Source organism: Eikenella glucosivorans (genome assembly GCF_016025525.2).
In the GTDB taxonomy this organism is placed as follows: Bacteria; Pseudomonadota; Gammaproteobacteria; order Burkholderiales; family Neisseriaceae; genus Eikenella; species Eikenella glucosivorans.
The window spans coordinates 1-224,365 of record NZ_JACSGR010000005.1 but is presented as its reverse complement, the minus strand read 5'-3'; the positions used below and the strand labels follow the sequence as shown (position 1 = coordinate 224,365).

224 protein-coding genes, 5 tRNA genes and 3 pseudogenes (1 of these 232 cut by a window edge) are annotated in these 224,365 nt (G+C 59.1%); 113 read left to right on the top strand and 119 right to left on the bottom strand.

All coding sequences use genetic code 11. The annotated features are described in order from the left end of the window. Both ribBA and H9Q10_RS07950 read right to left on the bottom strand, forming a co-directional pair. Positions 1-3, bottom strand: partial view of a bifunctional 3,4-dihydroxy-2-butanone-4-phosphate synthase/GTP cyclohydrolase II gene (ribBA, locus tag H9Q10_RS07955; protein ID WP_197903420.1) — the beginning only. It extends 1,362 nt beyond the left edge of the window; 3 of the gene's 1,365 nt are visible here — the first part of the coding sequence; it begins with the start codon at positions 1-3; its stop codon lies off the left edge, out of view. A gap of 260 nt (positions 4-263) precedes the next feature. Then, the gene (locus H9Q10_RS07950) at positions 264-755 is read right to left on the bottom strand and encodes a TlpA family protein disulfide reductase (RefSeq protein ID WP_197903419.1); all 492 of its coding nucleotides are present in this window, start codon (positions 753-755) and stop codon (positions 264-266) included. A gap of 74 nt (positions 756-829) precedes the next feature. Between H9Q10_RS07950 and arsC the strand changes: the two genes are divergently transcribed. Genes arsC through H9Q10_RS07935 form a run of 3 tightly spaced genes read left to right on the top strand, consistent with a single transcriptional unit; the run spans position 830 to position 2,354 of the window. Then, entirely contained in the window at positions 830-1,192 is a 363-nt protein-coding gene (gene arsC / locus H9Q10_RS07945; protein WP_197903418.1) for an arsenate reductase (glutaredoxin), read from the top strand. 11 nt (positions 1,193-1,203) lie between these two features. Continuing rightward, positions 1,204-1,875 carry a YdcF family protein gene (locus tag H9Q10_RS07940; RefSeq protein WP_197903417.1) on the top strand — a complete coding sequence of 224 codons (672 nt, stop codon included), beginning with the start codon at positions 1,204-1,206 and terminating at the stop codon, positions 1,873-1,875. A gap of 59 nt (positions 1,876-1,934) precedes the next feature. Continuing rightward, positions 1,935-2,354 carry a CopD family protein gene (locus tag H9Q10_RS07935; protein WP_197903416.1) on the top strand — a complete coding sequence of 140 codons (420 nt, stop codon included), beginning with the start codon at positions 1,935-1,937 and terminating at the stop codon, positions 2,352-2,354. Positions 2,355-2,448: 94 nt separating this feature from the next. On the opposite strand, the gene hchA is transcribed toward H9Q10_RS07935, so the two are convergent. Continuing rightward, the gene (hchA, locus tag H9Q10_RS07930) at positions 2,449-3,321 is read right to left on the bottom strand and encodes a glyoxalase III HchA (RefSeq protein WP_197903415.1); all 873 of its coding nucleotides are present in this window, start codon (positions 3,319-3,321) and stop codon (positions 2,449-2,451) included. Between the two features lie 291 nt (positions 3,322-3,612). Between hchA and H9Q10_RS07925 the strand changes: the two genes are divergently transcribed. Further along, on the top strand, positions 3,613-4,194 hold the full coding sequence (locus H9Q10_RS07925) for a flavin reductase family protein (RefSeq protein ID WP_197903414.1): 582 nt from the start codon (positions 3,613-3,615) through the stop codon (positions 4,192-4,194). A gap of 89 nt (positions 4,195-4,283) precedes the next feature. Here the strand turns inward: H9Q10_RS07925 and H9Q10_RS07920 are convergent, their stop codons facing one another. After that, entirely contained in the window at positions 4,284-5,150 is an 867-nt protein-coding gene (locus tag H9Q10_RS07920; protein ID WP_197903413.1) for an AraC family transcriptional regulator, read from the bottom strand. 124 nt (positions 5,151-5,274) lie between these two features. On the opposite strand from H9Q10_RS07920, the gene H9Q10_RS07915 reads away from it, so the two are divergent. Continuing rightward, on the top strand, positions 5,275-6,123 hold the full coding sequence (locus H9Q10_RS07915) for an SDR family NAD(P)-dependent oxidoreductase (RefSeq protein ID WP_197903412.1): 849 nt from the start codon (positions 5,275-5,277) through the stop codon (positions 6,121-6,123). A gap of 93 nt (positions 6,124-6,216) precedes the next feature. On the opposite strand, the gene H9Q10_RS07910 is transcribed toward H9Q10_RS07915, so the two are convergent. Further along, positions 6,217-6,903 (bottom strand): alpha/beta hydrolase, encoded by a 687-nt coding sequence (locus H9Q10_RS07910; protein ID WP_197903411.1) that lies wholly within the window; start codon positions 6,901-6,903, stop codon positions 6,217-6,219. A gap of 199 nt (positions 6,904-7,102) precedes the next feature. Between H9Q10_RS07910 and H9Q10_RS07905 the strand changes: the two genes are divergently transcribed. After that, positions 7,103-8,524 (top strand): aldehyde dehydrogenase family protein, encoded by a 1,422-nt coding sequence (locus H9Q10_RS07905; RefSeq protein WP_197903410.1) that lies wholly within the window; start codon positions 7,103-7,105, stop codon positions 8,522-8,524. A gap of 119 nt (positions 8,525-8,643) precedes the next feature. Here H9Q10_RS07905 and H9Q10_RS07900 read toward each other — a convergent pair whose 3' ends face one another. Together H9Q10_RS07900 and H9Q10_RS07895 are read right to left on the bottom strand one after the other, a co-directional pair. Then, positions 8,644-9,063 (bottom strand): tautomerase family protein, encoded by a 420-nt coding sequence (locus H9Q10_RS07900; protein WP_238480172.1) that lies wholly within the window; start codon positions 9,061-9,063, stop codon positions 8,644-8,646. Positions 9,064-9,083: 20 nt separating this feature from the next. After that, a complete protein-coding gene (locus H9Q10_RS07895) occupies positions 9,084-9,872 on the bottom strand; it encodes an SDR family NAD(P)-dependent oxidoreductase (protein WP_238480171.1) in 789 nt (262 codons plus the stop codon). A gap of 151 nt (positions 9,873-10,023) precedes the next feature. Here H9Q10_RS07895 and H9Q10_RS07890 point away from each other — a divergent pair, with 151 nt between their 5' ends. The 4 genes from H9Q10_RS07890 (at position 10,024) to H9Q10_RS07875 (ending at position 12,779) form a co-directional block, all read left to right on the top strand. Further along, positions 10,024-10,491, top strand: a complete 468-nt coding sequence (locus H9Q10_RS07890; protein WP_197903409.1) for a winged helix-turn-helix transcriptional regulator — start codon at positions 10,024-10,026, stop codon at positions 10,489-10,491. A gap of 289 nt (positions 10,492-10,780) precedes the next feature. Next, the gene (locus H9Q10_RS07885; RefSeq protein WP_197903408.1) at positions 10,781-11,101 is read left to right on the top strand and encodes a nuclear transport factor 2 family protein; all 321 of its coding nucleotides are present in this window, start codon (positions 10,781-10,783) and stop codon (positions 11,099-11,101) included. A gap of 83 nt (positions 11,102-11,184) precedes the next feature. Further along, positions 11,185-11,955, top strand: coding sequence for an SDR family NAD(P)-dependent oxidoreductase (locus tag H9Q10_RS07880; protein WP_197903407.1), 771 nt, complete (start codon positions 11,185-11,187; stop codon positions 11,953-11,955). Between the two features lie 152 nt (positions 11,956-12,107). After that, positions 12,108-12,779, top strand: a complete 672-nt coding sequence (locus H9Q10_RS07875) for an NAD(P)H-binding protein (RefSeq protein ID WP_197903406.1) — start codon at positions 12,108-12,110, stop codon at positions 12,777-12,779. A gap of 172 nt (positions 12,780-12,951) precedes the next feature. Here H9Q10_RS07875 and H9Q10_RS07870 read toward each other — a convergent pair whose 3' ends face one another. The 5 genes from H9Q10_RS07870 to tal form a co-directional block, all read right to left on the bottom strand. After that, complete coding sequence (locus H9Q10_RS07870; RefSeq protein WP_197903405.1) at positions 12,952-13,407, bottom strand: GNAT family N-acetyltransferase; 456 nt, start codon at positions 13,405-13,407, stop codon at positions 12,952-12,954. Between the two features lie 240 nt (positions 13,408-13,647). Next, complete coding sequence (locus tag H9Q10_RS07865) at positions 13,648-14,205, bottom strand: DUF4189 domain-containing protein (RefSeq protein ID WP_197903404.1); 558 nt, start codon at positions 14,203-14,205, stop codon at positions 13,648-13,650. A 308-nt stretch (positions 14,206-14,513) separates the two neighbouring features. Then, positions 14,514-15,644, bottom strand: a complete 1,131-nt coding sequence (locus H9Q10_RS07860) for a conjugal transfer protein (RefSeq protein WP_197903403.1) — start codon at positions 15,642-15,644, stop codon at positions 14,514-14,516. Further along, positions 15,641-16,642 carry a virulence RhuM family protein/type II toxin-antitoxin system death-on-curing family toxin gene (locus H9Q10_RS07855; RefSeq protein ID WP_197903402.1) on the bottom strand — a complete coding sequence of 334 codons (1,002 nt, stop codon included), beginning with the start codon at positions 16,640-16,642 and terminating at the stop codon, positions 15,641-15,643. Before H9Q10_RS07855 ends, H9Q10_RS07860 begins: the two co-directional genes overlap by 4 nt. Before the next feature lie 71 nt (positions 16,643-16,713). Continuing rightward, complete coding sequence (gene tal / locus H9Q10_RS07850; RefSeq protein ID WP_197903401.1) at positions 16,714-17,739, bottom strand: transaldolase; 1,026 nt, start codon at positions 17,737-17,739, stop codon at positions 16,714-16,716. 142 nt (positions 17,740-17,881) lie between these two features. Here tal and H9Q10_RS07845 point away from each other — a divergent pair, with 142 nt between their 5' ends. The 3 genes from H9Q10_RS07845 to H9Q10_RS07835 all read left to right on the top strand — a co-directional run bounded on the left by H9Q10_RS07845 (position 17,882) and on the right by H9Q10_RS07835 (position 21,284). Continuing rightward, positions 17,882-18,856 (top strand): KpsF/GutQ family sugar-phosphate isomerase, encoded by a 975-nt coding sequence (locus H9Q10_RS07845; RefSeq protein ID WP_197903400.1) that lies wholly within the window; start codon positions 17,882-17,884, stop codon positions 18,854-18,856. A gap of 791 nt (positions 18,857-19,647) precedes the next feature. Beyond that, positions 19,648-21,174, top strand: coding sequence for a sodium-dependent transporter (locus H9Q10_RS07840; protein WP_197903399.1), 1,527 nt, complete (start codon positions 19,648-19,650; stop codon positions 21,172-21,174). Beyond that, the gene (locus H9Q10_RS07835) at positions 21,174-21,284 is read left to right on the top strand and encodes a methionine/alanine import family NSS transporter small subunit (RefSeq protein WP_197903398.1); all 111 of its coding nucleotides are present in this window, start codon (positions 21,174-21,176) and stop codon (positions 21,282-21,284) included. Before H9Q10_RS07840 ends, H9Q10_RS07835 begins: the two co-directional genes overlap by 1 nt. A gap of 500 nt (positions 21,285-21,784) precedes the next feature. Here the strand turns inward: H9Q10_RS07835 and htpX are convergent, their stop codons facing one another. From htpX to dsbD, 5 genes are all read right to left on the bottom strand, one after another. Further along, positions 21,785-22,639: a protease HtpX gene (gene htpX, locus H9Q10_RS07830; RefSeq protein WP_197903397.1), complete on the bottom strand. Its 855-nt coding sequence runs from the start codon at positions 22,637-22,639 to the stop codon at positions 21,785-21,787. Between the two features lie 224 nt (positions 22,640-22,863). Continuing rightward, on the bottom strand, positions 22,864-24,174 hold the full coding sequence (locus H9Q10_RS07825) for a peptidoglycan DD-metalloendopeptidase family protein (RefSeq protein WP_197903396.1): 1,311 nt from the start codon (positions 24,172-24,174) through the stop codon (positions 22,864-22,866). Between the two features lie 284 nt (positions 24,175-24,458). Further along, complete coding sequence (locus tag H9Q10_RS07820; protein WP_197903395.1) at positions 24,459-24,830, bottom strand: hypothetical protein; 372 nt, start codon at positions 24,828-24,830, stop codon at positions 24,459-24,461. Between the two features lie 211 nt (positions 24,831-25,041). Then, complete coding sequence (locus H9Q10_RS07815; protein ID WP_197903394.1) at positions 25,042-26,451, bottom strand: leucyl aminopeptidase; 1,410 nt, start codon at positions 26,449-26,451, stop codon at positions 25,042-25,044. Positions 26,452-26,619: 168 nt separating this feature from the next. Beyond that, the gene (dsbD, locus tag H9Q10_RS07810; RefSeq protein ID WP_197903393.1) at positions 26,620-28,401 is read right to left on the bottom strand and encodes a protein-disulfide reductase DsbD; all 1,782 of its coding nucleotides are present in this window, start codon (positions 28,399-28,401) and stop codon (positions 26,620-26,622) included. A gap of 364 nt (positions 28,402-28,765) precedes the next feature. Here dsbD and grpE point away from each other — a divergent pair, with 364 nt between their 5' ends. Then, positions 28,766-29,335, top strand: a complete 570-nt coding sequence (grpE, locus tag H9Q10_RS07805; RefSeq protein WP_197903392.1) for a nucleotide exchange factor GrpE — start codon at positions 28,766-28,768, stop codon at positions 29,333-29,335. 82 nt (positions 29,336-29,417) lie between these two features. Here the strand turns inward: grpE and H9Q10_RS07800 are convergent, their stop codons facing one another. The 5 genes from H9Q10_RS07800 to H9Q10_RS07780 all read right to left on the bottom strand — a co-directional run bounded on the left by H9Q10_RS07800 (position 29,418) and on the right by H9Q10_RS07780 (position 34,431). Then, complete coding sequence (locus tag H9Q10_RS07800; RefSeq protein WP_197903391.1) at positions 29,418-29,699, bottom strand: HigA family addiction module antitoxin; 282 nt, start codon at positions 29,697-29,699, stop codon at positions 29,418-29,420. Between the two features lie 12 nt (positions 29,700-29,711). Next, a complete protein-coding gene (locus H9Q10_RS07795) occupies positions 29,712-29,990 on the bottom strand; it encodes a type II toxin-antitoxin system RelE/ParE family toxin (protein ID WP_197903390.1) in 279 nt (92 codons plus the stop codon). A 148-nt stretch (positions 29,991-30,138) separates the two neighbouring features. Beyond that, a complete protein-coding gene (locus H9Q10_RS07790) occupies positions 30,139-30,723 on the bottom strand; it encodes a biliverdin-producing heme oxygenase (RefSeq protein WP_197903389.1) in 585 nt (194 codons plus the stop codon). 215 nt (positions 30,724-30,938) lie between these two features. Next, the gene (locus tag H9Q10_RS07785; protein ID WP_197903388.1) at positions 30,939-33,350 is read right to left on the bottom strand and encodes a TonB-dependent hemoglobin/transferrin/lactoferrin family receptor; all 2,412 of its coding nucleotides are present in this window, start codon (positions 33,348-33,350) and stop codon (positions 30,939-30,941) included. Positions 33,351-33,396: 46 nt separating this feature from the next. Beyond that, the gene (locus H9Q10_RS07780; protein WP_197903387.1) at positions 33,397-34,431 is read right to left on the bottom strand and encodes a transferrin-binding protein-like solute binding protein; all 1,035 of its coding nucleotides are present in this window, start codon (positions 34,429-34,431) and stop codon (positions 33,397-33,399) included. Positions 34,432-34,518: 87 nt separating this feature from the next. On the opposite strand from H9Q10_RS07780, the gene H9Q10_RS07775 reads away from it, so the two are divergent. Then, complete coding sequence (locus H9Q10_RS07775) at positions 34,519-36,123, top strand: surface lipoprotein assembly modifier (RefSeq protein WP_238480170.1); 1,605 nt, start codon at positions 34,519-34,521, stop codon at positions 36,121-36,123. 340 nt (positions 36,124-36,463) lie between these two features. On the opposite strand, the gene H9Q10_RS07770 is transcribed toward H9Q10_RS07775, so the two are convergent. Next, positions 36,464-37,429: an SPFH domain-containing protein gene (locus tag H9Q10_RS07770; protein WP_197903386.1), complete on the bottom strand. Its 966-nt coding sequence runs from the start codon at positions 37,427-37,429 to the stop codon at positions 36,464-36,466. After that, positions 37,429-37,845 (bottom strand): NfeD family protein, encoded by a 417-nt coding sequence (locus tag H9Q10_RS07765; RefSeq protein WP_197903385.1) that lies wholly within the window; start codon positions 37,843-37,845, stop codon positions 37,429-37,431. Before H9Q10_RS07765 ends, H9Q10_RS07770 begins: the two co-directional genes overlap by 1 nt. A gap of 101 nt (positions 37,846-37,946) precedes the next feature. On the opposite strand from H9Q10_RS07765, the pseudogene H9Q10_RS12345 reads away from it, so the two are divergent. Further along, a pseudogene (locus H9Q10_RS12345) lies at positions 37,947-38,072 on the top strand (IS5/IS1182 family transposase); the annotation flags it as partial. A 62-nt stretch (positions 38,073-38,134) separates the two neighbouring features. Here H9Q10_RS12345 and H9Q10_RS07760 read toward each other — a convergent pair. The 6 genes from H9Q10_RS07760 to H9Q10_RS07735 all read right to left on the bottom strand — a co-directional run bounded on the left by H9Q10_RS07760 (position 38,135) and on the right by H9Q10_RS07735 (position 44,529). Then, on the bottom strand, positions 38,135-38,572 hold the full coding sequence (locus H9Q10_RS07760) for a protein tyrosine phosphatase family protein (RefSeq protein ID WP_197903384.1): 438 nt from the start codon (positions 38,570-38,572) through the stop codon (positions 38,135-38,137). A gap of 74 nt (positions 38,573-38,646) precedes the next feature. Next, complete coding sequence (locus H9Q10_RS07755) at positions 38,647-39,141, bottom strand: pyridoxamine 5'-phosphate oxidase family protein (protein WP_197903383.1); 495 nt, start codon at positions 39,139-39,141, stop codon at positions 38,647-38,649. A 164-nt stretch (positions 39,142-39,305) separates the two neighbouring features. Beyond that, entirely contained in the window at positions 39,306-39,548 is a 243-nt protein-coding gene (locus H9Q10_RS07750; protein ID WP_197903382.1) for a DUF7660 family protein, read from the bottom strand. A 141-nt stretch (positions 39,549-39,689) separates the two neighbouring features. Continuing rightward, complete coding sequence (gene pepN / locus H9Q10_RS07745) at positions 39,690-42,359, bottom strand: aminopeptidase N (protein ID WP_197903381.1); 2,670 nt, start codon at positions 42,357-42,359, stop codon at positions 39,690-39,692. 109 nt (positions 42,360-42,468) lie between these two features. Then, the gene (locus H9Q10_RS07740) at positions 42,469-42,876 is read right to left on the bottom strand and encodes an SMI1/KNR4 family protein (protein WP_197903380.1); all 408 of its coding nucleotides are present in this window, start codon (positions 42,874-42,876) and stop codon (positions 42,469-42,471) included. 192 nt (positions 42,877-43,068) lie between these two features. Beyond that, positions 43,069-44,529: a TrkH family potassium uptake protein gene (locus H9Q10_RS07735; RefSeq protein WP_197903379.1), complete on the bottom strand. Its 1,461-nt coding sequence runs from the start codon at positions 44,527-44,529 to the stop codon at positions 43,069-43,071. 282 nt (positions 44,530-44,811) lie between these two features. On the opposite strand from H9Q10_RS07735, the gene H9Q10_RS07730 reads away from it, so the two are divergent. From H9Q10_RS07730 to H9Q10_RS07720, 3 genes are all read left to right on the top strand, one after another. Then, the gene (locus tag H9Q10_RS07730; protein ID WP_238480169.1) at positions 44,812-46,584 is read left to right on the top strand and encodes a vWA domain-containing protein; all 1,773 of its coding nucleotides are present in this window, start codon (positions 44,812-44,814) and stop codon (positions 46,582-46,584) included. A 63-nt stretch (positions 46,585-46,647) separates the two neighbouring features. Then, complete coding sequence (locus H9Q10_RS07725) at positions 46,648-47,034, top strand: hypothetical protein (protein ID WP_197903378.1); 387 nt, start codon at positions 46,648-46,650, stop codon at positions 47,032-47,034. A gap of 89 nt (positions 47,035-47,123) precedes the next feature. Next, complete coding sequence (locus tag H9Q10_RS07720) at positions 47,124-48,503, top strand: phosphomannomutase/phosphoglucomutase (protein WP_197903377.1); 1,380 nt, start codon at positions 47,124-47,126, stop codon at positions 48,501-48,503. Between the two features lie 182 nt (positions 48,504-48,685). On the opposite strand, the gene ylqF is transcribed toward H9Q10_RS07720, so the two are convergent. From ylqF to H9Q10_RS07690, 6 genes are all read right to left on the bottom strand, one after another. After that, positions 48,686-49,618, bottom strand: a complete 933-nt coding sequence (gene ylqF / locus H9Q10_RS07715) for a ribosome biogenesis GTPase YlqF (RefSeq protein WP_197903461.1) — start codon at positions 49,616-49,618, stop codon at positions 48,686-48,688. Between the two features lie 293 nt (positions 49,619-49,911). Then, the gene (gene rapZ, locus H9Q10_RS07710; protein ID WP_197903376.1) at positions 49,912-50,766 is read right to left on the bottom strand and encodes an RNase adapter RapZ; all 855 of its coding nucleotides are present in this window, start codon (positions 50,764-50,766) and stop codon (positions 49,912-49,914) included. Then, positions 50,747-51,709, bottom strand: a complete 963-nt coding sequence (gene hprK, locus H9Q10_RS07705) for an HPr(Ser) kinase/phosphatase (protein ID WP_197903375.1) — start codon at positions 51,707-51,709, stop codon at positions 50,747-50,749. Before hprK ends, rapZ begins: the two co-directional genes overlap by 20 nt. A gap of 32 nt (positions 51,710-51,741) precedes the next feature. Next, complete coding sequence (gene ptsN / locus H9Q10_RS07700; RefSeq protein WP_197903374.1) at positions 51,742-52,188, bottom strand: PTS IIA-like nitrogen regulatory protein PtsN; 447 nt, start codon at positions 52,186-52,188, stop codon at positions 51,742-51,744. 99 nt (positions 52,189-52,287) lie between these two features. Beyond that, entirely contained in the window at positions 52,288-53,175 is an 888-nt protein-coding gene (gene ubiA / locus H9Q10_RS07695) for a 4-hydroxybenzoate octaprenyltransferase (protein WP_197903373.1), read from the bottom strand. Positions 53,176-53,376: 201 nt separating this feature from the next. After that, complete coding sequence (locus tag H9Q10_RS07690) at positions 53,377-53,895, bottom strand: chorismate--pyruvate lyase family protein (protein WP_197903372.1); 519 nt, start codon at positions 53,893-53,895, stop codon at positions 53,377-53,379. 108 nt (positions 53,896-54,003) lie between these two features. Between H9Q10_RS07690 and H9Q10_RS07685 the strand changes: the two genes are divergently transcribed. Beyond that, positions 54,004-54,492: a SixA phosphatase family protein gene (locus H9Q10_RS07685; RefSeq protein ID WP_238480168.1), complete on the top strand. Its 489-nt coding sequence runs from the start codon at positions 54,004-54,006 to the stop codon at positions 54,490-54,492. A gap of 52 nt (positions 54,493-54,544) precedes the next feature. After that, positions 54,545-54,919 carry a YkvA family protein gene (locus tag H9Q10_RS07680; RefSeq protein WP_197903370.1) on the top strand — a complete coding sequence of 125 codons (375 nt, stop codon included), beginning with the start codon at positions 54,545-54,547 and terminating at the stop codon, positions 54,917-54,919. A 364-nt stretch (positions 54,920-55,283) separates the two neighbouring features. Here the strand turns inward: H9Q10_RS07680 and H9Q10_RS07670 are convergent, their stop codons facing one another. After that, positions 55,284-55,964, bottom strand: coding sequence for an MOSC domain-containing protein (locus tag H9Q10_RS07670; RefSeq protein ID WP_197903369.1), 681 nt, complete (start codon positions 55,962-55,964; stop codon positions 55,284-55,286). Between the two features lie 141 nt (positions 55,965-56,105). On the opposite strand from H9Q10_RS07670, the gene H9Q10_RS07665 reads away from it, so the two are divergent. Continuing rightward, positions 56,106-56,552 carry an RpiB/LacA/LacB family sugar-phosphate isomerase gene (locus H9Q10_RS07665; RefSeq protein ID WP_197903368.1) on the top strand — a complete coding sequence of 149 codons (447 nt, stop codon included), beginning with the start codon at positions 56,106-56,108 and terminating at the stop codon, positions 56,550-56,552. A gap of 180 nt (positions 56,553-56,732) precedes the next feature. On the opposite strand, the gene H9Q10_RS07660 is transcribed toward H9Q10_RS07665, so the two are convergent. Together H9Q10_RS07660 and H9Q10_RS07655 are read right to left on the bottom strand one after the other, a co-directional pair. After that, entirely contained in the window at positions 56,733-57,587 is an 855-nt protein-coding gene (locus tag H9Q10_RS07660; protein WP_238480167.1) for a hypothetical protein, read from the bottom strand. Between the two features lie 73 nt (positions 57,588-57,660). Continuing rightward, on the bottom strand, positions 57,661-58,566 hold the full coding sequence (locus H9Q10_RS07655; protein ID WP_197903367.1) for a LysR family transcriptional regulator: 906 nt from the start codon (positions 58,564-58,566) through the stop codon (positions 57,661-57,663). 170 nt (positions 58,567-58,736) lie between these two features. Here H9Q10_RS07655 and H9Q10_RS07650 point away from each other — a divergent pair, with 170 nt between their 5' ends. Further along, positions 58,737-59,771, top strand: a complete 1,035-nt coding sequence (locus tag H9Q10_RS07650; protein WP_197903366.1) for a TIGR03571 family LLM class oxidoreductase — start codon at positions 58,737-58,739, stop codon at positions 59,769-59,771. Between the two features lie 271 nt (positions 59,772-60,042). Then, positions 60,043-61,434, top strand: coding sequence for a nucleobase:cation symporter-2 family protein (locus H9Q10_RS07645; protein WP_197903365.1), 1,392 nt, complete (start codon positions 60,043-60,045; stop codon positions 61,432-61,434). 170 nt (positions 61,435-61,604) lie between these two features. Here H9Q10_RS07645 and H9Q10_RS07640 read toward each other — a convergent pair whose 3' ends face one another. The 8 genes from H9Q10_RS07640 to H9Q10_RS07605 all read right to left on the bottom strand — a co-directional run bounded on the left by H9Q10_RS07640 (position 61,605) and on the right by H9Q10_RS07605 (position 71,113). Then, positions 61,605-61,985 (bottom strand): hypothetical protein, encoded by a 381-nt coding sequence (locus H9Q10_RS07640; protein ID WP_197903364.1) that lies wholly within the window; start codon positions 61,983-61,985, stop codon positions 61,605-61,607. A gap of 50 nt (positions 61,986-62,035) precedes the next feature. Then, a complete protein-coding gene (locus H9Q10_RS07635; RefSeq protein WP_338082310.1) occupies positions 62,036-62,890 on the bottom strand; it encodes a metal ABC transporter permease in 855 nt (284 codons plus the stop codon). After that, positions 62,883-63,758, bottom strand: a complete 876-nt coding sequence (locus H9Q10_RS07630) for a metal ABC transporter permease (RefSeq protein WP_197903363.1) — start codon at positions 63,756-63,758, stop codon at positions 62,883-62,885. Before H9Q10_RS07630 ends, H9Q10_RS07635 begins: the two co-directional genes overlap by 8 nt. Further along, positions 63,752-64,672 (bottom strand): metal ABC transporter ATP-binding protein, encoded by a 921-nt coding sequence (locus tag H9Q10_RS07625; RefSeq protein WP_197903362.1) that lies wholly within the window; start codon positions 64,670-64,672, stop codon positions 63,752-63,754. Before H9Q10_RS07625 ends, H9Q10_RS07630 begins: the two co-directional genes overlap by 7 nt. Beyond that, a complete protein-coding gene (locus H9Q10_RS07620) occupies positions 64,672-65,553 on the bottom strand; it encodes a metal ABC transporter substrate-binding protein (protein WP_197903361.1) in 882 nt (293 codons plus the stop codon). The genes H9Q10_RS07625 and H9Q10_RS07620 overlap by 1 nt, the downstream gene beginning before the upstream one ends. A 393-nt stretch (positions 65,554-65,946) precedes the next feature. Beyond that, positions 65,947-67,416, bottom strand: a complete 1,470-nt coding sequence (locus tag H9Q10_RS07615) for a phospholipase D-like domain-containing protein (protein ID WP_197903360.1) — start codon at positions 67,414-67,416, stop codon at positions 65,947-65,949. Between the two features lie 8 nt (positions 67,417-67,424). Then, positions 67,425-68,978: an FAD-dependent 5-carboxymethylaminomethyl-2-thiouridine(34) oxidoreductase MnmC1 gene (mnmC1, locus tag H9Q10_RS07610; RefSeq protein WP_197903359.1), complete on the bottom strand. Its 1,554-nt coding sequence runs from the start codon at positions 68,976-68,978 to the stop codon at positions 67,425-67,427. Beyond that, positions 68,975-71,113, bottom strand: coding sequence for an AsmA family protein (locus H9Q10_RS07605; protein ID WP_197903358.1), 2,139 nt, complete (start codon positions 71,111-71,113; stop codon positions 68,975-68,977). Before H9Q10_RS07605 ends, mnmC1 begins: the two co-directional genes overlap by 4 nt. A gap of 230 nt (positions 71,114-71,343) precedes the next feature. Here H9Q10_RS07605 and queA point away from each other — a divergent pair, with 230 nt between their 5' ends. Next, a complete protein-coding gene (gene queA / locus H9Q10_RS07600) occupies positions 71,344-72,375 on the top strand; it encodes a tRNA preQ1(34) S-adenosylmethionine ribosyltransferase-isomerase QueA (protein ID WP_197903458.1) in 1,032 nt (343 codons plus the stop codon). A 145-nt stretch (positions 72,376-72,520) separates the two neighbouring features. After that, the gene (gene trpB, locus H9Q10_RS07595) at positions 72,521-73,729 is read left to right on the top strand and encodes a tryptophan synthase subunit beta (RefSeq protein ID WP_197903357.1); all 1,209 of its coding nucleotides are present in this window, start codon (positions 72,521-72,523) and stop codon (positions 73,727-73,729) included. 147 nt (positions 73,730-73,876) lie between these two features. Here trpB and H9Q10_RS07590 read toward each other — a convergent pair whose 3' ends face one another. From H9Q10_RS07590 to H9Q10_RS07515, 16 genes are all read right to left on the bottom strand, one after another. Further along, positions 73,877-74,206, bottom strand: a complete 330-nt coding sequence (locus tag H9Q10_RS07590) for a hypothetical protein (protein ID WP_197903356.1) — start codon at positions 74,204-74,206, stop codon at positions 73,877-73,879. A 212-nt stretch (positions 74,207-74,418) separates the two neighbouring features. Further along, a complete protein-coding gene (locus H9Q10_RS07585) occupies positions 74,419-75,138 on the bottom strand; it encodes an SDR family oxidoreductase (RefSeq protein ID WP_197903355.1) in 720 nt (239 codons plus the stop codon). 337 nt (positions 75,139-75,475) lie between these two features. Then, positions 75,476-76,144, bottom strand: coding sequence for a ribose-5-phosphate isomerase RpiA (rpiA, locus tag H9Q10_RS07580; RefSeq protein WP_197903354.1), 669 nt, complete (start codon positions 76,142-76,144; stop codon positions 75,476-75,478). Positions 76,145-76,258: 114 nt separating this feature from the next. Further along, positions 76,259-76,891: a hypothetical protein gene (locus H9Q10_RS07575; RefSeq protein WP_197903353.1), complete on the bottom strand. Its 633-nt coding sequence runs from the start codon at positions 76,889-76,891 to the stop codon at positions 76,259-76,261. Between the two features lie 76 nt (positions 76,892-76,967). Then, positions 76,968-77,453: a 2-C-methyl-D-erythritol 2,4-cyclodiphosphate synthase gene (gene ispF, locus H9Q10_RS07570; protein WP_197903352.1), complete on the bottom strand. Its 486-nt coding sequence runs from the start codon at positions 77,451-77,453 to the stop codon at positions 76,968-76,970. A 212-nt stretch (positions 77,454-77,665) separates the two neighbouring features. Next, the gene (gene ribA, locus H9Q10_RS07565) at positions 77,666-78,256 is read right to left on the bottom strand and encodes a GTP cyclohydrolase II (protein ID WP_218042264.1); all 591 of its coding nucleotides are present in this window, start codon (positions 78,254-78,256) and stop codon (positions 77,666-77,668) included. Between the two features lie 51 nt (positions 78,257-78,307). Continuing rightward, on the bottom strand, positions 78,308-78,967 hold the full coding sequence (locus tag H9Q10_RS07560; RefSeq protein WP_197903351.1) for a GAF domain-containing protein: 660 nt from the start codon (positions 78,965-78,967) through the stop codon (positions 78,308-78,310). A 332-nt stretch (positions 78,968-79,299) separates the two neighbouring features. Beyond that, positions 79,300-79,854, bottom strand: a complete 555-nt coding sequence (locus H9Q10_RS07555) for an RDD family protein (protein ID WP_197903350.1) — start codon at positions 79,852-79,854, stop codon at positions 79,300-79,302. A gap of 104 nt (positions 79,855-79,958) precedes the next feature. Next, positions 79,959-80,507 (bottom strand): RDD family protein, encoded by a 549-nt coding sequence (locus H9Q10_RS07550; protein WP_197903349.1) that lies wholly within the window; start codon positions 80,505-80,507, stop codon positions 79,959-79,961. A 195-nt stretch (positions 80,508-80,702) separates the two neighbouring features. Beyond that, complete coding sequence (aroG, locus tag H9Q10_RS07545) at positions 80,703-81,755, bottom strand: 3-deoxy-7-phosphoheptulonate synthase AroG (protein WP_197903348.1); 1,053 nt, start codon at positions 81,753-81,755, stop codon at positions 80,703-80,705. 459 nt (positions 81,756-82,214) lie between these two features. Next, positions 82,215-83,558: a DUF58 domain-containing protein gene (locus H9Q10_RS07540; protein WP_197903347.1), complete on the bottom strand. Its 1,344-nt coding sequence runs from the start codon at positions 83,556-83,558 to the stop codon at positions 82,215-82,217. 9 nt (positions 83,559-83,567) lie between these two features. Next, positions 83,568-84,572, bottom strand: coding sequence for an AAA family ATPase (locus tag H9Q10_RS07535; RefSeq protein WP_197903346.1), 1,005 nt, complete (start codon positions 84,570-84,572; stop codon positions 83,568-83,570). A 127-nt stretch (positions 84,573-84,699) separates the two neighbouring features. After that, positions 84,700-86,079, bottom strand: a complete 1,380-nt coding sequence (locus H9Q10_RS07530) for a DUF4350 domain-containing protein (RefSeq protein ID WP_197903345.1) — start codon at positions 86,077-86,079, stop codon at positions 84,700-84,702. Further along, positions 86,076-87,632, bottom strand: coding sequence for a DUF4129 domain-containing protein (locus H9Q10_RS07525; protein ID WP_197903344.1), 1,557 nt, complete (start codon positions 87,630-87,632; stop codon positions 86,076-86,078). The genes H9Q10_RS07530 and H9Q10_RS07525 overlap by 4 nt, the downstream gene beginning before the upstream one ends. Further along, entirely contained in the window at positions 87,629-88,609 is a 981-nt protein-coding gene (locus H9Q10_RS07520; RefSeq protein WP_197903343.1) for a stage II sporulation protein M, read from the bottom strand. The genes H9Q10_RS07525 and H9Q10_RS07520 overlap by 4 nt, the downstream gene beginning before the upstream one ends. Next, complete coding sequence (locus H9Q10_RS07515) at positions 88,606-89,370, bottom strand: RDD family protein (RefSeq protein ID WP_197903342.1); 765 nt, start codon at positions 89,368-89,370, stop codon at positions 88,606-88,608. Before H9Q10_RS07515 ends, H9Q10_RS07520 begins: the two co-directional genes overlap by 4 nt. A 162-nt stretch (positions 89,371-89,532) precedes the next feature. On the opposite strand from H9Q10_RS07515, the pseudogene H9Q10_RS07510 reads away from it, so the two are divergent. Then, positions 89,533-89,664, top strand: a pseudogene (locus tag H9Q10_RS07510) (IS5/IS1182 family transposase); the annotation flags it as partial. A gap of 185 nt (positions 89,665-89,849) precedes the next feature. Here H9Q10_RS07510 and H9Q10_RS07505 read toward each other — a convergent pair. The 11 genes and pseudogenes from H9Q10_RS07505 to recD form a co-directional block, all read right to left on the bottom strand. Continuing rightward, the gene (locus tag H9Q10_RS07505; RefSeq protein WP_197903341.1) at positions 89,850-90,293 is read right to left on the bottom strand and encodes a DUF5376 family protein; all 444 of its coding nucleotides are present in this window, start codon (positions 90,291-90,293) and stop codon (positions 89,850-89,852) included. Positions 90,294-90,312: 19 nt separating this feature from the next. Then, positions 90,313-90,660: pseudogene (locus H9Q10_RS07500) on the bottom strand (EndoU domain-containing protein); the annotation flags it as partial. A gap of 61 nt (positions 90,661-90,721) precedes the next feature. Continuing rightward, positions 90,722-91,771 (bottom strand): NAD(P)-dependent alcohol dehydrogenase, encoded by a 1,050-nt coding sequence (locus H9Q10_RS07495; protein ID WP_197903340.1) that lies wholly within the window; start codon positions 91,769-91,771, stop codon positions 90,722-90,724. Positions 91,772-91,998: 227 nt separating this feature from the next. Continuing rightward, positions 91,999-92,568: a sugar O-acetyltransferase gene (locus H9Q10_RS12240; protein ID WP_197903339.1), complete on the bottom strand. Its 570-nt coding sequence runs from the start codon at positions 92,566-92,568 to the stop codon at positions 91,999-92,001. A 134-nt stretch (positions 92,569-92,702) separates the two neighbouring features. Next, complete coding sequence (locus H9Q10_RS07485) at positions 92,703-93,722, bottom strand: alpha/beta hydrolase (RefSeq protein ID WP_197903338.1); 1,020 nt, start codon at positions 93,720-93,722, stop codon at positions 92,703-92,705. A 137-nt stretch (positions 93,723-93,859) separates the two neighbouring features. Continuing rightward, positions 93,860-94,804, bottom strand: a complete 945-nt coding sequence (locus H9Q10_RS07480; RefSeq protein WP_197903337.1) for an aldo/keto reductase — start codon at positions 94,802-94,804, stop codon at positions 93,860-93,862. A 321-nt stretch (positions 94,805-95,125) separates the two neighbouring features. After that, entirely contained in the window at positions 95,126-96,193 is a 1,068-nt protein-coding gene (locus H9Q10_RS07475) for a carboxymuconolactone decarboxylase family protein (RefSeq protein WP_197903336.1), read from the bottom strand. 582 nt (positions 96,194-96,775) lie between these two features. Further along, entirely contained in the window at positions 96,776-97,450 is a 675-nt protein-coding gene (locus H9Q10_RS07470) for an NAD(P)H-dependent oxidoreductase (RefSeq protein ID WP_197903335.1), read from the bottom strand. Between the two features lie 175 nt (positions 97,451-97,625). After that, a complete protein-coding gene (locus H9Q10_RS07465; RefSeq protein ID WP_197903334.1) occupies positions 97,626-98,150 on the bottom strand; it encodes a flavodoxin family protein in 525 nt (174 codons plus the stop codon). Between the two features lie 230 nt (positions 98,151-98,380). Further along, positions 98,381-99,085, bottom strand: a complete 705-nt coding sequence (locus tag H9Q10_RS07460; protein ID WP_197903333.1) for a putative quinol monooxygenase — start codon at positions 99,083-99,085, stop codon at positions 98,381-98,383. 296 nt (positions 99,086-99,381) lie between these two features. Then, complete coding sequence (gene recD, locus H9Q10_RS07455; RefSeq protein WP_197903332.1) at positions 99,382-101,088, bottom strand: exodeoxyribonuclease V subunit alpha; 1,707 nt, start codon at positions 101,086-101,088, stop codon at positions 99,382-99,384. Positions 101,089-101,287: 199 nt separating this feature from the next. Between recD and leuC the strand changes: the two genes are divergently transcribed. From leuC to H9Q10_RS07395, 12 genes are all read left to right on the top strand, one after another. After that, on the top strand, positions 101,288-102,697 hold the full coding sequence (gene leuC, locus H9Q10_RS07450) for a 3-isopropylmalate dehydratase large subunit (RefSeq protein ID WP_197903456.1): 1,410 nt from the start codon (positions 101,288-101,290) through the stop codon (positions 102,695-102,697). Between the two features lie 91 nt (positions 102,698-102,788). After that, positions 102,789-103,199, top strand: coding sequence for a hypothetical protein (locus H9Q10_RS07445; protein ID WP_197903331.1), 411 nt, complete (start codon positions 102,789-102,791; stop codon positions 103,197-103,199). 191 nt (positions 103,200-103,390) lie between these two features. Then, a complete protein-coding gene (locus tag H9Q10_RS07440; RefSeq protein WP_197903330.1) occupies positions 103,391-103,579 on the top strand; it encodes a hypothetical protein in 189 nt (62 codons plus the stop codon). A 136-nt stretch (positions 103,580-103,715) separates the two neighbouring features. Then, on the top strand, positions 103,716-104,357 hold the full coding sequence (gene leuD / locus H9Q10_RS07435) for a 3-isopropylmalate dehydratase small subunit (protein WP_197903329.1): 642 nt from the start codon (positions 103,716-103,718) through the stop codon (positions 104,355-104,357). 79 nt (positions 104,358-104,436) lie between these two features. Continuing rightward, positions 104,437-104,766, top strand: coding sequence for a hypothetical protein (locus H9Q10_RS07430; protein WP_197903328.1), 330 nt, complete (start codon positions 104,437-104,439; stop codon positions 104,764-104,766). A 188-nt stretch (positions 104,767-104,954) separates the two neighbouring features. Further along, complete coding sequence (locus H9Q10_RS07425) at positions 104,955-105,965, top strand: Acg family FMN-binding oxidoreductase (protein WP_197903327.1); 1,011 nt, start codon at positions 104,955-104,957, stop codon at positions 105,963-105,965. Continuing rightward, positions 105,962-106,627, top strand: coding sequence for a DUF2625 domain-containing protein (locus tag H9Q10_RS07420; protein WP_197903326.1), 666 nt, complete (start codon positions 105,962-105,964; stop codon positions 106,625-106,627). Before H9Q10_RS07425 ends, H9Q10_RS07420 begins: the two co-directional genes overlap by 4 nt. 63 nt (positions 106,628-106,690) lie before the next feature. Next, a complete protein-coding gene (locus H9Q10_RS07415) occupies positions 106,691-107,161 on the top strand; it encodes a NanQ anomerase/TabA/YiaL family protein (RefSeq protein WP_197903325.1) in 471 nt (156 codons plus the stop codon). Between the two features lie 89 nt (positions 107,162-107,250). Continuing rightward, positions 107,251-108,321 carry a 3-isopropylmalate dehydrogenase gene (leuB, locus tag H9Q10_RS07410; RefSeq protein ID WP_197903324.1) on the top strand — a complete coding sequence of 357 codons (1,071 nt, stop codon included), beginning with the start codon at positions 107,251-107,253 and terminating at the stop codon, positions 108,319-108,321. A 75-nt stretch (positions 108,322-108,396) separates the two neighbouring features. Next, on the top strand, positions 108,397-108,738 hold the full coding sequence (locus H9Q10_RS07405) for a zinc ribbon domain-containing protein YjdM (RefSeq protein ID WP_197903323.1): 342 nt from the start codon (positions 108,397-108,399) through the stop codon (positions 108,736-108,738). 241 nt (positions 108,739-108,979) lie between these two features. After that, on the top strand, positions 108,980-109,279 hold the full coding sequence (locus H9Q10_RS07400; protein WP_197903322.1) for a PepSY domain-containing protein: 300 nt from the start codon (positions 108,980-108,982) through the stop codon (positions 109,277-109,279). A 66-nt stretch (positions 109,280-109,345) separates the two neighbouring features. Beyond that, positions 109,346-109,756, top strand: a complete 411-nt coding sequence (locus tag H9Q10_RS07395; protein ID WP_218042263.1) for a PepSY domain-containing protein — start codon at positions 109,346-109,348, stop codon at positions 109,754-109,756. An 85-nt stretch (positions 109,757-109,841) separates the two neighbouring features. Here the strand turns inward: H9Q10_RS07395 and H9Q10_RS07390 are convergent, their stop codons facing one another. From H9Q10_RS07390 to H9Q10_RS07380, 3 genes are all read right to left on the bottom strand, one after another. Then, positions 109,842-110,996: a trans-sulfuration enzyme family protein gene (locus H9Q10_RS07390; RefSeq protein WP_197903320.1), complete on the bottom strand. Its 1,155-nt coding sequence runs from the start codon at positions 110,994-110,996 to the stop codon at positions 109,842-109,844. A gap of 214 nt (positions 110,997-111,210) precedes the next feature. Further along, a tRNA-Ser gene (locus H9Q10_RS07385) sits at positions 111,211-111,301 on the bottom strand. A 62-nt stretch (positions 111,302-111,363) separates the two neighbouring features. Next, positions 111,364-112,068, bottom strand: coding sequence for a methyltransferase domain-containing protein (locus tag H9Q10_RS07380; RefSeq protein WP_197903319.1), 705 nt, complete (start codon positions 112,066-112,068; stop codon positions 111,364-111,366). Between the two features lie 144 nt (positions 112,069-112,212). Here H9Q10_RS07380 and H9Q10_RS07375 point away from each other — a divergent pair, with 144 nt between their 5' ends. Next, positions 112,213-114,486, top strand: coding sequence for a LysM peptidoglycan-binding domain-containing protein (locus tag H9Q10_RS07375; RefSeq protein WP_197903318.1), 2,274 nt, complete (start codon positions 112,213-112,215; stop codon positions 114,484-114,486). A 103-nt stretch (positions 114,487-114,589) separates the two neighbouring features. Beyond that, positions 114,590-115,222, top strand: a complete 633-nt coding sequence (gene nth / locus H9Q10_RS07370) for an endonuclease III (RefSeq protein ID WP_197903317.1) — start codon at positions 114,590-114,592, stop codon at positions 115,220-115,222. A 229-nt stretch (positions 115,223-115,451) separates the two neighbouring features. Here the strand turns inward: nth and H9Q10_RS07365 are convergent, their stop codons facing one another. Then, a complete protein-coding gene (locus H9Q10_RS07365; protein ID WP_197903316.1) occupies positions 115,452-116,333 on the bottom strand; it encodes a VirK/YbjX family protein in 882 nt (293 codons plus the stop codon). Positions 116,334-116,338: 5 nt separating this feature from the next. Next, on the bottom strand, positions 116,339-116,593 hold the full coding sequence (locus H9Q10_RS07360; RefSeq protein ID WP_197903315.1) for a hypothetical protein: 255 nt from the start codon (positions 116,591-116,593) through the stop codon (positions 116,339-116,341). A gap of 117 nt (positions 116,594-116,710) precedes the next feature. Between H9Q10_RS07360 and tadA the strand changes: the two genes are divergently transcribed. The 4 genes from tadA (at position 116,711) to H9Q10_RS07340 (ending at position 119,181) form a co-directional block, all read left to right on the top strand. Beyond that, positions 116,711-117,451: a tRNA adenosine(34) deaminase TadA gene (gene tadA / locus H9Q10_RS07355; protein ID WP_197903314.1), complete on the top strand. Its 741-nt coding sequence runs from the start codon at positions 116,711-116,713 to the stop codon at positions 117,449-117,451. A 229-nt stretch (positions 117,452-117,680) separates the two neighbouring features. Beyond that, on the top strand, positions 117,681-117,878 hold the full coding sequence (arfA, locus tag H9Q10_RS07350; RefSeq protein WP_197903313.1) for an alternative ribosome-rescue factor A: 198 nt from the start codon (positions 117,681-117,683) through the stop codon (positions 117,876-117,878). A 470-nt stretch (positions 117,879-118,348) separates the two neighbouring features. Then, on the top strand, positions 118,349-118,873 hold the full coding sequence (locus H9Q10_RS07345) for a hypothetical protein (RefSeq protein ID WP_197903312.1): 525 nt from the start codon (positions 118,349-118,351) through the stop codon (positions 118,871-118,873). A 32-nt stretch (positions 118,874-118,905) separates the two neighbouring features. Next, on the top strand, positions 118,906-119,181 hold the full coding sequence (locus H9Q10_RS07340; RefSeq protein ID WP_197903311.1) for a hypothetical protein: 276 nt from the start codon (positions 118,906-118,908) through the stop codon (positions 119,179-119,181). A gap of 95 nt (positions 119,182-119,276) precedes the next feature. Here the strand turns inward: H9Q10_RS07340 and H9Q10_RS07335 are convergent, their stop codons facing one another. From H9Q10_RS07335 to H9Q10_RS07325, 3 genes are all read right to left on the bottom strand, one after another. Beyond that, on the bottom strand, positions 119,277-119,771 hold the full coding sequence (locus tag H9Q10_RS07335) for a hypothetical protein (protein WP_197903310.1): 495 nt from the start codon (positions 119,769-119,771) through the stop codon (positions 119,277-119,279). 86 nt (positions 119,772-119,857) lie between these two features. Further along, on the bottom strand, positions 119,858-120,118 hold the full coding sequence (locus H9Q10_RS07330; RefSeq protein WP_197903309.1) for a hypothetical protein: 261 nt from the start codon (positions 120,116-120,118) through the stop codon (positions 119,858-119,860). An 11-nt stretch (positions 120,119-120,129) separates the two neighbouring features. Further along, positions 120,130-121,755, bottom strand: a complete 1,626-nt coding sequence (locus H9Q10_RS07325; protein WP_197903308.1) for an ABC-F family ATPase — start codon at positions 121,753-121,755, stop codon at positions 120,130-120,132. A gap of 270 nt (positions 121,756-122,025) precedes the next feature. Between H9Q10_RS07325 and H9Q10_RS07320 the strand changes: the two genes are divergently transcribed. The 5 genes from H9Q10_RS07320 (at position 122,026) to H9Q10_RS07300 (ending at position 125,129) form a co-directional block, all read left to right on the top strand. After that, positions 122,026-122,598 (top strand): peptidylprolyl isomerase, encoded by a 573-nt coding sequence (locus H9Q10_RS07320; RefSeq protein ID WP_197903307.1) that lies wholly within the window; start codon positions 122,026-122,028, stop codon positions 122,596-122,598. 30 nt (positions 122,599-122,628) lie between these two features. Continuing rightward, positions 122,629-123,189 carry a YceI family protein gene (locus H9Q10_RS07315; protein ID WP_197903306.1) on the top strand — a complete coding sequence of 187 codons (561 nt, stop codon included), beginning with the start codon at positions 122,629-122,631 and terminating at the stop codon, positions 123,187-123,189. A 77-nt stretch (positions 123,190-123,266) separates the two neighbouring features. Beyond that, positions 123,267-123,758, top strand: coding sequence for a peptidylprolyl isomerase (locus H9Q10_RS07310; RefSeq protein ID WP_197903305.1), 492 nt, complete (start codon positions 123,267-123,269; stop codon positions 123,756-123,758). Between the two features lie 75 nt (positions 123,759-123,833). Further along, on the top strand, positions 123,834-124,076 hold the full coding sequence (locus H9Q10_RS07305) for a zinc-ribbon domain-containing protein (RefSeq protein WP_197903304.1): 243 nt from the start codon (positions 123,834-123,836) through the stop codon (positions 124,074-124,076). Positions 124,077-124,262: 186 nt separating this feature from the next. Continuing rightward, the gene (locus tag H9Q10_RS07300; RefSeq protein ID WP_197903303.1) at positions 124,263-125,129 is read left to right on the top strand and encodes an ATP-binding protein; all 867 of its coding nucleotides are present in this window, start codon (positions 124,263-124,265) and stop codon (positions 125,127-125,129) included. 94 nt (positions 125,130-125,223) lie between these two features. On the opposite strand, the gene nagZ is transcribed toward H9Q10_RS07300, so the two are convergent. Beyond that, complete coding sequence (nagZ, locus tag H9Q10_RS07295; protein WP_197903302.1) at positions 125,224-126,309, bottom strand: beta-N-acetylhexosaminidase; 1,086 nt, start codon at positions 126,307-126,309, stop codon at positions 125,224-125,226. 162 nt (positions 126,310-126,471) lie between these two features. Between nagZ and H9Q10_RS07290 the strand changes: the two genes are divergently transcribed. Further along, a complete protein-coding gene (locus H9Q10_RS07290) occupies positions 126,472-127,239 on the top strand; it encodes a BamJ family beta-barrel-assembly machinery protein (protein ID WP_238480166.1) in 768 nt (255 codons plus the stop codon). Positions 127,240-127,405: 166 nt separating this feature from the next. Continuing rightward, positions 127,406-128,359, top strand: coding sequence for an asparaginase (locus H9Q10_RS07285; protein ID WP_197903301.1), 954 nt, complete (start codon positions 127,406-127,408; stop codon positions 128,357-128,359). A gap of 103 nt (positions 128,360-128,462) precedes the next feature. Here the strand turns inward: H9Q10_RS07285 and glnA are convergent, their stop codons facing one another. Further along, positions 128,463-129,881, bottom strand: coding sequence for a type I glutamate--ammonia ligase (gene glnA / locus H9Q10_RS07280; protein ID WP_197903300.1), 1,419 nt, complete (start codon positions 129,879-129,881; stop codon positions 128,463-128,465). A gap of 328 nt (positions 129,882-130,209) precedes the next feature. Here glnA and lon point away from each other — a divergent pair, with 328 nt between their 5' ends. From lon to H9Q10_RS07265, 3 genes are all read left to right on the top strand, one after another. Further along, a complete protein-coding gene (gene lon / locus H9Q10_RS07275) occupies positions 130,210-132,648 on the top strand; it encodes an endopeptidase La (RefSeq protein WP_197903299.1) in 2,439 nt (812 codons plus the stop codon). Between the two features lie 196 nt (positions 132,649-132,844). Further along, positions 132,845-133,114, top strand: coding sequence for an HU family DNA-binding protein (locus H9Q10_RS07270; protein ID WP_197903298.1), 270 nt, complete (start codon positions 132,845-132,847; stop codon positions 133,112-133,114). A gap of 384 nt (positions 133,115-133,498) precedes the next feature. After that, complete coding sequence (locus H9Q10_RS07265; RefSeq protein ID WP_197903297.1) at positions 133,499-135,040, top strand: peptidylprolyl isomerase; 1,542 nt, start codon at positions 133,499-133,501, stop codon at positions 135,038-135,040. A gap of 415 nt (positions 135,041-135,455) precedes the next feature. On the opposite strand, the gene H9Q10_RS07260 is transcribed toward H9Q10_RS07265, so the two are convergent. From H9Q10_RS07260 to H9Q10_RS07250, 3 genes are all read right to left on the bottom strand, one after another. Beyond that, entirely contained in the window at positions 135,456-136,325 is an 870-nt protein-coding gene (locus H9Q10_RS07260) for an NAD(P)H-hydrate dehydratase (protein WP_197903296.1), read from the bottom strand. 81 nt (positions 136,326-136,406) lie between these two features. Beyond that, positions 136,407-136,967 (bottom strand): pseudouridine synthase, encoded by a 561-nt coding sequence (locus H9Q10_RS07255; protein ID WP_197903295.1) that lies wholly within the window; start codon positions 136,965-136,967, stop codon positions 136,407-136,409. Between the two features lie 127 nt (positions 136,968-137,094). Next, positions 137,095-137,385, bottom strand: a complete 291-nt coding sequence (locus H9Q10_RS07250) for a hypothetical protein (RefSeq protein ID WP_197903294.1) — start codon at positions 137,383-137,385, stop codon at positions 137,095-137,097. Positions 137,386-137,591: 206 nt separating this feature from the next. Here H9Q10_RS07250 and rph point away from each other — a divergent pair, with 206 nt between their 5' ends. Both rph and H9Q10_RS07240 read left to right on the top strand, forming a co-directional pair. Next, positions 137,592-138,332 carry a ribonuclease PH gene (rph, locus tag H9Q10_RS07245; protein ID WP_197903454.1) on the top strand — a complete coding sequence of 247 codons (741 nt, stop codon included), beginning with the start codon at positions 137,592-137,594 and terminating at the stop codon, positions 138,330-138,332. 83 nt (positions 138,333-138,415) lie between these two features. Beyond that, positions 138,416-139,024, top strand: coding sequence for a glutathione S-transferase N-terminal domain-containing protein (locus H9Q10_RS07240; protein WP_197903293.1), 609 nt, complete (start codon positions 138,416-138,418; stop codon positions 139,022-139,024). A 209-nt stretch (positions 139,025-139,233) separates the two neighbouring features. On the opposite strand, the gene bfr (H9Q10_RS07235) is transcribed toward H9Q10_RS07240, so the two are convergent. From bfr (H9Q10_RS07235) to H9Q10_RS07220, 4 genes are all read right to left on the bottom strand, one after another. Then, positions 139,234-139,707 (bottom strand): bacterioferritin, encoded by a 474-nt coding sequence (gene bfr, locus H9Q10_RS07235; RefSeq protein WP_197903292.1) that lies wholly within the window; start codon positions 139,705-139,707, stop codon positions 139,234-139,236. A gap of 17 nt (positions 139,708-139,724) precedes the next feature. Further along, a complete protein-coding gene (gene bfr, locus H9Q10_RS07230; protein WP_197903291.1) occupies positions 139,725-140,189 on the bottom strand; it encodes a bacterioferritin in 465 nt (154 codons plus the stop codon). Between the two features lie 414 nt (positions 140,190-140,603). Continuing rightward, positions 140,604-141,095, bottom strand: a complete 492-nt coding sequence (gene greB / locus H9Q10_RS07225; RefSeq protein ID WP_197903290.1) for a transcription elongation factor GreB — start codon at positions 141,093-141,095, stop codon at positions 140,604-140,606. A 51-nt stretch (positions 141,096-141,146) separates the two neighbouring features. Further along, positions 141,147-142,124 carry a 3-oxoacyl-ACP synthase III family protein gene (locus H9Q10_RS07220; protein WP_197903289.1) on the bottom strand — a complete coding sequence of 326 codons (978 nt, stop codon included), beginning with the start codon at positions 142,122-142,124 and terminating at the stop codon, positions 141,147-141,149. Positions 142,125-142,381: 257 nt separating this feature from the next. On the opposite strand from H9Q10_RS07220, the gene H9Q10_RS07215 reads away from it, so the two are divergent. Then, positions 142,382-143,164: a hypothetical protein gene (locus H9Q10_RS07215; protein WP_197903288.1), complete on the top strand. Its 783-nt coding sequence runs from the start codon at positions 142,382-142,384 to the stop codon at positions 143,162-143,164. Between the two features lie 518 nt (positions 143,165-143,682). Here H9Q10_RS07215 and H9Q10_RS07210 read toward each other — a convergent pair. Further along, a complete protein-coding gene (locus tag H9Q10_RS07210; RefSeq protein ID WP_197903287.1) occupies positions 143,683-145,074 on the bottom strand; it encodes an MFS transporter in 1,392 nt (463 codons plus the stop codon). Between the two features lie 564 nt (positions 145,075-145,638). Here H9Q10_RS07210 and H9Q10_RS07205 point away from each other — a divergent pair. The 6 genes from H9Q10_RS07205 to H9Q10_RS07180 all read left to right on the top strand — a co-directional run bounded on the left by H9Q10_RS07205 (position 145,639) and on the right by H9Q10_RS07180 (position 152,415). After that, positions 145,639-146,679, top strand: coding sequence for a type IV pilus twitching motility protein PilT (locus H9Q10_RS07205; RefSeq protein ID WP_197903286.1), 1,041 nt, complete (start codon positions 145,639-145,641; stop codon positions 146,677-146,679). 516 nt (positions 146,680-147,195) lie between these two features. After that, positions 147,196-148,386: a PilT/PilU family type 4a pilus ATPase gene (locus tag H9Q10_RS07200; protein ID WP_225748563.1), complete on the top strand. Its 1,191-nt coding sequence runs from the start codon at positions 147,196-147,198 to the stop codon at positions 148,384-148,386. 104 nt (positions 148,387-148,490) lie between these two features. Continuing rightward, a complete protein-coding gene (gene rarD / locus H9Q10_RS07195) occupies positions 148,491-149,387 on the top strand; it encodes an EamA family transporter RarD (protein WP_197903285.1) in 897 nt (298 codons plus the stop codon). A gap of 263 nt (positions 149,388-149,650) precedes the next feature. Then, positions 149,651-150,346 carry an N-acetylmuramate alpha-1-phosphate uridylyltransferase MurU gene (murU, locus tag H9Q10_RS07190; protein WP_197903284.1) on the top strand — a complete coding sequence of 232 codons (696 nt, stop codon included), beginning with the start codon at positions 149,651-149,653 and terminating at the stop codon, positions 150,344-150,346. A gap of 137 nt (positions 150,347-150,483) precedes the next feature. Then, positions 150,484-151,557: a FlxJ family methyltransferase gene (locus H9Q10_RS07185; RefSeq protein WP_197903283.1), complete on the top strand. Its 1,074-nt coding sequence runs from the start codon at positions 150,484-150,486 to the stop codon at positions 151,555-151,557. Positions 151,558-151,638: 81 nt separating this feature from the next. Further along, positions 151,639-152,415 carry a hypothetical protein gene (locus tag H9Q10_RS07180; protein WP_197903282.1) on the top strand — a complete coding sequence of 259 codons (777 nt, stop codon included), beginning with the start codon at positions 151,639-151,641 and terminating at the stop codon, positions 152,413-152,415. A gap of 255 nt (positions 152,416-152,670) precedes the next feature. Here H9Q10_RS07180 and dinB read toward each other — a convergent pair whose 3' ends face one another. The 7 genes from dinB to H9Q10_RS07145 all read right to left on the bottom strand — a co-directional run bounded on the left by dinB (position 152,671) and on the right by H9Q10_RS07145 (position 160,225). Further along, positions 152,671-153,750 carry a DNA polymerase IV gene (gene dinB / locus H9Q10_RS07175; RefSeq protein WP_197903281.1) on the bottom strand — a complete coding sequence of 360 codons (1,080 nt, stop codon included), beginning with the start codon at positions 153,748-153,750 and terminating at the stop codon, positions 152,671-152,673. A gap of 204 nt (positions 153,751-153,954) precedes the next feature. Further along, positions 153,955-154,314 (bottom strand): hypothetical protein, encoded by a 360-nt coding sequence (locus H9Q10_RS07170; protein ID WP_197903280.1) that lies wholly within the window; start codon positions 154,312-154,314, stop codon positions 153,955-153,957. Positions 154,315-154,392: 78 nt separating this feature from the next. Beyond that, complete coding sequence (scpB, locus tag H9Q10_RS07165; protein ID WP_197903279.1) at positions 154,393-154,980, bottom strand: SMC-Scp complex subunit ScpB; 588 nt, start codon at positions 154,978-154,980, stop codon at positions 154,393-154,395. Positions 154,981-155,074: 94 nt separating this feature from the next. After that, complete coding sequence (locus H9Q10_RS07160; RefSeq protein ID WP_197903278.1) at positions 155,075-155,458, bottom strand: hypothetical protein; 384 nt, start codon at positions 155,456-155,458, stop codon at positions 155,075-155,077. A 142-nt stretch (positions 155,459-155,600) separates the two neighbouring features. Further along, a complete protein-coding gene (gene alr, locus H9Q10_RS07155; protein ID WP_197903277.1) occupies positions 155,601-156,656 on the bottom strand; it encodes an alanine racemase in 1,056 nt (351 codons plus the stop codon). Positions 156,657-156,923: 267 nt separating this feature from the next. Continuing rightward, complete coding sequence (locus H9Q10_RS07150; RefSeq protein WP_197903276.1) at positions 156,924-157,877, bottom strand: peptidylprolyl isomerase; 954 nt, start codon at positions 157,875-157,877, stop codon at positions 156,924-156,926. After that, positions 157,874-160,225, bottom strand: a complete 2,352-nt coding sequence (locus tag H9Q10_RS07145) for an LPS-assembly protein LptD (RefSeq protein ID WP_238480165.1) — start codon at positions 160,223-160,225, stop codon at positions 157,874-157,876. The genes H9Q10_RS07150 and H9Q10_RS07145 overlap by 4 nt, the downstream gene beginning before the upstream one ends. A 20-nt stretch (positions 160,226-160,245) precedes the next feature. Between H9Q10_RS07145 and amgK the strand changes: the two genes are divergently transcribed. Further along, positions 160,246-161,250, top strand: a complete 1,005-nt coding sequence (amgK, locus tag H9Q10_RS07140; RefSeq protein ID WP_197903275.1) for an N-acetylmuramate/N-acetylglucosamine kinase AmgK — start codon at positions 160,246-160,248, stop codon at positions 161,248-161,250. Between the two features lie 294 nt (positions 161,251-161,544). Next, positions 161,545-162,489, top strand: coding sequence for a serine hydrolase (locus tag H9Q10_RS07135; protein WP_197903274.1), 945 nt, complete (start codon positions 161,545-161,547; stop codon positions 162,487-162,489). A gap of 120 nt (positions 162,490-162,609) precedes the next feature. Here the strand turns inward: H9Q10_RS07135 and H9Q10_RS07130 are convergent, their stop codons facing one another. Together H9Q10_RS07130 and bioH are read right to left on the bottom strand one after the other, a co-directional pair. Continuing rightward, positions 162,610-163,407, bottom strand: coding sequence for a methyltransferase (locus H9Q10_RS07130; RefSeq protein WP_197903273.1), 798 nt, complete (start codon positions 163,405-163,407; stop codon positions 162,610-162,612). 101 nt (positions 163,408-163,508) lie between these two features. Next, positions 163,509-164,264, bottom strand: a complete 756-nt coding sequence (gene bioH, locus H9Q10_RS07125) for a pimeloyl-ACP methyl ester esterase BioH (RefSeq protein ID WP_197903272.1) — start codon at positions 164,262-164,264, stop codon at positions 163,509-163,511. Between bioH and H9Q10_RS07120 the strand changes: the two genes are divergently transcribed. The 8 genes from H9Q10_RS07120 (at position 164,265) to H9Q10_RS07085 (ending at position 170,838) form a co-directional block, all read left to right on the top strand. Next, the gene (locus tag H9Q10_RS07120) at positions 164,265-165,002 is read left to right on the top strand and encodes a ComF family protein (RefSeq protein ID WP_197903271.1); all 738 of its coding nucleotides are present in this window, start codon (positions 164,265-164,267) and stop codon (positions 165,000-165,002) included. It abuts the gene before it with no gap. A 108-nt stretch (positions 165,003-165,110) separates the two neighbouring features. Further along, positions 165,111-165,575, top strand: a complete 465-nt coding sequence (locus H9Q10_RS07115) for a tRNA (cytidine(34)-2'-O)-methyltransferase (RefSeq protein WP_197903270.1) — start codon at positions 165,111-165,113, stop codon at positions 165,573-165,575. Positions 165,576-165,637: 62 nt separating this feature from the next. Further along, complete coding sequence (locus H9Q10_RS07110) at positions 165,638-166,438, top strand: septal ring lytic transglycosylase RlpA family protein (protein ID WP_197903269.1); 801 nt, start codon at positions 165,638-165,640, stop codon at positions 166,436-166,438. Positions 166,439-166,601: 163 nt separating this feature from the next. Further along, positions 166,602-166,874, top strand: coding sequence for a type B 50S ribosomal protein L31 (locus H9Q10_RS07105; protein WP_197903268.1), 273 nt, complete (start codon positions 166,602-166,604; stop codon positions 166,872-166,874). A 1-nt stretch (position 166,875) separates the two neighbouring features. Next, a complete protein-coding gene (ykgO, locus tag H9Q10_RS07100; RefSeq protein ID WP_067593680.1) occupies positions 166,876-167,001 on the top strand; it encodes a type B 50S ribosomal protein L36 in 126 nt (41 codons plus the stop codon). A 270-nt stretch (positions 167,002-167,271) separates the two neighbouring features. Next, entirely contained in the window at positions 167,272-167,967 is a 696-nt protein-coding gene (locus tag H9Q10_RS07095) for a DUF502 domain-containing protein (protein ID WP_197903452.1), read from the top strand. A gap of 106 nt (positions 167,968-168,073) precedes the next feature. Continuing rightward, positions 168,074-169,882, top strand: coding sequence for an aspartate--tRNA ligase (aspS, locus tag H9Q10_RS07090; RefSeq protein WP_197903267.1), 1,809 nt, complete (start codon positions 168,074-168,076; stop codon positions 169,880-169,882). A gap of 146 nt (positions 169,883-170,028) precedes the next feature. After that, positions 170,029-170,838, top strand: coding sequence for a DUF4274 domain-containing protein (locus tag H9Q10_RS07085; RefSeq protein WP_197903266.1), 810 nt, complete (start codon positions 170,029-170,031; stop codon positions 170,836-170,838). Positions 170,839-170,942: 104 nt separating this feature from the next. Here the strand turns inward: H9Q10_RS07085 and H9Q10_RS07080 are convergent, their stop codons facing one another. Beyond that, a complete protein-coding gene (locus H9Q10_RS07080; RefSeq protein ID WP_197903265.1) occupies positions 170,943-172,193 on the bottom strand; it encodes a D-alanyl-D-alanine carboxypeptidase family protein in 1,251 nt (416 codons plus the stop codon). Positions 172,194-172,559: 366 nt separating this feature from the next. Between H9Q10_RS07080 and ilvA the strand changes: the two genes are divergently transcribed. From ilvA to H9Q10_RS07060, 4 genes are all read left to right on the top strand, one after another. After that, complete coding sequence (gene ilvA / locus H9Q10_RS07075) at positions 172,560-174,086, top strand: threonine ammonia-lyase, biosynthetic (RefSeq protein ID WP_197903451.1); 1,527 nt, start codon at positions 172,560-172,562, stop codon at positions 174,084-174,086. A gap of 111 nt (positions 174,087-174,197) precedes the next feature. Next, positions 174,198-174,833 (top strand): alpha/beta hydrolase, encoded by a 636-nt coding sequence (locus H9Q10_RS07070; RefSeq protein ID WP_197903264.1) that lies wholly within the window; start codon positions 174,198-174,200, stop codon positions 174,831-174,833. Positions 174,834-174,983: 150 nt separating this feature from the next. Further along, positions 174,984-175,307 (top strand): divalent-cation tolerance protein CutA, encoded by a 324-nt coding sequence (gene cutA / locus H9Q10_RS07065; RefSeq protein ID WP_197903263.1) that lies wholly within the window; start codon positions 174,984-174,986, stop codon positions 175,305-175,307. Beyond that, the gene (locus H9Q10_RS07060; protein ID WP_197903262.1) at positions 175,280-175,657 is read left to right on the top strand and encodes a hypothetical protein; all 378 of its coding nucleotides are present in this window, start codon (positions 175,280-175,282) and stop codon (positions 175,655-175,657) included. Before cutA ends, H9Q10_RS07060 begins: the two co-directional genes overlap by 28 nt. A gap of 151 nt (positions 175,658-175,808) precedes the next feature. Here the strand turns inward: H9Q10_RS07060 and H9Q10_RS07055 are convergent, their stop codons facing one another. The 4 genes from H9Q10_RS07055 to H9Q10_RS07040 all read right to left on the bottom strand — a co-directional run bounded on the left by H9Q10_RS07055 (position 175,809) and on the right by H9Q10_RS07040 (position 179,673). Then, the gene (locus H9Q10_RS07055; protein WP_197903261.1) at positions 175,809-176,471 is read right to left on the bottom strand and encodes an HAD family hydrolase; all 663 of its coding nucleotides are present in this window, start codon (positions 176,469-176,471) and stop codon (positions 175,809-175,811) included. After that, entirely contained in the window at positions 176,468-177,130 is a 663-nt protein-coding gene (hda, locus tag H9Q10_RS07050; protein WP_197903260.1) for a DnaA regulatory inactivator Hda, read from the bottom strand. The genes H9Q10_RS07055 and hda overlap by 4 nt, the downstream gene beginning before the upstream one ends. Positions 177,131-177,284: 154 nt before the next feature. Then, positions 177,285-178,691, bottom strand: a complete 1,407-nt coding sequence (gltX, locus tag H9Q10_RS07045) for a glutamate--tRNA ligase (RefSeq protein ID WP_197903259.1) — start codon at positions 178,689-178,691, stop codon at positions 177,285-177,287. Between the two features lie 274 nt (positions 178,692-178,965). Continuing rightward, on the bottom strand, positions 178,966-179,673 hold the full coding sequence (locus H9Q10_RS07040) for a B3/B4 domain-containing protein (protein ID WP_197903258.1): 708 nt from the start codon (positions 179,671-179,673) through the stop codon (positions 178,966-178,968). Positions 179,674-179,865: 192 nt separating this feature from the next. Here H9Q10_RS07040 and H9Q10_RS07035 point away from each other — a divergent pair, with 192 nt between their 5' ends. From H9Q10_RS07035 to H9Q10_RS07025, 3 genes are all read left to right on the top strand, one after another. Further along, positions 179,866-180,723, top strand: a complete 858-nt coding sequence (locus tag H9Q10_RS07035) for a segregation and condensation protein A (RefSeq protein ID WP_197903257.1) — start codon at positions 179,866-179,868, stop codon at positions 180,721-180,723. 328 nt (positions 180,724-181,051) lie between these two features. After that, entirely contained in the window at positions 181,052-181,522 is a 471-nt protein-coding gene (locus tag H9Q10_RS07030) for a PaaI family thioesterase (protein WP_197903256.1), read from the top strand. Next, on the top strand, positions 181,519-181,962 hold the full coding sequence (locus tag H9Q10_RS07025; protein ID WP_197903255.1) for a PaaI family thioesterase: 444 nt from the start codon (positions 181,519-181,521) through the stop codon (positions 181,960-181,962). The genes H9Q10_RS07030 and H9Q10_RS07025 overlap by 4 nt, the downstream gene beginning before the upstream one ends. 288 nt (positions 181,963-182,250) lie before the next feature. Here H9Q10_RS07025 and H9Q10_RS07020 read toward each other — a convergent pair. Then, a tRNA-Leu gene (locus H9Q10_RS07020) sits at positions 182,251-182,337 on the bottom strand. Positions 182,338-182,429: 92 nt separating this feature from the next. Here H9Q10_RS07020 and rnr point away from each other — a divergent pair. Beyond that, positions 182,430-184,814, top strand: coding sequence for a ribonuclease R (gene rnr, locus H9Q10_RS07015; RefSeq protein WP_197903254.1), 2,385 nt, complete (start codon positions 182,430-182,432; stop codon positions 184,812-184,814). A 178-nt stretch (positions 184,815-184,992) separates the two neighbouring features. On the opposite strand, the gene H9Q10_RS07010 is transcribed toward rnr, so the two are convergent. The 4 genes from H9Q10_RS07010 to H9Q10_RS06995 all read right to left on the bottom strand — a co-directional run bounded on the left by H9Q10_RS07010 (position 184,993) and on the right by H9Q10_RS06995 (position 190,952). Next, positions 184,993-185,068, bottom strand: a tRNA-Thr gene (locus H9Q10_RS07010). A 254-nt stretch (positions 185,069-185,322) separates the two neighbouring features. Further along, positions 185,323-188,400, bottom strand: coding sequence for a DNA translocase FtsK (locus tag H9Q10_RS07005; protein ID WP_197903253.1), 3,078 nt, complete (start codon positions 188,398-188,400; stop codon positions 185,323-185,325). Positions 188,401-188,635: 235 nt separating this feature from the next. Beyond that, positions 188,636-189,469, bottom strand: coding sequence for a pantoate--beta-alanine ligase (gene panC / locus H9Q10_RS07000; protein WP_197903252.1), 834 nt, complete (start codon positions 189,467-189,469; stop codon positions 188,636-188,638). 238 nt (positions 189,470-189,707) lie between these two features. Further along, positions 189,708-190,952 (bottom strand): LysM peptidoglycan-binding domain-containing protein, encoded by a 1,245-nt coding sequence (locus tag H9Q10_RS06995; RefSeq protein ID WP_197903251.1) that lies wholly within the window; start codon positions 190,950-190,952, stop codon positions 189,708-189,710. A gap of 175 nt (positions 190,953-191,127) precedes the next feature. Here H9Q10_RS06995 and def point away from each other — a divergent pair, with 175 nt between their 5' ends. The 15 genes from def to H9Q10_RS06920 all read left to right on the top strand — a co-directional run bounded on the left by def (position 191,128) and on the right by H9Q10_RS06920 (position 206,882). Further along, on the top strand, positions 191,128-191,631 hold the full coding sequence (def, locus tag H9Q10_RS06990) for a peptide deformylase (RefSeq protein ID WP_197903250.1): 504 nt from the start codon (positions 191,128-191,130) through the stop codon (positions 191,629-191,631). Between the two features lie 26 nt (positions 191,632-191,657). After that, on the top strand, positions 191,658-192,593 hold the full coding sequence (gene fmt / locus H9Q10_RS06985; protein ID WP_197903249.1) for a methionyl-tRNA formyltransferase: 936 nt from the start codon (positions 191,658-191,660) through the stop codon (positions 192,591-192,593). Beyond that, positions 192,590-193,849 (top strand): 16S rRNA (cytosine(967)-C(5))-methyltransferase RsmB, encoded by a 1,260-nt coding sequence (gene rsmB / locus H9Q10_RS06980; protein ID WP_197903248.1) that lies wholly within the window; start codon positions 192,590-192,592, stop codon positions 193,847-193,849. The genes fmt and rsmB overlap by 4 nt, the downstream gene beginning before the upstream one ends. Further along, a complete protein-coding gene (locus H9Q10_RS06975) occupies positions 193,812-194,408 on the top strand; it encodes a DUF4390 domain-containing protein (protein ID WP_197903247.1) in 597 nt (198 codons plus the stop codon). The genes rsmB and H9Q10_RS06975 overlap by 38 nt, the downstream gene beginning before the upstream one ends. Before the next feature lie 10 nt (positions 194,409-194,418). After that, positions 194,419-196,533 (top strand): sensor histidine kinase, encoded by a 2,115-nt coding sequence (locus H9Q10_RS06970; RefSeq protein ID WP_197903246.1) that lies wholly within the window; start codon positions 194,419-194,421, stop codon positions 196,531-196,533. After that, positions 196,520-197,794, top strand: a complete 1,275-nt coding sequence (locus H9Q10_RS06965) for a sigma-54-dependent transcriptional regulator (protein WP_197903245.1) — start codon at positions 196,520-196,522, stop codon at positions 197,792-197,794. The genes H9Q10_RS06970 and H9Q10_RS06965 overlap by 14 nt, the downstream gene beginning before the upstream one ends. A 28-nt stretch (positions 197,795-197,822) precedes the next feature. Beyond that, positions 197,823-197,945, top strand: coding sequence for a hypothetical protein (locus tag H9Q10_RS12235; RefSeq protein WP_274381497.1), 123 nt, complete (start codon positions 197,823-197,825; stop codon positions 197,943-197,945). A gap of 231 nt (positions 197,946-198,176) precedes the next feature. Then, the gene (locus H9Q10_RS06960) at positions 198,177-199,136 is read left to right on the top strand and encodes an acetyl-CoA carboxylase carboxyltransferase subunit alpha (RefSeq protein ID WP_197903244.1); all 960 of its coding nucleotides are present in this window, start codon (positions 198,177-198,179) and stop codon (positions 199,134-199,136) included. A 4-nt stretch (positions 199,137-199,140) separates the two neighbouring features. Next, entirely contained in the window at positions 199,141-200,442 is a 1,302-nt protein-coding gene (gene tilS / locus H9Q10_RS06955) for a tRNA lysidine(34) synthetase TilS (RefSeq protein WP_238480164.1), read from the top strand. Positions 200,443-200,871: 429 nt separating this feature from the next. Beyond that, on the top strand, positions 200,872-201,492 hold the full coding sequence (gene thiE / locus H9Q10_RS06950; RefSeq protein ID WP_197903449.1) for a thiamine phosphate synthase: 621 nt from the start codon (positions 200,872-200,874) through the stop codon (positions 201,490-201,492). Between the two features lie 266 nt (positions 201,493-201,758). Continuing rightward, positions 201,759-202,505 (top strand): 23S rRNA (guanosine(2251)-2'-O)-methyltransferase RlmB, encoded by a 747-nt coding sequence (rlmB, locus tag H9Q10_RS06945; RefSeq protein WP_197903243.1) that lies wholly within the window; start codon positions 201,759-201,761, stop codon positions 202,503-202,505. A gap of 363 nt (positions 202,506-202,868) precedes the next feature. Continuing rightward, positions 202,869-204,356 carry a UbiD family decarboxylase gene (locus tag H9Q10_RS06935; RefSeq protein ID WP_197903242.1) on the top strand — a complete coding sequence of 496 codons (1,488 nt, stop codon included), beginning with the start codon at positions 202,869-202,871 and terminating at the stop codon, positions 204,354-204,356. A 121-nt stretch (positions 204,357-204,477) separates the two neighbouring features. Then, a complete protein-coding gene (locus H9Q10_RS06930) occupies positions 204,478-205,059 on the top strand; it encodes a UbiX family flavin prenyltransferase (protein WP_197903241.1) in 582 nt (193 codons plus the stop codon). A 339-nt stretch (positions 205,060-205,398) separates the two neighbouring features. Next, on the top strand, positions 205,399-206,127 hold the full coding sequence (locus H9Q10_RS06925) for a DUF554 domain-containing protein (RefSeq protein WP_238480163.1): 729 nt from the start codon (positions 205,399-205,401) through the stop codon (positions 206,125-206,127). 311 nt (positions 206,128-206,438) lie between these two features. Continuing rightward, positions 206,439-206,882, top strand: a complete 444-nt coding sequence (locus H9Q10_RS06920; protein WP_197903240.1) for a PNPOx family protein — start codon at positions 206,439-206,441, stop codon at positions 206,880-206,882. Between the two features lie 491 nt (positions 206,883-207,373). On the opposite strand, the gene H9Q10_RS06915 is transcribed toward H9Q10_RS06920, so the two are convergent. Further along, positions 207,374-207,467 (bottom strand) — tRNA-Ser (locus H9Q10_RS06915). A gap of 140 nt (positions 207,468-207,607) precedes the next feature. Here H9Q10_RS06915 and H9Q10_RS06910 point away from each other — a divergent pair. Further along, complete coding sequence (locus tag H9Q10_RS06910) at positions 207,608-207,751, top strand: hypothetical protein (RefSeq protein WP_197903239.1); 144 nt, start codon at positions 207,608-207,610, stop codon at positions 207,749-207,751. Between the two features lie 17 nt (positions 207,752-207,768). Then, positions 207,769-209,184, top strand: coding sequence for a chloride channel protein (locus H9Q10_RS06905; RefSeq protein ID WP_238480162.1), 1,416 nt, complete (start codon positions 207,769-207,771; stop codon positions 209,182-209,184). A gap of 96 nt (positions 209,185-209,280) precedes the next feature. Here the strand turns inward: H9Q10_RS06905 and cysE are convergent, their stop codons facing one another. The 6 genes from cysE to H9Q10_RS06875 form a co-directional block, all read right to left on the bottom strand. Continuing rightward, positions 209,281-210,075: a serine O-acetyltransferase gene (cysE, locus tag H9Q10_RS06900; RefSeq protein ID WP_197903237.1), complete on the bottom strand. Its 795-nt coding sequence runs from the start codon at positions 210,073-210,075 to the stop codon at positions 209,281-209,283. 148 nt (positions 210,076-210,223) lie between these two features. Further along, positions 210,224-211,483, bottom strand: a complete 1,260-nt coding sequence (gene rho, locus H9Q10_RS06895) for a transcription termination factor Rho (RefSeq protein ID WP_197903236.1) — start codon at positions 211,481-211,483, stop codon at positions 210,224-210,226. 264 nt (positions 211,484-211,747) lie between these two features. Continuing rightward, positions 211,748-212,074, bottom strand: a complete 327-nt coding sequence (trxA, locus tag H9Q10_RS06890; protein ID WP_197903235.1) for a thioredoxin TrxA — start codon at positions 212,072-212,074, stop codon at positions 211,748-211,750. Between the two features lie 240 nt (positions 212,075-212,314). Further along, positions 212,315-212,515, bottom strand: coding sequence for a DUF2788 domain-containing protein (locus tag H9Q10_RS06885; protein WP_197903234.1), 201 nt, complete (start codon positions 212,513-212,515; stop codon positions 212,315-212,317). 200 nt (positions 212,516-212,715) lie between these two features. Further along, on the bottom strand, positions 212,716-214,281 hold the full coding sequence (locus tag H9Q10_RS06880) for a slipin family protein (protein ID WP_197903233.1): 1,566 nt from the start codon (positions 214,279-214,281) through the stop codon (positions 212,716-212,718). 446 nt (positions 214,282-214,727) lie between these two features. Beyond that, positions 214,728-214,803, bottom strand: a tRNA-Tyr gene (locus tag H9Q10_RS06875). Positions 214,804-215,085: 282 nt separating this feature from the next. On the opposite strand from H9Q10_RS06875, the gene upp reads away from it, so the two are divergent. The 3 genes from upp to H9Q10_RS06860 all read left to right on the top strand — a co-directional run bounded on the left by upp (position 215,086) and on the right by H9Q10_RS06860 (position 217,167). Then, the gene (gene upp / locus H9Q10_RS06870) at positions 215,086-215,721 is read left to right on the top strand and encodes a uracil phosphoribosyltransferase (RefSeq protein WP_197903232.1); all 636 of its coding nucleotides are present in this window, start codon (positions 215,086-215,088) and stop codon (positions 215,719-215,721) included. A gap of 199 nt (positions 215,722-215,920) precedes the next feature. Beyond that, on the top strand, positions 215,921-216,607 hold the full coding sequence (locus H9Q10_RS06865) for a sulfite exporter TauE/SafE family protein (RefSeq protein WP_197903231.1): 687 nt from the start codon (positions 215,921-215,923) through the stop codon (positions 216,605-216,607). Between the two features lie 146 nt (positions 216,608-216,753). Further along, a complete protein-coding gene (locus H9Q10_RS06860; protein WP_197903230.1) occupies positions 216,754-217,167 on the top strand; it encodes a hypothetical protein in 414 nt (137 codons plus the stop codon). Between the two features lie 143 nt (positions 217,168-217,310). Here H9Q10_RS06860 and H9Q10_RS06855 read toward each other — a convergent pair whose 3' ends face one another. Beyond that, on the bottom strand, positions 217,311-217,925 hold the full coding sequence (locus tag H9Q10_RS06855; RefSeq protein ID WP_197903229.1) for a fused DSP-PTPase phosphatase/NAD kinase-like protein: 615 nt from the start codon (positions 217,923-217,925) through the stop codon (positions 217,311-217,313). 312 nt (positions 217,926-218,237) lie between these two features. Here H9Q10_RS06855 and dusB point away from each other — a divergent pair, with 312 nt between their 5' ends. The 11 genes from dusB to H9Q10_RS06800 all read left to right on the top strand — a co-directional run. After that, complete coding sequence (gene dusB, locus H9Q10_RS06850; protein ID WP_197903447.1) at positions 218,238-219,251, top strand: tRNA dihydrouridine synthase DusB; 1,014 nt, start codon at positions 218,238-218,240, stop codon at positions 219,249-219,251. Between the two features lie 45 nt (positions 219,252-219,296). Then, on the top strand, positions 219,297-219,536 hold the full coding sequence (locus H9Q10_RS06845) for a helix-turn-helix domain-containing protein (RefSeq protein WP_197903228.1): 240 nt from the start codon (positions 219,297-219,299) through the stop codon (positions 219,534-219,536). A gap of 104 nt (positions 219,537-219,640) precedes the next feature. Next, positions 219,641-220,129 (top strand): 5-(carboxyamino)imidazole ribonucleotide mutase, encoded by a 489-nt coding sequence (gene purE / locus H9Q10_RS06840; RefSeq protein ID WP_197903227.1) that lies wholly within the window; start codon positions 219,641-219,643, stop codon positions 220,127-220,129. 135 nt (positions 220,130-220,264) lie between these two features. Continuing rightward, positions 220,265-220,774 carry a ProQ/FINO family protein gene (locus tag H9Q10_RS06835; protein WP_197903226.1) on the top strand — a complete coding sequence of 170 codons (510 nt, stop codon included), beginning with the start codon at positions 220,265-220,267 and terminating at the stop codon, positions 220,772-220,774. Between the two features lie 254 nt (positions 220,775-221,028). After that, a complete protein-coding gene (locus tag H9Q10_RS06830; RefSeq protein WP_197903225.1) occupies positions 221,029-221,268 on the top strand; it encodes a hypothetical protein in 240 nt (79 codons plus the stop codon). Positions 221,269-221,270: 2 nt separating this feature from the next. Continuing rightward, positions 221,271-222,743 (top strand): replication initiation factor domain-containing protein, encoded by a 1,473-nt coding sequence (locus H9Q10_RS06825; protein WP_197903224.1) that lies wholly within the window; start codon positions 221,271-221,273, stop codon positions 222,741-222,743. Between the two features lies 1 nt (position 222,744). Further along, on the top strand, positions 222,745-223,035 hold the full coding sequence (locus H9Q10_RS06820) for a hypothetical protein (RefSeq protein WP_197903223.1): 291 nt from the start codon (positions 222,745-222,747) through the stop codon (positions 223,033-223,035). Between the two features lie 134 nt (positions 223,036-223,169). Beyond that, positions 223,170-223,379 carry a major capsid protein gene (locus tag H9Q10_RS06815; protein ID WP_197903222.1) on the top strand — a complete coding sequence of 70 codons (210 nt, stop codon included), beginning with the start codon at positions 223,170-223,172 and terminating at the stop codon, positions 223,377-223,379. Between the two features lie 10 nt (positions 223,380-223,389). Further along, positions 223,390-223,668: a ubiquitin family protein gene (locus tag H9Q10_RS06810; protein ID WP_197903221.1), complete on the top strand. Its 279-nt coding sequence runs from the start codon at positions 223,390-223,392 to the stop codon at positions 223,666-223,668. A 127-nt stretch (positions 223,669-223,795) separates the two neighbouring features. Continuing rightward, positions 223,796-224,089 (top strand): hypothetical protein, encoded by a 294-nt coding sequence (locus tag H9Q10_RS06805; protein ID WP_197903220.1) that lies wholly within the window; start codon positions 223,796-223,798, stop codon positions 224,087-224,089. Further along, a partial coding sequence (locus tag H9Q10_RS06800; protein WP_197903219.1) for a hypothetical protein occupies positions 224,037-224,365 on the top strand: 329 nt, incomplete at its 3' end. The genes H9Q10_RS06805 and H9Q10_RS06800, both read left to right, overlap by 53 nt.

Sequence of the window (224,365 nt, the reverse complement as noted above, 5' to 3'; positions counted from 1 at the left end):
CATGGGGCAGATGGCGGCGGGTTGGGTTGGCGGAATGCTACGGGGCTTTGCGGGAAAAGTAAAGTTTATTTTCGCTTAATGGAATATTACTTTTTGGTGATGTTGGTACGCTTGGATTTTTCAGGTAGCCTTTGGCGCGGGTGAGGCTACCTGAAAATTAGGGCGGCATTGAGAATGGCATGCAAACAAAAGGGCTACCTGAAAACCGTTGCCGATCTCTAGCCGGTTTTCAGGTAGCCTCTGATTGGGTGGGCAGGGAACCGTTAAGCCTTACACCTTGCCGCCGCGGCTTCCACCGCCTGGGTGAGCTGTTGCGGGGAAACTTCACCCAGCAGCGTTTTGCGGAAGTTGCCGCAGTTCGGCGCGCGAACCACGGTAAAGGGCAGGGCGCCGGTGGGGTTGCCGAGGCCGCGCATCCAGGCCGTGCTGTCGGCGCCGGTGTAGCGCCACACGGGGTAGCGCACCGGCGTGCCCTGCAAGAAGCGGCTCACATCGGCGGGCTTGTCGAGCGCCACACCGGCCATGTCCACGCGCACACCGCGACGGCGGTTTTTTTCGGCGGCATACCATTGCGACAGCGCCGGCATCTCGCGCCGGCATGGCGCGCACCAAGTGGCCCACACGTTCACCACCTGAATCCGTTTCTGCGCTCCAGCATCGAGCGAAGCGGGGCGGTTGTCCGCATGGTTCACCAAATCTGCCGCATAGAGCGGGGCGGCCAAAAGCAGGGCGGCCAATCCAACATATTTTTTCAAAACAGATTTCCAAATTGTGAAAACGAGGGCGTTTATTGTACGATAGCAACCTGCAATCTCCAAACGAGCCTGCCATGAGCGAAACCGTTTTGCTGTACCACAACCCGCACTGTTCCAAATCCCGCGCCGCGCTCGCCTGGCTGCAACAGCAGCCCGGAATCGCCGTGCAAACCGTGGATTACCGCGCCAACCCGCCTTCCGAGGCCGATTTGCGCAAGCTGCTGCACCAGCTCGGCACGGATGACGTGCGCCGCATCATGCGCACTGCCGACGCTGCCTACGCCGAGCTGGGGCTGGATAAAACCGGCCTGAGCCAAGGCGAGCTGATTGCCGCGCTGCACCGGCATCCCGCATTGTTGCAGCGCCCCATCGCGGTGTACCGACAGCGCGCCGCCATCGGCCGTCCTTTGGAAAACATCATCGCACTGTTTGACTAAGCGAGCCTGCCATGCTGCCCTTTTTCCGCGCTTCCCTGTTGCGCCAGATCTGGCGGGGCATCAAGCTCTGCCTGTTTCTGCTGCTGGCGCAGGCTGCGTGGTGCACTTGGCTGGTGTACCGCTACAGCACGCGCACGGCCGGGCAGCAGGCGGATGCGGCGGTGGTGTTGGGCGCGGCGGCATGGGGCAAGAACCCTTCGCCCGTGTTCCGCGAGCGCATCAACCACGGCATCACGCTCTACCGCAACGGATTGGTGCGCAAGCTGATTTTCACCGGCGGCACACCCAAGCCGGGCTATATGACCGAAGCCGAAGTGGGGCGGCGCTACGCGCGCGCGCGCGGCGTGCCGGGCAAGGATATTTTGCTGGAAACCACTTCGCGTGATACGCAGCAGAATTTGGAAAATACCAAAATTTTGCTATACAACAACGGTTTGGAAAACATCATCATCATCAGCGACCCCTACCATCTCGCCCGCGCCGCCGCCGTGGCCGATTACGTGGGGCTGGACTATCAAACCGAGCCCACGCCCAGCAGCCGCTACAGCGGGCGCAACGGCGCGAAGTTTATGGCCACGGAAGTGTTGTCGCTGATGGCTTTTCAGTGGTGGCGCGTGGGCGAAACCGCGCTGGCATACGGTCGGGATAATTTGTCGTTTATGCGCGAGGGGGCGGTGCGGTAGGCTGATTGCCCCGCCCGGTTGATTATTGTTACTCCGCTGGAGTTTTTCAGGTAGCCTCTATGTATCTGTTATTCAAACTGCTGCATATTTTCTTTATTATTTCGTGGTTTGCCGGTCTTTTTTATCTGCCGCGCATTTATGTGAACCTGGCTGCCGTGCCGCCGAACAGCACGGAATACCGCCAGCTTTTGGGCATGGCGCAGCGCCTGTTCAAATTCATGACGCCGCTGGGCATCGGTGCGGTCTTGTTCGGGCTGCTGATTCCGTTTTTCACCGGCTGGTGGGGGCAGGGCTGGGTGCACACCAAAATCACGCTGGCAGTGATCCTGCTGGGCTATCATTTCTATTGCTACCGCCTGCTGCTTGATTTCAAAGAGCGGCGCAACCGCTATTCGCACCGCTGGTATCGTGTGTTTAACGAGATTCCGGTGCTGGTAATGGCGGCGGCGCTGTATTTGGTGGTGTATAAGCCGTTTTGATGGGTTTTCAGGTAGCCTCAATGGATGGGAGGCTACCTGAAAAACGATGGCGCATTTTTCAGGTAGCCTTTGATGTTTCAAACGGGCTGGCCGATTACGCCGCGCCCACAGCTTTCAGCAGCTCCTGCGCCGCCAAAATCCCCAGCTTGTTGCCGGCCAGTGGGCTGTCGCCGGTGAGCAGTTTGCGGTCTTGGTGGACTTGGCCGCTGATGCCTTGGTTCATCACTTTCATGCCCAGTTGCTCCAAGCGGGCGGCGAGAAGCCAGGGCAGTTTGCCGGGCATATAGCCGATGTCGATGTTGGCGCCTTCGTCCAGCGCGTCGGGGAAGACGCAGAGTTCGTAGCCTTTGAAGGGGAAGTCGGCATCGGCGCGGTCAAGCGCGGCGGCGGCAAGGGCGGCGGGGCCGTGGCACAGGGTGATGACGAAACGGTCGTTGGCCAATGCCCAATCTAAGAGGCGTTTGATTTCGCGGCTTTCGGGGATTTTGTTGAACGCGCCGTGTCCGCCGGGAATCAGTACGGCGATGTAGGGGGAGTCGGGCGCGGTTGCGGCGTCGATGATGTCGGCGAGTTTGGCGGGTTTGTCGAGTTTGGGCAGGTATTCTTGGTAGATTTCGGCAACGGCTTGGTCTTCCTGCGGCATGGCCCACATTTCGAATTTGGCGTGGTTGCCGGACAAAGTGGCGACGTCGATTTCAAAACCGGCTTTGTGGATGTGCAGCATGGGCAGCAGGGTTTCGACAGGGTGGTTGCCGGTGGAGAACCATTTGCCGTTCTGCATTTGCAGGTAGCGTTCGTCGGTGGCGACCATCAGGACTTTGTGTTTGCCGCCGGTGTAGGCTTTTGCGAATTTTACGCCGTCGAAGTCGGTTTTCGGGGCGGTGTATTGCGACAGGGAGTATTCGGAGGGGAAGAACGCGTTGTGTTCGGCGCGGTCGGGGACGGGGGTTTTGGAGAGTTCGGTCATCGTTATTCCTTGATAGATGTAGTTAAAAAAATCCTGCGGGTGCAGGCTGCCTGAAAATGGGCAGACACAGAATGGGGGCGGCAGGCGGGCTTTTCAAGAAAAACGGATGCAGGGCTGAGAATAGGCTACCTGAAAATTCTTGGCGGCACGGAAGCGGTTTTTTTCAGGCAGCCTGAAACCGCTTGGCAGGCACGCCTGCGGCCGGCGTTCCGTTTGGCTTGCTGTCGCATTGGGGAAACGGATATTCAGCTATAATCCCGTTCCCGTTCCAACCAGCATTGAGGAAAAAAAATGGCTCTGCAACCCGTACCCCTGGAAAAGTTCTACCGCCTGCTCAACCACGGCCCCACCGTGATGGTGTCCGCCAAACACGGCGGCGTGGAAAACGTCATGTCCGCCGCGTGGTCGTGCGTGCTGGATTTTTATCCCAACCCCAAAGTAACCGTCGTGTTGGACAAAGCCGCCTACACGCGCGGATTGGTGGAAGGCAGCGGCTATTTCGCCCTGCAAGTGCCGTTTGCCAATCAGGCGGCAACCGTTATCGCCATGGGGCAGAGCCGCAAGGACAACCCGAACAAGCTCGCCGACAACGGCGTGGAACTATTCTATTTTGACGACGCGGATATTCCGCTGGTCAAAGGCTGCTCCGCCTATATTTTGTGCAAACTCATCCCCGAGCCGCACAACCAGCAGACGCACGATTTGTTTATCGGCCAAGTCATCGCCGCCTACGCCGACGACCGCGTGTTCCGCAACGGACATTGGGAATTTGACGAAGTGGGCGACGAATTGAAAAACCTGCACTATGTGGCGGGCGGGCAGTTTTACATCACGGGCAAGGGCGTGAACGTGAAAAGCGATTTGCCGTTCTAACGGCCCGAAGCATACGAAAACGGCTTGAAACCAGATGGGGCGGTTTCAGGCCGTTTTTTGTGGTGGCGGGGTTTCAGGCTGCCTTTTGATTATTCTTCCGACGGCGGCCGTCCGAAATATCGTTTATATTCCCGTGAAAACTGTGATGCGCTTTCATAGCCGACTTGGTGGGCGATGGCGGCGAGGGTGAGGTTCAGGCTTTTGGTTTTGATGAGGCGTTGGGCTTCGGTCAGGCGCAGTTGTTTTTGGTATTGCAGGGGGCTGATGCCGGTGAGGTGGCGAAAGTGGTGGTAGAAGCCGGAGAGGCTCATGCCGCAGAGGTCGGCGAGCTGCTGCACGCTGAGGGTATCGGCGAAGTGGGTTTTCAGGTAGCCGATGGCGCGGCTGATTTGCATGAGGTGGCCGCCGAGGCGGATGATTTGCCTGATTCTCTCGCCTTGTTCGCCGATTAAAAGCCGGTAGTAGATTTCTTTTTGAATCAGCGGGGCGAGGATGGGAATATCGTTTGGATTTTCCAGCAAATCGAGCAGGCGGATATAGGCGCCGATAAGGGCGTCGGACGGGGTGCCGACGGTTAATGCGCCGCTGTCGCGGGTGTCTTCGCGCACGACGCCCATTTCCTGCATGACGTTGAGCAAAAGCTCGCAGTTGAGGTTGAGTTTGATGCCGAGGTTCGGGCAGTCTGCGCTGCCGCTCAACACGTCGGCAATCAGCGGCAAATCCACCGAATAGCAGGCGAGTTGCCCGTTGCCGTAGCGGTATTGGTGTTCGCCGAGGCGCACGCTTTTTTCGCCTTGCAAAATCAGGCAGATGCTGGGTTCTTGCAGGTAGCTGATGTCGGCGGCTGGGCTGTCCGTGCGGTAGAGGGTCAAATCGGCGATGGGGGTTTGCCAATCGATCTCTTGGGGCAGAAGGTCTAACGTCTTTTGGGTGAGCTGTTTTAGGTTTGCGTTCATCGTTTTACATTCAATATTGTCGGTATTTGTATAATCAGGCAAGCATTTTGGAGAATCGTGTTACCGCTTTTGGTTTGCCTGATTCTATAATTATCCTGTTTTTCAACCATGAAGCAAGAGGATAATGATGGCACAGAAATTTTTTATCACCGGCGCGTCCGGCGGTTTGGGTTTGGAACTGGTGAAAACCGTGCTGAACGCGGGGCATACGGTGGTCGCGGCGGTGCGCAAGCCCGAGGCGTTGGCGGCTTTGCAAGACGAGTTCGGCAGCCGCCTGATTGCGGAAAAACTGGATGTAACCGATTTGGGCAGCCTGCACGCCGTCGCTGCGAAGCATCAGGACATTGACGTGTTAATCAACAACGCCGGCGGCGCGATTTTGGGCGCGATGGAAGAGCTGACCGACGCGCAGGTGCAGCAGCAACTGGATTTGAACCTGATCGCGCCGATTCATTTGACCCGCGCCTTTTTGCCCGCTCTTCGCGCCAAAAAATCCGGCGTGATTGTGTTCATCACCAGCATCGGCGGGCGCGTCGGCTTTGCGTCGGGCGTGATGTACCACGCGGCGAAGTTCGGACTGGAAGGCTTTGCCGAAGCGCTTGCGCAGGAAATCAAGGATTTCGGCATTAAAACCGTGATCGTCGAGCCGGGTTCGATGAAAACCAATTTTGTCAGCAATTTGAACTGGACGGCGGAAAGCGACGCCTATCAAGGCACGACTGTCGCCCAAATGCGCGCCTACATCGCCGAACACGGCGAAGCCAATATTTCCGGCGACCCCGAAAAAATCGCGGCGGCGATTTACGAGTTGACCCAACAGGAAAGCCCGCGCCTGCGCACCGCTTTGGGCAGCGACACTTACGCCACGTTGGAACAGGCGTATGCCAAGCAGTTGGAAGATTTACGCGCGCAAGAAGGTTTGGCGGTGTCCGTGGCATTTGAAGGCAAAGCCGGGTTTATGCCCAACAGTTGATAAAAACGTTTGAAAAAACGACCGCACTTTTTGTGTCAATAAAAAGGTCGTCTGAAAACTCTTTTCAGACGACCTCGAACGGAAAATAACGGCTTAAACCGCAGCCGCCGCTTCGGCAATCAAATCGGCAACGGCTTGCGCTTGGGAAGCCAAAGAGGCATGGCTGGCTTCAAGTTCGATGACTTTTTTCGCATTCAAACGCGCCGCCATCATTTTTTGGTTTGCCGGATGAATCATACGGTCTTGCAGGGAAATCTGATACCAGCTCGGTTTCACTTTCCACGCGGGAGCCGTCACGGTGTCGCCGAAGGTGCTGCCGACCGGGGCTTTTTGCGTTACCGCCAAGACATAAGCGGTTTCTTCGTCCAAATCCTGACAGAAACTTTCGCGGTATTTGTCTTGGGCGACCCAAAGGTAGCCGTCGCTGTCGGGTTGGATGTTGCCGAAGGCTTCGGGCGGATTGGCTTGGCTGATGGCGCCTGCGCTTTCGCCTGCGTCAGGAGCGAAGGCGGCGATATAGACCAGGCCTTTTACGTTCGGCAAATCGCCCATTTCGGTGATCACTTTGCCGCCGTAGGAATGACCGACCAGCAACACGTCGCCGTCGATCTGTTTCACCATTTTGCGGGTACGCTCCGCGTCGTCGGCAAGGGATGTGAGCGGGTTTTCAACGGCGTGGATGTCGTGAAAGCCTTTGGCACGCAAAAGCGGAATCACTTTCGCCCAATGCGCCGCGCCGCCCCAAAAGCCGTGTACCAATACGATGGCAGGTTTATTCATGTTTGCTCCTAACTGATTGAATGTGTGCAAAATTGCATAGATAAAACGAAGCGGCATTATCACAGAAAAGCAGGACGAAGCGTAGCGGTTTTTTGTAACTTTATTTTTTGGCGCAAATCGGAATCTCGGTGAAACCGAGGTCGTCTGAACGCGGTCTCCCTGTTTCAGACGACATTTATTCACAACACAAGGAAACTTTATGCAACATCTCGACAAAATCTACATCAACGGCGAATTCGTCACCCCGCACGGCACGGAAGTGTTAGACCTCATCAATCCCGTCACCGGCGAAAAAGCTGCCGACGTGCGCCTTGCCGACGAAGTGGACACACAAAACGCCATCGCCGCCGCGCAGGCCGCTTTTCAAACCTTCCGCTACACCGGCAAAGAAGAGCGCATCGGCTACCTGAACAAGATGCACGAAATCCTGAAACGCCGCCGCGACGAGCTGGTGGAGGTGATGATGGACGAATACGGTTGCCCGCTGTATTTCTCCAGCCTCTTGATTGACGGCGCGGTGCAGGATTTCAAAAACATGGCGGAACTGATGAAAACCTACGATTTGGAACCCATCGTCGGCCGCTCCAAAGTGCGCCTCGAACCCGTCGGCGTGGTCGGCGTCATCATCCCGTGGAATTCCAGCAACGGCTTTATCGCCACCAAAGTCTCCGCCGCCATCGCCGCCGGCTGCACCGTCGTCATTAAACCGAGCGAACTGTCCGCACGCCAAACCCAAGTCATGATGGAATGCTTCCACGAAGCGGGCCTGCCCAAAGGCGTGGTGAACTTCGTGCCGGGCAAAGGCACCGTGGTCGGCGCGGAAATCACCCGCAACCCGGGCATCAACAAAATCACCTTCACCGGCTCGACCGGCGTCGGCAAAACCATCGCCAAAGGCGCGGTTGACACCATGAAACGCGTTACCCTCGAACTGGGCGGCAAAGCGCCGAACATCGTACTGGATGACGCCGATTTTGAAACCGTCATCCCGCAAGCCCTGTTCGCCTGCTACATCAACAGCGGCCAGGCCTGCGTCGCCGCCACCCGCCTGCTCGTACCAGCCCACCGCCTGAACGAAGTGAACGACATCGCCCGCAAAGCCCTCGCCGAAAGCGTCAAAGTCGGCCTGCCGCAAGACCCGACCACCACCATCGGCCCGATGGTCAGCGAAGGCCACTACCACAACGTGCAAAACTACATCCGCATCGGTATCGAAGAAGACAAGGCCGAACTTTTGGCGGGCGGCCTCGGCAAACCCGAAGGACGGGAAGCGGGCAACTTCGTCAAAGCCACCGTCTTCACCAACGTGGACAACCGCATGCGCATCGCCCAGGAAGAAATCTTCGGCCCCGTCTTGTGCATCATCCCCTACAAAGACGTGGACGACGCCATCCGCATCGCCAACGACAGCCCGTTCGGCCTGGCGGCGTATGTGAACGGCAAAGACCGCGCCACCATCGACTACATCGCCAGCCGAATCGACGCAGGCAGAATCTGCATCAACGGCGACTTCCACGACGACATGACCCCCTTCGGCGGCTTCAAACAATCCGGCTACGGCCGCGAATTCGGCGCGTATGGACTGGATGCGTATTTAGAACCGAAGGCGGTGATCGGCTAAAAAGCGCGTGAAAAGTGCGGTCGGTTTTTTGAGGTGTTTTTAAGGGTAGATAAACGCTTGAGATGTTGACCGCACTTCCCCAAAATAAAAATGCCGTCTGATTTCAGACGGCATGATTTTTAATACGCACTGGCCCGATTTTCTTCGCGCCATTTCTTTTCGCCTTCCGTGTTCGGCATCGGCGGTTTGAAGCCGTTGACCGTCCAGAGTTCGATTGGGGTTTCGCCGATATGCAGTTCCCAACGGTAGTTTCGGTCTTCGATGTAGGGTTTCAAAATCCGTGAGCAAGCCGCCAAGAATTTTTGTTGGGTTTCTGCGTCTTTGATCGAGCGGGCGATGTGGTTAATCGTCACGCGCACGAAGTCGGTGGTCGGTTCGCCGCCGATGTAAAGTTGCTTGTCGTTCAACGGGTGGAACAGCACGTTTACATAAAAACGCGGCAGGAAACCGGCGTATAAATCGGTGATTTTGGTCGCCATTTCGGCTTTGTCTTGGTCGCTGAATGCGTTTTCAGGGTGATAAATTTTCCACATTGGCATGATGTTTTCCTTCTTTTTGCTTAATTGGATTGATAACGTGCTGCCGGTGCGCCGGTTTGGGTTAGGGCTTGCATCAGTTGTCCGCGTGCGCCTTCAAATTGCTGCCATTTTTCGATTTCGTGCAAGTTCGGGTAGCATACGGTTTCGCCTTGGTCGAGTGCGGCAAGGGCGGTGTCCACCAGTGTTTCCGCGCTCATAAATAATTGTTCGGGGAATGGGGACGGTTTGTCGCCGAAAAATTCGGATTTCACCGGTCCGGGCATCACCACTTGGGCGAACGCGCCTTGCGGTTCAAGTTCGGCGTGTAAGGCTCGGGTAAAATTCAACACATAGGCTTTGGATGCGCTGTACGCGCCTGCACCGGCGGACGGGTACATCGCCACAATCGAGCCGATGTTCACGATTTTGCCCTGTTTTTCTGCGCTGAAACGTTTTGCCGCCGCCAATGAAAGGCGGGACAACGCCTGCACGTTCACTTTAATCATATTGTCCATTTCCGCCCAGCTCACGTTGCCCACAAAGCCCAACGCGCCCAAGCCTGCACAGTTCACCAACACATTCAGTTGCGGCAGGGTTTCCACTAATTGCGCGGTGCTGCTTTGACCGTCTTCCGCAGCCAAGTCAGCGGCGTGGATTTGCACATTTATGCCGTAAGCGGCTTGCAATTTATCCGCCAACGCTTGTAAACGGTCAAGACGGCGTGCCACCAATACCAAGTTGTAGCCGCGTTGTGCCAAACGGTCTGCGTACACTGCGCCGATACCTGAAGAGGCGCCGGTGATAAGTGCGGTTTGTTGATTGTTCATCATTTGTTTCCTTCTATTGTTTAAAACGGGTTATCGGTTGAAAGTGACGCCATTGTAACTTCAATAATTAGAGTTGTAAACTCTTATGATTAGAGTTTTGAGAATTTTTTTGTTAAAATAGCACCCAAGCAATCCAAACAAAGGAAAAAATCGAATGAAATCAAATGATTTTGATAATATCGTCTGCCCGATTGCCGATGTACTCGGCGTGATGGGCGACAAATGGGCAGGGCTGATTTTGCGCGATTTAATGTTAGGTGTGAGCCGATACAGCGATTTCAGCGAAAGCAGCAACATCACCCACGCCACTTTAAGCAGCCGTTTAAAACAGTTGGAACAGCACGGCTTAATCGAGAAACAGCAATACCAAACCAGCCCCGCGCGCTATGAATACCATCTCACCGAACAGGGTAAGGATTTGGCGTTGGTGATGGTGGCATTGGCGCAAGTGGGCAGTAAATGGAATTTATCCGGCTGGGAAAAAGTGCCGCTGCGCTTCGTCCGCAAAAGCAACGGCAACCCCCTGCGCCTAGCTTTATTGGACAGCACTTCCGGCGAATGGGTGGGGTTTGATGATGTGGCAGTAGAAAAGGATAAGGTGGAAAAGGATGTGGCGAAGTAGAGGGCGGTTTGCAAATTGTCTTTAAAATTTGACTGGTTGGGGGTGTGCTTGCCAGCCCACCGTTTACATTTTATGGCGGGTTAGCAAACCCACCCTATGGTTGGAATAAAAAAGGTCGTCTGAAAACTAAAATCCGTTTTCAGACGACCTTCAAGCCATTAAAACTGCTATCTCTGTTACTCCCAAAATCTTAAAATCTGTTTTATAGTAAATTAAATTTAAACCGTTAGCGTTGCCTCTCCTTGCCATACTTTTTAAATGTAATCCGCTATATTTTAGGAGAATTCCAATGAGATTAATCTTACCCACCCCCGTTGCTGCTTATTTTGCCGCTGCCGATTTGCAAGCCATCGCCGACTGCTTCACCGCAAACGCCGTGGTTTACGATGAAAACCGCGAACATCGTGGCCACGCCGCCATCCGGGACTGGCACGCCGCATCTGCCGCCGCCGTGCAGGTGGTCAATACCCCCATTGCCGCCACAACCCACGGTAACCAGACCGTCGTCACCGCCGAAGTCAGCGGCAACTTCCCGGGCAGCCCGATCAAGTTGCAATTTGTCTTTACCATTTCAGGTAGCCTGATCGAACGGCTGGAAATCAGCGGATAAAACCCGCCCGGCAACCTTGCCAAATCACGGCGAATGGACGGCATCACGTCCATTCACCGGTTTTTTAATAAAAGGACAAACAAATGAATCCCTACACCGTAATTACCGGCGCCAGTGGCGGCATTGGCGAAGCCGCCGCACGCCTCTTCGCCGCGAAAGGCAAAAACCTGATACTCGTTGCCCGTCGCGAACAGCAACTCAACGAAATAAAAAACAGCATTGCGGCAGCATTCCCCCATATCGACATCATCATCAAGCCCTTTGATTTAAGCGACATTGAGCGACTGCCCGAACTCTACCAAAGCATCGCGCAATACCCGCTGGAAACCTGGATTAACAACGCCGGCTTCGGCATTCTCGAAACCGTCAAAGAACACGATATCAACCGCGTATTAAGCATGATCCGCCTGAACGTGGAAGCCCTGACCGTGCTGTCCATCCTCTTTGTCAAAGACCATGCGGATAAAGCGGGCGCGCAGCTCATCAACATCTCCTCGGGCGCGGGCTACAACCTCGCCCCGCTTGCCACCAGCTATTGCGCCAGCAAATACTACGTCAGCGCTTTTAGCGAAGGCCTTGCGCACGAAATGAAAATGACCGGCGCCAAACTGCGCGTCAAAGTCCTCGCCCCCGCCTCCACCAAAACCGATTTCGCCAAAACCGCCATGCAGGATGACAACATTACCTACGGCGAAGACAGCCTCTATTTCAACAAATACAACACCGCCGAAGAAATGGCCGGATTCCTGTATCAACTGTATGACAGCGACAAAACCGTGGGACTGGTCAATCACGAAACCTTCACCCTGAACCTGCTTGAGCCGCAATTTAATCATCTCTATCCGCAAGACTGAGGAAAAGCCACGAACCTGCCCGCTGCCGTGCGAACAGTCAATACTTCGATTGCGTTCCAGTTCGATTTCATGTGATAAAATCAACTGATTAGGCAACCCTGTATTCAAGGCTGAATAAGGCTGTCTGAAAAGAAAAACAAGGAGGAAAACAGATGAAAATCGTTATTTTCGGCGCGACCGGCATGGTCGGACAGGCGGCATTGAAGCAGGCGCTGCTTTCAGACGACGTTGAGGAAGTATTGGTGGTCGGACGAAACGCCCTGACCGAACAGCCCAAACTCAAGCAAATGGTTTTAACAAACCTTGCCGCCCCCGACGCCCTCGCCCAAATCCAAGGCTACGATGCCTGTTTTTTCTGCATCGGCGCCACTTCAAGCGGCATGAGCGAAGACGAATACCACCGCTTTACCTACGATTTCACGCTTGCCATTGCCCAAAATTTGTGCAAACACAATCCTGCCATGCACTTTATCTACATTTCCGGCGCAGGCGCGGACAGCAGCGAAAGCGGCAAAACCATGTGGGCGCGGGTGCGCGGTAAAACCGAAAACGCCTTGGCCAAGCTGCCGTTTAAAGCCGTCAACAATTTCCGCCCTATGTTCATCCAACCCGTTGGCGTCGAATCCAAAACCGCCTCCTACCGCTGGATGTACCGCCTGATGACCCCGTTTTTCCCGCTTATCCGCGCTCTGAGCAAAGGTGCGCTTACCAGCATTGAACTCGGCAACGCCATGCTCAATGCGGTACGCACGGGTGAGACGCGCAAAGTCGTCGAGGCGGAGGAAATCCGCAAGCTTGCCAATGCCAGCCTACAGAACTTCTAACAAATTGGGCATCCAATATTGCCAGTTCCTATTTTTATTTATAACACAATGTAGTTATTTTAAATAATTGAAGATTTCAGTGATTTTTATTATTTTATTTGGGCTTTAAGTTTGAAAAAGCAAACCGGCCATGTAAGGCCGGTTTGCTATATCCAAACGATCTCCTGCCTAATCACAGGCTCCACACATAATTGAGCCATTCGTTGTCCTGCTCGGCACCGAGGCGGGCGTAGAAGCGCTGGCCGCCTTCGTTCCACGGGGCAACCGTCCATTTGATTTGCACGCAGTTGTGTTTTTGCGCTTCTTCTTTGAGCGCGAGCATCAGCTGCTCACCGATTTTTTGGCCGCGGTAGGCCTCGTCCACATACAGCTCTTTGATGTATACGGCGGGGCGGTTGTGCAGGGTGTAGGGCAGGAAGTAGTACACAATCATACCGGCCAGCTTGTCGCCGTCGGCGGCCACGAAGCTGTAGAAATCGGGCGGGTTTTTGCGGAAGCCGCTGTTTACCACCACTTCCGGCGTGATGGCGAAGGCGTCGATGTATTTTTCAAACACGGCCAGCCCCCTCATCAGCTCCCACAGCTGCTGGGCGTCGCTTTCCACGGCTTTGCGGATCACAATACTCATGTTTTGCTCCTATGCGGTTAAACGGAAAATCCGAGCGTAAATATACGCCGCTGTATGGCAAAAGGCTACCTGAAAACGTTTGGTAGGATGTGTGGCGCAGCCACGCACGCGGATGCGGAGTTTCAAACAACGCGTGCGTGCGTTCCGCACACTCCCTGCGCATGCTTGGAAGGCTACCTAAAAAATATGGGTAAGCGGGGATGGGGCTTCAATGCCTGGGTTGCAGGCGGCGGAGTGTGCTTAGCGGCGCGGTGCGGCGCAAACGGAGTGGTTTAGGCCATCGAACGCTTTGCATTCCGTGTAGCCGCCTGATCGGCATTGGTTTAGGGCGTCATGTTTTGCATCTATCAGATGCTGTCCTTCGCCGAAGAAATAGTAGGTGTCGCCGTGCGCATCTTTACCGCCGGCCGTGAGCAGGCATCGGTTTTGCGTAACGATTGCGCGACAATTGCGCCCGCCTTGCTGCCGGCAGCGCTCTAGGGCTTTTTGCCTTGCCTCGCTTGCGGTGTAGCCCGTTTGGGTGGCGAAAACGCGGTTGGGTGCAGCGGCCAAGGCGGCAAAGTTGAGTGGCGGGAGGTTTGAAAAGTCCAAGCCCGGTATTTTGCCGCTGTCACTGTCGTAGCCGCCGCCACGGGAGTTATTAATGCACGAAGGGTTGCCGTACACTTGCGTGCAATATCCTGCGTGTTGCATTTGCCGCTGGTGTTCTCGGAGGTTTGCGGCGGTGTCCGCCGCTGCAAACTGGCTGGCGGTTAAGCAACCGAAGGCCAGCAGCGCGGGCAAAATGATTTTTTTCATGGGTTCCCTTTTTGAATCATGGTAAAAACGGCAGGTCGGAGAGGCGGCCGAAGGAAGCGGAGTTTCTGCGAAGCTAACTAAAAGTTTCGGTGGTGCGGTAGGATGTGTGGCGCAGCCACGCCCGCGGGGATAGGGGGTTTCAAGCAACGCGTGCGTGCGTTCCGCACACACACTACTCATGCCGCGGCTAACCCAATCTACGCAGGCTGACATTTTTTCAGGTAGCCTTTAGACGGGTTGAGGCTACCTGAAAAACCAAATCGGCCGGTTTGCAGGGCGCTCCATCAAAACGCTTGCGCTGTTCCGTGCTATTGCGGCAGCGGGCTGAACAGCGGGTTGAAGCTTGACATCGCCAGCGCCTGCGCGTAATCGGGCACGGGTGCGCTTTCCGGCAAGACATCGTGCAGCAGGCGGATGTGTTCCACCCGGCATTCGGCCATCAGGTCGAGGAAGTTCTGCACCACGCCGTCCACCGTATCGGCGGGCGAGAGCTGCCAGCGGAAGATTTGCGGCACCAGGCCGTAGCTGCTGTCGGCGGCGCTGAAGCTGAAGGCGATCTGCCCGCCCTCAAGCGCGGCCACCGCCACGCCCACACGCGGGCTTTGCAGGCGCACGGCGCGGATGGCGTTGGCGGCGAACACGTCCAGCGCCATGCGCTGCCGCATTTGGCTGCCGCTGACGATGGCGGAGAGCGGCGCGGCAGGGTCGAGCGGGTTGGCAAACAGGGTGAGGCCGGGCGCGGCCAGCCGCTCCTGCCAATACTGCATCAGCGGCAGCGCGGCCAGCCGCTCCTGCCAATACTGCATCAGCGGCAGCGCGGCCTGGCCGAGCTTGCCGGAGGCCTCGGGCGCGCCGTAGCCCAAGGCATACACCACGTGCACGCTCTGGCCGGCTGGGATAGCGATTTCAGCTGCACCGGCGTGTGCGGCGGCAAAGGCTTTGGCGGCGGTGCGGCTCTGTTTGGCGGCAAACCACTGCTCCAGCTTGACTTGGCTGATTTGTTCGGCGGTAAACAGTGCGGGCAGCCACATGGTGTGCATCAGATGGCGGGTGGTTTCAAACCCGGCCAGCTTGGCATTGAGCGCGGCGGTATCGAGGGAGGCGGGCAGGGAAACGGCTTGGTTGCAGCCGGCCACCAGCACCACGGGCAGGGCAATCCAGCCACATTCTTCGGCAGTTTTCGGCTGCAACACCTGCTCCATCGCCTGCCACAGGGCGCGGTAGGTGGCATCGCTCGGCGCCATGCTCAGTGCCACAGAGAGAGAGGTGAGGTGGCGCGTTTGTAGCATTTGAAAAATCAGGCTGTACAGGGTGTCGCGCGAGAGGGTGGATTGGGCGCGGGAACGGCCGGCGGCCAGGGCTTCGGCGTGCAGCAGCAGCTCGTTTTTCACCGGTTCGGCGGGGTAGGGACGGGGATCGGGGAGGAGGCGGAAGTTCATAATGATGGTGATGGGCTAAGGTTGGGATGGGAGCGGTGCTGCAACATGTGCATGATGAGACGGATGAGGGTGTCTTTTTGCACGGGTGCGGATTCGGCCACCAACAGGGTGAGCGCGGCCAAGCCGGTATCGTTGATGACGGCGCGGCCACTTGCATCGAACAGGCGGCGGTTTTGGTGTAGGAAATCAACAAACAGGAAGGCGCCGCTGCGTTTGTTGCCATCGGCAAAGGGATGGTTTTTCACGATAAAGTAGAGCAGGTGGGCGGCTTTGCTTTCGATGCTGGGGTAGGCAGGTGAGCCGAATACGCTTTGCGCGAGATTGCCGAGAATGGCAGCTAGTCCGTCTTCGCGTTCGCGGGCAAACAGATCGCTGGCTTCGCCACGGGCGATGAGTTCGGCTTTGAGCTGGTTCAGGGAGCGGCGCGCGGCTTCGGGCGTGGGCAGGCTGCCGCCGTTTTCGCCTGCCGGCTCTTGCAGCAGGCCTTCGTCGTATTGTTGCAGCCAGAGGAAGGTGTGGGTGTAGCGGCTGACGATGTTGACTAGGCCGCGACCGGCTTCCAGTGTGAGGGCGGGCGAGGCGGCAGTGGTTTGAATCAGCTGCAGGGCGTGTGCAAGCTCATCGGCATTTTGCTGAAGGCGTTGTTGGTTGAGCGCGTAGCCTTTGAGCAGGTAGTCTTTCAGGCGGGCGGTGGCCCAGCGGCGGAAGGCGATGCCTTGTGCTGATTTAATGCGGTAGCCTACGGAAATGATGGTTTCCAGGTCGTAGAAGGTAACGGGGCGGTCGGCGGAAGCAATATGCATTTTTTGCATATTGCTTTTTTCGCTAATTTCTCCTTCGGCTATGGCATTGTTTATATGGCGGGAAATAACGGATTGGTTACGCCCGAACAGGGCAACCATCTGCGCTTGCGACAGCCATACGGTGTCGGTATCGAAGCGGACTTCCACTTGGGTTTGCCCGTCTGCGCTTTGGTAGATTTCGATGGGGTTGTTCATGTGTTTGATGTGGTGGTTGGATGAGGCTACCTGAAAAATTTGGCTTCACTATTTTTCAGGTAGCCTTCTGCCTAATCGGCCAGTGGGGCGAGCATCTGGGCAAATGCCTGCCCGAATTGCGCGAGGCCGTCTTGCTGGATCCGGGCAGCTAACGTTTCGAGGTCGATGCCTAAGGCGGCGATTTCGTCCAAAACCGGCTGGGCGGGCTCGGCTGGGTGGGAGAGCGCATCGGTAGGGCGGCCATGGTCGGCAAAGGCTTCCAGCACGGCGCCGGGCAGGGTGTTCACCGTATGAGGGGCGATCAGATTATCCACATAGAGGGTGTCGGGGTAGGCAGGGTTTTTCACGCCGGTGCTGGCCCAGAGCAGGCGGGCGGTGGGCACGGTATCGCCCGGCTGGCTGAATTCGTTCTGCCAGTCCCGATAGGCGGCCTGGGCGAGGGCGAGGGCGGTTTTACCTTGCAGGTGGGGCGGCAGCTGTGGGTCGAGCGCGCTGTCGATGCGGGAAATGAAGAAGCTGGCCACCAATTGCGGCGCGGGCTGGCCGGCGCGTTGCGCGAGGCCTTGGCGGTAAGCGGCATAGGCACGCAGGGTTTGGGCGCGGGAGAAGAGCAGGGTGAGGTTGATGTGGATGCCGTCGGCCACCAGCTCGGGCAGGGCGGCAAGGCCGGCATCGGTGGCGGGGATTTTGATCATGGCGTTGGGGCGGCCGATCAGTTTCCACAGGCGGCGGGCTTCGGCGATGGTGCCTTCGGTGTCGTGCGAGAGTGCGGGGTCGCATTCGAGACTCACCAGGCCGCTGTTGCCTTCTGCGGCAAACTGCGCGGCAAATACATCGCAGGCGGCCTGCACATCGGCGATGGCGAGGGTTTCGTAGCGTGCCTTGGCAGAAAGCGGCTGCTGCTTCAATTCAGCGATTTCGGATGTGTATAATGTGTCGTTGGCCAGGGCTTGGCGGAAGATGGCCGGATTGGACGTTACACCGCTCACGCCGCGTTGTTGCAGTTTGGCGAGCGAGCCGGAGCGCACAAGGGAACGGGAAAGGTTGTCGAGCCAGATCTGCTGGCCGAGGCGTTTGGTTTCCTGCAAAATATTCATATGGTTTAAGCCTGATTGCAAATGATAGAAAATAAGAGCGCCGGCGTTTGTTCCGCCAAACACCGGCAGACCCCGCAAATTACCCGATTCCGGCAGCCGCCGCAAGCCGGAAAGTAAAACACAAAAGAGCAGAGAAAACAGTATGACCACCGAACAGCAATATCTCATCCATGCCCGCGAAGTGTTGGCAATCGAGGCCGACGCCCTGCGCGCCTTGTCTGATTCCCTAGATGCCAGCTTTGCCCGCGCCTGCGAAGCCCTGCTCGCCTGTGAAGGGCGCGTGGTGGTGAGCGGCATCGGCAAGAGCGGGCACATCGGGCGCAAAATTGCCGCTACGCTGGCCTCCACCGGCACGCCCGCCTTTTTCGTGCATCCCGCCGAAGCCGCGCACGGCGATTTGGGCATGATTGTGGACGGTGACGCAGTGCTCGCTATTTCCCATTCCGGCGAGAGCGACGAAATCGCCGTGATCCTGCCCGCGCTCAAACGCAAAAACATCACCCTCATCGCCATGACCGGCCGCCCTGAATCCACGCTGGCGCGCCATGCCGACATCCACCTCACCGTGGCCGTGCCGCAGGAAGCCTGCCCGCTCGGCCTCGCCCCCACCAGCAGCACCACCGCGGCGCTGGCGCTGGGCGATGCGCTGGCCGTGGCACTGCTGCGCGCCCGCGCCTTCACGCCGGATGATTTCGCTTTGAGCCACCCCGCCGGCAGCCTGGGCAAACGCCTGCTGCTGCAAGTGGCCGACGTGATGCACGCGGGCGACGAGCTGCCCATGGTGCGCCTGGACACGCCTTTTGCCGACGTAATCGTGCGCATGAGCGAGAAAGGCCTGGGCATGGTTACCGTGGCCGACGAAGCCGGCTACCTGAAAGGCATCTTCACCGACGGCGACCTGCGCCGCCTGTTCCAGCAGCAGCGCGATTTGTCCGGTCTCACTGCCCAAGCCGTGATGGGCGCCAACCCGAAAACCATCACCCCCGAGCGGCTGGCCACCGAGGCGCTGAAAACCATGCAGCAAAACCGCGTGAACGGCCTGCCGGTGTGCGATGCGGAAGGCAGGCTCCTGGGTGCGCTGAATATGCACGACCTGCTCAAAGCGCGGATTGTGTAGCGCGGCTGCGCTAATCGAAGGCTACCTGAAAACTTAAAGCAGGATTTCAGGTAGCCTTTTGCTAAATTGCAGTTATCCGGCATACAACTCGCCAACACGCTTTCAAGGCTCGTACGCAAGGCACGGTGATGCCTTGGCAGACTGAATAGGCCGCCAAATGCTGCCTGGAAACGATGCCTTGGCGCAGCAAAGTTGAATTGCTGCGAAGTCAAAGCGGGTGGTTTCAGCAAAGCTGGAAATTGCTGGCAAATTTTCAGGTAGCCTCTGCCGGGGCTACCTGAAAAATATTTGGCTGTTGATATGGCTTTGTCTCGTTTGATGCAGTGCCCGTTTGTCTTTTGCACGGTAATTTAATTTTATTGGCGTTTTGTTTTAACTTAGTTGGAATTTTGCTTTCAGACGACCACAAGAAAGAATAATGCAAAGCGGTTTATTGCGTATGAAGTGTATTTGCTTCGATAAAATTGCCTGCCTGCCGATGATGCCCGCTTGACCTGACGGGCGCTTATTCTTTACGATTGCTTGCAAAACCTGCCGCAGCCGACAAAACGGTGTTTTTTGCCGCAAAACAGAGGCCTGGCGTGCCGGATAGTGAACAAGTTGTCTAAAATCGGCTTGGTTCGGCGGGGCGGGAAGATGGGCGGCGAAGGCTGCCACCCGCGGCGGTGAGCGAATTGTTGCAGAAAGGCTGCAACGGGTAATTTGCCAATCTGAAATATAGTTGAAGCGATTGTTAGTTAGGGGCGGTCGGGATCAGCCGGCCGCCGCCTGTTTTCAAGAGGTATCCGAACGTGTCTAATCAGCAAAATTCCAAGCGCGAAACCTTCTCCAACCGGCGGGCGTTTATGTTTGCCGCCATCGGCTCCGCAGTGGGTTTGGGCAACATCTGGCGCTTTCCTTATGTGGCTTATAAAAACGGCGGCGGGGCGTTTATCCTGCCGTATTTGGTGGCGCTGCTCACGGCCGGCATCCCGCTGCTGTTTCTGGATTATGCGGTGGGCCACCGCTACCGCGGCTCGCCGCCGCTGGCTTTCCGCCGCCTGAACCGCAAGTTTGAAACCATCGGCTGGTGGAACGTGCTGGTGAACGTGCTCATCGGGCTCTACTACGCGGTGATTTTGGGTTGGGCGGCGAGCTACACTTATTACTCGCTCAACGCGGCTTGGGGCACGGATCCTTCTTCCTTCTTCTTTAAGGATTACCTACAGATGGCATCGGATGTGTCGGCGCAGATGCAGTTTGTGGCGCAGGTAACCGTGCCGCTGGTGCTGGTGTGGTTGGCCACGCTGCTGATTCTGGCCTTCGGTGTGCAGAAGGGTGTGGCTCGGGCTTCGGCGTTTTTCATGCCGCTCTTGGTGGTGATGTTTGTACTCTTGGTGGCGATTGCGTTGAGCCTGCCGGGCGCGGCTAAGGGCCTGGATGTGCTGTTTACCCCTGATTGGGGCAAGCTGGCCAGTTCGGATGTGTGGATTGCGGCCTATGGGCAGATTTTCTTCTCGCTCTCGGTGTGCTTCGGCATCATGATCACTTATTCTTCCTACATGAAGCGCAGCTCGGATTTAACCGGCACCGGTATGGTGGTGGCCTTTGCCAACAGCAGCTTTGAATTGCTGGCCGGCATCGGCGTGTTTGCCGCGCTGGGCTTTATCGCCACGGCCAGCGGGCAGCAGGTGGGCGACGTGGCTGCCGGCGGCATCGGCCTGGCCTTTATCGCCTTCCCCACCATCATCAACCAGGCGCCGTTCGGTGCGCTGATCGGCGTGCTGTTTTTCGGCTCGTTGGTGTTTGCCGGGCTCACTTCGCTGATTTCGGTGCTGGAAGTGGTGATTGCGGCGGTGCAGGACAAGCTGAAAATCGGCCGCGTGGCCGCCACGCTGGCGGTGGGCGTGCCGATGATGACGGCTTCGGTGCTGCTGTTCGGCACCACCACCGGCCTGCCGGTGCTGGATGTGCTGGATAAATTTGTGAACACCTACGGCATCGTGGCTGCGGGCTTCCTATATGTGCTGTGCGTGGTGCTGGGGCGCAACTTGGCTGTGCTCACCCGCCACCTGAACAAAACTTCTTCGCTGAAAGTGGGCAAAACCTGGCTGCTGTTTGTGGGCGCGGTCACGCCCTTGGTGCTGGGCACGATGCTGTTCACCGACACGCGCTCGCTGCTCACGGAAGGCTACGGCGGCTACCCGGGCTGGTTTGTGGGCATTTACGGCTGGGGCACGGCCATCGGCGTGGTGGTACTGGCTTTCGGTCTGTCATTTTTGCCGTGGCGGGCGGATGCTGATTTGGATGTAAGCGAAGACGATGAAGGAGAAGAATAATGAGCACGATTGCGATGGTGATGATGGCGGTGGCGCTGGTGGTGATTTGGGGCGGCCTGGTGGTGTCCCTGCTGCGCTTGCCGGAGGATGAGAGCAAACATCAGGATTGATGCGGCTTTAATCGGAAAAATAGAGGCTACCTGAAATTTTCAGGTAGCCTGTTTATATGCGGCAAAAGCAGGTGTCGGTAGTTTCTGGAAAGTATCCTGACGTTTCAGCTAAGCTGAATATGCCGCACCCAAAGCTGCCGCATGATGGGGGTGATGTTGAACATGTCGTCGCAGTCGTCGTCGCGCAGCGGCCAATAGCGCGCTAACGGGTGGAAAACCTGTCATTGCTGCGCCAGCAGGATGCAGACGGTGTGCTCGATTTGCTCTTGGGAAGGGAAACGGCCGGTTTGCTAGGCGGCGATGGATTGGGGCAGGCGATTGGGGTTGGCGTTGTGTAATTTCCCAGTCTTGTATGCCGAGTGGTAGTTGAGGCCGAGGGTGCGGCTGAGGTTTGCGTAGAAGGGCATGATTTGGACAGGCTTTGCTTGGATAGGCTGTGATAAAGGCTACCTGAAAACCTCCAAATGGTTTTCAGGTAGCCTTTTATTGTTGGGGTGTAGCTAATAGGGCAGCTGTTGCAGGCGGGCGATGCGGTCGTCGAGCGTGGGGTGGGTGCTGAACAGGGAGCGCAGGGCGTTGTCGTTGATGCCCATGGCGCTCATGTCTTGCGGCAGGCCGCCGGTGCTGCCTTTGAGCCGTTGCAGCGCGGCAATCATTTTCGGCGCGCCCACCAGCTTGGCGGCGCCCGCATCGGCGCGGTATTCGCGCTGACGGCTGAACCACATCACAATGATGCCGGCAATCCAGCCGAAAATAACCTGGAACACCATGCTCACCAGCAAATACACGCCCTGGCTGCCGCTGCTGTTTTGGTTTTGCCGCAGCGAGGAAGCCACCGCACCGGCAATCAGGCGCGAGAAAAACAGTACGAAGGTGTTCACCACGCCCTGAATCAGCGTGAGCGTAACCATATCGCCGTTGCCCACGTGCGCCATTTCGTGTGCCAACACGGCTTCCACTTCATCGCGGGTCATGCTGCGCAGCAGGCCGGTGCTCACGGCCACCAGCGAATTGTTGCGGCTGGCGCCGGTGGCGAAGGCGTTGGGCTCGGGCGCGTCGTAAATCGCCACTTCGGGCGTTTGCAGGTTCCACTGCCGCGCCTGGGCCTGCACCACGTTGAGCAGCCAGTGTTCGGTTTCGCTGCGCGGCTCGCGGATCACGTGCGCGCCCACGGCATGTTTGGCGGTGCTTTTCGACATGAGCAGCGAAATCAGCGAGCCGGCGAAACCGGCCACGGCGGAGAGGATGAGCAGGCCGCTGAGGTCTTGCGGGTTGGCGCCGAACAGCCCGAGCAGGAGGCGGACGGCCAGCAAGACGGCCATGTTGGTAGCGAGGAAGAGGAATATGCGCTTCACGATGGTTTTGCTTGGGTGGTGGGTGGTTTGGAGGCTACCTGAAAAATGCTGCGGCTGTTTTTGGTTTGGCAGGGATTAATCTTCTGCCATGCCAGAACATGGCTTTCATTTCGTTTGAGCTTCGCTGAAGCTTAAGTTTTCAGGTAGCCTTTAGGTGCTGCTATTCTAATCTAAAATCCAGTTAAATCCACTATCTTTGCCAGCTTTTAATCCGGCTGCAGCCGTTAATCCAGCTGGGCGACGGTTTTGCCGATGCCGCGCAGTTGGGCGAGTTTTTGTTCCACCGCCTGCTGCTGGCGGCGGAATTCGGCCAGCTCGGCGGTGGTGAGGCGTTTGGCGGGCAGGGCGACGCCGGCGGGATTGACTGGCACGCCGTTGAGGCGCACTTCATAGTGCAGGTGCGGGCCGGTGCTGCGGCCGGTGCTGCCCACGAAGCCGATCACGTCGCCGGCGCGCACGCGTTGCCCGGGGGCGGCGTTGGCGGAGAAGGCGCTCATGTGGCCGTAGAGCGTTTGCATGCTGTCGCTGTGGCGCAGGATGACGGCGTTGCCGTAGCCGCCTTTGGGGCCGCGGAATTCGACCACGCCGTCGGATGGGGCGTGGATGGGCGTGCCGGTGGGGGCGGCGTAGTCGATGCCGGTGTGCATGCGCAGGTAGCCCAGCACGGGGTGGACGCGGATGCCGAAGGGGGAGCTGATGCGGCTGCCGGGCACGGGCTGGGTTTCGAAGCCTTTTTTCAGCGGCTGGCCGTGTTCGTCGTAGTAGCGGCCGTTGCCGTCTTCGCCGAAGTAGTAGGCGCGGTAGAGCTTGCCTTGGTGGGTGATTTCCACGGCGAGGATGTCGCCCATGGAAATCTGCTGGCCGTGGAAGTAGTTGACGTTGTAGAAAATGCGCACGGTGTCGCCGGCGTCGAGCTTGTAGAGGTCGAGCCGGTTGCTGAAGAGTTCGCGCAGGGAATCGCGCACTTCGGCGGGGATTTCGGCGCGCGACATGGCGCCGGCGGTGGTGCCGCTGGAGCGGATGATGACGGATTTGAGCGTGGGGATGACGCTGGTTTTCACGTCGTCGGTTTTGGCCTGCCATTGCTGGTTGGCATACACCAAATCCACCAGCTGGGTTTCGCCGTTGTCGTCGTCGTTGAAAAACTGCACCTGAACGGGCTCCCGTTTGGCATTGAAACGGATGCTGACGATTTGGTCGGGTTGGAGGTGGGGCTGTTTGCCGCCGGATGAGGCGGTTTGGGCGAGATCCTGCACTTGGGCGGCGCTGAGGGCGAAGCGCTGGAGTACGTCGCGCAGGGAGTCGCCGGGCTGAACGACTTCGTCGCTCCAGTAGGCGGTGGCGGCGGTGCTGCCTTTGGCCTGCACGGGAGGCAGTTTTTCGGTGATTTGGGCGCTTTGTATGCGTTCGTCGGTTTTCGCACTGCCGGCCAATATGGCAATCAGCACAAACAGGCCGAGGAGCGCGGCGGCCAGATAGGCGGCCAGGCGGGCGCGGCGAGGCAGGCGGGAAAATCGGGCAAATAGGGCGGGCATGTGTTGCGGAAAGCTGGGCGGCGCGGGCGCCGGCATCGGGAAATCAAGGATGCGGTATTTTAATGGATAGGCCGCGGGGGCTGCCTGCCGTTTTGCGGTTTTTTACTTGCGCCCGGGGCGGGGTGCTGCCGGAATGAAACAGGGAGGGATGAGAATGAAGTGGATAGCGGTGTAGGGGAGCAGGCTACCTGAAAAACGGGGTTTATTCGGGATTTGGTTGCAGCAGGACAGGCTACCTGAAAACCTGTTGCGGATTTTCAGGTAGCCTGTTGGAATGCTTGGGTTTAGTCGTAGCGGCGGCAGCTGATGTTGGTGTCGGCGCAGAAGATGGCGTTTTGCTCGGCGGTGCAGGCGCGGCGCACTTGGGCGCGGGCGAGGCCTTCGTTGTGGCTGGTGGCTTCGTAGGTTTTGCGGAAGGGGGAGATGCTGCACACATACACGGGATCGCGGCCGGTGCGGTGCTCGATGATGACTTCGTTGGTTCGGCTGCCCTGAGATTGGTTGCGCTCGAGGATGGCGATGCGGTTTTCCAGGTCTGCAATGCGCTGCTCGAGGGCAGTGATGCGGGTGCTGTCGTTGGAAACGGCGGGGGCGGCGGAGAGGGTGGCGGGCAGGAGGGTGAGGATGGCCAGAGCGGGTAGGAGGTGTTTCTTCATGGGGGGTTCCTTGCTTGGGGAAGTTTGATTGTGCTGAGGCTGTTTTTCAGGTAGCCGGATTAGGGGGATAGGCTACCTGAAAATCGGGGAATAAAACAGGGTAGGTGTGAATGAATGGGGTGCCGGCGCTGTTTGATTTGGTTGGTATGTTTTCAGGTAGCCTGCTTTGGGCAAGAGGCTACCTGAAAAACTTGGTGGCCGTTACGCTGCCTTACACGCCGGTCAGGTTGCAGAGGTATTGCCACAGGAGGGGCACGGGGCGGCCGGTGGCACCTTTTTCTTTGCCGGATTTCCAGGCGGTGCCGGCGATGTCGAGGTGGGCCCAGGTTTGCTCTTTGGCGAAGTGGGCGAGGAAGGCGGCGGCGGTGAGGGTGCCGGCGGGGCGGCCGCCGATGTTTTGCAGGTCGGCGAAGTTGGATTGGAGCTGCTCGCCGTATTCTTCAAACAGGGGGAGCTGCCAGGTTTTGTCGCCGCTTTGGCGGGCGGCGGCGAGCAGGCTGTCGGCGAGGGCTTGGTTGTTGGCGACGAGGCCGCTGGCGATATGGCCTAGGGCGATGACGCAGGCGCCGGTGAGGGTGGCTACGTCGATGAGGGCGGCGGGCTTGAATTGGGCGGCGTAGGTGAGGGCGTCGCACAGGATGAGGCGGCCTTCGGCGTCGGTGTTGAGGATTTCGATGGTGGTGCCGTCCATGGCGGTAACGATGTCGCCAGGTTTGTTGGCGGCGGCGTCGGGCATGTTTTCGCAAGCGGGCACGATGGCAACAAGGTTAACGGGCAGCTTGGCGCGTGCGGCGGCAATGAAGGTGCCGATTACGCTGGCGGCACCGCACATGTCGAACTTCATTTCGTCCATTTCGGCGCCGGGCTTGAGGGAGATGCCGCCGCTGTCGAAGGTGACACCTTTACCGACGAGGACGACGGGCGCGGCGTTTTTGTCGGGCGCGCCGAAGTAGGAAAGTTCGATGAGGCGGGGCTCTTGGGCGCTGCCTTTGGCCACGGACCAGAAGGAGCCCATGTGCTCGCGGATGTAGTCGGTACCGAGGATTTTTGCGGAGGCGCCGGCGGCTTGGGCTTCGGCGCGGGCGGTGTCGGCTAGGTAGGCGGGGGTGCAGATGTTGCCGGCGGTGTTGCCGAGGTCTTTGCACAGGTTGATGCCGTGCAGCAGGGCTTGGGCTTGCTCGAGGGCGGTGCGGGCGGCTTCGTCGGCGGCGGGGGCGTAGAAGTCGGCTTGTTGGAGGGCGGCGGGTTTGGCGGTTTTCTTGAAACGGTCGAAACGGTACACAGCCTCGCCCAAGGCGGTAGTGAGCGCGGTGAGGGCGGCAGGCAGCTCGGCGGCAGCGAAAGCGCTCAAATCGATGGCGAGGGCGGGCTGTTTCTGCACCCAGGCGGCGGCGTGGCGGAAGGCTTTGGCGAGGGTGTCGCGCTCGGTGTTGCTAAGGCGGAGCACGGCGATGTCGCTGAAGCTGCCGTTGGCGGGAATGCGGGCGGCAGCGAAGGGTTCGCTGTCGCTCAGGCCGGCGTACAGCAGGGCGGCGGTGGGGTCGGCGGGGGTGGTGGTGCTGAGGTAGAGGCGGGCGGGGATGCCGGCGGGCAGGGCGGTGGGGTGGAGCTGGAATTGCATGACGGTTTCCTTTAATTGTCGCTGTGTGAATAAACAGGCTGGATTTTAGCGGCTGGGGTGGGCAAAGGCTACCTGAAAAATACCGCGCTGATTTTTTAGCTTCGCAGAAACTCAGCCTTGCTTCGCAAGACATCGTTTTCAGGTAGCCTTTATGTGCATGGGAACGGGTTACGATACCTGCTGCCGATACCATTCGATAAAGTCTTGCGGGGCGGTGAAGCCGATGAGCGGGCTGCTGCGGCGGCCGTCGGGGTGGATCACGAAGATGCCGGGCGGGCCGGGCAGGCCGTATTCTTTCAGCAGGGCGCGCTGCTCGGGGGTGTTGGCGGTGAGGTCGATTTGGAAGATGCGGTCGCCGGGGATGGCGGCCTGCACTTCGGGCTGGTTGAAGGTTTTGTGTTCCATTTCCTTGCAGCTGGCGCACCAGTCGGCATAGAAATCGAGCAGCACGGGTTTGCCGTCGGCCAGGGCTTGGCGCATGGCCTGGTCGAGCTGTTGCGGGGCGGTGAACACTTGATGCGCCTTCTCCTGCGGCGGCAGCAGGTTGAGCGCCTGGTGCAGGGCGGTGGGCTGCATGCGCACACTCTGCACGGCGAAAAACACGCCCCCGGCCAGCAGCACGCTGCCCAAACCCATGGCCAGCGGCTTGAGCTGGCGGGAACGCAGGTGTTTACCCAACAACAGCCCGCCGGGAATTACCAGCAGCAGGGCATATAGCGCCACGGTCACGCCATAAGGCAAGAAGGGTGCAGCCAAATACACGGCCACGGCCAAGAGGATGATGCCGAAAGCGTGCTTGATGTTGTTCATCCATGCGCCGGCCTTGGGCAGGATGTGGCCGCCGAATGTGCCCACCAGCATCAGTGGCAGGCCGGTGCCCAGCGCCATGCTGTATAAGGCCAGCCCGCCCAGCGCGGCATCGCCGGTTTGGCCGATGTAACCCAGAGCCACGGCCAAGGGCGGCGCCACACAGGGCCCGACAATCAGCGCCGACAGCATGCCCATCACAAACACGGAGGCCATTTTGCCGCCGGAAAGCCTGCTGCTCTGCTGCTGGAAATAGCTCTGGATAAAGGAGGGCAGCTGGATGGCGAACACGTCGAACATACCCAGCGCCAACACCACAATCAGCCCGGCGGCGGCCAGCACTACCCAAGGCTGTTGCAGCCACACGGTGAGCAGCGAGCCGGTGAGCCCGGCCAGCACGCCCACCGCGGCATAAGTTACCGCCAAGCCCTGCACATAAATGGCCGATAAAGCCAATCCGCGCCGTTTGCCGGCATTGGCCCGGTCGCCCACAATGATGCCCGACACGATGGGCAGCAGCGGATACATGCAGGCGGTAAAACTCAAGCCAATGCCGAAGCTAAAAAAAGCCAGCAGGTTTGCCCCCAAAGTGTCGCGCGAAAGGGAAAACGGGCTTTTGCGCGGCTGCGGAATCGGGCTTGCGGCGGGCGCGCCATCCTGCGGCACGGTAAAACGGTTACCGCCGGCCGGCGTGCCGGCATTGTTGCCGTAGATGCCCGAACCTTTGATTTCAATCGTTTGCGTTACCGGCGGATAGCATACGCCCGCATCGGCGCAGCCTTGGTAACTCAGCGTGAGGCGGTAGGCGGCGGGCGGCGGGTTTTGATAGGGCAGATTCACCGCCGCTTGGCGGTAGAACACGGTTTGCTTACCGAAAAACTCGTCTTCCTTTTCCTTCCCTGGGGAAAACTCGGCAGCGCCGAGCAGGCCGGCGGGCTCGGTGGCGGCGCTGATTTTCTCTTGATAGAGGTAATAGCCGTCGGCAATGGCGAATTGCACGGAAACGCCTTGCTCTTCCGCAATCACGGTGGGGCGGAAAGCCTGCTCCGCCGGCAGCAGGCTGTCGGCATCGATGGCCTGCGCCGCCAGGCTCGTGCCGAGCAGGGCGGGCAAAATAAGGAAACGGATAAATCGCTTAAACATGAAAGGCTACCTGAAAACAATGCTGCATCCAGTTAGATACTTTATCCCCCTACCGCATTGGTGCGCCTTGTATGGGAAATAAATTATTCAACTGCAAATATGCGCGGATTATAAGGAAATATTCCCCCCGCCGCCATGGCCTTAATTTAACAGGGCGATTAAACAGATTTACCCGGCCGGCCGGACGACAGCGGGATGCGGCGCCGGATTTTCCCCGGCCCATCCAATAGACGCAGCGGCCGCCCCATTTCTGACAGCACCCCGCCGAATGCCGTAAAATAATGTCGAGCGCCGAGTGCGCTTGAAAAACCCCGCTCCCGCCCCATTTGCCAGGGCAACCGTTTTATTTTTGCCGAGGAAAACCATGTCCCACCATAATCACCACCACCAACACGCCGAAACCGAACAGTCGCAACACGAAGCCGCCGCAGAAACCCCCGAACAGGCTGCGGACGAAATCCAGCCCGAAGCAAGCCCGGAGCAGCTCAAGCAGCGCATCGCCGAGCTCGAAGCCGAGCTGGCCGACATCAACAAATACCACCAGGCCGAGCTGCAAAACCTCAACCGCCGCCATCAGGAAGAAATCCAGTCTGCCCACAAATTTGCCGCCAAGAAATTTGCCGAAGAGCTGCTCAAAGTGAAAGACTACCTCGAAATGGCGCTGCAAGACCAAAGCGGCAACTTCGATGCCCTCAAAATGGGCGTGGAAATGACCCTCACCGAGCTCAAACGTGCCTTTGAGCAGGCGCAAATCAAAGAAATCCTGCCCCAGCCCGGCGAAAAGCTCGATCCGCACCGCCACCAAGCCTTCCAAACCGTGGAAAGCGATCAGGAGCCCAACACCATCGTCAGCGTGATGCAGAAAGGCTATACCCTGCACGACCGCGTGCTGCGTCCCGCCACCGTGTCTGTGGCCAAAGCGCCGGAGGCCTAAGGCTTAGAAGCGTAGGAATGGAATAAATTTCAGGTAGCCTCTGCCGCGTGCGGAGGCTACCTGAAAAATTTTGTACGGATAATCAAGCCAGGGCGCTGTGCAGCGGCACCACGTCGTTGTGCGGCTGCTGTTCGGCCTGCCATAAGTCATAAGCGGCCTGCATATTCAGCCACATGCTGCCGCTGGTGCCGAGCAGAATCGACAGGCGCACGGCCATATCGGCGGAAATGGCGGCTTTGCCGTTGAGGATGCGCGATAGGGTGGCGCGGGTAATGTTTAGGTGTTTAGCGGCATCAGTAATGCTGGTGCCGCCCAGATATTCGCGCAATACCAAGCCGGGATGAGGGGGATTGTGCATAGGCATAATTTTGATTCCTTAGTGATAATCTTGATAATCCACAATTTCGGCATTAGTGCCGTTGAATTTGAAGGTAACGCGCCAATTACCGTTTACCTTTACACTCCAATGGTTTTGCAGGTTGCCGCTTAGCTGGTGCAGCTTCCAGCCGGGGGCGTTCATATCTTGCGGGGATTTGGCGTGATCAAGGGCAAACAGGATGAGTTTGAGCTTGGGTGCATGTGCGGTTTGGATACCGGATTTGCTGCCGGTTTTAAAGAAAACTTCCAAGCCCTTATGTTTGAAACTGATGATCATGGCTGTCCTTTTGTATAGCGAAACTATACGGAGGCCGAGGTAGGATGTCAAATGGGATAAAAGGCTACCTGAAAAATACAGCGCAGTTTTGCGCAGCGATATTTTTCAGGTAGCCTTTTATCGTGCCGGGCTTGGCGGGAGGGCAAACTTATGCGGCGGCGGGCAGCTCGAAGATTTCGCGCAGCAGTTGCTTGTAGAAGGCGAAGGCGGTGAGGGAGCCTTGCAGGGCTTGCTCTTGTTCGGCGGGGCTGAGGCCGAGTTGGTTGAGCTGGGCGGCGAAGTTGCGCCAGTGTTTGCCGCGGCCTTCGGCGTGGGGGCCGAGGTGGCGGGCGCCGTGTTCGGCGTTGTAGCCGAGCTTGTTTTGCGCGTCTTTAAACAGGAAGGCGGCGCCAACGTTGGAGCCTTCGGCGCAGTAGAGCCAGCCGATGGCTTCGGCGCCCTGCGGTTGCGGGATGGGCAGGGATACGGCTTTTTCGGCGGCGCCGAGGTCTTGCAGGTCGAGCAGCACGTCGTCGTAGCGGGCGAGCTGGGCGAGGCCGGGAATTTTCTCGTTGAGCTGCGGGTTTTTATAGATGTCGTCCACGATTTTGTGGAACACGGCTTGCAGCTGGAGGAAGCGGATGTAGTTTTCGGGGGTGTCGAAGGGTTTGACCGACATCACGAGCTCGTCCACGCTGTCGTGGGTGGCGCGGCTGTTTTCTTTGAGGTATTGGTTGAACGGGATGGGGGACATGGTTGGGTTCCTTTTTGTGTGAACGTGTTGTGTTGCTGCGTTTGGCAGCCTGATGCGGGCAGGCTACCTGAAAAATGGGTGGCTTCGGTTTGGCGGAAGTTTTAGCTTCACAGAAACTCGGCTTCCTTCGGAAACTTCGTTGAAGTTTATGTTTTCAGGTAGCCTGTTGGGAGGGAGAGGCTACCTGAAAAACCATCTGTGCAATCAGACCAAGGCTAGAATTTGGCTTCGATAACGAGGCTGAAGTTGCGGCCGGGGGCGCTGAAGCGTTCGATACCGGCATGGGTTTGATTATCCACGCGGTTTACGGTACCGAATTCGCGGATGCTGCGCAAAGTTTCCCAAGTGTAGTAGCGGCGGTTGAATAGGTTGTAGATCCCGCCACGGATAGTCAGGTGTTTCCTGAATTGGTAATTCGCGGTTAGGTCGGCCAGCCAGATGTTGCTGCTGTGCCGAACGAAGGGGAAGGTACGTCCGGTATCGTCATAGGAGGCGATGGTATCTTCTGGTTTTTTACGGGCGAAGTAGCTGATGTTCAAATCTACGCCCCAGCGGTTGTCGGGCTGCTGGTAGCCAAAGCCGATTACGCCATTGAAGGGTTGGATGGCATTAATCGGAATATGGCCATCGGCTTCACCTTTGGTGTAGTTGGCGGCGAGAGTGGTGTAGCTGCCTTCAGGTAGCCCGATGCTGTCGAGATTCCAACGGGCTTTTAATTCCACGCCTTTGATGTCGGCACGAGAGCGGTTCTCGTTCTGGTAAACATCGGCATATTCGCGGTTGCTGAGGGTTTTGGTAGTGTAGTTCCAAGTCCGCACTTCCCTGAAACCTCGGTGTACGAAGTCGATGAAATCGCTGTAGCGGGTTTTATAGCCCGACAGGCGGACATGCCCCCAATTACCATGCACGTCTACACCCAATTCAAAGTTTTTGGAGCGTTCGGCTTTCAAGGCCGGGTTGGGCTCGACATAAAACAGGGTGTTGGGGAAGTAGAACCACATTTCATCGGTGGTAGGGGCGCGGAAGCCTGTGCTGTATTTGCCTTGCAGGGTAACGGATGGGGAAATATTCCAATCCAAGGCGGCCACATAGCTGGGGGCGCTGAAACGTGCCTGTTGGTTCCAAATCCCTTTGGCTTCGAGCTGTCCTTTCACGTCGGGGTTAAAGCTGTCTGTGTCAAGTGTATGCATTCTGGTACGGTCGTAACGCACGCCCAAATTCAGCTTAAAACGTTCGCTGAAACGGAAGGTGTTGTTCCAATACACATTGTAGTTGGTGGACTGGGTGCTGACCAGGAACTCTTTGTGGTCGCTGTTGGAAGCCAAGCGATCCGGATAGAAAACAAATGAAAAATAGCTGGTGTTGTTATTGGTGTTGCGTTTGCGTGAACCGCCTATGCCGTAGGCCATATCCCAAGTGGTGTTTTGGCTTAAATCGAAATGTTTGTCGGCCGCGATTTTGAATTGGTTGGTTTCATAGTTCAGGCTGCGACGGATAAAGTAGTTTTCGGCATTTCGACCGACACGGTTGATATAGGCCTGAGTGGGAATATCCCAAGTCATGGTGGTCATGCGGATTTTTTGGCGGTCAAAGTTTACCGTTAATTTATTCCACGGCCCCCATTCCAATAGGTTTTCATACTCCAAGCCAACGCGTCTGCGGTAGGCAACGTCACGCCGGTAGCGATAACTGGTATCACCATATGACTGGAATAAGTTGGATAATTCGTCTGTTTCTCGGTCTTGGCGCGTGGTTTCGTAAATGCCGCTCAGATAGTTGCGGTCATTAAAATGATAACCCAGCCGGAACAAATCGGAATGATCTTCCGTATTCTGCGGATCGGGAATACCGCGAGCTACGCCACTATATGTTGTCCAACCAAATTGGTAATTATTGTTGAAATTAAGGTTTACATTCTTGCCTTCGTCGTGGTTTTTGGTTTCATGCCCATTGCGTACCGTACCCACTACCAAGGCGTCAAATCCACCCAAGCGACCGGCTGCGGTAATACTGGCCAGCCATTGCTCAGAGCGGCTGAAATAACCGGTTTTCATGGCAACATAATAGGGTTTTTCCTCGTCAACATAATCGCGCGGCGATTTGGTGCGGTAAATTACCGCTCCGCCCAAAGCGCCGCTACCGGCAGTAATTGAATCGGCGCCTTTGCTGATGGTTACTTCGCTCATGTGCTCCATTTCGGCAGCGTTGCGGTTGGCATTGAAGTTGCCGTATGCACCAAAGAGCTCTTGGAAGGCGGAGGAAGAACGGCTTTCACCCTGATCCAGCCCATCCACCACAATGGCCACGCGGTCTTTATCCACACCGCGGATGCTGAAACCATTGGAACCAGCACGACCGCCTTCGGCCACGCTGATGCCGGGATCATAGCGCACCATATCGCGGATGTCCTGCACCATTTCTCGATCCAATTGCTCGCGACGGAGGCGTTCACGGCCAAGCTGACGCGGAGCATGCCGTCTCCCGCGGATTTGGATGGTTTCCAGCTGGCCGGACATGGCATCGTTGCCGGAACTGCTTGTTTCACCTACCGCCCAAGTCGGGGTGGAGAAAATACTGCATAGTGCCAAGAACAAAATGCTCGGTTTATGATGAATATGTGTTTTCATAGCTGTTATTGAGCCATCATTGGATAAAGGCTACCTGAAAAATAGATTAAGGGTTAATCGGGGTCAGATCGGTAGAAGTGGTATTTCTATCGCGGTTGTTGTCGGGAGCCGCTCCGCCAAATACGCTATCCAATTCAGGCTTGTTACCAAAAGTAACTTTACCGCCGATTTCTGTGCCTGCTGGGCCGGAGTATCCTGACTTACCAAAAAAACCACCGTTTACTTGCCCACTTTCACCGCCAGAAGAAACTGTGCCGCTAAAAGTATTGTTCTGCACGTTAACTTCGCCGAAAGTGATGTCTGGGCCGAAGTCGGCATTGCCTTTAATGGTTCCACCGACTTTGCCGGTGTTGAAATTAACGGTTAGCAAAGAACGGACTCGCCGAGAAGGATCGGTATCGGTATTGTAGGAAGAGGCAACAACTGAGCCGTTCTTGACGCGGAAAGCCCATACCTCGTAAGAAGCTTTGCCTGTGGGTACTGTCGCCCCATCTCGTTTCTGCATATCGGCAACATTGGCCAAAATACCGCCAGCGAACAAATCGGTTTGCCCATCTGCTCCAATCCAAGCACCATAGCGTACGGATTGCAGGTAGCCTGCCGGGAAATAGGCGTTTGCCGTTTCACAGCACACCAGCAATTTGTGACCATCGGGCGTAGCCTGCGGTTCGAACTTGGTTGGTTGGTTTTTATCTGGAACAAAACGACCAGAGAATTTAGGTGGGTCTGTAAAGCCGTCAAAGGCATATTCTGTACCATTGGGCGCCCGATAAATAAACTTGTCTACTGGAAAAGATGAGCCAAAAAGAATCCGATCCCACGACACATAACGCAACTGGCCATTTCCTGTTTGGAACACAGTTGGCGTTTCACCTGTACTGGCCGGACCAAGGATTTTGCTTTGGTCTGCAGGCATCAGCGGCGGAACCGGAGCGGTACCGCTGGGAATAGTTACTCCGCCATTGCCGGCACACCCGGCCAGCGCAACAGCCACAGACAAAGATAAAATCAAGCGTTTCATGGTTAAATTAAACCTGTCTTTGTTAAGAATAATGGTAATATATATCATTTTCTGTAACAATGAAACTCTTTGTTGGCAGAAAATATGGCTGCCTGATTAGGCCGGCATGGCAATAAATAATCTTTTTTCAAATAAATAGTTGTAGATATGCAGAGAAAAATCATCATGGCGGCTGCCTTGGCAGCGGTGTGTGCGGCGCAACACAGTTTGGCCGACACGCCTGAACAGGAATTGAAACAACGTTTACAGTCCGGGCAGGCAGCCGGGCAAGACCAAGGGCGTTTTTTACAATCTGGGCAGCAGCAATGGCTGCGGCAGCTGGAGCAAGGCAGAGAAAACCCGCCTGCTACAGAAACATCGCAGCGGCAGCCGAGAGTGGTTACGCAGCAGGACCTGCTGCAACAGCCGCAGCTGCTGGCGAATATGCTGGTGCAGGTGTTGAACAGCCGTCCGCAGCCGGAACTGCTAGCGGATCTGACTGCGCTGTATGCGCAAACGCCCAATCCGGATACGGTGTTGCTGCGGCGTGCGCAGGGCATGTCGGCGAAATATCAGGGAAACTACGCGCAGGCGGTGCAAACCTATCGCGGGTTGGCGGCAGAACAGCCGCAGGATGCGCGTATCCGCCTGGATTTGGCGGCGATGCTGGCGGAAGACAAACAATGGCGCGAATCGGCGCAGCTGTTTGAGGAGGTGCAGCGCGAGCCAGAGGTGCCGCAGGAAGTGCAGAATAATGTGCAGCAATATCTGGGCTATATCGCCAAACAGCGGCAATGGCAGTGGGGAGGAGGGCTGTCGCCGGCGTTCGACGACAATGTGAACAATGCGCCGCCGCAACATTGCAGCCCTTTCGGTTGCAGCCGCGAGCGACCAGAAAACGCAGCGGGCGTGGCCTACAGCCTGAGCGTGGCGAAAAACCAGCCCTTGGCCGGGCACCACAACCTGCGCGTGCAGCTGGATGTGAGCGGCACGAATTATTATTGGAGCAATAAATCGGCTTATGACGGCGCTTATGGGCGTTTGGGTGCGGGCTGGCTGTGGCAGGACGCGCGGCAGCGGCTGATGGTGCTGCCGTTTTACCAGTTTCAGCTCAGCGGCACAGACAATTGGGAAGGCCGCAAGCCGCAAAACAACCACACGCTGAAAATGCATATGTGGGCGCATGCGGGCGGCTTGCGCGCGGAATACGGCCGCCTGCTCACGCCGCGCTGGCAGCTTTATACCGCGCTGGATGCCTACCGCCAGCGTTACCGCATGGATGAGAAAGCGGAGGTTTACAACGGCTGGTATCTGGGCGAAAGCGTGTCGCTGGCTTGGCGCGCCACGCGGCGCAACACGCTGTATGCCGGCCTGAGTTTCAACCAAATGTTGCCCGATAGGAGCAACCTGCCCGAGCGCTACGGCCGGCCGGGCACGCGCCCGAACGATGCCGCCTACCGCCGCCACGGCATCAATGCGGGCTGGATTCACGATTGGGACGCGCTGGGCGGTTTGTCTACTCGGCTGAACGTGGCGCTGGGCGAGCGGCGTTTCCGCGGGAGCACCATCAATATTGATCCGGTGCGCGGTTTCGTCCCCGAGCGGCGGCGCGACCGCGAAACGCAATATTCCGCCGCCGTGTGGCACCGAAACTGGCGCATCTTGGGCCTGACGCCGAAGCTGAATTTTTCCTGGCAGCGTATCCGCAGCAGCCATGTGTGGGCAGAGCGGGAGAGCAAGCAGGTGTTTTTGGAATTGGAGAAAGAGTTTTAGCGGCGGGGAGAAGGCTACCTGAAAAAGGTTTTGGCTTGGCGGAAATGCTGACTGGGGTTTGCCAAAATTTTCAGGTAGCCTTTTGAGGCGGGTAGATGCTTAGAAACAATGGGTTTTGCTTGTTGCCTTTACCTGAAGGAGGATTAAGCAGTGGGGCAGATATTCATATCCGGTAATATACGGGATTTCCGGCTGCCGCCATGCCGGAAATCCCAGGTTCGGAAACCCGATCTGCTGCATGGCTTGCAGATATGATTCTTGCAAAGCCTTGTGCCGAAAAGAAGGCTACCTGAAAATAATTTCAGGTAGCCTTTATTTTGCGGCGAAACAGGCGAGACACTTAAGAGGCTGAGCCTTGGCCCTGCTGGCTTTTGATGATGCTCATGCCGGCGGAAACCAGGCCGCCGATATCGGCCACGTTGGCGGGCATAATCAGGGTGTTGCCTTCTTTGGCCAGTTTGGCGAAGGCTTCCACATATTGTTCGGCCACTTTCAGGTTCACGGCCTCGCTGCCGCCGGGCTGCTGGATGGCTTCGGCCACCATGCGGATGGCGTCGGCGCTGGCCTGCGCCACCAGTTTCAGCGCTTCGGCTTCACCTTGGGCGCGGTTGATGCGGGCCACTTTTTCGCCCTGAGAGGCGTTTACAGCAGCTTGGGCTTCGCCTTCGGATTTTTTGATTTCGGCTTCGCGCTCGCCCGATGCCAGGTTGATCTGTTCGATTTTCAAGCCTTCAGATTGGGCGATGCGGGCGCGTTTTTCACGCTCGGCGGTGATTTGCGCCTGCATGGCGCGCAGGATTTCCTGCGGCGGCACGAGGTCTTTGATTTCGTAGCGCAACACTTTCACGCCCCAGGATACGGCGGCTTCGTCCAGCGAGGCGACCACGGTGCGGTTGATGTCGTCGCGCTCTTCGAAGGTTTTATCCAGCTCCATGCGGCCGATCACGGAGCGCAGGGTGGTTTGTGCCAGCTGGGTGATGGCGGTGATGTAGTTGCTGGAGCCGTAGGAGGCGAGCTTGGCGTCGGTTACCTGAAAATAGATGATGCCGTCTACGGTGAGCTGGGTGTTGTCGCGCGTGATGCACACCTGGCTGGGCACGTCCAGCGGGATTTCTTTGAGCAGGTGTTTATAGGCCACGCGGTCGAGGAAGGGGATGAGGAAGTTGAGGCCGGGATTAAGCACGGCGTGGAAGCGGCCGAGGCGTTCGACCACATAGGCTTCCTGCTGCGGCACGATGGTGATGGCTTTAAAGCCGAACACAACGACCACGGCAAACAGGATAAGGGGCAGGGTGAGAAAGTCCATCAGTTTTCCTCCAAGGGTTGCAAAATCAGGATGTTGCCGGATTTTCCGGCAATGCGGGCGGTTTGGCCGGCCTGGGCGGCGAAATCGGCTTCGGCCTGCCAATAGGTGCCGCGGTATTGCACGAGCCAGAGCTTGCCGGATTGCGGCTGGTGCAGCAGCACGGTGTTGCCGATGTCTAAGTCTACATCTTCTGTGGCAGCCGTGCGGTGGTTGCGCCGCCAGCGGTACACGGCAGCGATGCCGGCGGCCGATAACACCACGGCCACCAGCAGCGCGGCACCACCGCCCGCACCCAGCCAGGCGGCCACGCCGGCGCCGGCCAGCGCAATGCTGACAACCAGCAGGTAAAACGTGCCGCTGAACATTTCCAGAATCAGCAGGGCGGCTGCGGCGATAAACCAATACCAGTGGTGCATGGGCGGCTCCTTTCTTTGGTGTGGGCGGGGTTAGCTTTGCAGAAACTTGCTTCGTTTGTTTTAGCTTCGCAGAAACTCGTCTTCCTTCGGAAATATCAATCTATAGTGGATTAAATTTAAATCAGGACAAGGCGACGAAGCCGCAGACAGTACAGATAGTACGGCAAGGCGAGGCAACGCCGTACTGGTTTAAATTTAATCCACTATATTTCGTTGAAGCTTCGTTTTCAGGTAGCCTTTGGGCGGCGGATGAGGCTACCTGAAAAATGGGTGTTGCGCCAAATAGTGTTTAGGATTGGGCTTCGATCAGGCGCGGCAGGGCGGCGGTGAGGTCGATGCCGGCGGCTGCGGCAGTTTGCACGAGCCGGCGCGGGTCGGCGCCGGCGGCGGCTTGGCCCATTGCCCAGAGCAGGCTGCTGCGGGTGCCGCTGCGGCAGTAGGCGAGCGCGGGGGCGGGATGGCTGGCTATGTGCTCGGCGAAGGTTTGCGCGGCGGCGGTGTCGATTTGCGGCATGAGCACGGGCTGGTGGAGCACATGGGGGATGCTGGCTTCGGCCGCCCAATGGCGGATTTGCTCGAAGCTGGGCTGGCCGGGCTCTTCGCCGTCGGGGCGGTTGCAGATGATGGTTTGGATGCCGGCGGTTGCGGCGGCTAGGATGTCTTGGCGGCTGATTTGCGGGGAGACGAACAGGCCGTCGGCAAGCTGGGGGAAGGGGGATTGGGGCATGGTTTTCCTTGATTGGTGGTGGTTTCGGTGTTGGTTGGCCGGGCGGGTAGCCGACCGGCCCGGCGGGCTGCTGCTTATTGCTGCGCCTGCTTGGCATTGACCAGCTCGATGGATTCTTTGGCGGTGAGGTGGTCGATTTCGAGGATCATCACTTTCACGTAGTCGAAATGTTTGCTGATGTAGCTGAGCAGGCCGGGCTGGCCGGGGGAATATTTGTGGCCGACGGCCTCGAGGGCTTCCTGTTTTTCGGCGGGGTCGGTAACGGTGCGGACGGTGCCGAACACGATGGCGCTGCGGAAATAGGTGGTGAATTCGGGGGCGATGATGTCGTTGAGGTCGACCACGCAGAAGGAAACGTGGTTGTCGCGGGCGAGCAGCTCGTGTTTGTGGCCTTCGGGTGCGCCGTGCAGGATGATTTTGCCGTTATGGTATACGTAGCTGATGGGCACGGCGTAGGGGTAGCCGTTGTCGCCGTGCAGGGCGAGCACGCCGGATTTGCCACGTTGCAGAATGGCAATGGCTTCTTCTTGCGATAACTGCTGGTTTTTGTGTTTCATTTCTCTAAACATGATTCTCTCCAAATGTATCCATTTCTCTCAAAACCGGTGGCTTGGGCTACCTGAAAAAAGTTTGGGAAAATCGGAAATCCGGTTTTCAGGTAGCCTCTGGCCGACGGGTGGAATCATACCAAATTTTGCGGGCGGCGGCTTGGGCTGCGCGGCGTTTGGCGGGCTTATTCATACACGGCGGCGGCTTGCAGGATGTCGGCGAGGGCTTGCCAGCTGAGCTTGGTTTCGCTGAAGGGCTGTGGCTGGCCGGTGCTGTGGTAGTAGGCTTCCATGTCAGCTATCCAGCCATGCATGGCTTGCAGGAAGTCGGGCAGGGCGGCGTTGGGGAAGGTTTGGGGGTTGGGGGCTTGGGCGAAATCGCTGAGGAAGGCGAGGAAGTCTTGCCGGGTGCGGATTTTTTGGGGCATGGCGCGGTTCCTTTTGGATGGTTTGGCGGAAATCCTACCTTTTGTTTTCAGGTAGCCCTCGGCGGGGAGTGCGGCTACCTGAAAAATCCGCCGCATGATAAAACCGGCGGCGGAAAGTATGTTTCCGGCCGCCGGTTGGCTTTAGGCAGAGGCTTGCAGGATTTTGCCGATGATTTCGCCGCTGTCTTTGGAGAGCTCGGGGCTGGCGGCGAGTTTGTCTAGCTCGGCGCGCATCAGGCTGCAGCGTTGCGGTTCGAGCTGGGCGCAGATGTTGAAGGCTTGGGCCAGGCGGGCGGCGATTTGCGGGTTGAAGCGGTCGATGCGCGCGATTTGCCCGGCGAGGAAGGCGTAGCCGCTGCCGTCTGCAGCGTGGAAGTGCGGCACGTTGCGGCCGAAGCTGCCGAGCAGGGCGCGGGCTTTGTTGGGGTTTTCCAGGCTGAAGGCGGGGTGCGCCAGGGCGGCTTGGATTTGCGCGGGGGTGTCGGCACGGTGGCTGGCGGCGATCAGGGTGAAGTATTTGCACATCACCAAGTCGTCGTGGCGGAACTTGGCGGCAAACTGCTCGAGCAGGCGGTTGCGCTCGGGGCGCTCGTTGTGGTTCACGGCGCTGAGGATGCCCCATTCGTGGGTCATGTTGTGCGCCATTTGCGGATAGCGTTCGGCCACTTCGGCGATGTGCGCGGGGCGGGCGCGCAGGATGAAGGCGCGGCACACGTTGCGCAGGGCGCGCCAGCCGGCCTGCTGCGGATGGTATTCGTAGGGCTCGGCTAGGCCGGACTGCTCTTCTTCCATGCGGCGGGCTTCGGCGTTGAGGGTGGCGAACTGTTCGGCGAAGTGTGAGGCAATCAAATCGAGCAGGGCTTCGCGGGCGCGGTGGATGATAAGCGGGTCGATATTTTGGCGGCCGGCCCACAGTTCGGCTTCGCCGGGCACGCCGAGCAGCACGGCTTGGAAGGCGGCGCCGATGTCGGCACGCAATACGTAATCGATGGCTTGCAACAGGGCGCGGTGTTCGGGCAGGGGGCTGCCTGAAACCAGGGCGGCTTCGTTGGCGGCGATGGCGCGGCGGTAGAGGGTTTGCGCGGCTTCCCAGCGGGCGAAGGGGTCGCTGTCGCAGGCGAGCAGCACGGAGAGCTCGTGGTCGCTGTAGGCGTAGTGCAGGTTCACGGGGGCGGAGAAGCCGCGCAGCAGGGAGGGCACGACTTGCCGGTATGCGCCTTCGAATTGCAGCTCGATGCTTTCTTCGGCCTGGCGCAGGGTGAGCACGGCTTCGGTTTGCTCGTGGGCATTTTCAGGTAGCCTGAAGGGGATTTGCTCGCCGAAGCTGTCTTCGTCGGCGCTGAACAGGGCGAGTTTGAGCGGGATCATCATCGGCTGTTTGGCGGCCATGTCGGGCGTGGGCGGGATGCTTTGGCGAATGTTGAGCACAAAGCGGTTGCCAGCCTGAAGGCTACCTGAAACTTCCAGCACGGGCGTGCCGGCCTGGCTGTACCACAGGGCAAACTGCTCGAAATCGAAGCCGTTGGCGTCGGCCATGGCGGCGCGGAAGTCGTCGCAGGTAACGGCTTGGCCGTCGTGGCGCTGGAAATAGAGCTTCATGCCGCGTTGGAAACCTGCTTCGCCGAGGAAGGTGTGATACATGCGCACCACCTCGGCGCCTTTTTCATACACGGTGAGGGTGTAGAAATTGTTCATTTCCACATAGCTGGCGGGGCACACGGGATGGGCGGTGGGGCCGGCGTCTTCGGGGAACTGGTGGGCGCGCAGGAAGGATACGTTTTCGATGCGGCGCACTTCGCGGCTGGCGCGGTCGGCGGAGAACTCTTGGTCGCGGAACACGGTGAGGCCTTCTTTGAGCGAAAGCTGGAACCAGTCGCGGCAGGTCACGCGGTTGCCTGTCCAGTTGTGGAAGTATTCGTGGGCGATCACGCCTTCCACACGCTCGAAGTCGGCATCGGTGGCGCTGCGGCTATCGGCCAGCACGCAGGCGGTGTTGAAGATGTTTAATCCTTTGTTTTCCATGGCGCCCATGTTGAAGTCGCCCACGGCCACCACCATGAAGATATCCAAATCGTATTCGAGGCCGAAGCGGGTTTCGTCCCAGCGCATGGCGTGCTTGAGCGATTCGATGCCGAAGCGCACTTTGCCGGCGTCTTCGGCGCGGGTGAAGAATTCGAGCGCCACTTGGCGGCCGCTCTTGGTGGTGAAGCTGTCGCGGGTGCACACCAAATCGCCGGCCACGAGGGCGAAAAGGTAGCTGGGTTTGGCAAAGGGGTCGTGCCATTCGGCCCAGTGGCGGTTGTCTGGCAGGCTGCCGCTGCCGGTGCGGTTGCCGTTGGAGAGCAGCACGGGGTAGCGGGCGCGGTCGGCGCTGATGCGGGTGGTGTAAACGCCCATCACGTCGGGGCGGTCGGGGTGGTAGGTGATTTTGCGGAAGCCCTCCGGCTCGCATTGGGTGTAGAGGTTGCCGCCGCTCTCGTAGAGGCCCATCAGGGATTTGTTGAGTTGCGGTTGGAGGCGGGTGGCCACGCTGAGGGTGAAGGGTTGGGCGGGCACGTTGGGGATGCTTAGGGTGTTGTTTTCTAAGCTATAGCCGTTTTCAGGTAGCCTTTGACCGTTGACGGCGAGGGAGACAAGCTCGGCGGAGCCTTGCAGCACGAGGGTGCCGCCGGCACCGGTTTGCGGTTCGATGGAAAGCTCGGCGGCCACGGCGGTGTGGTCTTCGCGGATGTCAAAATCGAGGTGGATGGCGGGTACGAGGTATTCGGGGGCGCGGTAGTCTTTGAGGTATTTGGCGGTTTGCTGGGGCATGGTGTGCGGCCTTGGCTGGGATGGAAAGCGGGTATTCTAGCGCAAAACGGGCTGAAGGGAATTTCAGGTAGCCTCAAGTGCGGGAGGGCTACCTGAAAAATATTGTCGGCTAACCGGCCAATTCGTCGATGCTGCCGGCCACTTCTTCCAATTCGCCGCCGTCGCTCGACCAAACAAACAGGGTTTCGCCGAGCTGCTGCGGGGATTGGGGCAGGAGCACCAGTAGTTCGCCGCCTTGGTTATCGCCGATGACAACGGCTTGGGCGGGGAAGCCCGGCCAGTTTGCGCGGGCGGCGGCGGTTTCTTTGGCGATGTGGTTGCAGGTGCGGCGCAGGCGTTTTTTGTCGGATTGGTCGAACACGGGCAGGAGCAGGAAGCTGCTGTCTTCGTTGCCGGGCTCAAGCAGGATTTCGCCGCCGTTTTCGGCTACGAGCCGGGCTTTGAAGCGGGGTGGAAATCGGATGCCGAGGGCTTGTTCGGCGGCTTGGATGTATTGGGGATCGACGGGGAAGGGCATGGGTTTGCTCCTGATGGTTGGGGGAGGTTGCGGCATGCAGGGATGCCTGGATTATTGATTAGCTTTGCAGAAACTCAGCTTCCTTCGGAAACATTGTTTTAGCTTCGCAGAAACTCAGCCTTGCTTCGCAAGACATCGTTTTCAGGTAGCCTCAAATGCGGCAGAGGCTACCTGAAAATATTTCTGCTATTTTTATTTGCGCCAATAGGCGGGGGTAAACAGCATAAACACGGTGAAGATTTCGAGGCGGCCGAGCAGCATCACGATGGTGCACAGCCATTTTTGGATGTCGGCAAGGTTGGCATAGCTGCCGGCGGGGCCAACGCTGCCGAGGCCGGGGCCGGCGTTGGTGATGCAGGCGGTGGCGGCGGTGAGGGCGGTGACAAAGTCGAGGCCGGTGGCCATCAGGGCGAAGGTGGCGAGGATGACGGTGAGGAAATAAACGGCGGTGAACACGAGCACGGTCATGGCGGTGCGCTCGGCAATGTGCACGCCGTTGATTTTCACAGTGTGCACGGCGTTGGGGTGCAGCAGCAGCATCATTTCGCGCAGGCTGAATTTGAACAGCACCACGGCGCGGATGGTTTTCAGCCCGCCGCCCGCGCTGCCGGCGTTGGCGAGGAAGTTGGCGAGGAAAAACATCCAAAGCGACACGGGCAGCGGCCAGGCGGCGAAGTTGGTGTTGGCGTAGCCGTTGGCCAGGCCGATGGAAACGAAATTGAAGCCCACGTAGCGCAGGGCGTGCGACCAATCGCTGTAGAACTGCTTGTGCCACAGGTAGAGCGCGCACACGATGATGCTGGCAATCAGCCCCACCACCATCACGCGCACTTCGGCGTCTTGGCGGTAGGCCTGAAGGCTACGCTGGCGGAAGGCGTAGTAGTGATTGGTGAAATTGATGGCGGCCACGATGCTGCCGAGGCAGAGGATCATTTCGATGGGCACGGAATCGAAATAGGCGATGTTTTGGTCGTGGGTGGAGAAGCCGCCCAGGCCGATGCACGACATGGCGTGGCACACGGCATCGAGCCAGGTCATGCCGGCCAGGCGCAGGGCAAGGCAGGTGATGAGGGTGAAGCAAACGTAGATCAGCCAAAGGTTTTTGGCGGTTTGGGAGATGCGCGGGGCGAGCTTGCTGTCTTTGTGGATGCCGGGGATTTCGGCTTTGAAGAGCTGGGTGCCGCCCACGCCGATCATGGGCAGGATGGCCACGGCCAACACGATGATGCCCATGCCGCCCACCCAGTTGAGCATGTGGCGCCAGAAGTTGAGCGAGGGCGGGAAACTGTCGAGGTGGTCGAACACGGTGGCGCCGGTGGTGGTGAGGCCAGAGATGGATTCGAAGAAGGCGTCGGTGTAGCTGATGCCGGGCAGATACCAATAAAAGGGCAGGGAGGCGACCACGGCGAAGCCCACCCAGAGCAGGAACACGAGGGTGAAGCCGTCGCGGGTGCGCAGCTCGCGGTGGTGTTTGCGGGTGGCGATCCAGATGATGCCGGAGCCGCAGATGGTGGCCAGCGCGGTGTCGGCAAACACCCAGAAGGCGGCGTCTTGATAAATATAGGACACCAGTGTGGGCGCCAGGAGCAGCAGCGAAAAGATGAAGCCGAGGCGGGAGAGGACGTGGATGATGGGGGCGAGTTTGTGGTACATGGCAGCGGGCTGTGGCGCGCGGATTATTCGGGGTAGGGCGGGTGCGGGGTGTTTTTAGTTATGTTGAAGCCCACGTTTTCAGGTAGCCTGATTGGGCGGTGCGCATATTTTAACCCATCGGCGCAGTGGGGTGGCGTTTGGATAGGCTACCTGAAAAACAGTTCTGCCTACCGCGCGCTATTTTTCAGGTAGCCTTCCGGTGTGTGCCGGCCTGTGTCGGAAGCAGCCGGCTTTGGCTATAATGTCGGGCATTTCCAACGCTTCGATACCAAGGGAGTTCCTATGCGCTATCCGCCGTTTGCCCGCGCCGCTTTGCTGGCGCTGTTATCCGTATCCGCCATGCCCGCGCTGGCCGATAATGCCCAGCGAGTCCACCAAGCCTGTTCGCGGTATTTGGATGAGCAGCCAAGCCATGATTACGGCCCCATGGTAGGCTTGAGCCGCCACCAAAGGTTCGGCGGCACCCGCGCCGTGCCGCCGGCAGCCATGATGAACCGCTCGGTGGCTTCGTATGAAGTGGCGCCTTCCGCCGCGCCCGCGCCGCAAGCGGCAGCCGCCAAAGATTTATCCCAAGGTGCATACGGCTCGCTTCGTGCGCGGCCGCAGGCAAACCGCCCGCCGCTCCCGCGCCAGAACACCGAGCGCTACGCCCACCACGAGCCCAACCCCGTGCATGCCGTGGCCGAACAGCCCGTTTCCACCTTCAGCATCGACGTGGACACCGGCAGCTATGCCAACGTGCGCCGCTTCCTCAGCCAAACCCGCCGCCTGCCGCCCGCCGATGCCGTGCGCATTGAAGAAATCATCAACTATTTCGACTACGGCTATGCCGCCCCAACCGACGGCAAACCTTTTGCCGTACACACCGAAACCGTGGATTCCCCCTTCCGCAGCGGCGCCAAAATCATCCGCATCGGCATTCAGGCCAAAGAGATGAGCCAAGCCGCCCTGCCGAGCGCCAACCTCGTGTTCCTGGTGGACGTGTCCGGCTCCATGTATAGCCGCGACAAACTGCCGATGGTGAAATACACCCTCTGCACCCTCGCGCACCAAACCCGCGCCCAAGACCGCATCACCCTCGTTACCTATGCAGACGGCAACAAAGTCGTGCTCCCGCCCACGCCCGGCAACCAGCGGCAGAAAATCCTCGCCGCGCTCGACAGCCTGCGCGCAGGCGGTTCCACCGCCGGTGAAAACGCCATCCAGCAGGCCTATCAGGCCGCCCAGCGCGCCTATATCCGGGGCGGCATCAACCGCATCCTGCTCGCCACCGACGGCGACTTCAACGTGGGCATCACCGATTTCAACACGCTCAGAAGCATGGTGGCCGAAAAACGCAAGAGCGGCATTTCCCTCACCACCCTCGGCTTCGGCAGCGGCAACTACAACGACCGCCTGATGGAGCAGCTGGCCGACGCCGGCGACGGCAACCACAGCTACATCGACAGCCCGGAAGAAGCGCAGAAAGTGCTGCACCGCCAGCTTTCCTCCACCCTCGCCACCGTGGCGCAAGACGTGAAAATCCAAGTGGAATTCAACCCCGCCACCGTGAAGGAATACCGCCTCATCGGCTATGAAAACCGCCTGCTCGCCCGCGAAGACTTCAACAACGACCAAGTCGATGCAGGCGACATCGGCGCCGGCCACAACGTCACCGCCCTGTATGAAGTCATCCCCGCCGGCCAAACCGGCTGGCTGCCCGAAAGCCGCTACCAGGCCGCCCCCGCCCGCGCGGCAAACGACAAGGCCGGCAGCGAATACGCCTTCATCAACCTGCGCTACAAACTGCCCGGCCAAAGCAGCAGCATCCTCATCAGCCGCCCCGTGGCCGCTGTCAGCAAGCCGCTCGCCCAAAGCAGCAACGCCACCCGCCAGGCCCTAGCCGCCGCCTCGTTTGGCGAACTGTTGCGCGGCGGCAAATACAGCGGCAGCTTCGGCTGGCCGCAAACCCTCGAGCTCGCCCGCAGCGCCCAATCCCCCGACCGCCACGGCCTGCGCCGCCAGTTTGTGCACCTGATTGAGCAAGCCCAGCAGCTCAGCAGCAAGCCGCAATAAATTTTCAGGTAGCCTTTATCCGCATTAAAGGCTACCTGAAAACACATTTGCAAAGGAATAAATATGAAACTGATCCGATGCTTCTCCTTGCTACTCATACTGTTGGGCAGCACCGCAGCCATGGCCGCCTGCGGCAGTGACGGCACCCGCCAATGCTTTGCCGTGCGCGATAACCGCATCATCAGCCGAGGCAGCTGCCAAGTTTTCGTCTGCTCCAACGCGCGCGAACACATGGAAGAAATCGATTTTGGGCAATACCGCCTGTATAGCAGCACATCCATCGGCAGCAACCGCTTCTCCGCCTCCATCAACAACCAAACCGCCATCCAAGTGAAAAACCACCACTTCGGCAACGATACGCGGTGCTTCAAAACGCGCAGCGGCAGCACCATGATTTGCGTGTCGCCCACGCCGCCGGAAGCAGCAGAAAATCCCCACCGCGAGCCATAAACAGCGGCTGCTTTTTGATAATAGAGGCTACCTGAAAATCTCCACCCAAATTTTCAGGTAGCCTCCACGCCCCAAACAAAGGAACCACCATGCCCCTTTCCCCCAGCATATTCAAAGCCTACGACATCCGCGGCATCATCGGCCAAACCCTCACCGAAGAAGCCGCCGAACAAATCGGCCGCGCCATCGCCGCCCGTGCCGCCAAGCAAGGCTTGCGGCAAATCGCCGTGGGCCGCGACGGCCGGCTCAGCGGTCCCGCCCTTGCCTCCGCCCTCATCCGCGGGCTCACCGCCGGCGGGCTAGATGTGGCCGACGTGGGCATGGTGGCCACCCCCATGCTCTATTTCGCCGCCGTGCGGCATTGCCACGGCAGCGGCGTGATGATCACCGGCAGCCACAACCCGCCCGACTACAACGGCTTCAAAATGATGCTCGGCGGCAACACCCTGGCCGGCGAAGACATTCAGGATTTGCGCCGCAGTATCGAGGCGCAAGATTTTGCCGCAGGCAGTCCGCCAGGCAGCGTGCGAGAATTGGCGGTGGCCGACGAATACATCGCCCACATCGCCGGCCACATCCGCCTGCAGCGCCCGATGAAAATCGCCATCGATGCCGGCAACGGCGTGGCTGGCGCCTTTGCCGGGCGGCTGTATCGCGCGCTGGGCTGCGAAGTGGAGGAACTCTATTGCGAAGTGGACGGCCGCTTCCCCAACCACCATCCCGACCCTGCCAAACCCGCCAACCTGCAAGACCTCATCCGCGCCGTGCAGGGCGGGGCAGCCGAAGTCGGCCTCGCCTTCGACGGCGACGGCGACCGCCTCGGCGTGGTAACGCGCAGCGGCAGCATCATCTACCCCGACCGCCAACTCATGCTCTTCGCGCAAGACGTACTCGCCCGCCATCCCGGCGCCAAAGTGATTTACGACGTGAAATCCACCCGCCTGCTCGCGCCGTGGATTCGGCAGCACGGCGGCGAACCCGTGATGAGCAAAACCGGCCACAGCTTCATCAAAGCCGCCATCAAACAGCACGGCGCGCTCTTGGCCGGCGAAATGAGCGGCCACGTGTTTTTCAAAGAACGCTGGTTCGGTTTCGACGACGGCCTCTACGCCGGCGCGCGCCTGCTGGAAATCCTGTCAGGCAGCCCCAACCCCAGCGCCGTGCTGGAAGCCCTGCCCGAAGGCGTATCCACCCCCGAGCTGAACATCGCCCTGCCTGCAGGCGCCGACGGCCACGCGCTGATCGCCGAATTGGCTAAAGCCGCCCGCTTCGACGGCCTGCAAGAGCTCATCACCATCGACGGCCTGCGCGCCGAATTCGCCGACGGCTTCGGCCTCTTGCGCGCCTCCAACACCACGCCCGTGCTGGTGCTGCGCTTTGAAGGCGACAATCCCGCCGCGTTGGAGCGGATTCAGGCGCAGTTCCAAACCTTGGTGGAGCAGCACGGCGGGCTGGAATGGCCGCTGTAACGTGATAACCGTCGCATAATGCAAACCGCACCGTGGAAATACGGTGCGGTTTTTGATTGATTGAGCGGCCAAAGGCTACCTGAAAACTTTATCTTTGCAGAAATGCAGCCTGCCTTAGCAAAGCATTGTTGCAACTTGCGTTGCGCCGGTTTTCAGGTAGCCTTTTCCTTTTGCCGGCTGGCTTATTTGCTTCTGCTGCGGCGTTGGGCTTGGCGTTCGGCGCGTTGGGCTTGCAACTGGGCTTCGTGTTCGCGGGCGGCGGCGAGCCAGTGTTGCCATTGCTCGGGGGTTTCGAGGGTGATGCGGCCGATTTGGCCGTCGCGGAAGTCGGTGAGGAGGGCTTCGGCGGCTTTTTGGTGGTTGATGCGGCCGCCGCTGAGCAGGGCGCCGCGCCGGCGGCCGACCCATTCGAGCCAGTCGCTGTCTTGCCAGCTTGGGCTGTCTTCGGGATCGGCTTGATAGCGCGCTTGCAACAGGGGTAGGTAATGTTGGCGCAGGTAGTCGAGCAATTCGAGGGCAACGACTTCTTCATCGAGGGCGTTGCGGCCGACGGCGCCGCTGGCGGCGAGATTGTAGCCGCTTTGTGGGACGATGATTTTGGGCCAGAGCATGCCGGGGGTGTCGTAGAGCCAGAAGTCGTCGGCAAGGAGGAGGCGCTGTTCGGTTTTGGTGATTCCGGGTTCGTTGCCGGTTTTGGCGGATTTTTTGCCGGTCATGCCGTTGATGAGGGTGGATTTGCCAACGTTGGGGATGCCGCAGATGAGGACGCGCAGGGGGCGGTCGATGCCTTGCCGGTGGGGGACGAGGGCGCGGCAGGCGGCGGTGATTTTTTGGGCGGCCTGGCGCTCGGAGGCATCAAGGGGAATGGCTTGGGTATTAGGCCGGCTTTGCAATTCGGCAAGCCACACTCGGGTGAGCTCGGGGTCGGCGAGGTCTTGCTTGTTGAGCAGGTAGAGCTTGGGTTTACCACGGGAGAGCTGGGCGAGCAGGGGATTTTGGCTGGAGGCGGGCAGGCGGGCGTCGAGCATTTCGATCACCATGTCGGTGCTTTTCAGGCGCTCGATGAGGGCTTTTTTGGTTTTGTGCATGTGCCCGGGATACCATTGGATGCTCATGTTTTTCTTTCTGTGGGGTTCAGGTGGCCTTTGCTGGGCGGTATTGTAGCGGAAATCGGGATGGGGGATGGCGGTGTGGGAAGGGATGTGTCCGTTTCGTTGGAGTTTTGTTTTCAGGTAGCCTGCCGGCATGGGGGAGGCTACCTGAAAATAAATGCCTGCTTGGCCATGCCGGGCTGGCACCATGCTCATGATTGTGGACACTTATTTTTCAGGTAGCCTTTGGCGGAAGTGAGGCTACCTAAAAATGTCGGTTTTCACAAAATTAAAACGTTATTTAAAAAGTTAAGTATTTACATGCGGCTGCCGTTGCCGGGGAGCTGGCGGTGGCGCACCCACACGGGGTAGTCGCGCAGGCGTTCGGCCACGGCTTCGGCCACGAATACGGAACGGTGCTGGCCGCCGGTGCAGCCGATGCCGACCACGAGCATGTGCACGCGGGTTTGGCGGGCGTATTCGGGCAGCCAGCGGTTGAGGTAGCCGCTGATGTCGGCCACCATCTGCTGCACGGTTTTGAAGCGGGCAAAGTAGGCGCGCACGGCTTCGTCGCGGCCGGTTAGCTCGCGCAGGGCTTCGTCGTAGTAGGGGTTGGGCAGGGCGCGCACGTCAAAGAGGAAATCTAAATCGAGCGGGGCGCCATATTTGAAGCCGAAGGATTCCACTACCACCTGCAAGCCGCCTTGGCTGAGGGCGAGCCATTCTTGGATGCGGAATTTGAGGTCGCCGGTGCCGTCGAGGGAATTATTGATGCAGAAGGCGAAGTCTTGCCAGGGCTGCAATATCTGCCGCTCGGCGGCGATGCTTTCGGCCAAGGTGAGGTTGGTGGCGGCGAGGGGGTGGCGGCGGTGTTTGCCGTCGAGGCGGCGGATGAGGGTGGCATCGTCGGCATCGAGGAAGAGCAGGCGCACGGGGTGGCCTTGGCGGCGGATGGCGCGCAGGCAGTTTTGGATGCCGTCTTTGGCATAGGGCACGCGGATATCGAGGCTGACGGCGAGCTTGCTGATTTTGCCGGCGGCAGATTGCGCCACCAATTGGGGCAGCAGCGCGGGCGGAATATTGTCCACGCAGGTGAAGCCCATGTTGTCGAGCAGTTTTAGGGCAACGGTTTTCCCCGAGCCGGCGGGCCCGCTAATCAGCACTATCCTCATGGCTGCGTTCGTCTTCCCTCAATAGGGCAGTGTGGCGTTCCAGAAATTCTTTGGTGCTGTCTTTGCCGCGCGCCTGCAAAATATAGTTGCGCACCGCCGCTTCCACCAGCACGGCCAGGTTGCGGCCCACGGCCACCGGCAGCGTAACCGAGCGCACGGCCACGTTTAGGATGGTTTCGGTTTCGCTCTGGATGGCGAGGCGGTCGAGCGTTTTCATGTAGCTGTCGTCGGCCAGCGTGAGGTTGATGATGAGTTTGAGCGGTTTGGAGGGCAGCACGGCGGTTTCGCCGAAGATGGTGCGGATGTTGAGCACACCCAAGCCGCGCACTTCCAAAAAATCGCGCAACACCGCCGGGCAGCGGCCTTCCAGCGTTTCCGGGCCGGTGCGGTAGAGCTCAACCGCATCGTCGGCCACCAGGCCGTGGCCGCGCGAAATCAGCTCCAGCGCCAGCTCGCTTTTACCTAGGCCGGATTCGCCCATCAGCAGCACGCCGATTTCAAACACATCGAGAAACACGCCGTGCTTCACGGTGGAAGTGGCGAGCACGCGTTGCAGGTAAATCCGCAACACGTCCATCAGGAAGGGGCTTTCGGTTTTGGAAGTGAGCAGCGGTACGTTGTGCGTGTGGCAGTAGTCGCGCAGCATGAAGGGCACGGGCAGGTCGTTGGCCACGATCACCAAGGCGATGCTCAAGTCGAACAGCTCATCGAAGCTGGCTTTCACGTCGCCGCCGGCCATTTTGTTGAGATAGGCCACTTCGGCCACGCCCAACACCTGCACCTGGTTGGGATGGATGAAATTCAGGTGGCCCACCAGCGCCAGAACGGGCTTGTCGGCATCCACGCTGATGCGGTTGTCGGCGCCGGCCGTCCCTGCCGACCAAGCCAGATTGAGCTTGGTTTGGTTGTCTTGATAGAGCTTGCGGACGGAGATGCTGGGCATGGGCGGCCTGTGCGGGTAAACGGGTAAAATGCTTATTCGGTGAGGATGCGGCGGGCTTCTTCGGCACTTTGTGCGGCCAAAAGCTGCTCGCGTACGGATTTTTCGGAAAGTTTGCCGGCCAGGGCGGACAGCACTTCCAGATGCGCGCCGGAAGCGTTTTCCGGCACCAGCAATACGAACACCAGCGACACCGGCTTGCCGTCGGGCGCGTCGAAATCGATGGCTTCTTTGAGGCGGATGAAGGCGCCGGTGATGGCTTGCACTTCGGCATGGCGGCCGTGCGGGATGGCCACGCCGTGGCCCAGCGCGGTGGTGCCGAGCTTTTCGCGGGCAAACAGGCAGTCGAATACGGCGGCGCGGCTCAGTCCGGTTGTGTTTTCCAGCAGCAGGCCGGCTTCTTCAAACAGGCGTTTTTTGCTGCCCACTTCCAAATCCAGCGTGATTTGCGATACGGGCAGAATGTTGCCGATCAGGCTCATGTTACTTCTCTTGCGTAAAAATACATTAAGGGTACGGATTGTACCCGTGCCGCCGGCTAAGGGCAATTTTATGCCGCATAGCCAAGTTTTCAGGTAGCCTCAAGCCGCACTGTAGTGCGCCAGCAACCCCAGCCACAATGCCCAGCCGATGCGGTTGTTGGATAAAAACACGGTGAAGCAGGCTTGGCGGTTCCGGCTGCGGATGGCGCGGTATTGGCCGCATTGGTGCCACACGGCATAAGCGAGCGAGAGCCAATATGGCCAGCGTGCCTGAATGGCGCAGCCGGCAGCGGCCATCAGCAGCACGAACAGCGCGTGGCACAGCATGGCGGCTTCGGCATCATGGCGGCCGAAGGTGATGGCGGAGGTTCGGATGCCGATTTTCAGGTCGTCTTCCTTATCGGCCATGGCGTAGATGGTGTCGTAGGCCAGCGTCCAGCAGGCGTTGGCGGCAAACAGCAGCCAGGCCAGCGGCGGGATGTGGTTTTGTACGGCGGCGAAGGCCATGGGGATGCCGAAGGAGAAGGCCAGCCCGAGATAGAGCTGGGGCAGCGGGAAGAAGCGTTTGGTGAAGGGGTAGCTTAGGGCGAGGAACAGCGCAGGCAGGCTCATCAGCTTGGTGAGCGTGTTGAGCGGCAAGAGGCAGAGCAGGGCGAGTAGGCACAAAACCAAGAGCAGGCACAGGGCTTCGCGCGGGCTCACGCGGCCGGTGGCGAAGGGGCGCTGCTTGGTGCGCTCCACCGCGCCGTCGAAGTTGCGGTCGGCATAATCGTTGGCCACGCAGCCGGCGCTGCGCATGAGGAAGGTGCCCAGCGCGAAGGCGAGCAGGATGGAAAAATCGGGCAGGCCGCCGGCGGCCATCCACAGCGCCCACAGAGTGGGCCACAGCAGGAGCAGGGTGCCGATGGGCTTGTCGGCACGCATCAGTTGCAGATACACGGCAAGGCGGTCGGCTTGGCGGGGGGAGAGGAATGAGGAGATGGGCATGGGTTTTCGGGAGTGTGGTTTTTCAGGTAGCCTTCGGGCGCGAGGAGAGGCTACCTGAAAATAGGGTGTTCGATTAATGGGTGTGCAAATTTCATTTTAAAAGGCTACCTGAAAAAGTAGGGCTGAGTAAGCAGTGAAAACTTACGGGCAATTTTTCAGGTAGCCTTTCGGCTGTGAAGGAGGCTACCTGAAAAATAGCCACTAGTCCGCGGCAGCCAAAAACCGCCCCAATTCCGGCGTAAACCCTTCGGTCAGCACCATCGTTTCGCCGTGCAGCGCAAACTCGGAGCGGCGCAGCCAGGCAGCTTGGGCGGCCTGCGCCTGTTGCGCGCTCGGCACGGCGGCGAAGGCGAGCGGGCTGCGTTGCCAGGCCAAGCCCGTGCCGAAGAGCTGTTTGCCCAAAGGGCGAGTGCCGCAAGCCAGGATACTCTGCCACTCGGCAGCTTCACGGCGGCACACGCTGCGTGCCCACACCACCGGTGTGCCGTCCAGCAGCAGCCATACCTGGCGCACATGAAACGCCGCCCCGGCCAAATCCTCGCCCGGCCACAGTTGCACGGCCTCGCCCTGAAAGGCTACCTGCACGCGCAAATCCGCGCCGGTGGCTTGCAGCGCGGCGGTGAGCGAATCGGCCTGCATCAGGCGGCGCAGGGTTTCGGGTGCGGGGGGAGGGGCAGTTTGCCAAGCGAGCGGCGGCAAGGTGGCGGGAAACGGGGGCATGGGTGTGTGCTGGATATGGTTGTGTGGGGGCGAAACGGTGTTTCAGCTAGCCCGAAAGGCTGGAAAAGCAGTAAGATGCGGATTGTATCAAAGAACCGGAGAGCAAACATGAATCTTATTTTGTGGCGGCACGCCGAAGCAGAAGACGGCTCGCCCGATTTGGAACGCGAGCTCACCGCCAAAGGTCGGCAGCAGGCCGCGGCCAGCGCCGAATGGCTGCGCCCGTATCTGAACGGGCGGGTGGAAGTGTGGGTATCGCAGGCGCGGCGCAGCCGACAAACCGCCGAGGCGCTCGGCCTGCCTTATGCCGTGAAGCCCGAGCTCAACCCGATTAACCATGTTGAAGCGCTGCCTGCGCTGATTGCCGCGCACGAAGGGGCGGATTACCTGATATTGGTGGGGCACCAGCCTTGGCTGGGGCAGCTTTGCAGCTACCTGCTCAACGGCGGCTGGCTGGCGGGATCGTATTGGACGGTAAAGAAATCGGGTATTTGGTGGTTTGGCGTGAAAAGTGCTGCCGACGGCCGGCTCTATGCCAAACTGAAGGCGGCGATAACGCCGCAGCTCTTGTTGCCCAACGGCTCAAGCCAAACTTGAAACCGGCCCGAGCGCGCCCATTTGGGCGGCATCGCCCCGCAAGGAGTTTGCCATGAAGCAAGACAACCCCACCCGCCCCGAAGATTTCGTGCCCGAGTTCCGCCGCCGCAATTTTGAGCCGGACGGCTTCTTGCGCAAATTGCGCCGGTTCGCGCTACGGCTGGGGCGGCCGGTGGTGGAACAGCTGTATGCGCTGTATTTCCTGTTCCAGTCGCCCGCCGTGCCCAAACGCGCCAAGCTGATTATCGTGGGCGCGCTGGTGTATTTCGTGAGCCCGATCGACAGCATCCCCGACCTGCTCGGCCCTTTGGGCTTCAGCGACGACATCGCGGTGATCACGCTGGTGTATGCGCAGGTGAAAGATTATCTGACGGAAGAAATGAAAATCCGCGCGCGCTCGGCGGCGGACAGGCTGACGCGGAAGTAGGGCGGGAAAATTTCAGGCATAGTCGATTAAATTTAAACCAGTACAGCGTTGCCTCGCCTTGCCGTACTATCTGTACTGTCTACGGCTTCGTCGCCTTGTCCTGATTTAAATTTAATCCACTATAGCCTCTAAGCACTTAGAGGCTACCTGAAAACAGTGAAGCAGAAAAAGGCTACCTGAAATTTTCGTTTTTCAGGTAGCCTTTGGTTTGGCTGGCGGGTTTGGCCTGCGCGGGATTTAAGGCAAACATCTTTCCCTGCCAACGCCGCATCATCAGGCGCACCGTTGAGTTCGCCGTTTAGGTGAAAAATACGTCGGGCAATTTTCAGGTAGCCTGGCAAGCGCTTGGAAGCTACCTGAAAATTTATCCATACAACCGGCGCTGCCAATCCTCGCACCTGCCCGTTTCCAGCCTGCGCTCAAACATCTGCCGCCACGATGCGGGCAAGGGCAGCGCCAGCACTTGGCGCAGCTCGGCGGCATCGCAGCTGCGGCTGTCGATGAGCGCCAGAATGCGGGTGAGCGGCCAATCGGGGAAGGGGCGCGAGAGCAGGGAAATGCTGTCTCCCGCCCGGATGCCGCCTGTTTGCCGCACGCGCAAATACCAGCCGCAGCGCAGGTTGTGCTGCACCTGCTCGGCCATGTCGGCTATTTCAAAACGCTCGTTCAGCTTCCAGCAGGGCTGCCGCCCCTGGCTCACTTCAAACTGCGCCGTGCCGATTTGCCATTGGTCGCCGAGGCACACCTGCCATTCGTCGGTGCCTTCTATACACAGGTTTTCGCCGAAGCCGCCGGCGCGGAAATGCGGGTTGCCGGGGAATTGCCGCTGCCAGCGGGCGTAGTGGGCTTGGGCGTAGCAATGCAGGGCTTTGTCGGGGCCGCCGTGGTAGCGCGGATCGCCCACGCCGTCGCCCGCCAGGCCGGTGGTGCTGACGGCGATGGGGCCGGCCACGGGCTGCTTGTCGATGCCGCTCACTTGGTTGCGCGCAAACGCTTTGGGCTGGCCGACGCGGATTTCGCGCACGGTGGCGATGATTTGGCTCATGGGGTGCTCTCTGGGAAAGGGTTTGCCCGATTATATAACTTTGCTGCTGCGGCGGCAGCGGAAGGCTACCTGAAAACTTGAAACGGCGGCAAAGCGGGGGCATACTTGGCACGTTTCTTGTTGGATAAAAAGGAGAAAAATATGCGATTGGTGATTGCCGCGCCGGCCAACGGCGTGGAACTGAAAAACGCGCTCAAGGCGCATTTGCAGGCAGATTCGCGCGTGAAGAGCCTGCTGGATTTGTCGGTGCCGGAGGGCACTTATCCGCAGCTTTCCTTTGCCGCCGCGCAGGAGGTGGCCGCCGGCCGGGCCGACCGAGCCATCCTGATTTGCGGCACAGGCGTGGGCACGGCGATTGCGGCCAACAAGGTGCGCGGCATCCGCGCGGCCACGGCGCACGACCTGATCACGCTGCGCGGCTCGGTGGAAAACTACGATGCGCAGGTGCTGTGCATGGGGCAAAACGTGATTGCCGCGCCGGCGGCCTGGGCGCTGGTGGATATCTGGCTGAATTTGCGCCACGACACGGGCAGCGGCTATGCGCCGAAGGTGGGCGAGATTGCGGCGTTTGAATGCGGGGAGGATTAAGCGCTTGAGCGGTCGGGTTTGATATAAGCAAAGCTGGTTTTCAGGTAGCCTTTGAGTGCGTGGGGCTGACTGAAAACGGAATGGCTTGTTTATCTGACTAGGGCTGGAATATTTTCAGGTAGCCTGCTGTGCGGCAGAGGCTACCTGAAAATTTTTGCGCGGCTTGGGTTTAACGGCGGCTTAATCGGTGGCGGAGCCCGCGATGCCGGTGTAGCGGCCGTTGCCGGGGCTGTATACCGTCCAGAAATAGGCGCCCCACCATTCGCGGCCGTCGTCGAAGTAGCTGGAGCAGTCGGTGTTCCATGCGTAGGCTTCGATGTCGCTGAGTTTGCCGAATAGTTGGCGGCAGAAGCGGAGGAAGTATTCGCCGACTTCGCGCGGGGAGGCGCCGAATTGGGGCGGGTAGGGCGGGTTGAGGAAGGCGTGGCAGAAGGCTGTGTCGGGTTGGCGGCGGGCGAGGGCGGGCTCTGCGCTGGCTTGGCTGTCGTGGTAGAAATGTTGGCCGAATTGGCTGCTTTGCTTGTTCCAATCGCGCACGATGAGGCGGTTTTGCGCAAGGTCGAGCTGGTTGCCGTAAAACTGCCCGGCGCTGATTTTGCGCCCCATGCTGCTTTGCAGGCTGAAATGTTGGCTGATTGGCAGGGGGTTTTGCCTGGGCAGTTGGTGCTGCGCTTGCAGGCGGGCGAAGCGTTGGGCGGCCTGTTCGTTGCGCTCGGCAATCACGGCGGCGAGGGTATGCCGGGCGGTGGCGAGGTGGTATTCGCGGCGTTCGGCTTCGTTGGCGGCGGCGGTGGCGTAGGCGAATTGTTGGAAGTCGAGCACGCCGCCGAGCGCATGGAAACGGGCGATTTCGGCGCGGTGTTGGCGGTATTGCCATTCTGGCAGGCCGGCGTGTGAGAGGGTTTCGGGGCGGGGAGTGGGAAACATGGGCGGGAAGGTTTCAGGTAGCCTGGTTGGGAGGCGGTGATTGGATTGTCGCTTAAATGTCGGGCGGTGGCAAAGCGTGATGCCGTGCGGATAGCTGCCGGAAAGCATAAGCGGATTTTTTCAGGTAGCCTGCTGCGGGATTGAGGCTACCTGAAAATGATTTGGCCGGATTGATTGCTGCTTAAGCTGCCCCCAGCCGTTCCGCCAAAAACCCCGCCAACGCATCAATCTTCGCTGTGTTCCTGCTGTCGGGCGGATACACCAGATACACGCCGTCGGCTTCGGCGGTTTGCGTGGGCGTGATTTGCCAGTCGGTTAAGACGGTTTTCAGGCTGCCTTTTTGCAGATGCGGCGACACCAGCCAGTCGGGCAGATGACTGATACCCTGCCCGTCCAGCGCGGCGGCAAGCAGCATGGCGGCGCTGTTGCCCGACAGGTTGCCGCGCACATTGATGCTTTCGGTTTGACCGTCTTGTCGGAAAAACCATTTGGGCGCGTAGCCGCGATAGATGTAGGGCAGGCAGTTGTGCCGCGCCAAATCCTGCGGGGTTTGCGGCTCGCCGTACAGGGCTAGGTAGTCGGGGGCGGCGACCAGAAGCCGCGTCTGCGGGGCGATTTTGCGTGCCACCAGCCGCGTGTCTTCCACCCGCCCCAGCCGCACCGCCAAATCGACCGGCTCGGCGAACAAATCGACAAAATGGTCGGCAGCATACAGTTCCAGTTCGATTTTGGGATAGCGGCGGGCGAAATCGGACAACAGCGGCGCAAGTTTGCACGCGCCGTAATCGGTGGGAAAGGTGAGCCGGAGTTTGCCTGACGGCTCTAAAATTTCGTCTTTAAGCGACTGGTTGGCACGCGCCAAATCGTCCAATATCGGGCGGGTTTTCTCCAGATAACGCTCGCCCGCGTGCGTCAGCGACAGCCTGCGGGTGGAACGGGTAAACAGCGGCAGCCCCAGGCTTTCTTCAAGCTGGTCTATCTGGCGGGTGACGGACGAAACGGCAACGCCGAGGGCTTTGGCGGTAGCGGTAAAGCTGCCGGTTTCGGCGGTGTGGTGGAAGGTGGTCAGGGCGGAGAAATAGTCCATAGGGTTTCCTGTTGCAAGGTCGTCTGAAAGCGAAGTGCAGGCTGCTTTTTAGGTTTCAGACGACCTTTTATTGCATAAAACGCAAAACTGTTTCCAATTTTACCTATATTATCATTTAACACAAGAAGAATATAATACACGCAACAACCCATCCCAACGGAGCAAACATTATGAACAACGTCCCCAATCTTTCCATCCTTGGCCAAGACAACAGCCGCCTGTTTGAAAACGCGGCAGGCAGTTCGCCGGATAAGCGCGCATTGCCACCCGAATTGGCGCAGCACAAAGCCTTTTCGCAAGTGTTTCAAAAAGACAAACTCACCATCGGCCTGATTGCCCCGTTCAAAGGCTATCCCGATTCGCCGATGTCCACGATTGAAGACTTGGGCGAGACCGCCGCGCTGGCGGAAAAACTCGGCTTTACCGCCTTGTGGCTGCGCGACGTGCCGTTTTACGACCCCAATTTCGGCGATGTGGGGCAAGGGCTGGATCCGTTTGTGACGCTCGGCTATCTGGCGGCAAAAACGCAAAACATCGCGCTTGGCACGGCAGGCTTGGTTTCGCCGCTGCGCGAACCCATCCACATCGCCAAAGCCGCCGCCAGTGCGGAAGTTTTGACCGGCGGACGCTTTATCCTCGGCCTGTCCAGCGGCGACCGTCCGGTGGAATATCCTGCTTTTAAAGCCGATTTCGACAACCGCGCCGAACGTTTCCGCGAAAGCTGGGACATGATACGCACGCTGACGACGCAGGATTTCCCCCGTTTTGACGGCACGCACTACGGCAATTTGAGCGGCAATATCGACCTGATTCCCAAAATCCCGCACCGTCTGCCCATGGTCGCCATCGGCCGCGCCAGACAGGAATTGAGCTGGCTCGCCAACACCGCCGACGGCTGGATTTGGCACGGCGTAAACCCCAAAGATACGGCAAAAATCGTCAATACTTTGAAAGAGTTGAACCAAGACGGGCAATGGCATCCGTTCGGCTACGCCAATTTTGTCGAACTCTCGGAAAATCCCGACGAACCGGCCAGGCTCTACAACAACATCTATCTGCGCGGCGGCAGCAAAGGCCTGCTGGAATTTTGGCAGCAGCAGAAAGAACAAGGCTTGGCGCACGTTACCGTCAACTTAAAACCCACTCGCCGCCCCGCTGCGGAAACCTTGCAGGATTTGTCGGAAAATGTGCTGGCGAAGTTGTGAAGCTGAAAAAAGGCTACCTGAAAATTTTCAGGTAGCCTTTTTTGCCGGCCGGATTATGTGTAAATAATGAGGTGCGCACTAAAGGCAAACAGCCGAACTGCCCTGCTATTTTTCAGGTAACCTTCCCCGCCTGCCGAAGGTTACCTGAAAATTCCAAACAGCAAGCCGCAGGCTTTCCCCTCGGCGGCAAACGGCGGTACAATCGCGCCCATTTCTTTTCTGCGGCCGCAGCGGTGCGGCTGCGTTTCCCCATCTGATTGAAGGAACCAACATGGCCGATGCCGATATGCGGGCCGCTGCCGAAGCGGATTTGGTGTACAAACTGGAAGACAAACCGCCCTTTGCCAACGCGCTCTTAAGCGCCATCACGCATCTGCTGGCGATTTTCGTGCCGATGGTGACGCCGGCGCTGATTGTGGGCGGGGCGCTGAACCTACCTGTGGAAACCACGGCTTATCTGGTGTCGATGGCGATGGTGGCTTCCGGCATCGGCACGTTTTTGCAGGTGAGCCGCTTTGGGCCGGTGGGCTCGGGGATGCTGTCGATTCAGTCGGTGAACTTTTCCTTTGTGGGCGTGATGATTTCGCTGGGCTTGGGCTACCAGAAAGAAGGCCTAAGCACGGATGTGATGCTCTCCACGCTGCTCGGCGTATCGTTTGCCGGCGCTTTTCTGATTTGCGCTTCGGCTTGGGCGCTGCCTTATCTGAAACGGGTAATCACGCCTACGGTGAGCGGGGTGGTGGTGCTGCTGATCGGTTTGAGTTTGATTGATATCGGGATTACGGATTTCGGCGGCGGTTTCGGCGCGAAGGGCACGGAGGCGTTCGGCTCGGTGCAGAATATCGGGCTGGCGGGCTTTGTGTTGGTGATCGTGTTATTGTTCAATTGTATGCGCAATCCGCTGCTGCGCATGAGCGGCATTGCGGTGGGCTTGGTGGCGGGCTATGTGGCGGCGTTGGTGATGGGGATTGTGGATTTCACCCCGCTGCAAAACGCGCCGCTGTTCACGTTGCCGGTGCCGTTTAAATATGGCTTTGCCTTTGATTGGAGCGCGTTTTTGGTGGCGGGCACGATTTATCTTTTGAGCGTGTTCGAAGCGGTGGGCGACCTCACGGCCACGGCGATGGTGTCCGGCCAGCCTTATGAGGGCGACGAGTTTCAAAAACGCCTGCGCGGCGGGGTGTTTGCCGATGGTTTGGTGTCGGTGATTGCCACCGCGCTGGGCTCGCTGCCGCTGACCACATTCGCGCAAAACAACGGCGTGATCCAGATGACGGGCGTGGCTTCGCGCCATGTGGGGCGCTATATTGCGGCGATTTTGGTGCTGGCGGGGCTGTTTCCTGTGGTGGGCCGTGTGTTTACCACCATTCCCAGCCCGGTGTTGGGCGGGGCGATGGTGCTGATGTTCGGCCTGATTGCCATCGCGGGCGTGCGCATCATCATGACGCACGGCATCAACCGCCGCGAAGCGGTGATTGCGGCCACTTCGGTGGGCATCGGCTTGGGCGTGGCCTTTGAGCCGGAGGTGTTCCGCGCGCTGCCGGAGGTGTTCCGCAATGCGATTGCGGCGGGCGGGATTACAGCGGTGGTGCTGAATTTGATTCTGCCGTATGACGAGAAGGATAAGGCGCTGCATTTGCAGGAAGATGAAGCGGCCGGATAGCTTTTGGCCGTGCCAAAGCCGATATTTTTCAGGTAGCCTTTTGAGCGATAGGGCTACCTGAAAATTTTTGGAGCGGGGATAGGGTTTGAAATGATGGGCGGGCTTGCCGGATAAAGAAGGTGTCAACTTCGTTGAAGCTTACGTTTTCAGGTAGCCTTTGGGCAATGCGCTTAACCGAAACTGCAATTTTTGTATTCGTTTTCTTTCTGCTTGAGGGTGGCGCGCAGTTTTTTGCTGTGCTGCGGGTGCAGGTTGGCTTCGGCCAGTTTTTGTTGGATGGCGGCGATTTCGCGTTCCAGCTCGTGTTTGTATCGGGTGAGGCGGTAGGCGAGGTCGGCTTGGTATTGATCGCGTTCGCTGAGGAGCTGCTGATGCAGGGTTTGCCAAGCTTTGATTTTGCTTTTCGGTGGCAAGGGGATTTTGTAGGAGAGCTCGACGGTGCGCCCGCCGCACTGGGGACAGAGCACGCTGATGCCGGATGGCGCCATGTGGGATTTGGGCCGGCGCACGGCGCGGCGGCAGTGGAAACAGACGTAGTTGGTGTTGCTCATGATGGGTTTCTTGGTAAAAAAGGCTACCTGAAAATTCAGGTAGCCTTTATTTATTCGGCTGAGGCTTCTTCCCCCTTGCCGAACGTTTGCCGCAATTTGGCCCAGCCCAGCGCGAGCACGAACAATATGGCCTGTAAAATCACGATGCTGGGGCCGGTGGCGGCGTTGAGGTGGTAGCTGAGCAGGGTGCCGGCCAGGCTGGTGAACACGGAGGCGAACACAACGATGAGCATCATGCGGTCGAAGCGCTTGGTGAGCAGGAAGGCGGTGATGCCGGGGGAGATGAGCATGGCCACCACCAGCACCACGCCGGCTACCTGCATGGCGGTGATGATGGTGAGCGCGAGCAGGATGAGCAGGCCGTAGTGCAAGAGCTGCGGGTGCAGGCCGGCGATGCGGGTTTGCGTGGGATCGAAGCAGTAGAGCAGAAAATCACGCCGTTTGAGCAGGATAAGCAGCACCACAGCGGCGCAGATGGCGAGGGTTTGCAGCAGCTCCGCGCGACCCACGCCGAGCACGTTGCCAAACAGGATATGGGTGAGGTGTTGGTCGGTTTCCACTTTGGTAAACAACACGATACCCAGCGCGAACATGCCGGAGAACACGATACCCATCACCGTATCTTCCTTCAGGCGGCTGTTGTTTTTCAGGTAGCCCACGCCCACCGAACACAGCAGGCCGGAAGCAAACGCGCCCGCCGCCAGCGGAATGCCGAGCACGAAAGCCAGCACAATGCCGGGCAGCACCGCGTGCGACACTGCGTCGCCCATCAGCGACCAGCCCTTGAGCACCAGATAGCAGGAGAGCAGGCCGCAGGTGATGGAAACGATGAGCGCGGTGAGCAGCGCGTTTTGCATAAAGGGGAAGGAGAGCGGCTCGGCGAACCAATTGATGAGCTCAAGCACGGCCAGCCTCCGTTTCTTCTTCAATCTGCGGTACGGCGCCGAACTTCTGCCGCAGCAGGCCGTATTTCGGCGCAAACACAAAGGCGAGCAGGAAGAGCAGGGTTTGCAGGCACACAATCACGCCGCCGGTGGCGCCGTCGAGGAAAAAGCTGATGTAGGCGCCCAGCGCACTGGTGGCGGTGCCGAGCACCACGGCAATCAGCGCCAGCTTACCGAAGCGGTCGGTGAGCAAATAGGCGGTGGCGCCGGGCGTGATCACCATGGCGATTACCAAGATCGCGCCCACGGTTTGCAATGCGGCCACTACGCAGGCACTGAGCAGGCAGAAAAACAAAACCTTATAGCGCAGCGGCGACAGCCCCACCGCCACCGCCTGCGTTTCGTCGAAAAACACCAACAGCAGGTTTTTCCACGTGAGCAGCAAAAACAGCAGGCACACGCCGATGATGATGGCTACCTGAAAAATGTCTTCGTCGGCAATGCCCAAAATATTGCCAAGCACGATTTCCTGCACGTTCACCGAGGTCGGATTCACCGACACGATAAACAGGCCCACGGCGAAAAAAGTGGTGAAGATAAAGCCGATGATGGCATCTTCTTTCAGATGGGTCAGCGCCCGCACCCACAAAATCGACAGTGCCGCCAAAATGCCCGACACAAACGCGCCGGCGGAATAGGGCAGTCCGAGCGCATAGGTAACCGCCACGCCGGGCACCACCGAGTGCGACAGCGCGTCGCCGATCAGCGACCAGCCCTTAAGCATCAGATAGGCCGACAAAAAAGCGCAAATGCCGCCCACCGCTGCGCTCAGCACGATGGCTTTCACCATGTATTCGTAGGCAAACGGTTCCAGCAGCATGTCTAGCATGGGGGCTCTCCCTCGCTGTCGGCTTGCTCCGGGCAGCCGCCGGCGCTGTCGCGGCACGGGGCAGGCGGATCGTTTTTGGTTTGGCCGTAGAACACGGCAGGGCGTTCGTCGTCGGTGAGCACGGTCAGCACGCGCTCGTCTTCGTCGTCGTGCAGGTGGCTGCCGGAGAGGCGGAAGTGGCGCAGCACGCCGCCGAAAGTTTGCTCCAAATTGTGCTGGTTGAAGGTATCGGCGGTGCTGCCTGCAGCCAGCACGGTGCGGTTGATCATCACCACCTGGTCGCAGAAATCGGGCACCATGCCGAGGTTGTGGGTGGACACCAAAATCAGGTGCCCCTGCGCGCGCAGCTGGCCGAGCAGCTCCACAATCGCGTCTTCGGTTTTCACATCCACGCCGGTGAAGGGCTCATCCAGCAGGATGATTTTGCTCTGCTGTGCCAGCGAACGCGCCAGAAACACGCGTTTTTTCTGCCCGCCGGAAAGCTCGCCGATTTGGCGCTGCGCCAAGTGGGCAATGTTTACCCGCTCCATCGCCTCCTGCACCTTGCGTTTGTCTTCCGCTTTGGGCAGGCGCAGAAAATTCAGGTAGCCATAGCGCCCCTGCATCACCACGTCGTACACCGACACCGGGAACTGCCAATCCACTTCCTCGCTCTGCGGCACGTAGGCCACCAGGTTGCGTTTGAGCGCCTGTGCCACGGGTAGGCCGCACAGGCGGATTTCACCCCGGCGCGGCTTAATCTGCCCCATCAGGCTTTTAAACAGAGTGGATTTTCCGCTGCCGTTCACACCTACCAAGGCGCAGGTGGTGCCGCCTTCCAGCGTGAAGGAAACATCGCGGATGGCGGTGTGGCCGTTGCTGTAGCGAACCGTTACCGATTCAACGTGAATGGAGGCAGCGGGTTGGTTGGGCATTATTTTCCGAATCCTCTGGCAATGGTGGAAACCGTGGTGTTGAGCAGGTCGAGGTAGGTGGGCACCGGGCCGTTTTTGGCAGACAGCGAATCCACATACAGCACGCCGCCGTATTTAGCGCCGGTTTCGCGCGATACCTGCTGTATCGGGCGGGGCGATACGGTGCTCTCGCTGAACACCACCGGGATATGGTTCTGCCGCACAGTGTTGATCACGCGGCGCACCTGCTGCGGCGTACCCTGCTGCTCGGCGTTAATCGGCCACAGATACACTTCTTTGAAGCCGTAATCGCGCGCCAGATAGCTGAAGGCACCTTCGCTGGTCACCAAAAAACGCTGGTTTTGCGGCACGCGCGCCAGTTTTTCGCGCAGCGGGCGGTCTAAGTTGCGGATGCGCTGGGCGTAGGAGGCGGCGTTGCGGGTGTAGGTGGCGGCGTTGCGTGGGTCGTGCTTGATTAACGCATTTTTAATATTTTCAACATAAATTAAAGCATTGCGCGTAGACATCCAGGCGTGCGGATTGGGGCTGCCGCGGTAGGGGCCTTCATGGATCGACAGCGGGGTGATGCCCTGCGTGACCACTACGGCCGGCTTGTTGCGCACGTTTCGGAAGAAGCGCTCAAACCAGCGCTCCAAATTCAGCCCGTTCCACAGCACCAAATCGGCGGATTGAGCTTTGGCGATATCTTGCGGGGTGGGCTGGTAATCGTGGATTTCCGCGCCTGGCTTGGTAATCGACTCCACTGTGGCCGCATCCCCGGCCACGTTCTGCGCAATGTCTTGGATCACGGTGAAGGTGGTCACCACTTTGAATTTGGCATCAGCCGGCGCAGCGGCACCCATAACGGCCAACACACACAGCATGGACAATAATCGACGCATCAGTTTTCTCCTAAATCTGAATTTTGGTTTCACAATATTGCTTGGATGGAGGCATTTGCCTGCGCCGCATACTATCTTAAATAGGAATTACTATCAATAATTAAATACTGGAATCTATTATTCCGATAGAAAACAATACCCACAATCGATATGGGGCTATTTTATGCCGATTCGGCCGAACATTTCCAGTAATCATAGCCAGCGGCTATATAGTGAATTAACTTAACTTTTGCTGCCGCATTGCTGCGCCTTGCCGTACAACTCTTCCCTATCCGGCTGACCATCCGGTATTAAACCCGCAGAATCTTCGGTGGCCTAACAATCAATAGGGCTACCTGAAAAATAAAATTAATTTAAATCATCAGATTATTTTTCAGGTAGCCTTTTGCACACTCAGGAAGGCGGCGGTTTGCCCGCCTTCCTAGCCGCGTTTTTTTGGCGGTGGAAACGCATGAGTTGGCGCACGGCGTGCACGGTGGTGGAAAGGCCGCCGGCCAGCAGCAGTAGCATTACCGGCCCCGCCAGCAGGTAGGGCGCAAACCACAGCAGCAACACAACCACCAGCATGCTGATACCCAGGCTCAGATAAGACTTGGCCTCGTTTTCGTCCACCGTGCGCGTGCCGTAGAAATTGCCGCGGAACACGCTGGAGAGCTGCAAGAGTTGGCGTGCGGCGGCCTGAGCCTGCTGGCGGCTGCCGATGCGGCGACGCGAGAGCATTTGGTGGCGGCGCCGGATGGCGGCGCGGCGTTCGCTTTCGTTGAGCACGATTTCTGTGGCGTTGGCGAGGTCTTGTAGAAACATCTGCTCCAAATGCCGCACCACCACCGCATCTTCAATCACCACATCGAGCTCGCGGTTCATATGCCAGCTGGCAAAATTCAGATTGGTGGAGCCTACCCGTGCCCACTGGCCGTCAGCGATGGCACTTTTGGCGTGGATCATCGGCCCGTTCCATTCAAACACGCGCACGCCGGCTTCGAGCAGGCTGCGGTAGCGGGTGCGCGACACGCGGCCGATCCAGCGGATATCGGAAGTGCGCGGCACTAGGATGCGCACGTCCACGCCGTCGTTGGCGGCATTGATCAGCGCCTGTGTGTAGAGGCGGGTGGGCATAAAATAGGCATCGGTGAGCCACAGATTGCGGTTGGCCAGCGCCAGCGCGTTCAAATCCAGCCGCATCATATTGTTGTTGCTCGGCGTGGTGGCAATCACGCCGGCGCGCACCGTGCCGGCAGGCGCGGGGCAGGGCGGATGGATGTTTTCAGGTAGCCTTTTGCCCTGCGAATGCAAGGTGTCGGCCAATGCCTGAACCACTTCGCCCACCGCCGGCCCTTGCAGCTTCAGACCCGTGTCGCGCCACGGCACCACGCCCTCGGCCGGATTACCCTCCCATGCCGACGACACGCACAGCCCGCCCACAAAGGCGGTGTGCCCGTCGACCACAATCGACTTGCGGTGGTCGCGCGAAAATAAGCCGAAGCCGCTGGCGAAACCGAGCGGGTTGTAGGCCACCACCTCCGCGCCCGCCTGCTTGAGCGGCATAAAAAAACGGCGCAATACCGGCCACAGGCTGCCCAGCCAGTCGTATACCAACACCACGCGCACGCCTTGGTGGCATTTCTCTATCAGCAAATCGCGCAGCCGCTGGCCGAAATCGTCGGCAGCAAAAATATACATTTCAATCAATACATATTCTTCCGCTGCTTCGATGGCTTCCAGCCAGGCGGGAAAGTTTTCGCCGCTGTCTTTCAGCACCACCACCGAATTGCCGGTATGCATTTCGCCGCTGCTCGAGCGGGCGTGAAGCTGCTCCAGCAGGGGGTGCTGGTCGGCGAGAAAGTTGTGTTGGCTGTGCGACATGGGCTGGATTAAGAAACGGTTTGGCGGTGGATGATTTGGCGGATCAGCAGGCGGTTGGGCGCGAGCGCGGCGGCCACTTCCGGCTCGGCAGGCAGCGGCTGCCCGAGCATTTGTGCGGCAACGAGTTCGCCGCACAAGGGCGCGGTGGCGAGGCCGCGGCTGCCGTGCCCGCTGTTCACAAACAGGCCGGGCAGATGGGGGCAGGGCTGCGCGGGCAGGCGGTAGTTTTTGTCATGCGCCAGTTTGGCGTATTGCAGACGCATGGCTGCCCAATCACCCAACGCGCCAACGGCGGGCAGGTGGTCGTAGCAATCGGCGCGCACGGCGGCGTGGCCGGAATGATAGTGCGGCAGGGCGGTGGCCAGTTCAGGCGAGAGTTGCGCCAGCTTGGCTCGGTTGGCGTTGTCTTCCGCGGGGAGGAGCACACTGCTGGAACTATTGGGCACGAAGCTGGCGCCGAAGCAGTGCTGGCCGAGGTATTCGGGCGAAATGTAGCCGTCGGCACTCAGGGCGCAACTCAGGCGGCGGCTGAAGGGCGAGGCGTCGGCCAGGCTGGTTTGGCCACGGATGAATTGCAGCGGCAGGGCTTCGGGCAAAATATCGGTCAATTGCTCGGCGCCGCAGCAGAATATGATGTGGCTACCTGAAAATGTTTGCCTGCCTTGCGGGGTATCGGCGCTGAGCAACCATTCGCTGCCGCGGCGCTGCAGTCCGGTGAGGCGGTGGCGGGTGAGCAGGCGGATATATGGGTTATTAAGCAGGGCGGCGGCGAAGGCGGGCGGGTTCAGCCACGCGCCTTGCGGCCAGAACAGGCCGCTTTGCCCGCCCAGCGGGATGCCGGCCAGCGCGGCGGCTTCTGCGGCATCGGCGGCGCGATACAGATGGCGGTTGGCGCTTTGCTCCGCCAGCTGGCGGTTGCGACGGGTTTCGCTTTGATTGTGGTTGAGGTGCAATACGCCGCAGGCCTGCCAATCGGGGCTGTTTGGCAGGGCGTGTTCGAGCAGGCGGCGGCTGTAGCCGTAGCTGCCGAGCAGGAGGCGGGTTTGCAGGGTGGGGTGGGCGGAGATTTTGGCGTAGAGCAGGCCTTGGCGGTTGCCGGAGCCGGCGCGGGCGGGCTGCGCTTCTTGTTCGAGGATCAGGCTTTCGATGCCGCGGCGGGCGAGGGCGTGGGCGGTGGCGGCACCGGCTATGCCGCCGCCGATAATCAGCACGCGCCCGATCGGCAGGGGCGGCGGGGCGATTTGCCAGGGTTTGGCCGGGCTCGGCTGCTGCGGCACGGGCGGGCGGTTTTGCCAGAGCAATGCGCCGAAGCCGTATTGCTGCAATGCTCCGGCGGCGGCGGTGGGCAGCAGGTAGAGGTCGCGTTGCAGCGGGTTGGTGTGCGCGGGGATGAAGTTGGCGGCGGGGGCGGCGCAGGTTTTCAGGTAGCCTTTGCCGGGCTGATTGAGGCTACCTGAAAAATCATCGCTGAGGAAAACGCAGGCGGCTTGGGGATGCGGGGGGAGGGCGGCGGCAAGTTCCTGCTCGGTGGGGATACTTTGCCAGATAAGGGCGGGGGTCATGGTTGGGTGTTTTCGGGCAGGTTCTGTATCCATTGCCATTGCTGTTGCAACACGTCTTGCAGGGCACGCTGTTTTTGCTCGGGGGTTTGCAGGTTGCTGGTGATGCGCTGGTAGTCGAGGGCGAAGCTGGGGCGGCTGATGCTGCCGTTGATTTTGAGGGGAAGCCAGAGGTTGCGGCCGGCGCTGGCGAGGACGGCGTAGTTGAGGGAGTTGTTGCGGATGTCGAAGCTGCCTTGGCCGCTGAGGTTGAGGCTGTCGCTTTGCAGGCTGAGGCGGGGGGTGGTACCGATGCCGTTTTCTACGCGGGCTTCGATGCTGAAGTGGCGGAAGGGGGTGCTGCTTTCGGCGTTGTAGCGGATGAGGCTCTGGGCGTGGAGGGGAGCGGGTTGGTTGAGGAGCTTGGCGAGGTTGATCCCTTGCCAGGCACCGTTGTCGAGCATGATGCGCCCTTCGCCGGCGAGGGTGGTGTGCCATTCGCTGCGTTTGAGGCCTTCTGCACTGATTTGGAAGGCGGCATTGCCGTGACCGCTGAGGTGGTTGAAGCGGAAGGCGTCTTGCAGGAGGGGTTTGATTTGGATGTTGTTAAAGTTGAGGATGGCCTGCCATTTGGGGCGGTTGCCGGCATGGAGGACGGCGCTGCCGGTGGCTTGGCCGTCGTAGAGCTGCATGCGGATGTCGTCGGCGCGCAGTTGGTCGGCGTCGAGCCGGAGGGTGGAATGGAAGTTTTGGATTTGCAGGCCGGAGCCTTCGAGGCTGCCGATGTCGAGGGCGAGCTTGATTTGGCGGTCGCGCAGGGCTTGCGGCCAGTAGCGCAGCCACAGGGGGTCGGAGTTCTCGGCGCCGTCGCTGCTGCCGGGGAGGTATTCGCCGAGGGCGAGTTTGGCGAGTTTGGCTTCGGCGTCGATGCTGTAGCCTTGTTCGCCGGGGCGGCCTGATATTTTCAGGTAGCCTTCGTTGTTGTCGAGGCTGCCTTGCAGCTGTGCCTGCCAGCTGCCGGCTTTGCCGGAGATGCTGCCGCTCCATTGCCCGACCCATGAGGGCATGCTGTTGGGGGCGGCGGTGTGGCGGGTGTTGAGAAAGAGGTTGTCGGCTTGGAAGCTGCCGGGCTCGGCTTTGAGGCGGCCGTTGGCGCTGTAGCTGCTGTTGGCGCCGTTTTGCTCAAAGGTGCCGCTGATTTGGAAGCCGCCGATTTCGAGGGTACGGTTTTGGTAGGAGGCTTTGTTGATGCTGCCGCTGCCGGAATGGAGCAGGGCGGGAGCGTCTTGGCCGGATTCGGGCTGCTCGGTGGTGAAAACGATGTGGGTTTCGGGTAGGACGGCGCCGGTGGGGGAAAGCTGCCAATTGCGTGTGTTACCTTCTATATTGAGCGCCCAGCCGGGAATCTGCATGTTGAGCCGGCCTTCTTTGGTGTTGAGGCGGCTTTGTTCGGCGGCGTAGTCGGCGTTGCCTTGCCAGGAGGCGGTGAAGGATTGGCCTCCGGGCAGGAAACCGGCGAGGCTGGCTTGGAGCTGCTCGATGTGACTGCCGTCGTAGCTGCCTGCGGCCTGCAGGCGGTATTCCTGCGGGGCAAACAGGCTGGCAGCAAGGTCGAAATTGCCGTCGCCGCGGTCGATGAAACCGGATACTTGGCGCAGGGATTGTTTTTGTTCGCCGTATTGGATGCGCAGGTTGCTGTTGTCGAGTTCGATGCGCTGGGGCAGGGTGTGGTTGCCGGCCTCGCCGGAAGTGAAGCCGGCCACTTCCCAGCGCCCGCCGTCCAGTCGCTGCACAAATACGGTGGCACCGTTCAGGCTCAGGCTGCGGATGTCGGTGTCGCCCCATAAGGCTGACCAGCCGAAGGAAAGGCGCACGGTTTCGGCATTCAGCGCCGGCCCTTGGTTTTGCGGCCGGGTGAGGCCCACTTGGTGCAGCACCACGTAAGGATAGGGGAACCAGCCGCGCTCGATTTGCCCACCGTCGAATGCAAACTGCCTGCCGCTGCCGGCCAGCACGGTATTGGCGGTTTGGCGGATGTGCGCCTCGCTAAACAGGTGTTTCAGCCCGAAATGCGCGCCCAGCCACAACAACAGCGGCACAAGCAGGCCGAAACACATCGTTTTCAGCCAAAATTTGCCGGAGTAGAGCAGTTTAATCATCAAAACGTCGCGCACGGGGAACCAAACCAGCCGAAAGGTAGCCGCTTTAAGCCTGTCTGGCAAGGATTTTAGCCGATTTTTGCAGAACGGTCGGGCAGGGCGGTGCGATAGGTGGAGGCTACCTGAAAAGCAAAACGGTTTTTCAGGTAGCCTTTAGCCGTTTTAAATGCGGATACGGTATGCCGAATGGTTATATAATGCCACCCTTTCCCTTCCCGCCCGAGCGCACCATGCAGCTTGCCGATTTCGATTTCCACCTGCCCGAACACCTCATCGCCCAACAGCCGCCCGCCACGCGCGGCAGCAGCCGCCTGCTCGACGCCCGCCCCGGCCATCCCCTGCAAGACAGGCAGTTTAGCGAGCTGCCCGGGCTGCTCGGAACCGGCGACCTGCTCGTGTTCAACAACACCAAAGTCATGAAAGCCCGCCTGTTCGGGCATAAAGCCAGCGGCGGGCGCATCGAAGCCCTGATTGAGCGCGTGGAAGGCGAACACACCGCCCTAGCGCACATCCGCTCCTCCAAATCGCCCAAGCCCGGCAGCATTTTGCAGTTTAACGGTGGCATCCAAGCCCACATGCAAGAGCGCCAAGGCGAACTTTTCCGCCTGCAATTTTCAGGTAGCCTCAATGTGTATCAAATCCTTGAACAAACCGGCCGCCTGCCCCTGCCACCCTATATCGAACGCGACGCCAACACCGACGACGACGAACGCTACCAAACCGTCTACGCCAAACACCAAGGCGCCGTAGCCGCCCCCACCGCCGGCCTGCATTTCACCCCCGAGCTGCTCGCCGCATTGCAAGAAAAAGGCATCCGCCGCGCCGAAGTTACCCTCCACGTCGGCGCCGGCACTTTCCAGCCCGTGCGCAGCGAAAACATCGCCGAACACAAAATGCACAAAGAATGGTACAACATTCCCGCCCAAACTGTTGAAGCCATAGCAGAAACCAAAGCGCGCGGCAAACGCGTGTGGGCAGTCGGCACCACCTCCATGCGCAGCCTCGAAGCCGCCGCCCAAAGCGGCTGCCTGCAAGCCGGCGCCGGCGACACCGACATCTTCATCACCCCCGGCTACCGTTTTCAGGTAGCCGACGGCCTGATCACCAACTTCCACCTGCCCAAATCCACCCTGCTGATGCTTGTGAGCGCCTTTTCCGGCATCGAACACATCCGCGCCGCCTACCGCCACGCCATCGAACAGCAATACCGCTTCTTCAGCTACGGCGACGCCATGCTGCTCACCCGCACCGAAGCCATTTGAACAGCCGGCTGGAAGCCAATCCGTTTTTCAGGTAGCCTCATGCCGTACTGAAAGGCTACCTGAAAAACAAATAACCACTATTTTCAGATAGTTCAAGATTAAGGCTACCTGAAACCATCCCATCCAACCCAAAAAGGAGAAAACCATGCCCCAAGAGCACCTCAACCCCCTCGTCCTCCCCGACGGCCAAGGCAACTTCGGCCAACACGGCGGCCGCATCGGCCATCCCGCCCTCGCGCAAGCCCTTGCCGAACTCGAAGCCGGCTTCCACAGCATCATCCGAGATGCCGATTTCATCCGCGAAATGAAACGCCTGCAAGCCACCTACGTCGGCCGCCCCAGCCCCATCTACCACGCCCGCACACTCTCCCGGCGCGGCGCCCAAATCTTCCTCAAACGCGAAGACCTCAACCACACCGGCGCCCACAAAATCAACCACTGCATCGGCGAAGTCTTGCTGGCCAAAAAGCTCGGCAAGAAAAAAGTTATCGCCGAAACCGGCGCCGGCCAGCACGGCGTAGCGCTCGCCACCGCCGCCGCCTTACTCGGACTCGAGTGCGAAATCCACATGGGCGTAGTCGACATCGCCAAAGAGCACCCCAACGTATCGCGCATGAAAATCCTCGGCGCCAAACTCGTACCCGTATCCGCCGGCGCCGGCACGCTCAAAGAAGCCGTAGACAGCGCCTTCGCTGCTTATCTCGAGCAAATCGACAGCAGCATATTTGCCATCGGCTCCGTGGTCGGCCCCGCGCCGTATCCCGAAATGGTGGCCTATTTCCAAAGCATCGTTGGCCATGAAGCGCGCGAACAATTCCAGCGGGAGCAGGGCGGTTTGCCGGATGAAGTCATCGCCTGCGTGGGCGGCGGCTCCAACGCCATCGGCCTGTTCAACGCCTTTATCGACGACCAACAAGTCGCCTTGGTCGGCGTCGAACCTGCCGGCGAAGGCCTCGACAAACCCGGCCGCCACGCCGCCACCATGAGCAAAGGCAAATTCGGCAATATCCAAGGCTTCAACTGCTACTACCTGCAAAATGAAGACGGCACGCCCGCCGCCGTGCATTCCATCGCCTCCGGCCTCGATTATCCCGGTGTAGGCCCGCAGCACTGCTATCTGAAAGACATCGGCCGCGGCCGCTACGAAACTGCCACCGACGACGAATGCCTCGCCGCCTTCCTCACTTTGTCGCGCGAAGAAGGCATCATCCCCGCGTTCGAATCCGCCCACGCCGTGGCCTACGCCTTACGCCGTGCCTCCGAGCTCGACAGTAATAAACGTCTACTGGTCAACCTCTCCGGTCGCGGCGACAAAGACATCGATTTCGCGCTGGAAAAACTCGGCTTGGAATAATCCAGCAAAAACAGGGCAGCGGTACATTTTCAAGCCAGTATTTAATCTGCCACAAAGCAAAAGCCGTCAAACTAGTTTTCTCGTTTGACGGCTTTTCTATTTTATAGCTGCCTAACATATAATTTTACATAATATACATTATACGAACTAACGTTTAAGCCGCACGAATCCTCCCCGGTATTGTGCCGACATCCTCGGCACGATGGTTTTAAGCAGCGCGTCAAAGTATGCCCGCCTGATCCGCTCCCGGTGTTTCTCCCGTGCCCTGGGATATTCCAAACAGGCAATGATTTCCAAGGGTTCGACTCCTACCGCCTCCGCAATATCCAGTACTGAAGCCAGCGGCAGGCGCAAACGGTTTCGCCGGTATTGGCTGATGTAGGTCGCCGGTATGTGCCAGCTCTTGGCTAATTGGTAGTCCGAATAGATACAGGCGTGAAACTTGTACAAATCCAGCCATTGCGAAGCGGTAAACATAATAATATCAGCACATTGTGAAACAAGTTGCTGATATTATGCCGTTTGGTGCGCGGATGCGTAAGAGTGAGCGGATGCGCAGTAGGCAAAAAGGCTGCCTGAAAGGGTTTTTAGGTAGCCGTTTAGAAGATCAGAGGCAAAAATTTTCAGGTAGCCTGCCGTGCGTTTGAGGCTACCTGAAAACGAGTGGTGCCGGCTATCGGCAGGTGTGCTTACAGATACACGATTTCGCCGCTGCGTCCTTTGCTGTCTTCGCTCATCCAATAGACGAAATCGGGGGCGAGCTCGCTGGGTTCCTTGCGGTCGTTGCGGGATTCGCCGGGGTGGGTTTTCATGCGCTGGGGGGAGTTGACGGCGCCGGGCACAAGCACGTTGGCGCGCAGATTGGGGAAACGCGCCCATTCGTCGGCGGCGACTTTGCAGAGGTAATTTAATGCGGCTTTGGAGGCGCCGAAGCCGCCCCAGTAGGCCTGCGGGGTTTCGCCGTGGCTTTCGCCGATGAAGGCAACGGAGGCATCGGGTGCGGCTTGCAGCATGGGCAGGCAGGCGCGGGTGAGTGCCATGGGGGCGACGGTGTTGATGCGGTATTGGTTTACCCATTCGGCCACGGTTTGGAATTCGAGCGGGGATAAGGCGTAGAAATAGGCGGCGCTGTGGATGATACCGTTGAGGCGGCCGCCGGTGGCTTCGGCCACGGCTTGGGCGAGGCGTTCGTATTCTTTTTCTTCGGCGGCGAGCAGGTCGAACACGACGGCAAAGGGCTCGGGGCAGCCGGCTGAGACGATGGCGTCGTAGATTTTTTCCAGTTTTTTCTGATGCCTGGCCACCAACACGACGGTGGCGCCGGCTTCGGCGCAGGCGCGGGCGGCTTCGGCGCCGATGCCTTGGGAAGCGCCGGTGATGAGGATAACTCGGTCTTGCAGTTTGTTCATGTGGGCTTTCTGTTGATGCGTTGGGTGATGCGTTCGGGCTTGGGGTTTTAGCTTCGGCAGAAACTCTGCTTCCTTCGGAAACATCGTTTTCAGGTAGCCTGATGCTTTGGCCAAATCCTTTTATAACCGAATGAATGATATTTTGCCAAGCTTCCAGCCTTTTGGCTGTTTGAGGCTACCTGAAAAAGGGTTTTACGGAATGGAAGCGGCATAGTGGTATGGGCATGCGCCCTACCCTATGCCTATTTTCTTGCTCGGAAGCGGGGCGGCGACGGGTGGTGCGCCGCCCTGCCCCGGTTTTCAGGTAGCCTGCTGTTTGGCGGGATATGCCGGGCAATCAGCTGCCGATTTTGATCACTTCAGCGCCGGTTGGACGGCCGATGATCAGTACATGCGCGGGATTGTTGGCAAAAAGGCCGTTTTCCACCACGCCGGGGATGCGGTTGATTTCTTCTTCGAGCTTGAGCGGCTCGTTGATGGGCATATCGTGCACATCAACGATTTTGTGGCCGCTGTCGGTGGTGAAGCCGATGCGCAGTTGAGGGGTGCCGCCGAATTTGAGCAGTTTGCGTGATACGAGGGAGCGGGCGGCGGGGATGATTTCGATGGGCAGGGGGAATTTGCCGAGGCGGCCGACGTATTTGCTTTCGTCTACGATGCAGACGAATTTGTCGGCGGCGCTGGCGACGATTTTTTCGGCCAACAGCGCGCCGCCGCCGCCTTTGATCATTTGCAGGCTGTGGTTGACTTCGTCGGCGCCGTCGATGTACACGGGCAGTTCGTCCACCTCGTTGAGCGCCACTTCTGGAATACCGTATTGTTTCAACAGTTTGCTGGTGGCTTGGGAGGTGGAGACGGCACCCTTGATGCGGATGCCGCTCTCGGCCAGCTCTTCGATGAAGAAGTTTACGGTGCTGCCGGTGCCGATGCCGATGTAGGCGTTTTCGGGCACGAATTCGAGGGCTTTTTGGGCGGCGGTGCGTTTGAGTTGATCTTGGGTGGACATGGGGTTCTCCTGTAGCAGATAGGTGGCCGGGCTGGGTTTCAGGTAGCCTTATTCTACTATGGGGCGGGAATTTAGGTAAGCTGGCGCCCTGCCCTTTTGCTTTGGGGATGGGATTTAGAACCTTGCCCAGCCGGCAAAATCTTCGTTGATCTTCCAACCGCTTTTGGTGGGTTCGGTGGCATTAGCGGGAAATAAATCCATGACGCAGTCTTGCCATGCGCCGGGAAAGCCTTCTTTGCTGGGATAAGCGTATTGCGTTTGTTTTTGCAGGCGCAAACCGGCTTGCAGCAGCGCGGTGAGGCGGTTAAGCGATGCCTGCACGGCGGCTGTGCCAACCGCATCGAAATAATCTTGGCGGAAGCTGAGCAGCAGGCCACTGTGTGGGCTGCCATAGCTGTGTTGCCATATCAGGCTGAGCCCGGGGGTGGTGTTTTGCTTGGTGCAGGAAACGGGACTGGGGAAAAAAGCTTGCAGGAAGCTGAAATAGAATGTATCCGGATTGGGGCTGCGGTAGCAGTTGTCGGCAAGTTTTTGCAAGCTTTCTTCGCTCCATGACAAACGGCCGAGTTTGAGCTCTTTGCCATTGTCGAACTGGCTGGCGGTGATGCGAGGGGTGCCTTTGATTTTGCTGGCGAAAGGGGTGAGTTCGGCGATAAAGGCGGGCCAGAAGGCGCGGTTTTCAAGATGTTGCTTGAGGGTATGCGTGGAGAGGAGGATGAAATTTTGGTGGAGGTTGGTGAATTTCATGATCACTTGCTTCCTCAGGCGGTGGGCTACCTGAAAATCCGGCAGGCGGTTGGGGAATAGTTGTTAATTTCTGTTTTCAGCCAGCCTTTTCCAGCAACACGACGGCTTGTGCTTCGATGCCTTCCATGCGGCCGAGGTAGCCGAGTTTTTCGTTGGTTTTGGCTTTGATGTTGATGTGGTTTTCAGGTAGCCCGAGGTCGGCGGCGAGGTTGGCACGCATGGCTTGAATATAGGGGCGTAGTTTGGGCTGCTGGGCGATGATGGTGCTGTCCACATTGACGGCGCGCCAGCCTTGGGCTTGCACGGCGGCGTAGGCTTGGCGCAGGAGGGCGCGGCTATCGGCGTCTTTGTGTTCGGCGGCGGTGTCGGGGAAGTGGGTGCCGATGTCGCCGAGGGCGGCGGCGCCGAGCAGGGCGTCGGTGACGGCATGCAGCAGGGCGTCGGCATCGGAGTGGCCGAGCAGGCCTTTTTCGAAGGGGATACGTACGCCGCCGAGGATGAGGGGGCGGCCGGGGGTGAGCTGGTGGACGTCGTAGCCTTGCCCGATGCGGAACGGGGTCATTTGGGTGCCTTTGGGTGGGTGAATATAGGGTTGGGTTGTGAGAAGCGTGGGCGTTTGTGCCGCCCTGCTCTCTTTAATAAGCGGATGATTTTTAAGTGGCTGGTATTTTCAGGTAGCCTTTTGGCGCGGACTGGAGGCTACCTGAAAAATGATGGCGGCCAAGCGGCGGGTATCGTGTACCCTGCCCTGCGGGCGGGTGGGTTGGCTGAAAATCAGTTGTCGATTAAATGACCGAGCTTGGCGGCTTTGGTTTTCAGGTAGCCGGTGTTTTCGCTGTTTTGGCCGACTTGCAGGGGCACGCGTTCGACGATATGGATGCCGCTTTGCTCCATAATGCTGATTTTGTTTGGATTGTTTGTGAGCAGGCGGATGGATTTTACGCCGAGGTGGTCGTAGATGGCTTTAGCGAGGGTGAAATCGCGGGCATCGATGGGCAGGCCGAGGGCGAGGTTGGCTTCTACGGTGTCGAGGCCTTGGTCTTGCAGGGCGTAGGCGCGGATTTTGTTGATGAGGCCGATGCCGCGCCCTTCCTGGCGCAGATAGACGATGAGGCCGCGGCCTTCGCGTTGCACAGCCTGCATGGCGGCTTGCAGCTGGGGGCCGCAGTCGCATTTTCGAGAAAACAGGGCATCGCCGGTGAGGCATTCGGAGTGGATGCGGGAGAGCACGGGCGCGCCGTCGGCAATGTCGCCCATGCTCAGCGCGGTGTGTTCTTGACCGTTGGGCTGTTCGAAGCCGTGCATGGTGAAGATGCCGTATTCGGTGGGCAGGCGGCAGGAGGCGATGTATTTGAGCGGGGTCATGATGTGCTTTATGTGGTGTGTGCGGAGGGTTGTTTTGGTTTCAGGCAATCTTCAGTTTTCTTTGCTGCCGCCTTCTTCCTGCAACAGGGCGGCGAGCGGTTCGGCCAGTGCCAGGGCGAGGCCGATCCAAAGGCTTAGGGCTGTGTCGTTGAAGGCGGCGGGGCTGCTGTGCTCCAGATAAACCACGCCAAGCACGCGGCCGCTTTCGGCATACACGGGTACGGCGAGCTGGCTGCCGGGGCGGTGGCGGCTGCCGGCAAGGTCGCCGTTGGCCAGCCATTGGGCAACGTCGTCGATCTGGTTCAGCCAGCCGGTTTGCGCACTGCGGGCGGCGAGGTGGGCAATTTGCACGGCCTCCAAATCCTGCCCCACGGCCAACAGTTTTTCCAGCGGCTCGCCTTGCGCGGTGAGCTGGACGAGCCGGTCGGGCGCGGACAGCAGATACACGCCGGCGCTGCGGTAGGGGTTGGCACTGTAGGCGGAATCGAGCGCCATAAAGATTTGGCGCAGCAGGGCGTGGTTGGATTCGGTGCGCGGCAGGTGTTCGGACAGGGTGCCGCCTTCGCCGCGATACCACAAAACCTCAGGCTCGATCTCTGCCCGGCCGGCAGCCATCACGCTGCCGGCGGCGAGCATGGCGATTTGCACGGCTTCGGGCGGCAGTTTCAGGCCTTGGGTTTGCAGGTAGTCTTGAATCAGTTCGGCGCTCATGGCTGTCTTTTGCGGGATGGCGGTGGGAAAAGTGGGTAATGATACTGCCGAGGCGGAAAATTGACAATTTCGGCGGGGATAGCGGCGGGCTATCGCCGCCCTGCCATTTTGTGTTTGGGGTTTGCACATCCGCTTTTCTGTGCGGGCGGGCTTGCCCTCTCATTTGGCACGTTTCTCAAATCCGGCATGATTTTTCAGGTAGCCTCATCCGCCAAGGGAGGCTACCTGAAAAAGTTTGGTTTGCCTGCGCGGCAAGGCCGGTTTACGTTTCACTGTGCAGAAACCCGCTGCACCCGTTCCAGCTTCGTTGAATCGGCCGCTTTCAAGCGGCACTAGGCTTTCACCACCAAGGTTTGCAGCAGCATATCCTGCGGGGTTTGGTAGTTGCGGCTTTTGCGGCAGAGCATGACGAGGTAGGCCAGCTGCACGACGTAATAAACGATGCTGCCGACGGGGCGGCCGAACTGGTTGATGAAGGTGCAGGCGGTGAGCAGGATGATGAAGAACAAGAGTTCGCGCACGAGCACGTATTTCACAAAGCCGGGATTGGCGCCGGTGTCGGTGATCAGGCGGATGCGGAGGATTTTCTGGCCGATGCTCTGCCCGCCGAGGCTCATGATGACGGCCTGGCAGAGCAGAAGCAGCACGGTGAGGCCGCCGAGAACGAGCGCGGAGTTGTACAGCCAGGGCAGATTGGCGCGCACATAGCGGGGGTTGGCGGCAATCGTCATGCTGAGCGCGACAAACAGCAGGGGCAAAATGCGGTCGATGGCGCCGGCGAGCAGGCGCTGCCAGGGTTTGGCCAGCTCGACTTCCCGCAAACGGCCGTCGGCTGGCGGCTCGGTGAGGGATTCGGGGGTGCGGTAGGCTTGGCGGAAGTCTTGCATGGGTTTCCTTGGCGGGCTGGATTATAGGGAAGGCTACCTGAAAATCTGGCCGCGATAAATCGGTGATTTCAGGTAGCCTTCAACCTTAGCCTTGTGCAACAGGCTTAGTTTTTAATCACCAAGGTTTTAGCCAGAAGGTCTTGCAAAGTTTGGCGGTTGCTGCTTTCTCTGAAGAGCATGACGATGCAGACGATAGCCGCAACGAATGCCAACAGGTTGCCCAATGCTTCGCTGAATAGGCCGATGATGGTGAAGATCATATTGTAGGCGAATTCGCGCACGAGCACATATTTTACGAAACCGGGGTTGTCACCGTCTTCGGTAATCACGCGGATGCCGATGATTTTCTTGCCAATACTTTGGCCGTCGCGTGTCATGATGACCAAGTTGTAAATCAATAAGCCGAGAATGGCCAAAAGGGCAACGATGATTAAGGCCATTGCTGCCCCGCCGCCGCTACCGCCCATTATGGGCAATAAAATAGCGGCCAGGATACCGATACCGGCAAAGGGCAAACCATCCATAATTCTGGCGCCCATCCGTTGCCAAGGGGAAGCCAGCTCCACTTCCATTTCATCAGCATCGTGTTCCAATGCGGTAGCGGTGTAGGCTTGGCGGAAGTCTTCGTTTGGGTTACTGCGGAAATCTTGCATGAGTGTTCTCCATCGGGCGGTGTGTGAAAATGAGGCAAACGGTGGCAGGAAAGCCGAATCGTTTGCCTGATTTTTATTTTTGCCCTGTTGTTAAATAGACGTTGTTGAAGGAGCGTGGATTTTAACAGTTTGCAGGGGTTTGTAAATATTCATCGTTTCTAACTTCGTTGAAGCTGCGCTTTCAGGTAGCCTCGTTCACACCCTGCTGCGGTTGGCTTCGGCCATCAGAGTGAGCAGCTCTTCGGTGGTGTCCCAGCCGATGCAGGCGTCGGTGATGCTTTGGCCGTAGGTTTCGGGCTTGTCTTGGCGGCCTTCCACAAGGTGGCTTTCCACCATGATGCCCATGATGTTTTGCTCGCCGTTTTTCAGCTGGGCGGCCACGTCGCGGGCCACTTCCATCTGGCGGGTGTAGTCTTTGCGGCTGTTGGCGTGGCTGAAATCGACCATCAGCCTGGGTGTAACGCCGGCTTTGGCAAGCTGGGCGGCGGCGGCTTTTACGTGTTCGCTGCTGTAGTTGGGCTCTTTGCCGCCGCGCAGGATAACGTGGCAGTCGGGGTTGCCGGCGGTGTGGACGATGGCGGAGTGGCCGGCTTTGGTAACGGAGAGGAAGTGGTGCGGGTGGGAGGCGGCGCCGATGGCGTCGATGGCGATTTTGAGGTTGCCGTCGGTACCGTTTTTGAAACCGACCGGACAGGAGAGGCCGCTGGCGAGCTCGCGGTGCACCTGGCTTTCGGTGGTGCGCGCGCCGATGGCGCCCCAGGAAATGAGGTCGGCATAATACTGGGGGGTGATCATGTCGAGGAATTCGGTGGAGGCGGGCATGCCGAGCTGGTTGAGTTCGAGCAGCAGGCGGCGGGCTTGGCGCAGGCCGAAGTTGATGTCGAAGGTGCCGTCGAGGTGGGGGTCGTTGATGAGGCCTTTCCAGCCGACGGTGGTGCGGGGTTTTTCAAAATAAACGCGCATCACGATGAGCAGCTCTTTCTCGTGCTTCTGGCGCAGGGGGAGCAGGCGGCGGGCATATTCGAGGGCGGCTTTGGGGTCGTGGATGGAACAGGGGCCGATGATGACGAGCAGGCGGTTATCGCGGCCGTGCACGAGTTCGGCGATTTGGCGGCGGGTGTTTTCCACCAGCTCGGCGGCTTCTTGGCTCACGGGGAGTTCGTAGAGGTGGGCGATGGGGGGGAGCAGCTCGCTGATGCTGCGGATGCGTACGTCGTCGGTGGGGCCGAAGGGTTGGTGTGGGGTCATGGTTATGTGATCCGTTGATGGGGTAATGAGAAAGGGGCTTATTGTGGACTGGAGGCGGGGGTTGTGGCAAGGGGTGTATTTGGCTGAAACCGGTGTGGCGGATTGGCAGGCAACCTCTATCCGCTTGAGGCTACCTGAAAATTTCTGGGTTTGGGCGATTGGCGGATTTCAGGTAGCCTTTGAGCAGAAGCAAAGTTTTGGTTTGCTGCCCTCTTCCTGCCCCCTGTCGCGGGAGCAAGGGGGGGGGTTCTGGCAAATAACAAATTTCAGGTAGCCTGCATCATTCATGCCGGCGCTGGCACGGGTTTGCTGCGCAAACTCCCCTCACTCCGCGCGACTGCCCCGGCATGAAGCGGCACAACACAGCGCATGAATGGCGCAGATGCTGTTTGATATTGGCTACCTGAAAAATTCCGGAGTTAAACAATTTTGTCGGTTTCAGGTAGCCTGTGCCGCTCCCTACCAGGCTTGGCGGCGTTTGAGTTGGAGGTAGCGGTTGATGAGCTCGGTGCTCAGCTGGTTGGGCAGTACGTTGACGGCATTGATGCGGGCGGCATCGAAATGGCGGATGGCTTCGGCCACATGGCTTTCGTATTGCAGGGCGCCGAGGTAGGCTTGGGCGTCCTCTTCGTTGCGCACGGGCTGTTGGCGCACTTCTTCGGGGGCGAGGGGGCGCAGGCCGCCGAACAAAACCATGTGGTGTTTGCGCAGGCGTTGGATGTGTTGCAGCAGGTGGCGGCTGTCTTCATGGTTCAAGTGGGAGAGCACGACTACGAGGGCGCGGCGCTTTTGCTTTTGCAGCAAAAGGTTGACGGCGCTTTCAAAATCGGCAGCCTGCTGCGAGGGCTCGATATCGAACACGCCCTGCACCAGGCGGCCGAGCTGCTCCATGCCTTTGTGCGGCGGCACGAAACGGGCTTCGGGCTGAGCGAAGGTGAGCAGGCCGACGGCATCGCCGTGTTTGAGCGCGGTGTAGGAGAGCAGCAGCATGGCTTGCAGGGCGTGGTCGAAGTGGCTTTTCCCTTCCATTTGCAGGCGCATGTTGCGGCCGCAGTCGAGCAGGAAGATGAGCTGTTGGTCTTGCTCGTCTTGGTAGGTGCGTACGATGGGGCGGCTCATGCGCGAGGTGGCTTTCCAATCGATGTTGCGGATATCGTCGCCGTCTTGGTAGTCGCGCAATTGATGGAAATCCTGGCCAAGGCCCAAGCGCGGCAGCTTTTTCACGCCCACCAGGTTGAGCCAGCGTTGCAGGCCGATGAGGTCGGCGCCGAGGATGCGGCTGAAATCGGGCAGCACATCCACTTTGTCGGCCAACGCGTGCCTGTGCCGCCGCTGCCACAGGCCGAAGGGGCTGGGCAGCCAGTATTCGATGCCGGCAAATTCGGCGCGGCCGCGCAGGCGGGGGGTGATTTGGTAGCGGATGGTGGAGAGGCGGCCGGGCAGCGTGTCGATGAGCAGGTGCGGCGTATCGGTGTGCCAGTTGTGCGGGAAGAGGTCGGCCACCAGCATGGTTTGCGGGCGGCGCCACAGGCCTTGCCCAGGCGGCATGAGCGTGATTTCCACGCTGTGCGGCCGGCCTTGGATAAACTGGTGCGGCAGGCTGCGTTCCCACTGCGGCACAGGCGGATGGCGCTGCCACAGGGCATCCAGCAGAGCACCGAGCGCCAGCAGCAAAGCCAGGCCGCCGGCAACATATTGAACGATGCCGCCAACGCCCTCATTCAGGTAGCCGGCCAACCAGCCGGCAACGCACACGGCAAGCAGGGCGGCAAACAGCAGCACCAGCAGTCTGGACGGTCTCATGGGCAAGCCTTACAAGCGCGGCGCAGGCACGGAGGCGGCCAATTCGTTTAACACCTGCTCCACCTGCACGCCTTCCATTTCCATCTGAGTGGAGAGGCGCACGCGGTGGCGCATGGCGGGCAGCCAGATGGCCTTGATGTCGTCGGGGGTAACGAAATCGCGTCCGGCTAAGAGCGCATAGGCGCGGGCGCAGCTGATGAGCGCAATGCCGGCGCGCGGCCCGGCACCCACCGACAACGCCGGCCAATCGCGGGTGGCGGCCACCAGGCGCACGGTGTAATCAATAATCTGCGGGTCCACGCCCACCTGCGCCACCAGCTTTTTCAGCTGCTCGATCTGCTGCGGCTGGAACACGTGGGATGGCTGGCTGCCGCTGAGCAGGTCGTTGTTGCTGCTGTTGATGACAGCGCTCACCATGCGCGCTTCGTCGGCGGGGGCGGGATAACCGATCATCACTTTGAACATAAAGCGGTCGAGCTGGGCCTCGGGCAGCGGATAAGTGCCTTCCTGCTCGATCGGGTTTTGCGTGGCCAGCACCATGAAGGGGCTGGGCAGGTGGTGGGTGTGGCCGTCGAGCGTGACGCTGTGCTCCTGCATCACTTCGAGCAGGGCGGACTGGGTTTTGGCCGGGGCGCGGTTGATCTCGTCGGCGAGCAGCAGGTGGGTGAACACCGGGCCTTGGCGCAGCTCGAAGCGGCTGTTATGCGCATCGTAGCGGTAGTGGCCGGTAACGTCGGAGGGCATCAGGTCGGGCGTGAACTGGATGCGGCGGAACTCGCCGGCGAAAGTTTGTGCCAAGGAGCGCACAAGTAGGGTTTTGCCGGTGCCGGGCACGCCTTCGAGCAACACGTGACCGCCGGCGAGGAATACGGTGAGCACCTCGTCCACCACCTGCTGCTGGCCGATGAGCACTTCGTTGAGCCGCGCGCGCAGCATCTGAATGGCGCGCACGCCCTGCTGCATGGCGGGATTGGCGGTATGCTGGCTGGGCTGGGAGAAATTGATGTCCGTCATCGAATCATCCTTTGGGTTGTGTGGGTTTGTTGGTTAATCGGGATTGGGATTTCAGGTAGCCTGTGTCTGGCTTGAGGCTACCTGAAAATCCGGCAGGCATATTTTTCAGGTAGCCTTTGGCTGCCGCTCAATACCACGAGCGGTTGATCTTGCGCATGATCCGCTGGTGCGAAGAGAGCATCTGCAACCACTGCACCAGGTTGATGCTGTCCGGCAGCGGTTTGAGCCACGGTTCGACTACGGAAGGCGGCAGCTTAGTTTGCGCGCTGAGGAATTCGAGCTGCTTGCGGCTGCCCATCTGCTTCCAGGCAGGATGGCGCTGTTGCAGGGCTTCGAGCAGGCGGCGCTGCATATCGTTCAGGATGGCGCGGCGGCTCAGGTGGCGGGTGAGGAACTGGCCTTGGGCGAGCAGGTGCTGTTTCAGGTAGCGTTCCGGCGCGGGCGGCAGCTGCTGCACCACGCCCACGCGCACCACGATGCGCCACAAGAGCACCAGCGCGGCGGCAAAAGCCAGCGCCCACAATATCGGCTGGGCTTTGATCATCTGCCAGAGCATGGGCGAAGAAGCGTCCATACTGTTCGGATAGAGGCGGTTCACCAAAAGGATGCGTTCTTTTTCCTGTGCCAGATAGACGGCGAGGTAGGCGTGGTCGAAGAGGGCTAGGCTGTTGCCGGCAAAGTCGGGGCGTTCGGGGTTTTCGAGCCATTCCGAATCAAAAGTGAGCAGCACGCTGCCGTCGCCGTAGGCCATGCGGACGATTTGCACGCCGTAGGCGTTTTTGCCTTGAAACAATACGGCGGCGCCGGGCTCTTTACCCTTGCCCTGCTGCGGTACCCATACGGTGCCGTTTTGATAATAGCTGCCGGCGATGTTGAGCGTGGCGTTTTCAGGTAGCCGCACGCTGCTGAGTCCGGCATTGCAGCGTTCGCTCACTTGCAGCGGCTCAGCGGTGCCGATTTGCTGTTGCGCCTGCCGGACGCGTTCGGCGGCTTTTACGCAAGCAGGCAGCTTGGGCAGGGTTTCGGTGTTGATTTCGGGGGCCTTGGCGGTGCCGATTTGCAGGCGGCGCAACAGGGTTTGGCGGAAATTCGGCTTGTCTTCGCCACGCTTGGCGGGCGTGCCGTCGGCACGGAGCGGGTTGTCGTCGGCATCGGGAAACATGGCCAGCACGAGGTGGTTGCCGCGCCCCACCCAGCCGAGCAGGCGTTCGGCGTCTTCGCTGCTTTCCAGATTGTTGTCGGCAACAATCATCAGCTGCCCGTTGCCGTATTCGTATTCTTTCAGCCCGCTCAGGCCGTACATGCTGCGGCGGTTTTCCACGTTGGCGATGCCGGCGTTAGTGAGCAGCCGTTCCAGCGCGTAGAGGCTGCCGCGCTGCATCTGCTGTTGGGCATCGAGCGACTGCCAGGTTTGAGCCTGCCGCTTGTCGAGGTTCGCGGCCACGATTATCCCGCCGAGCAGCAGCACGGCCAGCAGGCCGATAAGCAGGGTCTTTTTGTTTTTCATGCCGCGCCCTCCCCTACCCGGGAAAGGCTACCTGAAAATTCCGAGTTGCCGCTGCCGGCAAACATTTGCCGGTATTCGCGGCACAGGCGGTGTACGGTTTCGCGCTCGGGCAGGCGGTGGGCATAGGCCAGGGCAACCCATTGGTCGGTGAGCGGCTGCCAATAATCCAAGAGCTGCGGCTGGCGCTGGCGCACGCGTTTGAGCACTTGGCCTTCGGTGTCGCTGCTGCGCAGGGGCAGGCCGTAGCGGCGGCTGATTTGCGAGAGGCTGCCGCGATAGAGCAGGCTCATGGCGGCGCGCGGGTCACGCTCGTATTCGGCCAGCACGGCGGCAGCCACGTCGCCAGGCAGGCTTTCGGGGGTAATCTTCATGCCGAACAGGGTTTCCGGCACTTCTTCGCCTTCGTTCAGGCCGAAGCCGCCGTTAGCCTGATACCAGCGATAGAGCAGCCACAAGACCAGCGCCAGCAGGAGGCCGATGAGGGCATACATCAGTGCGTTGAACCACGGCAGGGGCGGGGTGGGAATGTTATCCGGTAGCGGTGAGCGGCTGTTCTGTTGCTGTTGTTGTTGCTTGTTGCAGCTGCCCCAGCAATATTCGGTGTCGTTTTTCAGCTGCCGGAACGGCGGTTTTTCCAAGGTATCCTGCCGCACCTGCTCCACTTGGCTGCGGCTGGGCAGCGGCTCGGCATGCAGGCTACCTGAAAAACCGAAACCGATAAACACGGCCAGCAGCAGCGCCCACAACGTGCTGCTCTGCCCCAGCAGGCGGTCTTGGATTTTGCGCGCGGCCAAGCGGATATCCCAGCCTTCGGCACGGGTGCGCGCATTCAGATACAGCGTGAAGCCGCAGGCCACATACAAAGGCCCCCAGAAACACAGCAGCAGCATATACAGCACATTTGTCAAATACTCAAACAGTCGCCCTTCCCCCGCACCAACCAGCATACCGATCTGTTCCAGTGCCTGCGAAGAACGTATCCCACCGAAGGGATTGCCCACGATGTTTTGCGAAGGGTCGCCCGTCCACAGCCAAAACAGCAGGCTGAGCAGGCCGAGGCTCAAAATCATCTCCAGATGGATACCGAAAAAGGTGAGCCACACCGCCCCGCCGCCGCTCTGGCGCGAAAGCTCGTTGCAACGGCGCTGGTGCGCCTTACCCGATAACCGCTCCAACAGCGTTACAGGCAGCACCAAGCTGCGGCGGAAACTGAAACGCCGCCAAGTCAAATCACCAATCAGGCGCGGCCGCCACATCTGCCCCAAAGCCGCCCGCACACACTGCCGATACGTCGGCAGCGGCTCAAACACCTGCTGCGACATCAGCCACAACACCGGCGCCTCAAACAGCGGCTTGAGCCACCAAATCAGCAAGCCAGCCCATTGCGGCTGCCGCCAGCACAGCAGCAAAATCAAGGCATACACCGGCAGAGATAAAGTGGCCCACACCGCCATATACAGCCAAGGCCGCTCCTGAAACAGGCGCGCGCCCAAATCGAGCGCTTCCCAACCGCTGCGCGGGCGGAAATTGAGGCGGGTTTCCCAAATATTCATGCCGCCCTCCTGCCTGCATACAGCAGATAGGCATACACCAAAAGCCACATTGCCACGGAAACAATATATTTGAAAATCATCGGAATACTGGTAATCGGCGACCAAAAGCCTTCAATAAACGCGGCGATAAACAACAGCAGGAAGCCTCCGTTCATCAAGCCCGCCGCCTGTTTGCCCTGAATGCGCAGCGCATCACGGCGCGACATTCCCTGCGGATTGAGCAGCGCCAAACCCAAACGCAGGCCGCCAGCTGCCGCCAGCACGATGCCGGTGAGCTCGAAAGCGCCGTGTGTGCCCACAAAGGAGAAGAAAGCCGGGCCGGCCGGATTATGCACCATATAGCCCATCGCTCCGCCGATCACCCAACCGTTGCTCACGGTAACGTACACCGTACCCAAACCGAACAGGATGCCGCTGGCAAAACTTTGAAAAGCGATGGTGATGTTGTTGAAAATATAGAAGCCTGCCATGGCAAAGTTTTGCCAGGCCTCGCGGTTGGTGCCGTCGGCATATTGATCCATCATTTCCTGGTAGGAATCGGCCAGCCCCGGGCCATGGTTCAGGCCGGCGATTTTCTCCACGCTCTCCGGCACAAAAGCCGTGAGCAGGAAAGCCACGATAAACGGCAGGTAAAACAGCGCGTGCGCCAGCCACACCAATTTTTTCTCGCGCCGCACCAGCTGCGGGAAGCCGTGCCGCACGAAATCACGGAAGCGCACCCACAGCGACACCTGCTGCCCCACATACAGAATCTGATGCGCCCGCTCGCACAAGTATTGCAGATAATCGGTGAGGCCGCCGGAATAGCGCCGGTCGGTGGCCACCGCTAGGTGGTGGCACACGGTGCGGTAGTCCTGCATAAACAGGCTGATTTGCTTGGCAGGCAGACTGCCGCGCCGCGTTTCCAGCTTTTGCAGATCCTGTTCGAACGAGCGCCAGAACGCCTGATGCTGCTCTTCGAAAAACAACTGCCTCATTCGGCCGCCCTCCTCTGTTCGCCCGCGTAGTATTTGGCCAGGCCCAGAATCAGCCGTTCGGCGCTGCGTTCGTCCTCATCACGGCCGAAAATCGCGCCCGCCATCATTTGCGCTAGCTCGGCGGTGCGCGCGGCGCTCAAATGGCGGCGGCGTTCCACAAAGCTCAAAATCGCCTGTTGCTCTTCACGGGTGAGCGCCACCGGCGGGGTCACGGCCTGCACGCCGCCCAAATCCATGCGCTGCGCCTGGCCGCGGGTTTTGTCGGCATACACCACCACGGTGGAAGCCAAAATATCCCCCAGGCGGCGGCCGTAGGGGTTGCACAGGCTGGTAACCAGGCCCACGCCGTAAAACATCGGCATGCCATCGAACACGCGCAACAGGTTGCGCAGCAGCGAGGCCGACCAGGTGATGTGCGTGCCGTTGTCGTTGACCACGCGCAGGCCGAAGATTTTCTTGCCCGGGGTCTGCCCGTGCCACCACACCTCAAACACCACGAAATACAGCCACACGGTGAAGAAACCGTTTACAAACAATAGGAAGAAAAAGACACCCTCGCTGATATTTCTGCCGGAGGCCGAGCTGAACACAAAGGCAAGCAGCATAGTGGAAAGCGTAAACCAAACCATGCGGATGATGAAATCGACAAACCAGGCGCGCGAACGGGCAAACACCGAGGCCGGGCGCAGATAAATATCAATGGCTTCCGGCGTTTCGACTTTGAGCAGGGTATCCAGCCGTGAGGAGAGGGTTTCGGACATAGTGGAGAGTGTGTGCCAAACTGGGCGGTTCTGCCGCCGCTGAAATGGGCGAACTTTGCCCGAAACACGGGCTTTTGGCAAGCTTTCGGCGGGAAGAGGGGCGGAGAGTGTAGCGGGATTTTTCAGGTAGCCTGTTTTCAGGTAGCCTATCCGCCATGCAGGCTAACTGAAAAAATTTATAGTGGATTAAATTTAAATCAGGACAAGGCGACGAAGCCGTAGACAGTACAGATAGTACGGCAAGGCGAGGCAACGCTGTACTGGTTTAAATTTAATTCACTATACCGCATGGAATGTGCGCCGGATGGCGAGCAACCACAGGGCTACCTGAAAAGCGTAAGCTTCAACGCAATTAAATCGATTATTAGCAGCATGGGTGATGGTTTTGTTCGGAATATCGGCGTTGGCTGCACCCTTTGCCACGCCTAATCAAGGTGATGAAAAGGCTACCTAAAAATTTTCAGGTAGCCTCTTATGGCTTAGAGATAAGCTTCTTCAGTATCGATGATTTCCGAATAGTTCGGGTCAATATCCCGCTGCAGGAATGCCAGCCATTTTTCCATGGCATACGCTACCTCCTTGCGGGGCAGGAATAATATCGGTTGATAATCCTCATCCTCCGGATCTTCCGATGCAAATCCAAATTGCATCTTCACTTTATCATCGATAATTTCTGCATACCATGATTCAGAGCCAACCAATCCAGTTTTTGCAAGAGGCTTTTTAAGTTTATGCAAAATGGATTTTACTACATCAATCATTTTCAAATCATGTAAATACATGCCTAGTATTTTTTCTTCTTCAAAATCAGAATCTCCAACAGGATAACCATCAACTTTGTATTTAACGGCATGATAAGAAATTGCTTGAGTAATATATCTTTTCCATGGCTCGGCATAGATAATTCGAAATATTAATTTCATAGTATGCTCCTTTTAATTATTAATCAGAACTAGGAAAAGCAGTTGTTGATTTTCCTGCATGAGGATGGATGAATCCTTGTATTTTTATATTGGAAGGACCAGTTTCTTCCCAGCCATTCATTTCTTTTCCTTCCAGCGGTTGTCTGACTTTGAAGGCTGCATCTGTTTCCACCTTAATCCTATCCACCGACCAGTGATCCGGGAACATGGTGGAAACGCCGTTACCGGTTTTGGGCAGATAGCGCCTGGTTTTGGAATCGTAGATGGAGACTTTGGCATCGTATGTACCATCCGGGTAGGTTCGCTCAATCCTGTCCACGCGTACCCTGCCGGTTGCGGTGGAATGGCCGCCCCTTGCGAATTGGCCGCGCGGTTCGCCAAATGATGAGGCTACCTGAAATTTTCAGGTAGCCTTTTTCAGGTAGCCCTTACAGCGTGGCGATGTCGATGACGAAGCGGTATTTCACGTCGCTTTTCAGCATCCGTTCATAGGCGTCGTTGATGTCGGCCATGTTGATCATTTCCACGTCGGCGGTGATGTTGTGTTCGCCGCAGAAGTCCAGCAGTTCCTGCGTTTCCTTGATGCCGCCGATGACGGAGCCGGCCACCGCGCGACGGCCGAGGATCATCGGCACGGTGTTGAGCGGCGGGGTGACGTCGCCGAGCAGGCCGACGTACACCAGGGTGCCGTCGAGTTTCAGCGTCGGCATGTAGGGGTTGACGTCGTGGCCGTAGGGCACGGTGTCGATGATGAGGTCAAACTGGTTCGCCACGCTTTTCATCTGCGCGTCGTCGGTGGAGATGACGACGTTGTGCGCGCCGAGGCGTTTGGCGTCTGCCGTTTTGCCCGGGCTGCGCGAGAAGAGGGTGACTTCCGCGCCGAGGGCGTGCGCGAGTTTGATCGCCATGTGGCCGAGGCCGCCGAGGCCGATGACCGCGACTTTGCTGCCTTTGCCGACGTTCCAGTGGCGCAGCGGCGACCAGGTGGTGATGCCGGCGCAGAGGATGGGCGGCACGGCTTTGACGTCGAGGTTTTCCGGCACTTTCAGCACGAAGGCGTCGCTGACGGTGATGGTTTTGGCGTAGCCGCCGTAGGTGGGCCGGCCGTCGTGTTTGTCGATGCCGTTGTAGGTGCCGACGAAGCCGTTTTCGCAGTATTGTTCGAGGTCGTGTTTGCACGGCTCGCAGTGGCGGCAGGAATCGACGAGACAGCCGACGCCGACGAGGTCGCCCGCTTTGTATTTGCTGACGTTCGCACCGACGCTGCGCACGCGGCCGACGATTTCATGGCCGGGGACGACGGGGTAAATCGTGCCGCCCCAGTCGTTGCGGGCGGTGTGCAGGTCGCTGTGGCAGACGCCGGTGTAGAGGATGTCGATGACGACGTCGTCGGGACGCGGGTCGCGGTATTCGAAGGTGAAGGGAACGAGCGGGGTGTCGGCGGAATGTGCTGCGTAGGCTTTGACGGTTTGGGTCATGGCGGGGTCTCCTGTGAAGGGTGGGGAAAGGGGTGCAGGCTGCTTTCGGGTGCGTGCAGCCTGAAATGGGGATATGCGGCGTATTCTAACCGAACCGCCCGCTGCGGATTAGCCCTTATTTGCTGCATGGGGTTGTGAGCAGGGTTCATAAATCGGCATAGAACCCGGTGGGATGATTTTTCAGGTAGCCTACTGCAGCGATGTGAGGCAGCCTGAAACCTTATGGCTTACAACGCCCGAATGTGTTTTGCTGGCACGCCGCCCACGATGCAGTTGCTTGACACGTCTTTGTTCACCACCGAGCCGGCGGCTACAACCACATTGTCGCCGATGGTTACGCCCGGCAGGATGGTGGTATTGCCGCCAATCCAGCAGTTTTTGCCGATGACGACGGGGCGCGTGGTGGTTATCAGATATGGGCTGCCGTCTTCGCGCGTGCCGAAGCGGTGGCGGTAATCCAAGGCGTGTTCGCCGCAGTAGATTTTCACGTCGGGTCCGAGCAGGGTGCGCTCGCCGATGACGATTTTGTTGGAATCCAAAAAGGTGGCGTTCATGTTCACAAACACATCGTCGCCTAGCTCGATGTGCTGTCCGTAAGTGCAGCGGAACGGCGGTAGGATGACCGCGCCCCGTCCTTTTTTGCCGACCATTTCCGCCACAATGCGGCTTTGTTCGGCGGGGTCGTCGCTTTCATTGAACCGGCGCAGCCGTGTTTTGGCGGTCAGAATCATTTGTTGGATTTCGGGGTCGCGGTAATCGTATTCCAGCCCCGCGAGCAGTTTTTCGTGTTCTGTCATGTTTCTCTTCCTTTGGGTTGGCAGTCGGTGCGGGTCGGGCATGAATGTCCGACCTACTGCTTTCAGGCTGCCTGTCGTTTTTCAGGTGGCCTTTCCCCATATGAGAAAAGGACTTTCAGGCAGCCTGAAACGCCTTAGTGCACGGGATTGGCAAACATCCGCTTCACTGCGTCGGTGCGCCATTGCAGATAATTTTTCGTCTGCGCGCCGTCGGGGTTGGCGGCTTCAAAGGCGTGGTACAGGCCGGGCAGCACGTGCAGCTCGGTGGGCACGCCGGCCTGAATCAGGCGGTTGGCGTAGTCCACGTCTTCGTTTACGAACAAATCCAAATCGCCCACCATCATGAACACGGTCGGCAGACCTTTCAGGTTTTCCGCCAGCGCGGGGGAGAAGTAGGGCATTTGGTCGGGGCGGATGGTTTGGCCGCTGCGCAGTGCCGTCCAGCCGGTGCGGTTGGCGCTGGGCGTCCACACAAATTCACCTGCGTTTTCATTGCGGTAGGGCGATTCGCTCGTGCCGGTGCGGTAGTCGAGCATGGGGTAAATCAGCACCTGGCCTTCGGGCGTGAGTTTGCCCTGGTCGCGGGTGTAGAGTGCCAGCCGTGCGGTGAGCCCGCCGCCCGCGCTTTCGCCCATCAGCACCACGCGTTCGCTGTCCAGCCCGTGCCGTGCGGCGTTTTTATAGACGTATTCCAAGCCGCGATAGGCATCGTGCAAATCGGCAGGGAAAGGGGCTTGGGTGGCGAGGCGGTATTCCACGCTGACCACGGCGGCCTGCTGGCGGTCGGCCATCGCTTGCAGCGCGTCGCCGCCCATTTTGGCGTTACCTAGGATATAGCCGCCGCCGTGGATGAAGTAGATGACGGGCAGTTTGCCGCCGCCTGCATTGCGCGGTTTATAGACATACAGCGGCACGGCAGGTTCACCCTTGGCGGCGGGCACGCGCCAGCTTTCGGCAGGCTGGCTGCTTTCGGCGGCGCGGCGGGCATTGCGTTCGTCAAACTGTTTGCGGACGGCGGGGTCGCCGAAATCCACCACCCAGCCTTTGGCGGCTTCGCGGTAGGCGGGATCGACGCGGTCGAGCGTTTTTAAATCCTGCGCGGCGGCGGTGGAGAAGGCGGCGGCGAGCAGGGCAAGCAGGAGGGTTTGTTTCATTTTTGGAGTCCTTGCATGAATAAAAGAATGGGTTTCAGGTAGCCTGAAACGGGGTTAAAGGCTACCTGAAAATGTGAGTTTCAACGGAGTTAAAACGGAGAGCAGCGCAGTTTCTACGAAGCCAAACGGCAAACGCCTTACGCCTGCCCTTCCCAGCCACCGCGCGTATCGACGCCGGTTTCCTGCGCCAAGCGTTCGAGTTCGGCGACCTGTTCGGCGGTCAACACCAATTTTGCGGCTTCGGCAGCGTCGGTAACATGGTGCGGTTTGGTCGCACCGATGAGCGGCAGCGTGCCTTTGGCAATCGCCCAAGCAATCGCCACTTGTGCGGCAGAGGCGTTGTGCGGTTTGCCGATTTCGGTCATGGTGTCGGTGAGTTTTTGCAGTTGTGGCAAGACGTTATTGTAGGCTTCGGCGCGGCGGCTGCCGACAGGCAAGGGATTTTGTGCGTTGTAACGACCGCTCAACGCGCCTTGTTCCAATACCATATAGGCAAAGAAGGCGATACCGTTTTCGCGGCAATATGCCAGCGTGCCGTCGTCAATGGAATTGCGGTAAAGCAAACTGAAATGGTTTTGCACCGCGCCAAGTTTCAGCCCTTCGGCGGCAAGGATTTCGACAACGCGTTTGATTTGTTCGAGGTTGTGGTTGGATACGCCCACCGCTTTGACTTTGCCGCTTTTGAGCGCGGGAATGAGATACGGCGTCCAGCGTTCCACGTCCAGCGAATTGTGTATCCAGTAGAGGTCGATGTCGTCCACGCCCAAGCGTTCCAAGCTGCCGTCCAACATGGACACAAAAGGATCGGCTTGGCTTTCGTCGGCAAGATTGGGCGTGAATTTGGTGGACAGGATGACGCTGCCTTTGGGTGCTTGGCGGATGAATTTGCCCAACTCTTTTTCAGAATCGCCCAAGCCGTAAGCATAGGCGGTGTCCCACAGGTTCAGACCGGCTTTCATGGCGGTGTCGAACACTTCTTTCATTTGCGCTTCGGTCAGGGTTTGCCCGAACACGGCATCGCCGCCGAATGTGCCGACGCCCCAAGACCAGGTGCCGAGAGCGATTTTTGGGTAGGTTTTCATGGTGCTTATCCTTTAATTATGGGTGATGAAAGGGGGCGGGCTGCGCTTGTTTTGACTGTGCTGAAACTTCACAAAAACTTCGCTTCCTTCGGAAGCTCCGTTTTCAGGTAGCCCGACTAGATGGTGGTGATGATACGGCAGCCGTAGAAATGGGGGAAATGGCAAATCGATATAGCGGGTATCGCGTGGCGCGATAATGGAAAGGCTACCTGAAAATTTTTGCTTTGCAGAAAAACGTTTTGCTCGTTTTCACTGCGTCGAAGCCATGTTTTAGCTTCGCAGAAACTCGCTTGGTTCATTTTCAGGTAGCCTTTATGCGGTTTAGGGCAATTTGCCGTAATCTTCATCCGACACGGACTCCAGCCACTCGTTGCGCGTGCCTTCGCCGGGCACTTCCACCGCCAGATGCTGGAACCACGAATCTTTCGCCGCGCCGTGCCAGTGCTTGACGTTGGCGGGGATGTTCACCGTGTCGCCCGCTTTCAGTTCGCGCGCGGGTTTGCCCCACTCCTGATAATAGCCGCGCCCGCCGGTAACAATCAGGATTTGCCCGCCGCCTTTTTCGGCGTGGTGGATGTGCCAGTTGTTGCGCACGGACGGCTCGAAGGTCACGTTGTACACGCCGACCTGTTCGGTGGAGAGCGGGTTCAGGTAGCTCGGCCCGCTGAAATATTGCGCGTAGGCATCGTTCGGCCGGCCGATGCCGAAGGGGCTGAGCGAACGGGGCGCGGCCATTTGGCGCACGGCGGCGATTTGCGCGTCGGTGAGCCCGTTGCGTTTGCCCACGGCGATGTGGCTGGCAAGCTGGCCGTCCGCGCCGTGCAGGCTGCTTAAAATGGTGATGGTGACCAGCTCGCGCTCCTGCCAGTCCAACACGTTGCTGGCGAAGATGTCGCCGAACAGGTGGGTTTTCAGGTAGCGGTCGATGTCGGGCGACAGGGCGGTTACGTCCACCGGCCGGCCGACCAGTTCGGTTTGGGTTTTCGTGCCCAGCGCGAGCAGGTCGGTGTCGCGCGGCAGCGGCGCGGGGGCTTTGCCTTCATCGGTTTTTTGTCCGGCGGCGCGGCGTTCTTTCACCACGCCGTCCAGCGTGGCGAGCGCGTTCAAGCTGCGCGGGAAGCCGGCGTAGGCGTAAAGCTGCACGAACACGTCGCGCGCTTCTTTCACGGTGATGCCGCCGTCTAAGGCTTGGGCAAGCGCGGTTTTCAGACTGCCCGTGTCGCCCGCTGCGGCGGCGGAGGCGATGGCGGCAAGATGTTGCTGGCGGGGGGATAGGGATGACATGGTTTGCTCCTTGTTTGGCGTTGGGACGGGGGTGCGGGCGGCGGCAGGTGCGCCGAGGGCGAAGATAAGGCTGCCGATAAGCGCGGCGGCGAGAGGTTTGGGCATGGAGGCTCCTGTACGGCGGGGCAAAGGCACAATCGGCAAATCCGCCGAACTGCGCCCGTTACCTGACCGGCACAGTGTAGCCGTCTGCGCAGCTGGGATAAACGGGGTTGGATCGATAAGCCTGATGAAGGGGGTTCATCAATGCCGGTTTGAGGCTGCCTGAAACGGAGCTTCCGCAAGGCAGCGGAATGGCTGCGGAGCTGAAATTTTAGCTTCGCAGAAACTGCGCTGCGCTCCGTTTTAACTCCGTTGCAGCCCACGCTTTCAGGTAGCCTTTGATGCTATTCCTGCCGACTGCGTTTGTTGCTGTGGAGCCAAACGTCTGTACCACGCCCATAATAACCGGTATCCGCCCACTCAATCGGCAAATGCTAACCGAGGTTGCGGCGCGACATATTGATTTGAGGCAGCCGTTTTGTTTCGCCCCTTTATTTTTCAGGTAGCCTTCGCAAGATGGAGGCTACCTGAAAGCGATGCCTTGCGAAGCAAGGCGGAGTTTCTGCGAAGCTAAAGCACAGCGCCCGCACAATTAAACGGATGCAGTGAGGACCTCTGCGAAGAAAAAACGCCAACGCAGCAAAATCATCGCGTCAGCTGCTCCACCACCTGCCGCTGGTATTCTCCCAGCCGCGACGGGGTTACGCCTTCAAACGCCAGCGGCGGCAGATAAATCATGCCCGCGTGCAGCGCGCTGGCCTTCATCGGCAGGAACACGTCGGCCAGCGGCACACCGATGCGGCCGTTTTTGCCGTAGGTGCTGCCGCCGCCCGCCGCTGTGGTGATAATCAGCATTTCCTTGCCCTGCCACAAACCCGGGCCGACGCTGCCCCAAGTGTCGTTCAGATACGCCTTCATCATCGGCGTGATGTTGAACCAGTGGGTGGGGAACATAAACACGATGCGGTCGTGTTCGCGCGTGATGCGGCGTTCTGCCTCGCCGTCAATGGCGCGGCTGTCGAAGCCGTAAATGCTTTCCAGATTGCGCACGGTTACGTTGTCCACCGTCTCCGCCGCCTGCTGCAAACCTTTAATCATCACGGATTGGTCGGGATACGGATGCGACACGATAAGCAGCGTTTTCACCCGCGCCCAGCCGCCCGTTTTGACGGTATTTGAGGACGAAGCGGATGCGGATGCGGCGGAAGCGCGGTTCGGCGTATTGCCGTTATCCTCGGCCTGCGCGCAGGCGGGCAGGACGGCGGTGGCGGCAATGACAGCTGCGCTTTGCAGCAATTTGCGGCGGTCGATGGGGTTCATGATACCTCCTGGTTGGGCGGGGTAAGGCACTGTTGTTGGAAACAGGCAGATGGCTTAGGGGATTAGGCTACCTGAAAAGGGGTAAAGCAAGTTTCTGCGAAGCTAAAACGCAGCTTCAACGAAGCTGAATCCGGCCTCGGCTTAACCGGCACTACGGCGGTGCCCCGGCCTTGATTTAAATAGCTTTGCCGATTTCGTAGGCTTCCTGAATGTGCTGTTGCAGTTTGCGTGCATTCCACGAGTCTTCAGCGATGACTTGCCCGGCGTCTTTCCAGCGCAGGTAGCGGCGGATGATAGCGAAGTGTTCGACGAGGAGGCGGATGTCTTCGCCCTGGCCGTAGCCGGCAAGCAGGGTGACGCAGGCTTTGCCGTCTTTCAGTTCGTGGTTGATTTCGTAGAAGCGGTCGATGACGGCTTTGAGCTGGGCGTTCATGCCGAAGTAGTAGAGCGAGGCGGCAAATACGACGACGTCGGCCTGTTGCAGGCGCGGCAGGACTTCGCGGTGGATGTAGTCGTCGCTGATGATGGTGCGCTCGGCGGCGTCGAGTTTGAGGAACTGGACTTTATCGGCTTCCAGCCCCGCGTCGAAGCGGTAGATGTCGTGGCCGTTTTCTGCCGCGCCTTTCATGCAGGCGTCAGCGAGCTGGTGCGAGGCGCCGTGCGGGTGCGGGCTACCGGTGAGCATGACGATGTGTTTCATTGTCTTCTCCTGGTTTCAGGTTGATTTTGCTGGGGATTTTTAGCTTTGAAAACTCAGCCTCCTTCGGGAAACCCGTTTCAGGTAGCCTCTATGTAGGCAGACTGAAAGTTTTCCTACAATGGTAGCCGAGGCTGGGAAGGGGCATATTGATTTGAGGCAGTTTTTTTCAGCCTAGATTGTTGTTTTCAGGTAGCCTCTAGGTTGCTGGCAGGCTACTGAACGTGTTGGCTTTACGGATTCTCAAACCGCAGCCCTCCCTTGTTCATCAGCAGTGCGGGCGTGATGGCGATACTTTCCTTGTTCGTCGCCATGTCCGCCGTGCGCGTCAGATAGTCTTGGAAATGCGGCGTGCGGCGGTGGGATTGGTAGGCGGCTTCGCTCTCGTAAATCTCGTAGAAATACCAGCGGTTGGGGTTGCCCTGCTCGGTGGCGGCATAGATGGCCAGCACGCCGCGCTCCACTTTGAGCGACTGCGCCATTTCGGGCATCACGATAGCTTTGAAGGCCTGCGCGTGTTCGGGTTTCACGTCCACGATAACCAAGTTGTTGATGGTGCGGGCGGTTTGGCGCACGCGTTTGTCGCCGAGAAACTGCGGTTCCAGGGCGATGCGGCGTTTGTGGTCGGTGAGGATTTCGGGGGATTTTTGCAGGAAATGTTTGTATTGCGGCGATTGGGTGTGGACTTGGTAGGCTTCGTTATCTGCATAGATTTCAAACATATACGCCATTTCCGGGTTGTCGCGCCGTTTAGCGGAATACATGGCGAGCGTGCCTTTTTCGCCGCGCACTGAGGCAGTGATGTTGTTGCGGCCGACTTCGTCATACGCGGCGGTTTGGCCGGGCTGCACGCCGAGTTCGAACATATTGAAAACAGGAGCGGCGTGGGCGGAAAGGGACAGGGCGGCCACGGCGGCGGCAAGGTATTTTTTCATCATGCTTTTGCTTTCTTTCGCTGGTTTCGGATGGTTGCAGACGGGTGCATGATAACCCAAGCCCGCTTCCGGCAGAAATCGCCATTCCATATATCCGCTATCACGCGGCCTGATGGCGGGAAAATGGATATAGCGGATTAACTTCCGATACGGCCTTGGCCCGCCTTGCATCGACAAGATGTTAATCCGCCATATAAGGCTACCTGAAAAATCAAACGCACCGTTGCGGCTTGGAAACGGCAATGAGGCTACCTGAAAAACGCCATCCGGTTTTCAGGTAGCCTCTTTCATGTGCCGCACTATGCCGCCGGGTGCGCCAAAGCTTCGCCCAGCCCGGTGCGCCGGCTGTTTTTGCGCCGCACCGCTTCTTCCAGCACGGCCATGCTGCCGGCATAGCCGAAGCGCTCGCGGGCGCGGGTAACCGCGGTGTAGAGCAGCGTGCGGTCAAACAGCGCCGAACCGGTTTCATCGCCCAAGAGCCACACCTCTTCGTATTCCGAGCCCTGGCTTTTGTGCACCGTCATGGCGAAGGCCGTGTCGTGCGCGGGCAGGCGGCTCAGCGCCACGGCGCGGAAGCCGCCCGCGTCGGGGAAGAAGGCGGCCAGCCCCTCGCCCTGCGGCAGCACGATGCCGATGTCGCCGTTAAATACCTTCACCGCATAATCGTTTTCCGCCACCATCAGCACCTGCCCGGCAAACCAGCCCTGCGCCGCCCTGCCCTGTGCGGCCAGCAGGCGCAGGTATTCGCGGTTGAATTGCGCCGCCTGCTCGCGCCGTGCCGCCAACACCACCAGCCGCTGCTGCTCGGCAAAGCAGGCTGCCGCATCGCCGCCTGCCACCGCCTGCCAATAGCCAGTATGGCGTTTGGCAAACGCGCGCGCCAAGTCGGCCAGATTTTCAGGTAGCCTCAGCAGCTCTGCGGGGAAACGCTCAAATGCAGCCGCGGCACCTTCCGCATTCCCGGCCACCACCGCCTGCGCCAATGCGCCCACGCCGCGTTGCGGGTCGAAACGGTGGCTGCGCTCCAGCCGCGCCACGTTGCCGGCCAAGGGCGGCGGATTGCCGCTTACGGCAAAAGGCATGCTGCCGCCAAGCCAGTCGGCCAGCTGCGCGGCTTGGTCGGCAGTGAGCACGGTGGGCTGCGCCAATACGGGCAGCACCGCGCCGATGCCCACCGGCGGCAGCTGATTTTCGTCGCCCAGCAAAATCAGCCGGCCATGTTCCGGCACGGCACACAATAATTGGTGCAGCAGCGGCAAATCCAGCATCGAGGCTTCGTCGGCCACGATAATGTCAAAAGGCAGCGGCTGTTCGCGGTTAAACTGTGGACGGCCGTTGCTGCCGCCCAGGCGCAGCAGGCGGTGGACAGTTTGTCCTTCCAACGCGGTGAGGTGCTGCCGCACGGCTTCATCGCCGATATCGAAGGATTGCAGTGCACGGTGCAGGGAACGGGTGAGGTGCGCGGCAGCTTTGCCGGTGGGCGCGGTGAGCGCGATACGCGGCAGACTGTCGGCATCGTGGCACAGCAGGGCCAACAGGCGCGCCACAGTAGTGGTTTTGCCCGTGCCCGGCCCGCCGTTTACCAGCATCAGCGGCTGCAATACCGCCAGCGCGGCCGCCAGCCGCTGCCCGTCGTAGCCCGCATCGGGAAACCAGGCCTGCAAGCGCTGCCGCAACCAGGCGTTTTCAGGTAGCCCCACCCGGCCGCGGGCAATCCGCTTGAGTTCGGCAGCCACATCTTGCTCCAGCGCAAACAGCCGCCCGCCAAACAGCTTGCGCCCGCGCAACACCAGCGGCGTGAAGCCCGCGCCATCGCCCACAATCGGCGCGGCTTGGCGCAGCTCATCGGCCTGCTGCGGCGTGAGCGTGATGTAGCTGTGGCCGCCTTCCTGTGCGGCAAACAATTCACCCAACAGCGGCAATACGGGCGCGGCGGCCTGCGGCGCCAGGCGTTGCAATACTTCGGCAGCGGCCTGTGCGGCCAGGGACAGGGTTTCGGAGCTCATGTTTTCAGGTAGCCTTTTGGATTTGCTAGGGCGTTATTATATAAGCAGGAAATCACGAACACACGCGCCAATTCAAATTAGACAAAAAGTATAAATATCTCACCATAAACTATTTCTAAACTTTATTTTCTCAGAAATCTTGCTAAATTTAGACATTATGTGCATAATGCGCAAAAAACAACCCAACCGGAACACAATGATGACCCCGCAAACCCTCTACGACAAACTCTGGAACAGCCATATTGTCCATCAAGAAGAAGACGGCACCGTCCTTCTCTATATCGACCGCCATCTGGTGCACGAAGTGACCAGCCCGCAGGCCTTTGAAGGCTTGAAAATGGCAGGACGCAAGCTGTGGCGTATCGACAGCGTGGTGTCCACCGCTGACCACAACACGCCCACCGACCATTGGGACGAAGGCATCAAAGACCCGATTTCCAAGCTGCAAGTGGACACTTTGGACAAAAACATCAAAGAATTCGGCGCACTGGCCTACTTCCCCTTTATGGACAAAGGCCAAGGCATCGTGCATGTGATGGGCCCCGAGCAGGGCGCGACGCTGCCGGGCATGACCGTGGTTTGCGGCGACTCGCACACCAGCACCCACGGCGCGTTCGGCGCGCTGGCGCACGGCATCGGCACCAGCGAAGTGGAGCACACCATGGCTACCCAGTGCATCACCGCCAAAAAGTCCAAATCCATGCTGATTGAAGTTTCAGGCAGCCTGAAACCGGGCGTAACCGCCAAAGACATCGCGCTCTATATCATCGGCCAAATCGGCACGGCGGGCGGCACGGGCTATGCTATCGAGTTCGGCGGCGACGCCATCCGCAGCCTGAGCATGGAGGGCCGCATGACCCTGTGCAATATGGCGATTGAAGCGGGCGCGCGCAGCGGCTTGGTGGCGGTGGATCAAACCACAATCGATTATGTGCAAGGCCGCCCGCTCGCGCCCAAAGGCGAAGATTGGGACAAAGCCGTGGCCTACTGGCGCACGCTGGTGTCGGACGACGGCGCGCAATTCGACAAAGTGTACAACTTCCGCGCCGAAGACATCGAGCCGCAGGTAACGTGGGGCACATCGCCCGAAATGGTGCTGGGCGTGGACGGCAAAGTGCCGAATCCCGCCGACGAAGCCGACCCGGTGAAACGCGGCGGCATGGAACGCGCCTTGGAATATATGGGCTTGCAGGCCGGCACGCCGCTGAACCAAATCCCCGTGGACGTGGTGTTCATCGGCTCGTGCACCAACAGCCGCATCGAAGATTTGCGCGAAGCCGCCGCCGTGGCCAAAGGGCGCAAAAAAGCGGACAGCGTGAACCGCGTGCTGGTGGTGCCGGGTTCGGGTTTGGTAAAAAAGCAGGCCGAAGCCGAAGGGCTGGACAAAATCTTCACCGAAGCGGGCTTTGAATGGCGCGAACCGGGCTGCTCCATGTGTCTGGCGATGAACGCCGACCGCCTCGCGCCGAAAGAACGCTGCGCCTCCACCTCCAACCGCAACTTTGAAGGGCGGCAGGGCAACGGTGGCAGGACGCACCTCGTCAGCCCCGCGATGGCGGCGGCGGCGGCCGTGGCCGGGCATTTTGTGGATGTGCGGCAACTGGCTTGATGGATTTTTCAGGTAGCCTCTATGCAGCCCAAAAGGCTACCTGAAAAAGTTAAAATACCCAATCCAAGCAACCACGCAACAGATTAAACCCATGAACCCTCTAAAACTAAAAACAGCCCTCCTCCTCGCCGCCCTTTTCCCCGCCCTGGCTGCCGCCGAGCCCGTGGCCGCGCCCACGTCCGAGCAATGCCGCACCGTGCTGAGCGAATTCGCCATGTTTGAAGCCTTCATCGCCGCCTGCCCGCGCATCGCCCGCGCCGAAATCGACACCCGCACCCGCCTAAACAACGTCTACGAAGGCTTCGCCCGCTACGGCGAATGCAGCAAACAAATCGAAAGCGAGCCCGTGGCCTCCATGCTGCGCGAACACCCCGCCATCCGCCTGCTCGGCCAAGACGGGAAACGCCGCCCCAGCCGCGCCGAAGCCGACGCCTTCTGCCGCCGCCACCGATCCGACCTCACCCGCATCGTGCGCAAATACAACCCCGGCCGCGACCGCTGAACCGCCTCCGCATTCAAAGGCTACCTGAAATGCTGCCTCGGCAAAATCAAAGCAGCAGCGGCAGCCAGGCAAAAGTAAAATCCGATAAATTCAGGCTAAACCAGCCGTAGCAAGTACCTTTTTAGCCGATAATACCGCCCGTGCGAGTCAATCGCGCACCTTTCAATTCTTAAACCTAAGGAGCTGAAATCATGAAACAACTTCTCATCCTCGCCATTGCCGCCATCGGCCTTTCCGCCTGTTCCAGCACCTGGCACGGCGTAAAAGAAGACACCGCCAACAACATCGACAACACCCGCGAAGCCGTGCGCAAAGGCAGCAACGCCGTTGGCCGCGGCATCTCCCATGTGGGCGAGAAAATCGAAAGCGCCACCGAATAAACCAGCGCACACAGGCAGCCCCGCGCTGCCTGTTTTATCCGCCGGATTAAATATAATATATTGAAGATAAATAATTTACTCTATCTGCCTGCCCACCCACTTTTCAGGTAGCCCCCATCCCACGAAAACCACCGCCATGAAATCCTTCACCCAGCTCACCGCCCTCGTCGCCCCGCTCGACCGCGTCAACGTCGACACCGACGCCATCATCCCCAAACAGTTTTTAAAATCCATCAAACGCTCCGGCTTCGGCCCCAACGCCTTCGACGAATGGCGCTACCTCGACCACGGCGAGCCCGGTATGGACAACAGCAAGCGCCCGCTCAACCCCGATTTCTCACTCAACCAGCCGCGCTACCAAGGCGCACAAATCCTGCTCACGCGCAAAAACTTCGGCTGCGGCTCCTCCCGCGAACACGCCCCTTGGGCGCTCGACGACTACGGCTTCCGCGCCGTCATCTCCCCCAGCTTTGCCGACATCTTCTTCAACAACTGCTACAAAAACGGCCTGCTGCCCATCGTTTTAACCGAAGAACAAGTCGAACAGCTCTTCCAGGAAACCTATGCCACCGAAGGCTATCAATTAAGCATTGATTTAGCGCAGCAAACCGTTACCACCCCCGGCGGCAGCGTGTTCACCTTCGACATCACCGAGCACCGCAAACACTGCCTGCTCAACGGCCTCGACGAAATCGGCCTCACCCTGCAACACGCCGACGAAATCCGCGCCTTCGAAGCACAACGCCGCCAAAGCCAGCCCTGGCTGTTTAACAGCTAAAATCAGGCTGCCTGAAACCGCACCGTGTTTTTCAGGTAGCCTCACCCTGCTTTATCCAACCCTAACTATAGGAAAACCCATGAAACCTTCCCTCTTCCTTGCCGCCCTGCTCCCACTCCTCATCCAGCCCGCCCAGGCCGAAGCCGTGCGCAGCAAAGACCAAGCCGTCGAGCGCGTGTCCGCCTCTATCGCCCGCCACAAACTCACCAGCCTCAAGCCGGAATGCCTGCTCTTCATCACCACAGAAACCACCAAAGGCTACACTGTGGACGTGCGCGAACAGCACAACGCCCGCTGTGGCGGCGACTCGCAAACCGCCCCGCGCCTGTTCAGCTACGAAGTGGACAAAGCCAGCGGCAATATGCGCGTGGACGACCCCGTGAGCGGTGACACCCGCGCCATCGACTAAACCCTTTGCAGGCTACCTGAAAGCGCAAGCTTCAACGCAGTTAAAACGAAGTCTTTCGGAGTAAGGCTGAGTTTCTGCAAAGCTAAACCTCCATCCCTTTTCAGGTAGCCTTCCCGCGCCCAACTGCTCGGCCAACACCGCGAATGCGCCGCTCTGCGCGGTAAGGAGATTAAAATATCAGGACAAACATGAACCGTAACCAACTGGCAACCCTGATTGACGCCGCCATCCGCGCCCCTTCCGGCCACAACACCCAGCCTTGGCGTTTTGCGTGGGAAGCAGACGAAATCGTCATTTCCCCCGATTTTTCGCGCGAACTGCCCGCCGTGGACGGCAACCGCCGCGAACTCTTCATCAGCCTCGGCTGCGCCGCCGAAAACCTGTGTTTGCAGGCATCTGTTTTGGGTTATGCCGCCGAAACCCGCATCAGCGGCAACACCATCCGCATCCGCCTGCACGCATCCGAACAGATGACCGCCGACCCGCTTGCCGTCTATATCCGCCAACGCCAAACCAACCGTTCGATGTACAACGGCAGCCTGATTCCCGAAGGCTACCTGAAAACCGCGCTGTCCAATTTGCCCGGCAACGGCATCGAAATCCATCTGTTCGGCCGACAAAGCGAGGCTTTCAGGCTGCTTGCCGAAGCCGTGATGCAGGGCAACGCCGCACAAATGTCCGACCCCGCGTTCAAAGCCGAATTGCTGTCGTGGATACGTTTCAACAAAAAACACGCCGAACGCACCCGCGACGGCATCAGCTACGCCGCCCTCGGTGCGCCCAATCTGCCGCGCTGGCTCAGCGAACCGATTGTTAAATTCATGCTCAACGCCAAAACGCAAAACAAAACCGACCGCAAAAAAATCGCCGCATCGTCGCATTTGGCACTGGTTACCAGCCCCGCTGACAACCTTGCCGATTGGGTGGCCACCGGCCGCAGCCTGCAACGCTTCCTGCTCTCACTCACACAGCAGGGCATCGCCCACGCCTACCTCAACCAGCCTTGCGAAGTTTCCGCGCTGCGGCAAAAGCTGAAAAACGAGCTCTTTCCCCGCAGCAGTGAACAGCCCCAACTGCTGCTGCGCCTAGGTTACGCCGCCCCGCTGCCCTATGCCGAACGCAGGCCGCTGCACGAAGTCTGCCCCGACGTAGATTCTAATACTGCCACTCAGCCTTCACTTTTTCAGGTAGCCCCATGAAAACCCTGTCCGACCTCATCCACACCGCCGATCCCGCCTGGCCGCTCATCCAAGAATGGCTCGCCCAAGCCGCCAACCCCGTGGAAATCCTGCCGCGCCAAGCCGAGCAGGCTGCAAGCGAACTGGTGAAAACCCAAGTATCCACCCGCTCCACCATGGGTGCCGTGGTGTATGAAACCGGCGGCATCCTGATCGACCACGGTTGGCTGCGCATCCTCGGCTCAGGCAGCCCCCGCCTGCCGCGCGGCCTCGGCAGTTGGAACCTCGGCCGCACCCAAAGCGCACCCGGCGCACCCGCGCCCTACTACCTCATCGCCGACGACGCCGCAGGCGGCTATTTCGCCCTCAACGGCGGCGGCTTGCAAGGCACACCCGGCAACGTATTCTACTTCCCGCCCGACACCCTCAAATGGGAAGACTGCGGCAAAGGCTACACCGATTTCCTGAATTGGGCATTCAGCGGAAACTTGGCACTCTTCTACGAAAACGTCCGCTGGCCCGGCTGGCAGCAAGACATGGCAACGCTCGACGGCAACAGCGTCTATTCCTTCTTCCCGCCGCTGTGGTCGGCAGAAGGCGCAGACATCCGCCAAACCACCCGCCGCACCGTGCCCATTGCTGAACACTACGCCGACACGCTGGGCAGCCAAGCTTCCGTGTAAACCGCCCGCCGTTTTTAGTTTTCAGCTCCGCAAAAACCCGCCCTGCTTGTTTTAAAGATAGCCATGATCACCGACGCCATCGCCCACGCTGCCCGCTACGCCGCGCTGCACCCCGACTTTCCCGAAGCCATCCGCCTGCTGCAAACCCTCGATTTCGCCCGCCTGCCCGACGGCCAAATTCCCTGCACCAACCCCAACATCCGCCTGTTTCTCCAAACCGAAACCCTGCGCGCCGCCGAAACCGCCCGGCCCGAAGCCCACCGCCTGCACATCGACATCCAAGCCCCCGTCAGCGCCGCCGAAACCTACGGCTGGATCGACAGAGGCTACCTGAAAAACAGCTCAGGCTACCACCAAGAGCGCGACATCGAATTCTTCGATTGCCCGCCCCAAAGCTGGCTCACCCTCACGCCCGGCGAATTCGCCCTCTTCTTCCCCAACGACGGCCACGCACCCCTCGTCGGCCAGCCCGGCCAGCCCCTGCGCAAAGCCCTGTTTAAAATCCGTATCGAAGAATATAGAATCGCAGTTTAAACGCCTGGCAATCCAGCTTTCCAGACAGCCCCAACCCGAAAAGGCTACCTGAAAACCTATTCCTACCCTCCCACAAGGACTTATCCATCATGACCAAAAAACTAGCCATCCTCCGCGGCGACGGCATCGGCCCCGAAATCATCCGCGAGACCGTACGCGTGCTCGACAAACTCATCGCCCAAGGCCTCGACGTTACCTACGAATACGCCCCCTTGGGCGGCGAAGCCTACGACCAGTACGGCCATCCCTATCCCGAAGCCACACAGACATTGTGCCGCAAAGCCGACGCCGTCCTGCTCGGCGCCGTCGGTTCGCCCCAATACGACAACCTCGACCGCCCCCTGCGCCCCGAACGCGGCCTCTTGGCCATCCGCAAAGACCTGAACCTCTTTGCCAACCTGCGCCCCGCCATCCTCTACCCCGAACTGGCAAACGCCTCCACCCTCAAACCCGAAATCGTCGCCGGCCTCGACATCCTCATCGTGCGCGAGCTCACCGGCGACATCTACTTCGGCGAACCGCGCGGCATCCGCACGCTGGAAAACGGCGAGCGCGAAGGCTACAACACCATGAAATACAGCGAAAGCGAAATCCGCCGCATCGCCCACGTCGCCTTCCGTTCCGCCCAAAAACGCAGCAAAAAAGTCTGCTCCGTCGGCAAAGCCAACGTCTTGGAAACTACCGAACTGTGGCGCGAAATCTTCGAAGAAATCAGCAAACAATACCCCGACGTCGAACTCACCCATATGTATGTGGACAACGCCGCCATGCAGCTCGTGCGCGCACCCAAACAATTCGACGTCATCGCCACCGGCAACATCTTCGGCGACATCCTCTCCGACGAAGCCTCCATGCTGACCGGCTCCATCGGCATGCTGCCCTCCGCCTCGCTCGACGAAAACGGCAAAGGCCTATATGAACCCTCGCACGGCTCCGCCCCCGACATCGCCGGGCAAAACAAAGCCAACCCGCTGGCCACCATCCTCTCGCTCGCCATGCTGCTGCGCTACAGCCTGAACGACGAAGAGCGCGCCGCGCAAGTCGAAGCCGCCGTGCAAAAAGTGCTGCAACAAGGCCTGCGCACCGGCGACATCCACGAAGCAGGCACCACCCTCGTATCCTGCTCCGGCATGGGCGACGCCGTGCTCGCCGCCTTATAATCCGCCAGCCCAACAGGCTACCTGAAAACAGATTTCAGGTAGCCTCTTAACGCGCCAACCATTAAAGGAACACCAATGAGCACCCTCCCGCCCTGCCCGCAATGCCAATCCGAATACGTTTACCAAGACGGCAGCCATTTCGTCTGCCCCGAATGCGCCCACGAATGGCCGGCGCAAGCCGCAGCCACCACCGAAGGCGATGCCGACCAGGCCGTCACCGACGCCCACGGCGCGCCCTTGGCCGACGGCGACAGCGTGGTATTGATTAAAGACCTCAAAGTGAAAGGCAGCTCGCTGGTGCTGAAGCAGGGCACCAAAGTGAAAAACATCCGCCTGCAGGAAGGCGACCACGCCATTGCCTGCAAAGTGAACGGCACCGCACTAAACCTGAAGGCCGAATTTGTGAAAAAAGCCTAAGCCCGCCAAGCGCACAAGAGGCTACCTGAAAATTTCAGGCAGCCTCTTTTCCAATTAATTCAAACTATTCCAAACAAGCAGAAGGCTACCTGAAAACATCCGAACTGTTTTCAGGTAGCCTTTACCCATCTTAACCCGCCCCTAATTTTGCGCTAATTGCCCGCCCCTATACTGCGAACCGTTGCAACAAACAACCCATTTTTCCCCAACCCGACGCCGTATCCCGGCAGGAGAACCCATTATGAAAATCATCTACTCAAGCGCCCTTTTAGCCGCCCTGTTTGCCGCCGCCCCCGCCTTTGCCGACGGAGACCAGCTGCACTACGAACGCAACCGCCAAAGCTACATCAGCCACGAGCGCGCCGCACAAATCGCTGTATCCGCCGTGGGTGGCGGCCAGGCCACCGAAGTCGAATTCGACCGCAGCCGCACCAAGCCCGACCACTTCGACGTAGACGTGCGCGCCGCCGACGGCCGCAAACACGAAGTGGAAATCGACGCCAAAACCGGCAGCGTATTGTCCAACCGCCTCGACGACTAAACCATCGGCTGCCCGAACGCACGCCGCGTGCCGGGCAGCCCGCAATCCATTCGCAGGAACCGCACCGTGATTAAAATCCAACTCGACCCCGAAGGCAGGATCAAAACCGCCGCCACCCTCAAACAATGCCTCGCCGCCGTCAAACGCGCCGCCCTTTGGTTCGCCCGTATCCTGAAGCAACGCCGCCCCACGCGCAGAACCCTGCTGAAAACCGGCGTCCTCGCCCTCCTGCTGGGCAGCGCCGCCGGCGTGGGCGCCAACTACCTGCCCAAGCTCGCCGGCCAGAGCAACATCACCGCCGTGCAGGCCGCGCAAAGCGCCTTCGCCGCCACCCGCGGCGGCATCATCACCGAAGCCGAATTCAAAATCGGCCGTCAAGGCAGCCGCTACGAATTCGAAATCCTCAGCGGCGGCCGCAAATACGAAGTGGAAGTGGACGCTATGAGCGGCCGCACCCACGTTGCCCAAGACAGCTGAGCCGCCTGCGCCCAAGTCAAACAAAGGCTACCTGAAAACATCCCAACCGTTTTCAGGTAGCCTTTTGTTTGTTTCGGCGGAAGCCTTACAGCGTGGTATTCAGCGCCGTATCGATATCCTGCCAAATATCTTCGATGTCTTCGATGCCCACGGAAAAGCGCAGCAGGCCTTCGCGGATACCCAGTTTTTCCTTCACTTCGCGGCTCATGCCGCTGTGCGACTGGCTGAAGGAATGGTTCACCAGGCTTTCCACCCCGCCCAGGCTGGCGGCCATGTGCAACAGTTTCAGATGGCGGATCACCGAATCGGCTGCGGCCTGGCTGTCGTTCTTCAGATACACGGACACCACGCCGCCGAAGCCGCGCATCTGGCGTTTGGCCAGCCCGTGGTGCTCGTGGCTCGGCAGGCCGGGGTAGAACACTTTTTCCACCGCCGGATGCTGCTCCAGGCGGCGGGCGAGTTCGGCGGCGTTGGCCAGGTGCTGCTTCATGCGCACGGAAAGGGTTTTGATGCCGCGCAGCACCAGCGCGCAATCCATCGGCCCGGCCACGCCGCCGGTATTCACCAGCGTGCTTTGCAGGCGCTTGGCCATCGCTTCTTCCTTGGCCACCACGATGCCCATCAGCACGTCGGAATGGCCGCACAGGTATTTGGTGGCGGAATGGAACACGATGTCGCAGCCCATGTCGAGCGGGTTTTGCAGATAGGGCGTGGCGAAGGTGTTGTCGATGCCCACCACGGCGCCGGCAGCTTTGGCCTTCTGCGCCAAAAGCGGGATGTCCACCAGCCGCAGCAGCGGGTTGCTCGGGCTTTCCAGCCACACGAGTTTCACTTGGTGCCCAGCCAGGAGCGCGTCTAGGTTTTCAGGTAGCGTGAGGTCGGCGAAAATCACGTTCACGCCCCATTGGCGGTACACTTCGGTGAGCAGGTCGTAGGCGCCGCCGTAGATGTCGGCCACGGCCACGATGGTGTCGCCCGGGCGCAATACGGTGCGGAACACGGCGTCGATGCCGGCCATGCCGCTGCCGAAGGCGAAACCGGCGCAGCCGTGCTCCAGCGCGGCCACGGTGTCTTCCAGCACTTTACGCGTGGGGTTGGCAAGGCGGGAATAGCGGTAGGGGATGCTTTCGCCGATTTGGTGCATGGCAAACATGCTGTTTTGGTAAATCGGCGGCATGATGGCGCGGTTGTGCTCGTCCGGATTGTAGCTGCTGTGGATGATTTCGGTGTCGAAACGCATGGGGTCCTCCTTGATTTTAACTTCGTTGAAGCTGGCGCTTTAGCTTCGCAGAAACTCAGCCTTGCTCCGCAAGACATCGTTTTAACTCCGTTGAAGCTTACGCTTTCAGGTAGCCTGTTTGACGGCTGCAACACATACAAAAAAACAGCCGAGCGGTGTGGCTGGCTGTTTTTCTTCTCGGCGGCAGAGCCCGAAGCTCTGGCAAAACAAATTCTGGCGGAAAGGAAGGGATTCGAACCCTCGATACGCTATTCACGTATACACGCTTTCCAGGCGTGCGACTTCAACCACTCATCCACCTTTCCAAGGTAAGCGCGGATTATACTGAAGCCCCCCGCCCAGCACAACAGTTTTTACCATAATTGTTTTACCCTGTTCGCCCCTGCCGACAATTCCCCGGCAACAGCGACAGCCCGCCCTCTTCCCGCAGCCTGCCCGCCTTTTCCGGCAGCGGCGTGAGCGGATACACCGTTTTCACCGCCACCAAGCCGTAAACCGCCGCAGCCGTCGGCCACCAGCGGTTGCCCGCCAGCTCCATAAAGCGCCAGCGCCGCAACGCCCCCTCCCCCGCAAACGGTGGCACATAAGCCATAAAGCGCCCCAATTCCGGCCGAAACCCCGTTTTATCCAGCAGCTTGCGCACCTGCGGCAGCGGCAAGGCATTCCTCCGCAGGCCCAAATCTTTTTCAGGTAGCCCCAGGCGCCACAGCGAATACGGGTTAAACCCGCTCAACACCAGCCGCCCATACGGCGCCAACACACGAAAACATTCCAGCAAAAGTTCCTGCGGCCGCCCGCACAGCTCCAAACCGTGCGGCAGCAGCAACACCCGCACGCTGCCCGAAGCCAGCGGTAGCTGCGGCAGCGCGCAGCGCACTTCCGCCGCGCCCGTATCCCGCCCCAGCCGCAACACCCGTTCCGGCCAGCAGCCCCACTCGGCAAACGAAGCCGCCACGGCAAGGCCGCACCCGTCATCCAGCTGGCCGCTAAAAAACTCCTGTTCCAGCTTTTTCAGGTAGCCTCCCGGCGCGGTTTCGTCCAACCAAGCGGCCAATCTAAATTCCTCTATCATGCTGTCCTCGTGCTATCATTCCGTTTTTCCATGTAAACCAAGCGAAAACGTCCCGCCTGCGGCTTGACACCGCCACAACCCAGCCTTTAATATCCAAAAAATTTTAGCTAATCATAACGTTAAATCAAGCAGACCAGCCCTGCCATGAGCAAATTCAAACTTCTTTCCCTTGCCGTCTTAAGCTTAGGCTTCCCCACATCCGCTTTGGCGCAAACCTACACGGCCGAGCAAGTCGCCTCCGCCATCACCAACCTCAACGCCGCCATCCTGCGCAACCCCTCTTCCAACTACAACAACCTGTGGGGACGCATGCGTAAAGACTTCCGAATGAGCGAAGTCAATCCTGAAATCGTGCGCCGCCACGAAACCTACTACAGCACCCGCAGCGCCTATTTCAACCGCACCGTGGAGCGCAGCCGTCCCTATCTTTACCACATTCTCTCCGAAGTGGAAAAGCGTAACATGCCCTCCGAAATCGCTCTGTTGCCGTTTATCGAGAGCGCATTTGTCACCAAAGCCCGCTCCCCCGTGGGCGCCTCCGGCCTGTGGCAGTTTATGCCCGCCACCGGCCGCCATTACGGCCTGGCGCAAAACAACATCTACGACGGCCGCCACGACATCTACGCTTCCACCGATGCCGCGCTAAACTACCTGCAATACCTGCACAACATGTTCGGCGACTGGTCGCTCGCGCTGGCCGCCTACAACTGGGGCGAAGGCAACGTCAGCCGTGCCGTAAACCGTGCCCGCAACCAGGGTCTGGAGCCGGTATACGAAAACCTCAACATGCCGAACGAAACGCGCAATTATGTGCCCAAACTCCTCGCCGTGCGCAACTTGGTGAACAATCCGCAGGTGTTTGGCCTGAACCTATCCAACATCGAAAACAAGCCCTATTTCCAAGCCATCAACATCGACAGCCCGATGGACATCAACGCCATCACCCGCCTGGCCAACATCAGCCAGGCCGAATTTGAGGCGCTGAACCCCAGCTTTAAAGTGCCCGTGTTCCTGCCCGAAGACGGCCAACGCAAGCTGCTGCTGCCCGTGGGCGCCGTAAATGCCTTCGAGCGCAACCTGCGTAGCGCGCCCAAAGAATCCCTGCTTTCCTACGACATCCTGCGTGCCGACGGCGCCACCACCCTCAGCGACATCGCCGACCGCAGCGGCATCAGCGTGGGCGATTTGCGCCGCACCAACGGCTTAAGCGGCAACACCATCCGCGCCGGCCTGCCCATCCTCGTGGCCAAAAACAGCCTGAACAACAGCCAGCTCGGCCGCGGCGTGCAGATGCTGGCCGACAACAAACCCGCCGACGACCCGCTCGGCCGCCTGATCCGCCAAAACAGCGGCAATCCCCAGCCCGAACCCGCACGCAACAGCAACTTCGCCCGCAACGAGCCGGCACCCGCCCCATACGTTGCCCCCGCCAAACCCGCCGCCGTGCCTGAGCCTGTGCCTGCCCGCAGCCAGCTGACGGTACAGCTGTCACAAAACACTTCTGCCCCGGCGGCGAACAACACCGCTGCTGGAGCTAATCCCAGCCACACGCCGGCTCCGGCCGTTCAGCTAGCCTCCGCTCAGCCGGCGCCCGCGGCAGCAGCCATTGCCGCTCCCACACCCACCCATACCGCACCCGACTCCGCCACCCTCGCCGGCAACCCGGCCGACGACGGCAACGACACCGAATCCGCCCTGGCCGGCAACACCGCCGTCCCAACCCAGCCCGACCCGCTGATGGCTCTGGCAGGCAACACTTCCGCCAGCCAAGAAACCCCGGCCGATTCCGATGCCGAAATCGCCGAACGCGCCGCCGCCTCCGTACGCGCCTCATTGGCACAAAGCGAAGCCGCCGAAGCCCGCGCACAAGCCCAAGCCGAAGCACGCCGCCCGGCCAATGCCGGCTTTGCCCGCCTCGCCAGCAACACCGGTGCCGAACAACGCCGCGCCGCTCGCCAAGAACAGCAGGCACAGCGCCGTGCCAACCAAACCGTCACCCACAAAGTACAGGCCGGCGAATCGCTCTACGGCATCGCCCGCCGCTACAATATAGACGTAGCCGAACTGAGCCGCGCCAACAACATCCGCGGCAACAATATCCGCCCCGGCCAAGTGCTGCGCGTGAGCGCCGCTTCCGGCAACAACAGCCAGACCGCCGCCCGCCATGCCGACAACCGCAGCAACAGCCGCAACGAACGTAGCGAACGCAACGGCAACCGCGCCGACAGCCGCAACGAACGCAACAACAGCCGCAATGCCCGCCAGCAAACCGTCTCCCACACCGTGCGCAGCGGCGACACCCTGCAATCCATCGCCCGCCGCTACAACACCTCCGTGGCCGACATCAAACGCAGCAACAACCTCAGCGGCAGCACGCTGCACCCCGGCCAAAGGCTGCGCGTATCCGGCGGCACCTGATTGCCAGCCTAGCCCCGCCATATTTTCAGGTAGCCTCCAAAGGCTACCTGAAAATATTTGAACCCCTATTCAACACATCAAACCAAGCAGTATCCAAGCAACCATGAACGCACAAAAACGCCGCGAAATCTTCCAACGCCTGCGCACCGCCGACCCCCACCCCACCACCGAACTCGTCTTCCACAGCCCCTTCGAGCTCCTCATCGCCGTCCTCCTCTCCGCCCAAGCCACCGACAAAGGCGTCAACAAAGCCACCGCCAAACTCTTCCCCGTGGCCAACACCCCCCAAGCCATCCTCGATTTAGGCCTGGAACGCCTGATGGAATACACCCGCACCATCGGCCTCTACCAAACCAAATCCAAACACATCATCGCCACCTGCCGCCTGCTTTTGGAAAAACACCACGGTCAAGTGCCGCGCACCCGCGAAGAGCTCGAAGCCCTGCCCGGCGTCGGGCGCAAAACCGCCAACGTCGTGCTCAACACCGCCTTCGGCCAGCCCACCATGGCCGTGGACACCCACATCTTCCGCGTGGCCAACCGCATGAACCTCGCCCCCGGCAAAAACGTGCGCGAAGTGGAAGACAAGCTCATGCGCCTCGTGCCCAAAGAATTCCTGCTCAATGCCCACCACTGGCTCATCCTGCACGGCCGCTACACCTGCAAGGCGCAAAAACCGCTGTGCCACGAATGCATCGTATACGACCTGTGCGAATACAAAGGCAAAACGGTTTAGGCATAAGCAGCACGAACAGCCCCATATTTTTCAGGTAGCCTGTTACAGCCAAGAAAGGCTACCTGAAAATACGGGGCTCAGATTTCGGGGCGGGCATGCCGCCCTGCCAAACCTCAACCCGGATTCCGCCGAAACATCAATCTGCCGCACAAAAGTTTCAGGTAGCCTCCCAGCGGTTTGGAGGCTACCTGAAAACAACGGGCCTATTCAAAGCATCAAACGCACCGCTTCACGAACGGAAAAAGCGGCGGATATCCTGCTCCAGCGTGTCTAGCATTTCATAGCGCTTACGGTACATCGAGCGTTTTTTACTTTGGATGTCTTCCAGCGGTGTGCGCTCGATTTGCGCGGGCAGGCGCCAATAACCGTTGGCATCCAGCCGGCCTTGGTTTTCCTGCCAGAAGGCGTCGTAGTTGAACAGCAGGCGGCTGGAGTCGTTCCAGCGGAATTTGGCCTGGCTTTTGTGCGGGATGCCGTAGAGCTCGCAGCCCAGCTCGGCGGCCATCAGCTTGAACACGTTCACCATCATAAACATCGGCCGCACGCCGTGCAGCTGTTTGGTGGTGTGGCGGATCAACTCGGGCGCGTCTTCGCTGTGCGGGCCCTGGATGGAGGTAATCAGCAGGCCGTTGGGCGCAACAAAGCTGAACACGGCATCGTAAATGCGGCTGCGCTCGGTGCTTTGCAGGCTCACCAGGAAGAATCCTTCAAGCGGGTCTCGCGGATCAACACTCAAGCTGATATAAAGATCTGCCGTAGGGCGATTAAACACAACTGTACGCTGCGACACCCATTCCTGCCATTTTTCGGCGGAAGGCTTGGTTTCGGCCAAAGTAAAGTTGTCCACCAGCGCTTGCAAACGCTCCGCCTTGCCAAACCGCTTATCCGCATAGGTATCCAATACAGAGCGTGCAACATAAGGGTTGCGCTGGAAAATAGGCGCCCACATCGGGTGTCGGTTGATGAATTCGGTAAATTGATTGCACTGCCGCCGCGCCAGCAGGCGCTGGATTTTGTCGCGCAGATACACCACCGCATATTTGCGCAGGCCGCGCTCGCGCAGGTTGGGATATTGCTCGTCGAAAGTGGGAAAATGAAACAAATCAGGCATAAATTTCAGTATTCGTGCTGAATAGCGGCCTGCCGGAAAAGCAAGCCGCTGGAAACACAATCAAAAATAAGCAGCCGGTTCTGGCTGCCAAAGGCAGCCAAGCTTACCCGATTTACCCACTGCCTTGCAAGGCAGGCCAGCACCTTTGAGGCTACCTGAAAAACAAAATCCGACAGGCCGCCAAAAACATTCGGCATGGCAGCGATGCGGTTTTCAGCCAGCAGATTACCCACTTTCAATATCAGCCAGCGGGCAGGCATCGCAGCAGGAATGAAGTTAATCCTCCATAGCCTTTCTTTCTGCCGCCCACCACCACATCTTGCCCGAAACCCCGCCGCACCCTATGATGTCGGCCACTCCGCACGCTCCATCACAATATGCCCGCCATCCCCCTCACCACCCCGCCGCTCGCCCCGCAAACCCGGCATACCCTGCTCCAGCTCGGCATTGCCAACACTTCCGCCCTGCGCCGCACCGGCCCCGCCGCCGCCTTTTTGCTGCTCAAAGCCGCCGGGCTCACCGTTACCGAATCCACCCTGTGGCAACTCGTTTTACTGGCCGAAGGGCGCACTGGCCACCTCAACGACGGTGAGAAAGCCCAATGGCGCAGCCGCTTGCGGGCGCACCGCCCCGTGGCCGTTTTCCCTCCGGCCGACGACATGGCGCATTGGATGCGGCAGGCATTGCAACAGGCCGGGCAGGCCGCCGCGGCAGGCGAAGTGCCGGTGGGCGCCGTGGTGGTGCGACGTGGCGAAATCGTCGGCAGCGGTGCCAACGCCTGCATCAGCGGGCACAGCGTGTGCCGCCACGCCGAAATCCTCGCCCTCACCGAAGCAGGCAGAAAGCTCGGCAACTACCGCCTCGACGGCTGCGACCTCTACGTTACCCTCGAACCGTGCAGCATGTGCGCCGGCGCCATCATGCAGTCGCGCATCCGCCGGCTGGTTTATGCCGCCGCCGAACCGAAAAGCGGTGCCGCCGGCAGCGTGCTCGACCTGTTTGCCCACAAAGCGCTCAACCCGCACACCGCCGTATTGGGCGGCATCCTGGCCGACGAAAGCTCGCGGCTCCTGCAACGCTTTTTCAACGAGCGGCGGCAGGACAAACCGGCTACCTGAAAACCAAACTGCCGCAGGGCAAACCATCCTGCCCGCCATTTTTCAGGTAGCCCCTCATCCTGCCTGCTCCGGCACAACCGGCTACCTGAAAATATGGGCCATACAGTTGCGCTCGGCTATACCGGTGTTTCTGCGAAACCAATCCATTTTCAGGTAGCCTTTCCCGCCGCCCCGCGCTACAATCCGCGCCCGTCCGTTTTACAATACTGCCAACAGCAAAGGAAAACCCATGGCACACCAAACCAACAAAGGCAAAATCCGCGACAACGCGCTCAAGGCGCTGGTGCGCTCCAACCTGTTCCGCCACAAGGTGGAACGCAAGAAAAAAGGCAAAGGCAGCTACCACAGGCAAACGGCCAAAAAATGGCGGGACGGTTTTGAAAACCGTCCCGTTTCATTTGGGCTGGCTGAAGGCTATTTTTCCTAGGCTGTTTTGTTCCATTTTTGCAATAGCTTGCCTGATAATTTTCGTTACTGCTTGCCTTAAATCTAATTTTTTCTTATACTGAAAACGTAATTTCTTAGCTCGTTCGCAGCTTTATTTAAGTTCCGTTCTGGAACAATAATCTCCATATCCCCTTATTTAATTTTTAACCGATTGCAAAACCCACCAGCGTCGTAGGTTTTTACTCGGATACTGGTGCTGGCTTTGCTCATAATGATTGGAGCTTGTAATGCGCACCATAGTATTGGTTTATTACCGCTGTTTCAGCAAAAAATGCTACCGTGTTCGACCACATGTATCCCAAATAAGCTTGCCTGCCAAATTGCTGAGCAGTTTGAATCCAAATCAGCTAAAGATTTATCTTTGTGGCTATGTAGGCTGCTGTCTCGATGATTTTCTTAGCTATCAAGTTGTACCTATGGCTACTTATCCATTAGTTTGGGGAAAAAACTATGATAACTAAATTACGTATTACTATCCGTTTACTACCTGAAAAGCCTGCTGAATATCGTGTTTGCACTGTAAGTAACCGCAATATACTAGCTAAACTAAACAAAGCAGAAGTATCGATTTATGTGGCAGGCTGCCTTCGTTTGATGCCTGAACAAGTAATCAAATGGGAGAAAGCGCCTGAGGAATTTTATCAAGCAGACAAACTGCTGGAATTAATGTTTTCAGACGGTTTTATACGCTATAACTCAGAAAATGATCCAATGCTTTTAAAACAATTTAAAAATGATAGTGATGATGACAGTATCTATGATAGTAGTATTAGTTTTAAATTAGAAGATCTGCAAAAATATGATAGCCGCAGCACACCAGAAATTAAAGGATTGTTTATAGGAGCTCCTAGGACAAATATTCCTATCGAAGAGCACGTTTATTTCTGTCCAGTACTGGTTAGCCTGGATACAAAACAAGAGTTTCAACCTAAACTGAAAATAGAATATGATGTAGATTCATTTGATTTTTCTTAAACAGAACATAGCATTACTTAATGGAATAAAATATGCAAAATTTAAAAAAAATTGCCATTGAAGCCCATTCAGCCAGCTTTAAAAATAAATCTGCCCTAGAAAAAGAACAATTATGTGGCTGTTTCTATTGCCAGCGTATTTATTCATCCAGCAAGTTGAAAGATGAAAATTTTATTCCTGAGGATGACGGTGTTTGTACTGCTTGGTGCCCGTATTGCGGTATTGATAGTGTAATCGGAGAATCGCAGGGATACGAGATTACACCCGAGTTACTCGCTGAAATGAGAAGGATATGGTTTGATTCGTAATTAGGCTGAACAGTCGCCTTAATAATCTCCATTCCGTGTTCAAACGGCTACCTGAAAATCAAGCCGGCTGTTTTTCAGGTAGCCTCTTGCTAGCACTATGCATTGCCGCCAGACAACACCACATAGCCAAAGGCAATCAACACCAACACCAGCATCAGCCAAGTCAGGGGCGATACTTTCAACTCTTTATAGCGCAGCCCGATTGCCTTGCAGGCCCGATAACGCAGGAAATACGGCAAAAAGGCGTAGGCGAGCATCACGCCCGCTGCCAGCCAAAACAGGATTTGCCCTGCCAGCGGCGGCACAGAATCCAGCACGCCCGTCATCCAAACAAACAGGGCAAGCAGCGCGGGTATGCCGAGGGTGTATGCCCATATCCGCCTTGCCTGCCGCCAATGAATCGGCAGTTTGATAAATTGGTAGTTCGTACCGGAAAGCAGAGTGGGATTAACCGACAAAACCCGCGCGCTATACAGCGGAATCAGCGGTATCCACAGCGCCACAATCCAGGCGGTGGTGATGTAGCTGCCGTCCGGTTCGTAATCGCATTCGCCAACAAATGTAGTGCCGAAGCCATTGAGTGTGAACATGTTTTCTCTTCCTTTATTTTCTTATTAGACCATCTGAAAAAGGCTACCTGAAAACCGGTTTTGCGTTTTCAGGTAGCCTCAATCATCTATTGCCGCTTCTCCTGCTGCCACGCCCGATACGAGCGGACGGCGAAAATCAGGCACACCACCCATGCTGCACCCAGCAGCGCCCACACGCCCGTTGTGCCGAACTCGTTAAATAGCCAAGCAATGGCGCGGCCTTTGCGGCGGGCGTTTTCGGTATCAACCACATTCACCGTGCCGCCGCGCGTGATATACCAGCCCAGCGCGGGCAACACGATGAGGGCAGACAGGTTTTGTAGCAGTTTCTTTAAATGAGCGTTCATGGCACTGCTCCTTACTCAATCCCTTTTTTCGCCAGATAGCTTTCGTAGTCGCCCATGTAGTATTCAAAGCCGCCCTTGCCGTCCAGCTCGATAATCTGCGTGGCCAGCGAGGAGACGAACTGCCGGTCGTGCGACACGAAAATCAGCGTGCCTTTGTATTTTTCCAGTGCCATGTTCAGCGATTCGATGCTTTCCATGTCCATGTGGTTGGTCGGCTCGTCCATAATCAGCACGTTGGGGCGCAGCAGCAGCAGTTTGCCGTACAGCATACGGCCTTTTTCGCCGCCGGAAAGCACCTTCACTTTTTTAACGACATCGTTGCTACCGAACAGCAGGCGGCCGAGCGTGCCGCGAATCACTTGTTCGTCATCGCCTTCCTGCCCCCATTGGCGCATCCATTCGGTCAGGTCCATATCGCAGTCGAAGTCGGTTTCGTGGTCTTGTGGATAGTAGCCGATGGTGGCTTTTTCCGCCCATTTGATGCTGCCTGAATCGGGTTTGATGTCGGACAATTTTTCGTCAAACGCGCCCGCCAGCAATTTCAGCAGCGTGGATTTGCCCGCGCCGTTGGGGCCGATAATCGCCAACCGCTGCCCCGCTTCCAAAATATAGGACAGCTTTTCAAACAAGGTTTTATCGAAGGCTTTGGCCAGGTTTTCCACTTCCACTGCTTGGCGGTGCAGCTTGTTTTTCTCGTCCGTTTCAAAGCGGATATACGGGTTTTGCCGCGTGGAGGGTTTCACTTCCACCATTTCGGTCTTGATTTTGTCGGCCTGTTTCAGGCGCGAAGTGGCTTGGCGGGCTTTGGATTTGTTGGCGCTGAATCGGGCGACAAACTCTTGCAATTCCTGCAATTTTTCTTTGGCTTTGGCGTTGTCTTTCAGCGCGCGCTCGCGCGATTGGGCGGAGGCGAGCATATAGTCGTCATAATTGCCGGGGTAAACCGTGATGGTGTTGTAGTCCAAATCCGCCATGTGGGTGCAGACTTCGTTCAAAAAGTGGCGGTCGTGGCTGATGATAATCATGGTGCTGTCGTATTGGTTCAGCACGCCTTCCAGCCAGCGGATGGTGTTGATGTCCAAGTTGTTGGTCGGCTCGTCCAGCAGCAGCACGTCGGGTTTGGAGAACAGGGCTTGCGCCAATAGCACGCGCAGCTTGAAGCCGGGCGCGACTTCGGCCATGGTCGCATTGTGCAGGTTCTCGTCTATACCCACGCCGCTCAACAGTTCGGCGGCGCGCGCTTCGGCGGTGTAGCCGTCGTATTCGGCGAACTTGGCTTCCAGTTCGGCGGCGTGCATGTAGTCTTCTTCGGTGGCTTCGGGGTTGGCATAAATTGCATCGCGCTCGGTCATCGCCGCCCACATTTCGGTGTGCCCCATCATCACCACGTCCAGCACGCGTTGGTCTTCATAAGCAAACTGGTCTTGGCGCAGCTTGCCCAGCCGCACGCCGTTTTCTATCGCCACTTCGCCGCTGGTCTGCTCCAAATCGCCGCCGAGAATCTTCATGAAGGTGGATTTGCCCGAACCGTTCGCGCCGATTAGCCCGTAGCGGTTGCCTTCGCCGAATTTGACGGAAACGTTTTCAAACAGCGGCTTCGCGCCGAACTGCATGGTGATGCCGGAAGTGGAAATCATGGGTGTGTGCCTTTGCGGAAAATGGAATAGAAAAAGCGGGTGATTTTAACACAATCAATATTTTCTGTACTAAAAACAGCCCTCCGGCACATCTTGCGGCTGAAGCCATTCTTTCTTCATGTCAGGCAATGAGCCGCAGACAGTATGAGCAATACGGCAAAGCGAGATAACGCAGCAGGAAGAAAGAAGAGCTTTAAGCCAAGCTTGCAAAATTTTCAGGTAGCCTTTACCCTAGCGCACCTACCATTTTTTCATTTTTTAGCAAACAACATGAAACCCTTCCGCACACTCCTTCTCACCGCCGCGCTCGGCTGCGCCGCCCTAGCCGCCCAAGCCGAAACCCGCGTGCTGCTCGAAACCAGCCAAGGCAACATCGAGCTCGCCCTGAATGAAGAGCGAGCCCCCAAAACCGTGGAAAACTTCTTGGCCTACGCCCGAAGCGGTTTTTATAACGGCACCATTTTCCACCGCGTGATTCCCGGTTTCATGATTCAAGGCGGCGGCCTCACCGCCCAAATGGCCGAAAAATCCCCCACCCGCCCCGCACTCGTAAACGAAGCCGCCAACGGCCTGAAAAACAACCGCTACACCGTGGCCATGGCCCGTACCGCCCAGCCCCATTCCGCCACCAGCCAGTTTTTCATCAACGTGAAAGACAACGAATTCCTCAACCACACCGCCCCCACCGCCCGCGGCTACGGCTATGCAGTGTTTGGCAAAGTGGTGGCCGGGCAAAACGTGGTAGACCAAATCGCCGCCACCCCCACCACCAGCTCAGGCATGTATCAAGACGTACCGCGCACGCCCATCGTCATCCGCCAAGTGCGCATCCTTTCCCAGTAGTTTTCCCAACCACATCAGGAGATTGTCAGCATGAAAAAAGCCCTCGCCCTTGCCATCCTCGCTGCCGCCTTTGGTAGCGCCCAGGCCGACACCTACAAAATCGACAGCCACCACGCCAACGCCCGCTTCGCCATCGACCACTTCAACACCAGCACCAACACCGGCGGCTTCTACAACCTCAGCGGTACCGTAGAATACAACCCCCAGGCCAAACGCGGCAGCGTGAACATCGACATCCCCGTGGCCAACCTGCGCAGCGGCAACGAAGATTTCGACAAACACCTCGCCTCCGCCGACCTCTTCAACGCCGCCCGATATCCCAACATGCGCTTCGAGTCCACCCGCTTCAACTTCCGCGGCAGCAAGCTCGCCAGCGTAGACGGCCGCCTCACCCTGCTCGGCCAAACCCACCCCGTGCGCCTCAACGCCGACCGCTTCAACTGTTACCACAGCCAGCGCGCCAACGCCCAAGTGTGCGGCGGCGACTTCAGCGCCACCATCGACCGCAGCAAATGGGGCATGAACTACCTGCAAGGCATCGTCAGCAACCAAGTGAAGCTCAACATCCAAATCGAAGCCGTCAAACAATAATCCGGCACAACAAAGGCTACCTGAAAATTTCAGGTAGCCTCTTCCCTTTCTCCCAACCCAATTACAGGACAGTAAACATGATCAAACTCCACACCAACTTCGGCACCATCGGCATCGAGCTCGACCACGAAAAAGCCCCCGAAACCGCTGCCAACTTCGAACAATATGTGAAAGACGGCTTCTACGACGGCCTCATCTTCCACCGCGTCATCAAAGGCTTCATGATCCAAGGCGGCGGCATGGACGAAAACATGCAGGAAAAACCCGGCCGCGCCCCCATCAAAAACGAAGCCCAAAACGGCCTGAAAAACAACAAATACACCCTCGCCATGGCGCGCACCCAGGCCCCGCACAGCGCCTCCTCACAATTCTTCATCAACACCAAAGACAACGACTTCCTCAACCACACCTCGCCCAGCCTGCACGGCTGGGGCTACGCTGTATTCGGCAAAGTCGTGGAAGGCCAAGACGTGGTGGACGCCATCGAAGGCGTCGCCACCAAACGCCACGGCTACCACGACGACGTGCCCGTGGAGCCCGTGGTCATCACCAAAGCCGAAATCGTTTAAACCAAGCAGCCGGGCCGGCACGAACCAGCCTGCCCGGCTTACTGGTAAACAAACATTCCAAACAGGAAGCACAGCATGATTTTCATCTTCGGCAGCAAAGGCTATTTCGACGACCTCGGCGAAAGCGGCGAAACCTGCATCTGCAGCAATTGCAACAACCGCGTCAACCTCCACATCACCAACGCCTACACCAAATTCACCCTCTTTTTCATCCCCCTGTTCCGCATGGAATCCAAATACTACCTCACCTGCCCCATCTGCTCCCACGGCTGGAAGCTCAAACGCCAAGAAGCCAAACAACTGCTGCAAACCCGCTAAACACCATGTCCATCGATTTCGGCATCGCCACGCACCATTCCGGCAATGTCCAGATATTTCAAGCAACCGTCAAAGTCAAATCAGCCCGATCACTTTCAGGTAGCCCCTACGGTTTGCAATGAGGCTACCTGAAAACACAAACATAACCGAAGCCCAAACAACCACCCCCCATCCAACCCAACCGCCATGAAACTCAAAACCTTCCTCAAGCAAGCCGCCTCCGTCCTCCGCCGCCTCGACCAACTCCTCCCCCCCGAGCCGCACGATCCCGACTGGCAAGCCCTCGCCTACCGCTGGCAGAAACACGGCAACGGCGGCCAGCTCACCGCCCTGCCGCGCCCCCACACCTTCCCCCTCTCCCGCCTTGCCGCCATCAGCCAGCAAACCCAACTCCTCGTGCGCAACACCGAACAATTCCTTGCCGGCCGCCCCGCCAACAACGCCCTGCTCACCGGCGCCAGAGGCACCGGCAAATCCTCCCTCATCAAAGCCCTGCTGCACGAATACGCCGAACACGGCCTGCGCCTCATCGAAGTCGACAAACACGACCTCGCCGGCCTGCCCGCCCTGCTCGAACTCCTCGCCCCCCGCCACGAAAAATACATCGTCTTCTGCGACGACCTCTCCTTCGAAGACGGCGAAGACAGCTATAAAGCCCTCAAAACCGCCCTTGACGGCGGCCTCTCCCGCCGTGCCGAAAACGTCCTCGTCTACGCCACCTCCAACCGCCGCCACCTCATGCCCGAACACATGGCCGACAACATCGGCAGCACCGGCGCGCGCGGCGAAGTCCACCCCAAAGAAGCCGTAGAAGAAAAAGTCTCCCTCTCCGACCGCTTCGGCCTCTGGCTCAGCTTCTACCCCTTCAGCCAAGAAGACTACCTCGCCGCCGCCGAAAGCTGGCTCGCCGACGCCGGCCTCCCACTCGACGACACCGCCCGCCGCGCCGCCCTCAACTGGGCGCAAATGCGCGGCAGCCGCTCCGGCCGCACCGCCTACCAATTCGCCTGCGACTGGGCCGGCCGCCTGCCGCAGGAAAGAACACCCGATTAAACGCCGCCAACAAAACAGGCTACCTGAAAAATTTCAGGTAGCCTGATGAAACCCATCGCTAGAAAAAGCACAAACAACACCACAAGTTCTTACACTAAAACGCCTCGCCCACCTTCACCCCGCCGGCCACATCCTGCGGCGAAGCCAGCGCGGCGGTAAAAGCTTGGGCGGCCTGGAACTCGGGCTGACCCATCAGCGCCGCATATTCGGCACTCGTGCCGCGGCCGGCCATGTATTGCCAACGCACGGCCAGCTGCGGGTTTTCAGGTAGCCTGAAGCCTTCCAGCAGCTCGTCCACCCAATCCGGGCGGTTGCACACCAGCACAATATCGCAGCCGGCAGCAAAGGATTGCGCGGCCCGCTCGCGGATGCCGCCCGCCGCGCCCGCCCCTTCCATGGTCAGGTCGTCAGAGAAAATCACGCCGTTGAAGCCCAATTCCTGCCGCAGAATCCGCTTCAGCCACACACTTGAGAAACCGGCCGGCTGCGTGTCCACCGCCGGATACACCACATGCGCCGGCATCACGGCGGCCATGCCCGCGGCAGACAAAGCGCGGAATGGCTGGATATCCGCCGCCATCAGTTCGGCCAGGCTGCGCGGGTCTTCCGGCAGCACGTAATGGCTGTCGCCTGCCACAAAACCGTGGCCTGGGAAATGTTTGCCGCAGCTCTGCATGCCGCCGCGGTTGAGGCCGCGTTGCAGGGCCAAAGCCAGCGCGGTTACGATTTCGGCTTGACGGTGGAAGCTGCGGTTGCCGATCACGGCGCACTGCCCCCAATCCAAATCCAGCACCGGCGTAAACGACAAATCCACACCGCAGGCGCGCAGCTCCACCGCCAGCACCCAGCCTATCTTCTCCGCCGCCGCTTCCGCCGCAGCCTGCCCCTGCTCTTCCCAGATTTTACCCAGCACATTCATGGCCGGCAGGCGGGTGAATCCGTCAATAAAGCGCTGCACGCGCCCGCCTTCGTGGTCCACAGCAATCACCAGTTCCGGCGTGCGCAACGCCTTGATTTCGGCACACAATGCCTGAAGCTGGCTGCGGCTCTGGTAATTGCGGCGAAACAAAATCACGCCGCCGACGGCGGGATGCAGCAGGCGCTGTTTTTCCTCCTCGCTCAAACGGTAGGCGGCAACATCGGCCATAATCGGGCCGCGCGGCAGGCAAACGGGGGGCATAGCAAATCTTTCTGCGAGTTTGATTGAAGCGCGGATTTCATCACTTCCGCCGCGAAAACACAAGCTGCAGCCTTTTAATTCTGGTAAAACCGATTGAAACGGCGCGGCAGAAATGCTGTAATGCCAGCCGTTATTTTCTTTGTCCTTCAATTAGGGAGTGTTATGCAAAAAAATATGTTCCGCACCTGTTTGCTCGCCGCCGCCGTGATGTTCGCGCTGGCCGCCTGTAACCAACAGCCCGCTTCCGGCAGCGCCTCTGCCCCGGCAGCCGCTTCTTCGGCTTCCGCCGCCTCATCCGCCAGCGCCCCGGCCGCGTCCGGCGCCCTGGCCAATATGAACGACCAGCAGAAAGCCAGCTTCTTAATCGGCTACCTGCAAGGCAGCCAGCTCAAAGAAGCCAGCGACAGCGGCATGGAATTGGATATGGAAGCCGTGGTGAAAGGCCTGCAATCGGCTATGGCCAGCGAGCCCCAGCCCGTGAGCGATGAAGAAGCCAATGCCATCCTGCAGCAATATCAAACCTCCCAAATGGCCAAGCTCGCCACCCGCCAGCAGGAAGCCGGTAAGGCCTTCCTTGAAGCCAACAAAGCCAAAGAAGGCGTGAAAACCACCGCTTCCGGCCTGCAATACAGCGTGAAAACAGAAGGCACCGGCAAGCAGCCCAACGCCAACAGCACCGTTACCGTACACTACGAAGGCAAGCTGGTAGACGGCACCGTGTTCGACAGCTCCATCCAGCGCGGCGAGCCCGCCACCTTCAAGCTGAACCAAGTCATCAAAGGCTGGGCCGAAGGCCTGCAGCTGATGAAAGAAGGCGGCGAATACACCCTCTACATCCCCGCCGAACTGGCCTACGGCGAGCGCGGCAACCCCGGCATCCCGCCAAACTCCGTGCTGGTATTCGACATCAAGCTGATTAAAGTGCAGTAATTTCCGGCCACGGCCAATAAACAGCAGGCTACCTGAAAACATTTTTGGTTTTCAGGTAGCCTTTAATCTACGCCCAAAAGGCTACCTGAAAAACGAATCCGCCCACTAGCCCAAAATTTCAGGTAGCCCCTATAATCCCGCACTCCCCATCCAGCAGGCTTCCATCATGCAAAAAATCTTCGTCCTCTACACCGGCGGCACCATCGGCATGAAGCCCACCCCCGCCGGCCTCGTTCCCGATACCGCGCTCGCCGAAAGCGCCCTCCAGCCCTATGCCGGCCAAGCCGCCTTCCGCTGGCACATCTGCCAGCCCCTCATCGACAGCTCCAACGTCACCCCCACACACTGGGCAGAATGGCTCGCCATCATCCAAGCCGCCCTCCCCGAACACGACGGCATCCTCATCCTGCACGGCACCGACACCCTCGCCTACACCGCCAACCTGCTCGCCCTCGCCCTCGGCAACCACGGCAAACCCATCGTCCTCACCGGCTCGCAAAAACCCTACCACGCCCCGCACAGCGACGCCCCCGCCAACCTGCAAACCGCCGTTGCCGCCCTGCAAAATCCCCAGCTGCACAGCACCGTCATCGCCTTCGCCGGCCGGCTCTACCCCGCCGTCGGCAGCAGCAAATACAGCACCGAGCGCGACGACGGCTTCGACAACCCCCACTTCGGCACCTGGCAGCCCGAGCCCGCCCCCCAACCCGGCAAACTCAGCGGCCTCCCTCTCCGGCTCGACCCTGCCGCCCGCGTGTGCAGCCACCTGCTCACCCCAGGCCACAGCACCGAGCAAACCGCCCACAGCCTGCGCCACTTCCCCCAGCAGGCCGCCATCCTTCTCGGCTACGGCCAAGGCCACGCCCCCTCCAGCCCCGAACTGCTCGACGCCGTGCGGCACTTCACCCGAAACGGCGGCCTGTTGCTCAACATCAGCCAAGCCCACCACGGCCGCACCGGCACCGCCTACGCTCAAGGCAACGCCCTGCGCCAAGCCGGCGCCGTGGGCGGCGGCAAATGCAACATTGAAACCGCCACCGCCCTCATGACCCTCGCCGCCGGCAACCGCTGGACAGCCGACCAGTTGCAACAAGCCCTGCAACAACTGCATTTGGTCTAACTGCCCTGCTGCACAACAAAAGGCTACCTGAAAAACTTCAATCGTTTTCAGGTAGCCTTTTCTATACGGCAAGGTTTATCCTGCCGTCACGCGTTCGCCCGCCTTACAGCGAATAATACATCTCGAATTCCAGCGGGTGCGGTGCCATGCGGATGCGGCGCACGTCTTCTTCTTTGAAGGCGATGTAGCTGTTGATCCAGTCTTGGCTGAACACGCCGCCGCGCAGCAGGAATTCGTGGTCGGCTTTGAGGGCTTCCAGCGCTTCTTCCAGGGAGGCGCACACGGTGGGCACGAGCGCGTCTTCTTCCGGCGGCAGGTCGTAGAGGTTTTTGTCGGCCGGATCGCCGGGGTGGATTTTGTTCTGAATGCCATCCAGCCCGGCCATCAGGAGCGCGGCAAACACAAGGTAGGGGTTGGCCGTGGGGTCGGGGAAGCGCACTTCCACACGGCGGGCTTTCACGCTGTGCACGGTGGGGATGCGGATGGAAGCGGAACGGTTTTTGGCGGAATAGGCCAATTTGGTGGGCGCTTCAAAATGCGGCACGAGGCGTTTGTAGGAGTTGGTGGAGGGGTTGGCGATGGCGTTGAGCGCTTTGGCGTGCTTGATGATGCCGCCGATGTAGTAGAGGGCGGTGTCGCTCAGGCCGGCATAGCCGTCGCCGGCAAACAGGTTTTGGCCGTTTTTCCAGATGGATTGGTGCACGTGCATGCCGCTGCCGTTGTCGCCCATCAGGGGTTTGGGCATGAAGGTGGCGGTTTTGCCGAAGTTGTGCGCCACGTTGTGAATCACATATTTCATGTCTTGGGTTTGGTCGGCGCGGTGCACCAGGGTGCTGAACTTGGTGCCGATCTCCATCTGGCTGCCGGTGCCGACTTCGCCGTGGTGCACTTCCACAGGAATGCCGATTTCCTGCAAGATGTTCACCATGGCGGAACGCAGGTCTTGCCCGCTGTCTACCGGGGCCACTGGGGCATAGCCGCCTTTTACGGTGGGGCGGTGGCCGGTGTTCTGGCCGTCGAGGTGCAGGCCGCTGGCCCAGGCACCGCTCTCTGAGGTGATTTCGAAGCGGGCTTTGTGCATATGGGTTTCGAATTCGATGCCGTCGAACACGAAAAATTCGGGCTCGGGGCCGAAAAAGGCGGTATCACCCACGCCGCTGGCTTTGAGATAGGCTTCGGCGCGGCGGGCGATGGAGCGCGGGTCGCGGTCGTAGCCTTGGCCGCTGGCGGGGTCGATCACGTCGCAGGTGAGCACCACGGTGGCATCGTCGTAGAAAGGATCGATGAAGGCGGTGGCCGGATCGGGGCGCAGCTGCATATCGGAAGCTTGGATACCTTTCCAGCCGCCGATAGACGAGCCGTCGAAAGGCTGGCCGTTTTCAAACCATTCTTCCGGGTCGTCCAGCACCACGGCGGCGGGCACGGTGAAATGGTGCTGTTTGCCTTTGGTGTCGGTAAAACGTAAATCGACGAAACGCACGTCGTTTTCTTCAATCATTCTGACTACGTTGGTAACGGACATGGTGGCACTCCTCTGTGCGGAAACAAAATCAAGCAGGCATTCTGCCACAACTGCCGCTCGGCGGTATAGATTTTTATCATATTTATATCCATCGCAACAAAAGCCGGAAGGCTACCTGAAAAAGGCTACCTGAAACTCCGAAAATGTTTTCAGGTAGCCTTTTTCAGGTAGCCTCTCACTCTCCGGCAAGCATTAGCGTGGGCGATCAGCAAACATGGCAGTAAACGCAATTACCGCTTGAAAAGCAGCCGCCCGCCCCCACGTTGCCCCGCAATGAGGAAAAAGCAAAGCCTCAACCCTATTTCAACCGAGATAACAAGAGAAAACAATGAGCCAAAATCAACATACATCCAGCAACATCCAAACCCTGCCGATGTTGCCGCTGCGCGATGTGGTGGTGTATCCGCACATGGTGCTGCCCCTGTTTGTGGGCCGCCCCAAATCCATCGCCGCGCTCGACGCCGCCATCGAGCAAGACGGCCCCGTCTTCCTCTTAGCGCAGAAAAACCCCGCCAATGAAGACCCCAATGCCGATGATTTGCACGCCATCGGCACGCTGGCCAACATCCTGCAAGTGCTCAAACTGCCCGACGGCACAGTGAAAGTGCTGGTGGAAGGCATCCGCCGCGCCCGCGCACTCGAAATCGACGACAGCGGCGATTATTTCCAAGCACAAATCGAAATCCTGGAATCCGCCGAAGAAGCCGACAGCCGCGACTACGAAGCACTGCGCCGCACACTGCTTGCGCAGTTCGATCAGTTCATCAAGCTCAATAAAAAAATCCCCGGCGAAGTGGCCAGCACCATCCACGGCATCGCCGACCCGAGCCGCTTGGTAGACACCATCGCCGCCCATCTTCAGCTCAAGCTCGAACAGCGGCAGGAAATTTTGGAAATCATCAACGTGGCCGAACGCATGGAGCACCTGCTCGGCCAGCTCGAAGCCGAGCTGGACATCCTGCAGGTGGAGAAACGTATCCGCGGCCGCGTGAAACGCCAGATGGAAAAATCCCAGCGCGATTATTATTTGAACGAGCAGGTGAAAGCCATCCAGAAAGAGCTGGGCGAAGGCGACGAACGCGAAGAACTCGACCAGCTCGAACAGCAAATCCGCGAAGCCGGTATGAGCAAGGAAGCGGAAGAAAAAGCGCTGGGCGAAATGAAAAAGCTGCGTATGATGCCGCCCATGTCAGCCGAATCTTCCGTGGTGCGCAATTACATCGAAACGCTGGTGGACATTCCTTGGAAGAAGAAAAGCAAGGTCAGCAAAGACATCGTACAGGCCGATTTGGTGCTCAATGCCGACCACTACGGCCTGGAAAAAGTGAAAGAGCGGATTTTGGAATACTTGGCCGTGCAAAAACGCATGAACAAACTCAAAGGCCCGATTCTGTGCCTGGTCGGCCCGCCCGGCGTGGGTAAAACCTCGCTCGGCCAATCCATTGCCAAAGCCACCGGCCGCAAATACGTACGCATGGCCTTGGGCGGCATCCACGACGAGAGCGAAATCCGCGGTCATCGCCGCACTTACATCGGCTCCATGCCCGGCAAAATCATCCAAAATATGATTAAGGCCGGCGTGAACAACCCGCTGTTCCTGCTCGATGAAATCGACAAGCTCGGCCGCGACTTCCGCGGCGATCCGGCCAGCGCGCTGCTGGAAGTGCTCGATCCCGAGCAAAACCATTCCTTCGCCGACCACTATGTGGAAGTAGATTTCGACCTGAGCAACGTGATGTTCCTGGCCACCTCCAACAGCATGGACATTCCGCCTGCCCTGCTCGACCGCATGGAAATCATCCGCCTCTCCGGCTACACCGAAGACGAAAAAGTTAATATCGCCCTGCAATACCTCGTGCCCAAGCAGATTGAGCGCAACGGTGTGAAAAAAGACGAAATCGACATTCAAGAAAGCGCCGTGCGCGATATCATCCGCTACTACACCCGCGAAGCCGGTGTGCGCTCGCTGGATCGCGAAATCGCCAAAATCTGTCGCAAAGTGGTAATGAAGCAGGTGCTGGAGCAAGATAAAAAAGCTGCCGGCAAACACGCCGCCGAGCCGAAAACCGTAGTCGTGGATGCCGCCAACCTGCACGATTACCTCGGCGTACGCCGCTTCGACTACGGCGTGGCCGAAAGCGAAAACCGTATTGGTCAGGTAACTGGCCTGGCGTGGACTGAAGTGGGCGGCGAACTGCTCACCATTGAAGCAGTGGCCCTGAAAGGCAAAGGCAACATCCTACGCACCGGCAAGCTGGGCGATGTGATGCAGGAATCCATTTCCGCCGCCTGGAGCGTGGTGCGCTCGCGTGCCGAAGTGCTGGGCATCGCACCGGATTTTTACGAAAAAACCGACATCCACGTGCACGTGCCCGAAGGTGCCACACCGAAAGACGGCCCCAGCGCCGGCATCGCCATGACGCTGGCCATCGTGTCCGCCCTCACCGGCATTCCGGTGCGCGCCGACGTGGCCATGACCGGCGAAATCACCTTGCGCGGCGAAGTGCTGCCCATCGGTGGTTTAAAGGAAAAACTGCTGGCAGCCCTGCGCGGCGGTATCAAGCATGTGCTGATTCCCAAGGAAAACGTGAAGGATTTGGAAGAAATCCCGCAAAACGTGAAAGAAGGCCTGAATATCCATCCGGTGCGCTGGATCGACGAAGTGCTCTCTTTCGGCCTCGAATACCAGCCGCAGCCCTGGCAGGATGATCCGGCTGCCAAGCCGAAAACCCCGGCCAAAACCGGCGGCCGGGCCACCAAGCATTAATGCACAATCCGGCAGGCTTTGTTGTGTGAAAGGCTCAATCCTGCCGGATTCCCTGAAAATAGCCATCAGCCGGCCGTTTATTTGCTTGACCAATGATTTTGGACTTGCTATAAAGCAGCCTGTTACAAGTAAAAGCATTGCTTGCCGATGCAAATCGGCAGATTTTCGTTACTCCTCAACCAGAAAGGGACTTATTGTGAACAAGTCTGAATTGATTGAAGCGATTGCCAAGGAAGCCGATATTTCCAAGGCTGCTGCCGGTAAGGCATTGGATGGCCTGACTAAAGCCGTTACCACCGCCCTGAAAAAAGGCGACACCGTAACGCTGGTCGGCTTCGGTACTTTCTACGTGGGCGAACGCGCCGAACGCAAAGGCCGCAACCCGCAAACCGGCGCCGAGCTGGTTATCCCGGCTGCCAAGTCTCCGAAATTCCGTGCCGGCAAAGCGCTGAAAGACGCGCTGTAAACCACGCACCATACGATTGCCAAAAAAGACAGGTATTTTGCCTGTCTTTTTTTGCCTGTCTGTTTATTTTGCCCATACGGACGGAAATGAAATTTTCAGGTAGCCTATTCTGGCTGAGGCAGTTATTTTTTCACACCAAGCAGCAAGCCGGAGGCAATACAACAGTACGGCAAGGCAAACTGACGCGAAAGGAAGGAACAAATGCTTCGGCTATATATTTTCAGGTAGCCTCAAGCCCGCTCAGAGGCTACCTGAAAATATCGATTGCCAATATGCAGCCCAATCTTTCCTTTCCAGCAGGCAAAACCAATTGGGCAAACCGCTAGCCCGCCACCGTCAGAACCGTTACAATACCGCCTTTCCCCCAACCACCGCATCACGTTTATGTTTGCCATAGTCGAAAAACACCGCCGCCTGTCCCAAATCCTGCTGGCCGGCGTTAGCATCACCTTCATCGGTTTCGGTGCAGAAACCCTGTCTTCCGGCATCCGCAGCAACTACATCGGCAAAATCGGCGACACCACCATCACCGCCGAAGAAGTGCAAGACGTTGTCCGCGCCGCACATCGAAGCGGCAACAACGATATTACCAACGAATCCGTATTCCAATCGCTGGTGCAGCAGGCCTATATCGAACAAGGCGCAATGGAATTGGGCGTGGGCGAACTGTCGGTTGAACAGATTAAAAACGTGATTGCGCGCGATCCCTCCTTCCAAACCAACGGCCAATTTAACCCCGAGCTGCTCAGAGCCTATCTGAGCCAAAACGGCCTGAGCGAAGAGCAGCTGATTACCAATATGCGCCGCCAATACCGCCGCCAAACCCTGCTCAGCCTGCTTTCCAACGGCAGTATCGTCAGCAACAGCCAAGCCGAGCAACTCCTAGGCATGATCAACACCGAGCGCGAACTGCGCACCGCCCCCTTCAAAGCCAGCGATTACGCCGCCCGCGTGCAGCCCACCGATGCCGCGCTGAAAACCTATTTCGACGCCAACAAAACCCGCTATGCCCTGCCCCTGGCCGTGAAGCTCGAATACATCGAGTTGAGCCTGGAAGAACTGGCCAAACAGCAAACCGTCAGCACGCAGGAATTGCAGGAAGCCTACCAAAACCTGCCTACCGCCGGCAGCGAAGCCAAACCTTCGTTTGACAGCGTGAAAGCGCAGCTGGAAGAAAGCGTGCGCCAACGCAAAGCCGCACAGGCCATGGGCAAAGCCCGCGAAGAGCTGGAACAGCTCGCCTTCGACCACCCCGACAGCCTGCAAAAAGTGGCCGAACAGATGAAACTGCCGCTGCAGAAGCAAGACGAATGGCTCAGCGAGCCCGACGTATCCGCCAGCCAGCTGCCCGATGCGGTAAAACAAGCTATTTTCAGCCCCGACGTAATCGAACGCCGCCACAACTCCGAATTGCTCGACATGGGCAACGGCGTGCTGCGTATCGTACGCGCCACCGACGTGAGCAAAGCGCGCAACCAATCGTTTGAAGAAGCCAAAGACAATGTGCGCCGCGACTACGTTGCCGCCGAAAGCGCCAAGCTGGCACAAGCCGCCGCCGCCGAAGCACTGGGCAAACTGCAAGCCGGCCAAGCCGTGGCCGCGCTGCAATGGGGGCAGGTAGAAAAAGTGGGCGCCAACCAGCTGCAGCAAAACCTCGGTATGGAAAACTTTTCCGCCATCGTTAAAGCCCGGCCGCAAAACGGCAAGCCTGGCTACGCGCTGGTAACCCTGCCCGGCAGCGGTGCCGCGCTGGTGGAAGTGCGCTCCGTTTCCCTGCCGGAAAACAGCAAAGAGCAGCTGCCGCAACTGCGCCAGCTGGCCGGCCAGCGCAACGGCGAACAGTTCTACACCCAATTCCTCCGCGGCTTGGAGCAGAAGTTCCCCTTACGCAGCGGCAACCAAAAACTGAATCAGGAAGAGCAGTAAATCTGCCTGCCCGATACCGCACAGGCTACCTGAAAAATTTCAGGTAGCCTGATTTAATGTCGGCAGGCTTTATCTCGTGTGAAAACGCGTGAGCAACGATCGTGCTCAAGCCTAACTGTTTGCGCACAAAGGCTACCTGAAAATGATCGGCCCTGCCGTTTGAAACTTCCTTGCGGTTTAACCTTTCAGCTAGCCTGCGTTGTTTCGCTTCAACCGCCTTCCTGCAAACCGTGCCCTGGGCAACTTCCCATTCTCCTTATCCTGCAAATAAGCAGGCTACCTGAAAATTTCAGGTAGCCTGATTTGATTGGCTGCTGCTTTGCGATTTGGTTTTAACTTCGTTGAAGCGCACGCTTTCAGGTAGCCTCCAATTTTGCAGCCGGCGCAACGGTTAAGCATGCAGCACTATCCTGCCCTAGCCCGCCGCCAAATTGCGCAATTCACGCGCCGCATCGGCGATTTCTCCGGCGGTCAAACCGATCGGGCCGATACCTCGGGCGGCCAAAAGTTCTGCCGCCGTGCCGTGCAGCCACACCGCTGCACAGGCCGCTTCCTGCAGGGGCAGGTGTTGCGCCAGAAGTGCGGCCAGCAAGCCGCTCAGCACATCGCCGCTGCCGGCGGTGGCCAGCCCGGGGTTGCCGCTGTCGTTTTCATACACGATGCGGCCGTTTGGCGTGCACACCACGGTTTGGGCGCCTTTGAGCACCACGAAGCTGCCGTAACGCTCGGCAATCCGCGCGGCAGCCAGATAGCGGTTGCCCTGCACTTCGTCCACGGAAACATCCAGCAGGCGCGCGGCTTCCAGCGGGTGCGGCGTGAGAACGGCGTTGTTGGGCAGGAACAGGCGCTCCACCGCCAGCATATTGAGCGCGTCGGCATCGAGCAGCAGTGGCGCGTCGGCATGGATGGCGGCGGCGGTGGCCTGCTCCAGCAGCTGGCGCGAACCGTCGCTCATGCCCAGCCCGCAGCCCACGGCATACACCGTGATGTCGCGCCGCTGCAGCAGCTGCACGGCGGTGGTGAGCATGATTTCGGGATAGTTGGGCAGATAAGGCAGCGGCAGGCCGTTTTGCGCAAACCCGAGCCACACTTTGCCGGCTCCGCCTTTCAAAGCCGCGCTGGCCGCCAGCACGCCGGCACCGCTCATGCCGGCCGCGCTGCCCACCACCGCCACTGTGCCGAAAGTGCCCTTGTGGCTGTCTTCGGCACGCGGTTTGGCCAAAAGGGGGAAACGGAAACGCGCGGTGTGCTGCCACTGCGCCAAAAGCTCGGGTAAATCCGCCATATCGAACCTCGTGTGATGAAATTAAACGAAATGCCAAGCAAACGGCATACCGAGCGCACGGCTGCCGTCAGGAATGTTGAGCTAGGGCAAAAACGGTGCCGGCCGCCACTGCCCCGGTGCCAAGCCGAGCTGCCACAAATCCAGCCGACCGATGCCCACGCGCACCAGCCGCAGGCAGGGATAGCCCGCCTTGGCCGTCATGCGGCGCACTTGGCGGTTTTTGCCTTCGCTGATGCGGATTTCCAGCCAAAAGTCCGGCACACTCTTGCGCTCGCGGATGGGCGGCACGCGCGGCCACAGGCGCTCGGTTTCCCATTTTTCAGGTAGCCTGATTTGCGCCGGGCGGGTAACGAAATCGCCCAGATCCACGCCGTGCCGCAGCAAATCCAGCTTGGCTTCGTTTGGGCTACCTTCGAGCTGCGCCCAATAGGTTTTCACCGTTTTGTGGCGCGGATCGGCAATTTTGGCCTGCAGGCGGCCATCGGCAGTGAGCAGCAGCAAGCCTTCGCTGTCGGTGTCCAGCCGGCCGGCGGGATAAACGCTGGGCAGCGGGATAAATTCTTTGAGCGTGCGGTGTTTTTCGTGCGGGCTGAATTGGCAGATCACACCGTAGGGCTTGTTGAAAACGATTAAATCGGACATGGCGGTATGGGTGGGGAATAAAGGCTACCTGAAAACGTGAGCTTCAACGAAGCGGACCGATGTCTTGCAGAGCAAGGCTGAGTTTCTGCGAAGCTAAAAGCAAGATAGCTAAAAGTTTAGAGGCATATCAACGATTGGTTGCGGCACAATAATCCTGCCAGAAGAGAATATCTTCATCCAACACGCAGCAGTATCGGTGTGCAGTCGGATAAGGGTTGGCAATCACGACGCCTTCGCTCACGCAATAATCGTCGCCGCAATCCATATACAAATAGAGATAGTCGCCTGCTTTAATCGTGCGCATATCGCCGTCGAAGCAGCAAACGCTATCCGTTTGCGTCAGCCCGACAATGTGCCGGCTTAAACGCTCGTTGTCCAAATCGGCATAAACCCGTTCGACCAAAGGAATGAACTTCATGGCACTCATTTTATCGCTAACATTTTCAGGTAGCCTGCCCGTAAACAAACTGTCCGAATTATATAGCTGAAACCATTGCCATTCCAGCCATATCCGCCCCGCTATCCACCGTATTTCCAAGCGTCCCGCCCCGCACAGCAGTATAATCACCCCAGGCCCGCTTGAGGCTACCTGAAATGATTCCACCCTCCCCCAACGAGACCGCCATGCCCGCCCCCATCCGCACCGGCCGCGCCGCCGACCAACTCCGCCCCGTCAGCATCACCCCCCACTTCCTCCCCCACTCCCACGGCTCCGCCCTCATTGCCTGCGGCCACACCAAAGTCATCTGCACCGCCAGCATCGACGAGAGCCTGCCGCCCTTCCTGCGCGGCAAAAACCAAGGCTGGGTAACCGCCGAATACGGCATGCTCCCCGCCTCCACCGCCTCCCGCATGCGCCGCGAAGCCGCCCAAGGCAAACAATCCGGCCGCACCCAGGAAATCCAGCGCCTCATCGGCCGCTCCCTGCGCGCCGCCGTTGATTTGAGCCTGCTGGGCGAGCGCCAAATCCTCATCGACTGCGACGTGATCCAAGCCGACGGCGGCACCCGCACCGCCAGCATCACCGGCGCCTACGTCGCCCTGCACCTCGCCATCGGCAAACTCCTCGCCGAAGGCAAACTCGCGCAAAACCCCCTGCGCGAACAAATCGCCGCCGTTTCCGCCGGCGTGGTGGGCGGCACCCCCCTGCTCGACCTCGACTACCCCGAAGACTCCGGCTGCGACAGCGACGTCAACCTCGTGATGACCGCTTCCGGCAAAATCATCGAAATCCAAGGCACCGCCGAAGGCGCCCCCTTCAGCATCCCCGAGCTCACCCGCCTGCTCGAGCTCGGCCAAAAAGGCACAGCCGAACTGTTCCAGCATCAAACCAACGCCCTCGCTGCCGCCCGCCAAATCAAATAAATTTCAGGTAGCCTTCAGCACATATGGCAGGCTACCTGAAAATAAAATCTGCTTACCAAACAAATATTAAACAGGAGAACAACATGAAACTCTACACCAGCTCCACCTCCCCCTTCGGCCGCCTCGTCCTGCTCGCCGCCCTGCCGCGGCGCGACATCGATTTTGCCATCGCCTACGTCAATCCTTGGGAAAACCCTGCCGAACTCCAAGCCCTCAACCCCTTCTCCCAAGTGCCCACCCTGCAAACCGACAGCGGTGCCATCATCTGCAACAGCCCGTTTATCCTAGATTTCCTGCTCGGCCACCCCCTGCACAACGCCGCACAAAGCGCCGCCGCCGGCTACGCCTTCATTTTGCTCGAACAGCTGGTGAAAGTCTTCGGCCTGCAAAAATTCAAAACCGAAAACACGCCCGACCACCCGCTGCTCGAGCGCGCCCGCGCCGCCTGCATCCGCGGCCTGAGCCAAGCGCCGCAGCTCGATGCCGCCGCCGGAGACCTCGGCAACCTCGCCTTAGGCATGGCCTTCGTTTTCATGCAATTCCGCCTGCCCGATTTGCAGCCCCACCTCAGCCCCGCCAACCAAAACGCACTGGAGCGCTTCACCGCCCGCACCGATGTGCGCGCCGTGTCGCCCGAAAACCTGGAGCACCGCCCCGCCACGCTTTCACAATTGCGACAAAGCATCGCTTGAGCCCCGCTTTCTTCAGCAAACCCGCCGAAGCAGCAAAAGGCTACCTGAAAACCGTTTGGCCTGTATTGCCCAAATGGTTTTCAGGTAGCCTTTGCCTGTTGTGGCGCAACGCAGACGCAGATGGCTTCCACAGCAGGAAAAAAACAGCCTGCCGCCGATGCGGGCAGGCTGTTGGCGATAGCGCTTGAGGTTTGGCAGTGGTTTGTGTTTTAGTCCTCTTGCGCCGCCAGTTGCAAATAGTTCTGCAAGCCCATGCTTGCCACCAGGTCGAGCTGGGTATCCAGCCAGTCGAGGCGTTCTTCGTTTTCGTCTTTCTGCTTTTCCAGCAGTTGGCGGGAAACGTAGTCTTGCTTCTCTTCGCACACGGCGATGGCTTCAATCAGCGCCTGGTGTTTGTCTTGCTCTTTTTGCAGGTCGCAGCGGATGATTTCTTCGGCGCTTTCGCCGATAAGCAGTTTGCCGAGCTCTTGCAGGTTGGGCAGACCTTCGAGCAGCAGGATGCGCTCAATCAGCGCGTCGGCAGACTTCATCTCGGTGATGGACTGTTTGTAGAAATAGCCGCCGAGCTCTTCCAAGCCCCAGTTTTTCAGGATGCGGGCATGCAGGAAATACTGGTTGATGGTGATGAGCAGGATGCCGAGGTTTCTATTGAGCTGGCGGATAACTTCGCGGTCGCCTTTCATGGCTTGTCCTTTCCGGTTTACAGCTGGCTTTGCAGGTAGTTCTGCTCGCCAATGAGGTCGATGAGGCGCAGCTGCTGTTCGAGCCAGTGGGCGTGGTCTTCTTCGGTGTCCTTGAGCTGGGCCACCATCAAATCGCGGGTTACATAGTCTTGTTTTTCTTCGCACAATTTGATGCCGCGCTTGAGGTTGTCGCGCACTTCGTATTCGGTGTCCAAATCGAATTGCAGCATTTCGCGCACGGTGCGGCCGATGCGCAGCGGGGCGGGCACCATCTGCGGGGTGCCGCCGAGCATGAGGATGCGGCGGATGAAATCGGCGGCGTGCTCGGTTTCGTCTTCCATTTCGTGGCCGATGCGGGCGAAGAGCTTGCTGTAGCCCCATTCGTCGTACATGCGTGAGTGGATGAAATATTGGTCGCGGGCGGCGAGCTCGCCGGCTAGCAGCTGGTTCATGTAGTCGATAACTTCTTTGTTGCCTTGCATTTTCTGCTCCTGATTTTTGTGATGGATGGTGTGCGGCAGCGGGATTTCGGTGCTGCCCTTTTGCTGGGGCGGAATTATACGCAGCTTGTTGCGAAAATTCTCATCTCGCAGTTATAAATGCGAACAATTATCCTGTAAAACAAGCGCTTCGCTATTTTTCAGGTAGCCTAAAGCCAAATAAAATAAAAGGCTTGGCTACGGGCTGCCAGGCAACTGAATCTGCCAACAATTCTCATTGCCCGGCAGATTTACTTTTCTTTGCATTAGGAGTGTGTCTTTTGGGGAATGCTTTTGGAAACATTGGCTTGCAGATGATAACTATTGGCGTTCCACCGCCGCTGCCCATGGCGGAAAATTTTCAGGTAGCCTCTTTCATGCTTGGGAGGCTACCTGAAAATATTGGGAGCGGCAGTTCTATCCGATGGCCACATAAGTCACTGACAACACTTCAATCTCCTCCCTGCCTTCCGGCCCGTGGAACACAATTTCGTCGCCCTCGCGCGCTTTGAGCAGGGCGCGGGCGAGCGGGGAAGTCCAAGAGATTTTGTTGCGGGCGGTGTCGATTTCGTCCACGCCCACGATGTGCACGGTTTGCTCGCTGCCGTTGCCGCGCAAGAGTTCCACCGTGGCGCCGAAAAAGATTTGGTCGGTGGGCTCGCGGGTGGCCGGGTCCACCACCTGCGCGGCTTCCAGCCGTTTGGTGAGGAAGCGGATGCGGCGGTCGATCTCGCGCATGCGGCGTTTGCCGTAGAGATAATCGCCGTTTTCGCTGCGGTCGCCGTTGGAGGCCGCCCAGTTGACGATTTGCACGATTTCGGGGCGTTCTTTATTCACCAGCTGGTAGAGCTCGTCTTTCAGCGCCTGCCAGCCGACTGGGGTGAGGTAGTTGGGGATCGTGTTGTTCATGATTTCGGTTTCATCCAATTTTTCAGGTAGCCTGTGGCATAGAAAGGCAATTCACACTTCCCATATCAGCCCGGCCACGGCCAAGCCGGCAGCGGTGCCGACCATGGCCACGCGGCTGCCGCGCTGCCAGCGGTTGCCGGCAAACGCTTCGTGCAGCACGGTGGGCAGCGAGGCGGAAACCTGGTTGCCGTGTGTGGGGTAGATGTTGATGAGGCGGCGCTCGCTGATGCCGAGGCGTTTGGTGATGTGCTGCATGCCGAGGTGGCTGGCCTGGTGCACCAGCCACAGGTTGCAATCGGCAATGCTCATGCCGGAGAGCAGCTCGCCCAATATTTCCGGCAGCACTTCGGCGCTGCGGCGGAACAATTCGCGCCCGTGCATTTTGAAATAGAAATCCTGCGGCTGCATGCCGGACACCATATTGCGGCGCGTGCCGCCGGCGGGGATTTGGCACAGGGAAACCGCGTCGGGATAGTTTTTCATCACAAAGCGGCGGATGCCGCCCGCGCCGTGGCCGCGCTCCACGATGGCGGCGGCGGCGCCGTCTCCGAAAATCAGCGAGGATTCTTCGTCGGCCCAGTTCAGACCGCGCGAGGCCAGGTCGCAGGCCACGATGGCGATGCGGCGGTGGCAGCCGCTGTTGAGCAGGGCGGCGGCGTGTTGCAGCGCGGGCAGGAAGCCGACGCAGCTGGCGTTGAGGTCGTAGCCCGCCCGGCCTTGCCAGCCCAGTTGCGCCAGCACATGCGCGGCGGTGCACGGCAAGGCCTGTTCGGGCACGCCGTTCACGTTAATCAGCAAATCGATGCTCTCCGGTGCGATGTCGCCGCGTGCGCAGGCATCGCGCACCGCCCGCGCCGCCAGCTCGGATTGCTGCAAGCCGGGCTCGGCGTGATGCCGGTGCACAATGCCGCTGCGCTTCTGCACATAGCCGCGAGGCTTGCCCAGGCGTTCGTCTAGCTCGGCGGAAGTAACGATGTTCCTAGGCAGGGCTTTGCCGGTGGCGAGCAGGGAAAGGGGGAGGAAAGGCATAAGGGAAGTGTGTGTGATAACAAGGCGGCTATTGTAAACCCGTGCGGCAGGCGGGGAAAGGCTACCTGAAAATCGCCTTGCCCGTTTTAACTTCGTTGAAGCTGGCGCTTTAGCTTCGCAGAAACTCAGCTTTGGCTACGCCAAGACATCGTTTTAGCTTCGCAGAAACTCAGCTTTGGCTACGCCAAGACATCGTTTTCAGGTAGCCTCTGCCGTTATAATACGTTTCCCTCAAAGCAACCCAAAAGGCAACCGCCATGAACCACTTCAGCGCCATCGGCCTGCACACACAAAACCAAGACGATCTCATTGAATTCATCAACCGCTGCATCGAGCAGATTGAGCAAGGCCGCCCCGGCTGCCAAAGCAGCGAAGGGCAAAGCGCCGGCTACCACGTCTACACCGACCCTAGCGGCGCCCAACTGTGGATCATTACCGACCAAGACGGCAGCATCCTCACCGTCGAGCCCGGCCTCGCCGCACAGAGCACGCAAACCATCGGCATCCAAGGCAGCCGCGGCCACGAAGACGGCACCGGCGATCTCCACGTCTGGATCAACGGCAACCAGTTCGATGAAAACGGCGCCTGCATCAGCGGCGACTACCCCCTGCTCTTCTCCCAGCCCGACTTCCAAACCCTGCCGCCGGATTTCCCCGCCCAAAGCCTGCCCGCCCGCCTATATGCTATCGCCGAAGAAGCCGAATGCTTCGAGAGCCCGGAAGCCTACGAAGCCATGCAAGAAAGCCAGCCCGAAGGCGAAATCCAATACGCCGCCAACAGCATCATCCCCACCGGCCTGTTCGTCAGCGAAAACGACCCCGACGCCGGCCCCCAGCCCACCGCCTTCTTCAACGGCACCGTTACCGCCGCCGAAACCCGCACCAACCAACTGAGCGGCCAGAAGTTTTACTGGTGCCGCCTGGCCACCTACTGCATGGAAATCGAAGCCGTGTTCCCGCTGGAAATGCTCGAGCACGCCCCCGCCGCCGGCAACCTCATCAGCGGCCACTATTGGCTGGGCGGGCGGATTGAAGCCTAACCGCAGCCGATGCAGCAAAGGCTACCTGAACAATAACCGCACGTTTTTCAGGTAGCCTTTCGGTTTGAATACTGAAACAAATCAGCATATCTAAATTAAAATAAATTTTTCACCACAACCCTATCGTGCTCGCCACCCATCTGCTGGCGCAGCCGAACGGAGCGCGGTTTTTCGGGAAACAAGGGCTTGCATGTTCGAAGCGGCGAAGCCGCAAGTTGCGAGCCCGCCCGGAAAATTGCACGGAGTGAGGGAAGTTTGGCAAAGCCAAACCTGTGCCCGCAGTCGCCTTTCTTTTGCTTCCTTTTCTTTGGCGAAGCAAAGAAAACGAGGTCTCCGCAGGAGGGCGAGTTTCTGCGTAGCTAAAAGGAAGTGCCCGCGCCGGCATGAGGCGCAAGGGTGAACGAAATATAAATGGCGAAGGCTACCTGAAAATCAGTAGGCTACCGGAAGCATCTACTTTCAATAAGCTTCCCAAAAACCGAATGTCTGCAAAATCAAAAACAGAACCCATACTTTCGTTATCCAACCTTCCTCCCGCTCAAATGCCAGCCGTCTTCCGAATGCAGCTTGGAAAGCAGCCACAGCAACACCACCCCACCCACCGACAGCGACACATAAGTATGGCTGAACGCCCGCTCCAACAGCGCCCCGCTCTCGCCCACCGCTGCGCGGTACACCCCCAGCACCACCGCCGCCACCGCAATCCCGATACCGATGCCCACCTGCTGCACCACGCTCAGCATGGTCGAGCCCGCGCTCGCCTCCGCATCGGATAAATCCCCCACCGTCAGCGTATTGATGGCAATAAACATCAGCGACTGGCACAGCCCGTATGCCCCCACCAGCAACATATAAAACGTCATCGAGCTGCCCGAATCCAGCAGCCCCAGAGAAGCCACAATCAGCGACATCGCCAGCGCCATGCCCAACAGCGTGTTTTTATAGCCGAAGCGCACCAAAATCGGCGCCGTAAAAGGCTTCATCACCATCGAGCTCAAAGCCACCGGCGCCAGCATCCAGCCCGCCATCTCCGCGTTGTAGCCGAAGGCCACCTGAAGCATCAGCGGCACCAAAAACGGAATGCCCGAAGCCAAAATGCGGAACATCAAATTCGCCGCCAGCCCGATGCGGAAAGTGCGCACCCGAAACAGCGACAACGGCAGCAGCGGATTGGCCGCCCGCCGCGCATACAACACATACAGCCACATCGCCGCCGCGCCCAGCCCCACAATCAAGAGCGCATGCCAAATATTGTGCAGGCTTTCCGCCGCCAGCTCCAGCCCGTAAGTCAGCCCCACCAAGCCGCTGGCAAACAGCAAAAACCCCTTCCAATCCAGCGGCTGCGTATCCATGCGCACATTCGGCATATAGCGCCCCGCAATCCAAATCCCCGCCAGGCCGATGGGGATATTGATGAAGAAAATCCAGTGCCACGACAAATTCACCGCCAGCCAGCCGCCCAAAATCGGCCCCACAACCGGCCCGATCAAGCCCACCACAGCCATCAGGTTCCATGCCGCCACCAGCTCCGATTTCGACACCGTGCGGATCACCGCCAAGCGCGCCACCGGCACCATCAGCGCCCCGCCCACGCCCTGAAGGATTCGCGCCGCCACCAGCCAATCCAGCGTTTGCGCCGTAGCGCAGGCCACCGAGCCCAACACAAACACCGCCACCGCCAGCCGGAACACCCTGAGCGTGCCCAGCCGGTCGGCCAGCCAGCCGGACAAAGGAATCAGCGCCGCCACCGTGAGCGCGTAGCTGATGATGGCCAGCTCCATCTGCAAGGGCGATTCGTGCAGGCTCGCCGACATCACCGGCAGCGCGGTGTTTAAAATCGTGGCGTCCAACGACTGCATAAACAGCGCCACCGCCGCCGTCCAGGATAAGCCTTTTTGTTGTGCGTTCATAGAGATATGCTTGATTGTGGCAGAATTGCCGTTTGGTATGTGGCAGAAAAGGCTACCTGAAAGCGTGAGCTTCAACGAAGTTAAAACGATGTCTTGGCGTAGCTAAGGCTGAATTTCTGCGAAGCTAAAGCGTGAGCTTCAACGAAGTTAAAGCCGGCAGCCGGTTTTCATCGCCGGCCAAATAAAATCGAAGCCGGGCAGCAGGCAGTACCGGCAGCGCGGCAAAGCGTGGCAACGCCATATCGTTTAATTGGGGGCGGCTACGGCTGTGTTGAAACCAAGATTTTCAGGTAGCCTGTTGCGAGCATCAGAGGCTACCTGAAAAACGAAATGCCAAACAACATGCCGTTTTGATGGAAGCTTTCCTTTCGGGCAGCCTCCCTGCCCCAGGCCAACCCGCATCCGCCCCGCAAGCCGGCCCAAACTGCCCTTCCTGTTTCAGATAACCGCCAATTTTACAGGAAAATACAAGTTTTCCTTTATTTATCCCGCCATATTTATTTACAATGAACTGTTTTTAGCAAAACTGCAAAAAATTTTACTGAAAAGGGAGTTTCAAAAGCCATGCAGATTACCGACCTACTCGCCTTCAGCGTGAAAAACAAAGCGTCCGACTTGCACCTCTCGTCCGGCCTGCCGCCCATGATCCGCGTGCACGGCGACGTGCGCCGTATCAACCTGCCCGAAATGAGCGCCGAAGAAGTCGGCAACATGATTGCCTCCATCATGAACGACCACCAGCGCAAAGACTACCAACAAAGGCTGGAAACCGACTTTTCCTTCGAGCTGCCCAACATCGCCCGTTTCCGTGTGAACGCGTTCAACACCGAGCGCGGCCCGGCTGCCGTATTCCGTACCATTCCGAGCAAAGTGCTCACGCTGGAAGAATTGAACGCCCCCAAAGTGTTCCAAAAGATTTCCGACCAGCCGCGCGGCCTCGTACTCGTTACCGGCCCCACCGGCTCCGGCAAATCCACCACCCTGGCGGCAATGATCAACTACATCAACGAAAACCACCACCACCACATCCTCACCATCGAAGACCCGATCGAGTTTGTGCACCAGAGTAAACAGTGCCTGGTGAACCAGCGCGAACTGCACCAGCACACCCACAGCTTCGCCAACGCCCTGCGCTCTGCATTGCGTGAAGACCCGGACATCATCCTGGTGGGTGAGATGCGCGACCCGGAAACCATCGGCCTGGCGCTCACCGCCGCCGAAACCGGCCACTTGGTATTCGCCACCCTGCATACCACCGGCGCCGCCAAAACCGTGGACCGTATCATCGACGTGTTCCCCGCCGGCGAAAAAGAGATGGTGCGCTCCATGCTTTCCGAATCGCTGCGCGCCGTAATTTCGCAAACCCTGCTCAAAACCAAAGACGGCAAAGGCCGTGTGGCCGCGCACGAAATCCTGATTTCCACCGCCGCCGTGCGCAACCTGATCCGCGAAAACAAAATCGCTCAGATCGGTTCCGCCCTGCAAACCGGCCAAGCGCACGGCATGCAGACGCTCGACCAATCGCTGCAAGCCTTGCTCAAACGCGGCGTCATCAGCATCGATGCCGCCCGCGCCAAAGCGCAAAACCCCGACCAACTGGTTTAACCAGCCAACAAAACAAGGGAAAACATCATGTCAAACGACCAGCACAAACAAAATCTGGCTGAGCTGCTCTCCGAAATGGCCAACAGCAGCGACAACCTGCCGCCGGAGCCTGCCCCTGTTTCCGCTGCCATCACGCCGGAAGGGGATTTGTCGGACATCGAAAGCCAGTTCTCCGTTCCGCCGATACCCGACGACAGCCTCAGCCCGCAAACAATCGATATCCCGCCGCTGCCGGATATGCCCGAGCCGCCATTCGCCCAGCCGGAAATCGTGGCGCAAGCTGTACCACCCGTACCGCCTGCCCAGCCGGTACAGCCCCAGCCCGCCCAAGCGAAACCCGCGCAGCCGCTCAGATCGCGCTTCGCCCAAATGGCACAAGGGCAAATGCAGGTTGCACCGTCTCAGCCGCAACCCGCTCCTGCCCAAGCCCAGCCCGCGCCCGTTCCGCAACAACCAGCTCAGGCCGTGCCTCAGCCGCAGGCACGCCCCGCTGCCGCCGCGCCCAACCATCCGCCGCTGCATGCCGCCCCGGCACAGCCGGTTGGCCACGGCCCGAACCAGCACCTCACCCGCGAGCGCGCCAAACTGCACCCGCTGCTGGAAAAAATGGCCGACGAATCGCTCAAGCGCAATGCTTCCGATATTTTCATCAGCAGCAACTTTCCGCCCTCCTTCAAAATCGACGGCACCTTGGTGCCCGTGCCGGTGAAACCGCTCACCGAAGAAGAAGCCGCGCAAATCGTATATTCCACCTTCAACGACGAGCAGAAAGCCAAGTTCCCGGTGGAATGGGAGCTGAACTATTCCCTGCAATCGCAAAACGGTATCCGTTTCCGTGTGAACGCTTATCACGAGCAAGGCCGCATCGGCCTGGTGATGCGCCGCATCACCACCAACATCCTCACTGTGGACGACCTGCGCCTGCCGCAAGTGCTCAAAGAGCTTTCTATGCGCAAGCGCGGCCTGATTATCCTGGCCGGCCCCACCGGCTCCGGTAAATCCACCTCGCAGGCCGCCATGCTCGACTGGCGCAACAAACATTCCGCCGGCCACATCGTTACCATCGAAGACCCGATCGAGTATATCCACAGCCCGATCAAGAGCATCATCACCCAGCGCGAAGTCGGCCTCGACACCCACAGCTGGGGTGCCGCCGTGCAGAGCGCCATGCGTCAGGCGCCAGACGTGGTCTGCGTGGGCGAGGTGCGTAACGAACACTCCATGGAATACGCCCTGCAACTGGCGCAAACTGGCCACCTGTGCTTCTTCACCATCCACGCCACCAACGCCAGCCAAACCGTTGAGCGTATTATGAACTTGTATCCCGAAGAGCGGCACCAGCAAATCCTGATGGACTTGGCCTTGAACCTGGTGGCCATCATCGGTCAGCGCCTGGTGTTGAAAAAAGGCGGCAAAGGCCGAAACGCCATCATCGACCTGCTCATCAACACCCCCGCCATGCAGGATCACGTGTTCAAAAACGAGCTGCTCGAAGCCCGCGAGCTGATGGAACGCGCCGAAGACGACGGTATGCAAACCTTCGACCAAGACTTGTTCCGCCTCTACATCAACGGCGAAATCGACTACGACGAAGCCCTGCGCCAAGCCGAATCTGCCAACGACTTGCGCCTGCGCATCAAGCTCTACGAAGAAGGCCGCGAAAGCACGCACATCTTCGAGCGCGTAAACGATTTGAACTTAATGTAAGCAGTCGGAAGGCTAACAGAGGCTACCTGAAAATATGCGCCGCAGTTTTCAGGTAGCCTCTGCCTTTCAACACACCCCACCATTTTCAGGTAGCCAGCCACATCATGCACACCACCCATCCCACCGAATACCGCCGCGGCCTCTACAGCGTGCTCGCCTGCTACCTCATCTGGGGCTTCTTCCCGCTCTATTGGCTGCCCCTGGTCGGCCAGCCCATCAGCGCCGGGCAGCTCATGGCGCACCGCATCGTGTGGGCCTCCCTGCTCGCCATCGGCGCCATCGCCTATTCCCGCTCCAGCCGCACCCTGCTGCTGCAGGCCCTGCGCCATAAACGCACCCTGCTCACCTTCGCCGCCTGCGCCGCACTGCTCGCCGCCAACTGGCTGCTCTACCTTGCCGCCATCACCCAGCGGCAGGTGCTGCAGGCCAGCCTCGGCTACTTCGTCACCCCACTGGTGAGCATCCTGTTTGGCCGGGTCTTCCTCGGCGAAACCCTGCGCCCGCTGCAAATCGGCGCCATCGCGCTGGCTGCCGTGGGCGTGGTGTGGCTCTCCGTGTGGGGCGGGCAGATGCCGTGGCTCGCACTCGGCATCGGCCTCAGCTGGAGCCTCTACGGCCTGCTGCGCAAACTCGCCCCGCTGCCCGCCCTGCCCGGCTTCACGCTGGAAACCCTGTTGCTGCTGCCCTTCGCCGGCCTCTACCTCGGCTGGCACCATGCACACGGCAGCCTCGTGTTCGCCCAACTGCCGCCATTGCCCTTGGCCATCGTCATCGGCAGCGGCGCCGCCACCATGATCCCACTGTTGCTGTTTGCCGCCGCCGCACAACGCATCCGCCTTTCCACCATCGGCATCCTGCAATACCTCTCGCCCAGCCTGCAATTTCTGCTCGGCCTCACCGCCTTCCACGAGCCCTTCAGCCGCACCCAGTTTGCCGGCTACCTCTGGGTGTGGGCCGGCGTGGTACTGTTTATCTGGGGCGCACGCAAACGGCAGGCTTAAGCCGCAAAAGGCTACCTGAAAACCTTGCCCGCCCCTTCAAGCCATACAAGCCAACCCAAAGCCCCGAAACCCGCCACACAGATTTTAGCTTCGCAGAAACTCGCTTCCTTCGTTTTAACTGCGTTGAAGCTCACGCTTTCAGCTAGCCTCAAACACACCAAAGGCTACCTGAAAATATACCCGCCCATTCCAACCGCCTTCCAGCACACCCCACGCATTCCGCTATATAATCGCCCCATTTCCCCTCAAGGCTACCTGAAAACATGAAAGCCATGATTCTGGCCGCCGGCCGCGGCGAAAGAATGCGCCCGCTCACCGACACCCTGCCCAAACCCATGCTCCCCTGCGGCCGCGAGCCCCTCATCGGCTGGCACCTGCGCCGCCTCGCCGCCGCCGGCATCCGCCAAGTCGTCATCAACCACGCCTGGCTCGGCGAAAAAATCGAACAAAGCCTCGGCAACGGCAGCCGCTACGGTCTCTCCATCCAATACTCCCCCGAAGCCCCCGGCGGGCTCGAAACCGCCGGCGGCATCGCCACCGCCCTGCCGCTCCTGGGCAGCGAGCCCTTCCTCGTGATCAACGGCGACATCCTCACCGATTTCGACTGCCGCGCCGCCATCAGCCGTGCCGCCGCCCTGCCCGCGCACACCCTCGCCCACCTCTGGCTCGTGCCCAACCCCCCGCACCACCCCCAAGGCGACTTCCGCCTGCTGCCCGGCGGCCAAATCGCCGACAGCCAAACCGGCAGCAGCCCCGCCCACACCTTCAGCGGCATCGGCCTCTACCACCCCCGGCTCTTTGCCCGCACCGCCCCCCACCAGCGCGCCAAACTCGCCCCCCTGCTGCGCCAAGCCATGCAGCAAGGCCTCGTGAGCGGCGAACTGCACAGCGGCCTCTGGCTCGACGTCGGCACGCCCGAACGCCTGCAAGAAGCCGCAACCCTCGCCGCACAATGGTAGCCCCGAACCAAAGGCTACCTGAAACGCCCAATCCCCTTTTCAGCTTCGCAGAAACTCACTTCATTCGTTTTAACTGTGTTGAAGCGCACGTTTTCAGGTAGCCTCTTTCCAACCCCATTCCTTGAAACCTGCCCGCCATGAACCCTCTCCAGCAATACGCCCAAGACCCCCTCAACGCCGAAGCCGCCCAACGCCTCGCCCAACAAATCATCTTCGGCCCCTTCGCCTTCCAAGCTTCCCGCCTGATGGTGAAATTCGGCATCCTTGAGCGCCTCAACCGCGCCAAAGACGGCCAAACCCTCGCCGACATCGCCCGCGAAGCCCAAATCAGCCCCTACGCCGCCCAAGTGCTGCTCGAAGCCTCCCTATCCATCGGCACCGTGCTGCTCCAAAACGAGCGCTACTTCATCAGCAAAGCCGGCTGCTTCCTCATCCAAGACAAAATGTCCCCCATCAACATGGATTTCGTGCACGACGTGTGCTACCAAGCCATGTTCCACCTCGAAGCCGCCCTGCTCGAAGGCCGCCCAGCCGGGCTCGAAGAATTCGGCAGCTGGCCCACCGTCTACCAAGGCCTCGCCCAACTGCCCCCGCGCGTACGGGAAAAATGGCTCGCCTTCGACCACTTCTATTCCGACCAATCCTTCCCCGCCGCCCTCAAAATTATTTTCGCCCAGCCCGTACACCGCCTGCTCGACGTAGGCGGCAACACCGGCCGCTGGGCGCTGCAATGCGTCGCCCACAGCCCAAGCGTACAAGTCACCATCATGGACCTGCCCCAGCAGCTCGAGCTCATGCGCGCCCACACCGCCGGGCACCCCGGCGCCAACCGTATCCACGGCCACCCCGCCAACCTGCTCGACCCCGCCGTCCCCTTCCCAGCCGGCTTCGACGCCATTTGGATGAGCCAATTCCTCGACTGCTTCACCGAAGAGCAAGCCACCTCCATCCTCCGCCGCGCCGCCGGCAGCATGAGCCAAAAGAGCACCCTCTACATCCTCGAGCCCCTGTGGGACAGGCAAAAATACGAAACCGCCGCCTACTGCCTCACCCACACCAGCCTCTACTTCACCGCCCTGGCCAACGGCAACAGCAAACTCTTCCGCAGCGACGACCTCGTCCGCTGCATCGAAGCCGCCGGCCTCAGCATCACCCAAATCCACGACCACCTCGGTCTCGGCCACAGCCTCCTGTGCTGCCAGAAAGCATGAAGCAGAAAAAAGGCTACCTGAAAAACCAAATTATAGTTTTCAGGTAGCCTTCACAAACCAATTTCAATAAAAGGAAACCCCATGCCAGCCCCCAAACTCACCTCCATCCTATCCGCCGCCCTCCTCATCCTCCCCCTCACCGCCCAAGCCAAGCAACCCTCCGGCCTCCCCGCCTTCCTCCGCAGCATCAACCAAGCCGCCCCCATACAATCCGGTCCCATCACCATCAGCCGCGCCACCCAACAAAACGGCCACATCCTCATCCATGCCGCCATCAACAGCCAGCAGCTCCCCCTCCCGCCCCAAACCCAGCGCGAGCCCACCATCCAAGCCCTGCAAACCCTCACCGAAGCCGCCTGGTGCCAACACCCCCGGTTCCCCACCCTCAACCAAAACCACAGCCTCACCGCCCGCTATCAAATCAGCGGCGAAACCCAGCCCATCAACATCACCCTCCCCGCCGGCCGCTGCACCCAGATTCAAAGCAGCCAAACCCCCGAACAGCAAGCCGATGCCGTCCAAATCGCCGACCTCATCCTCCACCTCCCCGGCATAAACCAACGCCTCCCCCTCACCGACGGCAAGCTCACCCTCCAACGCATCGATTTCCACCACCCCAGCCAAACCCTGCACAAACACCTCACCCTCAACGAGCCCGCCCTTGCCTGCGCCCCCGAAGCCCAAATCCGCGAGCGCATCCAAAACGAAGCCCGCGCCCTCGAATGCGAAGACCCCATCCTCGCCCAAAACAACCGCCACTACCCCACCACCCACCACTTCACCCTCCCCAACCGCACAGAAACCTTCGAAACCACCATCCCCAAAAACAGCTGCACCCCAGCCGCTAAACCCAACTAAGCCCCAAAGGCTACCTGAAAACCCCAGATCCGGCATAAATTCCCAGCATTAGCCGTTTTCAGGTAGCCTCAAACCCCTTTCACCAACCGCCCCGACTCGTTCGATATCACCCTCCCCAAAGGCTTCTGCGCCACCCGCCGCTAAACCCCGCCCCAAGCAAAAGGCTACCTGAAAACCGCAATCCAAGTTTTCAGGTAGCCTTTTGTCTGTGGCAAGCCGCTTTGTTTGGCAGCTTCCAAGCTTTGCAGATAGTTTTCAGGTAGCCTCTTCCGCTTCCGCCCCCGGCCACAATTCCGGCTGGCTGCCCTGCGGCAAAAGGTGGCTGATGCCCAGGCCGATCAGGCGGTAATCGCTGCCGGCGGGCATCCGCTGCGCGAGCTGTCGGGCGGCCTGCTCCAGCGCGGCGGCGTTTGGCAGCACGGAAGAATAGGTTTGCGAGCGGGTGAGGATGCGGAAATCGGCGGTTTTCAGCTTGAGGGTGAGCGTGTGCGCCTGCACTTGCTTGCGCTGCGCCTGCTGCCACAAATCTTGCGCCAAATCCGGCAGGTGGCGGAGGATTTTGGCCAGCGGCAGGTCTTTGGGCAGGGTGATTTCGGTGGAGATTTGCAAGCGTTCGCGCTGCGGCTGCACGGGGCGGTTGTCGATGCCGCGGGCGAGGTCGTGGAGGCGGTAGCCCCAGCGGCCGAACAGGTTCACCAGTTCGCCGCGTTGCATTTTTTGCAAATCGCCGGCGGTTTTCAGGCCGAGGGCGTGCATTTTTTGCAGGGTTTTCTTGCCCACGCCGGGGATTTTGCCCAGCGGCAGGGTGAGCAGGAATTCGGCAATGCGCGGCGGGGGGATGACGAATTGGCCGTTGGGCTTGCGCCAGTCGGAGGCGATTTTGGCGAGGAATTTGTTGGGCGCGATGCCGGCGGAGGCGGTGAGGCCGGTTTGGCGCAGGATTTCGGCGCGGATGGCGCGGGCGATTTCGCTGGCGTAGGGCAGGTTTTGCTTGTTGCGGGTAACGTCGAGGTAGGCTTCGTCGAGCGAGAGCGGCTCGACCAAATCGGTGTGCTGCCGGAACACGGCGTGAATCTGCTGCGACACTTCGCGGTAGAGAGGGAAACGCGGCGGCACAAACACGGCCTGCGGGCACAGCCGCCGCGCGGTAAGGGCCGACATGGCGGAATGCAGGCCGAACCGCCGTGCCTCATAGGAAGCGGCGCACACGACCGAGCGTTTGCCTTCCCACGCCACCACCAAGGGCTTGCCGCGCAAATGCGGCTGCTCGCGCAGTTCTACCGAGGCGTAGAAGGCGTCCATGTCGATGTGGATGATTTTGCGATCGGCGGGCATGGCGGGACGTCGGAGGGAGAATAGAACAGATTATACGCGGGCGGCGCGGGGCAAATAAGTGAAAAGGCTACCTGAAAAAAGGCCGGCAGTTTTGGCTTGCATTGCGGCTGGCATTTTAGCTTCGCAGAAGCCCGTCTTCCTTCAGAAACCTTGTTTTAACTGCGTTGAAGCTTGTGCTTTCAGGTAGCCTTGGGGTTGTATGGCTTATTTTTCTAATGCGGGCAATACGGAAGTGAACATAAACCGCTCCACTACACGGATAAATTCAGCTTTATCCCGGGTTTCAAACCTGCCGATAAATTTATCTATTTCAACATCCTGCTTCGTTTTACCCTTTTTCATGGAAAAAAAACGGACAACCAGGCAGCCGTTTGGGTCGCCCTCGGGCTCGAATGATGAATCGAAACACAGCTTTTTATGCGGATTGGTGGCGCATAGCAGATATTCCCCGTAATACCAATCCAGGTTTTCGGGCGAAAGCGGCACTTCATACAAATTGTTGATGTCGATTGTCCAGCCGTTGGCCACTCTTAGCGGTTGGATGTTTTCCCACAGTTCGCTCATATTTTGATTGCCTGCAACACGAAACAGCCCATGATTTTCAGGTAGCCTCCACGGGCGAAGAGGCTACCTGAAATTTGTTTACCCCGCTTCTTGCCCCGTCTCCTCCCCTGCCGCTTCCGCGCCCACGCCCAATTCGGGCAGCACCAGCTCCCCCAATTCGGCCAGCGGCGGCAGGGCTTCGAGGCTGCTCAGCTGCAAATCGTTGAGGAAGGCTTTGGTGGTGGCCCACAGGCTGGGGCGGCCCACAGTGTCGCGTTTGCCGATGTTTTCTATCCAGCCGCGTTCCTGCAGGGTCTGCATCACGTTTTGCGACACGGCCACGCCGCGGATGGCTTCAATGTCGCCGCGCGTTACCGGCTGGCGGTAGGCGATGATGGCCAGGGTTTCCATCACGGCGCGGGAATAGCGCGGCGTGCGCTGCTCCTGCAGGCTGCCCAAGCGCTCGAAGGCGGCAGAGGCTACCTGAAAACGCCAGCCTTCATGGCTGCGCACCAGCTGCAACGCCCTATCCTGCCAGCGCTGTTGCAGGGCTTCGAGCACATCTTCAAGCTTATCGGCGGAAAGCGGCGGCTGGCACAGCTGGCGCAGGGTGCGCTCGGGCAGCGGCTCGGCTTGGGTGAGCAGCGCGGCTTCGATCAGGCTTTCGGGGGAAGGGGTTTGCGGCATGAATGGTTTGATGTGTGTCGGGTTAGTTTGGCAAAACGTCAGGCACGGACGCAGGGCTGCTTTTTTCAGGTAGCCTCCAAGCAGAGGAACAGCTTTACCGCGACGGCATGCTGTCGGTTGCTATTTCATTGCAAACCGCGGCGGCGTAGTCTTCTCTGCCTTTGCTGGCATAGGTTTCGTATTGTACGGCTTGGCTGCCGGCATACACTTGGCCGTTTCTCTGCTGCAGGTGCAGGCCGTTGTCGAGGCGGATACTGTTGCCGCGGCGCTGCCATCTGCCGGCGGCGCTGTCTTCTTTGTAGTTCGAGATGGAAAGCAGGCAGTATCGGCTGTTGGGCAGCACTTCGATCACCAGCATTTTTCGGATGTCGGCACCGCCGTGGACGCCCCATTCAACGTGTTTGTATGTGCCTGCGCCAAGCGGTTGGGCTGAGGCGCACAAGGGGGCGAGCAGCAGGAAGGGGAGGAGCTTTTTCATGGGTGTTGTTGATGAATGATGAATTTCAGGTAGCCTCAAGCAACAGGCCAAAGGCTACCTGAAAGCGCAAATTTGCTTTAACTGCGTTCAAGCTTTGCCGAAACCCCGTTGAAGCTTTTTCAGGTAGCCTTTAACCGGCTGATTATTCTTGATACACGAAGGCGGCGCGCTTGATGTGGCACAGGATTTCGTAGGGGATGGTGCCGGCGGATTGGGCCACGGTATCCACGGAAACAGCGTCGCCCCACAATTCAACTTCGCTGCCCACACCTTGGTGGTGGTCGAGCTCCACGGTGAGCATGTCCATGCTCACGCGGCCGATGAGGCGACTGGGCTGGCCGTTTACGGTGAGCGGACAGCCGCTTTGCGCGGTGCGCGGGTAGCCGTCGGCATAACCGCAGGCGGCAATGCCGATGCGGGTGGAGCGTTCGGTAACGAAGGCGGCGCCGTAGCCCACGGGCTCGCCGGGCTGGAGGGTGCGTTCGGCAAAAATGCGGCTGGTGAGGCGCATCACGGGTTTGAGCTCGGGGCAGGCGCCGGGGAAGGGCTCGATGCCGTAAAGGGCGAGGCCGGCACGACCCCAGTCGCGGCGGGCGGCGGGATGCGCGAGGATGGCGGCGGAGTTAGCCAGGCTTTGCGCGCCGGAAAGGCCGGCCACGGCGGTGTCGAAGGCGGCGAGCTGGGCGGCGGTCATGGGGTTTTGCGGCTCGTCGGCGCAGGCGAAGTGGGTCATGTTCACAATATGCGCCACCTGCGGGCTTTGGCGCAGGGCTTGGTGCGCCGGGGCGAAGTTTTGCGGGAAGAAGCCGACGCGGTGCATGCCGGAATCCATTTTCAGCCACACGGTTACCGGCTCGCGCCAGCGGTAGGCCAGCAGGCTTTCGAGCTGCCATTGGTTTTGCACGCCCGGCCACAGGTGGTATTCGTCTACGGCGACGTATTCGGCGGGCTCGAACACGCCTTCGAGCATCACAATGGGCGCGCTGATGCCGGCTTCGCGCAGCTCGACGGCTTCATCCAGCGTGGCCACGGCGAAACCGTCGGCCAAGTCGGCCAGCGCGCGGGCGCAGCGCACGGCGCCGTGGCCGTAGGCATCGGCTTTGATCACGGCGAGCAGCTTGTTGCCGTGCAGGCGTTTGAGCAGTTGGTAGTTGTGGCGCAGGTGGCCGAGGCGGACGGTGGCGGTGAGCGGGCGCATGGTGTTTCTTCTCTCTAAATAGTTTGAGTGAATCGGGTTTGGGTTAAACGGATGGTTTGAATGCCGGCACGAAGCACGAGGGGAACAAGGTGCACATGATAAAGGCTACCTGAAAATCGTTTATGGTAAAAACGCAAAGTTCCGTGAAATATTGCCTTCAGCGCGGCCGCCTGAAACCTGTTGCAGCCATGCCTGCCAAAGGCTTGAGCAAACACGGCGGCAAGCAAAAGGCTACCTGAAAATTTTCAGGTAGCCTCTCCCGTGCCGCTACATGCGGATGGAAATAAAGCTGCCTTCGTGCAACTGCTGGAGCAGGCGCTGCATGGCGGCTTGGGTTTTCTGCGCGGCGATGGCTTCGTGCACCCCGGCGCGGACGCGGTCTTCCGGCGTATTCGGCGTACGGGTTTCGATGAGGCGGATCACGTGCCAGCCAAACTGGCTGCGCACCGGCTGGCTGATTTCGCCCGGCTTCAAGGCGCTCATGGCACGCTCGAATTCGGGCACGGTGTCGCCCACCGACAGCCAGCCCAGCTCGCCGCCGTTGCCCGCGCTGCCGGCATCCTGCGAATACTGCCGCGCCAGCTGGCCGAAATCGGCGCCGCCCCGGGCATCCTGCGCCACGCGTTGCGCCAGGCGCTGGGCACGTTCGCCCTGCCCGCTGATGAGGATGTGCTGCGCATGGTAGCGCGGTTTGGGCGCGGCCTGCGGCAGGGTCATGCCTTGGGCGCGGGCGCGGTTGATGGCGGCGGTTACCTCTTCCTCGCTCACTTTGGCCTCGCTCGCCACCTGCCCCTGCTGCACGCGTTGCGCCAGCAGGCTGTCGCGCACTTGGCGGCGCAGGCCGGCTTTGTCGATGCCCAAGCGCGCCTGTGCGGCTTCAAACTGCGCCACGCTCTGGCGGCGGGCAGCGGCGATGCGGGCGATTTCGGCTTCCACTTCGCCATCCGGCACCTGGATGTTGTTGCGCCGCCCGGCCTGCACCAAAAGCGACTGGTTCACCAGCTGCATCAGGGTTTGCCGCTGCAAATCCTGCTCGGAAACCTGGCTGCCGCGCGGCAGCTGGCTGCGGCTGTGGGCGATGGCCTGACTCAGCTCGCGCTGGGTGATCACTTCGTTTTCCACCACGGCCACGATGTTATCCACCGGCTTAACCGTGTCGGCCAAGGCTACCTGAAAAGTCAGGCACAGGCCCAAGGCCGAAAGCAAAGGTTTCATTTTCATTTACGCATTACCTCATCAATGTTGGTGTAGCCAGGGATCGACTGGCGCAGTTGCTCGAAAGGATTGTTGCCCAGGCTGCTCAAGTCGCGCAGGCGCAGCTGGAGGAAGAAGGCGTTTTTGCTGGAGTTCACGCCGTTCACATAATGCTGGCCGACGGCGCTCAGGCTCCAGCAGCCGCAGCCGCTCACGTATTCCATGCCCAGGAGGTGTTCCACCGGCTTGTGTTCGCTGAAGGAATAGCTGTGGCGGCCCACCAGATACAGGTTGCGGTTGACCGGCCATTGGAAATACACGTCGGCCTGACGCACTTTGCCGTATACGTCGTCGTAGATTTCGCCGCGGCGGCGGTATTGGTAGCGCGCGCCCACGGTTTTGCCCGGCTCGGGGCTGTAGCGCAGGCCGAAGTTGTATTTGGCGGCGGCGTTTTGGCTGGTGTCGTAGTGCACTTCGCTGTTGAGCCAGATTTTGTCGGTCACGCGGCCGTCGGCAAAGGCAAGCAGGTCGGAATGACCGCTGCGGCGCTGCACGCGGCTGCCGTCGAGCAGCACGTCGTCGCGGGTGAAATACAGGCGCTGGCCGATGCCGGCGGAAAAGCGCTCTTCGCCGTTTTTGGCGTCGTACAAACGGGTTTGCACGGCCATGGTGAGGAAGTTGGCGGCGTTGATACGGTCGTGGCCGGCAAATCGGTTTTCACGGAACAGTTGGTCGTAGCCGAAGCCGTTTTCGGAGGTGTCGAACAGCGGGATGTCGTTCTGCTCTTTGGTGGGGATGTAGGTGTAGAACAGGCGCGGCTCAAGGGTTTGCACGTAGTTGCGACCCTGCCAGCTGGCCGGTCGTTCGAAGGTCATGCCGCTATCGACGCTGAAAATGGGCAACACGCGGCTGAAGCGGCGGGATTGCTGGCCGTTGAAGCTTTCCAAATCATAATAAGTGGCGTGCAGGGCGGCTTTCGGGCGGATATAGCCCCAACTGCGGTTGAATTCGGCGCTGATGCTGGGGTTAAGCACCAGGCGGCTGCCTTCTTGCTTGCTGTCGTGGCGGAAATTGCTGTATTGGCCGAACATCTGGAAATGGGCGATGCCGAAGCGCCGCTGCCACTGGCTGCTCAAGCGCGGCAGTAGGGCATAGGGCTGGTCGCCCTTATAGCCATCGGCGTTGGCCAGGGTTTGGTATTTCTGCACGGTGGCGTAGCTGCTGAGGCTGCCGCCCCACAGGTTGGTTTGATGGCGCAGCCACAGCTGGCGGTTGAGGTTTACATTGGTGGCGATGTCGGTGCGGTTGTAGAAATCGCGGTAGTAGTCATCGTCGGAAACCTGGTGAAAATCCACGCCGGCAGTGAGGTTGCGGCCGAATTGGTGTTGGTGCTTCCAATCCACCTGGCTGCGTGTATCGTGGCTGCTGAGCTGGTCTTTTGGCAGCACGGCCAGGCTGATGTCACCCTGGTATTTGGGCTGCAGGTAGCGGAACTGGCCGGCCAGCTGCAGGCCGCGCCGGCTGTAAAGCTTGGAAGTGAGGGTGAGGTCGTAGTTCGGTGCAAGGTTGAAATAATAGGGAACGGTAATCTCCGTACCGTCGGAACCGGCTTTGAACGTGGGCACCAATAGGCCGCTTTTGCGGTTGCCGTTGAGCGGGAAATCGATCCACGGCGTGTAGAACAGGGGCACGCCGCCCACCACCAGCGAAGCGTTGCGCGCCACGCCGATGTTGCGGGCATAGTCCGCCTCGATGCTTTTGGCGCGGATATACCAGCTCTCGTCGCCGGGGTTGCAGGTGTTGAAGCGGCCGTTTTCCAGGCGGTAGCGGTTTTCGCCGTCCATGCGCAAGGTTTGGCTGGTACCTTGCAGGCGGCGGCCGTCCTCGCTTTCGGCTTCGAAGCGGGCATTGCTGGCTTCGCCTTGGCGGGTATCCATCTTATACCGCAGGTTTTCGCCGCTCACGCGCCCGCCGCCCTGCTCCAGTGTGAAGCGGTTGCCGGCACGCACGGTGTCTTGCGGCTGGTCGTAATCGATCCATTGTGCGTTGAGCACCTGCTGGCCGCGTTCCACCACTACATTGCCTTCGGCGTGTACGCGCACGTCGCTCTGGCCGATGACTCGGTCGGCATTCACTCGGGTGGCGCCTTCGGGCGGTTCGCCTTCGCCGCTGGTTTGGGCGGGCGCAATCATGTGTTTGGGCGCATCTGGGCGGTGGCAGGCCGCACCGCCTTCCGCAGCCAGCGACAGGGGTTCGGCCAGCAGCGCGGTGGGCAAGCTCAAACCGGCAATCACGGCAGCCGCCATCGGGCTCAATCGGAAAAAGCAAGACAAAGAATCACCCCAAATTTCTTGCGGACAGTTAAAATGGCGCATATTTTAACCCGAAAAACATCATGGAACGAGAAAAAGAATTGCAAACTTGGCTGCAGGAACGTTATCCGCAGCAGGATTTCACCCTGTCCTTCGCCGCTGCCGATGCCGATTTCCGCCGTTATTTCCGCGCAGTATTCGCCAACGGCGAAAGCATTATCTGCATGGACGCGCCGCCCGATAAAATGAGCATCGAGCCCTATCTGCGCGTGCGCGAGATTTTTGCCGCCGTGAACGTGCCCAAAATATTTCATTACGATACGGTTCATGGTTTTATGGCGCTGGAAGACTTCGGCAAAGTACCCTATCTGGCCGCGCTGCAACACGACCCCAGCCCCGAAGTGCACCGTGCCCTGTTGCTCGATGCCCTCGATACCTTGGTGGCGCTGCAAACATCCAGCCAGCCCGGCAGGCTGCCTGAATACGACGAAACCGTGTTCCGCCGCGAGATGCAGCTCTTTCCCGATTGGTTTGTGGCCAAGGAGCTGAATCAAAGCCTGAATTTCAAACAGCAGCAACTGTGGCGGCAAGCGCTCGACACCCTGTTGCCCGTGCTTACCGCCCAAGCGCAGGTGTATGTGCACCGCGACTTCATCGTGCGCAACCTAATGCTTACGCCCGGCCGGCCCGGCGTGCTCGACTTTCAAGACGCGCTCTACGGCCCGATTTCTTACGACTTGGTCTCCCTCCTGCGCGATGCCTTTATCGAATGGGAAGAAGAATTTGTGATTGATTTGGCCGTGCGCTACTGGGAAAAGGCCCGCGCCGCCGGCCTGCCCGTGCCCGCCGATTTCAGCCATTTCTACCGCGATTTCGAATGGATGGGCGTGCAGCGGCATTTGAAAGTAGCCGGTATTTTCGCCCGATTGTGGCACCGCGACGGCAAAGATAAATACCGCCCCGAAATCCCCCGCTTCCTCAACTACCTGCGCCGCACCACCCGCCGTTATGCCGAGCTCGCCCCGCTCTACGAACTGTTGCTCGAACTGGTGGGCGATGAAGAATTGCAAACCGGTTATACTTTCTAATCAAATTCTTATGCAGAGAAAAGGCTACCTGAAAACGGGCAACACTATTTTTCAGGTAGCCTTAATTCCAGTTTGCCTATTTAAACACCCTCTTCACCATTCAAATATTCCAAAGCGTGCCAGCCTGTTTCACAAAAATCTTTTACACAATATAGGGTTTACAAACCCGCCGTTTTTGCCGAAAATAACTAAGTTTTCGTTTTCACCGTTAAAACAAATATTTGCCCATTCGGCGCAGCATCTGCCGGGTGGAATTACGCTTCAAACTCAATACAACATATTGATAGGTAACAAATGTTTGCATTCAAAAAACACTGTGCGCTCATCCTCGCCGGCTTAGGCCTCGCCCTGGCCAGCCTGCCCGCCGCCGCACAGGACGACATCGACGTACTCGGCCAATTCCTCGAGCAAAACCTGCCCGTGCAGGACGACCCGCTCGGCACCTTCCTCAGTAGCCGCCCCGCCGAAAAAGTGGAAGCCCAGGCCGCCGTGGCCGGCCCTATGCTTTCTTCGCAATCCGCCCTCATCATGAACGGCCGCAGCGGTGAAATCCTGTATCAGAAAGGCATCGACCAAGTCCGCCCCATTGCCTCCATTTCCAAGCTCATGTCCGCCATGGTGGTGCTCGATGCCCGCCAAAACATGAACGAAACGCTGGAAATCACCGAAGCCGAAATCGACCGCCTCAAAGGCACCGGCAGCCGCCTCTCCGTCGGCACCACCCTCACCCGCCGCGAAATGCTGCACTTGGGCCTGATGAGCAGCGAAAACCGCGCCATCCACGCCCTTGCCCGCAACTACCCCGGCGGCCTGCCCGCCTTTATGTCTGCCATGAACCGCAAAGCGCAGAGCCTCGGTATGCAGCAAACCCGTTTCTACGACCCCACCGGCCTGGATTTCCGCAACGTATCCACCGCCCGCGATTTAAGCCTGATGGTGCGCGCCGCCCACGAATACCCGCTCATCCGCCAGTTCTCCACCTCCAATTCCGGCTCCGCGCACACCAGCAACGGCCGCACCCAGCAATACCGCAATTCCAACGCCTTGGTGCGCGAAGGCAGCTGGAACATCTCTCTGCAGAAAACCGGCTATATCCGCGAAAGCGGCCGCTCCATGGTGCTCTATGCCAACGTGCAGCGCCAGCCGCTGGTGATCGTGCTGCTCAACTCGCCCTCGCCCACCACCCGCGTGAACGACGCACGCGCCATCCAAAACTGGGTGAGCGGCCGCGAAATCTAAGCTCTGTTTAGCTTCGTTTGCATTAAACACGGCAACACAAAGGCTACCTGAAAATCGTTTTTCAGGTAGCCTTTGTGTTTACCGCCGGCATTCAGCCAGCCGGCAGGGCAAACCGCAGCTTTACCCTGCTTTGCGGCGCGGGTAAAACTGCACCACATTTTCGTTTTCCGGCAGCTCCCGCTGACGCACGGCATGGCCGTACACGGTTTCCAGGGTAACGGTGTGCAGCAGGCCTTGGGCGAAGCCTTGGTTTACGGCGTTGCGGGCGGCGGCTTCGTCGGCAAATTGCAGCGCGGGCCAGATGCCGAGCGTGTCCATGTCTTGCCAGAAGGTGTCGGCGCGGGTGTAGGCCAGTTGCAGCTTGGCGGTGTCCATTACGGGGTCGTAAAAGCCGTGGTGGAACAGCATGTCGCCGAGGTCGTGCATGTCGGCGAATGGGCTGGCTACGGGGATGTTGCGGGCTTTCAGGTAGCCGGTGATTTCGGCGAGGGTGTCGAGGCCGAAGTGGGTAAGGAAAAGCAGGCCATCGGTTTTCAGGGCGCGCGCCCAGTTTTCGATCACGGGCACGGGGTTGGCGGCGGCGGGCACCAGGCCGAGGTTGCACCAGAGCCAGTCGGCCCGGGCTTCGGGCAGCGGTGCTTCGGGCGCTTGGCAGTGTTGGGGCACGGTTTGGCCTTTGCCGGCAAGGCGTTGCCAGAAGCTGCTATGACGTGCGGCGGCGGCTTCGCGCAGGTAGTCTGCACGGCTGTCGTATTCGCTGAATGCCGCCTGCGGGTAGCGCGCGGCAAGCAGGCGGCGGCTGCTGTCGCCATCGGCGCCGAACAGCAAAACGTGCTGTGGGGCGGCGGCGATGAGGGGCAGGCGTTGGTCGGTGTCTTCGGCGAAGCGGCGGTGGATAAGCCAGCGGTCGGTGGTCATTTTTCAGGTAGCCTGTGGTGTGTGGGATGGCATTTTCAGGTAGCCTTTTTTTTTGCGGCTACCTGAAATTGGTGTTCTCATGTTTTCAAATTATCATGTTTTCAAATGGCAGCCGGTTTTTCAGGTAGCCCGATGAACTGCCGGTAGGCGGCGGCAAACTCACCCTCGTGGCTTAAAAACGGGATATGCGCGGCTTTTTCAATCAGCAGCAGTCGGCTGCCCGGCAGGTGGCGGTGCAGGTATTCGCCCATGCGCGGCGGGGTGATGCCGTCTTTGCCACCGAACACGAGCAGCACGGGGCAGCGCACCTGCGGTAGCAGCGCGCGGGCATCGGTGTGTACGGCGGCTTCGAGCGCGGCTTCCAAGCCGGGCGGCACGCCGTGGCGTATCATATCGGGCAGGGCTTCGTTGGCCAAATGGGCGCGTTCGGGGATGTGCAAAAATTGCAGTTGCAGAAACTGCCCCATGTATTTGGCAAAATCCTGCGCAAACAGCGGTATCATCTTGCCCAATGCCGGCTTGGCCAAACCTTCGGGATAATCCGGCGCGGCGGTGAGGCGGGCGAAACTGGCGGTGAGGCACAGGCTGCGCACTTTCTGCGGATATTTGGCGGCAAGGTGCAGCGCCACCAGCCCGCCCAGCGACCAGCCGAGCAGGTGCGCGGGTTCGCCCAACTGCGCGGCCAGCGCGTCGGCCGCGGCAGCCACGTTGAAACTGCCGTCGAACTGCGCCGCCCCGTGGCCGGGCAAGTCGGGCGCGGCAATGCGGCATTCGGGCAAATCGGCGGCCAACAGGTCGAAAATATGGTGGTTGGCGGCCCAACCGTGCAACATCAAAACAGGAATCGGATCAGACATATGGCGCTTTCAACTTGGTTAAGCGGGCAGTGGCGGCATTTTGGCGAAACTTTTCAGGTAGCCTCAAGCCGGGGCAAACGCTGCGTATTATGCCACGAATCTTCCGGCAGCCAGGCGCTGTGTGCCGCCTGCACGGCAGATTTGCACGCCCTGCGGCTGGATGCGCGCCGCCGCTGCCCGCTGTGCGCCGGCGTGTCCGCCTCCGGCCTGCCCTGCGGCCGCTGCCAGCAAAAAGCACCGCCGCAGGCCATGCTCCGCGCCGCCTTCCGCTATGCCCCGCCGCTCAGCAACCTGATCTATGCCTACAAATTCCTCGGCCGCAACGATTTATACGCCGCACTGGCCGAGCTGCTGCTGGCCGACGTGCCCGCCTGGCCGTCGCCGCCGGACGTGGTGATGGCCGTGCCCCTGAGCGTGCCGCGCCTGCACCAGCGAGGCTTCAATCAAAGCCTGATCCTGGCCGAAGCTGTGGCAAAAAGCTTGAATTTGCCGCTTCTGTCGCCATTTGCCGTGAAACGCAGCCATCGTGTGCCGCAAAGCACCCTGCCCCGTCACCAGCGCGCGCAAAACGTGCGCGGGATTTTTCAGGTAGCCTCAAATGCCGATGTAAAGAAGCGTCATGTGTTGTTAATCGACGATGTTGTTACCAGCGGTGCAACAATCGGCGAACTTGCCCGAAGTTTACGGCGGGCGGGGGCTTCGGCGGTTTACGGCTGGGTGCTCGCCCGCCCCGAATGAAAAAAATTTGACCGCCCCGCCCCGCTGCGGCATCATGCCTCCCGTTTCCAAGCGGCTGATTTGCAATAAATCAGCCAAATTTATTTAAACCGCGCTGCATTCCGTTTCATGTTCAGCATCGTTTTATACCAGCCCGAAATCCCGCCCAACACCGGCAACATCATCCGCCTCTGCGCCAACAGCGGCGCCGACCTGCACCTGGTGAAACCGCTCGGCTTCCCGCTGGATTCCGCCAAAATGAAACGCGCCGGGCTGGATTACCACGAATTCACCCACATCCGGCTGCACGAAACCTTTGCCGACTGCCTCTCTGCCTTGGAAGGCCGCCGCATTTTCGCGCTCACCACCAAAGGCCGCACCCGCCCCGACCAAGCCGCCTTCCGGCCGGACGATGTATTCCTGTTCGGCCCCGAAACCCGCGGCCTGCCGCCCGACATCCTCGGCAGGCTACCTGAAAACCAAAAACTGCGGCTGCCCATGCTCCCCGGCAGCCGCAGCATGAACCTTTCCAACACCGTAGCCGTGATGCTGTACGAAGCCTGGCGGCAAAACGGTTACCAAGGCGGCGTATAGGCAAACAGACAGCTTGCCCCAACCGCCCTATTTGCTTGTTTCACTCGAGAACGGAGTTTGTTTTGGCTAAATTGAAAAATGCCTTCTTCATCGGTGTCACCGCCTGCATCGGCCTGTGCACCGCCCTCATCAACACCGCCGCCGCCGAGCCCAAAGCCGCGCCGGTCAAACCCGCCGCCCAGCAGCACCACAGCCAGGGCAGCCTGCATGTAGACGCCGTGGCCAAGCCGGAGCGCCTGCACCAATCCGCCAACCGCAGCTACCAAGTGCGCGGCGTGCGCTACACCCCGATGACCAACGTGCGCCAGTTCAGCCAAACCGGCCGCGCCTCCTGGTATGGCCGCCAGTTCCACGGCCGCCTCACCGCCTCCGGCGAGCGCTACGACATGAACCTCATGACCGCTGCCCACAAAACCCTGCCCATCCCCAGCTATGCCCGCGTGACCAACCTGTCCAACGGCAAAAGCGTGGTGGTGCGCATCAACGACCGCGGCCCCTTCCACAGCAGCCGCGTGATCGACGTATCCCAATCCGCCGCCCGCCAGCTCGGCTTCATCCACGCCGGCACCGCCAACGTGCGCATCGAGCAAGTTTTGCCCAACCAGGCGCGCGCCGAAGCCGACACCCGCCAGCCCGCCGCCAAACCGGCCGGCAACATCTACGTGGATTTGCGCCGTTTCGACCAGCGTAAAGCCGCCTACGATTACGTGGTGCAAACCACCACCCGCCTGCGTCACACCAACAACACCTCGCAGCAGGTATTCATGGTGCCGCAGCGCAACGGCGGCTTCCTCGTGCGCATGGGCCCCTTCTCCCACCAAGAAAAAGCCGACCAAACCAAAGCGGCCGTTACCGAGCTGTAAGCCAAGCCGTCATGCAAACAGGCTACCTGAAAAATTTCAGGTAGCCTTTTCCTTATCCGTACGCCTTTCCGTGCGCATCCCGTCCAGCCCAATTGCGAACCACTCTTGCCTAACGCGCCTTCTTGTGATTAAATGTTATGGTATAACACATGAAAGGCAAATCATGAAACCCAATATCCACCCCGAAAACTACCGCACCGTCCTGTTCTACGACAGCAGCGCCGAAGAAGGTTGGCTGATCAAATCCTGCGCCCCCACCAGCAGCACCATGCAGTGGAAAGACGGCCGGGAGTACCCCGTATTCATGCTCGACACCTCCGCTGCCTCCCACCCCGTGTACACCGGCCAGCAGCGCGAACACAACAAACAAGGCCGCGCCAGCGCCTTCAACCAACGCTACAGCAACATGATGGCCGCCCTGAAAAAGGAAAACTGACATGCAAGTGCTCTCCTCCCTCAAAACCGCCAAAACCCGCCACCGCGACTGCCAAGTAGTGCGCCGCCGCGGCAAGGTGTACGTCATCTGCAAAACCAACCCGCGCTTCAAAGCCAGACAGCGCTAACCCAGGTCATCTGAATAAAGGCTACCTGAAACCCAAGCCTGCTCTGCGAAACCAAAGCCGCCGCCCGGCACGGCAAGCTCCTTCCTCCGATTCAATGCCTTGCCCGCCGGCGCGCTCCGCTCTCCTGTTCAAGCAAAGGCGCTTTGGTTTCGCAGAGCAGGTTTCCGCCGAGCTGGATTTTTCAGGTAGCCTTTCGCCGCCAAACACTCGTTTCTTGCGCCGCAAGCGCGTATAATGCGCCGCTTTACCACGTCCTTCCCGCGCATAGGCATGAGCGAGCACACCCCCTCAGAAAGCAGCGGCATCGGCAAAGCCATCAAACGCTACCTGATCACCGGCCTCTTGGTCTGGCTGCCCATCACCATTACCCTGTGGGTGGTCACCTACATCGTTTCCACCACCGACCACCTCTTCAACCTGCTGCCCAGCCAATGGCAGCCGGAAAGCTACCTCGGCTTCAACATCCCCGGCCTCGGCTTTATCTTCGCCATCGTCGTGCTGTTTATCACCGGCGTGCTCGGCGCCAACGTGCTCGGGCGCAAAGTGATCGAAGGCTGGGATAGCCTGCTCGGGCGCATCCCCGTGGTGAAATCCATCTATTCCAGCGTGAAAAAAGTGTCCGAGAGCCTGCTTTCCGACAACAGCCGCTCCTTCAAAACCCCCGTGCTGGTGCCCTTCCCGCAGCCCGATATCTGGACCATCGCTTTCGTATCCGGCAGCCTTTCCGAATCGCTGCTGCAAGGGCTACCTGAAAACACAGAATACGTTTCCGTGTATGTGCCCACCACACCCAATCCCACCGGCGGCTACTACATCTTCGTGCGCAAGCAAGACATCCGCCCCCTGGCCATGAGCGTGGACGAAGCGCTGAAATACGTGATTTCACTGGGCATGGTTGCCCCCAACGACCATAAAACCAACGGCAAAGCCCCCGCCCCGGCCAAGCTGCCCGAGCCTGCCGAATGATTTTTCAGGTAGCCCCTTCATCCGACCCCAAAGGCTACCTGAAAACCCCGCAAACCTTTACAATTACCCCTTATCGTTTAACAAAACACTTTCAGGAAACACCGAAATGCGTACCAACTACTGCGGCCTCATCAGCGAGCAATACCTAGACCAAACCGTCACCGTGAAAGGCTGGGTGCACCGCCGGCGCGACCACGGCGGCGTAATCTTCATCGACCTGCGCGACCGCGAAGGCATCGTGCAAGTCGTGATCGACCCCGACACGCCCGAAGCATTCAAGCTGGCCGATTCCGCCCGCAATGAATACGTTTTAAGCATCACCGGCCGCGTGCGCAACCGCCCCGAAGGCACCACCAACGACAAAATGGTGTCCGGCAAAATCGAAATCTTGGCCAAAGAAATCGAAATCCTGAACCCCGCCGCCACGCCGCCGTTTATGATTGATGACGAAAACATCAGCGAAACCGTGCGCCTGCAAAACCGCGTCATCGACCTGCGCCGCCCCGTGATGCAGAAAAACCTGCGCCTGCGTTATCAGGTGGCCATGGGCGTGCGCCGCTATCTCGACGCGCAAGGCTTCATCGACATCGAAACCCCAATGCTGACCCGCTCCACCCCCGAAGGTGCGCGCGATTATCTCGTGCCCAGCCGCGTGCACCCCGGCGAATTTTTCGCCCTGCCGCAGTCGCCGCAGTTGTTCAAGCAATTGCTGATGGTGGCCGGCTTCGACCGTTATTACCAAATCACCAAATGCTTCCGCGACGAAGATTTGCGCGCCGACAGGCAGCCTGAATTCACCCAAATCGACTTGGAAACCTCCTTCCTCTCCGAAAACGAAATCATGGACATCACCGAAGGCATGGTGAAGGAAATCTTCCGGAACACCATGAACGTCACCCTCGGCGATTTCCCGCGCATGGAATACCGCGACGCAATGTTCTACTACGGCTCCGACAAGCCCGATATGCGCATCAGCCTGAAATTCACCGAGCTGACCGATTTGATGAAAACGGAAGAATTTAAAGTGTTCCGTGGTGCGGCAGACATGAAAGGCGGCCGCGTGGTGGCGCTGCGCGTGCCGAACGGCGCGAAACTCAGCCGCAAAGAAATCGACGAATACACCCAATTTGTCGGCATTTACGGCGCGAAAGGCCTGGCCTACATCAAAGTCAATGACGTAAGCAATTTGAGCAACGGCGAAAACAGCGGTTTGCAGTCGCCTATCGTCAAATTCCTGTCTGAAGCGGCCTTGAAAGAAATCATCGAGCGCACCGGCGCGCAAAACGGCGACATCATCTTCTTCGGCGCAGACAAAGCCAAAGTGGTGAACGAAGCCATCGGCGCGCTGCGGATTAAAATCGGCAAAGAGCACGGCGCAGAAAACGGCTATTTCACAGACGAATGGAAACCGCTGTGGGTGGTGGATTTCCCCATGTTCGAATACGACGAGGAAAACGACCGCTGGGCCGCCATGCACCATCCATTCACCTCGCCCAAGCCCGGCCATGAAGACCTGATGGCAAACGACCCCGAAAACTGCCTTGCCCGCGCCTACGACATGGTGCTCAACGGCTGGGAAATCGGCGGCGGCTCCATCCGTATTCACCGCGCCGACATTCAGGAAAAAGTGTTCGCCGCGCTGAAAATCACGCCCGAAGAGCAGCAAAACAAATTCGGCTTCCTGCTGGACAACCTGAAATTCGGCGCGCCCCCGCACGGCGGTTTAGCCTTCGGCCTCGACCGCTTGGTGGCACTGATGGCGCAAGCCGAATCCATCCGCGACGTGATTGCCTTCCCCAAAACCCAGCGCGCGCAAGACTTGCTGGTGGACGCCCCCAACCACGTGGACGAACTCCAACTGCGCGAACTGCACCTGCGCCTGCGCCAAAAAGCAAGCGAGCAGAAAGAGAACTAAATCCCGCCTGCCGGTAAATCAAAGGCTACCTGAAAATTTCAGCTTCGCAGAAACTCTGCTGCGCTGCGTTTTCAGGTAGCCTTTTCCATCTAAAAAGCAGCTAAATCTTTGCTATAATTAAAATATTATTATTACTCATTCCCGTCATGAAAACCCTTACCCAGCTCACTGCTGTCCAACAGCAATACATCGATGACCACTTTCATGAAAACGCCGCCTACACCCGTGCCCAATTCTCCCAGCTCACCACCCCCGCCGAGCTGCACTATCTGCAAGAGCAACACAATTGGGACGGCGATAACACCCTGCTGCAATGGATAGCGGAAAGTCCCCTCTGCAGCCGCGCCACCGCCCTCACCATGTTTTGGCTGTCCAATCCACACAACTTCCAAAGCCAAGCCTTGGACAGCAACCCCAACAGCAACACCGATAACCAAATCTTCCAGCTCCTGCAAACCATCATGGCCAACTACACACAAGGCTTCTACTGTGAAACTGCACACCATTTCGATCCCACTCCCTACTGCACAGAAAGCCTCATCATTCCAGACAGTCTTTCTCAACCCAGCCAAGGTGAAGAGCCCTACCTCTATTGGGAAGAAAGTGAAGTAGCAGAGCTGTTTGGAGAAGAGCTTGCCGCCGCCCTACGCCGCTGCGACCGCATGGATCTATACAATATTGCCATTCTCACCCCCGCTTACGAGCTACCTGACCGCGCTTGGCCTATCTGCAACCACCCCCTTTGCGACCGTGCCATCGCCCAACTCGTGTTCTGGCGCATCCGACACCAATGCCACTCCCTCTCCGACAACGCGTTTTGTAGCGAATTCATCCGCCGCTGGCAAGCTGGCGATTGGGCACAGCCCCATCTCGCCTACCACCCTCAAACCGACACCACTCACCAAACTCCGCCCGTGGCATGGGAAATTCCCGCCATTATGTGCCAAGCGGTATAGCTTTATTTTTTATTTTCCAAAAGCACTTCCAAAAACCAAAGGCTACCTGAAAATTTCAGGTAGCCTTTATTCGCTAATAGCCTTTATTCGCCAATCAAGCCGCGTTAAGAGCCGCTAAACATACTCTTAAACCACAGCACGATGCTGTCCCACAGGCGGCCGAAGAAGCCGGCTTCGGCCACGTCTTCCAGCGCCACCACGTCTTTCTGCGCCACCACGCGGTTTTGCGCGTCCATGAATTTCACCGTGCCCAGCACCTGGCCTTTGGTAATCGGCGCGAGCACGGGCTGCACGGTTTCCAACACCGGCTGCAGCTGCGCGGCCTGGCCGTGCGGCACGCTGATGTAGGTAGCATCGAGAAAGCCTACATTCACGGCGTTTTCTGCGCCTTTATACACCTTCACCTGCGAAATAGCAGTGCCGGCATCGTAGAGCTTGGGCGTGTCGTAGGCTTGTAGCGCCCAGTTGAGCAGTTTGCTGCTCTCGGCGGCGCGCGCCTGCATGCTTTCGGTGCCCACCACCACGGAAATCACGCGGCGGCCGTTGCGCTTGCTGGAGGCGACCAGGTTGTAGCCGGCGCTGTCGGTGTGGCCGGTTTTCATGCCGTCCACGTTCGGATCGCGGTAGAGCAGCAGGTTGCGGTTGGGCTGGGTGATGTTGTTGTAGCTGAAGGATTGGATGGCGTAGAGCGGGTAATATTGCGGGTAGTCGTGGATGATGGCGGCGGAAAGGGTAACCAAATCCTGCACCGAGGTGTAGTGCTGGGCGCCGGGCAGGCCGGTGCTGTTTTCGAAATTGGTGTCGCGCATGCCGAGCCGTTTGGCTTCGGCGTTCATCAGCTGTACAAACTGCGCTTCGGTGCCGGCCACGGCTTCGGCCAGGGTGATGGAGGCATCGTTGCCGGATTGCACAATCAGGCCTTTGAGCAGGTCGTTCACGCTGGCGGGGGTTTTCGGGTCGAGGAACATGCGCGAACCTTCCACTTTCCAGCCCTGCTCGGACACGGTGAAGGTTTGTTCCGGCTTGAGCTTGCCTTCTTCCAGCGCTTTGAACACCAGGTAGGCGGTCATCAGCTTGGTGAGCGAGGCGGGCTCGATGTGTTCGTTGAGCTTGTGCGCGGCAAGCATTTGGCCGCTTTGCGCGTCAAACACGGCATAGGCGGAGGCTTTGATTTCAGGTAGCCCTGCAGTGGCAGAAGCTTGGGCGGGGGCGGTATTGGCCGTAGCGGCGGGGGAAGATGCGGCGGCTGGGGCCGAAGCCTGGTTGGCGGCGGCGGATGCGGCCTGGGGCGCGGCTTGCGCCTGCCAGCCGGCGAGAATGAGGGAAACGGTGAGGAGGGTGAGTTTCTGTTTCATTGCGTTGTCTGCGGGTTTGGTTGGATTGGTTTGCTTCAGGCCGGCTGGAGGCTACCTGAAAGCGTGAGCTTCAACGAAGTTAAAACGATGTCTTGGCGTAGCCGAAGCTGAGTTTCTGCGAAGCTAAAGCGATATTTCGGCGCAGCCGAAGCTGAGTTTCTGCGGGGCTAAAACACGGGCAGATGTTTTTCACTGCTGCCAAAGCCACATTTTTCAGGTAGCCTTTATGGCACCGAGCCGTGAGCCAAATCGCGCCGATTATAGCTGCTCAAACCTGCCTTGCTAAGCGCTTAACCTGATTTTTCTTGCCAGCGGCGGCGCAATCGGAGTATCTTGCCGCCTTTTCCAGCCCATTTCACGCCCATCATGCCGCAAGACCACACCGACTACCTCACCCGCATCCTCACCGCCTCCGTTTACGACGTGGCCGACGAAACCCCGCTCGATTTCGCCCGCAACCTCTCCGCGCGCAGCGGCAACCGCATCCTGCTCAAGCGCGAAGACCTGCAGCCGGTGTTTTCCTTCAAAATCCGCGGCGCGTACAACAAAATGGCCAAGCTGCCGGCCGCACTGCTGCAAAAAGGCGTGATCACCGCCAGCGCCGGCAACCACGCGCAAGGCGTGGCGCTTTCCGCGCAGAAGCTCGGCTGCGAGGCCACCATCGTGATGCCGGAAACCACGCCGCAGATCAAGGTGGACGCAGTGCGCTCGCGCGGCGGCAACGTGGTGCTCAAAGGCGTGTCGTTCAACGATGCCTACGACCATGCCGTGCAACTTGCCGCCGAGAGCGGCCAAACCTACATCCCCCCCTTCGACGACCCAGAAGTGATTGCCGGACAAGGCACCATCGGGCTGGAAATCGTGCGCCAGCACCCCAAGCCGATCGACGCCGTGTTCGTGCCCATCGGCGGCGGCGGGCTGGCGGCCGGCGTGGCCGTGTTCATCAAGCAGGTGCGCCCCGAAATCAAAGTCATCGGCGTGCAAACCCACGATTCCTGCGCCATGAAAACCTCTATCGAACACGGCCGCCTGGTTGAGCTCAAAGACGTGGGCCTCTTCTCCGACGGCACCGCCGTAAAGCTGGTGGGCGAAGAAACCTTCCGCCTGTGCCGCGAGCTCTTAGACGACATCATCACGGTGGACACCGACGCCATCTGCGGCGCGCTCAAAGACATTTTTGACGACACCCGCAGCATCTGCGAGCCGGCCGGCGCACTGGCACTGGCCGGGCTCAAAGCCTACACCGCCCGCGAGCAGGCACAAGGCCAAACCCTGATTGCCATCACCAGCGGCGCCAACATCAATTTCCACCGCCTGCGCCATGTATCCGAACGCAGCGAGCTGGGCGAAGGCAACGAAGGCATCTTCGCCGTGTCAATTCCCGAACAGCCCGGCAGCTTCCTCAAATTCATCAACGTATTGGGCAGCCGCAACATCACCGAATTCAACTACCGCTACGGCGACGACGCCACCGCCCACATCTTTGTGGGCATCCAAAGCCGCGGCCCCGCCGACCTGGCCGCCATCAGCACCGAGCTCACCGCAGCCGGCCTGCCCAACACCGACCTCACCGACGACGAAACCGCCAAAATCCACATCCGCTACATGGTGGGCGGCCGCACCAACAAAGTGGCCCACGAGCGCCTGTTCAGCTTCGAATTCCCCGAGCGCCCCGGCGCGCTGGCCTACTTCCTCGGCCGTATGCAAAGCAGCTGGAACATCACCCTGTTCCACTACCGCAACCACGGCTCCGACTACGGCCGCGTGCTGGTGGGCATCGACGTGCCGCCCGCCGACAGCCAAGCCTTCGCCACCTTCCTGCAAGAGCTCGGCTACGTGCACACCGAGCAAACCGGCAACGCCGCCTACCGCCTGTTCCTCGGCCAGGCCTAACCTACTGCCCGCCGCCTAATCCGCATCAATCCGTATATAATTTTCAGGTAGCCTTCCTGCCCTTCAGGCTACCTGAAAACCCAAACCCCTTAACAAACAAAGAGAACCACCATGCTCGCCCCCCAACACCTGCTCTGGATCAACGGCCCCGCCGGCCGCCTGCACACCATCTACCTGCCGCCCGAAGCCCCCGAGCGCGGCGTGGCCGTCGTCAACCACCCCAACCCCCTGCACGGCGGCACCTTCACCAACAAAGTCATCCAAACCGCCGCCAAAGTCTATGCCCGACTCGGCTTCCACTGCTACCTGCCCAACCTGCGCGGCGTGGGCGAAAGCGACGGCGAGCACGACTACGGCCGCGGCGAAACCGACGACTGCCTCGCCGTGATCGACTACGCCCGAAGCCAACACCCCCAAGCCGCCCAACTCCTCATTTCCGGCTTCTCCTTCGGCGGCTTCGTGAGCCTGTTTGCCGCCCAACAGCGCCGTCCCGACGCCCTCGTGCTCATCGGCCCCGCCGTCGGCATGTACGAAACACCCGCCGCCCAGGCCGCCGACCCCGCCCGCACTCTCGTTATCCACGGCGAAACCGACGAAATCGTCCCTCTGGCCAACGCCCTCACCTGGGCCGCCCCGCAAGACATCCCCGTGGTCGTGTTGCCCCAATCCTCCCACTTCTTCCACGGCAAACTCATCCCCCTGCGCGACACCCTGCAGCGCTTCGTGCCCAGCGTGCTGGAAAAGTAAAGCCGACATATTTTTAGCGTCGCAGAAACCCACTTTGTTCATTTCCAGGTAGCCCCAAGCATTGAGGAGGCTACCTGAAAAACCCAAACAACTTTTCAGGTAGCCTGAAACACACAGAGAGGCTACCTGAAACCTAATCCGCCAAACATCATGCCCGCCAGCCAAGCCGCCATCGTCCTCACCACCTGCCCCAGCCAAGCCGAAGCCGAACGCATCGGCAGCCTGCTGCTGCAACAGCGCCTCGCCGCCTGCGTGCAATACCAAACCATCCAAAGCCAATATATCTGGCAGGGCGAAATCTGCCGCGACAACGAAATCCGCCTCACCATCAAAACCGCCACCCGGCATTACCCCGCCGTCGAACGCCTCATCCTTGAGCAGCACAGCTACGACTGCCCGCAAATCCTGCTGTTGCCCGTATCCGGCGGCGCCGCAGGCTACCTGCAATGGCTGCAAAACAGCCTCGCCCCGTGATGGATACCGCAGCCGCCATCCAAGCTGCCATTGACGAAGGCGCACAACACGGCCTCGCCCGGCTCAACCTTTGGCAGCAAACCGTATTCCTCGTTGCCGAAGCCGAGTTGCTCGCCGACATGGGCGCCGAATTTTGTTCGCAATACCCCGCCGACACCTTCGCCGACACCTTCGCCGCCGCCTTCCGCCGCATCGGCGCACAACACATCGCCGGGCTGTTTACCCGCCTCGCCACTCATCCGCACGATACCGAATGCGAACAACGTCTGGCCGCCGCCCTGTCCAACCGCGAAGGCTACAACTACCAAACCCTGACTGATTATGTAGTTTCCCAACAAAAGGCTACCTGAAAACCTGAATGCCGGTGCCAACTCGAATATGCCGGCCACAGCAAAACAGGCTATCTGAAAACGCAGCGCAGCGAAGTTTCTGCGAAGCCAAATTTTCAGGTAGCCTGTGTCGTATCCGCCGTCTGTTTCGGCAGCGCGGCCTGACCGGCGATTAAAAGAGGTTCAACACCGGCCAGCCGTGCTGCTGGGCGGCGGCGAGCAACACCGGGTCGGGGTTCACGGCCACGGGGTGGTTTACCTGCTGCAAGAGCGGCAAATCGTTGCGGGAATCGCTGTAAAAATAGACTTTTTCGTAGTCGGCCTGGGTGTGGCCGCGCTCGGCCAGCCATTGCCGCAGGCGGGTGACTTTGCCGGCCTGGAAGCTGGGCGTGCCGAGATAACGGCCGGTGTAGTTGCCTTTGGCGTCGGTTTCCAGGCTGATGCCGATTGCTTCGCCGATGCCGAATTCGCGGGCGATGGGGGTGATGATGAATTCGTTGGTGGCGGTAATCAGCAGCAGGCTGTCGCCGGCGTCGCGGTGGCCGGCCACGAGCTGGCGCGCCATCGGGCTGATGTGCGGCAGGATGTGGCGCTGCATGAATGTGCGGTGCATGGCGTCAAGCTCGGTGCGGCTGCGTTCGGCCAGCGGGCGCAGCACGAAGGCGAGGTAGGCGTCTAAATCGAGGCAGCCGTCGCGGTAGTCTTGGTCAAACCGGCGGTGGCGCTGCATGTCGGCTTCGTCGAAAATGCCTTCTTCGTGCAGGAAGTTGCTCCATTCGGTGCCGGAATCGCAGTTGATGAGGGTGTGGTCGAGGTCGAAGATGGCGAGGTTCATGGGCTGTCCTGTTGCAGCAGCCGCTTGAGCAGCGGCACGGTGATGGGGCGGTGTTGGGAGAGGGAGTAGCGGTCGAGGGCGTCGAGCATGGCCATCAGGCTGCCGATGTCGCGGCTCCAGTGGTGCAGCAGGTAGCGGAAAATGTCGCTCGACACGTTGAGCTGGCGGGCTTGGGCGGCGGCTTGGAGGGCGGCCAGTTTTTCTTCGTCGCTCAAAGGCTTGATTTCATACACCAGGCAGTAGCCCATGCGGGTGCGCAAATCTTCGCGCACGGCGAGGCGCGGCGGCGGCACGTTGGCGCCGATCAGGAGTGCGCCTTCCCCGCTTTGGCGGATGCGGTTGCACAAGTTGAACAGCACGGCCTGCCCTTCGGCATCGAGCTGTTCGATTTGGTCCAGCGCGAGGCGGCAGCCTGCGGGCGGCAGTTCGCGCAGCGGCTCGGTGGCGGCATCCAGATAACGCGCAGCCTGGCCGGTAGCTTGCGCCTGCGCCGCCCACGCGCGCAGCAAATGGCTTTTGCCGGCGCCGGCCGCGCCCCACACATACACGAACGGCTCGCGCTGCCGCCGCAACACTTGCAGCAGCTCGCCGTTGCCTTGGCCGAGGAAAGTGTCGAAGCCGGGCGGGATGTCGGGGAAGTTGAGGATTAACTGGTTCACAGTGGATAAGGCTATCTGAAAACGATGTCTTGCGAAGCAAGGCGGAGTTTCTGCAAAGCTAAAAAATGCCTGCGGCTAACACCGCTTTTCGGCAAAAGGGCAAAATAAGGCTACCTGAAAGTGCCGCATCATTTTTCAGGTAGCCTTCCCTGCGCTAGGCCGATTCGCGGATGCGTCGCAGCACTTCTTCTTTGCCGATCAGCGCCAGCACAGCATCCACGCTCGGGGTTTTCGCCGTGCCGCACACAGCCAAGCGCAGGGGCATGCCGAGTTTGCCCATTTTGATGCCTTCGGCTTCGCAGAACGGGGCGAACAGGTTGTGGATATTTTCCGCCGTCCAATCCTGCTCCGGCAGCTCGGCCAGCCGGTCGGCAAAACGCTGCATGCGGGAGGGGGCGTCGGCATCCCAATGTTTGGCCACGTCGGCTTCGGCGGGCACGCCTTTGCGGTAGAAATAGGCGCTTTCGGCGGCCAGTGCGTTCAAATCGTGGGCACGGTCTTTCACCAGGGCGAGCACGTCTTCCAGCTTGGGGCCGGATGAAACGGCAATGCCTTGTTGCTCTAAGCGCGGCAGTACCAATCCGGCCAGAGCGGCGTTATCGGCGGCTTTGATGTGCTCGGCGTTGATCCAATACAGCTTTTTCGCATCCATGCGGCTGGCGGAGGAGGAAACATGCGACAAATCAAACCATTGCACGAATTGCTGCATGGTGAAGAATTCGTCGTCGCCGTGCGCCCAGCCGAGGCGGGCAAGGTAGTTGAGCAGGGCTTCGGGCAGGATGCCGAGCGCTTCGTATTCGGTGATGGCCACGGTGTCGCCGCTGCGTTTGGAGATTTTTTTGCCCTGTTCGTTCAGGATCATGGGCAGGTGGGCGTATGCGGGCGGGGTGGCGCCGAGGGCTTTGAAAATGTTGATTTGCTTGGGGGTGTTGTTCACGTGGTCGTCGCCGCGGATCACGTGGGTGATGCCCATGTCGTAGTCGTCGGCCACCACGCAGAAGTTGTAGGTGGGGCTACCGTCGGCGCGGGCGATGATGAGGTCGTCGAGCGCGGCGTTGGGGATGCTGATTTCGCCTTTTACTAGGTCGTGCCAGGTGGTAACACCGTCCAGCGGGGTTTTGAAGCGGATAACAGGTTCGCGCCCTTCGGGGATGGGCGGCAGGGTTTTGCCGGGCTCTGGGCGCCAGCGGCGGTCGTAGGTGGCGGTGCCTTCGCGCTCGGCGCGTTCGCGCATTTCGGCCAGCTCTTCTTTGCTGCAATAGCAGCGGTAGGCATGGCCTTCGTTGAGCAGTTTTTGTATAAGCTCTTTATAGCGCGGGAAGTTTTGGGTTTGATAAACGATGCGGTCGGCATTGTCGGCGTGCAGGCCGACCCACTGCATGCCGTCGAGGATGATTTTGACGGATTCGGCGGTGGAGCGCTCCAGGTCGGTGTCTTCGATGCGCAGCAGGAATTCGCCGCCGTGGTGTTTGGCGAAGGCCCAGCAGTAGAGGGCGGTGCGCACGCCGCCGATGTGCAGGTAGCCGGTGGGGCTGGGGGCGAAACGGGTTTTGATGGTCATTGGTGGCTTTCGGAACGGGGGATTTTGAAAGACGGTATTGTATCGCCAAAGGGCGGGTTTTTTCTAGCTCGGGCCGGGGCGGTAAGGATAAGGGCTACCTGAAAGCGATGTCTTGCGAAGCAAGGGTGAGTTTCTACGAAGCTAAAATTTTCAGGTAGCCTGAATGGCATGTATTGGCTTTGCTTGTGTTAAAGGCTACCTGAAATTTTCAGCTTCGCGAAATTTCGCTGTGCTGCGTTTTCAGGTAGCCTCATGCGTTTCACGGCATCAGCGCTCAATCCAGCGGCGCTTCCGCACAGCCGGCATCCAGCACATGATGCACCAGCCTGCCGCCGCAGTATTGCTCAATCAGCGTGCCCAGCTCTTCTTGCGCCGCGCGCAGTTCTTCATCGCTCACTTCCGGCAGCGCCTCGATCACAAACACGCAGCGCGTTGTGTTTTCGGTAATCACCGTGCGCGCCACTTCGCGCCAGTTCCAGCGGCGGCAGATGGCGCCTGCGTCGTCTTTGTAGAAAATCTCGCCTTCCGCCGGTGCCTGCGCTTCGTCTTTGCCCAACACCACCACCGGCACTTCGTCCGTCCCGGCGTAAGTGAGCTGCAAATCGCCCTGCATCGCGCTCAAATCTTCGCCGCCCACCGGCACGGTGTATTTCAGCGAGATGTAGTTATAAATGTCCACCAGCGGGCTGATGCTGCCCAGCTCCTTGCCTTTGGACACACGCTTGTACAGCGCCTCCACCGAGCTCGGGTATTCCTTGGCCTTCACGCCGAATTTGCGGTAGGCCTCGCGCCAGGCCGCAATCTTCGGCAGCTGCGCCACCGGCTGCCCTGCGCAGGCCGCCGCCGCATCCGCCGCCGCCTGCTGCAACTGCGGCAGGAAAGCCGCCGCGTCCACCTTATTGTTCACACCGTCCGCCACGCTCACGCCGATGCGCAGGCCGGCAAATTCCTCAAACAATTTTTTGTTTACCATGAATTTCATCGCTTCATCTCCTAAACTTAAACCAGCAAAGTGCGGCAATTTTGCCCTGCCTGCCCTATAATGCCAAGCCTTTTCATGCTGATTTCTTCAGGCTACCTGAAAGCGTAAGCTTCAACGAAGTGGACCGATGTCTTGCGCAGCAAGGCTGAGTTTCTGCAAAGCTAAAGCGTAAGTTTCAACGCAAATAAAACCATGCCCCACGCCCCCTCCAGCGCCCCGCCCAATATCGCCACCCTGTTCGGCCAGCCCGTTACCGACCTGCCCGCCGACCTTTTCATCCCGCCCGACGCGCTGCAAGTGGTGCTGCACAGCTTCGAAGGCCCGCTCGATTTGCTGCTCTACCTCATCCGCAAGCAAAACATCGACGTGCTCGACATCCCCATGCTCAAAATCACCGAGCAATACCTCGCCTACATCGCCCAGATGAACGAGCAAAACCTCGATCTGGCCGCCGAATACCTGCTGATGGCCGCCGTGCTGATCGAAATCAAATCCCGCCTGCTGCTGCCCGTGCCGCCCGCCGCCGAAGAAGATGATTTGGCCGACCCCCGCGCCGAGCTGGTGCGCCGCCTCTTGGATTATGAGCAGATGAAGCTCGCCGCCCTCGGCCTCGACGCCCTGCCCCGCGCCGGCCGTGATTTCGCCTGGGCCTACCTGCCGCTGGAAATCAGCGCTGCCGTGCAACCGCCCGAAGTGCGCCTCGCCGACCTCACCCAAGCCTGGCTGGCCATCCTCGCCCGCGCCGGCCAGCGCCGCAGCCACACCGTGGTGCAGGAAAACGAAGCCCTCTCCGTGCGCGCCACCATGAGCCACATCCTGCACCGCCTGCAAGAAGGAGGCTGCCGCTTCAGCCGGCTGTTTGCGTCCGAACGCAGCGTGGCGCAGGTGGTGGTGTGCTTCATCGCCCTGCTCGAGCTGGTGAAAGAAGGCCTCGTGCGCCTCACCCAGGAAGACGGCGCGTTCGGCGACATCCTCGTCAGCCTGCCCGGTGAGGCGGACGAATATGCCGCGCTCCAATCCGAAAGCGATGCAGAAAAAGAGGCTACCTGAAAAATTCCCTGCTGGTGTTAACTGCATTGAAGCTTATGCTTTGGCTTTGCGGAAACTCAGCCTTGCTGCGCAAGACATCGCTTTCAGGTAGCCTCCATTCTTGATTATCGCCCGCATCAGGGGTAGAATTTTCCGCGTGGGAAATGCCTCATTCCCGTTTCGGACGTAGAGATCAGGGTGCGGCGCGTGTAACACGCTCTGGCATTAATCGCTTGAGGATAATCCCACTTTAAAGAACGGTGCGAAAATCGCGCCGTTTCCTAATTCCACCCTATCTGTTCCGATTTTCAGGTAGCCATCCTTCCCTCCTAATCCATCAGAAAACACCATGCCCGCCAACCCAGCCCTCTACCGCATCCTCAGCCAGCACTACCTCGACCTCCCCCATTCCCGCGCCATCGGCCTGCGCTACGAAGGCATCCGCGGCCGCCGCCCCGTGCTCAGCTTCGACTGGCAGCCCCACCTCGTTGGCCGCCACGACACCCAAACCATCCACGGCGGCACCATCACCACCCTCGTCGACATGGTTTCCGCCTGCGCCGTCACCGCCCAGCTCCCCGGCGCCGAAATCCTCGCCACCCTCGACATGCGCATCGACTACATGCACCCCGCCACCCCCGGCCGCCGCATCTACGGCCGCGCCGAATGCTACCGCCTGGCCGGCCAAGTCGCCTTCGTGCGCAGCAGCTGCTACCAAGAAGATCCCGCCGACCCCTTCGCCCTCGGCATGGCCACCTTCATGCGCACCCCCCTCACCCCCGAAGAACAAGCCAAACTAAAGGAAATGTTGCAAGCATGAGCACCCCCTTCACCCACATCCCCGAGTTTACCGCCCGAGCCGCCGACCTCATCCCCTACACCGAATTCATCGGCCTGCAATGCGGCGAATCAAACGGCAACCCCCTCTTCGCCCTGCCCTATAAACGCGAAAACATCGGCAACGTCTTCCTCCCCGCCCTGCACGGCGGCATGCTCGGCGGCTTCATCGAAAGCTGCGCCGTCCTCTTCCTCTACCACCAGGCCGGCCTCAGCGAGCTGCCCAAAATGATCGACTTCTCCCTCGACTACCTGCGCAGCGGCAAACCCGAAACCACCTACGCCCGCTGCTCCCTCACCCGCCAAGGCAGCCGCATCGCCAACGTCGCCGTGGAAGCCTGGCAGTCCGACCCCGCCAAACCCATCGTCGTCGCCCGCTGCCACTTCCAAATGCCCGCCAGCCACGCCCGCCCGCCGCGCTAAACCTTCGGCAAGTTTTGACACACAAAAACCACAGCATCCATATCGATGCTGTGGTTTGCTCTTGGGCGGCACAACAGGCTACCTGAAAATCCCACCATGGTATTTTTCAGGTAGCCTTATTCATTAGCTTTTATATTGAAAATATTGGTAATTATTTAGCAAAAAGGCTACCTGAAAACATTAATCACAGCGTAGCTCACAATATCCGCAAATTCCCATTCCGTCTCACATCATTCGCACCCATAAAAAACCCGCACGGCGCAAACCGTGCGGGTTTCAAAACTCTGTTGGTGCCCAGGAGAAGACTCGAACTTCCACACCCGTGAGGATACCAGCACCTGAAGCTGGCGCGTCTACCAATTCCGCCACCTGGGCTTTGCTTTAATCGGAGCTTTGCGTTAAAGTGCGTTGCTCTTTATGCAAGAAGCGCGCATTATAGCGCCAATTTTCCACTTGTCAATTTATATATGAAGAAGAAAACCTCACTGCGCCTGCAAGACCCTTATCTGCAACGGGAAACCCAACGCTACGAACACCCCCTGCCCAGCCGCGAATGGATTACCGAAATGCTGGAAGACCGGGGCATCCCGCTGAAAACCGAATCCCTGGCCATCCTGCTCGACATCGCCGAACACGAAATGCCCTTTTTCGAACGACGCCTCGGCGCCATGGCTCGTGACGGGCAAATTCTCATCAACCGGCGCGGCATGGTGTGCGCCGCCGAAAAACTCGCACTGGTGAAATGCCGCATCGAAGCACACAAAGACGGCTTCGGTTTCGCCGTGCCGCTCACGCCCGACGGCCAAGGCGACTTTGCCCTCTCCGCCCGCCAGATGCGCGGCCTGATGCACGGCGACACGGTAACTGTGCGCCCAGCCGGTACCGACCGGCGCGGCCGCCGAGAAGGCCAGGTGCTCGATGTAATCGAACGTGCGCAGAAAACCGTGGTCGGCCGGCTTTTGGTGGAGCGCGGCATCGCCATGCTGGCACCGGAAGACCGCCGCCTGCCCGACAACATCCTGCTCGAACCCGACACACTGGGCAAAGCCAAACCCGGCCAGGTGATTGTGGCAGAAATCGATGCCTATCCCGATGCGCACCGTCCGGCCGTAGCCAGCGTGGTGGAAATTCTGGGCGATTACGCCGATAGCGGTATGGAGATCGAAATTGCCGTACGCCAGCATCATCTGCCGCACCACTTCTCCGCCGACTGCGAAAAAGCTGCCGCCAAGATCCCCTCATCCGTGCGCAAATCCGACCTCAAAGGCCGCGAGGACCTGCGCAACCTGCCCTTGGTTACCATCGACGGCGAAAGCTCGCGTGATTTCGACGACGCCGTTTATGCTGAAAAACAAGGGCGCAACTTCCGCCTGGTGGTGGCGATTGCCGACGTGAGCCACTATGTGAAGCCGCAAGATGCGATTGACGCCGACGCGCAGGAACGCGCCACCAGCGTGTATTTCCCGCGCCGCGTGATTCCCATGCTGCCCGAAAGCCTGTCCAACGGCATTTGCTCGCTCAATCCCGATGTGGAGCGCCTCTGCATGGTATGCGACATGGTGTTTACCTACGCCGGCAACCTCAAATCCTACCGTTTCTACCCTGCCGTGATGCGCTCGCACGCACGCCTCACCTACACCGAAGTGTGGGACTGGATTAAAAACGGCAGCAGCAACCCGCTCAAACCGCACATTGACACGCTCTACAAGCTCTATCAAATCCTGCTGAAAAAACGCCAGCAACGCGGTGCCATGGAGTTTGAAAGCACCGAAACCGAGATGATTTTCGACAAGCAGGGCAAAATCAAACGCATCGTGCCCGTGGCGCGCAACGAAGCCCACCGCCTGATTGAAGAATGCATGCTCGCCGCCAACGTGTGCGCTGCCGAATTCCTGCTGAAAAACCAACACCCCGCCCTGTTCCGTAACCACCTGGGCCCCACGCCCGAAAAACTCGCCACCCTGCGCGAGCAGCTCGGCCTGCTCGGCCTTTCCCTCGGCGGCGGCGACAAACCCACCCCGCTCGACTACGCCGCCCTGTTCGCCCAAACCGCCGAGCGTCCCGACCGCGAGCTGATCCAAGTGATGCTGCTGCGCTCCATGCAGCAGGCTGTATACGAGCCCGGCAACAGCGGCCACTTCGGCCTCGCCTATGCCGCCTACACCCATTTCACCTCACCCATCCGCCGCTATCCCGACCTGCTCGTACACCGCGCCATCAAAGCCGTGCTTTCAGGTAGCCGCTACACCCCCGCCGAAAATTGGGACGCGCTGGGCATCCACAGTTCCCAATGCGAGCGCCGAGCCGACGAAGCCAGTCGCGACGTGGAAAACTGGCTCAAAACCTACTACATGCAAGACAAAGTGGGCGAAGTATTCAGCGGCACGGTAAGCGGCATGGCCGGCTTCGGCCTGTTCGTCACCCTCGACGACATCCACATCGAAGGCCTCGTACACATCAGCGATCTGGGTGAAGACTACTTCAATTACCGTGCCGACACCATGAGCATTGAAGGAGAACGCAGCGGACTGCGCTTCGGTATGGGCGACAAAGTAGTGGTTCAGGTAGCACGCGCCGATTTGGATACCCGCAAAATCGACCTCTCCCTCATCAGCGGCGGCAACCTGCCCTCCCGCAGCGGCAAAACCGCCAAAAGCAAAGCCAAAGCCGCCACTGGAAAAAGCAAGCCCGCGGCAGGCAGCCCAAATGGCAAAGCAAAAAGCAAAGGCAAAACCGCAGCCACCCCGTCCAAGCAAACCCGTAGCCGCAAAAACGGCAGCCAAGCGGCCGCAAAACCCGCAGCCCCGGCCAAACCCAAACGCAAACCCCGTTCCCGCAACACCGGCACTTAGGCTGGCTGAAAAGGCTACCTGAAAAATTCCGGTTCACGGCAACCATGCCCGTATAACCCGTTTCAACTCCGTTGAAACCCACGTTTTAGCTTCGCAGAAACTCGCTTTGCTCCTTTTCAGGTAGCCTTTCTTCAAACGCCAAGCCAGCAAAAAGCCCCGCATCAGCGGGGCTTCAATCTGGTGCCGGTAAAGGGAGTCGAACCCCCGACCTTCGCATTACGAATGCGCTGCTCTACCAACTGAGCTATACCGGCAAACGCGCGCATTATAATACAAACCCTCTACCGAAGGACACCGCTCTTCAAATAAACCCCAGCCCGTTCCATTGCAGCCGGGATTAGCCATACGGCACCCGCTCTGCCCATTTTGACCATGTTGAAACTCATACGTTCGGTCAACCTTTTCGAAAGATCGCCTTCTCCTGCAAACAGCCAGGCTCCCAAAAACAAACAGGCTACCTGAAAACCGTATAACCCGTTTTCAGGTAGCCTGTATGCTGTCTAGATGCTTAATCGTCTAAATGGTCCGACCGCGCCAGGATGGTGCGTTTGCCGTTGGTGTCGGCAGCCGACACGATGCCTTCGGCTTCCATTTGGTCCACCAGCGTGGCGGCTTTGTTGTAGCCGATGCGCAAGTGGCGTTGGATGGAGGAGATGGTGGCCTTTTGTGTGCGCAACACAATGGCCACGGCTTCGTCGAACAGCGGGTCTTTGGTGCTGCCGCCGATGCCGCTGTTGGCGTTGCTGAACAAATCGTCGCTGCCCACGCCGGAGGTGAGGATGTCTTCCACATAATCCGGTGCACCGAAGCCTTTAAGATATTCGGCCACGCGCTGCACTTCGCTGTCGGCCACGAAGGCGCCGTGCACGCGCTGCGGGTAGCCGGTGCCGGGCGGCAAAAACAGCATATCGCCTTGGCCGAGCAGGTTTTCCGCACCCATTTGATCGAGGATGGTGCGGCTGTCCACCTTGGAGGCTACCTGAAAAGCGATGCGGGTGGGAATGTTGGCTTTAATCAGGCCGGTGATCACGTCCACACTGGGGCGCTGCGTGGCGAGAATCAGGTGGATGCCGGCGGCGCGGGCTTTCTGCGCCAGCCGTGCGATCAGCTCTTCGATTTTTTTGCCGGAAGTCATCATCAGGTCGGCAAATTCGTCCACCACCACCACAATACTCGGCAGCCTAGTGAGGAGCTCGGGGTTGTCGGGGGTGAGGCTGAAAGGGTTGGCCAGGTGCTCGCCGCGCTCGGAGGCTTCTTTGATTTTCTGGTTGTAGCCCGCCAAATTCCGCACGCCCACATGGCTCATCAGGCGGTAACGTTTTTCCATTTCGTTCACGCACCAAGTGAGCGCGTTGGCGGCCAGCTTCATATCGGTTACCACTGGCGCAAGCAAATGCGGGATGCCTTCGTAAACAGACAGTTCCAGCATTTTCGGATCGATCATGATCAGGCGCACTTCATCGGGCGTGGCCTTAAACAGCAACGACAGGATCATCGCATTCACACCCACAGATTTGCCCGAGCCGGTGGTACCGGCCACCAAGAGGTGCGGCGCCTTAGCTAAATCAGTTACCACCGGCTCCCCGGTAATATCCTGCCCCAGCGCCAGTGTGAGCTTGGATTTGCTCTCTGCAAACACCGGCGAATTAAACACTTCGCTCAAACGGATCATCTGCCGCTTTGGATTGGGCAGCTCCAAACCCATGCAAGTTTTGCCGGGAATGGTTTCCACCACGCGAATGGCAGCCACTCCGAGCGAACGAGCCAAATCTTTTTCCAAATTAATCACAGAGTTGCCGCGCACACCCACATCCGGCTCAATTTCATAGCGGGTAATCACCGGCCCGGCATAAGCATCTACCACGTTTACTTTCACACGAAATTCGGCCAGCTTTTCTTCAATTTTGATGCTGTTCTCCAACAGCTGCTCTTCACTCAGGATGGCATTGCTGTCGTGTTGCGGCGGCAACAGCAACTCGTTCATCGGCACATGGTAGTGGCCAAAATCAGCAAACGATACCGCGGGCACAGCGGATACGGGTGTGGGAGTCGGCGGTAAATCGGGCAGCGGTGGGATGGTCGGCGCGGCAGGCTGGTTTTGCCAAGCCGCTTCGGCCGCGCCCTGCTCCAAGGCCTGCTGCCATTCATTGCCGTTATCGAACTCGATGCTGTTGTCGGCTGCAGGTGCCTGCTCCGCCAGCGAGTAATCGGGGCGGAAATGGTAGCCGGCGTTGGGCTCGGCTGTTCCGGTAGTTTGCTCGGGAGCAACTTCGGCAGGCTCGGCCTGCCCGGCTGAACGGTTGCCAATCAGCCAGGGCGGGGGGTGATCGCTAAGAGTTTGCTCGGGAAAAATATTTTGCGGTTCGGTGGGCACCGCCGACTCCTCCTCGGCAGGCGGATTGGGCTGCTCTTCAGGCCCGGCGGCCGGCTCGAACGGAGTGAAGCGGGTGGAAATCGGCGCCAAGCTGCTCTGCGGCGGCCACACCGGCATTTTCGCGCCTTGGCTGTGGCTCACGCGCGCCGCTGCCGGAATCACGCTCTCGCGTACGGTCTGACGCTTGAAGCGGTTGCGCTGGCGGTTGGCCGGGGCATCGGTTTTGGCCAGATTGGCCAAGATTTCGTCTTCGCCGATCACGGCCAAATCCAGCTGTTGCGGCGCGGTGACCGGCTCGGCAGTTTGTCCCGGCTGCCGGCGCGCGCGCAGGCGTTGGCGTAGGAGGTTGTTGCGGATGTCATCGGGGCTGATGGTGTGCGGCGTTTCAGCCGTTTTGGTTGCCGGCGGCTGGGGTTCGGTCGGCAGGTGTGCTTGGATTTTTTCGCGCACGTATTGCAGAGCCGGGTCGGCAGGGGTGATTTCCTCGCGCGGGGTTTCGGCGTGTGTCGGCGCTTTAATCGGCCAGTTCAGCACCACGGTTTCCAGCGGCTTGGCTTCGGCGCTTTCCTGCTTGTGCAGCATGCGCGTAGCCTCTGAAAGGGAAATCACAACCGGCTCTTCGCTGGGTTGTTCGGGATTTTCAGGTAGCCTGTGGCGGGTGGCTTCGGCTTCGGTGATTACCGGCAAATCGGCTGCCGGATCGGATAGGTTGAGGGTTTCAACTTGTTCGGCTTGCGGTTTTTCAGTGGCGGTTTCGGCTTGTTCGGTTTGCGAAGTCGGGCTTTCAATGGCAGTTTCCGGCGCTTCAGCTTGAACGCTTTGCCCCGGCGCTGCTGCAGCGGCTTCATCTTCAGCAATCAGATTGGCTTCTTCCGGGCTGAAAATCGGCAGTTCCTCCTGATTTTCGCTCACATTGCGGCGGCGGGCTTTTTTACGGCTGCCCACAGTGAGCTGTTCGATTTTCTGGCGCAGTTCGTCCTGCACTTTTTGGTAGTGCAGCTTCACTTGGGTTTGCGCGCGCTGCGGCAGCACATTGGGGCGGGCGGGTTGTTGCGGTGGGATTTCTTCTGTTGATTCAGGCTGTTCCTTATTACCTTGATGGCGATTGAGATAAGTAAGCTCTAATAGCCATTCGCGCTCCTCACGGGCACGCCACCACAGCAATCCGGCGATACCGGCCAACAGCAGAATCAATAGAATGGCTAAAAACATAAAACGGCAGCTCCCAATTTTCGCGTAAAGGCTGGTATTTTAACGTGTTTACAGCCGAAATCAAACTTTGAGGTCTTGGCAACACCTTCATCTTTGGCATATTTCTGCGATACGCCTTTCGCACGCTTACCTATCTACATGATATGTCTGCGCGTTCTGCAACACTATCACTTTAAACCGTGCTCAAATCTGAGGTTTTACCAAGGCCTTGGCCAGCCACAAGCGGACGGCACGTTTACAGCCGGATTTCGATGTTGTCGATCAGACGCGTGCTGCCCAAACGAGCAGCGGCCAGCACCACCAGCTCGCTGTCCCCCACATGGGCTACCTGAAGGCTGCCGGCATGACGAATTTCCACGTAATCCACCTGCCAGCCGGCCTGCGCCAGATTGGTCACCGCCTGTTGTTCCAAACCGGCGTAGTCGCGACTACCGGATTCGATGGCGCGGGCAACGGCCTGCAGCTCACGGTAGAGCTGAGGCGCTTGGGCGCGCTCGGCCGCGCTCAGGTATTGGTTGCGGCTGGAAAGCGCGAGTCCGTCGGCGGCACGGCCGATGTCTACCGGCACGATTTTCAGGTTGAAATTCAAGTCGTCTACCATGCCTTGGATGATAGCAAGCTGTTGGTAGTCTTTTTTACCGAAGCAGGCGTAATCCGGCTGCACGATATTGAACAGCTTGGCCACCACGGTGGCCACGCCGCGGAAATGGCCGGGCCGGAAGGCGCCGCACAATTCGTTTTGCAGGTTGGGCGGCTCAACGTTGTATTGCTGGGCCACGTGCGGGTAGAGCTCGCGCTCGTCCGGCGCAAACACCACGGCCACGCCTTCGTTTTGCAGCTTGGCGGCATCCTGCTCCAGCGTGCGCGGATAGCGGTCGAAATCCTCGCCTTGGCCGAACTGCAGCCGATTCACGAAAATACTGACCACAACTTGTTGTGCGCGTTTGGCCGCCTCGCGCACCAGAGCCAGATGCCCTTCGTGCAGGTTGCCCATGGTCGGCACCAACGCCACGCTGCCGGCTTGGCGGCGCCAGGTACGCAGTTCTTCAATCGTATGGATGATTTGCATAATGGTTTGCCCGATAATCAAAATGCGGCGCAGTATACTCCGCTGTGCTTAGTGAGGCTACCTGAAAACCGCCGCTTCGCTTGGATTTTATTTTCAGGTAGCCTCTTGCCTGATAAAGTCTGCCGGAGACCGCATGGCGTTACCAGATTAATATTATCAGGCTAGGCCGAATACGCCATCCGAAACAAAGGCTACCTGAAATTTTTCAGGTAGCCCCTTATATCGAACAGCTCAACGCTTAGCGGGTCGGCTCGACATTGCTGCGGAAATCGTATCCATGCGAATTTTGCGGCAAGTTGGACGAATGCGGACCGCTGTAGCCCATATCATCTAGATCGTGACCGGGCTCGGTGGCCAAATCGCCGATGGATACGTTAGCGGTGGATTCCAGAATAATGGCAGAAGAAACGTGCTCGCCGGCATTATATACCATAGCCAAGCCGATTTCCTCAGACGGAATAGCCACATATCTTACCCTCGGATTCGAAATCATATTGGTGCGAACCGGGCGGGGCTGGCGATAGAGGCTAACCACGGTGCCTTTATCCAAACCGTCAGCAATCCCTTTGTTCAGAATAACGGTACTGAACTGACCGGCTTCGCTAATGCCATCCAGCACATCCACAGCAATGGCGCGTACTTGGCTTTCGGGCTCGTGCGGCATCATGTTAAAGGCGTTTTCCTCACCGTTGTAGTGCAACAAGTAATCACCCTGGCGGATTTCGGCCACCTGTTCGCGAATCTGCAATGCCTGCGCAGTTTCTACAGGCTCTTTTCCTAACGCATGTACGCGGCTGTAATACTGATTGCTCGGCAGAGTCTGGCTTTCGCTCTCAGAACGGCGCTCCAAGGCGCTGCTGGTTACCGGCAAGGTAGCGAGCTTGCCGCTGAAGGTTACCAGCTGGCCGATGAATTTGCCGGTTTCCGGATCGCGAATGTCTTTAATCGGGCGGTAAACCAAGTATTCGCCCGGCTGAGTGATGCCATAGGCGTACACGCGGTCACCCAAGGAATACATGGTTTTGCCCTCCGGCCCGGCTACAATGCGTGGCGCTTTGTTGCTCTCATCGCGGGCGATTACCTGCGGATGTTTCATAAACATGCGGTAATAGTTGATGTTGATGGTGGAGATACCGTAGCCGGAAGAGGTTTCACGCACGCGCGGCTGCAATTTGACAGTGGGGATGCCGCCGCCTTCAACGCGCAGGCGCGGCCGACCGTTGACATAATGCAACACCAAGACTTGCCCCGGATAAATCAGGTGCGGATTACGGATGGCGCGGCGGTTGGCGCCCCACAGCTGCGGCCAGTGCCAAGGGCGGTAGAGGTATTTGCCGGAAATGCCCCACAGCGTGTCGCCGGTGCGCACGGTGTAGCGTGCGGGGGCGTTGGGGCGCACGCGCAAATTAGGCGCGGCCTCGGCGGGCAGTGCGGAAACAGTCAAGCCAATGGCGCAAAGCAAGGTTATAATATGTTTTCTCATGAGAGAGCTTCCCTTTAGGATTAACGAACCTGATAACGCTTTATTTACGTTGTTGTTGATGAAATTAACGGAATCATAGAACATTTTAGGTATCTTGCGCCAGTATTCGGGCGAAAAAACCGTTACAACCGTAACAAGAACGTAACTATCTATGCACACTGAAGAGAGAAATCAAATGGCTTTACTAAACATCCTGCGATACCCCGACCCCCGCTTGAACCTGGTTGCCAAGCCGGTAAAACAGGTGGACGAGCGCATCAAGCAGCTGGTGGCTGATATGGCCGAAACCATGTATGAGGCCAAAGGCATCGGCTTGGCTGCCACCCAGGTAGACGTACACGAGCGCGTGGTGGTGATGGATTTGTCCGAGAGCCGCGACCAGCTGCAAGTGCTCATCAACCCCGTGATTTTAGAACGCCACGGCGAAACCGTGTATGAAGAAGGCTGCCTGTCGGTGCCCGGCGTATACGACAAAGTTACCCGCGCCGAAACCATCGTGGCCGAGGCGCTGGATCTCAACGGCCAGCCCTATACCATTCATGCCGACGGTCTGCAGGCCATCTGCATCCAGCACGAAATCGACCACCTCGACGGCAAAGTTTTCGTGCAATACCTGTCGCGCCTGAAGCAGGAACGCATCAAAACTAAGATGAAAAAACTCGACAAACACACGCTGTAAACGCAGCAAGAGGCTACCTGAAAACCATGATCCGCAAAGTAATCTTCGCCGGCACGCCCGATTTCGCCGCCGCCGCCCTGCGCGCCATTGCCCAAGCCGGCTACGACATCCCGCTGGTGCTCACCCAGCCCGACCGCCCCAAAGGCCGCGGCATGAAGCTGCAAGCCTCGCCAGTAAAAACAGCCGCGCTTGAACTCGGTTTTCAGGTAGCCCAACCAGAGAGCCTAAAGAACGAAGCCTCTCAGGAAATGCTGCGTTCCATTGAAGCTGACATCATGGTGGTGGCCGCCTACGGCCTGCTGCTGCCGCAAGCCGTGCTGGATATTCCGCACCACGGCTGCCTCAACATCCACGCCTCCCTGCTGCCCCGTTGGCGCGGCGCCGCCCCCATCCAACGCGCCATCGAAGCCGGCGACAGCGAAACCGGCATCTGCATCATGCAGATGGACGCCGGGCTCGATACCGGTGCCGTCATCAGCCGCCACCCCTGCCCCATCCTCCCTGCCGACAACGCGCAAACCCTACACGACAAACTGGCCGACATCGGCGCCCGCGCCATTGTTGCCGATTTGCAACACTTTTCACAACGCACCGCCCAGCCGCAGCCCAGCCACGGCATCACCTACGCCCGCAAATTAAACAAAGCCGATGCCCAAATCGACTGGATGCAGCCCGCTGAAGCCATCGAACGCCGCATCCGCGCCTTCAACCCTGTACCCGGCGCCTGGTGCAGCTATCACGGCAAACCGATGAAAATCTGGTCGGCGCAAATCTGTGAAGCCGGCGGAGAAGCCGGCAGCGTATTGCAAGCCGATAAAAACGGCATTCAGGTAGCCTGTGGTAGCGGCTCCCTGCTCATCCAAACCCTGCAACCCGCCGGCAGCGCCCGCATGGAAGCCGCCGCCTTTCTGGCCGGCCACCCCATTGCCGCCGGCAGCCGCTTCGGAGCGGAAAACGCATGAGCCTAGCCAACGTCCAAACTCTCGCCGCCCACAGCGTGGCCGCCGTTGAAGCCGGCCGCAACCTGTCCGACGTGCTGGCCGAAATCTGGCGAGGCCACCCGCAACTTCCCCCGCAAGAACGCGGCGCCCTGCAAGACATCGCCTACGGCTGCCAGCGTTTTTCAGGTAGCCTGCGCGCCCTGCTCGGCCTCATGCTCAACAAACCCCTGCCCCGCGCCGATATCCGCAGCCTGATACTGGTGGCGCTCTACCAGCTCGCCTACAGCCGCAACGCCACACACGCCGTGGTAAACGAAGCCGTGCGTGCCGCCGGCAAAATTGGCAAAGGCCAATACAAAGCCCTCACCAACGCCCTGCTGCGCCGCTTCCTGCGCGAGCGCGATAACCTCATGCAGCAGGCGCAGCACAGCCCAGAAGGCCGCTACAACCTGCCCGCCTGGTGGCTCGCCCGCTTGCAGCAAGACTACCCGAACCACTGGCAGCAAATCACCGAAGCCTTCAACAGCCGTCCACCCATGACTCTGCGCATCAACCGCCGCCACAGCGACGCGGAAGGCTACCTGAAAATTTTAGCCGAACACGGTATGCAAGCCGAAGTCCTTGGCAGCCACGCCGTGATACTGGCCGCCCCCGTGCCCGTATCCGCCCTGCCCCTGTTTGCCGAAGGCGGCGTATCCGTACAGGATTGGGGCGCGCAACAGGCCGCCGCTTGGCTCAACGTGCGCAATGGCGAGCGCGTGCTCGACGCCTGCGCCGCACCCGGCGGCAAAAGCGGCCACCTGCTCGAATGGGCAAACTGCCAGCTCACCGCCCTCGACATCGACCCCGAGCGCCTGCAGCAGGTGTACGACAACCTGGCCCGCCTGCACCTGAATGCCGAACTGCACGCTGCCGACGCACGGCAATGGGCTTCGTGTTATGATGGCCCGCAGTTCGACGTAGTCTTGGCCGACGTGCCCTGTACTGCCTCCGGCGTGGTGCGCCGCCACCCCGACATCAAATGGCTGCGCCGGGAGCAGGATGCCGCCAACACCGCCGCCCAGCAGGCCGGCCTGCTCGATGCCCTGTGGCAAACGCTCAAGCCCGGCGGCCGCATGCTTCTCTCCACCTGTTCGCTATTTGACGAAGAAAACGGCAGCCAGCTGCAAGCCTTTTTACAACGCCATGCCGATGCTTCCTGCCGGCGCAGCGAAACCCTGTTACCCAATCCGCACCAAGATGGCTTCTATTACGCGCTTATCGACAAAACTGCTTAGCCTGCTGGCCTGCTGCCTGCTGGCTTTCGCAGCCGTGGGCGCGCAGGCGGACGGTATCAGCATCACTCGCTCCACCGCCACCCTCACGGCAGACGGCCGCCTGTCGGTAAACAGCCGTTTCCAAACCGAGTTGCCCGAGCAGCTTCAGGTAGCCCTCAAGCAAGGCGTGCCCCTCAACTTCCAGCTCAGCTACCGCCTGCAATCGCCCACCCTGGCCGCCTACCGCTGGCGGCTCGGCCAATTGGTCGGCTCCGCGCAAACCATCAACTACAAGCTCGCCTACCACCCGCTCACCGACCGCTACCGCGTGAGCGTGGGCACGTTCTCCACCGAATACAGCACCCTGCCCACCGCCCTGAAGGCCGTGGGTGCAGTAGCCAACTGGCAGGTGCTGGATAAAGGAGCACTCTCCGGTTCTTCTCCCGCCGAGGTAGCCGCCGATGTGCGCCTGAGCCTGAGCATCGGCGATTTGCCGCGCCCGTTCCAGATCAACGGCGAAACCTCCAAAAGCTGGCAGATCGATTCCGGCTGGCGCAAACTGCTGATCAGCCAGCAATAAAGGAGAACCCATGCGCCGCCTGCTCATCTTCATCGCAGTTCTGGGCATATTGGCCCTGTATGTGCTGGCACTCGCCACCGGCCACACCAGCAAACTGGCACAATATTTCTGGTGGATTCTCACTTTCAGCGCCTCCCTGCTGGGCATCCTGCTCACCATCTTGATTTCCCAACTCTGGAAGCTGTGGCACAACCGGCGCCAGCGGATTTTCGGCTCGCAAATCGCTACCCGCCTGGCATTGATGTTTATGCTGGTGGCAATTTTGCCCGGCCTGTTCCTGTTCGGCGTATCGGCGCAGTTTATTTCGCACAGCATCAATTCCTGGTTCGGCAACGAAACCGAAGAAGCGCTGGAACGCAGCCTGAGCCTGAGCAAATCGGCTTTGGATTTGGCACTGGATACTTCGGTACGCAAGGCGGCCAATATTCAGGTAGCCTTAATCGGCGAAATGTCGCTGCAGCAAGACGCGCGCCAGGCTTTGGGGCAGCTCGCCGACAACAGCGGCTTCGCCCAATTGGCGCTGTTCGACACGCAAACCCTCAACCGCGCCGCCGAATACCGACAGCCCGATGCCGATACATTGCCTCCGCCCGAGCTCACCCGCGACACCCTCGACGAAGTGCAAACCACCGGCACCGCCCGCAGCCTGGCCAACATCGGCAACACACTCTACGCCCAAGGCTGGCTCGCTCTGCCCGAGCTGCACGGTCAGCGCTACATCCTGTTTTTCCGCCAGCCGGTGCAAAAACAGGTGGCCGATGACGCCACCCTGATTGAAGCCGCCCGCGCCCGCTACGCCGAAGTGAGCTACGCCAAGCAAGGCCTGCAAACCTTCTTCCTGTTCACCCTGCTGATGGCCACCCTGCTGGCCATTCTGCTCGCGCTCGTGATCGCACTCTACTTCGCCCAACGCTTCACCGCGCCCATCCTTTCCCTAGCCGCCGGCGCCCGCTCCGTGGCACAGGGCGACTATTCCCAGCAGCTCGAGGTATACCGTAACGACGAGCTCGGTCGCCTCACCACCCTGTTCAACCACATGACCGCCGAGCTCAACACCTCACACAGCCGGCAGGAAGCCGCACGCCACTATCTCGAATGCGTACTCTCCAGCCTCACCAGCGGCGTGCTCACCCTCGACGACAAAGGCTACCTGAAAACCTGCAACAGCAGCGCCGGGCAAATCCTCATGCTCGACTTAAACACCTGCCGTGACAGCAATATCCACGAATGGCACCGCCTTGGCGTTGCCCAAGCGCTGGCCGCACAAGTTTTGCTCGCCATCCTCGCCACCGCAAACGACGCCAAACCCATCCAGCTTACCTACGCCGCACCCGACGAATCACGCATCCTACTGGGCAAGGCCACCCCCCTGCCCGAAGACAACGGCGCCGGCACCGTGCTCGTGTTCGACGACGTAACCGCACTGGTGCAAGCGCAAAAAGAAGCCGCCTGGGGCGAAGTGGCACAACGCCTGGCGCACGAAATCCGTAACCCGCTCACCCCCATCCAGCTCTCCGCCGAACGGCTGGCTTGGAAGCTCGACGGCAAGCTCGACGACAAAGACGCCGCCATGCTCACCCGCGCTACCGACACCATCGTCAACCAAGTGGCCGCCATGAAAGACATGGTCGAAGCCTTCCGCAACTACGCAAAAGCACCGAAACTCAAGTTGGAAAAAATCGATTTGCACCGCTTGGCTGCCGAAATCCTCGTGCTATACGAAAGCTCAAATTGTACATTTCACGCCGATTTCAGTAATATAGAAGCCGTAATCGAAGCAGATGCTGGCGCCATGCGGCAGGTTTTGCACAACATCCTGAAAAATGCCGCCGAAGCCGCCGCTGCCGACGAGCAGCCGAAAGTTAGCGTCGCCACCGAAGCAGAAGACGGAAAAATCGTCCTAACCATTTGCAACAACGGAAAAAGTTTTAGCGAAGACATGCTCCGCCAAGCCTTCGAACCCTATATCACCGACAAACCCGGCGGCACCGGCCTCGGTTTGCCCGTGGTGAAAAAAATCATAGACGAACACAACGGCCGCATATCGCTGGCCAACCGCCCCGAAGGCGGCGCCTGTGTGAAAATTACTTTACCCCTACTGATGGAAAACGATGCGCAGCAGTGATATTTTGATTGTCGATGACGAAGTGGGCATCCGCGATTTGCTGTCGGAAATCCTGCAAGACGAAGGCTATTCGGTTACCTTGGCCGAAAACGCCGAAGAAGCCCGCCAACTGCGAAACCAGACCCGCCCCACCATGGTGCTGCTGGATATCTGGATGCCCGATTGCGACGGCATTACACTTCTGAAGGAGTGGGCCAAATCCGGCCAGCTCAACATGCCGGTAGTGATGATGAGCGGCCATGCCAGCATCGACACCGCCGTGGAAGCCACCAAAATCGGCGCGCTGGACTTCTTGGAAAAACCCATCGCCCTGCAAAAGCTACTGGCCGCTGTAGAACGCGCCTTCAAACACAGCGCCATGCAGGCTGCCTCCACCATGTCGCTGGATAAACTCGGCACCAGCGAAGCCGTCAAACAGCTCAACCAGCAGCTCGAACGCGCCGCCCGTACCCAAGCCCCCGTGCTGCTAACCGGCGAGCCCGGTTCACCCTTCGAAATGGTGGCGCACTATTTCCAAACCGGCAACGCCCCGTGGGTAGAGCCCGGCAAAATCGAGCAAATCAGCGGCAGCCCCATCGAACTGCTGCAGAAAGCCAGCAACGGCGTGCTCTATTTGGGCGACATCGCCCAATACGGCAAAAGCATCCAGCAAGGCATCCTTTTCCTGCTCGGCAAGGCCGACCGCTACAACGTGCGCATCATCTGCGCCTGCAGCCAGCCCGTACAGGAGCTGCTCACCAACCCCGATTACGACAGCCGCCTGCTCAACAGCCTCTCGGCCATCATGGTCAGCATCCCCCCGCTGCGCCACCAGCCCGACGACATCGTCTTCCTGGTCGAACAGCTGATTCAGGAATTTTCCGAAAGCCGCAAAACCGCCGTCAAATTCAACACTGCTGCCCTCAATGCCCTGCGCCAATACGACTGGCCCGGCAACTTCGAGCAGCTGCGCAGCGTGGTGAAAAGCATCGTGCTCACCGCTGAAAGCAAAGAAATCGGCCTGGAAAACGTGCAGGCCGTGCTCAGCCAGTTCGCCCCCAGCCAGCCTTCCGAGCTGGTAGGCGGTTTCAACTTCGACCTGCCCCTGCGCGAGCTGCGCGAAGATTTGGAGCGGCGCTATTTCGAATACCACATCGCCCAAGAAGGCCACAACATGAGCAAAGTGGCGCAGAAAGTCGGGCTCGAGCGCACCCACCTCTACCGCAAGCTCAAACAGCTCGGCATCCAGTTTTCACGCCGCAGCGGGAGCGAAAGCAAATAAACCCCCGCCTCACGCAGGCTACCTGAAAATGCCCATTCGCTATTTTTCAGGTAGCCTGAATATCGCCTACACTTACACCATCCATACGCCAATAGGCTACCTGAAAATTTTCGAGCTATCTCTATTGATGCAGCCGCATAACAAAATTTAGCAAAAGCCCAAGCACAACAAAATAGTTAGCGCCGCAAGAGGCTGCCTGAAACCATCCCATATATCGAAAAATCAGCAACAATAGCTGCACAAACCGCGCATCTTAGCGTATCATTGCGGCGGTTTATACGGCTAAATCATGTTAAGAAACGCCTCCCGCCGCGCCCTATTGCCCGGGCAAGTTTCGCCGCCGCGCCCACACAGCCGGCCGCCGCAAACAAGGAACAAACCCATGAAACAGATTTTTCTCGATTTCGAACAGCCCATCGCCGAACTGGTGCAAAAAATCGACGAACTGCGCTTCGTGCAAAACGACTCCGTTCTCGACATTTCCGAAGAAATCGAACGCCTGCAAAAGAAAAGCAACGAGCTCACCAAAAGCATCTTCGCCAAGCTTACCCCCGCGCAGATTATGCAGGTTTCCCGCCATCCCCAGCGCCCCTACACGCTCGACTACATCGAAGCCCTGTGCACCGATTTCGAAGAGCTGCACGGCGACCGCCATTATGCCGACGACCACGCCATTGTGGGCGGCCTGGCCAAATTCGAAGGCCAGAGCGTGGTGGTGGTCGGCCACCAGAAAGGCCGCGACACCAAAGCCAAAATCCGTCGCAACTTCGGCATGCCCCGCCCCGAAGGCTACCGCAAAGCCCTGCGCCTGATGCAGACGGCTGAAAAATTCGGCCTGCCCGTGCTCACCTTCATCGACACCCCCGGCGCCTACCCCGGCATCGGCGCCGAAGAGCGCGGTCAATCCGAAGCCATCGGCCGCAACCTCTACGAACTCACCCGCCTGCGCGTGCCCGTGATCTGCACTGTGATCGGCGAAGGCGGCTCCGGCGGCGCATTGGCAATCGCCGTGGGCGATGCCGTGAACATGCTGCAATATTCCACCTATTCCGTGATTTCCCCCGAAGGCTGCGCCTCCATCCTGTGGAAAACCGCCGAAAAAGCCCCCGATGCCGCGCAAGCCCTCGGCATCACCGCCAAACGCCTGAAAACCTTGGAGCTGATCGACCAAGTCATTCCCGAGCCCTTGGGCGGCGCCCACCGCGACTACGAAGCAGTGATGGCCAACGTGCGCAAAACCATCCGCCAGCAGCTGGACGATTTGGAGCACCAACCCATCGACCAACTGCTCGCCAAGCGCTTCGACCGCATCATGGCCTATGGTAAATACACCGAAAAATAACCCCTTGCGGCAACTCGTTGCCCAACAATGGCCGGCTGCGAAAGCCGGCCGTTTTGCCGTGGAAGTCGGCTTTTCCGGCGGCGTGGATTCCGTGGTGCTGCTGCATGTTTTGTGCAGCCTGCGCAACGAATTGCCGCTGGATTTGAGCGCAGTACACGTGCACCACGGCCTTGATGCCGCCGCCGACGAATGGGCGGCGTTCTGCCGCGAGCTGTGCCGGCAATGGCAGATACCGCTGCGGGTGGAACGCGTGCAAGTGGAATTCGGCAGGCTGGGGCTGGAAGCCGCCGCCCGCGCCGAACGTTACCGCTGTTTTGCCCGCAGCCCTGCCCACGCCGTCGCCCTGGCGCACCATGCCGACGACCAGGCCGAAACCATGCTGCTGGCCGCACTGCGCGGCGGCGGCCTGCGCGCGCTCGCCGCCATGCCCGCCCTGCGCGCGCTGAACGAAAGCGTCAGCCTGTGGCGGCCGCTGCTGGCCGTTTCCCGCGCCGAATTGGTGGAATACGCCCGCGCGCACCGCCTGCCCTGGGTGGAAGACGACAGCAACGCCGACACCGCCCTGCTGCGCAATTGGCTGCGCCGGCACGGCCTGCCGCCGTGGCAGGCCCGCGTGCCTAACCTCCAGAACCAACTGCTCGCCAGCGTGAACCAGCTGCAACGCGATTTGGCCCTGCTTGACGACTACACCGAAAGCGAACACCAAAGCCTATACGATGCCGCCGGTCGTTTTCAGATAGCCTCCTGGCGGCGGCTCAGCCCTTTGCGGCGGGCGCACCAACTGCACGTTTTCGCCCGCCGCCACCATCTCGGCAGCCCCTCCGCCGACGGCGTGCAGCAGTTTGCCGACACCTTGGCCAACCCCACTGTCCCGCAGGCCGAATGGCCGCTGCCGCACGGCCGCGCCGTCCTCTATGCCGGCCGACTGTTTGCCGTGCCCAATGCGTGGGCAAACGGCCAACCCTTTGCCCAACCCGCCTGGCAGCCCGCCCTACACGGGCTACCTGAAAACCTGATCCGCCCCGATAGCGGCATCTGGCGCACCCCCGAGCCGGGCGACACCCTGCCGCTGCCGCACGGCCGCAAGAAAGTCGGCCGCCTGCTGCAAGAGAAAAAAGTGCCGCCCTTTATGCGCGCGCTGTGGCCGCTGTGGGCAAGCGAGCAGCATGGCTGCCTCGCCGCCGCCAACCTGCAAACGCATTGCAAACTCTCCGTACCAAACGGCTGGCAGGCGCATGCCGAGGAGCTGGAACCCTTTATTTTGACCGGCTCGGCAAGCAGGGGCGAAGGAGAAAAGGCTACCTGAAAAAGTTCGGGCTTCGGCGGAATGGAGGACTGGATTTTTTCAGGTAGCCTGTATGGGGTGTGGGTGGTGGAGTATAGTTCTGTTGGCCGTTTCAGCCGATTTCAATCGGCTGTGTGTTGAAACGCGGCGCGGTGTATGAATGCGATAAAGTAGCGTATTCAGCCGCCTTCGGGCGGCTGTGTGTTGAAACTTCGGGAGCGATGTGGTTGGCGGCAGCGACGGCGTCAGCCGCCTTCGGGCGGCTGTGTGTTGAAACCAACCATACACCCCCCCAACAGGCTACCTAGAAAACATCTTGCCTTCGCCCGCCACCGCCCAACCAAACCCCACCACCATTTTCAGGTAGCCTTCCCCCCGCACAAACCCGCCGCAGCCTTTCCCCGCTGCGCTATAATACCCGCCCCGTCCACCACACACAGGCCGCTCGCCATGCTCCCCTTCCCCCCGATTGCCCGCCCGCTCAAATTCTACGCCGTGGTGCCCGATGCCAATTGGGTGGCGCGCATGGTGGCCGCCGGTGCAAACACCGTGCAGCTGCGCAGCAAAACCCTCAGCGGCGAAACCCTGCGCCAAGAAGTACGCCGCGCTGTGGCCGCCGCACGCGGTTCAGCCAGCCAGCTTTTCATCAACGACCATTGGCGGCTCGCGCTGGAAGAAGGCGCCTACGGCGTGCACCTCGGGCAGGAAGACATGGATAGTGCCGACTTCCCCGCCCTCGCCGCCGCCGGCATCCGCCTCGGCCTGAGCACCCACGACGAAGCCGAAATGGCGCGCGCCCTGGCCGTGCGCCCCAGCTACGTGGCCTGCGGCGCCGTGTTCGCCACCGCCACCAAAGCCATGCCCACCGAGCCGCAGGGGCTGGAAAAACTGCGCCGCTACGTGCAACTGGCCGGCAGCACGCCCACCGTGGCCATCGGCGGCATCACGCTGGAAAACGCCCCCGCAGTGCTGTCCACCGGCGTGTCTTCGCTGGCCGTGGTCAGCGCCGTTACCCAAGCGCCCGACCCCGCCGCCGCCGTGCGCGCCTTCCAAAAACTGTGGCCGGAATAAGCCCGCCGCCGTGTGAGGCTCTACCTGAAACAAACCGGTGTTGAACCGATAGAAACATCGTGCGTTCCATGCCGGCCTAAAAGTTTGCCGCCCTCTCCCACAGAGGTTTAAGCTTCCGACAAACCAAATTTTTCAGTTAGCCCACTCCTTTGCAGGCTACCTGAAAAACTATAAAACACTAACCTAATTCATTTCCGCACCATTACAAGCCGTCTGAAACGCTCCCTCGTTTTTCAGGTGGCCCCTTCTCCCCGAAAGCCCAACCCATGTCCAACCGCCGCCTCATCTACGGCTTCCACGCCGTCAATGCCCGCCTGTGGCAAAACCCCAAAAGCCTTACCGAGCTCTACGCCCTTGCCGGCCGCCACGACGAACGCATGCGCCAAGCGCTGGAAAAAGCCGCCGAAGCCAATATCCCCGTGCACTTCGTGGAAGCCGCCCGCCTCGACAATCTCTGCCGCCACGCCCGCCACCAAGGCATCGCCGGCTTCATCGACGCCTCGCACAACCACATCCACCTCGACGACGTGCTCGACAACCTTGCCGAGCCGCCCCTGCTGCTCATCCTCGACGGCATCACCGATCCGCACAACCTCGGCGCCTGCCTGCGCGTGGCCGACGCCATGGGCGTGCACGCCGTGATCGCGCCGAAAAACCGCAGCGTCGGCCTCAACGCCACCGTGAGCAAAGTAGCCTGCGGCGCCGCCGAAACCGTACCCTACATCGCCGTAACCAACCTCGCCCGCACCCTGCGCGAGCTCAAAGAGCGCGACATCTGGATCGTGGGCACCGACATGGGCGGCGAGGCCGACCTGTTCCACTACGACATTCCCGCCGCCGTGGCCTGGGTGATGGGCAACGAAGGAGAAGGCATGCGCCGCCTCACCCGCGAACACTGCGACGCGCTGGTGTCCATCCCCATGCTCGGCACGGTGGAAAGCCTCAACGTATCCGTGAGCACCGGCATGGTATTGGCCGAAACCCGCCGCCAACGCATGCTCAAAACAAGCTGATATGCAGCACCCACTTTTTCAGGTAGCCCCTCCCTCGCGCATCAAAGCTATAGGGAATTAACAAAAATCAGGACAAGGCGACGAAGCCGCAGACAGTACAGATAGTACGGCAAGGCGAGGCAACGCAGTCTTGGTTTAAATTTAATCCGCTATACCTGAAAACTGGGTGCCATTTTTCAGGTAGCCCCCACATCATTCGGGCTACCTGAAAATTAAATTTCGGCACAGCCAAACCATCCGCCCCTCCCCCATATCTTTTTGGTATCCCCGCGCAAACAAAACGGTATTTTCCTATCGCCCGAGCGCCGCCTATACTGCAAGCGCATCTAGAACTTTCCCCAACGCAACAGAGAGGTGTAGAAAATGCCGAACCCGCAAAAATCCCCCGTCCACGACCTGCGCTCCGCACTCGAACTTTTGAAAACCCTGCCCGGCGAATTGGTGTCCACCGATGTGGAAGTCGATCCGATTGCCGAACTCTCCGGCGTGTACCGCTACGTCGGCGCCGGCGGCACCTGCCAGCGGCCCACCCGCAAAAACGGCCCCGCCATGGTGTTTAACAAAGTGAAAGGCTATCCCGGCATTCAGGTGGCCATCGGCTTGGTCGGTTCGCGCAAACGCGTCGGCCAGTTCCTCAACTGCCCGCCCGAACGGCTGGGCTTCCTGCTCAAAGATTCCGTGCAAAACCCGATCCCGCCCGTACTGCTCGGCGAAGGGCAGAAACCGCAATGCCAAGAAGTTGTGCATTTGGCCAGCGATCCCGGTTTCGACCTGCGCACCCTACTGCCCGCGCCCACCAACACCGTGGAAGACGCCGGCCCCTACTTCACCATGGGCCTGTGCTACGCTTCCGACCCCGACACCGGCAAATCCGACATCACCATCCACCGCCTGTGCGTGCAGGGCAAAGACGAGCTTTCCATGTGGCTCACCCCCGGCCGCCACATCGACGCCTTCCGCCAAAAGGCCGAAGCCGCCGGCAAACCGCTGCCGATCTCCATCAGCATCGGCGTGGATCCCGCCATCGAAATCGCCGCCTGCTTCGAGCCGCCCACCACGCCGCTGGGTTTCGACGAATTGAGCATTGCCGGCGCCCTGCGCGGCCACGGCGTGGAAATGGCCAAGTGCCTCACCATCAACGAGCGCGCTATCGCCCATGCCGAAGTAGTGATTGAAGGCGAACTGCTGCCAGATGTGCGCGTGCGCGAAGACCAAAACAGCAACACCGGCAAAGCCATGCCCGAATTCCCCGGTTATACCGGCGACGCCAAGCCCGCCCTGCCCGTGATTAAAGTGAAAGCGGTTACCCACCGCAAAAACCCGATCCTGCGCACCACCATGGGCCCGGGTGAAGAGCACGTCAACATGGCCGGCATCCCCACCGAAGCCAGTATTTTGGACATGGTGGAACGCGCCATGCCCGGCCGCCTACAAAACGTGTTTGCGCATTCTTCCGGCGGCGGCAAACTCCTGGCCGTGATGCAGTTTAAGAAAACCACGCCCGCCGACGAAGGCCGCCAGCGCCAAGCCGCCCTGCTCGCCTTCTCCGCCTTCCCCGAGCTCAAACACGTGATCCTGGTGGACGAAGACGTGGACATTTTCGACACCGACGACGTATTGTGGGCCATGCAAACGCGCTACCAAGGCGACAACGACACCATCTTCATCCCCGGCGTGCGCTGCCATCCGCTCGACCCCTCGCAATCGCCCGCGTTCAGCAACCGCCTGATTCAGGAAGGCACCTCTTGCAAAACCATTTTCGACTGCACCGTGCCGCTGCACCTGAAAGAACACTTCCAGCGCTGCAAATTCATGGAAGTGGACGTGAAACGCTTCCTGCCGGATTTTTAAACGGCATAGGCTGATTTTCAGGTAGCCTCAAGCCCCTGCGGCCAAGCCGCGTTGAGGCTACCTGAAAAACCAAAAACAGCGGCGCACCTCGCGCCACCACCCCATCCACCAAGGAGCCATCATGGGCAAACAACGCATCATCCTCGGCATCAGCGGCGCCAGCGGCTTCCAATACGGCCACAAAGCCTTGCAGCTCTTGCAGGCCGTGCCCGATTTGGAAGTGCACCTCGTCGTCTCCAAAGGCGCGGAAATGACCCGCTCGCTGGAAACGCCCTACAGCCGCGAAGAAATCCTCGCCATGGCCAGCGTGGTACACCCGATTCAGGATTTGGGCGCCGCCATTTCCAGCGGTTCGTTTCAAACCCTCGGCATGCTGGTGGCGCCCTGCTCCATGCGTTCCCTGGCCGCCATCGCCCACGGCCTGAGCGACAACCTGCTCACCCGCGCCGCCGACGTGGTGCTCAAAGAACGCAGGAAGCTGGTGCTGATGGCACGCGAAACGCCGCTGAACCTGGCACACATCGACAACATGCGCCGCGTTACCGAAATGGGCGGCATCATCTTCCCGCCCGTGCCCGCGCTCTACCACCGCCCGCAAACGGTGGACGACATCCTCACCCACAGCGTCGGCCGCGCGCTGGATTTGTTCGGCATTTCGGTTAAGCACCTGCCGCGCTGGGGCGGCGGACAGGAAGGCGCATAAATTTCAGGTAGCCCAAAGCCGTATGCAGGCTACCTGAAAAATAGCAACCCAGCCGCACCCAATCCACACAGCCGCAAGGCATTCCCCCTTCCCTTCACACAACCGGACGGCGCACCGCCGCCGCACGGCCGGGGCAGGGTTTGCCCGAAAAACGGTTTAACTTAATTCAAACCACCGAAACCTTGGCAAAACCTCGGATTTGAGCGCAGTTCGAAGCGATAGCATCGCAGAACGCGCAGACATACCATGCAGGTAGGCAAGCGTTCGAGAAGCACATCGCAAAGAAATGTGCCAAAGACGAGGAATTTGCAAAGGTTTCATCATAAAAGGAGATTTATCATGACCATGCCCATCGGCCCATTCGTAAACGGCAGCGCCGTCGTGCTCGGCGGCCTGCTCGGCGCATTCCTTGGCGCGAAACTGCCCGAACGCGTGCGCGCCAGCCTCAACCCCCTGTTCGGCCTCACCTCCATCGGTTTGGGCGTGATGAGCATTCCCGGCGTGAAATACTATGCCGCCGTGGTGCTGGCCGCCGTGCTCGGGCTGGTGATCGGCGAGTTGTGCTATTTGGAAAAAGGCATCGGCAAGGCCGCCGGCAGCGCGCGCGGGCTGATCGACAAAATCTTCCCGCCCAAAGAAGGCATCAGCCAGGAAGAGTTTTTGGATAAATACGTGGCCATCGTCGTCCTGTTCTGCGCCAGCGGCACCGGCGTATTCGGCTCCATGCACGAAGGCATGACCGGCGATCCCTCCATCCTCTACATCAAAACCATTTTGGATTTCTTCACCGCCGGCATCTTCGCCATCACGCTGGGCTACGCCGTATCCGCCATCGCCGTGCCGCAGCTGGCCATCCAGCTTTCCCTGTTTTTCCTCGCCACCCTGATCGTGCCGCTCACCACCCCCGAAATGCGTGCCGATTTCGCCGCCGCCGGCGGGCTGATCATGCTCGCCACCGGCTTCCGCATCACCGGCATGAAGTCTTTCCCCGTGGCGAATATGCTGCCCTCGCTGCTGCTGATCATGCCCATCTCCTACCTGTGGGCAAGCTATATCGCCGCGCATTAGCCGCCACAGCAAAGGCTACCTGAAACTTCCATTTCGCAGCCAAACGTCAAACTCCGGCGAAACCAAACGGCGCGACAGGCTCCCTGAAAGCTGTCACGCCGTTTCCGTTTGCCGGGCAATATTTCTCACCTTACTGAAGCTTCGCAGAAACTCACTGCACACGTTTTAACTTCATTGAAGCTTGCACTTTCAGGTAGCCCCTATACCGTTCCCCGCCCGGCTGCTACCATTCGCTGCGCAAAACCGTTTGCACCACATCCGCAGCACACATTTTCAAGTAGCCTTTCCACCCTCCGTCACCGCTCCACACCATGCCTCCCCTGCCCGCCAACATCCGCACCTTCCTCGCCGAACACCACGTTGTCAGCCTCGCCGCCTGCCATGGCAGCGAGTTGTGGAGCGCCAGCTGCTTCTACGTATTCGAGGAAGCCGCCGCCCGCCTCATCGTACTCACCGGCAAAACCACCCGCCACGGCCGCCTCATGCTGCTCAACCCGCACATCGCCGGCACCATAGCCGGCCAGCCCGCACGCATCCGAGACATCTGCGGCATCCAATTTGCCGCCCGCGCCGAATGCCTCGCCGAGCCTGCTGCCCGCCGCGCCGCGCTCGAGCTCTACACCCAAGCCCACCCCGTGGCCAAAGTCTTCCCCAGCGACATCTGGCAGCTCAGTCTCGAGCACATCAAACACACCAGCAACCGCCCCATCTTCGCCCATAAAACTCATTGGCGGCGCGATGAAGGAAATCACTGATCCACCCAAATTACTGAGCTTCTGCCTCCTTTAAAATACAAGATGCTACCTGTTTCAAGACAACGCATGAACACCATCCAACAAACAATACAATTTACTGACTAGCTCAAAATCTTGAAAGAATTGCAGGCCAAAGCCGCTTTTCTGAAGTGCATCAATCGGATGGCATTGCCTGCTGTTTTGTCCGGCAGGATAGCGGCATGTCTCTCTATTTGAAAAGTCGTCGATGGCAACAAAAAGATAGTCGCACCTGTCGGTGGTTTTCCGGCCTTTGAACAAGTGGCAAACTAGGGGGGGATGACACTTCAGTATTTCCCTAGAAACATTGCAAACACTGCTATTGCTTTCCACAACACAGGCTACCTGAAAATAGAAAGCAGTTCGAGGCTATCACTGCACAAGCGGCTTTAACTTGGCAACATGATTTTCAGGTAGCCTTTAATCGTCGCCCAAAACAAACTCCCCGGCTGGAAACCGGGGAGTTTGAATATTGGCGGAGTAGGAGGGATTCGAACCCTCGATACAGGTTTTAGCCCATATGCACCCTTAGCAGGGGTGTGCCTTCAGCCTCTCAGCCACTACTCCGAATTCGGAACGGCGGATGATATAGGAAACGTGTGTAAAAGGCAAGGTGTTTTGTATGCCAAAATTCAAAATATCGCCAAGCGGGTTGAGATATTGGGAATTTTATTTGCCCACATCGGGCGCCGGCAAAGGAGGGCAGTATGGCAGCTTACCGTTGGAATACGGTTTGCTATAATATGCAAAGAAATATTTGTGTAACTTTACCATTTATTGCGGTTCGGAATATTCGTCAATTTGCTGAAGGCAAAAATATTTCCGAAGCGCACCGGATTGAAACAGTATGAAACGATTAGGCATCAGGATGAGCGGCAAAATCGGCAGGGCTTTGTCGCATAAAATCAAGCAGACACAGCGGCTGTCGCGCAAAACGGCAGCAGTGATTCTCTTGCTGGTGGGCGCGGCGCTGGTGTCACTGGTATCGCTGGGCTTCGCCAAGCTGGCGGATTATGCGTTGGAGCTGAATCGGGAGTGGTCGCGGCAATATCCTCTGGCGGCGTTTGCGGTGCTGCCTTTGGGGCTGATGCTGATTGTGTGGCTGACGCGCCGCTATGCGCCTTATACGGCAGGCAGCGGTATTCCCCAAGTGCTGGCCACGTTGTCGATGCCGAAGGTGAAAGGCGGCAACCGTTTGGTGGCACTGGGGCGAACGATCTTAAAAATCCCGCTCACCTTCTTGGGCATGTTGGCCGGCGCTTCCATCGGGCGTGAAGGGCCGTCGGTGCAGGTGGGCGCGGCAGTGATGCTGGCCTGGGGCAGTTGGTGCAAACACTATAATCTGGCCTTCAAACGCCTGCAGGAGAAGGAACTGCTGGCGGCTGGCGCTGCCGGCGGTTTGGCCGCAGCGTTTAATGCGCCGCTGGCCGGGGTGATTTTTGCGATTGAGGAGCTGGGCCGCTCGGTATCGCTGCATTGGGAGCGGCAGATTTTCATCGGTGTGCTGGCTTCGGGTTTCTTCTTGGTGGCGATTGAGGGGAACAGCACTTATTTTCAGGGCTTTAATGCCGGGCAACCGGTGGAAAATATGTTGCCGTGGGCGCTGTTGTGCGCGGCGGTATGCGGCGTGGCGGGCGGTTTGTTTGCCCGCTTTTTGAGCAAGGGGGCAACATGGCTGGCGCTGCCGAAATGGCGCAATTGGATGCGGCGGCACCCGATTTGGCTGGCAGGCATTTTCGGCCTGATGCTGGCGGCGCTAGGCGTGTTGTTTAACGGCCAAACTTATGGCACGGGCTACGATATCGCGGCCGCTTCGCTGCATGGGCACACTGATTTAACGCCCGGCCTGGCCGGAGCGAAATGGGCGGCTACGGTGCTGTCATATTGGGCGGGCATTCCAGGTGGGATTTTCACGCCGTCGCTGGCCATCGGTGCGGTGTTGGGCGTGCATATCGCGCAAATTGGCGGCGATACGGCGCCGGTGGCGATTTTGGCGTTGTTGTGTATGGCGGCATTTTTGGCGGCAGCCACGCAGGCGCCGCTCACGGCCAGTGTGATTGTGATGGAAATGACAGGCAGTCAGTCGCTACTCTTTTGGATGCTGGTGTCGTCGATTGCGGCATCGATCATTGCGCGGCAGTTCTGCCCGCAGCCATTCTACCACTTTGCAGCAGGGCGCTTCCGCCAGCGGCTTCGCGAGGAATTGCAGCAGAAACAGTCTGATAGGGTGGAGCAAGAAAAGGGCATGGCAGAAGCAGCAACGTTGCCGCCGGTAGAGAAATAGGGGTAGGGGCTACCTGAAAAGGGCTAGAAGGCAAAAGGAATGAAATCCTCCGTTTTGCCTTCTAGCCCTTTTCAGGTAGCCTTGATACCACAGCCCTTATGCATCTAGGCTTTGGTCCATATCGGCGGAGGGGCGCACGTTGCCCTGCCCGATCACGCGGGCGGGCACGCCGACCACGGTGCTGTGGGCGGGCACGTCGTTTACCACCACGCTGCCGGCACCCACTTTGGCGCATTCGTTCACGCGGATGTTGCCGAGGATGGAGGCGTTGGCGCCAATCATCACGCCGTCGTTGATTTTGGGGTGTCGGTCGCCGCCTTCTTTGCCGGAGCCGCCGAGGGTGACGCCGTGCAGGATGGAGATGTCGTTGCCGAGCACGGCGGTTTCGCCCACCACGAGGCCGGTGCCGTGGTCGAGCATGATGCCGTGGCCGAAGCGGGCGGCGGGGTGGATGTCGATGCCGAATACTTCGGAGGCGCGGTTTTGCAGGAAGTAGGCGAGGGTTTTGCGGCCGTGCTGCCACAGCCAGTGGTTGATGCGGTGGGCCTGTACGGCGTGGAAGCCTTTGTAGTAGAGCAGCGGCAAGTAGTAGGCGTCGCAGGCGGGGTCGCGCTCGTAGTAGGCGATGATGTCGGCCTGCATGGCTTTGGAGATACGGGTGTCGCTGCTGAGGGCTTGGAAGAAGATTTCGTTGAGTGCGCGGCTGTCCATCACGGGGCTGGTGAGCTTGCTGGAGAGATGGAAGGCGAGCACGCGGTCGATGCTGCTGTGGCGCAATACGGTTTGATGCAGGAAGCTGGCCAGCATGGGCTCGCTTTCGGCGGCTTCGGCGGTTTCGGCCAGGATGGTTTGCCACAGGGTGCGGCTGTCTTCGTAATCGAGGGTGGTCATTTTGCTTTTCAGGTAGCCTTTTGGCGGCTGTAGGCTGGGGTTTAAATGATTGGCTTGGCTTGTTTCCCGTATCGGTTTGAGTGTGCAGCGGGGCTGATTAGTTTTCAGGTAGCCTTTGTTGGGGCTACCTGAAAATATAATACTGGGCTTATTTGCCACGCATCAGCTCGAAAAATTCGTCGTTGGTTTTGCTGTCTTTAAGCTTGCCCACCAGAAACTCGGTGGCTTCCAAATCGTCCATCGGATGCAGGAATTTGCGCAACAACCACATGCGCTGGAGCTGGTCGTTGGACACGAGCAACTCTTCGCGGCGGGTGCCGGATTTATTGATGTTGATGGCGGGGAACACGCGTTTCTCGGCCATGCGGCGGTCGAGGTGCAGCTCCATGTTGCCGGTGCCTTTGAACTCTTCGAAAATCACGTCGTCCATGCGGCTGCCGGTTTCCACCAACGCGGTGGCGATGATGGTGAGCGAGCCGCCTTCTTCGATATTGCGGGCGGCGCCGAAGAAGCGTTTGGGGCGGTGCAGCGCGTTGGCGTCCATGCCGCCGGTGAGGATTTTGCCGGAAGTGGGGGCGACGGCGTTGTAGGCGCGGGCGAGGCGGGTGATGGAATCGAGCAGGATCACCACATCTTTTTTGTGTTCCACCATACGCTTGGCTTTTTCAATCACCATCTCGGCCACCTGCACATGGCGTGCGGCCGGCTCGTCGAAGGTGGAAGCCACCACTTCACCGCGCACGGAACGGGTCATCTCGGTTACCTCTTCCGGGCGCTCGTCAATCAGCAGCACAATCAGCACCACGTCGGGATAGTTGGCGGTGATGGCGTGGGCAATGTTTTGCAGCATCACGGTTTTACCGGTTTTCGGCGGTGCCACCAAGAGGGCGCGCTGCCCCATGCCAATGGGGGAAACCAAATCGATGGCGCGGGCGGTGATGTTTTCCTCGGCTTTGATATCGCGCTCCAGCTTGAGCGGGCGGGTGGGAAACAGCGGGGTGAGGTTTTCAAACAGAATCTTGTGTTTGCACACTTCCGGGTCGTCGCCGTTGATGGTGTCAAGGCGCACCAGGGCGAAATAGCGTTCGTTGTCTTTGGGCACGCGCACGCTGCCTTCGATGGTGTCGCCGGTGTGCAGGTTGAAGCGGCGGATCTGGTTGGGCGACACATAAATGTCGTCGGGGCTGGCCAGATAGGAAGTGTCGGTGCTGCGCAGGAAGCCGAAGCCGTCGGGCAGGATTTCGAGCGTGCCGGAGCAGGTGAAGCTTTCGCCCTGCTTCATCATGTGGCGGACGATGGCGAAAACCAAATCTTGTTTGCGCAGGCGGTTGGCGTTTTCAATTCCGTGTTGCTCGGCCATTTCCAGCAGTTTGGAAATATGCTGGGTTTGTAGTTCGGAAACGTGCATAGGGTTGTGTTGTCGAATAAAAAATATGGAATGGGGGGCGATATGAACGGCGGTTCAGATTGCGGGGGAGGTGAAAGATGTGTGCAGAAATGGAAGCGGGATGGAAACTTTAAGAATTTTGCGGCGGCGCGCGCCTGAGAAAATTAACTGCTTGCCGCAAGCCGGAAAGGCCGGGCGATAAAACGGGCGGCATTCTAGGATTTTGCCCGGGGATTGTCAAGAAAGGCCACCGCCGGCAAAGCGGCGGTGGCGCGGGATTTTGCTTTACAGGGAAGCATTGAGGAAATCGACGAGCTGGCCTTTGCTCAGGGCGCCCACCTTGGTGGCCACGCGCTGGCCGTTGTTGAACACCATCAGCGTGGGGATGCCGCGCACGCCGAATTGGGCGGGGGTTTGCTCGTTGTCGTCGATGTTGATTTTCACCACTTTCAACTTGCCTTGCAACTCTTCGGCGATGTCGTCCAAGATCGGGGCAATCATTTTGCAGGGGCCGCACCAGGGTGCCCAGAAATCCAGCAATACGGGCAGGTCGGATTTCAGCACGTCTTGTTCGAAGGCGGCGTCGGAGGAATGGGTAATCAGATTGCTCATGTTTTGTCCTTTTCAGATAGGGATTGGCTGATGCCCGGCAAGATAAGGGTTTTGCGGCAAAATAACAAGGGCGGCGCGGCAATAGTGCTTATAGTTTCCGGCAATCGGCCGCACGCTAAAGGCTACCTGAAAATTTCAGCTTTGCAGAAACACGGCTGCAACTGCATCGAAACCTCGTTTCCGCTTCGCAGAAGCTCCGCTCCTTACGGAACGCTCACCTTCAGCCAGCCCGAAGCCGTCTCAGTTCAACACCAAATTCACCAGCACTTCTTTCAGCAGGAAGCCCATCACGCCCAGCCCGAGCACAAAAAACAGCACGGCCATGCCGAACTTGCTGGCGCCGGATTTCTTGCCCAAATCCCAAATGATAAAACCGATAAACAAAACCAGCACACTGAGGCCGATTTTCATGCTCCAGGCGGAGAATTCGGCTTCGGTCATGATGTATTCCTTTGCAATGGTGTGGGAAACGGTATTATAGGGGAAATCTGCGGCGGTGAGGCCAGCTGAAAGCGATGCCTTGCGAAGCTAAAACGCAGTTTCAACGAAGTTAAAACAAAAAAGGCGGCACAGTGTGGTTTCGGCAAAGCCAAAATTTTCAGGTAGCCCCTATCCGCGCAGGGGCTACCTGAAATTTTCGCCTACTGCTTCGGCGTGTTGATGTTGATCAGCCCGTTGAGCACGCCGTCCAAGCCGCCATACACGGAAATCTTGTCGATTTTCTCGGTTACCTTCTCCAGCGTTTCCAGCTCTTTCAGGCGCAGGGCCACCGGGTTTTCCTCCATCACGCGCGCGGTGTTGAGCAGCGAGCGGGTGGACGCGGTTTCTTCGCGGCGGCGGATGTTGTTGGCCAGCGCGGACTTTTCGGCTTCCACCACGCGGGTGAGGATGCTGCGGATTTCGCCGGGCAGGATGATGTCTTTCACGCCGGCGTCGCTGATTTCGATGCCGCGCAGGTTTTTGGCGCGCATGGCGGCGGAAAGCTCGGCGTCGATGGCCTGTTTGTCGGCCAAAAGCTGGTCCATCGTTTTGCCGCCCACCACGGCGCGGATGGCGAATTGCAGCTCGCGGTAGAGGTATTGCTCCGGCTCGCGGTGCTGGGCCAGCCACAGCGGCGCATCGGTAACGCGGTAGTTGCACACGGCGTTCACGCGCAGGGTAACTTTATCTTCGCTCAGCAGCTCCTGGCCGGAAATTTCGCAGGTTTGCGGGCGCAGGTCGATGATTTCGGCGTGCAGCTCGCGGTTGGCCGACCAATAGTAATACTCGCCGGCGGGCAGCACGGGCTGCAGCTCCTGATTGATATACAGCAGGCCTTGGTGCTGGGCGGGCACTTGGAAGAAATACACGATATCGGCCAGGCTGCTCCGCCAGAAATCAGCGGCTTTGAGCTTGGCCTGCGTGTCGGCATCAATCCGCAGGCCGTTTTTCAGATCAACGGTTTGGACGGCATACGGCGCGGCGGCCTGCTTCCAGAAATAGGCGCAGGTGTCGGGCGCGATGTAGCCCGCCAGTTTGCCGCCCACGAAATACAGTTTCAGCTCGTCTGCCCCGGCTTCGACACATTCGAAATGCTCGGCCACCAGCGCGGGATTGTTTTTCGCCCACACCTGCACTGCGGCGGCATCGTCGAACACGGGCTGACGGCTGTTGGCAAACAAGACCTTCATGTCGTTTCCCGCCGATAGGTGCAGCACATATTCGCCTGTGCCGAACACGGCCTGCAACTCGCCGCGCACCGACACCAGCATTTTTTCGTCGGCGCTCACGGTGTATTTTTTCAGCGGCGCCTGCAATTTCGGCTGCTGCAACAGGGCGGCTTCCACGTTTTCAGGTAGCCTGAAGGCGTCTTGCGGCAAGGGGCAGGTGTGGATTTCGCCGCTTTCCGGCTTCCAGAAGGCGCGGCTCTCACCGCTGGGGATGATTTGCGGTGTGAGGTAGCGGTCGTGCCACACCAATGTGTCGGTGCCGATGGGGCTATCGATGATTTGCCAGAATTGATCGGCTTTGGCGCGTTGGAAGCGCAGGCAGGCCGCCGCTCCGTTCCATTGCACGGCCAGGCTGTCCATTTTGTTTACGATCGTTTCGCATTTTTTGCCAAGGTGCCACACGGTATGCTTGCCGCTGCCGCGGATGCCGTGCAGGCTGCCGTCGAACACAATGATGGCACGCTCGTTGGGAAGGAGCTTGAGTTTGCTGAAGAACATGATGTTTTCCGTGTTTGAAAATTTGCAAGCTTGAGTTTTCAGGTAGCCTTTAGAAACATAGTGAGGCTACCTGAAAATAAAAATGGGGCAATCTGCGCTGCCGCCGTGCCGGCCTGATTGGCAGCAGGCAGCGTGTGGGTGGCGGGGAACAAGCCGGTTGCCTGGGATGGATGGCTATTGTTGCTGCCCAGCCATCCGCCCGCATAGGTTTCACATCCTGCCTAAACCGTTCTGCGGGGGAAACGGGCTTGCCCGCTGCCGCTTCAGCCGTGCCTGCGGCCAAGAGGCCGGTTTGCCCTGTGCGTTGCTGCCAAACGGCACAGCGCGGCGCAAGGCAAAAGGCGGGCGGCGCAAATTGCGGGTACTGCCGGGTATTGCCAGATACTACTTTGTTCCCATAACAAAGGGGGGACTCGAACCCCCTCGAGATTGCTCTCTTAAACCATTGGTTTTGAATGCGGGAATCGAACCCGCTACACTAAGATTTACAGTCTTATGCTCTACCGAATGAGCTAATTCAAAGTTTCGGCATGGGCACAGCCGCTTGGCAGCGCCTGAGCCAAACCGAGCGCGCATCATAAAGGCAAAACTGCATACGGAATCGGCACGCCGCCCGCACAGGTTTATCGTTGCGAGATAACACCGCTGTTTCGGCATTTAATCTGCGGCAGGCGGATTGTAGGCAAAACAGCGCCTGAAAACAATTCGCCCGCCCGATGCCGCCGCCCTGCCCGTGCCGCCGCTTTTTCCGCCCCTGCCCTTGCGCTACAATACGCCCCGCCAAAACAATCAAAGGAGACACAAATGAACATCACCGTTATCGACCACCCCCTGATCAAACACAAAATCACCCTGATGCGCAAAGCCAGCTGCAACACCTACCAATTCCGCACCCTGGTGAAAGAGCTCGCCCGCCTGATGGCCTATGAAGCCAGCCGCCACTTGGAAACCGAGCCCTTGTCCATCGAAGGCTGGTGCGGCCGCATCGAAGGCCAGCAGATTAAAGGCAAAACCATCACCGTGGTGCCGATTTTGCGCGCCGGCCTGGGCATGCTCGACGGCGTGCTCGACCTTTTGCCCACCGCCAAAATCAGCGTGGTCGGCCTCCAGCGCGACGAAGAAACCCTGCAGCCCGTTTCCTACTTCGAAAAACTGGTGAGCAAGATGGACAAACGCCCCGCCATGATCCTCGACCCCATGCTCGCCACCGGCGGCTCCATGGTAGCCACCATCGACTTGCTGAAGAAAAAAGGCTGCCGCAACATCACCGCCCTGGTGCTCGTGGCCGCGCCCGAAGGCGTGAAGCTGGTCAACGAAAAACACCCCGACGTGAAAATCTACAGCGCCGCGCTCGACAGCCACCTCAACGAAAACGGCTACATCATCCCCGGCCTGGGCGATGCCGGCGACAAGATTTTCGGCACCAAGCAGCCGGTTTAAACCCCAGGCTCATCGCGCCAGCAGGCTACCTGAAAAGCGGATAACCCGTATTGGCCGACCAAAATATTTTTCAGGTAGCCTATGTTGCCACCGTTTAAACCCACCCCCTGCCGTGAACAAAGGCTACCTGAAAACGGCAAACCCTTTTTCAGGTAGCCTTTATTTCGCCAGTTCAACCCCTCCCAAGGCCGCCAGCAATATGGTTTCCACCCTCACCCTGCTTTCCCTCGCCGCCACCGGTTTTCTCGGCGGCGGCCATTGCGCCGGCATGTGCGGCGGGCTGAGCACCGCTTTCGCCCTGCAACTGCCGCCGCAGGTGGGGCGCGTGAAACTGATTGTGCTGATGAACCTCGGCCGCCTCACCAGCTACAGCCTTATCGGCCTACTGCTGGGCGGCCTCGGCCAATTCGGCATTTCGCTCGACCAAACCCGCCTGCTGCAACACGGCCTCTCCCTTGCCGCCAACCTGCTGCTGTTGCTTATCGGCCTCTATCTGGCCGGGCTCAACGCCTACGCCGCGCAGGTGGAAAAACTCGGCCGCCCCGTCTGGCGGCGGCTCAACCCGCTGCTCAACCGCCTGCTGCCGATTAAAAACACGCCCGCCTGCTTCGGCGTGGGCGTGTTGTGGGGCTGGCTCCCCTGCGGCATGGTGTACAGCGCCTCGCTGTATGCCCTGGGCAGCAGCCGCGCGGCAGACGGTGCGCTGATGATGCTCGCCTTCGGCCTGGGCACACTGCCCAACCTGCTGGCGATGGGACTGTTTGCCAGCCAAATCAAACCGCTGTTGCAACACCGCCTGTTCCGCCTGTTTGCCGGGCTTTCCGTCAGCCTGTGGGCGGCGTGGCAGTTGTGGCACGGAATTTCAGGCTGGCTTCAGGCTACCTGAAAACGAAGTTTCCGAAGGAAGACGAGTTTCTGCGAAGCTAAAACGAAGCTTCAACGCATTTAAAATGCCAAGCCCTTTAACCTGCCAATCCGCCCCCGGCACCCCCGTTTCCTCAAAACCAAACCCCACCAGCAAACTATCCCGCCATGCCCCTCATCTCCCTGCACGACTACCTGCGCCCCTGGAAACTCTTCAGCTTAGCCTGCGGCATCGCCATCCTAATCGCCGGCTCCTACCTCCAGCCCGCCCCCGATTGGGACATCCCCATCAGCTTCCTGATGGCCTTCAGCACCTACCTGTTCGCCCCCATCACCTCCCGCACCCTGGCGCGCCGCCAATGGAAATGGCTGCCGCTCGCCCTGTTCGGCATGTGGTTTTCCGTGGACGGCATCTATTGGCTTTATTGGTCATGGCAAAACCCGGCCGCCCTCGCCATGATGCGCAGCGGCAACGCCCCCGCCTCCGCCTGCCTCTACGGCCTGTGCGCCATGATTTGGCTGCACGACGGCCCCTTGCGCGAAGCATTGCGCCTGAAGAAACCGGGCAACCCTCATTCATAAAGCCGCATGGCAAAGGCTACCTGAAAAAATTTTCAGGTAGCCTCTTTATTTGTGCTTTCGCTTCACCAAAGCTTGCGTTTCAGTTTCGCAGAAACTCGGTTTCGGCGGCACCGAAACATGGTTTTTCAGGTAGCCTCAAGCCTTCATCTGCCCGCCTGTGCACGCAGCTGCTGCAAATGCGCGCGCACTTCGCCCACCTTCTCTTCGGTAAACAAATCCTCGATATTGCGCCAGATGCTGTGGAAGCCGTAGGGGCCGTGGCGCATTTCGTTTTTGGCACGCTCCACGCTCCAGCCCTGATAGATGATGCGGTACATTCCCGCAATCAGGCCGGTGCGGTCGGCGCCGTGGTAGCAGTGGACCAACACCGGCCCGGCCGCCTGCCGCCGCTCGATCAGATACAGCGTTTCGGCCACTTGGCGCGGGGTAATCCGCCAAGTGAGCAGCGGGCGGTTGAAGAGCTCGATTCCCCGGTCGGCCAACACTTTGCTGTCTTCGCTGCGGTTGAAATAGCGCAGGTTGACCACGCTTTTGATGCCCAGCGACTGCAAACGCGCGGCATCTTCTGCCACCGGCTGCTCGCCGCGATAGAGTTTGTCGTCCACCCGATAGAGGTTGGATTCCTTGTGTACCGGCTCCGCCCAAGCCGCCTGTTCGGCCGAAGCCGCCCGCGCTTGTGCCTGAGTCTGCGCCTGCGCCTGGGCGCAAGCGGCCAAAGCCAGCAGCACAATCAGGCTGCTTATCCAAGATTTATTCATAGTGCGTGTATCCCGTTTATCGTGATGACATTTTCAGGTAGCCTCAAACGCGGCTACCTGAAAAATATCAGCTTTTGCAAAGCAAAAAAAGCAAAACCGCCGCCACGCAACCATCATCGCGGCAACACATAAAGCGCCGCATTGTAAGCAAGCCGGGCGGGCGCGGCAAGCATTAATTTCCATCAAACAATTCAAATTATTATCATGGCACGCACCAAGCCGGAACCGTTTTTCAGGCAGCCTCCCCGCCGCGCCGCACTTGGAGGAACTGCTTGAAAAATGTACAATCCCAACTTTACATTCGGCACCGTTATGCAAATCGGCCCCTACACCGTCTCCCCTGCCGTGGCACTCGCGCCGATGGCCGGCATCACCGACAAACCCTTCCGCATGCTGGCGCGCCAATTCGGCGCCGGCTGGGCGGTGGGCGAGATGATCAGCAGCAACCCCGAGCTGCAAAACACGCGCAAAACCCTCAGCCGCGCCGACCACAGCGGCGAAAGCGGCGTGATAGCCGTGCAGATTGCCGGCAGCAACCCGGCCCAGATGGCCGAAGCCGCCCGCTACAACGTAGCGCAGGGCGCGCAGCTGATCGACATCAATATGGGCTGCCCGGCCAAGAAAGTGTGCCAAGTGCTCGCCGGCAGCGCCCTGTTGCAAAACGAGCCGCTGGTGGCCGAAATTTTAAACGCCGTGGTGCGCGCCGTAGATGTGCCGGTTACGCTGAAAACCCGCCTGGGCTGGCACGACGAACACAAAAACATCCTCACCATCGCCCGCCTGGCCGAAGAAGCCGGCATCGCCGCCATCGCCATCCACGGCCGCACCCGCACCCAAATGTACCGCGGCCAAGCCGAATACGGCCTGATTGCCGAAGCCAAAAGCCGCCTGCGCATCCCCGTGTGGGCCAACGGCGACATCGACAGCCCGCAGAAAGCTGCGCGCGTGTTGGCCAGCACCGGCGCCGACGGCATCATGATCGGCCGCGCCGCCCAAGGCCGGCCCTGGCTGTTCCGCGACGTGGCACACTATTTGGCACACGGCAGCCTGCCGCCGCCGCTGCCTTTTCAGGTAGCCTCAGAAGCCCTGCTCGGCCACATCCGCGCCATGCACGAGTTTTACGGCGAGCCCACTGGCATGCGTATCGCCCGCAAACACATCGGCTGGTATCTGGCCGACCTGCCCGAAGGCGAAAGTGAACGCCGCCGCCTGAACGCGCTCGACAGCGCCGCCGCACAATACGACGCCCTGGCCGCCTTCCTCGCCGCGCAGTCCGCACAACACGAACATTGGCCCTGCCCCTGGTGGCAGAGCACCGGGGGCTAAACCCCGGTTTCACGGTTTCATCACACAATAATAAGGAGAGCAACCATGCTCCGGCAGAACAGCCATATCATCACTTGTATCGAAAACAGCCTGCAGCAATACTTTGCCGACCTCGACGGCCAGCCCGCCCACGATGTATACCACATGGTGCTGCAACAGGTGGAGCTGCCCCTGCTGCGCTGCGTGATGGCGCATTGCGAAGGCAACCAATCCAAAGCCGCCCAAGTGCTCGGCCTCAACCGCAACACCCTGCGCAAAAAGCTCAGCGCCCATGGCCTGATTTAAGCGCAGCCAAAATACCCCTTCCCGGCTACCTGAAAAATTTTAGCTGATTTTTGGCAAAGCTAAAATTTTTCAGGTAGCCTCTTAACCCCAACAAGGAACACCCAATGACCCAAATCGGCATCATCATGGGCAGCAACAGCGACTGGGCCGTGATGCAGCACGCATCCGCCATCCTCACCCAATTCGGCATCGCCCACGAAACCCGCGTCGTCTCCGCCCACCGCACGCCCGACCTCATGTTTGAATACGCCGAAACCGCCCGCGAGCGCGGCCTGCAGGCCATCATCGCAGGCGCCGGCGGCGCCGCCCACCTGCCCGGCATGGTGGCCGCCAAAACCACCCTACCCGTGCTCGGCGTGCCCGTGCCCAGTAAATACCTGCACGGCGAAGACTCCCTGCTCTCCATCGTGCAGATGCCCAAAGGCATCCCCGTGGCCACCTTCGCCATCGGCGAAGCCGGCGCCGCCAACGCCGCCCTGTTTGCCGTTGCCCTGCTCGCCAACCAAAACCCCGAATTGGCCGACAAGCTCGCCGCCTTCCGCGAGCAGCAGCGGCAAACCGTGCTCGCCATGGAGCTGCCCGCGGCAGAATAAAGATTGCCGCAAAGAGGCTGCCTGAAAGCGTGCCGGCAAGCGTTGTATTTCGCCATATTTGCCCGATTTTATTCGCCAAAACCGCCCTTCTGTGCCACAATCCCGCCATTTCCTCCCCACACGAGAAACCCCATCATGACACAAGAAACCGCCTTGGGAGCCGCCCTCAAATCCGCCGTGCAAACCATGAGCAAGAAAAAGCAAACCGACCTCATCGCCGACCACATCTACGGCAAATACGACGTGTTCAAACGCTTCAAACCGCTCGCGCTGGGCATCGACAAAGACCTCGTGGCCGCCCTGCCCCAATACGATCCCTCTTTGATCGCCCGAGTCCTCTCCAACCACTGCCGCCGCCCGCGCTACCTCAAATCGCTGGCACGCGGCGGCAAACGTTTCGACCTGAACAACCGCTTCAAAGGCGAAGTCACCCCCGAAGAGCAGGAAATCGCCAAGCAACACCCCGCCGTGCAGGAGATGCTCGCCCGCCAAGCCGCCAAGCAGGCTGAAAAACAAGCTGCAGAAACCGCAGCCGCAGAGGCAAACACCGCCGAAGCCGAAACCACAGCCGAACAGCCCGCCGCCCAAACCGCAGCGCAAACCGTTGCCTCCGCAGCAGATACCCACTCTCCCGCGGCCGAATAACACCGCCCGCCGCCATAAAGGCTACCTAAAATTTTTCAGGTAGCCTTTGCTGTGTTTGACCAAGAGAGCATCAACAAAATATACACCAGCAACGCTAAAGGCTACCTGAAACAGTTTCTCCATTTTCAGGTAGCCTTATATATTTGCTCCCTAGTGGAGCTTTAATTTTCACGGTATCTTTGGCATATCAGCCAACATCGTCAAGTAAGGCTGAATAAAGCTCCCTTCACAGCTAACTGAAAGGAGCTTTATTCATGACCGCCGTCGCCATTTCCCGCCAATATCCCTGCGTAGTCCTGTCCAATCGTTACTGCTCCCTGTTCAAAGAAACAGTGAGCTGTCTGTCTATCGCCCTGACCGAAGAGAACTCGACCGTGATCGATGTCGCGGCCTTCCCTTCCGACGGGCTTTATATTTCCCCCGTATTCCGCCTGAATGCTACCCGCCATGCCGAACAGCTCGGCGTATCGCTTTATTTGGAAGAGGTGCTGTAACCATGTCCGAAATCCATCAAACTAATCATCAGACGGTTGCCAACCTGCCTGAAACGGCAGAAACGGCTTGCGGCAGGCCGGTGCCGGGGGCAGGCGCAGCCGGACACGGCACCGGCCTGCCGCAAGCCGCCCCCGCTAGTAACACGGGGGGACGAAAAGAAGGGTCTGAAGCCGAAAAACCCGTCAGCGAAATTTACGAACATATTGTCATGGTCAACGGCAAGGCCAAATCCCTGCCCCTGCGGCGCGGGGTCGGCACTGCCGCTTTTATCGACACCCTCAGCTTTACCGTGGCCGAATCCGTCTTCTTACGGCCCGATCAATTGGGCACCGAAGAAGAACTGGCGCAAGCCGTTTCCGCCGAACTGGCCGAAATCATGGGTTACGGCCTTTCCTACCAAAAGAACGGCATGAACGGTTATGCCGTGTCGTGGCACATGGGCAGCGAAGCCGTCAATTACGGTTATGTCGCCTTCGGCGGCAGGAATCAGAAAGAAACCGTGTTAATTCACTTCACCGGCCACGGCCTGATTGCCGCATTGGATGGCTGGGAGCGCCGCTTATATGACTGGATGCAGCATAAAGCCCCGTATGCCCGCATTACCCGTGCCGACCTGTCGCATGACTTTTTAAACGGTGAATACAGCGTGGATCAGCTGTATGCCGATTGGCAAAACGGCGGCTTTACCGCTCGAACTACCACCCCGCAATGCCAGTTGCTCGGTGCCGATTGGCAGCAGCCCGGATTGAACCGCGGCCGCTCCGTGGTCATCGGTAGCATGAAAAACGGCTCCCGCGTGCTGGTCGGCTATGAAAAGGGCAAAGAACAGGGAGATCCGAACAGCCCGTGGGTGCGGGTCGAATTCCGCCTGCGCAATCGGGATATCGTGATTGACCACGAAGTATTGATTAACCCCGGTGAATTCCTGACCGGCGCTTATCCCGCTTTCGAACAGCTGTTTGCCCGTTATAACCATGTGCCGGAGAAATGCGAAATCATAAAAAAGCAGCAGGAAATCGGCTTTGAGCATGTCGTCAAATACGCTCGCATGCAGTGCAGCCCCGCTATCGCCATGCTGAAGCATTTCGGCTTTGACAACGACGAAATCATAGATGTTTTGTTCAATCCGCAAGCCGATTTGCCGAAAAGACTGACCCCGGAAGCGTTTGATTGCCGCTTCCTGCAAGAAAGGGAGCGATTCTTCCACCTCCATCAACGCATGCCGTTGAGCGAGATAGAAATCATCGAAAAACTGGGCGCCAGCTTGGAGCCCAAGCCTTTGCCCCGCCTGCGGCATAGAAGTTTGCAGGAATATTTGCTGTTGAAGCAGCAGAAACAGATGAATGCCCTGTTTGGACAAGTGGCGGATGAAGACTACCGTCATCGCACTTACGAGGAATGGGCATATGACCGTTATGCCACGCCGTACAGCATCTTGAATCCTGTTTTTACCACCCGACCGAAAGGAAACTGAAATGAAAGTATCTGTTAAGAAAATCAAATGGAACAAAGGCCAGACTGAAAACGGTCAAGCCTACGATTACACCCGCATTGTGGTGGAAATTCCTGTATTCGAAGGCTCCGCCAACGAATTCGGCTTTGACACCCTCGAATGCGAATATGGCTTGGCCGATAAGCACGTGGAGTTGCTGCAATACCGCGGCAAGATGCCGTTTGAAGCCGAAGTCGAGATTATGCCGGTGAAGAAGGGCAATAAAACCCTGCATCAGGTGATGAGCTTCAAACCGCTGGTAGGAAGCAAGTAAGCATTCCGGTTTTGTCGCTGCCCGGGCGGCCGGTGACGTTAAACCTTTCAGAAGCCGCCCACCAATCAAGAATTAACGCCACACGGGCAGCGTTAATCGAAGCAGTCGCCCGGATAACTTAAAAGGAAAACGCAATGTTGAACCTCAAAGCAGCAAAAACAGCCGCCCTCGGCTGTATCGTAACCCTCCCCTTGTGGGCAGCCAGCGCTTACGCCGCCGTACCTCAGGAAGTGAAAACCTCCATTGAGGCTTCCAAAACCGACGGACTCGAAGCCGGCTGGATCGTGGTCGGTGTGGTTGCCGCCCTGTTCGTCATCGGTATCGTCAAACGCATGATCCGATAAGGAGCATATCGTGGGCTATCAGGTAGGAAATCAATGTATCGCCGACAAAGTACAGGCCGAAAACCATTATTTCAGCCTGATAGTCCCCACGGTAGGCCAAGACGGCAGATTGCACCAACCCACTTACAGCAACGGCCAATGGCAGCTTAACGGCCAAACCCTGCAAATCAGCCTGCCTGAATGCGATCCCGTTCAAAACCTGCAAGACGGCGCAGAGCTCGGCTGGTATCTATTCGGCATCATGGCCGCAGTGTATGTATTCGGCATAATCAAGAAACAGCTAAGGTAGTGAAATGCTGGACTTTTATTTTTACTTGGGTTTAGGCGTGGTAGTGATGATGGGCGTGATGTTGTTTAAAGATTGAGCGGCATGTTAAATTCCTTTTGTCCGAACAACGTGATAGAAGGAATTTAAGATGAAAGACTTAGATAGTTTCTGGATAACGGAAGATGAATTGATGCGTCGCTCTTATGAGCCGCGTTATAGAGGCAAACCGCTTGCGTGGGTTTTTTATGAAATATATAGAGAATTGGAAAAACCGGAACAAATCCCGCTCTCTGTGTTTTCAAATTTCTATAACAGGATGTCTGAAAAACACGGAACTTTTGAACTTTTATTCTCGGATAATTCATTTTTTATTTTCGGTACCGGGAAATATGACATATTTCATCCGCCATCTGGTTTTTTTGAGCATATTAGTTCTGATTAGTAGTCCAGTATTCGCACAGTTAGTTATTGATAATGCAACTGGTAAATTAATTCCATTAAGGGAAAATTTCGCTACTAGTGGTATTAGACCTGTTTATGATGTTGGTGCGGGTAAAATTGCTCAACAATATAGCTACGCTCACGATTTATCTAGTCTTCGCTCCGCTATGACCGGAGCCACCGCCACAGCCCGCCTCCCTGTTGTCGCCACCCGCACCGTTCCCCGTGCCGCCGTCGTCTCCAAAGTCTTCACCAACGCCCGCGCCGTCGGTCTCGG

Coding starts and splice junctions, on each gene's coding strand:
- arsC (WP_197903418.1), top strand. CDS start 830: ATGAGCGAAACCGTTTTGCTGTACCACAACCCGCACTGTTCCAAATCC.
- H9Q10_RS07940 (WP_197903417.1), top strand. CDS start 1,204: ATGCTGCCCTTTTTCCGCGCTTCCCTGTTGCGCCAGATCTGGCGGGGC.
- H9Q10_RS07935 (WP_197903416.1), top strand. CDS start 1,935: ATGTATCTGTTATTCAAACTGCTGCATATTTTCTTTATTATTTCGTGG.
- hchA (WP_197903415.1), bottom strand. CDS start 3,321: ATGACCGAACTCTCCAAAACCCCCGTCCCCGACCGCGCCGAACACAAC.
- H9Q10_RS07925 (WP_197903414.1), top strand. CDS start 3,613: ATGGCTCTGCAACCCGTACCCCTGGAAAAGTTCTACCGCCTGCTCAAC.
- H9Q10_RS07920 (WP_197903413.1), bottom strand. CDS start 5,150: ATGAACGCAAACCTAAAACAGCTCACCCAAAAGACGTTAGACCTTCTG.
- H9Q10_RS07915 (WP_197903412.1), top strand. CDS start 5,275: ATGATGGCACAGAAATTTTTTATCACCGGCGCGTCCGGCGGTTTGGGT.
- H9Q10_RS07910 (WP_197903411.1), bottom strand. CDS start 6,903: ATGAATAAACCTGCCATCGTATTGGTACACGGCTTTTGGGGCGGCGCG.
- H9Q10_RS07905 (WP_197903410.1), top strand. CDS start 7,103: ATGCAACATCTCGACAAAATCTACATCAACGGCGAATTCGTCACCCCG.
- H9Q10_RS07900 (WP_238480172.1), bottom strand. CDS start 9,063: ATGCCAATGTGGAAAATTTATCACCCTGAAAACGCATTCAGCGACCAA.
- H9Q10_RS07895 (WP_238480171.1), bottom strand. CDS start 9,872: ATGATGAACAATCAACAAACCGCACTTATCACCGGCGCCTCTTCAGGT.
- H9Q10_RS07890 (WP_197903409.1), top strand. CDS start 10,024: ATGAAATCAAATGATTTTGATAATATCGTCTGCCCGATTGCCGATGTA.
- H9Q10_RS07885 (WP_197903408.1), top strand. CDS start 10,781: ATGAGATTAATCTTACCCACCCCCGTTGCTGCTTATTTTGCCGCTGCC.
- H9Q10_RS07880 (WP_197903407.1), top strand. CDS start 11,185: ATGAATCCCTACACCGTAATTACCGGCGCCAGTGGCGGCATTGGCGAA.
- H9Q10_RS07875 (WP_197903406.1), top strand. CDS start 12,108: ATGAAAATCGTTATTTTCGGCGCGACCGGCATGGTCGGACAGGCGGCA.
- H9Q10_RS07870 (WP_197903405.1), bottom strand. CDS start 13,407: ATGAGTATTGTGATCCGCAAAGCCGTGGAAAGCGACGCCCAGCAGCTG.
- H9Q10_RS07865 (WP_197903404.1), bottom strand. CDS start 14,205: ATGAAAAAAATCATTTTGCCCGCGCTGCTGGCCTTCGGTTGCTTAACC.
- H9Q10_RS07860 (WP_197903403.1), bottom strand. CDS start 15,644: ATGAACTTCCGCCTCCTCCCCGATCCCCGTCCCTACCCCGCCGAACCG.
- H9Q10_RS07855 (WP_197903402.1), bottom strand. CDS start 16,642: ATGAACAACCCCATCGAAATCTACCAAAGCGCAGACGGGCAAACCCAA.
- tal (WP_197903401.1), bottom strand. CDS start 17,739: ATGAATATTTTGCAGGAAACCAAACGCCTCGGCCAGCAGATCTGGCTC.
- H9Q10_RS07845 (WP_197903400.1), top strand. CDS start 17,882: ATGACCACCGAACAGCAATATCTCATCCATGCCCGCGAAGTGTTGGCA.
- H9Q10_RS07835 (WP_197903398.1), top strand. CDS start 21,174: ATGAGCACGATTGCGATGGTGATGATGGCGGTGGCGCTGGTGGTGATT.
- H9Q10_RS07825 (WP_197903396.1), bottom strand. CDS start 24,174: ATGCCCGCCCTATTTGCCCGATTTTCCCGCCTGCCTCGCCGCGCCCGC.
- H9Q10_RS07820 (WP_197903395.1), bottom strand. CDS start 24,830: ATGAAGAAACACCTCCTACCCGCTCTGGCCATCCTCACCCTCCTGCCC.
- H9Q10_RS07815 (WP_197903394.1), bottom strand. CDS start 26,451: ATGCAATTCCAGCTCCACCCCACCGCCCTGCCCGCCGGCATCCCCGCC.
- dsbD (WP_197903393.1), bottom strand. CDS start 28,401: ATGTTTAAGCGATTTATCCGTTTCCTTATTTTGCCCGCCCTGCTCGGC.
- grpE (WP_197903392.1), top strand. CDS start 28,766: ATGTCCCACCATAATCACCACCACCAACACGCCGAAACCGAACAGTCG.
- H9Q10_RS07800 (WP_197903391.1), bottom strand. CDS start 29,699: ATGCCTATGCACAATCCCCCTCATCCCGGCTTGGTATTGCGCGAATAT.
- H9Q10_RS07795 (WP_197903390.1), bottom strand. CDS start 29,990: ATGATCATCAGTTTCAAACATAAGGGCTTGGAAGTTTTCTTTAAAACC.
- H9Q10_RS07790 (WP_197903389.1), bottom strand. CDS start 30,723: ATGTCCCCCATCCCGTTCAACCAATACCTCAAAGAAAACAGCCGCGCC.
- H9Q10_RS07785 (WP_197903388.1), bottom strand. CDS start 33,350: ATGAAAACACATATTCATCATAAACCGAGCATTTTGTTCTTGGCACTA.
- H9Q10_RS07775 (WP_238480170.1), top strand. CDS start 34,519: ATGCAGAGAAAAATCATCATGGCGGCTGCCTTGGCAGCGGTGTGTGCG.
- H9Q10_RS07770 (WP_197903386.1), bottom strand. CDS start 37,429: ATGGACTTTCTCACCCTGCCCCTTATCCTGTTTGCCGTGGTCGTTGTG.
- H9Q10_RS07765 (WP_197903385.1), bottom strand. CDS start 37,845: ATGCACCACTGGTATTGGTTTATCGCCGCAGCCGCCCTGCTGATTCTG.
- H9Q10_RS07760 (WP_197903384.1), bottom strand. CDS start 38,572: ATGCCCCAATCCCCCTTCCCCCAGCTTGCCGACGGCCTGTTCGTCTCC.
- H9Q10_RS07755 (WP_197903383.1), bottom strand. CDS start 39,141: ATGTTTAGAGAAATGAAACACAAAAACCAGCAGTTATCGCAAGAAGAA.
- H9Q10_RS07750 (WP_197903382.1), bottom strand. CDS start 39,548: ATGCCCCAAAAAATCCGCACCCGGCAAGACTTCCTCGCCTTCCTCAGC.
- pepN (WP_197903381.1), bottom strand. CDS start 42,359: ATGCCCCAGCAAACCGCCAAATACCTCAAAGACTACCGCGCCCCCGAA.
- H9Q10_RS07740 (WP_197903380.1), bottom strand. CDS start 42,876: ATGCCCTTCCCCGTCGATCCCCAATACATCCAAGCCGCCGAACAAGCC.
- H9Q10_RS07735 (WP_197903379.1), bottom strand. CDS start 44,529: ATGTACCACAAACTCGCCCCCATCATCCACGTCCTCTCCCGCCTCGGC.
- H9Q10_RS07730 (WP_238480169.1), top strand. CDS start 44,812: ATGCGCTATCCGCCGTTTGCCCGCGCCGCTTTGCTGGCGCTGTTATCC.
- H9Q10_RS07725 (WP_197903378.1), top strand. CDS start 46,648: ATGAAACTGATCCGATGCTTCTCCTTGCTACTCATACTGTTGGGCAGC.
- H9Q10_RS07720 (WP_197903377.1), top strand. CDS start 47,124: ATGCCCCTTTCCCCCAGCATATTCAAAGCCTACGACATCCGCGGCATC.
- ylqF (WP_197903461.1), bottom strand. CDS start 49,618: ATGAGCATCCAATGGTATCCCGGGCACATGCACAAAACCAAAAAAGCC.
- rapZ (WP_197903376.1), bottom strand. CDS start 50,766: ATGAGGATAGTGCTGATTAGCGGGCCCGCCGGCTCGGGGAAAACCGTT.
- hprK (WP_197903375.1), bottom strand. CDS start 51,709: ATGCCCAGCATCTCCGTCCGCAAGCTCTATCAAGACAACCAAACCAAG.
- ptsN (WP_197903374.1), bottom strand. CDS start 52,188: ATGAGCCTGATCGGCAACATTCTGCCCGTATCGCAAATCACGCTGGAT.
- ubiA (WP_197903373.1), bottom strand. CDS start 53,175: ATGCCCATCTCCTCATTCCTCTCCCCCCGCCAAGCCGACCGCCTTGCC.
- H9Q10_RS07690 (WP_197903372.1), bottom strand. CDS start 53,895: ATGCCCCCGTTTCCCGCCACCTTGCCGCCGCTCGCTTGGCAAACTGCC.
- H9Q10_RS07685 (WP_238480168.1), top strand. CDS start 54,004: ATGAATCTTATTTTGTGGCGGCACGCCGAAGCAGAAGACGGCTCGCCC.
- H9Q10_RS07680 (WP_197903370.1), top strand. CDS start 54,545: ATGAAGCAAGACAACCCCACCCGCCCCGAAGATTTCGTGCCCGAGTTC.
- H9Q10_RS07670 (WP_197903369.1), bottom strand. CDS start 55,964: ATGAGCCAAATCATCGCCACCGTGCGCGAAATCCGCGTCGGCCAGCCC.
- H9Q10_RS07665 (WP_197903368.1), top strand. CDS start 56,106: ATGCGATTGGTGATTGCCGCGCCGGCCAACGGCGTGGAACTGAAAAAC.
- H9Q10_RS07660 (WP_238480167.1), bottom strand. CDS start 57,587: ATGCTTTCCGGCAGCTATCCGCACGGCATCACGCTTTGCCACCGCCCG.
- H9Q10_RS07655 (WP_197903367.1), bottom strand. CDS start 58,566: ATGGACTATTTCTCCGCCCTGACCACCTTCCACCACACCGCCGAAACC.
- H9Q10_RS07650 (WP_197903366.1), top strand. CDS start 58,737: ATGAACAACGTCCCCAATCTTTCCATCCTTGGCCAAGACAACAGCCGC.
- H9Q10_RS07645 (WP_197903365.1), top strand. CDS start 60,043: ATGGCCGATGCCGATATGCGGGCCGCTGCCGAAGCGGATTTGGTGTAC.
- H9Q10_RS07640 (WP_197903364.1), bottom strand. CDS start 61,985: ATGAGCAACACCAACTACGTCTGTTTCCACTGCCGCCGCGCCGTGCGC.
- H9Q10_RS07630 (WP_197903363.1), bottom strand. CDS start 63,758: ATGCTAGACATGCTGCTGGAACCGTTTGCCTACGAATACATGGTGAAA.
- H9Q10_RS07625 (WP_197903362.1), bottom strand. CDS start 64,672: ATGCCCAACCAACCCGCTGCCTCCATTCACGTTGAATCGGTAACGGTT.
- H9Q10_RS07620 (WP_197903361.1), bottom strand. CDS start 65,553: ATGCGTCGATTATTGTCCATGCTGTGTGTGTTGGCCGTTATGGGTGCC.
- H9Q10_RS07615 (WP_197903360.1), bottom strand. CDS start 67,416: ATGTCGCACAGCCAACACAACTTTCTCGCCGACCAGCACCCCCTGCTG.
- mnmC1 (WP_197903359.1), bottom strand. CDS start 68,978: ATGACCCCCGCCCTTATCTGGCAAAGTATCCCCACCGAGCAGGAACTT.
- H9Q10_RS07605 (WP_197903358.1), bottom strand. CDS start 71,113: ATGATTAAACTGCTCTACTCCGGCAAATTTTGGCTGAAAACGATGTGT.
- queA (WP_197903458.1), top strand. CDS start 71,344: ATGCAGCTTGCCGATTTCGATTTCCACCTGCCCGAACACCTCATCGCC.
- trpB (WP_197903357.1), top strand. CDS start 72,521: ATGCCCCAAGAGCACCTCAACCCCCTCGTCCTCCCCGACGGCCAAGGC.
- H9Q10_RS07590 (WP_197903356.1), bottom strand. CDS start 74,206: ATGTTTACCGCTTCGCAATGGCTGGATTTGTACAAGTTTCACGCCTGT.
- H9Q10_RS07585 (WP_197903355.1), bottom strand. CDS start 75,138: ATGAACAAACTGCAAGACCGAGTTATCCTCATCACCGGCGCTTCCCAA.
- rpiA (WP_197903354.1), bottom strand. CDS start 76,144: ATGTCCACCCAAGATCAACTCAAACGCACCGCCGCCCAAAAAGCCCTC.
- H9Q10_RS07575 (WP_197903353.1), bottom strand. CDS start 76,891: ATGAAATTCACCAACCTCCACCAAAATTTCATCCTCCTCTCCACGCAT.
- ispF (WP_197903352.1), bottom strand. CDS start 77,453: ATGACCCCGTTCCGCATCGGGCAAGGCTACGACGTCCACCAGCTCACC.
- ribA (WP_218042264.1), bottom strand. CDS start 78,256: ATGACCCCGCTCAAATACATCGCCTCCTGCCGCCTGCCCACCGAATAC.
- H9Q10_RS07560 (WP_197903351.1), bottom strand. CDS start 78,967: ATGAGCGCCGAACTGATTCAAGACTACCTGCAAACCCAAGGCCTGAAA.
- H9Q10_RS07555 (WP_197903350.1), bottom strand. CDS start 79,854: ATGCAAGACTTCCGCCAAGCCTACCGCACCCCCGAATCCCTCACCGAG.
- H9Q10_RS07550 (WP_197903349.1), bottom strand. CDS start 80,507: ATGCAAGATTTCCGCAGTAACCCAAACGAAGACTTCCGCCAAGCCTAC.
- aroG (WP_197903348.1), bottom strand. CDS start 81,755: ATGACCCCACACCAACCCTTCGGCCCCACCGACGACGTACGCATCCGC.
- H9Q10_RS07540 (WP_197903347.1), bottom strand. CDS start 83,558: ATGAGACCGTCCAGACTGCTGGTGCTGCTGTTTGCCGCCCTGCTTGCC.
- H9Q10_RS07535 (WP_197903346.1), bottom strand. CDS start 84,572: ATGACGGACATCAATTTCTCCCAGCCCAGCCAGCATACCGCCAATCCC.
- H9Q10_RS07530 (WP_197903345.1), bottom strand. CDS start 86,079: ATGAAAAACAAAAAGACCCTGCTTATCGGCCTGCTGGCCGTGCTGCTG.
- H9Q10_RS07525 (WP_197903344.1), bottom strand. CDS start 87,632: ATGAATATTTGGGAAACCCGCCTCAATTTCCGCCCGCGCAGCGGTTGG.
- H9Q10_RS07520 (WP_197903343.1), bottom strand. CDS start 88,609: ATGAGGCAGTTGTTTTTCGAAGAGCAGCATCAGGCGTTCTGGCGCTCG.
- H9Q10_RS07515 (WP_197903342.1), bottom strand. CDS start 89,370: ATGTCCGAAACCCTCTCCTCACGGCTGGATACCCTGCTCAAAGTCGAA.
- H9Q10_RS07505 (WP_197903341.1), bottom strand. CDS start 90,293: ATGAAATTAATATTTCGAATTATCTATGCCGAGCCATGGAAAAGATAT.
- H9Q10_RS07495 (WP_197903340.1), bottom strand. CDS start 91,771: ATGACCCAAACCGTCAAAGCCTACGCAGCACATTCCGCCGACACCCCG.
- H9Q10_RS12240 (WP_197903339.1), bottom strand. CDS start 92,568: ATGACAGAACACGAAAAACTGCTCGCGGGGCTGGAATACGATTACCGC.
- H9Q10_RS07485 (WP_197903338.1), bottom strand. CDS start 93,722: ATGAAACAAACCCTCCTGCTTGCCCTGCTCGCCGCCGCCTTCTCCACC.
- H9Q10_RS07480 (WP_197903337.1), bottom strand. CDS start 94,804: ATGAAAACCTACCCAAAAATCGCTCTCGGCACCTGGTCTTGGGGCGTC.
- H9Q10_RS07475 (WP_197903336.1), bottom strand. CDS start 96,193: ATGCCCAAACCTCTCGCCGCCGCGCTTATCGGCAGCCTTATCTTCGCC.
- H9Q10_RS07470 (WP_197903335.1), bottom strand. CDS start 97,450: ATGAACCCCATCGACCGCCGCAAATTGCTGCAAAGCGCAGCTGTCATT.
- H9Q10_RS07465 (WP_197903334.1), bottom strand. CDS start 98,150: ATGAAACACATCGTCATGCTCACCGGTAGCCCGCACCCGCACGGCGCC.
- H9Q10_RS07460 (WP_197903333.1), bottom strand. CDS start 99,085: ATGATGAAAAAATACCTTGCCGCCGCCGTGGCCGCCCTGTCCCTTTCC.
- recD (WP_197903332.1), bottom strand. CDS start 101,088: ATGAGCTCCGAAACCCTGTCCCTGGCCGCACAGGCCGCTGCCGAAGTA.
- leuC (WP_197903456.1), top strand. CDS start 101,288: ATGACCCCGCAAACCCTCTACGACAAACTCTGGAACAGCCATATTGTC.
- H9Q10_RS07445 (WP_197903331.1), top strand. CDS start 102,789: ATGAACCCTCTAAAACTAAAAACAGCCCTCCTCCTCGCCGCCCTTTTC.
- H9Q10_RS07440 (WP_197903330.1), top strand. CDS start 103,391: ATGAAACAACTTCTCATCCTCGCCATTGCCGCCATCGGCCTTTCCGCC.
- leuD (WP_197903329.1), top strand. CDS start 103,716: ATGAAATCCTTCACCCAGCTCACCGCCCTCGTCGCCCCGCTCGACCGC.
- H9Q10_RS07430 (WP_197903328.1), top strand. CDS start 104,437: ATGAAACCTTCCCTCTTCCTTGCCGCCCTGCTCCCACTCCTCATCCAG.
- H9Q10_RS07425 (WP_197903327.1), top strand. CDS start 104,955: ATGAACCGTAACCAACTGGCAACCCTGATTGACGCCGCCATCCGCGCC.
- H9Q10_RS07420 (WP_197903326.1), top strand. CDS start 105,962: ATGAAAACCCTGTCCGACCTCATCCACACCGCCGATCCCGCCTGGCCG.
- H9Q10_RS07415 (WP_197903325.1), top strand. CDS start 106,691: ATGATCACCGACGCCATCGCCCACGCTGCCCGCTACGCCGCGCTGCAC.
- leuB (WP_197903324.1), top strand. CDS start 107,251: ATGACCAAAAAACTAGCCATCCTCCGCGGCGACGGCATCGGCCCCGAA.
- H9Q10_RS07405 (WP_197903323.1), top strand. CDS start 108,397: ATGAGCACCCTCCCGCCCTGCCCGCAATGCCAATCCGAATACGTTTAC.
- H9Q10_RS07400 (WP_197903322.1), top strand. CDS start 108,980: ATGAAAATCATCTACTCAAGCGCCCTTTTAGCCGCCCTGTTTGCCGCC.
- H9Q10_RS07390 (WP_197903320.1), bottom strand. CDS start 110,996: ATGCGTTTCGACACCGAAATCATCCACAGCAGCTACAATCCGGACGAG.
- H9Q10_RS07380 (WP_197903319.1), bottom strand. CDS start 112,068: ATGATAGAGGAATTTAGATTGGCCGCTTGGTTGGACGAAACCGCGCCG.
- H9Q10_RS07375 (WP_197903318.1), top strand. CDS start 112,213: ATGAGCAAATTCAAACTTCTTTCCCTTGCCGTCTTAAGCTTAGGCTTC.
- nth (WP_197903317.1), top strand. CDS start 114,590: ATGAACGCACAAAAACGCCGCGAAATCTTCCAACGCCTGCGCACCGCC.
- H9Q10_RS07365 (WP_197903316.1), bottom strand. CDS start 116,333: ATGCCTGATTTGTTTCATTTTCCCACTTTCGACGAGCAATATCCCAAC.
- H9Q10_RS07360 (WP_197903315.1), bottom strand. CDS start 116,593: ATGCCTGCCCGCTGGCTGATATTGAAAGTGGGTAATCTGCTGGCTGAA.
- tadA (WP_197903314.1), top strand. CDS start 116,711: ATGCCCGCCATCCCCCTCACCACCCCGCCGCTCGCCCCGCAAACCCGG.
- arfA (WP_197903313.1), top strand. CDS start 117,681: ATGGCACACCAAACCAACAAAGGCAAAATCCGCGACAACGCGCTCAAG.
- H9Q10_RS07345 (WP_197903312.1), top strand. CDS start 118,349: ATGATAACTAAATTACGTATTACTATCCGTTTACTACCTGAAAAGCCT.
- H9Q10_RS07340 (WP_197903311.1), top strand. CDS start 118,906: ATGCAAAATTTAAAAAAAATTGCCATTGAAGCCCATTCAGCCAGCTTT.
- H9Q10_RS07335 (WP_197903310.1), bottom strand. CDS start 119,771: ATGTTCACACTCAATGGCTTCGGCACTACATTTGTTGGCGAATGCGAT.
- H9Q10_RS07330 (WP_197903309.1), bottom strand. CDS start 120,118: ATGAACGCTCATTTAAAGAAACTGCTACAAAACCTGTCTGCCCTCATC.
- H9Q10_RS07325 (WP_197903308.1), bottom strand. CDS start 121,755: ATGATTTCCACTTCCGGCATCACCATGCAGTTCGGCGCGAAGCCGCTG.
- H9Q10_RS07320 (WP_197903307.1), top strand. CDS start 122,026: ATGAAACCCTTCCGCACACTCCTTCTCACCGCCGCGCTCGGCTGCGCC.
- H9Q10_RS07315 (WP_197903306.1), top strand. CDS start 122,629: ATGAAAAAAGCCCTCGCCCTTGCCATCCTCGCTGCCGCCTTTGGTAGC.
- H9Q10_RS07310 (WP_197903305.1), top strand. CDS start 123,267: ATGATCAAACTCCACACCAACTTCGGCACCATCGGCATCGAGCTCGAC.
- H9Q10_RS07305 (WP_197903304.1), top strand. CDS start 123,834: ATGATTTTCATCTTCGGCAGCAAAGGCTATTTCGACGACCTCGGCGAA.
- H9Q10_RS07300 (WP_197903303.1), top strand. CDS start 124,263: ATGAAACTCAAAACCTTCCTCAAGCAAGCCGCCTCCGTCCTCCGCCGC.
- nagZ (WP_197903302.1), bottom strand. CDS start 126,309: ATGCCCCCCGTTTGCCTGCCGCGCGGCCCGATTATGGCCGATGTTGCC.
- H9Q10_RS07290 (WP_238480166.1), top strand. CDS start 126,472: ATGCAAAAAAATATGTTCCGCACCTGTTTGCTCGCCGCCGCCGTGATG.
- H9Q10_RS07285 (WP_197903301.1), top strand. CDS start 127,406: ATGCAAAAAATCTTCGTCCTCTACACCGGCGGCACCATCGGCATGAAG.
- glnA (WP_197903300.1), bottom strand. CDS start 129,881: ATGTCCGTTACCAACGTAGTCAGAATGATTGAAGAAAACGACGTGCGT.
- lon (WP_197903299.1), top strand. CDS start 130,210: ATGAGCCAAAATCAACATACATCCAGCAACATCCAAACCCTGCCGATG.
- H9Q10_RS07265 (WP_197903297.1), top strand. CDS start 133,499: ATGTTTGCCATAGTCGAAAAACACCGCCGCCTGTCCCAAATCCTGCTG.
- H9Q10_RS07260 (WP_197903296.1), bottom strand. CDS start 136,325: ATGGCGGATTTACCCGAGCTTTTGGCGCAGTGGCAGCACACCGCGCGT.
- H9Q10_RS07255 (WP_197903295.1), bottom strand. CDS start 136,967: ATGTCCGATTTAATCGTTTTCAACAAGCCCTACGGTGTGATCTGCCAA.
- H9Q10_RS07250 (WP_197903294.1), bottom strand. CDS start 137,385: ATGAAGTTCATTCCTTTGGTCGAACGGGTTTATGCCGATTTGGACAAC.
- rph (WP_197903454.1), top strand. CDS start 137,592: ATGCCCGCCCCCATCCGCACCGGCCGCGCCGCCGACCAACTCCGCCCC.
- H9Q10_RS07240 (WP_197903293.1), top strand. CDS start 138,416: ATGAAACTCTACACCAGCTCCACCTCCCCCTTCGGCCGCCTCGTCCTG.
- bfr (WP_197903292.1), bottom strand. CDS start 139,707: ATGAAAGGCGACCGCGAAGTTATCCGCCAGCTCAATAGAAACCTCGGC.
- bfr (WP_197903291.1), bottom strand. CDS start 140,189: ATGCAAGGCAACAAAGAAGTTATCGACTACATGAACCAGCTGCTAGCC.
- greB (WP_197903290.1), bottom strand. CDS start 141,095: ATGAACAACACGATCCCCAACTACCTCACCCCAGTCGGCTGGCAGGCG.
- H9Q10_RS07220 (WP_197903289.1), bottom strand. CDS start 142,124: ATGCCTTTCCTCCCCCTTTCCCTGCTCGCCACCGGCAAAGCCCTGCCT.
- H9Q10_RS07215 (WP_197903288.1), top strand. CDS start 142,382: ATGAACCACTTCAGCGCCATCGGCCTGCACACACAAAACCAAGACGAT.
- H9Q10_RS07210 (WP_197903287.1), bottom strand. CDS start 145,074: ATGAACGCACAACAAAAAGGCTTATCCTGGACGGCGGCGGTGGCGCTG.
- H9Q10_RS07205 (WP_197903286.1), top strand. CDS start 145,639: ATGCAGATTACCGACCTACTCGCCTTCAGCGTGAAAAACAAAGCGTCC.
- rarD (WP_197903285.1), top strand. CDS start 148,491: ATGCACACCACCCATCCCACCGAATACCGCCGCGGCCTCTACAGCGTG.
- murU (WP_197903284.1), top strand. CDS start 149,651: ATGAAAGCCATGATTCTGGCCGCCGGCCGCGGCGAAAGAATGCGCCCG.
- H9Q10_RS07185 (WP_197903283.1), top strand. CDS start 150,484: ATGAACCCTCTCCAGCAATACGCCCAAGACCCCCTCAACGCCGAAGCC.
- H9Q10_RS07180 (WP_197903282.1), top strand. CDS start 151,639: ATGCCAGCCCCCAAACTCACCTCCATCCTATCCGCCGCCCTCCTCATC.
- dinB (WP_197903281.1), bottom strand. CDS start 153,750: ATGCCCGCCGATCGCAAAATCATCCACATCGACATGGACGCCTTCTAC.
- H9Q10_RS07170 (WP_197903280.1), bottom strand. CDS start 154,314: ATGAGCGAACTGTGGGAAAACATCCAACCGCTAAGAGTGGCCAACGGC.
- scpB (WP_197903279.1), bottom strand. CDS start 154,980: ATGCCGCAAACCCCTTCCCCCGAAAGCCTGATCGAAGCCGCGCTGCTC.
- H9Q10_RS07160 (WP_197903278.1), bottom strand. CDS start 155,458: ATGAAAAAGCTCCTCCCCTTCCTGCTGCTCGCCCCCTTGTGCGCCTCA.
- alr (WP_197903277.1), bottom strand. CDS start 156,656: ATGCGCCCGCTCACCGCCACCGTCCGCCTCGGCCACCTGCGCCACAAC.
- H9Q10_RS07150 (WP_197903276.1), bottom strand. CDS start 157,877: ATGAAAATGAAACCTTTGCTTTCGGCCTTGGGCCTGTGCCTGACTTTT.
- H9Q10_RS07145 (WP_238480165.1), bottom strand. CDS start 160,225: ATGCGCCATTTTAACTGTCCGCAAGAAATTTGGGGTGATTCTTTGTCT.
- amgK (WP_197903275.1), top strand. CDS start 160,246: ATGGAACGAGAAAAAGAATTGCAAACTTGGCTGCAGGAACGTTATCCG.
- H9Q10_RS07135 (WP_197903274.1), top strand. CDS start 161,545: ATGTTTGCATTCAAAAAACACTGTGCGCTCATCCTCGCCGGCTTAGGC.
- H9Q10_RS07130 (WP_197903273.1), bottom strand. CDS start 163,407: ATGACCACCGACCGCTGGCTTATCCACCGCCGCTTCGCCGAAGACACC.
- bioH (WP_197903272.1), bottom strand. CDS start 164,264: ATGTCTGATCCGATTCCTGTTTTGATGTTGCACGGTTGGGCCGCCAAC.
- H9Q10_RS07120 (WP_197903271.1), top strand. CDS start 164,265: ATGGCGCTTTCAACTTGGTTAAGCGGGCAGTGGCGGCATTTTGGCGAA.
- H9Q10_RS07115 (WP_197903270.1), top strand. CDS start 165,111: ATGTTCAGCATCGTTTTATACCAGCCCGAAATCCCGCCCAACACCGGC.
- H9Q10_RS07105 (WP_197903268.1), top strand. CDS start 166,602: ATGAAACCCAATATCCACCCCGAAAACTACCGCACCGTCCTGTTCTAC.
- ykgO (WP_067593680.1), top strand. CDS start 166,876: ATGCAAGTGCTCTCCTCCCTCAAAACCGCCAAAACCCGCCACCGCGAC.
- H9Q10_RS07095 (WP_197903452.1), top strand. CDS start 167,272: ATGAGCGAGCACACCCCCTCAGAAAGCAGCGGCATCGGCAAAGCCATC.
- aspS (WP_197903267.1), top strand. CDS start 168,074: ATGCGTACCAACTACTGCGGCCTCATCAGCGAGCAATACCTAGACCAA.
- H9Q10_RS07085 (WP_197903266.1), top strand. CDS start 170,029: ATGAAAACCCTTACCCAGCTCACTGCTGTCCAACAGCAATACATCGAT.
- H9Q10_RS07080 (WP_197903265.1), bottom strand. CDS start 172,193: ATGAAACAGAAACTCACCCTCCTCACCGTTTCCCTCATTCTCGCCGGC.
- ilvA (WP_197903451.1), top strand. CDS start 172,560: ATGCCGCAAGACCACACCGACTACCTCACCCGCATCCTCACCGCCTCC.
- H9Q10_RS07070 (WP_197903264.1), top strand. CDS start 174,198: ATGCTCGCCCCCCAACACCTGCTCTGGATCAACGGCCCCGCCGGCCGC.
- cutA (WP_197903263.1), top strand. CDS start 174,984: ATGCCCGCCAGCCAAGCCGCCATCGTCCTCACCACCTGCCCCAGCCAA.
- H9Q10_RS07060 (WP_197903262.1), top strand. CDS start 175,280: ATGGCTGCAAAACAGCCTCGCCCCGTGATGGATACCGCAGCCGCCATC.
- H9Q10_RS07055 (WP_197903261.1), bottom strand. CDS start 176,471: ATGAACCTCGCCATCTTCGACCTCGACCACACCCTCATCAACTGCGAT.
- gltX (WP_197903259.1), bottom strand. CDS start 178,691: ATGACCATCAAAACCCGTTTCGCCCCCAGCCCCACCGGCTACCTGCAC.
- H9Q10_RS07040 (WP_197903258.1), bottom strand. CDS start 179,673: ATGAAATTCATGGTAAACAAAAAATTGTTTGAGGAATTTGCCGGCCTG.
- H9Q10_RS07035 (WP_197903257.1), top strand. CDS start 179,866: ATGCCCCACGCCCCCTCCAGCGCCCCGCCCAATATCGCCACCCTGTTC.
- H9Q10_RS07030 (WP_197903256.1), top strand. CDS start 181,052: ATGCCCGCCAACCCAGCCCTCTACCGCATCCTCAGCCAGCACTACCTC.
- H9Q10_RS07025 (WP_197903255.1), top strand. CDS start 181,519: ATGAGCACCCCCTTCACCCACATCCCCGAGTTTACCGCCCGAGCCGCC.
- rnr (WP_197903254.1), top strand. CDS start 182,430: ATGAAGAAGAAAACCTCACTGCGCCTGCAAGACCCTTATCTGCAACGG.
- H9Q10_RS07005 (WP_197903253.1), bottom strand. CDS start 188,400: ATGTTTTTAGCCATTCTATTGATTCTGCTGTTGGCCGGTATCGCCGGA.
- panC (WP_197903252.1), bottom strand. CDS start 189,469: ATGCAAATCATCCATACGATTGAAGAACTGCGTACCTGGCGCCGCCAA.
- H9Q10_RS06995 (WP_197903251.1), bottom strand. CDS start 190,952: ATGAGAAAACATATTATAACCTTGCTTTGCGCCATTGGCTTGACTGTT.
- def (WP_197903250.1), top strand. CDS start 191,128: ATGGCTTTACTAAACATCCTGCGATACCCCGACCCCCGCTTGAACCTG.
- fmt (WP_197903249.1), top strand. CDS start 191,658: ATGATCCGCAAAGTAATCTTCGCCGGCACGCCCGATTTCGCCGCCGCC.
- rsmB (WP_197903248.1), top strand. CDS start 192,590: ATGAGCCTAGCCAACGTCCAAACTCTCGCCGCCCACAGCGTGGCCGCC.
- H9Q10_RS06975 (WP_197903247.1), top strand. CDS start 193,812: ATGGCTTCTATTACGCGCTTATCGACAAAACTGCTTAGCCTGCTGGCC.
- H9Q10_RS06970 (WP_197903246.1), top strand. CDS start 194,419: ATGCGCCGCCTGCTCATCTTCATCGCAGTTCTGGGCATATTGGCCCTG.
- H9Q10_RS06965 (WP_197903245.1), top strand. CDS start 196,520: ATGCGCAGCAGTGATATTTTGATTGTCGATGACGAAGTGGGCATCCGC.
- H9Q10_RS12235 (WP_274381497.1), top strand. CDS start 197,823: ATGCCCATTCGCTATTTTTCAGGTAGCCTGAATATCGCCTACACTTAC.
- H9Q10_RS06960 (WP_197903244.1), top strand. CDS start 198,177: ATGAAACAGATTTTTCTCGATTTCGAACAGCCCATCGCCGAACTGGTG.
- thiE (WP_197903449.1), top strand. CDS start 200,872: ATGCTCCCCTTCCCCCCGATTGCCCGCCCGCTCAAATTCTACGCCGTG.
- rlmB (WP_197903243.1), top strand. CDS start 201,759: ATGTCCAACCGCCGCCTCATCTACGGCTTCCACGCCGTCAATGCCCGC.
- H9Q10_RS06935 (WP_197903242.1), top strand. CDS start 202,869: ATGCCGAACCCGCAAAAATCCCCCGTCCACGACCTGCGCTCCGCACTC.
- H9Q10_RS06930 (WP_197903241.1), top strand. CDS start 204,478: ATGGGCAAACAACGCATCATCCTCGGCATCAGCGGCGCCAGCGGCTTC.
- H9Q10_RS06925 (WP_238480163.1), top strand. CDS start 205,399: ATGACCATGCCCATCGGCCCATTCGTAAACGGCAGCGCCGTCGTGCTC.
- H9Q10_RS06920 (WP_197903240.1), top strand. CDS start 206,439: ATGCCTCCCCTGCCCGCCAACATCCGCACCTTCCTCGCCGAACACCAC.
- H9Q10_RS06910 (WP_197903239.1), top strand. CDS start 207,608: ATGGCAGCTTACCGTTGGAATACGGTTTGCTATAATATGCAAAGAAAT.
- H9Q10_RS06905 (WP_238480162.1), top strand. CDS start 207,769: ATGAGCGGCAAAATCGGCAGGGCTTTGTCGCATAAAATCAAGCAGACA.
- cysE (WP_197903237.1), bottom strand. CDS start 210,075: ATGACCACCCTCGATTACGAAGACAGCCGCACCCTGTGGCAAACCATC.
- rho (WP_197903236.1), bottom strand. CDS start 211,483: ATGCACGTTTCCGAACTACAAACCCAGCATATTTCCAAACTGCTGGAA.
- trxA (WP_197903235.1), bottom strand. CDS start 212,074: ATGAGCAATCTGATTACCCATTCCTCCGACGCCGCCTTCGAACAAGAC.
- H9Q10_RS06885 (WP_197903234.1), bottom strand. CDS start 212,515: ATGACCGAAGCCGAATTCTCCGCCTGGAGCATGAAAATCGGCCTCAGT.
- H9Q10_RS06880 (WP_197903233.1), bottom strand. CDS start 214,281: ATGTTCTTCAGCAAACTCAAGCTCCTTCCCAACGAGCGTGCCATCATT.
- upp (WP_197903232.1), top strand. CDS start 215,086: ATGAACATCACCGTTATCGACCACCCCCTGATCAAACACAAAATCACC.
- H9Q10_RS06865 (WP_197903231.1), top strand. CDS start 215,921: ATGGTTTCCACCCTCACCCTGCTTTCCCTCGCCGCCACCGGTTTTCTC.
- H9Q10_RS06860 (WP_197903230.1), top strand. CDS start 216,754: ATGCCCCTCATCTCCCTGCACGACTACCTGCGCCCCTGGAAACTCTTC.
- H9Q10_RS06855 (WP_197903229.1), bottom strand. CDS start 217,925: ATGAATAAATCTTGGATAAGCAGCCTGATTGTGCTGCTGGCTTTGGCC.
- dusB (WP_197903447.1), top strand. CDS start 218,238: ATGCAAATCGGCCCCTACACCGTCTCCCCTGCCGTGGCACTCGCGCCG.
- H9Q10_RS06845 (WP_197903228.1), top strand. CDS start 219,297: ATGCTCCGGCAGAACAGCCATATCATCACTTGTATCGAAAACAGCCTG.
- purE (WP_197903227.1), top strand. CDS start 219,641: ATGACCCAAATCGGCATCATCATGGGCAGCAACAGCGACTGGGCCGTG.
- H9Q10_RS06835 (WP_197903226.1), top strand. CDS start 220,265: ATGACACAAGAAACCGCCTTGGGAGCCGCCCTCAAATCCGCCGTGCAA.
- H9Q10_RS06830 (WP_197903225.1), top strand. CDS start 221,029: ATGACCGCCGTCGCCATTTCCCGCCAATATCCCTGCGTAGTCCTGTCC.
- H9Q10_RS06825 (WP_197903224.1), top strand. CDS start 221,271: ATGTCCGAAATCCATCAAACTAATCATCAGACGGTTGCCAACCTGCCT.
- H9Q10_RS06820 (WP_197903223.1), top strand. CDS start 222,745: ATGAAAGTATCTGTTAAGAAAATCAAATGGAACAAAGGCCAGACTGAA.
- H9Q10_RS06815 (WP_197903222.1), top strand. CDS start 223,170: ATGTTGAACCTCAAAGCAGCAAAAACAGCCGCCCTCGGCTGTATCGTA.
- H9Q10_RS06805 (WP_197903220.1), top strand. CDS start 223,796: ATGAAAGACTTAGATAGTTTCTGGATAACGGAAGATGAATTGATGCGT.